Below are 230,686 nucleotides of genomic sequence, written 5' to 3'. Positions count from 1 at the left end.
GGAGTCCGCGCGACGTCAAGGCCTGTGCGTGCCCTCGGTGCCTTCCGTCGTATAAGGTGAATCCTTGTACGGGAATACGGGAACCGTGCACGTCTCTAGTAGTCATCGGCGCAGCTGCTGCCACCAACCACGCGAACGTTATCGATTATAAGGTGAGGGACTCACAAGTCAGGCCCTCCTCGATCCGGAACGCTTCGATGCGTGGCATGGGTTTGAAAGTTCGAAGTGGCGGGTTTGCGGCGGGTTCTCGAATCGATGGCTGTCGAAATCGCCTGATTTTGTCATGTTCACCCGAGAAGGCTTCGTGCGTCCACGTCGGGTTGACGGGGCACAATGGTGCTATGACTGAAAATGCTAACGACAACGCCACAATCGAGCTGCCGCGCGACGTACGCGTGCGCTTCTGCCCCTCGCCTACCGGCACCCCGCACGTCGGCATGGTGCGCACGGCCCTGTTCAACTGGGCCGAGGCGCGACACACCCATGGCACGTTCGTGTTTCGCATCGAGGATACGGACAACGAGCGTGACTCCGAGGAAAGCTACAATCAGATTCTCGACGCCCTGAAATGGCTGAATATCAACTGGGATGAGGGTGTGGAGGTCGGTGGCCCCGACGGGCCGTACCGCCAGTCCGAGCGTGGTGACATCTATCGTGACGTGGCGGCGAAGCTGCTTGACGCCGGTTATGCCTACGAATCCTTCTCGACTTCCGAGGAAATCGAGGCACGCAATGTCGCCGCCGGCCGGCCCGCCGCGTTCGGCTACGACGGTTACGACCGCGACCTGACCGAAGAACAGAAGGACGTTTTCCGCGCGGAGGGTCGCAAACCTGCGTTGCGTCTGCGTATGCCCGATGAGGACATCGCTTTCGACGATTTGATCCGTGGCCGCATCGAGTTCAAAGCCGGCTCGGTGCCGGATTATGTCATCGTGCGCCCCAACGGCGACCCGCTCTACACGCTCACCAACCCCGTGGATGACGCGATGATGCGCATCAACGTTGTGCTGCGCGGTGAGGACCTGCTCAGCTCCACGCCCCGTCAGGTGGTTCTTTACCGCTACCTGATTGAATTGGGCATCGCCAAGCAGATGCCGCTGTTCGGACATATGCCGTACGTGATGGGCAAAGGCAAGAAGAAGCTTTCCAAGCGAGACCCTGAGTCGAACCTGTTCCTGCACCGCGACAACGGTTTCATTCCCGAGGGTCTGCTCAACTATCTCGCCCTGCTTGGCTGGTCGATTGCGCCGGACCGCGACGTGTTCAGCATGGACGAAATGGTCGAGAAATTCGACATTCGCGACGTGAAGGCCAACCCGGCCCATTTCGACATCGACAAGGCCGTTGCCATCAACGCCGAGCACATTCGCATGCTCGAGCCCCAGGACTTCCTCAATCGTTCAGTGCCGTACCTGCACCGTGATGGCTTGGTTTCGGCGGATTCCTGGGATACGCTCACCGACCATGAGCGCGAGGTGCTCACCGCCGCCGCGCCGTTGGTTCAGCCGCGCGTGCGCCTGCTCGGTGAGGTTTCGGGCATGGTCGGCAGTTTGCTTAGCGACGACGAATACCTTGAACCGGAGGATGACGCGCGTAAGACGCTGAAGGAATCGGCCGGCGAGGTGCTCGACAAGGCCGTGGCGGCACTCGAGGGTGTTGCCGATGCGGATTGGAAGACCCAGACGCTTCACGATACGCTCGACAAGGCGCTGGTGGACGAGGGTGGTTACAAGCCGCGCGTGGCCTACGGTCCGGTGCGTGTGGCCATGTCTGGCCGCCGCGTTTCGCCGCCGCTGTTCGAGTCTATGGAAATCGTGGGCAAACCGTTGACCGTCGCCCGTCTGAAGGGTTTGCGCGAGCATCTGTAAGGGTTTTGGCGCGTCTGCTTGTCGGGCTTTTGGAGCGTTGGGCCGTTGTGCCGTATGCTTGTCGGATTGCCGGGCGGTCTGCTTGCGCCGGACTGTCTACTGGTCGATTCGTCCTGCCTACTCTACGAGTCCGTTCCTTCACCGTTCCCTGTGTGTCGGTGATGGAACGGACTCTTGCATTTCGTGGGATTCCGTTTTGTCGCAGTGGGTCTGTGCCTCTGCAACGGAACCGACTTTGCGTGGGCCGAGAGGCCGTCGTGCGCAGTAAGTGGATGCGACTGCGAGTGAACGGAACCTTGCGGTCGGTTAGGTTGCGCTCGTTCGCTTGCATCCACTTACTGCAAATAAACGTACGGTTTTGGTGAGTTCAACACGCCGGGTTGCGTTTGGGGAGATCCTCATCTAGAATATTAGTTCGTTGCCTTGGATAGGGCAATGAATAGGTACGCCTCCATCGTCTAGCGGTCTAGGACTACGCCCTCTCACGGCGCCAACACCGGTTCAAATCCGGTTGGAGGTACGAAGTGCTATACCGGGTAACCGGTTACAGCACCGAGTCAATTGGGGTATGGTGTAATTGGCAACACGGCTGATTCTGGTTCAGTTGTTCTTGGTTCGAGTCCAGGTACCCCAGCAAAGGAAGAGACCTCGCAATCATATGGTTGCGGGGTCTCTTGGTTTTGATTACCCACCGTATAGTGGAGTACTGTGTAGGTGATACTTGGGTGGTGGAAATGATGACTGAACATTTTGCGGCTGTGAAGGATTCCGCGAAGGATCCTCTGTCTCGCCCTCGCATCCAGCCGGCGCATTCCGGTGATGGACGCCCCATCTCGGTTTCCGCGCGCCTGGGTCGTTTGCAATTCCATGATTCAGGTAAGTTCCGGGTTCTGGTGATGGCCGATATTCAGGATGCGCCGGACGTCAACAAAGACACGCTCCGTTTGATCGAGGCCTCGTTGGACGCGACGCGTCCGGATCTGGTCATTTTTACGGGCAATCAGATCGCCGGCTACGACAAGGCATATGCCGCCACGTTCCGCAAACGTACGTGGACAGCGCAGAAATGGCCCGTCGGTGCGGCTGCCGTCAACCGTCTTGAGTCAAACAAGGCGCACACGGTCGAACTGGTACGCACTGCGATTGGGCGTTTCGTCGGTCCGTTGGTGAAACGTGGCATTCCGTGGGCCGTCACGTATGGCAATCACGATTTCCAATGCGGGTTGACGAATGCCGAACTCGATGCCATCTACCGTGAGTTCCCGGGCTGTCTGAATGCCGAACCCGCCGCGGTTCGTTCCGATGCCCCGCGCATGCAGCCGGGTAGCGGATTGCCCGATCAGCCGATTTACCCTTGTGAGCCCGGCACGTTTGCGCTTCCCGTCTCCGATGCGGATCACACGCGCACCGTTCTTGGCTTGGTGCTGCTCAATTCGGGGGATTATGGCCGGCTCGGCGGCTACGGAGTGCCCAGCCAGACGGCACTTGACTTTCTGGCGCAGGCTCCGACGCTGGTGGGAGCCAAATCGATGGTGTTCCAGCATATTCCGGTGCCGCAGTTCTACCGTCTGTTGAAGGAGGTGCCTGCCACTGCCGCGCACGCCGTGGAAGGATACCGCACGTTCGCCGGACACAATTACGTGATTGATGCGACCAGGACGCTGCCCGGAAGTTTTTTGGGTGAGGGCGTCAGTTGCCCGGATTTGGACAGCGGGGAGTTCGCGATTCTGCAGGCATCAGGCGATTATTTCGCATTGCTGGCCGCACATGACCACCGGAACCGTTTTGTCGGTGATGTCGATGGGGTGACGCTCATGGCTACTCCCACCTGTGGTTTCGCCTCATATGGTCCGGTGCCGGAGCAGCGTGCCTCGCGCTTGGTCGAGTTCGACATTCGTCACCCGTACGAGCCGCGCACGCAGCTTTTGGAGTTCGGTGAATTGGTGGGTAAGCCCAGTTCCGGCAAGGCATATACGTTCGCGCTCAACGACGCCCCGGACGCGGCGAACGAAGGCACGAATCTTCTGCGGCGTCCTAATCTCATCGCTCAGATCTTGCGTAGGATGCACCTGAAGAAGTGAGCCGAGTTTAGGCAAGAGGTTGTCGGACGACGTCGGCGCCAGGTTCGGCTTGCCAATGCAATGGGTCGATACTGTCCTCAAGTCCTTCGACTGTCTTGCCACCGTGTGCCGCGATGCGTCGTGTGGGCGAACCGTTGCGTGCCGTCAGTTCGCATGACGCATCAGCAGACAGGCCTCAGCGCGCGTAGAGGTTGCGTGGGTGCATGTCTGCGGGCAGACCGTTCATCAACGTGGAGACGGAACCGGATTCGAACACGGAGCGGATGCCGGCGGCCAGCAGCGGGGCCACGGAAAGTACGGTCATGTTGGGCAGACGCTTTTCGGCGGGCACCGGCACCGTATCCATCAGCACGATTTCGCGTGCGCCGCAATCCTTGAGCCGTTCGACGGCCGGGTCGGAAAGAATGCCGTGGGTGGCGGCAAGCGTAACGGACTTCGCGCCCGCATCGCGCAGGGTGCGCACGGCCTCGCAGATGGTGCCGGCGGTGTCGATCATGTCGTCGACCACCAGGCAGTCGTGTCCGGCGACCTCGCCGATGATGCCGTGGGCCACCGCGTGGTTGGGGCGCGTGACGTCGCGCGTCTTGTGGATGAAGGCCAGCGGCAGCCCGCCGAGTTTCGCGGCCCACTGCTCGGAGACCTTGATACGCCCCGCATCCGGTGAGACGACGGTCGCGTTTTCAAGCGGCATGGAGCCGCGCACGTAGTCAAGCAGCACGGGGGTCGCGGTCAAGTGGTCCACCGGTCCGTCGAAGAAGCCCTGTTCCTGCGAGGCGTGCAGGTCAACGGTCATGATGCGGTCAGCGCCGGCGGAGCGGAAAAGGTCGAACATGAGCCGTGCGGTGATCGGTTCGCGCCCCAGGCCCTTCTTGTCCTGACGGGAATAGCCGAGGAACGGCGCCACGACGGTGATGGAGCGGGCCGAGGCGCGCTTGAGCGCGTCAACCATCAGCAGTTGTTCCATGATCCATTTGTTGATGGGCTGGGTGTGCGCCTGCAGAACGAAGACGTCCGCACCTCGCACCGGCTGGGTGTAGCGCACGTACATCTCACCGTTGGCGAAGTCGTAGGCGGTGGTTTCAAGCGGTTCGATGCCTAGACATTCTGCAGTGGCCTCGGCCTGTTCCGGGTATGCTCGACCCGTCACCAGAACCATGCGTTTTTTGGGAGTGCCTTCGAGAATCGCCGTCATGTCTCGCCTTTCGTGTGCGCCGGCCGTCATCGCAAGCCCGATACCACCATAAACCGAATGTCGGCCTTAGCGTTATAGGGGCAAACCACCTTCTAATATACAAGCCGTGGTGGGCAGACTCGCGAAGAACGGGGTGATTGTGTGAAGAGTCGCGATTTGTGCGCTTTCACCCTTTTGGCCTGCGGCATGCGGGTTGCGAACGTCGTTGGCGCTGCCAATGCGACCGCTGTGCGCATGCCACCGGCGCATCGGCAATGGACCGACTTCCTTTCCCGTTGGAATCCACCCACGCGCGGAACACCGACCAGTGCTGAAGGTCTATCCTTGGGGGAGGATGTTCCCTGAACGTTTCCATAAGGAGTGGATGTATGAAGATGCAGGATATCAAGAAAATCGGCAACCTCGGCGCCGGAACGATGGGTCATGCCACCGCGCTGCAATTCGCGATGAACGGCTACGAGGTGGTCGTGGTGGATAATGCGCAGGCCGCGCTCGATCGCGGGCGCAGGCTTGTCGAGCATGATTTGGATACATTCATCAATGCAGGGATCGTCCGACGAGAGGACAGAGACGCCGTGCTTGGGCGCATCGTCATGTCAACCGAGTACGAGGCGCTCGCGGGCGTCGATTTCATCATCGAATCGATACTCGAGGATCTGCAGGTCAAGCACGACGTGTGGAGGACCGTCGAGGGTATTGTCTCGGATGAGGCCATCCTCGCCACCAATACCTCCGGGCTCAGCCCCTCGGCCATCGCGTCAGGTCTGCGGCGCCCCGGTCGCTTCGTGGTCGCCCATTTCTGGAACCCCGCCCAGTTGATGCCGCTGGTGGAGGTGGTGCCGGGCGAGCACACCGATCAGGAGACCGTGGATGTCACCGTCGAGCTGATGAACCATGTCGGCAAGCACGCCGTCCCGCTCAAGACCGAATCGCTCGGGTTCGTCGGCAACCGAATCCAGATGGCGGTCATCCGTGAGTGCCTGAACATCGTCGACCGCGGCATCGCCACTCCGGAGGCCGTTGACGACATCGTCAAATACAGCCTGGGCCGTCGCTGGGCGGTGCTTGGCCCTATCGCCAGCGCCGATCTGGGCGGTCTCGACGTGTTCGATGCGCTGACCAAGTACCTGTATGAGGACCTATCCGGCGAAACCGGGGAGGATCCGGTACTCAAGGCCAAGGTGGAGGCTGGAGATCTGGGAGCCAAGACCGGCAAGGGCTTCTATGGCTGGCAGGGCGAGCAGGCTGCGAAGACCGTGCAATCCCGGGACGACCAGCTGCTCGAAGCCCTGACTCACGATGCGGAGTAAAACCCGCACGGATGCGTACGCGAGTCTTAAGGTCGCATGTTATCTCAGTATCTTAGTTGGAGCAGCCCTCTGTCTTAACTGCCCAGTAAAATAGAAAAGCTACGTATGGCGCGGTTTTGCGTTTGCACGTGGCATGCATACACACTCCTGTCGCGGAAAGCCCGCGGCCGACTGTAGTCCAGAGGAGGTGGGTGATGTCTGCACACAAATATGAACTGATGTTCATCGCCGATCCGGAGTTTGACGAACGAGCCCTGAAGAAGCTGACCGATGAATACATGGAAACCGTCACCAAGGCGGGCGGTACCGTTGAGGATCCTGATTTCTGGGGTCGCCGTAAGCTCGCTTACGAGATCGACGGAAAGACCGAAGGCAACTATGTCGTGGTCAACTACAGCTGCGAGCCGGCCGTGAGCGATGAGCTCGACCGTGTTCTCAACCTGAACGATTCCGTCGTCCGCACGAAGATTCTTCGCAAGGATGCCAAGTAATTCGGCCTTAGCCGGTTTACCGTTTGAAAATGATTATTCGTTTCTGTGTCGTTAGAAGGCACGTCAGGTTTTGAAGGAGGTACGTTATGGCAGGTGAGACAGTTATCACGATCGTCGGTAATCTGACTGCGGATCCTGAGCTGCGAACCATTGGTAGCGGGGCTTCCGTGGCAAGCTTCACGATTGCGTCCACACCCCGTACGTTCAACCGCAATTCGAACCAGTTCGAGGACGGCAATGCGCTGTTCATGCGTTGCACGGCTTGGAGGGATATGGCCAATCATTGCGCCTCAAGTCTTTCCAAAGGCATGCGTGTGATTGCGCAGGGGCGCTTGCAACAGCGCTCATACACCGCCAACGACGGCACCAACCGCACGGTCGTGGAGATGCAGGTCGACGAGATCGGCCCATCGCTGCGCTACGCGACCGCACAAGTGGAACGTCAGTCCTCCAGCAATGGATTCCAGGGCGGTTCGCGCGGCGGCAACGGCGGATACAACAACGGAGGCAATGGGGGGTATCAGGGCGGAGCCGGTTATTCCGGCGGTGCTGGTTACCAAGGTGGCGCCTCGGTTGGCGCCGCTGCTCAACAACAGGCCCCTGCAGCCGACCCGTGGAGCTCACAGGCATCGGGTTCGGCAGATCAGGGCTTTTCCTCGTTCGGCGCGAGTTCCGATTTCGGGGGAGACTCCGACGAGCCCGAGTTCTGAAGTCCGGCAGTAAACGAATAACGAAGAATACATACGTAAATAAAAGGAGACATGATTATGTCACGCAAAAGGCCGAAACCACCGGTCAAACCGTTCAAAAAGAAGCCGAACCCGCTGAAGGCGGCGAAGGTTACCGAGATCGATTACAAGGACGTCGCGTTGCTGCGCAAGTTCGTTTCCGATCGCGGCAAGATTCGCTCGCGTCGCATCACCGGCGTAACCATTCAGGAGCAGCGCGAGATTTCCCGCGCAGTCAAGAACGCCCGTGAAATGGCGCTCCTGCCGTACGCTACCACCGGTCGCTGAGTCAAGGAGAAACGAACATGGCTGAAACCAAGGTTATTCTCACCAAGACCGTCGCCGAGCTCGGACATTCCGGTGACGTCGTCACCGTCAAGGCCGGCTACGCCCGCAATTACCTGATTCCGCAGGGTCTTGCTTTCAAGTGGAGCAAGGGTGCCGCCGATCAGATCGAGTCGATGAAGCGCGCTCGCCTGGCCAAGTCCGTCGCCACGCGCGAGGACGCTGTGGCCGCCAAGGCCGCAATCGACGGCTCCGTCGTCGAAATCGCCGCGAAGGTATCCGAGTCCGGCAAGCTCTTCGGCGGTATCTCCGCCGTTGACATCGCCTCCGCACTTGAGCCCAAGGCCGCGGTCGACCCCAAGTCGATCAAGGTCGAGACCATCAAGTCCACCGGCGAATTCCCGGCCACCGTGGCTCTGCATCCTGAAATCTCCGCATCCTTCACCGTGAAGGTCATCTCGGAGTGATTTCAGTACCCTCGGTACTGTAGATACCGTAGCTTAAGCAAGGAAAAGTCCCGCTCGCGCGAAGTGATGTGCGAGCGGGACTTTTTCGTACCGGACTCTTGCTTGCTACTGCTTAGGTTCCGTTTCATTACTGGATGGAGCCCTGTCCGTTGGGAACAGGCGTAGGTGACTCGTGTGTTGCCAAATGGTTCAAAGACTTGACCCCCACCGCGTTCAGCGATGAGGGTCAAGTCACTTAAATTCGAGGAGATGCAAATGCATCACTGGGCGGTGTAACCGCCGTCTGCCACAAACTCGGAACCAGTGGAGAACTTGGACTCGTCGCTTGCGAGGAATACGGCCAGGTTTGCGATGTCATCGGCTTCACCAAGGTGACCCATTGGGGTCTTCGACTCCTCAAGCTTGACCAGATCCGGGTGCGTATCGACCATCGGTGTGTGGATGTATCCGGGGTGGATGGTGTTGACACGGATGTTCATCTTGTGTTCTGCGCAGTACAGCGCCGCGGACTTGGTCATCAGGCGGACGCCGCCCTTGGTGAAGTTATAGGCAAGATTGATGGATTCGCCCACAAGTCCTTCGATGGAGGACATATTGATGATGGAGCCGCCGCCAAAGTTCTTCATGTTTTGCACGCCGTACTTCGTGCCGAGCATCACGCCGGTGCCGTTGATGGCGATGGTCTTGTTCCAGATGTCGAGCGGCACCGTCTCGATGTTGGTGCCGATGGCGATGCCTGCGTTGTTGACGACGACGTTCACTTTGCCGAACTTCGCAATGGTGGCCTCGTAAGCCTTGATCCACTCGTCCTCGTTGGACACGTCAAGGTGGATATATAGGGCATTTTCACCGATTTCCTGTGCGGCCTTCTCTCCATTTTCGTCGTTGATGTCGCCAAGCACGACCTTTGCGCCCTCAGTGACGAACTTCTTGGCGATGGCCAAGCCGATGCCAGAGGAAGCACCTGTAATAAGGGCGACTTTGCCGTCGAGACGATTTGCCATGATGTATCTCCTTTGTACCTGTCATAGTCAAGTGTAAACACTATTTTAGGTGACGGTCATCGTTGCTGTTCGCCGTCGCACCTGAGTCCTTATTATAAGGTGTCCGCCGCGAGGACGCGCGGTGCGGCATGTATTGAGCATTGTGCGGTAATCCCTAAACCAGCGTAGGCGATTTAAGCTAGCGAAAAGTAGGAGGCAGAATATATAATACGAAACATGTCCAGAGGGGTCGGGGCATTGCATTGCTCGTATTATCCCGTACATTACAGATGATATCGAGGCATGATTATGCGAGCCAAAAAAGATTGTTCGACCTCCATTCCGGGGCGCGTCAGCGTCAGAACCAACCTGTCCATAGCGGCGGCAGCGGTGCTCTCGTTCACCGGAATTCTTACTGAGACCTCGCTCAACGTCACGTTTCCCACCATGGTCGAGGAGTTCGGCAAGCCGCTTTCCACCATTCAACTGCTCACCAGCGGATATCTGCTGATGGTGACTTTGGTGATGAGCACCTCCGCTTTTCTGCTCAAGCACTTCGACACACGACCGTTGTTCCGGTGTGCGATTGTCGCAAGCCTGGTGGGCACGGTTATGTGCGCGTTGCCCGTGGAGAGTTATTGGCTGCTGCTTGCTGGCAGGCTTTTGCAGGCTGCGGCCACGGGCATCTCCACCCCGCTTATGCTCCACGTCATTCTTTCGCTGGTGCCGGTGAGCGAACGCGGTATGTACGTGGGGATGGCCAACATGGTCACCTCCTTCGCTCCAGCGCTGGGGCCGACTTATGGCGGGCTAGTCAACAACTATTTCTCGTGGCGGTTCATCTTCGTGATGGTCGTGCCGTTGTTGCTGGTCGCGTGGGTGCTGGGAGAGACCAACCTGCGGTTGAGCGCAATTGGGTTCAATCAATCGTTCGACGCCTTGGGACTGGTCCTGCTGAGTCTCGCGTTGGTCAGCCTTGCGCAGATTTTCGACCAAGCCAGCGCCGCCGGCGGGTTCTCGCCGCGCGTGGCTGTGGCGATGGCGGCAACCGTGACGTCATTCGGGCTGTTCATCTGGCGAAGTCTCGCCGCCCGTTCGCCCTTGCTCGATCTTCGCATGCTCAAATCACCGATCGTCGCGTTGCGTGGCGCGAACTACTTCATCCTTCAGTTCATTAATATCGGCAGTTCGTTCCTGCTGCCCGTTTTCGCGGAAACGTTCCTCGGCATCAACTCGCTGGCTGCAGGGCTTATGCTGCTGCCTGGTTCGTTGCTCGGTGCGGCCATCGCCCCCGTGGTTGGCAGGGTGTACGACCGTCGCGGCCCCACCTTGGTGCTCACGGTCTCCAGCATCTCGCTGCTGATCGGCGCATCGGCCCTGTGCCTGACGGCGCATGACGCATCGCTGCTGTTGCTGACTCTGTTGTATATGTTCCTGCGGTTCGGTTTTAATTTCGGTTACGGCAACACCATGTCTGACGCCAGCAAGTTCGTGCCGGCCAGCCGCCGAACCGACTTCAACTCACTGTTTAATGTATTGCAGCAGTACGCCGGATCGTTGGGCACCACCGTGCTTTCCGCGTCGCTGTCGTTGAGTGCGGCCCGGCTGCCGCAAGACCACAAACTCGCCGCCGTCGAAGGGGCGACCGGCGCCTTCGGTCTGCTCATCGTACTTGCATTGGTGGCATTAGTGATTACCGTGGTGTCGATGAAAGCCCGTCGAACGGCAAACGCACCTGAACTTCAGCCCATCGAGGTGTGAGTTCATGGTTTAGACCGGTCTGGAGCTAGAGTTTCGCTGATTTCGGAGAAAGTGCCGGGCGCTCGCAATGTGGCGGGCGCTTTTTTTGTACGGGCCGATCGCCCGCTTTGGCTGGTTTTGCGGGCCGTCGTGTGTACATTATGTGACGCGAATTATGCTTAGCGCGGGTTTCCTGCTCTAACAGAGAAACCGTGTTGTGCCTTCGTTTGAGCGTTCATATATTGGGCATTTCTATGTATGTCCGTTGGCTAAGGACGTGTCCGTGTGCCTTGTGCCGGGGTTTCCCTTCCGGTTTTCCGTAATATGCCAAAATTGAGGAGGCATCGAAATGGTGATTGAATATAAAAGATCGTTGATCGACTATCTTTTGAATCGTCGCGATTTTGTCTCCGGTGCCGAATTGTCGGACATGCTAGGAGTCTCCACTAAAACCGTCGCCCGTTTGGTCAAACAGATCAACGCGCAGCAGGATGATTGCACCATTATTGAGTCGCAGCGTGGCCGTGGCTATCGTCTTGACTATCAGAACTATTTCAATCAGATGGATCGGGGTGACGAACGCCCCAGTGACGCCAGCCAACTGACTTCGGTCGAGCGCCGCGACGAGGTGATGAAACGCCTGCTGATGACCTCTCCTCAGCAGTATCGCATGGATGAGCTGTGGGGCCGTTTTTGCATCAGTGATTCCGCGATCTCCTCAGACCTGACCGCATTACGGCGCATGCTGGCCGAATTCCATCTCACCCTTGAACGTGTGGGCGACTGTGTGTGGATTGAAGGCGGTGAAACTGATATCCGTAACGCAATTACGGATCTGTTGGTGACCGATGACGTGGCGTCCATCGGCCGGTTTATGCAGACGGATCAACGCATTCAGCGCCGTGATGCGGCCTTCATCCAGCATGAGATGAGTCTGGTTGAGGATCTGATGCATTCGGAGATACCGTACCCGTACAGCATCAATCTGTTCACGCATTTGTATATTCTTATCGAGCGCTATCGTGAGGTGGGGTCCCTGATTGACGACGGCTTCCGGCCGCAGGAGTCGGACGAGTCGACGCGGCATCCTGAAATCGCGCGTGTATGCGAAAAGGTGATCGACGATCTGAATCTTTACCTTGATGCGAAGCTGCCGGAAAGCGAGACGTATTACCTTCATCAGTATCTTGCTTCTTCAAGGATCGATGGAGGCGGCGTCACTCCGGATGAAATCCCGCAGCAGGTGCGTTCTGTGACGCAGTACCTCATCGACGAGGTCAGGCGCGATCCGTATTATCAGGGCATCGATGCCCGCGAGCTGTTCTCCGGGCTCGCCAAACACATGAAGCCGTTGCTCAATCGGCTTGAGAACGGCATCAAGGTTCGCAACAATCTGCTTGAACAGATCAAGCTTGAGTATCCACGTCTTTTTGATGTGGTCAGGCAGGCCGTAACCGGATTGTCCGAGCATTTCGGCCTCGCTCCCATCGACGACGAGGAGACCGGGTTCATCACTGTTTATTTCGCGCAGGCCGTCGAGATGAGGCCCAGGCCGTTCAACGTGCTGTTGGTGTGCACCACGGGCCTTGGCACTGCGCAGCTGCTCCGGGCGAAGATCCAGCGGCGGTTCTCCGAGCTTCATATCGTGGCGACCGTGGCCTCGCGCGATTTGAAACCTGAACTCAAAGCGCATCCTGAAACGGATCTGGTGGTTTCCACAGTCGGTCTGACTGAGCATTTCAAGGTGCCCACTCTCATCGTGAGTGCCATGCTCACGATTGAGGATCAGGAACGGCTGGAACGCAAAGTGGATCAGATACGCAAGGGAGATGCATTGCAATGAGATGCTTTGTGGAATGGGAGCCCGGCTCTGGCATTGACATCGTGGACAAGGCCGGACTGCTCATGTGGGTCGCGTCTTATGCCGATCGTAGGGGTGTGACCGCTGATGGTAGGCGCCTGGCAAGGGTGCTTGAGGACCGCGAGAATGCCGGGGATACGCGGCTGGCCATCGGTCTGGCCAATCCTCACGCGCAGGACCGGGTCGTGAACTCGGCGACGTTGCTCTTTGTCAAGTTATTGCGTCCTTTGGCCGATTGGAGGCCCGGCGATTGCATCGACCGGTTCCTCTTCACTTTGTTGCCCGAACGTGTGGCCTTCAATGAGGCGGCCCGCATCAAGGCATTCTACCGCTTGATCGCCAATGAAACCGCGATGAATGTTTTGCGGGTTGGCGATCAGGAAGAAATACAGTCCATACTACCGACCGAAAGGGAATGATGGAGGATTCAGAAGCAGTCAAGGCGGCGCTTGATCGTGGCACGATTGTCACCGATCTTAACGCGAAAACGAAGGACGAGGTGTTCGAGGCTCTCGCCGGACGTCTGAAGGAGCAGGGGTATATCGAGTCGGTCGATTCGTTCCTTGATGCGTTGCATGACCGTGAGAAGGAAGGAGCCACCGGCATCGGCGGTCACGTCGCCATTCCTCACGGCCGTAGCGACACCGTCAGGAAGAACGGCATCGCCATCGCTGTTTTGCATGATGAAATCGCTTGGGAATCACTCGATGATACCGGGGCCAAGGTCGTGGTGCTCTTCGCCGTCGGCGCCACCGATGAAGGTTCGCAGGAGCATCTCAAGCTCCTGTCGCTTCTCGCAAGGCGTTTGGCGAAGGCCGATGTGGTTTCGGACCTGCTTGAGGCCAGCGACGTTGACGATGTGATTGCGGCGCTTACCAAATAAACCCTCAATAAACCAATCCGGAGTACAACACACAACAATTTTGACGCGGGCACCAATCCGTCCGCGTCATAACAAAGGAGAAAATATGAAGATAGTGGGAGTAACCGCATGCACGATCGGCATCGCGCACACCTACCTCGCCCAGCAGAAGCTGGAAGACGCCGCCAAAGCGGCCGGCGATGACATCAAGATCGAGACCCAGGGCACGATCGGCGTGGAAAATGCGCTGACGCAGCAGGAGATCGACGACGCTGATATCGCCATTCTCGCAGTAGACGTCAAGATTCAGGGCGAAGAGCGCTTCGCCAACCATAAGGTGGTCAAGGTCTCAACCGAGACGGCCATCAAGTCTCCCAACAAGCTCATCGCGAAAATGCATGAGATCGCTGGAAAGTGATCCAAGTCAACCACTCGATTAGAGACGAGCAAGTCAATCATGAAGGATTTTTGGAAAAAAGCCAATTTTAAGGGGCATCTGCTCACCGCGATCTCGTACATGATCCCGATCGTGTGCGGCGCCGGCTTCATCATCGCCATCGGCATGGCCTTCGGCGGCAAGAGCCAGGATGCGCTGGTCATGGGGAAGTTCGACTTCTTCCAGGCCATGGCGACCCTCGGCGGCAAGGCTTTGGGCCTGCTGCCAGTAATCATCTCGACCGGCATTGCGTTCTCGATCGCCGGTAAGCCCGGCATCGCACCCGGCTTCGTCACGGGTTTGGCGGCCGTGTCCATCAGCGCCGGCTTCATCGGCGGCATCATCGGCGGTTACATCGCCGGCTGGCTGGCGTTCGCCGTCCTGAAGTATGTGAAGGTGCCCAGCTGGGCGAAGGGCCTGATGCCGACACTGATCGTGCCGTTCATCGCTTCGCTGCTGAGCGGCCTGCTGATGGTCTACGTAATCGGCACTCCGGTCGCGTGGTTCACCGACTGGCTCACCCGCGTGCTTACTGGCCTTAACGGGGCTTCCAACCTGCTGCTGGGCGCGGTCATCGGCGTGCTGTCCATCGTGGACTTCGGCGGTCCGATCAACAAGACCGTCTTCGCCTTTGCGCTGACCTTGCAGGCACAGGGCATCAACGGCCCGGTCACCGCTTTGCAGCTGACCAACACCGCCACCCCGATCGGTTTCGGCCTAGCGTACCTCATCGCCAAGCTGCTGCGCAAGAACATCTACACGCAGGATGAAGTCGAGACCTTGAAGTCCGCCGTGCCGATGGGCGTGGTGAACATCGTTGAGGGCTCCATTCCGATTGTGATGAACGACATCGTGCGTGGCATCGTCGCCGCCGGCCTCGGTGGCATGTGCGAGGGCGCGGTGCTGATGACCATGACCAACGGCCAGGGCGCCACGGTGCCCTTCGGCGGCGTCCTGATGCTGCCGACCATGGGTCACAACTGGTGGGTCGGTCTGCTGGCCATCGCCGTGAACGTGCTGGTCACAGGCATCGTCTACGCGCTGATCAAGAAGAACCTCACCGCTGAAGAGGTCGCCGGTGTTTCCACCGCCTCCGCCAGCCAGGAAGAGGAAGAACTCGATCTGGATGACATCCAGATCAGTGAGTGAAAGAAGGATTGAACCGATAATGGTTGATACGTTGGATACCACACGCACGATCGCCATGGCGCCGTCGTTGATGACGATGGACCTTGACCAGTTCAAGGAGCAGATCACGTTCCTGAACGACAAGGTCAACATGTATCACATCGACGTCATGGACGGGCACTTCGTGCCGAACATCTCGCTGTCCCCGTGGTTCATCGGTGAGGTCCGCAAGATCTCGAACCTGCCGATGGACGCGCACCTGATGGTCACGGACGCGGAATTCTGGGTCGATCAGCTCATCGACATCAAATGCGAGCGGATCAACATGCCTTCCGAAGTGATCAACGGCAAGGCGTTCAGTCTGATCGGCAAGATTCATGCCGCAGGTCTCAAGGCCGGTGTCGTGCTCAATCCGGAGACTCCGATTTCCACGATCATGCCGTATATCGATCAGCTCGATAACGTCATGATCATGACCATCGACCCCGGTTTCGCGGGCCAGCCGTTCCTCGAGTCCACGCTCGACAAGATCGTGGAGCTGCGTCGCCTGCGCGACGAGCATGGCTACGGTTACGAAATCGAGATGGACGGCTCCACCAACCTCAAGCATTGGAAGATGATTTCCGACGCCGCCCCCGACACCTATGTGATCGGGCGTTCCGGCCTGTTCGGGCTCACCGACAATATCGAGGACTCCTGGAACCAGATGGTCGGCGAGTACGAGCAGTCCACTGGCTACCGGTTCAACACCGGTCGCTGAGCCGCTCTTCGAAAGTCCCGGTCGGTTCGACCGGCATCATGCCTCCGGGCGGCTTACTCGGCCATCCGAAGACAAACTTCTAACTGCTATACCCCGTGCCTCCTGCGAGACGTTCTGACCTGCTTGGTGGTCATTCCGTCTCCGTAGGTCGCGCCGTGGCGTGAAGTCCGGGTCCAACTCACGTATTATGTGGGTTGGACCCGGTTTCTGTATGCCCTGCAAGTCCTGACGGCTCCGAGGCACTGTGTGGCTCTTTCGCATAAAACCTGACTATTTTCTTTGCGACGTTGCCCTTTGTGGTGTCGGAGACATTCACGCCTCCCGCTTTCCGGGTCTTTCGTCGTGGTCTTCCCCTGGGAAGTGTTCGTCGCCCTGGGACTGCCGAGCGTCGTGGCCGGTATGCTCGCCGCGTTCCTCTCGGCGAAGCTGAGCCTGAACAGGCCTGCCATCGTCACCATTCAGGCGGTCATCGGCGAATAGGGGGCTAAAGGTTTGTATATTATCTGGCCAAAATATAAAAGAGGTGTGAAACCAACTGACGGTTTCACACCTCGTGAGTGATTACTCCGGTTTACTTATTACGCCTCGATGAGCGTTCAAACCAGATGAAACTGGCTGCCAACATGCACGCGAGTGTTATAACAGCGATGGGAACGATGTTCGAACCCGTCATTCCTAACTTGGGTGTTTCGGGCGCGACAGGTTGGGGTGGCGTGTGGTGTTCGGTCTGGCCGGCGGGCGGGGTGATGGGTGGCACGTCTCCGGGGGGCGTGGCCTGGCTGGTGGCGTGGTTCTTGAACGTGACGTTCCATGCGGCCTTGTCTCCGTCGTGGATTCTGACCTTGTAGGTTATGGTCACGTTCTTGTCCTGGTCGAGCGAGCCCTTCCAGGAGAGCCTGCCGTCGGCAACGGCGGGGGCGTCGCCCGTGCTGCTGGCCGGTTGGCCGACGAGGTCGGCGTGCTTGAGCACGTCGGTCAGGTCGTCGTCGATCACGACGTCGGGCAGGTCGGTCTGGCCGGTGTTCCTGCCCTCGAGCGTGTAGGTGATCGTCTGGCCGGGCATGACCCGCGAGCCGGTAACCGGGTCGGAGGTCTTCGAGAACTCATAGCCGGGCGTTTTCACGTCAAGATCGACTTTGGCCGTGGCCTGTGGGTAGAGTGACAGCTGATCAATCGCGAAATCATTTCCCCAGCCGCCAGCCTTGTAGTTGCGTGCGCTGATGGTCAGGTGGTCGCTGTCGCCTGTATTGACCACCGAGGAAATCGGCGTCCACTTGGTTGCGCTATTGAGCGCACTCGGTTGCTTGGGTGATTCCTGCGATGTGCCAATGAACTTTCCGTTGACGACGAATCCGAGCTGGACTGGTGCCACGGTTTTGTTTGAATAAGGGTAATCGCTGAGATTCGCCACGTACCCGTTCATCGTATAGTTCGTATGCTGTTTTAGGCCGTAGACAGTGGTGGTGATGATGTCGTGAGGAATCGGCAAATCCAATGAGCCGTTGACTACCAATATTTTTCCGGATGCTGAAGATTCGGCGTCGCTGACTGTGCGTGTATTGGCGGAGTCCTCGTTATCCGGGCTGCTTCCCTTCCAGTTTTGGGTGATTTCAGCACTCGTTGGATTGTTCATGGGATGGCTGATGCTTCGTAAATCCGCCCAGTAATTGTTATAGGGGTGACGTGTGGTTCCATCGCTCATCCGCAAGTCTGGACCATTCATGTCTCCTGTCGGCCAAATGGAATAATCTCCATCTAATGGGCCATATTGTGTTGGAATGTGGTCGGTGTAGGCGGTTTGCGGATCATGGTATTTATACGGAGTCGATCCAGCCGGCAGCTGTGGATGAGACTGACCGATATAGTCGAATGTTCCCTTATCGAAATCCGTGATCAGGTTCGGGGAATTGGAATTGCGCGAAATCTGTATTGTATTTATCGGACCGCTGAAGTCGGCGGGTGGAACAATCCGGATTTGATGTGAAGATTTTCTTATTGAATAGATGATCGGATCCGGTGAGACCGGCGTTTGTTTGTCGTTCCCGATATATACCGACCAATTCTGAGGTATGCCGGACAATAAGTATTCATTGAAATCAGCATTGCTGGTGTTTGAATCGTCGATTGTTAATGTGACGCCATTGGGTGATCCTTTGACAACGGTGTCCGGAGAGGCGGTGACAACAAGACCGTCGTCGCCTTTATTCGTTAGCGCAGTCGCGGGGGGGGGGTTATTAGGGCTGCCCCACATAGCGCAAGCACTACGGTGAGCATAATCGATCTCAGAAGGATCCCGAAATGACTCGGGAGCCCTTCTCGGATCGCAGGTGGATGTATGGACATGTCGAAATTCCTTTCGTTGAATTCAAACCGCACGCATTATGGTACATTATGTATGGCGATTTTGAAAATCATATTGCGTTTATCGTGTGTGAGATATATCACTTTACGTTTTGATCGTTGGTGGATGATCCTGCCTAGTTCATGCGCTAAAAGGGTTTGCTCTTGTTCCTGAATCGGAAAGTTCCGACGCATTTTATGGAGCCGATCAATAAGCGTGTTCATGGCAATGCCCGCCCGTGATTGGCGGACCCGGGAGAACCGTATCGTCCGAGGGTGGGCGGGCACAGGCATGCCGCGCCTTGATGACGCAATCAGGCATTTGCGACAACCCGTGTCGCATTCCTGAAGCGTCCATTATGAATGCAAGGCGTGCATGAAACGCAAGGCGTTTGCCAGTATGACGTCCATGACCCATACTTGATGTAACACTGATAAGGCAGTGAAGTCCGACTCCTCATGGCGCGCTTGCACATTGAATGCATGGCAAACCGATGGCAATGAAGCAGATAACGAAGTAAAAAGGAAAAACAATGAACGACGATACGACACATACCGACACCATCAACGCCTCCGACGCCATGATCAAGGTCTTGGAGGCTTGGGGTGTCAAACACATCTTCGGGCTGCCGGGCGGCTCGTTCGACTCGACCATGAATGCTCTGCACAACCGCCGCGACACCATGAAATACATTCAGGTGCGCCATGAGGAGACCGGCGCACTCGCGGCTTCCGGTGAGGCCAAATTGACCGGGAAGATAGGCATTTGCTTCGGCTCGGCCGGTCCGGGGGCGGTGCATCTGCTCAATGGTTTGTACGACGCCAAGCATGACCATGCGCCGGTGCTTGCGCTGGTGGCCCAGGTGCCCAGCATGATGATGAACACCGACTTCTTCCAGGAGATTGCCGAAGAGCCGATCTTCGCGGACGTCGCGGTCTATAATCGCACCGTCATGACCGCGCAGCAGCTGCCGATGGTGGTCGATCAGGCGATTCGGCAGGCCTACGAACACAAGGGCGTTGCGGTTGTTACGATTCCCAAGGATTTCGGTTGGGCGCAGATTCCCGATACGTTCCACCCGACCGTGGACGATTTCGTCGCGACCAGTCGATATCCGTCGCCGGACCGCGACCTTGCCGCCAAGGCGGTCGACATGCTGACCGCCGCCGAGCGCCCTTTGATTTACTTCGGCACCGGCGCGAAGGACGCGGCCGCCGAACTCAAGGCGCTTTCGGACCGTCTCAAGGTGCCGATGATGTCTTCGGCGTTGGGCAAGGGCGTGCTTGCCGACGACGAGGAGGCCTATATGCTCTCGGCCGGCCGGGTCGCGTCCAAGCCCGGCGTCGACGCGGCAAGGAGCGCGGACACGGTGCTGTTCATCGGCACGAATATGCCGTTTACGGGCTTCTTCATCCGTCCGGACGCCAAGTTCATTCAGGTCAACACCAGCCAGACCGACATCGGCAAGCGCCATCACGTCGACTTGGGAATCGTGGCTGATGCGAAGGCCACGCTCCAGATGATGCTTGACATCGCGCGGCCTATGACGTCCCGGCCGTTCTACGATGTGATGGTGGAGGACAAACGTAACTGGAACGAGTGGCTTGAGGCCAGGAAGGACCTTGATCGTTCGCCGCTGGACGTGGACTCGGTTTTCGCGCAGATTAACCGGATCGCCAAGGATGACGCAGTGTTTTCGGTCGATGTGGGCAATGTGACCATCGATTCCTTCCGTTTGCTCAACATGAAGCCGACGCAAAAGATCGTGACCTCGGCCTGGTACGCCACGATGGGCAACGCGCTGCCGACCTCGATCGCCGCGCAGGAGACGTGGCCGGGGCGGCAGGTCTTCTCCATCAGCGGCGACGGCGGGTTCACTATGGTGATGCACGATGTCCTCACCCAAGTCAAGTACCACGAGCCGGTCATCAATATCGTGCTCAACAACGGGGCGCTGGGCTTCATCGAGGCCGAGCAGGACGACAACCACCAGCCCCATTCAGGTGTGGACCTGATCGGTGCGAACTTCGGAGACGCGGCGCGTGCGTTGGGGGCGGTCGGCTACGAGGTCTCCACGCTTGACGAGCTCAAACGGGCGTTCGACGACGTGGCCGCCGGGCGCAACGGCGACAGGCCGGTCGTAATCGACGTCAGGATCGCCGACGACCGCCCGCTGCCGGTCGAGCAGCTGGTGTTGGAACCCGACGAAGAGCACACACGAGCCGATGTGGACGCCTTCGTGGCCAAATACGAAGCCGAGGGCCTGGTGCCGATCCGTCAGATCCTGGCCGGGCATGGCTTGGTCGATTCCAACGTGGAATGCGCGCGTTCGATGACCGCGGGGCGGTGATCAAGGCCGAGGAATCAGTCCAAGGTGACTGATGCGAGATGATCGAACGAACTGATCGAGCGGGATAATCGACGCGAAAGCGCCGGGCGCCGCCACCCGTGGATATCGGATGGCGGCGTTTTATGCGGTCGTGGATTGTGAAGGCGGCGGTGGTATTGGGCGGCCGGTTTCGTCCGAGATTGTGGGTACTCGGTTGGTTTCAGCTGGATGCAGTTGGTCGGTGGACTGAAACACCATTTGCTGCGCTCTCGATTTTGTCCGTCGACGTTCAGTGGTGAAATCCGGTGTGGCGCCGGGTTCCCCGCCCCGTGCAGACCGCGGACATGGATGCACCCTGCCGTTGCGCCTGCAAGCCCGCATGCGACACTCCGATGCGCACCGGTATGTTGCAACCGTTGAAACCCGCTGTCTGACTGGATTTCGCCATGCAAAAACAGAATTCGAATCACGGAAGGAAAGTTGTACGTATCGCGTTATTGGTGTACCGTGAGACGCAATGCGAAAAGCATTGACAACGTTGACCGTATTTTGTACTGAGGCAGGACCGTGAAATTTCGAATGAGTGAGTCAGGTTCCCGTCTTCCCGTTTATCGGGGGGGGGGTATGAGCTTCTAACTTTTTGCGGTACGTTGGCGGTCGTTGTTGCGATGACCGTCCTGTCCGTTCCTGTTTTTGCTCACGCAAGGATGCGTGACGGAAATGGTGAATACGCTGTTTCAGCAGTGTCTTCGAAGCAGATAAAGTTGTCGCGTCTATCTGCTCGCTCCATCGTCGATAAGGACTTTCCGAAGCTGGGCGAGACGGCGCGATTCGGTGAATCGTCCAATGATCGACAGGGTTACGGTGCTGCCGCATATGACAATAAATTGGCCTATGTCGTCAATCAAGGTATTCCGGGTAAGGTCGGGGACGGAGCGGTTGCGCTGGAAACCTTCAACGGCTCCTACGAGGATAAAGAGACCGATACTGCGAAGTGGACCGGCAACAACGACTATGAAAGCGGCAGACCGTCCGGAACGGTTCTGCTGACGCCTCCCTCTGGATCCAATGCTTCAGGGTTCGGTTATGGCGTGGCCATGAACGAACGGTATGTCGTGGTTTCAGCGAAGTGGTCGCAACAGGTTTTTGTTTATGATTCATCCGGTGCTTATCTGACAACCATCGAAAAGCCGGCTGATGGGGAACGATATGCAGTGGACAATTTTGCGGAGTCCATTGCACTGAACGGGGACAACCTGCTTGTCGGGGCTCCCAATTCGACAGTCGATGACCGTGAAGACGCCGGAATGGCCTTTGCAATCAATGTGTCGGCTTCTTCTGATCCGGCGGTTCCGCTCTTGGCCCCACGGTCGGATCCGTCGATTCGGGAAGGCGCCTTGGTCGGACAAACCGTTGCGCTCGCATCAGGCCATTGGGCACTCGGCGCCCCCGGATATGTCACCGCCGCCGGGGATCGGGGCTATATCACCGGTCTGGTGCAGATGTTTGATGGCGGTTCCTTTACCCGCGACCTTACCGTTGATATGGCAAAAGGCTCGTATCCTCCTGCTGACGATACAAGTGTCGCCGGTTTGGGGCGCTCGCTTGTTTTCAGTTCGGACGGAAAGAAACTCTATGCCGGAAACCCCTCCTGCGATTCCGATTCCGTTTGGAAGCGACAGGTGGGTCGTGTCCTGACCTTTGATGTTAAGACAGGGGCTGAAGAGAGTGAAATTGCCGTAGATGGCGGTACCTATGTCGGCGGTGCGCTCGCTGTAGATGTATCGAATGTAGGCAATGACACACTCTATGTATCCTATCAGTCCGATGATGGGGTAGCCGGTTGTGTTGCCGGCTATGCGGTGACTTCGAAAGGCATACAATACCGGCAGTCCATAAGTCCATTCGAATATACGGATTCACGTTTGGGCGCCCAAGGGCTACTTGGAGGTGCGATAGTCGCCTTTTCCCATACTTCTGAGACGACAGTGGATGGCGTTCTGAAAAAGGCCAGGCATCAACGGGTGCTGGTCACAGGGCTCGACTACATCTATCTTTTTGAGGATCAGTTGCCGCTCGAGCTCAGGAAGGTTGCCGATCCGGTCACCGGGAAACGTGTCTTTCCTGGCCAGACGATTTCATACAGTCTTGAAATAAACAATCTGAATCCTCGGACGAGCCCGGTCTTCACTTCGGTTGTTGACGACCTCTCTGAGGTCTTGGGCTATGCGGATAAATCGCAGATCACCGATCTGAGTTCCACTGGTAGCGGTTTTCCGACATTTGATGCCACAAGCAGGAAATTGAATTGGTCCGGCAGCGTCCCGGGCAGAGGTTCGGTCTCTTTGGGTTACAAGATGACCGTCAAAAAGAGTCAGGACGCCTCCTACTACAATTCGATTGTCAGGAATCACTTTGCTTCTGACTGCTCTGACGACAGGCCTGTGACCGAACATAAACTCGGCAAGATCGACGTTCAGAAGAGCATTGCGGACAAGAAAGATCATGTGTTGCCCTCGGACGCCGTATTGGGGCGTGATCAGGACTACACCTATCGGTTGACCATAGCGAATGCCACGGATACGGATTCACCGGTGGCGACCGTGACGGATGATATGTCCGCAGTCATCGATGACGCCGATTTCAATGCCGACCATGTCGTTGTCGATCCGGCAGTGGCTGGACCCGTTCAGTATGACACGGGTTCCCATAGACTGACGTGGTCCGGGGCGCTGAAATCCGGGGCCAAGGTCAGTATCTTGGTTCCTATTCACACCCATAAGAGCGATAACGCCAGTGGTGACAAAGCCATGAGAAATGGTCTAATCAATGATCGTGGTCCCGATGCGGGCGACGTTGTCAATTCGATCGGTGACGTCGGCCTTGATAAGGTGCCCGAAAATGCGCAAGGGGGCAGAATCGCCCAGGTCGCAAGAGGCAAGAGTGTTCGTTACAAGATCACTTACACCAACAAAACGGGCGTAACCCTCTACAATGCCAGCATCGTTGATGACTTGTCCGATGTGTTGACGAATGGCGAGGGGCCGACCGATCTTAAGGCCGTCTCGTCAGTGGCTGGCCACGTCGTGGCGCAGCCTGAGTCCTCTGGCGGGTATTTGCGATGGAGTGACACGTCGGGCATCAAACCGGCTGAAGTCGTCACCATCACCTATGTGATGAACGTCAAGAACGATGCGGCCAGGAATTCGAATCTGGTCAATTCGGTGACCTCCGCGCAGAGTCCGGATAGACCCGAGGCTTCCGTGAAGGTCTTCATCCCCGTGTTCGATCTGCCGATGTCGGGTGGTCGGTTGATTTTGATGGCATTGCTTCTGATACCCGGCATCGCGCTCATTATCGTGGCGGTTCTGATAAAGCGTTATCGCCAGACTGCATGACTTCCCTTGACTGTTTGAGGGGGCACTGCCGTTCATTCCCATGGATGGCTTCTGAGAAGTAAACGGATTTATAACGGGCCCGTGCTTGTAAATCCGTCTTTAATAAGGAGATAAGGGCAAAATGAGGAATACAACAGGAAAGAAGCTCCTCGCCTCGCTTGTTGCGGCTGTCGCCGCAATGGGCATGGCTGTCGGAGGGGCACGGACGGCCAATGCCGCCAATGGGACCGGTCGTTCGGATGTTTCGATCAGTGTTACCGGTGAGGCCACGAAGGGCCGTACATACAAGGCGCTCAAGCTTGCCGACTACGACAATGTTGATACCAGCCAGACCCCCACATCGTTGTCTGTCGACACCGTTGACAACAAAGATATCGAGGAGGCGGCATCGAAGGCATTGACGGACATCGGCAGGACCACGGCTGACGATCCGATGGCGTATGTCGCGGAGCATATGCTTGATTCGCAAACCGGGGAAGCCTATGCCGGAACCTTGCGTGATTTCGTCATGAAGCTTGCGCAGAACGAAAAGATCACCGGTGCCATCGGCGGCAGCTCGATTTCAGCTACCTCGGACGGCAACGTCGCCAAATTCACCGGGCTGGAGGATGGCATCTATTTGATCATGGATGTCGATGACCCTGCCGAAGGCACCCTGAACACGCTTCCGATTCTGGTCAGCACCAAGGTCGGCGGTTTGACGGATGCCCAGCAGCCCAAGGGTGCGACCGATACGGTTGCGGTCAAGGCGAACTACCCTGGCAAGCCGGCGAAGAGCACCAGCAAGCCCAGTTACAATGTCGGTGATCTGGTGGATTTCAAGATTGAGACGACCGTCCCTACTTATACGAACTACAAGGAAAGCACATATGTGCTGAAGGTTTCGGATGCCCTTTCCAAAGGTCTGAGCTACAGCGCCAGTCGCATGGATCCCGTCGTCAAGATTGATGGCACGCCGTTGACTTCCGGTACTGATTACTCGATCGACGCATCACCAACGGTGGACCCTAATCCAGGTCCGTTCTCGTTCACCTTCGATTTGAGTGCCTATATGAAGAATAAGATTCATGCCGGTGATTTCAGCCTCGCAGGCAAGAAGATCGTCATTACGTACAATGCGATCCTCAATGATGAGGCAATCAGTGTGCTGTATCCAGATGGCGCTGACGTTCCTGCCGGTACGGTGCACAATGACGCAAAGGTCACTTTCACGAATGATCCGAATGCTTCGTCAGACGGTAGGACATCCACGACTCCTGAAGGCAAAACGGACGTGTACACCTACAAGCTGCAGGTCAACAAAGTCGACAAGGTTACGGACAGGCCCTTGGAAGGCGCCCGGTTCACACTCGCCGCCAACGGCAAGACTCTGACCTTCGTTAAGCAGGCGGACGGCAGTTACCGTACCCCCCTGCCGGGCGAGACCGGAGGAAACGCCTACGTTGAGTCTCCCGGTGATGGTGCGATCAAGATTAACGGCCTGAGTGAGGGAACGTATACGATCACTGAGACTCAGGCCCCGACCAAGGATGTGGATCACAATGCCACTAGCAAGTATAAGCTGATTGCCGGTACCGATTTCGATGCCTCCATCACTGCGACCTACAAGGACGATAAGAGCCTGGATACGCTTGCGTATACCTTGTCCCGTAAGGATACGCCTGGTTTGGCGTCGTTGCAGGATGGATCAAAGGGCATATTCAAGGTGCAGAACATTCAATCGCTGACCCAGCTGCCGTTGACGGGTTCCTACGGCATCACCTTCCTGATTGCTGTCGGCCTGCTCATGGTCTTCGGCGGTGGCCTGCTTTACCTACATGCCCGCAAGAAGGATGAGGTCGTTGTCGACGGCAACAAGACCACTTTCTGATTGATCGTTAATGGGATTGCGGAAGAGCGTTCTTCAATGACAAGTGATTCTTCACAAATTCTGGTTTTCAAGGGCAGACACGAAGAACGCCCTTCAGCATCCGCTGTCGAACACGAAAGGGCGTGGAGCGACGTCTGGCTGAAATTCCTGTCGATCTTCATCCTCATGTTGGGGCTCGTCATCATCGCGTATCCCTTTGTCCGCCAGTATGTTTCCGGCCTTGAACAGAATCGTCTGGCACAGGCCTCTTCGCGCGCTGTTTCCAACTGGCCCTATCCTCAGGCTGAAGTGGCGTTGAAGAACGCAAGGGCATACAATGCCGCCCTCGTCCAATCGGGTCAGCCGGTGATGGGGGAGGCCGTGGACCCCTTCAGGGGCAAGCAGTCGTCCGCCCAGACGGAATCGGAAAAGGATACGCAATACCAGAGTCTGCTCAATCAGGGGGATGGGATTATGGGTTCTGTGTTCATCCCGAAGATTTCCGTCGATCTTCCCGTCTATCACGGAACCTCGCAGGAATCTCTGGCTTCGGGAGCGGGGCATCTATACGGCACCTCACTTCCTGTGGGGGGCAAATCCACCCATACCGTCATCACAGGCCACCGGGGTCTGGTCAACGCCCTGATGTTCACCAGGCTCGATGAACTGAAGACAGGCGATCCGTTTTATATCAAGTCCATGAATCGCACCATTGCTTACCGGGTTGACCGGATTAAGGTCATTGAACCCGACGATACGGGCAGTCTGAGGATTGAGCCCGGTGTGGATCGAGCCACTCTGATGACATGCACCCCTTATGGGGTCAACACGCATAGACTGCTCGTCTCGGGGGTACGGGCCGAGATGCCGGTTCCTGTGCCATATCCGAAGGATGCAAAAAAGGATTCCAGGTTCGTCGTCTTTGTGACGCTCGCCTTTATGGTGGTGTTTTCACTGGTGACGTTTTTCCTTCTGGACAATAAAAAGGCGATCATCGCACATCACATGCGGCCTGTCAGCAAGTGACGATGACTGCATTACAAACGTATACATCAAACTCAACGTGATTCATATGGAGGTGGCTAGATGCACGGGATTTATATCAAGCTCAGATTCGCGGTACCGGCAGCGGTCGTCCTGGCGGTTGTTGCGCTGGTGACCGGGCTTGTCTTGTCCGGAACCGTTTGGGCGAACGGTGCCGACGGGGCGGGCGACAATGATTTCAACATCAGGGTCGAGGCCGCCACCGGTCCTGATCCCGCTTCGAAACCTTCCGGATCGGGCACGGTCAATGATCCGGTGAAGGTCCGGCTGGTGGATCCGCTCTCGACGGAATCGCAACAATGGAACGTCATAGTGACGTCCACGAAGAATCAGGTGGGTAGAATCTCCATCAAATTCGTGGACACCAATCCGAACATGAAGATCAAGGGCAGGGATCTGCCCACCTCCGGCAACGTCGGCGGCACCTTGCCCAACAACCGGTATTATCCTGATCTTTTCACCCAAATGAGGTTTTCCGTCTTCAATGGTTCGACGAGGCTGTGGACCGGCGAGTTGGGGACGGACGGGAACATCGACTTGTCCGACGAAAGGGCCAATAACCCCGCGAAACCTGGATATCTTCAAGTGAAGTTACCGGTTTCGATGAGAAAAGGGGAGACCAGAACCTTAGTCATCAAGGAATACATCGATACGACGATTGCAAAGGACGACATGAATGTATACAACGGGACCACAACCGGCCTGATGCTGCTGGTGAAAGGGGAGACACGATGAACGGGCACTGGAGAAACGGTTCCATAAGGATTGTCGCAGCCGCAATCGTCACGGCACTCCTTTTTTCCTTCTGTGGTGTGGCGGATGCGGCGTACGTGAATGAACGTAGGGTCGTAATCTCCTCCCCTGAGGAGACGTTCACCGATGGTGCCGGCGTCAGGGGGACGTATGCCCTGGATACCCAGGTTGCGGTGGACAAAGGTGGTAACATCTGGGTTTGGGGCTACTACAACGTTTGCACTATCGGCAATGCAGGGCAGTCCGGTTCCAGTTCCTCGAATCCCGTCAACGGGGCTTCCTACACCCTCGATCAGCCAGGTGGGAGCATTACTCGTGATTGCGGAAACCATACGTTGAACAACAGGCCTGCAGTGATAAAGGGCGTGAACGGATTCACCAGTGTCGCGGGTTCCGCATACGCCCTGATGGCCGTGGACAAACAAGGCAACCTTTATGGTTGGGGCGACAACACACAGGGTGCCCGGTTTGCTGTTCCCAGCAGTGCGTCTTTGAAGGCCTCCGGAGGAGGTGCGACGCTGGTTTCCGGTGGCGTATTTGGCCTGTACAAGGACGGTACCGCCCTGCCTGAAGCCTTGCCCGATAAGGTCAATCAGATGAACCCGAACGAATCGGATGATACCTGGAAGCCCATTGACGGGCCGGACGCGCCGCTTCCTACGGGTAATGACCGTGTGCCATACGCACAGGGACTCAATAAAAGCAAGGTCGTCAGCGTTGCCTCCAACGAATATGCGTTTGCCTATCTTAAGGAGGACGGCACTGTCTGGACGGTGGGCCAGAACGGTTTCGGCCAGCGCGGTGTGGGCAAGCAGGGCAACGGCTTTGGCAGTTGGGGCCTGCTGAATGGCCGCTCGACCGGTTACCCGTTCGATGCCAGTGGTGGGGTGTCCACCCGTCCTACGCAGGTTCGTTTCCCGGACGGTGTGAAGATCAAGTATATTTCGAATTCGTACGAGGGGTACCATGCCGTTGATACCGACAATAACGTCTGGTATTGGGGACGCAATTACGACGGCAATTCAGGCTTGACTGACGATGAGCTTAAGGCGGTGTCGGGAAGAGACAGCGGCAGTTCCTGTTATCTGTTGAGTGCCTCCACTATGGACGCCTATTGCTATTCGCCGGTCAAGGTTCCGTCTCTGACCAATGTGGTCAGGACGAATGGGTTGAGGAAATTCGCCGAGGGCTACCAATTCGGTTGTCTGCTCGACGATCATGGAAAATTGTGGGTGTGGGGTGCTTCGACCAATAAGGTCGGCATGCCCGATTCGGATGCGAACTCCAATGCAGTATGGTCGGCCACTCCATCGGTTTTCTCCGCGACCACGAATACGGGTCGACGTTTCACGGCCGACCATATCGTGGATATCAATGCCGGTTTCCATGCCGGACAGATGGTGACTGACGACGGCTATGTCTATGGCTGGGGGGAGGCATATCTCGGTGGCGCACAATTTGCCGATTTGTCCCCGGACGCCAGCAGCTCTCCCTGGAACAGCTCCCATAGGGTCGGCGTGGTCTGGGATCCGACCCGGGATCCCCAGCACAGGAAGGCGACCAAGGTGGGTGGCAACAAGGATGCGGCGAACCTCAACCTGGAGGATGGGTCGATCTATTCGTGGGGCGAAAACGGTGGAGGCGCCGCGTTGGGCGGACGAGGTTACGGCCAGACGGTTTGTGCCGAGGGTCTGCCCGTATGCGTGTCGCCGAAAATCGGTATGACCGGTGGGCGCGTCCAAGGAGGGTTGTATGTCTGGCCGGCCACTTTCGTGCCGGACATCCAGAACGTCGGTCGGTACGAGACCCTTGTCAAGAACTCATATCCGTTCCAGGACACCGGGGTGCACAAGGGTCAGATCGTCGAATACACGTTGAAGTTGGCGAATGACCGTACCGGATACCAGAATCCTGCTGTGCGCGTGGAGGATACATGGGGAAGCGGCGCCAGTCTCGTCCCCGACTCGTTCAGGGCGAAATACACCATTTCCAACGGCCACGTCATCGATGCCGACACCGATCCCCGTTGGGACGTCACTTCGAAATTCACCCTTACCGACACTGGCTTCAACAGCAACGATCCTTCGATGGTGCTGTCGCCGCAATCGACGTTGATCATCACGTACAAGGTGAAGGTCACGGGCGATTCGGGAACGGTCGGCGGAAAGGCCCTGCTTACGCGAGTCTCCGATGGTGCCGAAATAGATTCTGACCAGACGTATAACCCGGTAGTGAAGTAGTATTTGAGGCTCGTGGACGGCATTTAAGCTGCCTGCGAGCCGCTTGGGTTTGGTGTTTTTATATAGCGCGTCCTTGGGAAAACAGGTGGATACGAAAAAGGCACCGTCAAATGACGGTACCTTGCTCGTGCCCCCGCGGGGATTCGAACCCCGGACACGCTGATTAAGAGTCAGCTGCTCTAACCAACTGAGCTACAGGGGCGTTGGCGTAACTTCAAGAGCCAAGTAAAAACTATACTGCTTTTTGTCTGATTGCGCAATTCGGTGTGTCGTCCTTTTGGTCATGTTTGGCGCATACTATTGAGAGGGTCAATGCAAAGGTCGAAATGAGGTTTGTGTGGCAGATGGCAAAAAGGGCTCAGAAGCTCGTCCATCGCGAAAAAAGGGCTTAAACGGCGTAAATGGTGGGGGCGGCAAACCGCAGGATTCTTCGTGTGATGACCCGGGCTTGTCGGAGCTTTCAGGCACATTCATCAAATCGATGCTGTCCGATACGACTCAGGCTACGTCTGCGGGCGACGGCAACAAGGAGAAACAGCATCACCACAGCGACGTGACTTTATCTGTCCGTGCTGTGCGCAGGCTCGTTGTGGGGCTGCTGGTCGCGGTTCTTGTCGTTGCGCTTGTATCGGGAATCTGGTTCGGCTTGCACAGCGGGAATTCCGTGTCCTCTGATTCCACTTCCGGCAAGACGGCTCAGACGGGCCAGCCCGGCCATTCCGGCCATTCTGGCCAAACCGGCAAGGCGAACAACAAAGACGTGACAAAGACTGCCCAAAAGCGTTCGTCTGCCGGGCAGCTCCAGGCTCAAGCCCGTGCGAAGGCCCTTACGCCAACGAAACTGCCGTCTTTGACCGATAAGGGTCGTGCCGATATTCTTTCCAAGGCCCAAGCCACTGCGGCAGCAAGCGGAAAACAGACCCGGCAGTATTCGTATTGTGTTTCGTCGCGTGGGACGGTCAAGGAAACGGATCTGAGCGTATTTGAAAATACGGTTTTCCGCACACTTAACGACCCGAGGGGCTGGCCGCGGGCCGGCGCGACGTTTGTGTACGGCGAGGATTCCGACAAGTGCGATTTCGTGATGTATCTGGCCCAGGCCTCGACCGTTCCCTCATTCTCCGCTGGCTGCTCGGAGAAGTACAGCTGCCGTGCCGGCAATAACGTGATTGTCAACGAGGACCGGTGGGACGAGGCTACCCAGCAGTTGCTTGATGCGGGCATCAATATCGATGCCTATCGTCAGATGGTCATCAACCACGAGGTCGGCCATCGTTTGGGTCACCTGGATAATGAGCCTTCGTGCACGGTTTCCGGAAGCCCGGCGCCGCTGATGCAGGAACAGTCCATGGATTTGCGAGGTTGCAAGCCTAATTCGTGGCCCCTCGATGAGGAACTATGGATCGACTGATGGCCGATTTTGAAGACGACGGAAGATTCGCGGCTTCTGGCGGCTCGACCCGGCATGATGAGAGAACCGGTACTGGTTGGGGTTTCGATTCCGGCGACTTTGGTCGGTTTGACGATCTGGAGCCTTCCCGTCAACGCCCCGGTGTCGGTGCGGCCGGTCGATCTGATCGCCGAGCCGATGTCGCCGCTCGCGAAGGTCGTGTCGGCTCCGTTGCAAGGGTCGGACGATTCGCGCCAACCCCTTCCGGTCGTATGCATATCGGCAACGTCTACGCGATGCTGGGGGCGTGGCTTTCGGCGCATGCCGGTGAAGCTGGTGGCTCGGGTGGAGCGGATGGTCCGGACGGCGTCGCTGATGGGGACGGTGCGCCAGACGCAAAGCGCGACTTCGACGTTCCGCTGCGTTCGTCCGTTCCTGGAAGCCCCGCGACCACGGGTGTTTCCCGGGATTTAGGCGGTCGCATGTTGCTGCGGATCGAGGATGTGGATCGGCCCCGGGCCGTGCCGGATGCCGATCGTTGGATTATGGATGATTTGGTGTGGCTTGGACTCGACTGGTTCGGTGAGCCGGTCTATCAATCGCAGCGCACGGAACTGTACGATGACGCGTTGCGTTCTTTGGAGAAGGTGACGGTCGGTGACGTTCTCGAGGCTTTCACAGGTCAGGAACGTTCGACTGGTGACGATACCGGTCGATTCCGAGACGATGGCTACGACATCCCGCTGGTCTACCCCTGTTTCTGCTCTCGGGCGGATGTGAGAGCGGCATCCGCCCCGCAGGAGGGTGATCGATTCCTCGTCTACCCCGGCACCTGCCGGACCTTGCTGGTCTCCAACCCCGCTGAAGTGCGGGCACGTGTGTCCGCTGGACGCCGTCACTCGTTGCGCGTGGCTGTGCCTCAAGCCTGTGCCGGCTCCGCTCATGCTCCCGACGATTCACGGTGTGCGCACGGGTTTGACCTTTCGTTTGATGATGTCGTGTTCGGCCCGCAACATTTCGATTTGGGCCGTGAGGTGGGAGACACCGTGATTCGTCGGTCGGATGGACTTTTCTCATACCAATTGGCTGTGGTCGTCGATGACTTGATGATGGGCGTCAACGACATTGTGCGCGGGCGCGACCTGTTGCGCTCGACTGCATTGCAGATCTGGTTGCGTAATGCACTGCTCGTCGCAGGTTTCGTCCCCGGTGACGCGGGCTCGTCGCAAGGAGTCGGGCTCGGCAATCGTGCGTCGTCGGGAAGCCGAAAGGTTCCCAACGTTGACGGCAATGACTTCGGAACCGATTGCGCGGTGATGGGCCCGGAGAGTCCGCGAACGGGCCCAAGGCGACAATATCGGGACTGCATTGCTGGCGAATCGACTCGCAACGCAGCGCCATTAAGCCAATCGCGGTTGGCTGCCGCGGCGAACCCGCGATATGCCCATCTTCCGCTGATCGACGACAGCTCCGGCATCCGCTTGGCGAAGCGTAAGCGCTCGCTTGATCTGGGCCGGTTGCGGGCTGATGGTGTGCAACCGGAGGAGGTCATAGGCTATTGTGCGTGGCTGCTGGGTTTGCGTGCGGAGCCGAAGCAGCGTGAACCGGTTCCGATGACCGCAAACGAGGCGTTGCAATGCTTCACGTGGGCCGCCGTTCGCACTGACGTTTCCGACCGACGACTGCCTGAACCGCGATGATGACAAGGCCTGATTTAGGATAGAGAACAGCGGCGAAAGCGGGGTAACATGACGGCATATATGGATCATAAGGACTTGGCCAACCAACTGATCGACGAGGCTCGCGCCCGGCAGATCACCGATGGCGTGCACCGAGTGCTCGACACGATAGCTCAAGCCGAGTCCGCGGCCGGCCGGCCCGCTGGATCGGTTCGGTTGCTTGCGGCGACCAAGACCCGGGACGTCGGGGAGATTATGGCGGCCATTGACGCCGGAGTGCGGATGATTGGCGAGAACCGTCCTCAGGAGATTACCGCAAAAGGCAAAGGGCTTGTTGAGCAGTGCGCCAAGCGTGGTTTCATGCTGGGGACTGCTGACAAAGAGGGGGAAACGGGTAATTTCGCCGGTGATGCGTCGGGGTCGGCGGTCGGGGTCGAAAACGGTCCCCGTATGCCGAATGACGGGTCGTCGTCTGTTGTCGGGGCGGCTCGGCATGGTTCGTTGTCGTCGGCTTCAGTCGAAGCGGGCACCATGAACGATGCCCGGAAGCAAGGTGACTCTGCGCCCATCGGCACCGGGACTCTGAACTCCGTCGATTCTCGCGTCGTTTCGACCGCCGGAATTTCGGGCCTGCCTAAAACGACCCGAACTCGTATTCCGTTCCATCTCATAGGCCAGTTGCAGGCCAACAAAATCGGCAAGGTGCTGCCGTACGTTGACGTCATCGAATCCGTCGATTCGCAGGAGTCCGCTGAGCGTATTTCCCGCCGTGCGGTTGCACGGGATATCATCGTGGGCGTGTTGCTTGAAGTCAACGAGTCCGGCGAAGCGTCCAAGTCGGGCTGTGCGCCGCAGGCTGCGGTCGACTTGGCGCAACGTGTTGCCTGCATGCCCGGCCTGCGGTTGGATGGTTTCATGACCGTTGGCGCCCACGTTGACGACGAGCGGACGATTCGCAAAGGTTTTGCGCATCTGCGCGGGGTTCGGGATGAGGTGCTCGCCTCCGGCTCCGAGGGCACTTCCCGGTGCCGCGAACTTTCGATGGGGATGACCCACGACATGGCCTTCGCCGTCGAGGAGGGTTCCACCATCGTGCGCGTGGGCACTGCCATCTTCGGCGAGCGCGCCTTCATCTGACGCGTCGGGTGCGCGAAACCATCTCGGCACGTGCCGGGTGGAGACTGACCGGCGCGGCTATAGTCGTTTTGCGTATTATATTGGGTTTGAGTCGACGGAAGGGTGATGGGATGCAGAATATGAAGCGGGATGCTCTGGAACCTGTCCGTATGCGGATTGTCGTTACTGGTCGGGTTCAAGGTGTCGGGTACCGTTATTTTGCGATGACCGAAGCCCGGCGCCGTGGTATTTCGGGCTGGGTGCGCAATTGCTTTGACGGGTCGGTTGAAATCGAGGCACAGGGGTCGAGCGGGGCCGTCTCGGATTTCGTGGCCGCCCTCAAGGCCGGTCCGCCCTATGCGGTGGTGACGGAAGTCGCTGTTGTGGAAATACCTGTGATCCTGAGCGAATCCGCCTCATTCCAAGTCCAAAGCGACAAGCGGTAAGGCGCTTGGTCGGTAAGTGCTGGATGCCGTGTCCACTTACGTCGATGTTGGGAATTTCTGCTGCTCCTATGCTCTGCTGGATTGGGCCCTGACGATGAACCATCGGTTGCCGCGGGCCTCGGTCGTGAAGTACCTGCTAATGAGTTTGACCGCCAAAACCCCTGTGAGTATGCCTCAATAATTGATGAGGACGTCATCTATATCGCAGATGCCCAGGCTGAAAAGGTACTGGCAACACTTCATGGCGGTCAGCGAGAGCAAGACAATAAGGCTTGGCATGAAGCCATGGCTCAGAAATCGATGGAGGGAAAGCCGATCGCGGTCCAGGGCTCATCTTCGAGATGAACATGGCTTATGGCAAGCAGATACGACCAGGCGATATGGTTATATACCCATATACTGGTTAGCGCGAAGAAAAGACCGATAACGGCTGCTGTCCCTATTCTGTTTTTATTGCCGTTCTTCTTGATTTTGTGATTTGGCATATATTGGGTCTTTCGTAGGTAACGAAGGCGTGGCGCTCGGGGGAACCGATTTTGCGCCACGCCCCAGAACCGCCGGGTTGATTACCGGGGGGGGGGTATTATTGGATATAGATAGCCGTCAAACGAATACTTCCCGCCTTCCGTGTCGAACGTTAGGTAGAAAGCGGTCCCCGGATCCATGCCGCTCAGATTCACTGTGGCAGACCTTCCTGCTCCAACCCTTGTCTGTGCGAAGGTGGTCCAGAATGTTTTCGCTTTTATGTTTATTGTCGAGTTTCCTGAATTGTTGACCACGATTTTATAGGCACTTTTCCCGCTGAATCTCCAATTTGTGTACAAGGTTTGGTCATAGGACAATCCTGAAAAGTCGTATCGGCCTGATTTATTAATTTCCCACATTTTGCCCGGGCGACGGCATCAATCGTCTTGGGCTCGGCGGCTTGCGCGGTTGTGGGGGGGGGGAGCTTAGTGCGAATGCACAAGCGCATGCTGCCACTGCGGCTGTTTTTTGTTATTGCTTTCATGACATTCTCCTTTGAATGGATGTACATCAATGTGATGCACATCTGGATTGTATGTCGTTTTGAATAAATATGCAATATCGGTTCGAGCGCAGTCATATTCGGCTATTTTCCCGGGTGACCGAATGGCGTACTCTTGGAGACATGAGAATCGCACGCTTTTCCTATAACGATGTTCCGCAATACGCTTTTGTTCAGAAAGACGAAGGCGACGGCAAGGACTACTTGGTGGCCCTTGACGGATACCCTTTCGGTTCGCGGCCGGTTTCGCCGTCCGGCGAACGATATCCGATCGACGGTGAGGGCATCCGTCTTCTGGCGCCGGTGCTTCCTTCCAAGGTGTTCGGTCTGGCCAAGAACTACGAGGCCCATGCGCAATACATGCATGCCAAGGGTCAGTCCGACGTGACGCACGCGCCTGCTAAAATGATGATTTTCACCAAGCCTTCGACCTCGGTGATTGGTCCGGACGATCCCATCGTCATGCCGTCGTTCTCCAACGATATGAACTTCGAGCCCGAGGTCGCCGTCGTGATCGGCCGTATCGCCAAGAACGTACCGGTGGAGCGCGCGATGGACTATGTGCTCGGATTCACCTGCGTCAACGACGTGACGTTGCGCGATCTGCAGGGCGACGATCCGATGTGGACGCGCGCCAAGGGCTTCGACACTTCCTGCCCGCTCGGCCCGTGGATCGAGACCGATTTGAACTGGAGGGACGCGAAGATCTCCTTCTCCAAGAATGGCGAGGATGTGCCGGAGGCCAGTGGCACCACGGCGGGGCTCATCCATTCGATTCCCGAGCAGATTGCGGAGATATCAACGTTCTCGACCCTCTTGCCGGGCGATGTAATCATGACCGGCACCCCCAACGCCTCCGGCTCGCTCGAGCCGCGCGACGAGGCCGTGGTCACCATTGAGGGCATCGGCTCGCTGCGCAACGTGGTGGTTCAGGGGTGAGGCTCGCGCCGACCGATGGTTTCCAAAAGATGCCGTATGTGCTTCCATGGTTTGTTTTGGAAACTGTTCGCTGATGCGGGACATCCACGTATCTTCCAAAACTTGAGTCTCATTCACTCAAGTTTTGGGAATAGATTTCCTTCGTGTGCTGTTGAACATTGCAGACATTGACGATGCCATGGCGAACGCCGTGGCGGGAGTATACGGAGGAAATATGGAACAACAGTTTACGACGATGGCTCAGGAGGCCATCGGCGACGCCATTCAGAGCGCTTCGGCCGCAGGCAATCCTCAGGTAGACACCCTGCATGTACTCGACGCCTTGCTGCGTCAGGACAATGGCGTGGTGCCGGGACTTATCGAGGCGGCCGGCGGTGATCGGCAGGCCATCGGGGCCGCGGTGCGCAACGCGCTGGTGGCGTTGCCGAGCGCGAGCGGATCGTCCACGTCGCAACCGCAGGCGAGCCGACAGCTCAGCATGGCGCTCGAACAGGCTGAGAAAGAGATGCGGCAGATGGGGGACGAGTATGTCTCCACCGAGCATCTGCTGATCGGCATCGCAGCGGCCGCCCCCAGCGAGGCCGCGACGATCCTGAAGAACAATGGCATCGGTGTAGAGGCTTTGCGCAAGGCCGTGCCGGGTGTACGTGGCGGCGCGAAGGTGACGAGCCCGGATGCCGAAGGAAGCTACAAGGCGCTGGAGAAGTACTCCACTGACCTGACCGCGCAGGCCAAGGAAGGTAAGCTCGACCCGGTCATCGGCCGCGACCAGGAGATTCGCCGCGTCATTCAGATCCTTTCGCGGCGAACCAAGAACAACCCGGTGCTGATCGGCGAGCCCGGAGTGGGCAAGACGGCCGTGGTCGAAGGACTGGCCCAGCGGATCGTCGCGGGCGACGTGCCCACCACCTTGCAGAACAAAAGGCTCATCAGCCTCGATCTGGGGTCGATGGTGGCCGGCTCGAAGTACCGCGGCGAGTTCGAGGAACGCCTCAAGGCGGTCCTGAACGAGATTAAGAGCGCAAACGGACAGATCATCACGTTCATCGACGAGATCCACACAATCGTCGGCGCAGGCGCGGCCGAAGGCTCCATGGACGCGGGCAATATGCTCAAACCCATGCTTGCGCGCGGCGAACTTCGTCTGATCGGCGCGACCACGCTGGACGAGTACCGTGAGAACATCGAAAAGGACCCGGCATTGGAACGCCGTTTCCAGCAGGTCTTCGTCGGCGAGCCGAGCGTCGAGGACACCGTCGCGATTCTGCGCGGACTCAAGCAACGTTACGAGGCGCACCACAAGGTGACGATCGGCGACGATGCGCTGGTGGCGGCGGCGACACTGTCGAACCGCTACATCTCCGGGCGCCAGCTGCCGGACAAGGCCATCGATTTGGTGGATGAGGCCGCGGCCCACCTGCGCATGGAACTCGACTCGCAACCCGAGGAGATTGACGAACTGCAGCGCCGTGAGACCCGCCTTGAGATGGAGGAGATGCAGCTCAGGAAAGCCGAGGATCCTGCGAGCAAGGAACGCCTCAGGAAGCTGCAAAGCGACATGGCGGACACACGCGAGAAGCTGTCTGGTCTCAAGGCGCGTTGGGATGCGGAGAAGGCAGGGCACAACAAGGTCGGTGACCTGCGTGCCAAGCTTGACGACCTGCGCGTGCAGGCCGACAAGTTCACCCGTGAGGGCAACCTTGAAGAGGCCAGCAAGATCCTCTACGGGGAGATTCCGGCGATCCAGAAGCAGCTTGCCGTGGCCGAGCAGGCCGCGGACGAGGGCAAGTCCCAAGGCTCCGAAGCCGAGCCGATGGTACCCGATCATGTTGATGCCGATTCGGTGGCCGGCATCGTCTCCGAATGGACCGGCATTCCGGTCGGCCGCCTGATGCAGGGCGAGAACGAGAAGCTGCTGCACATGGAGGACTTCCTCGGCAAACGCGTCATCGGTCAGAAAGAGGCCATCCAGGCCGTCTCCGATGCCGTCCGGCGCTCGCGTGCCGGCATCTCGGATCCGAACCGTCCCACCGGCTCGTTCCTGTTCCTCGGGCCCACGGGCGTGGGCAAGACCGAGCTCGCCAAGGCGCTGGCGGACTTCCTGTTCGACGACGAGAAGGCCATGGTGCGCATCGACATGAGCGAGTACATGGACAAGGGTTCCGTCACTCGCCTGATCGGGGCCGCCCCGGGTTACGTCGGTTACGAAGAGGGTGGTCAGCTCACCGAGGCCGTGCGTCGTCGCCCCTACTCCGTCGTACTGTTCGATGAGGTGGAGAAGGCGAACCCCGAGGTGTTCGACATCCTCCTGCAGGTGTTGGACGATGGCAGGCTTACCGATGGCCAAGGCCGCACGGTGGACTTCAAGAACACGATTCTGATCATGACATCGAACCTTGGCTCGCAGTTCCTCGTGCAACCGGATTTGGACGAGGAGGCCAAGCACGAGGCGGTGATGGATGCGGTGCATACGCACTTCAAGCCTGAGTTCGTAAACCGTCTGGACGAGCTGGTCATCTTCCATCCGCTCACGCGCGAAGAGCTGGGCGGGATCGTCGACATCCAGGTCGCACAGGTCGCTTCGAGGCTCACCGACCGCCGCATCAAGTTGGAGGTGACCAGGTCCGCCAAGGAATGGCTGGCCAACGCGGGCTACGACCCGGCTTATGGCGCTCGTCCGTTGCGTAGGCTCGTGCAGACCGAGGTGGGTGACCAGATGGCCAAGATGCTGCTTTCGGGCAAGGTTCACGACGGGGATACGGTATTGGTCGACCAGACCGGCGGGGAGCATCTCGAACTCAACGTGATGCCTGAGGATCCCTTGCAGGAGGATGAGCAGTGATAGCGTAATCCATTGACGTGCGGCAATCGCTCTGCGCCCATTTTCCGGGTGCGGGGCGATTGTTCGGCGCCTGTGATCGTAATCCGTAACCGGTGGGATCTGGGTATTCGGTTCCGACGAGCGACGGATTTGTGGAGTGCAGGCGACACGTGTTGTTGCGGGCGAGTCGACCGACAAAACCGCCGGTCCGTTCTTCAGTGAATCCGCTTGCATGATTCCCTCTGCCTTGCGATGCACATAGCGTGTCGAAAGATGCGTACAAGATTTTTCGACCACGCCCAATGACATCTGATACGACAATGGCGTGCTCGGCGAGTCGCGCAGAGTTCGTCCACCCCTCCGGTTTTAATCGAACGCATGTTCGAAAATCCTGTAGTGATCATTGTGTTGATCCTTATCGCGGCCGGACTGGGGCTGCTCGCCGGTTATGCCTTCGGTCAGAACCGCGCCCGTCAACACGCCGATGTCGATGGGCACGGCGGTGTCGATGCCGCGCAGGCCGAGAATGAAGCGTTGCGCAATCAGCTTTCCGGGCTGAATGCTCAAGCGGCAGAGTATCGTGCCCAATGTCAGGGGCTTGACCAGCAGCTCGTGTTTGTGAAGTCACAGCTCGCTCAGGCTCAGCAGGCGGAACAGGATCGTGTGGCACGGCAGCGTGAGCAGGAGCGGCAGGAAGCTGAACGTAAGCAGGCTGAACAGGCACGCGCACTCTCTGAGCAAAGCAAGGTGATGGCCGCTCTGGCCCCCGTTCAAAAGAACCTTGATGCGTTGCAGCAGAAGGTTTCTCAGATAGAAGAGGGTCGTAAGCACGAGATGGGTGCTCTGGGCGAGCAGTTGAAGGGGCTGAACGACCAGCAGGCGCGACTCGACAGGGAGACCAGCTCGCTTTCGGCCGCGTTGCGTAATAATAAAGTGCGTGGCGCTTGGGGCGAGGCCCAGCTGAAGAATATCGTTGAATCCGCGGGTCTGTTGGAGCATGTGGATTTCGATACGCAGGTGGTTGTGACCGACCGCGAGGGCAATATTCAGCGACCGGATATGGTGGTGCATCTGCCTGGGAACAAGTCGATTCCGATCGACGCGAAGGTGCCGTACTCGGATTATCAACGAGCTTGCGAAATTCCCGATACCGCTTCGCCTGAGGAACTTGCACGTCGTGATGAACTGTTGCAGGCGCACGCCAAAGCTCTACGCGACCATGTGAAGACATTAGGAGACAAAGCCTATTGGGAGGCGTTCGATACGGCTCCTGACTTTGTGATTGGGTTTATTCCTAACGATGCGCTTCTGGAATCCGCTCTGCAGGTTGATCCCACGCTGATGGATGACGCTTTCGCCCGCAAAGTGGCGCTCACATCGCCGGTTACGTTATGGGCCGTGTTGAAATCCGTGGCGTTCGCCTGGCAACAACAGAGTCTGACCGATGACGCCAAACTGCTGTTCGATTTGTCTCGTGAACTCTACGAACGCTTCGCCGTTCTAGGAGATAAAGCCAACAAGCTCGGCGGCGCCTTGACCCGCACGATTTCGGCCTACAATCAGTTTGCTTCATCGCTGGAGTCACGAGTGTTGGTGACTGCTCGTAAAATGCAGAAGATTGATGGCAATAAGGTTATTCAACCGGTCGAGATTATCGATTCCAATGAAAAAACCAACATCCGCGAGCTAACCGCTCCGGAGTTGCAGGTCGAGGAGGAGAATTAGGCATGGACGCTGAAAGCAGGCAGGAACTCAAGACGCTGGTAAGCGACTTGGTGAGCGGTAAGCCGTTCAACGAGTTGTATGGAGTCACGTTCGATCACCGTGGCTCAGCGTTGGTGGGTGATGCGTTGCTTGATGCGTTAACCGAGCATGGCTATTCGCTCGAGGCTTTCGATGCGGTTGGAGCATTGACTGCCGCCTCAGTGCCGCTAGTCAGTGCCGTGATGGAGGCCGCGGCGCGACGTGGAACCGAACTTGATGGTTTCGTCATGGACTTTGTGTACCCGTCGATTAAGGGTCCATCCATTCAACGGAAACGGGTGGTGTTGATAGATGCGTGGCTTTCGGAGAAGTCGTATGTGCAGACCTCTTCCTTGGTCACGTTACGCAACGGCAATGAGCTCAGTCTTGATTTCAGTGTTGTGGAACATGAGGGAGCCGAGGTTGTGGCTATCACCTCCCTGGTAGGCGGCTTGGGTAAAAGCTTCGATCCTAGTTCGACAACGGGTACAGCTGTCGATGCTTCTGCTGATTCAACTGCCGGCCTTGCTGTTGGCGCCGCGGATGACGGCATGAAACTCGGATCTTCGCCAGTCGCCGCTAAGGATACACGCCGCATTTCAGTCATCAATCCGGTAGATGACAGTCGGGCGGAGGTGCCCTTTGTCTCCGTGTTCGATGAAGACGAGTTCGACACGGTCGTGAGTGGTGAGGCAGATGGCCGGAGTTTGAAGACGGATGCAGGGAGCGCCGACTGATGCGCGAGCCGAACCCCATTACCGCTGCGGCACAGGCCTCGGGCGAACCTGAGTTTCGTCAGATAGGTGTCGGCCCGTGGGTCCAGACCCATCCCGGCCAGCCGCGCCCAGATGACCGGCAATCGCCATATTTCGACGAACGTTTCGACCCGGAGCTGCTCGATAACGGCGACCGTCGCAATGTGCTCGATAAATACCGGTACTGGTCGGTGCCGGCCATCAAAGCCGATCTCGATCAGCAGGGGCGCCACGGCTTCGAGGTGGCAGTCGAGAATTGGACACACGACTTCAACATCGGTTCGATGGTCCGTACGGCCAATGCCTTCGCGGCCAAGAGCGTCCATATCGTTGGTCCGCACAAGTGGAATCGTAAGGGTGCGTTGATGACCGAGCTTTATCAGCACATCGACCATCATCCTTCAATCGAGCAATTGGTCACTTCTTGGCGGGAAGGCATCGCGGCTGAGCTGGTCGAGGCTGAACAGCAGCTTGCGGCAAATAAGGCCGATATGCCAGCGTCAGAGCAGGGTGAATCCGCGCTTCGGATACGCGAGCTCACGTCCGATATTGCCGATTTGAAAGCTGCACGTATCATTGCGCTGGACATCATTCCGGGCGCGGTGCCTATCGAGACCTATCGTTTCCCCAAGCGCTGCCTGATGCTGTTTGGTGCGGAAGGCCCCGGTTTGTCGCAAAAGGCTCTCGAGTTGGCTGATGATGTGGTGTATATTTCCCAGTTCGGCTCGGTGCGATCGATTAACGCTGGCGCCGCCGCCGCCGTGGCGATGCACTGTTGGATTAGCCAGCGTGGTGTATAACTCGAGTTACCGGCTGTCGATATGTAATAGTTGTGGTGGCCGTATTTAAGTTTACGTTCTATGCATACCACGATTGACGTTCATACGTCATGAGAGAGCCACCCAGCGGCAATGGGAATCTTGAACGGATTTAAGTGGCTTAAGACTGAGTAAGCGGCTAGAATGGCTACTGCCATGGGCACGGGTGCTAGCACAGAAGACGCAATCGTCAGACGCCACCGTCATGAGAGTTTGGCCGGTAAACGGTAGCGCCGATGTCACGGCCTTGTTTACCGCAGCTTCCAAGTTGCACCGGTGGGCGTATCGGTGATTTCAACACCCATGTTAGCTAGGCTGTCCCGAATCTTGTCGGCGACTTCGAAATTGCGTGCTTTGCGAGCCGCTTCACGGGCGTTGAGCTGGTGACGGATGATCGTGTCGAGAAGTTCGTGCTCGGAGGCTGCATTCGAACCGGATCCGCCGACGCTGCCGGTTGTGGAGCCGCTGAATCCACCGTCTCCGGCACCCGCCACCCAAGGTTCCGCCAGCGGGTCGAGGCCTAGAGTGTCGAGCATGGCGCGCACCGTAAGCAGCACGCGGCGCAGTTCCAACCGGGAGCCCAGATCGTCAACAAAACTTGAGGGAAGGTCGGTGTGCTTCAGAGCGAATCGCGCCTTGGCGTCTGCCCAAATGATGTCCTGTGACAGGTCGGGGTAGCGTTCGGCGATTGTTTCGATGGTGGAGCGGAACTCGTTCGCCAGTGCCGCGACGGCAGCGGGGTCAACCTGCGCAATAGGCGATTGATGTTGGGCGATTGCCTGAATCATGGAGTTGCCGTGACGAATGCTCGTAAAGATCGCGGCAATAGCTCCGGAAATGTTGAAATCGTCGTTCATTGCCGCCACGAAATCGCCGGGAAGCTGGTCTGCCGAAAGCGACGTGACTTCAGAGCGACTTGGCTGTCCACCGCTTGCGGAGTTCCTGCCAGATCCTTTGGTTTCGGGGGCAGCGGTATTTGCACCATCGGCCGTGTTCATGCCAGCGTTCAAGGTTTCACCGGCACGTTCAATGAAACCTGTGATGCGTTCGTATGCAGCCCGGGCCTCCGCCAGGCTCTGGTCGCTCCATTCAAGCATCGACCGATACTGCACCGCGCCTAGGGCATAACGCACGACCCAGGCCGGATTGTGCGCGAGCACGCTCGGCACTGAAAGCCCGTTGCCAAGGGATTTCGACATTTTTTCGCCTTTGGCCGTCACCCATGCCGAATGCATCCACACCCGCGCGGACTGGTAGCCGGCAGCGCGCGTCTGGGCCATCTCGTTCTCATGGTGGGGGAAACGCAAGTCCAGCCCACCGCCGTGAATGTCGAACATGCCGTCGAGGTAGCGGTGACTCATGGCCGAGCATTCGATGTGCCAGCCGGGTCGGCCCGTCCCGTATGGGGTCTGCCAGCGCGCGGTCGCCGGATCGGAGGGTTTCGAAGCCTTCCACAGCGCGAAATCGCGTGGATCGTGCTTGGCTGGGTCGTAGTCGGCCGGATCCACGGGATTGTATTTGTCGTCGCCGGTCGCGTCGACGCTCGGTCCCATGCGATCGGTGATCTGGCTGGCGGCATCGGAGGCGGCATCCGTTGTGCTCTGCTTCTGATGGGTCAGCTCACCATAATGTGGCCAACTTGCCACATCGAAGAACACATTGCCGGTGGGATTGCCTTTTTCGTCGCGGATGACGTAGGCGTGGCCGTTGTCGATAATGCGCCCGATCAGTTCCACCATCTCGTCGATATGACCGGTGGCGCGCGGCTCATACGTCGGTGCCTCAACGCCGAGCGTGTCATAGGCCTTGGCGAACTCCCGCTCGTAATGATAGGCCCGTGCCCACCATTGCTGCCCGGCCGCCGTGGCCTTGTCGAGAATTTTGTCGTCGATGTCCGTGACGTTGCGGATGAAAGTGACCTTATAGCCCAAACGTTCGAACCAACGGCGCACGATGTCGAAGGCGACGGCTGCGCGAATATGCCCGATGTGGGGGGAGGACTGGACCGTCGCCCCACAAACGTAGATGCCTACCTGACCCGGTTTGATGGGTTCGAATGGCGCGACCGAATGCGTCGCCGTGTTGTAAATGCACAGTCGGCTTGCCGCATCGGCGAGTTGTCCGCCAGCACGCTCTGCCTCGCCTTGCGTTGTCTGCGAGGCGGCCACAGAGCTGGAAGTATTGAAATTCTGCGGTTTTTCGGCATTTTCCATAGTTCAAGACTATGTGCTTTGGACGACAAACGTGGTTGCCCGAAAGTCGGGCTACTATGATGCAGTGATGCAATCACGTTTGCGCCATGATGCGGCCGCTGGTTTTAGAAATCCGTGGTGTTCGACGGTGGTTGCGGAGCCTTCCGAAATTGGCTCGAGATCGCGCCAATGGGGAAACCGTGGTCGAAAAACTTGACGGCCGGCGGTCTGCAGAGGTTCGGTCGAGTAACAACGACAGGAATGCTTCAGCAAAGCGCGGATATCAGTATTTTTGTATTTCAGTATTTCGGTGTTCCTGGTTTTCGCTGGTGTTGCCGGGATGTTCAGTGTTTTTCGTGTTATGCGATGAATGCCTTCGGTCTAAAAAGTTCCGTTATGAACGGGCGTTTGGCCTTGGTTCCGAAAGTATTCGGCGAGAAAACTCCCGCATCCGGTTTGCCTGCACGGTATTCACTCTTGGAATAATGAACCACGGCCATATGAGGCGTTTGCATGCAAAACGGCAGCCTTCTGTAATCGTTCGTCGTGCGAGGTGGAACGCTCGTGTCACATGGAACGCTCGTGTCGCAATGGAGCCATGACTGTGTCAAAAGTGCTGATTGTCCAACATGTGCCGTGGGAGCGGCCGGGTCGTGTGCTCAACAATCTTGACGATGTGGACGTGCCGACTCAGATAGTGAGCGTCTGCCGACAGGAGCGACCCCAGTTGCCGTCTGACGACGAACTTGCCGGTCTGGTGGTCATGGGTGGGCCGATGGGCGCACGGGATTTCAAAAAGTACCCGGGTCTGAAAGCCGAGGCCAAGCTGGTCAAACGCATGGTGAAGGCGGATAAACCGGTGCTCGGCATTTGCCTGGGTCATCAGATCATCGCCACGGCGCTGGGCGCCAAGCTCACCCCCGGAACCGCCTCCGAGATTGGCTTTGCTCCGGTCGATCGCGTTTCAAAGCACGATTATTTCTCAATGTGGAGTCCCAAAATCGAAGTGCTTCACTGGCACAATGACGTGGTGTCGCTACCGGAGGGCGCCCAACTGTTGGCATCATCGAAGCACACCCAAAATCAGGCGTTCTGTTATGGCTCGGCATTGGGATTGCAGTTTCATCTGGAAGTGACTCCCACCGTTCTGGAGGGGTGGCTCGCCGAACCTGCGATGGTTGCGGGCATGAAGAAAAGCGGCATAGCCCGTATCCGTGCCGACTTCGAGCAATATGATGCACAACTGAAACCATTGGCCGATCAGGTCTTTTCCGCTTTCGCCGCTCGGTGCGTTGCCGCGTCTCGCGCGATGCGGGAGGCTTGACGGCCTGCGTCGGGCTCGGCACGGCTGGACATGGCATTTTCGCTATGGCCATATCCGCGGTCAACGATGCCCACGGCGGGCGGTAAAGTCGAAACTATTATGCCGATTTATGATTTGGGACTTGACCACGTTTCGCTCGACTTTGCGACGAAAACTATCTTCACCGATGTGACGCAAGGCGTGTTCGAAGGCGACCGCATCGGCATCGTCGGCAAGAACGGCGATGGCAAATCCACTCTGCTGCGCCTGCTTTCGGGTGCGCAGACCCCCGATTCCGGGCGGGTCACGAAGCGTAACGGTCTTACGTTCGGCGTGCTCGACCAGCGTGGTCCACTTGACGACAGCGCTACGGTGCGCCAGGCCGCGCTTGAGGGGCGTGAAGACTACGAATGGGCTTCCGATAGCAAATCACGTGAGGTCGTCGAGGCGCTGTTGGGTGGGCTGAGTCTTGAAGCGCGTGTCGGCTCGCTTTCCGGCGGTCAGCGCCGCCGCGTGGACTTGACCCGTTTATTGCTCAAGAATTGGGACATTCTCGCACTTGACGAGCCCACGAATCATTTGGACATCGTGACAATTCAGTGGCTTGCCGAACATCTGAAGAACCGTTGGGCCAAAGGGCAGGGCGCGCTGCTGCTGGTGACGCACGACCGTTGGTTCCTTGATGAGGTGTGCGACTCCATGTGGGAGGTGCATGACGGAGTGATCGACCCGTTTGAGGGCGGTTACAGCGCTTACATGTTGCAGCGCGTGGAACGCGACCGGCAGGCGGACGTGCGTGAGGAACGTCGGCGCAACCTGGCTCGCAAGGAGTTGGCGTGGTTGACCCGTGGTGCACGGGCTCGTGCCACCAAGCAGAAGTTCCACGTGAAACAGGCCAACGAGTTGATCGCCGACGTGCCGCCGATGCGCAACACCCTGCAGCTCAAGCAGATGGCCACTTCCCGTCTGGGCAAACAAGTGGTCGATTTGACGGATGTAACCCAGATTTTCGGGCATCCGCAAGGATTTGAGAGCGATGCAACCGAGTTGAACGATGCGGTCGATAACCCTGGAATATCCGGTTCGGCTTCCCGCGTGGATGTCGTGCCGGCGCTCTACGAGGAGCCGAAGGTCATGGGCTCCGTCGAACTCGCCGTCGATGACACGTCGCGAGACGATGAAGGTGTCCAGACGGCGGCGGCGCAGAAGGTGCACCTTGCCGGGCGCAAGATTCTGGACGATGTGACTTGGCTGATCGGCCCGGGCGACCGTTTCGGCATCGTCGGGGCGAACGGGGCCGGCAAATCGACGCTGCTCAAAATCATTGACGGCACGATCACTCCCACCAAAGGGCGTGTGAAAATCGGCAAAACCGTCAAATTCGCGGTGCTTTCCCAGCGTTTGGACGAATTGGAGGAATTAGGCAAATACAAGATCAAGGAAGTGCTTTCTCGCTACAAACCCACCTACGAGGTGGACGGCAAGGAGGTCTCGACCGGCCAGTTGATGGAGCGGCTCGGCTTTTCCGCAGCGCAGCTGATGACACCGATCGCCGACCTTTCCGGTGGTCAGAAGCGGCGAATGCAACTATTGCTGATCTTGCTTGACGAACCGAACGTGCTCATCCTTGACGAGCCGGGTAACGACCTTGACACCGATATGCTTGCGGTGATGGAGGATCTGCTGGATTCTTGGCCGGGCACGTTGATCGTCGTCTCACACGACCGTTACCTGCTCGAGCGCGTCACCGATGAACAGTTCGCGCTGATCGGTGGCAAAGTACGGCATCTGCCCGGAGGCGTCGACGACTATCTCAATATGGTCCAGCGCATTGAACGAGGCGAGGCGATCGATGGTCTCAATGCATCCGCGGATGGAGCCAACGCCTCCGTCAATGGTTCTGCGACTGCTGTGGCCGGTTCGGGGTCGGATTCTGACGGTGCCGCTTCATCTGGAGCCTCGGATTCCAAACTTACGGGCAAGGCGTTCCACGATGCGACCCGACGTATCTCGGCCATCGAGCGTAAACTCGCCAAACTCGACGATGCCAAGGTCGATCTCGAGGCTCAGATGGCCGCCCACGACCCCTCGGATTACGTGGGCCTGAATGAACTCAACGACCGATTCACCGCCAACGGCGATGAGCGCGACGCCTTGGAGGCCGAGTGGCTGGAGTTGTCCGAGCAGATCGAGTAGGTTGATCTGGTCCGGCTGGATTGAACAGATCGAGCAGATTGACTCAAGAGCGGCCTTGCCCCTGTACGGATGCGGGTCTGCATAGGGTCGAATAAGGAGAGGTGCTATACAGGTTGCTTGCAACGTTTTGTGCCGTTTCGTCCTGCGTGGCTTGATCGACTTATGACGGCCACGGAAGGACGAATGGTTCGCATCGATTCACATTGCTTAGGGGATATGGCTCTGAACCGTGTGGTTCTGAATCATATGGCTTGACGCAGGATCGCCAATCAAGGTTCACGTCAAGTGCATTGATGGCATCGTCGCCGTCCACGATTAGTGGCGGTTTGATCCTCAATCTGACTGTGATGTGTGGGTATGTCGCGACTCGGCAGGCTTTGCCTCCTTGAGATAATGCCAACCGATTTCCGCGGCTGCGAGCTGGGCCTTGCGTTTGCTGGTGCCCGTCGCTGTGCCGATAACCTGTTCCTCGTTCGGTTTCGTGTTTTTGCCGGATTTTTCGATGACCACGTTTGCGGTGAAGACCTGCGCATACTCCGGGCCTCCAACGGACATGCGATAATACGGTTCCTTGAACCCCTTCTCATGGGCGAGCACGGTCAAGGAGGTCTTCCAGTCGAGCGCCGGCCCTTCAGTGGCTACCTCCCGCAGTTCATCGTCCACAAGCCGGTGCACCACGTGCCGGGCCTCGTCGATACCGTGCTCAACGAACGTCGCTCCGATCAACGATTCCACGATGTCGCACAGAATCGAACTCTTCTCGGCACCGCCGGAGTCCGCCTCACCACGTCCAAGCAAGATATACGGCCCCACTTTGAGCTTCTCCCGTGCAATGGCGGAAAGCGACTCTTCGGAGACCGCCTTCGCGCGCATCTTCGCCAGCTGTCCTTCGTTCATATCGGGATGGTCACGGTAGAGTGTTTCGGTCGATACCAGTTCCAGCACCGCATCGCCTAGAAACTCCAGACGTTCGTAGTTCGGCGCGTTGTTGTGCTCATGTGAGAACGAGCGGTGTGTGAGCGCCTGGATGAGCAGATCCGGCGAAAGCGTGGTGCCGAGACGTTCCAGCAGCTCGGCCTGCGGGGTGGGCGTGGCCTCGCCGTCAGTCTGCCGCGCGTCGTCCCTCGACTCAATCCGATTGGTGTCCGTCTTGCTCATCATGCTCCTTTTGTCATATTGCGTGCTTGCCGTCATTTGAACCTGCCGGTGCGACTGTGAAATTCGTTTCGTGGCCGCACCGATTCCCGATAGCATAAAACTATGTAATCAAGGATGCTGGAATTCCGCCATTTTGTATATCTGTCGCTGTGTGCCTGTTACTGTACGTGTGTCGCTGACGCATATCTGTCGAAATTGGTTACGGAATAAGAAATAAGTCTGTTTTCATCGAAAAGGACCCCGCCACCCGTCGATGGCAGGGTCCTTCACGGACTTGCGTCTTACTTGCTCAGCGTGTTGCTGACAGCCTCGCGATAGGTGCGGCCACGGTAGGAACCGCAGTTCGGGCAGGCCATGTGCGGCAATGCGGGCGCACCGCAATTCGGGCAGCTGATCGTCCTGACCGCGCTGGCCTTCCAGTTGGAGCGGCGCGAATGCGTGTTGGCGCGCGAAGTCTTGTACTTGGGCAATGCCATGATATTCCTCTATTTCGTTCGAACGGCTTTAAGCTTAAGCGGACTCAAGTCTAGCCTAAGTCCCGTACAAGCGGAAGCGCCGATCAGTTTTGTTTGCGTTCCAGTTGTTCTTTGAGTTCGGCCAACGCGGCGAAACGGTCGTCGATCACTTCGTGATGATGATCCGGATCATCGTTGAGATTCGCGCCGCACTGAGGACACAAACCCTTGCAGTCCGGGCGGCACAACACCTGTAGCGGCAGTCCCTCCGCCATGGTGTCACGCAGCAGCGCCTCGATGTCGATGAAAGCTCCGCCCTCAACGAAAGGATAGATGTCTTCCGACTCATCCTCGTCTGCGAAGATTTCCGTCTCCTCGTCCTTCATGCGGTCGGCCGAGTTCCCTCGTACCTTATGCTTGCCGGTCTTACCGTCGTCAATTTCGTCGCCCCGCGTCGCGGCGATGGTGAAATCGTATGGGAAAAAGGCCGTGAATGGCATGTCCCAGGTGCGGTTGACCGGGCCAAGGCATCGAGTGCACTCGGCGTGCACTGGAGCCTTCATGGTTCCCGTGAACACCAGTCCGTCGGTGATTGAGTCGATTGAGCCGTTTACAGGCACCTCGTCACCCTGGTTCACTCCCACCACTTCGTCGCCGATGCCGCTCGGAGCCGGAAATGTGCGGTTCACGCTGTCGCTCTGGCCGGGGCGTGTCGATACCTGCCCCACGGCAATCGCCCACCGGGAATCTTCGGGTCTGGCCATGCTGTCCTTCTTTCAAATGCTCGGATCTGTATGTACGGTAGACCCCGGGCGGAACAGACTGTTCGCCCTGGTCTTTTCAGTGCTTGTCTTTTTTGCTCGGTGACGTGCCGTCCGTCTGGCCGGTCTGCCGTCCCTCGACCTGGGCAAGCTGCTGCGCGGCGGCTTTCTGACGTTCGTCGATCACGTCGATGCCGTTCTTCACATCGCGGCCGTAGGCGGTCAATTGTTCGCTGAGCGTCTTCATCACCTGCGCACAGTAGGTGTTGGCACCCTGCGTGAGTTTGAGGGCGTTGGCTTGCGCTTCGTCCGTGATCTTACGGGCTTTCTGTCGAGCCAGGTCGGTGACCCGCTCCTGGCTTGCCAGGAACTGCGCCTGCTCTTGCGCCTCTGCGATGATCTGCACCTGCTGGCTTTTCGCGTTGGCGACGATGGAGTCGGCCTCGGCCTGTGCGTTGTCGAGCCGCCGCTCGGCCTCCCGCATCAGTGATGAGGCGCGTTCGAGCTGGACCGGCAGCATCGTCTTCAAATCATCAAGCTGTTCCAAGAGCTGCTGGCGATCAAGTCGCACGGTTCCGGGGCTCAGAAAGCCGGACTTGGCTTGATTGACGGATTCGGTCAGTTGATCGATCAGGTCGTAGACCGTGGTGAACTCGTCGCGGCTGGCGTTTGATGCACGTTCGAATTCGTCATGGTTGCCGGCCCTCTGAGCATTGTCGTCTTCATCGGAATCGCCATACCTGTCGTGGGTGTGTTCTTCAAGGTCCGGCAGATCGGTTGGTTTGAACAGCGGTACCGGCTTCGCTTTGGCTTCGGCGTCGGAACCCGCGTTGCCATGGGCTTCGGAGGCGTCGCTTGTATTGTATTGCGGGATCGGATCGCCCATAGAGTCCGACCCATCGGCGCGACGGCTCTCAAAGTTGTTGTCGCCGCTGTAGGCGTCATCGCCTGGTTGCCGTGAACTGATTGCCGTCTGATTGGTTTCGTCGGCCGTTCCGGCATCGACCCGTGCGGCTATTGCATCCACCGGTACGACGCTCGAAAAGGTGTCGTCGTTGTCGTCGGCCTGAGTGGGCCGCTTGTCGGGTGCCGCCGTCGCGTCGAAGTTCGCGTTTTCTTCCATATTATTGGCTCTTTTCCTTCTTGAGTGCTTCGTCGAGCATGCCGACCACGCAGTCGGGCACCATGCCGGTGACGTCGCCGCCGTGGCGTGCCACATCCTTGACGATGGTGCTGGAGATGTGCTCGAGCAGCGGATCGGCCGGTAGGAACATCGTTTCGACGCCTGAGAGTTTGCGGTTCACGAGAGCCATGCCGAGCTCGGCCTCATAGTCGCCGTTCTGGCGTAATCCCTTCACGATCACCGTGGCGCCGACTCTGGTGCAGTAGTCCGTGATCAGCCCGCCGGTCGAGGCGACCTTGACGTTCGGATAGCCGTCCTTCGCCAGAGCGCGACGAATCACGTCCACGCGTGTTCGCTCCGAAAACATCGGTGTTTTGGTGGCGTTTACGGCCACCACCACGTGCACCTCGCTGAAGATGCGCGCACTGCGCTCGATCACGTCCAAATGCCCGGCCGTGATGGGGTCGTACGAACCGGGGCACACTGCTATAGTCATGCTTCAAGACTACCGCCTGACGCTGATTTTTCCACACAGGCATCTCGGCGGCCGTTCGCGTCCCGCATCCCCTCGGTCCGCCGCCCTCTACACGGGTTTTGACGAATACGAAAGCATGGAATTCGGTGGGTTTTGTGCTCCCGTTCCATATCGCGTGTTCGTGCGTGGGCGGTGTAACGGATAAACAGGAAGGAGGTCCTGTCATCATGGGATCTCACAACAACAATAAAAAGCCCGGAGGCCTTGGGCTCCGCTGGCTCGCGGGCGCGATGTTGCTCGCATCGTGCCCAAGGTGGATCCGGTCCCGTGTGCGACGATTCTGACGGGTTGCAGCCACCGACAATTCGCTTGATGCAGGCGTGCCGGTGGCGGCGAGGTCCGGCAATGTCCGGAAGAAGAGACGGCTCCGGTCGGAGCCAGGGTCATCCGCTCGTTGCCGACAACGTCGCTGGCGTTTTCGTTGGCGGCTTCATCGGGCCACGTGTGCTCGTCGGGCCTGGTGCCGGTGCCGGTTTGCGGGCCGAACGTGGCCTTGCATCGTCACTCGTGCAAAACTTATGGTGTCGGCTTGCGGCTGCAAGGAAGGTAGCATACCGCACCGAATAAGGCGTTGCACGTAATCATTCGGCGAGGATCTGCGCTCTACACTCCTTGACGTTTCCGTTCGCGGCGTATTCGTAACCTGCGGCGGCTATGATGGTGCGCAGTGACGTGTGCTGGACGTGAGCGATAAGGAGCGGTGATGGCTGCCATGATGAATCTTGAGGACGTTGACGAATTCGGCATTGTGCGCGACATGGCGGGGTTCGAGAATCCAGCCTCGGCTCCTGACTCAGGTTCGGAGGGTGGCACGGCCGTGCTCGAGCGGCCGGAGGTCGACGAAAAGCCGGACCTGAGCGACAATGACGGCGATGCCGACCGCTTTGCTCATTACGTCTCCCGCGACCGCATGGAGCTTTCGCAGCGTACCGGCAGGCCCGTGGTGGCCTTGTGTGGCAAGGTCTGGGTGCCCAAGCATGACCCGTCGAAGTACCCGGTGTGCCCGGAGTGCAAGCGCATCTACAGCGAGATGATGCACTGACCCATGCGCACTCTGGTTCGTGCCCCCGCTTTTGTGCTAACGGCCGGGTGTCTAGTGGCGGTCGCAGCGCCGTTGCTGTTTGGTTGGCTGGTTCAGAATGCCGGATGCTTTGGAGTAGTGGGATGATCTTCTCGCTGGGTGTCATCCAGTCGAGGGTCTTGCGGGACCGGTCATTGAGTTCGCGGGCCACGGCGTCGAGGTGTTCCTCGGGGTAGACCGATAGGTCGGTGCCTTTGGGGAAGTGCCGGCGCGACAGTTCGTTGGCGTTCTTGTTGGTTCCGTGCCGCCGGGGGGGGGGCGATTGCGGCTCGCAGGAGTACGCGTCCGTGTCCGGCGCGGTCCTGATGCCGGCGTGTCGGGTCATCTGCGCGCCTTGGTCCCAGGTCGTCGATCGGCTCGGGGGTGGGGCGGGTCGTCCGTCTTCCTGATGGTCGCGTCCTGCACCTGTCCTGCGGCATGCCTTTACGGCAGGTGGAGAGGTTCGGTGAAACGAGGAGTCGCGCTTCGACTCACTTGCTAGTCCATACCAACAGCTGGGGTGGAGAGGCACGGTGTAGCGGGTCGCGCGTTCGATCAGAGTGCCTATCGCCGACCTGTTGGAAGTTCCGGATGGGTTCTAGTGGTCGATGCAACGCTGCGTGGCGATTCGACGGATGGGTGGATTTTCCCGCGGCTCTTTTTCGGCAGGGTTCACCGTTTGTGCCGAAAAAGGCCAATTAGCGCTTCCAAATGACCCTTTTTCAGCACAGCGACACCTTCCTGCCGAAAAACAGCCATTTAGACGGGCTAATTGGCCCCTTTTCGGCAGAAACGGTAAGTAATGCTGAAAAAGGGCCATAGAGACTGTGCCGCCAGAGGTGGTCGAAAGGAATTGCGGCAATCGCTAAGTTCATCAAGAAGATTGCTGGAACTCGTCGCCCGCCGTTCTGGACGTATTCGGCCTACAGCACGTCGAGAAGCGTTGGGATTGCAGGATCACCCTTCATCAGAGACTGCGCGGTGATTGGCAGCTCGGCCAGTGCCTTGGCATGGTAGTCGTGTGCGGCGGTGATGGCCTCGGGCCCTCGGTATGCCTGGTTGATTTCGCCGTGATCGACATAGTCGACCAGAAGATCGCGCCAATCCGGATCCGGCCTGTATTCCGCCAACTTGGCCTCGGAACTGGAAACGATCCGCTCGTCCGTCGCCACCCCCAACTCGTACGAACGGAAGGCGAGTTTGCGGCCGGGGGTGCTGGCCTTGTCCTTCGATTTCTTGGCCACGGGCTCCATCATTCCGGCTGCGTTTTCGCGTTCGGTGAGCTTGTAGACCATGGCGCAGGTCGGTGCGCCGGAGCCGGTGACGAGCATGGTGCCCACCCCGTAGGAATCCACGGGCGCGGAGTGCAGCGAGGCGATCGCGTACTCGTCCAGGTCGTTGGTGACGGTGATTTTCGTGTTTTTCGCGCCCAGTGCGTCGAGCTGGTTGCGTACGCGCTGTGCCAGTTGCGCCAGGTCGCCGGAGTCGATGCGAACTCCACCCAGTTGCGGCCCGGCCACTTCGACGGCGGTCTTCACGGCGGTTTCGATGTCATAGGTATCGACCAGTAGCGTGGTGTCAGGGCCGAGTGCATTGATTTGAGCTTGGAAAGCGTCGCGTTCGGAGTCGTGCAGGAGGGTGAAGCAGTGCGCGGCCGTGCCGATGGCCTTTAGCCCATAGCGTTGTGCAGCCAGTAGGGTTCGCGGTGCCTTGGAATCCTCCGACCACGGCCGCCCTGGCCGCCGAAACGGCCGACCACTCGTTGGTGCGTCGCCCGCCCATGTCCATGCAGGGCCTGTCGCCTGCGGCCGTGGCCATGCGCGAGGCCGCTGCGGCGACTGCTGAGTCATAGTTGAGGATCGACAGCAGCAACGTTTCCAGTAGCGTGCATTCGCCGAAGGTGCCTTCGACCTGCAGGACCGGCGAGTTCGGGAAGTACATTTCGCCCTCACGGTAGCCTTTGATTGATCCGCTGAAGTGAAAGTCCTCGAGCCATTTTATGGTATCTGGCCCCACGATCTTGCGGTCGGAGAGGAATTTCAGGTCTTTCTCTCGAAGCCGGAACCGCTCAAGTTCGTCGAGGATGCGGCCTGTGCCGGCCACCACCCCGTAGCGTCGGCCTGCCGGCAGGTGCCGGGTGTAGACCTCGAAGACGCACTTCCGGTTGGCGGTGCCGTCCTTCAGCGCCGCGTCCAGCATCGTGTATTCGTACATGTCGGTCATCAGTGCCGGCGAATAATTAGTCATCGTGATCCTTTTCGGTGTGGTTCGCCGCCATTTTAGAACGTTCGGTTGATTTGCGGGTCTGGGGTTTGAAAGGGGCGGCGAAACATGGTCTGAGTCCGGTGGTTGTGCGCGTCGAATGGATGGGCTGCGTGTTACGCCAAGCATGTGAGCGTGGGCCGGTGTCGAATCCCGGGCATATGACGATAACTTGTCATACAAGACTTTCGGTCCTGTATTGAACAAGAACTTACGGAAAGCGGCGATGCGGGGAGGAAGATGTCTGTGATATTTATTTGTGCCGGACGGGATGACGTGGTCGTTTTCGACACGGCCCACAGGTTATATAGGCTATGTTTGTTGTTGGTACGTCGGAATGTCGGCGTTGGGAGGTCGCTATGCGGCGGCGTGCCGTGTTGACATGGCTGGACCATTGATGGCTTGGCCGGTTCGGTTCGGGGCTTTTTCGCTTCGCGTTCCTTCTCCCTTCGACTTGCTGCGCGCATGTAGTTATGGTGATGACCGACATGAAGATGTCACAAGTTTCATCTAAAATTCGCGGCACGAGATATCGCGCCGTGTTGGGGCGCGAAGGGATGAAAATTGGAGGGAATGATGAGGTCCATGCGTAAGGCGGCGGTGGGTCTGTTGGTCGCGGCGGCTGTGGTCATGTGCCCGGTCATCGCGTCGGCCGACGATCAGGTGAACGGTGGCGGGCCTTCGGCGCAATCGGACGTGTGTGTCGAAGGACAGGGGCGTAAAACTGGTTCGTGGGGCGATGCCAGTTACGATATCGAATCCGACGGTTCCGGTGGCTGCGTCGTCAGAGTCCACGGCGGCACCGTGATGGGCCAGCCCTCGGATGCCCCATGGTTCACTTCTTATGAAAAGAAGAATCCTTTGGCCGACCATGTCACACGGATTGTGTTCCAGGACGGCATCAAGGCTCCCTCCAGTATGCAACAGCTCTTCGGTGGCTTGGAGTCCTTGAGGGGGATTGACGGGCTTGACAAAATCGACACCTCGAACGTCAATAATATGAGCGACTTGTTTGCAGATGACCCGCACTTGACCGATTTCAGCGGTCTTTTGCATTGGGACGTGTCGAACGTCGCGTACATGGATAGCATGTTTGGTTGGGATTCTGCTTTGGCTGATTTGAAGCCGCTTGCGGGGTGGGATGTGTCGAACGTCAWGAGCATGGGCTCCATGTTTGTTTGGGATTCTGCTTTGGCTGATTTGGGTCCTCTTAGGGGTTGGGATGTGTCGAACGTCATGAGCATGTACGGCATGTTTGGTTGGGATTCTGCTTTGGCTGATTTGGGTCCTCTTAGGGGTTGGGACGTGTCGAACGTCAGGGACATGAGCACTATGTTTAGGTATGATGAGAAGTTGACTGATGTCAATTTGTCTGGTTGGGACGTCTCGAACCTCGTGTACATGAACGAGATGTTCGGACAGATTGATAACCTGACTAATGTCAATTTGTCTGGTTGGAAGGGCAGTTTCCAGTGTGCGGAGGCGATGTTCTTGAGTTCTGGGAGAAGCTCTTTGACGGTTGATTTGTCGGGTTGGGATACGTCCGGTTTAATCAGCTCCACGATGTTCCCGGCAAATTTGTCGGTGTTGCGTGTGGGTCCGCTTACGAGGCTTTACGAGGGATCTTTTGTTTCTGAGCCTTCGGATGGTGGCGTGGCGGAGTCGGCCGGTTATACGGGTCGTTGGACCAGTGGTGACGGTTCGTGGGTGAGCAGTGTGGACAAGGGCAGCGACAAGGCTCAGTTGGCGGCGAAGACGCAGGAGGCCGGGTTCCGGGGCGGCACGTTCGTGTGGCAGCAGTATGCGGATGTGTCGTTCGACAAGAACGCGCCGCAGGGCGTGTCGGTGTCGGGCGACCCGTTGTCCGTGCACATGGTTGGCCCGGACGCGGCCGCGTTGAGGTTTACGGTGCCCAACTATGCTGCCAAGGATTACAAGCTCGTTGGTTGGAACACGAGGCGGACGGCACCGGGGACTCGTATCCTGCCGGGACCTCCGTCACTGGTCTGAAGCGCGGTGTGACGACCCTGTACGCGCAGTGGGCGAAGCCGTCGTCGCCGGTGGAGCCGTTGCCGGTTGAGTATCGTGTGCGGTATGTGGCGAACGAGCCGGCCGGCCTGTCGGCGACAGGCAGTGTGGCCGATGACGTGTTCCGGGTGGATCCGCCGTATAAGGGTTCGGATCTGGTGAACCGCGCGCGCAAGGTGTCGGGCAACTCCTATGTGCTTGACGGCTACCGGTTCACGGGTTGGAACACGAAGGCGGACGGCAAGGGCGTGTCGTACCGGCCGGGCGTGGAGGCATCGTTGATGCCGGGGGTGACGACCCTGTACGCGCAGTGGGCGAGGGAATCTTCGGATTCCAATAACCCGCCTTCCGGTGGTTCCGATCATAACGGTAATTTCGGCACTGACACTGGCAAGGCCGATAGCAACGGCAATGGTGTCAATATTGGCAACGGTGTCAACATCGGCAACGGTGCGGCTCCTGCATCAGTGGGTTCGTTGGCCTCTCCGCTGGGGCTGGCCTCGGCGCCGGGGATCGTTTCTGCTCCGGCGACCGGTGGGGCGCCCGCTCCGGTCCCTTCGTTGCGTGACGGTTTGGCCCAGTCGCCGCGTCCGGAGCGTCCGACGTGCATGCCGGATGATGTGGCGCGGCGTTTGGAGGCGCGTAACTCGGGCTCATCCCGGCCGGTGGCTTGGGATGGGAGCCAGTTCGCTTCGGCTGGTTCGGTGTCGCTGGCCGCGCAGTTGGATGACGAGAGTTATGTGGGGCTGCCGCGTTGCACGGTGGCGGGCAGTTCGGTGTCGTCAGGCGTGCGCGGGTTCGGTTATGGCGGTCTGGCGTGCCTGTTGGTCTTGATGCTGTTCCTGATGGTGATGCTGGCGTTGGCGTACCGGCGGCGCCGGCTGGTGTTGACGCCTCGTCACCGTGATACGGACTACGACAGGTTCATGCTGTGATATTGGTCGGGTCCGGCCATGCTTGCTGCCCGCCGGACCAGCGGTCCGGGTTCGGTGTTGAGGACATTTGAGGGGTCAGTTCTAGTGACCGTTACCAGACGACCATTGCCATCTGTTGACCGGCCTGGGATGCCGGCCGCCCCGATCCAGTGGGGGGCGCTCTTCACTGTGGGTCAGGCTGGTTCTTCAATTTCAGTTCGGTTTCACTTGCCTCGTGTCCACAAGACCATTAAGAGGTCGGATTGCTGAGCCATTTTGTCCTGAAATCGATTTCCCGAGGTTTCCGTAGACTGGGCGCAATGAAATATGCTGTGGGAATCTATCGCTTGTTGATCGCCTTTCTGTGTCTGGCCTGGACGAGCGTGGCTTGGGGCGAGCCCGATTACTGGGTGTTCTTCACGTACCAGACGAATTTCGTGCTGGGGCTTGTGATGGCGTGGGCCGGAATCGCACGTCTGATCGATGGCAAACAGCCGCCGGCATGGCTCAAGGGCGTGCTCACGCTCTACATACTGATCACCGGCATCGTAGGCGCGTTCATACTGCCCCCCGGTGACCCGGCCAAGGCCAAATACGTGTTCGGCGTCGTGACCGCTCCGGTACTGCATAAGGTGGTCCCGGTTCTGGCTTTGTTGGATTTCGTGTTGTTCGACGCGCATCGTCGCTTCAAATGGCATTACGTTTTCTCGTGGCTAATCTACTTCCCGATCTACATCGCCTTCGTGCTCATCCGTGCCGGATTGTGGCCGAACGCCGGCCCCGCGGATGATGGCAGCTCCTATCCGTATGGGTTCATCGACGTGTCCAAGATCGGCTGGCGGCAATTCGGCGTCAACATCGTCACCTATCTTGCGGCTTTCGCGGTCCTGGCATTCGTGGTTTTCCTGGTCGATCGGGCCCTGCCCAAAAAGCCGTTGCTGAAATAGCGCGCTCTTCCGGCAATCGGGAAAGCGCCGTCGGTGCGGGGTCGTTGAGGCGAAACCGGTCGCCGTCGAAACGCTCCGGCGCTTTTGTGTATGGTCCGGGGTATCCGGGCCGATAGTGCTTGGGGTCGTGTACATTGGCGGTATGGCTGAAATCAAGGATTTACTGAACGCCGATACTGTGATACGTCCCGATGGACGCGCGGTCGATGAACTGCGGCCGGTGAAAATCACCCGTCACTTCACCGACGCGCCCGAAGGCTCCGTACTCATCGAATGCGGAAACACGCGCGTGATGTGCACCGCCACCTTCGCACCCGGCGTGCCGCGCTGGCGCAAGGACTCCGGGCTTGGCTGGGTCACCGCCGAATACGCGATGCTGCCCCGCGCCACCTCCGAACGCACCCCACGCGAGTCCGTCAAGGGCAAGGTCGGCGGGCGTACGCAGGAGATTTCGCGGCTTGTGGGGCGTTGCCTGCGCGGGGTCGTGGATATGAAGGCGCTGGGCGAGAACCAGGTGCAACTCGACTGCGATGTATTGCAAGCGGACGGCGGCACACGTACGGCTTCGGTCACCGGCGCGTATGTCGCGATGGTCGATGCTCTCAACTGGGCGGAGCGCCACAAGCATATCCGTTCGGCCGCCCGCGTCATCAAGAACCAGATTTCCGCGGTCTCGGTTGGCGTGATCGACGGCACGCCGCGCCTCGATCTGCCGTACGTCGAGGACAGCCAGGCCATGACGGACATGAACGTGGCCATGACCGGGTCCGGCGAATTCATTGAGATTCAAGGTACCGCCGAGCATCGCCCGTTCACCCGTGAGGAGTTGAACGCGCTGCTCGACCTGGCGACCAAGGGCAACCGCGAGCTTCAGGCCGCGCAGAAGGCCGCGCTTGCCGAGGACTGAAACGCGATGAAGACAATGCGTCACATGGGTCTGTTCCGGTCGTGGTCCCCATCCGGGGGGGGGCGGTGATCGTCTCCAAGGTGCAGGTTTCGTCCGTCGGGTTTTGAAGTGTGGCACACTCATAGGCACTCTGATGATGGGTGCGCGTCGGGTTCGAGCAGGGGAGTAAACATGAAGATCGTCGTCGCGACGCATAACGAGGGCAAACTACCGGAGATCCGCAGGATACTCGAGGACGAACTGGCCGACGCGGCCGCTGATGTCGAGTTGGTTTCGGCCGGTTCGCTCAATTTGCCGGACCCGGTGGAGACCGGCGTCACCTTCGAGGAAAACGCGTTGCTGAAGGCCCGCGATGTCGCACGACGCACCGGTCTGCCGGCGCTTGCGGACGACAGCGGACTTATTGTGGACGTTCTCGGCGCGGCTCCTGGCATCCTTTCGGCCCGCTGGTCCGGGGTGCATGGCGACGACAAAGCGAATATGGATCTGCTGCTCGCCCAGCTGGCCGACATCCCCGATGACAAGCGTGGTGCTCGTTTTTGCTGTGCGGCCGCTCTGGTCGTCCCTGAGCGGCTGGATGCGTGCGGTGCGGATGGTGCTGGCAGCGTCACCGATAATGTGACCGGCAACGCCGCCGACGTCTCCGACGGCGGCTGTTTCGCGGATAAAGGCTTCGTGCCCACCGCCGTTGGTGCCGATGACACGAGTGTTCCCAGCGGCGTTGCCGGCCATGATGACGAAGTTCTGCGCATGCGTGAAACCGTCAGACTTGGCGAAATGCACGGCATGCTGACGCGTGAACCACGTGGTGAGCATGGATTCGGCTACGATCCCATCTTCGTACCCGATGACCAGACCGCCGAGAATGGCCCTGTCGCGGTCCGGGAGGGTGCTCAGCCCCGCACCAGTGCCGAGATGAGCGCGTCGGAGAAAAACGCCATTTCGCACCGGCACAAGGCCTTTGTCGCCCTGGCCCCGACCGTCAGAGCCCTTCTGCGCTGATTTTTCGACTTCTTAATGGTGCCGGTCCCACTATGCAGGCGCCTCGAGGCGGGTTCGTGTTGAAGCGGATTTGTCGGGGCGGGTGGAATTCCGTCATTGCGACATCGTGGGCACGACGGTTCCGTCCATAAAAAGTCTGCAAGTAAATTCGACAGAAGCACTCGCTATTAGGCGCGATACCTTCTTTAGATATGAATGATCAGGTGCGCAGCGACCATCAGCGCCGTGCCGATCACAGCCGTCATGCACAGCGTGAATCCGGCAAGTTTCGCATTGCCTAGCACCTTGTCGGTGAACATGGTCGAGAAGATGGCCGTGGGCGCCAGGCAGCATATCACCGCAGTCTCGCGCACCATCGGGTCGAACGGCAGCAGGAACCACGCCGCCAGTGCGAAGAGCAGGGCGCACGGCAGTCGCCACGCGAGCACCTCGCCCACAGCCTTGCAATCGGCCCGGCTGGCAGGCAGTTCAGTGAGCATGCCCACCATGACCATGGAGCAGAAGGCGTTCGCGCCCGAGAACGGCTGTGCCATCTGCCCTATCCATTCGGGGAAACGGAAGTCGCACAGCATCAAAGCCACCATCACCATATACGTGTCGAACGCTGGTGACGCGAGGAATCCTTTGGCGATGGTGCGTGCCAAGGCCCTGTGCTGGAGCCTCCGAGCGTCGCGGTCCTTGGGTTTGACGCGGGGAAGCGCCGAAATCGTGCCGTTCCCGGCGCCCGCACCCTGCTCGGCCAGCGTCTTGCCGGGTTCGATATGCAGCAGCATCTGCGTGAGTACGTTCGTGCCTGCGGCCACCATGATGTCGTTGCCGATGTCGAACATCGCGGCCGGAATCAGCGCCGCAGGTCCGAGGAACGCCTGCACCATCGGGAACGAGAAGCAGCCGATGTTGAATCCGCCCCCGTTGAGCATGAGGAAGGCGCGTTCCGCAATCGGCCGGTGCCGCGATGTCAGGTACATCGCCAAGGGCGGCAGCAGCGAGGCGACGAACGAGAAGACCGAGATGAGCAGAAGATTGGGTTGGTGAGGATTCGTGGCGAAAGAGTAGATGATGGCTCCCGGCAGCACGAGATCGAATTCGAGGGACTGCACCACGCGGTAGTCTTTCGGGCCGAGGATCCCGAATCGCTTGAGCAGGTATCCGGCGAGTATAATGAGCAGCAACGTCGTCGGTTGGATGATTGCGCTCATGCATCTCGCCTTTCAGTATGGTTCCTTTGAAGCGGCGCCCGTATCGGGTCGTACATTACCTAATCATAGTGCCCGCGTGGTGCAAACGGTTAAAGGTCTGCCGTGGTTCCGGGCAAGTGTCCTGTCGTTCGTCTCCTGCGGTTCCGTTTGTTGGCTGGTGTGGTGTGGTTCTGTGGCGGAACGGATTCTGGTGGCTGTGTATATCCCTTCTTCACTGGAGCAGTTCGGTTTGGTTATGAAACGGATGTGGCTGCCCATTGGTCGTTTGAGATAGGTTAGGGTTGGTCAGAGTCAGTCAGGGCTCGTCCGTGGCGGTTACGCCGACAGTGGCCAGGGGGTTAGGGGACGGTTTCGTTCGTGATAGAGTGTAGCGCTGGTAAGGAGAAATGATTTGGGGCACAGATTTGAAATCAGGCGTTGTGGCGTAGACGACGCGGCCATGCTTTCGCGGCTGAGCGTCCAGACCTATGTGGACACGTTCGATGGAACGAGCTCGGATGAGGATATGGAACGGTTCCTGTCGCGCTCCTACGATGAAAATATATTGCGTTCTGAACTAGCCAATCCGGACTCGGAGTTCTACGTCATTGAATGCAATACCGTTGATGTCGGCGCCTTTCGCAACGACGGCAACGAGCACGATGATGCCGGGAATGACGGGCATAACGGCAAGGACTCATGTGCCCGGAACGTGATCGATGCGGCCTACATGAAACTCAACTTCGGTGCCGCCCAACTTGAGGACATGGGGCCGGACGCGATGGAGATCCAGCGCCTGTATGTTCGTGCACAATACAAGGGAATTGGGTTGGGCACACGGCTGATGACGTTCGCGCTCGACCGGGCCCGGCACCGTGGCCTGAACCGTGTATGGCTTGGGGTTTGGGAGCACAATGAGCCTGCGAAGCGTTTCTACTCCGACAAGGGTTTCGTGCGCATCGGCCAGCATGACTTCTGGCAGGGAGACGACAGGCAGACGGATTTTCTTCTGGCCCGCGAAGTATAGCGACGGTGCGGATCGGCGGGCCGCCGCCGGGCGGTCCCATCCGGAATTGCTCGATGACGGCGCATGGGCGCTTACGGACCGAACCGGTTTGGCGCTTTTGAAGCCGTTGCGGCGGAGCGTCGACGGCAGCCTTGCGGCCGATGTTCTCCTAGGCCCGATTTCGGGGTCACGATGTGCCGGAAGGCCTCAACGACGTGTCCGTGATCGTTGCCGGAAGATTCATCCGGTCGCCATGCCATCCGTGATGGTGTGCGGGACGGCATCGGTGGCCGATCGTGTCGTCCTGCCGCAGCGACTTGCCGGCGCTCCGCGGTTCAGTTGCCTTTGCGCAGCTCGAAGACGATTCGTTGCGCAACCATCTCGTTGGTGACGATGTCGGTGAAGAGGTTGCCTCGCAGGGCACCTAGCAATGCCCGCGTCTTGAAGGTGCTTTTGACCAGCGCGAACCGCACCGGGGTCTGCAGTATGGTGTTCAGGTCCAGCCCGAAGGTGGTGTCGTGGTGCTGGTTGAGGAAGTTGCCGTAAATGTCGTATGGTCTGCCGTACGCCATGCCTGCCACCTGCTCTAAGTTGACCTGGGGAAAGATTCTGTCGATGTTCTTCCACCATGTCGGAATCGATTTGATCGAATCAAGGGTGCCCAGACCGCTGAATATGAGCTCCATGCGCGCTGCCATCTTGAGGGTGGCGGCTGTGGCGACTTCGCGCAGCATGCCCTCGCGCGTGGCGTCGTCCACGATGTAGAGCGGGCCCGCCAGCGTCATGTATTCGCAGGAAAAGCGTTCGGCCATGCGCTCGACCATCCGCATTGAGCCCGCCTCCGAGTGGTATTTCATGTTTTCGCCGATGAATTGGGTGAATACCACGTTTTCCAGCACACTGCTGTGCATGTCGCTGATGGCGTTATAGATCACCGATCCCCAGGTGGTGCCCACGACATGGCTGGTGCGGATGTAGGCCTCGATTTTGTGCGCCGCAAGTCTGTTTATGTTGTCGAGGTTCTGTTGCGGGTTGGAGCTGTTTTTCAGAATGTAGAGGTTTTTGATGCCGAAGAAATCACCGAGTTGTTGTTCGAGTTGTTGGTTGCGCGCTTCGGGCGATTGGATGATGAAGGTGATGATGCCCTCTTCGCGGGCCTGTTCGAGGTATTTGTTGACCAGGTAGCGGCTGAGGTGGTACTTGCTGGAGAGCTGGGCCAGGTTCAGGTCCTTTTGGTAGAAATCCTGAGAAAGGCTGGCGAGCATTTCTTGCGATACCATGTTGCCTCGTTCTCTGACGGTAGAAGGTCACGTACGGTTTTTAAAAATTAAAAACCATTTTAATAGTACTCACTAGATTCAAAAAAATTTTTTAATATTTTAAAAATAACTGTTTTTATTTTGTTATATTTCAACACACTGTTAGCCTGAAGCTGTTCAAGAAGTCTCAACGTCGAGAGCTGTTGGGAGACGCCAAACGATGCGCAAAAGGCGACCGATTCGAGTGAAGGGATACACATTGATGGATGAGGATCATATATTGAAGCTGCATGCCGAACACACGGGTGTTCTGGACATACACGGCGATTTGCCCGTCACCAGCAGGGCGCAACTCGCCGAGGCATACACCCCAGGGGTCGCCGGGCTGGCCAAGCTGCTGCAGAAGGATCCGGAGGCCAGGAAGCAATACACGGTCAGCGGCAAGCTGATCGCCGTCGTCACCGATGGCTCGGCGGTGCTGGGTCTGGGCAACATCGGCTCCGCGGGCGGTCTGCCGATCGTCGAGGGGAAGTCGTTGCTGTACAAGCAGCTCGCGGGCGTGGACGCCATACCGATGACGTTGGAACAGGTGCCTGTCGACCAGTTCGTGGAAACCGTTGTCAACATGGCCGAATCGTTCGCTGGCATCCATTTGGAGGACATCGCCGCTCCCAAGGTCTTCGAGATTGAGGAGCAGTTGCGGGCCAGAATCGATATTCCTGTGTATCACGACGATCAGACGGGCACTGCCATCGTCGTGCTCGCGGCCCTGATCAACGCGGCGAAGGTGGTGCACAAGCCATTGCAGACCCTGCGTGTGGTGATCAACGGCATGGGTGCCGCCGGTGTCGCCACCGCGAAGCTGCTGCTGGCCGCGGGCATCCGTCATCAGACGCTGGTGGATATTCACGGCACGGTGACGCCCGACGACGAGCGCTACAACCGTTATCAGCGCAATCTTGCCAAGCAGGTCGAAATGGCGTCTGGACAGACGCTGGACGAAGTGATCGAGGGCGCCGACGTGTTCATCGGAGTGTCGGTCGACCATGTGCTCGACGGCGTGCAGGTGTGGCGTATGGCCAAAAACCCGATTGTGTTCGCGCTGGCGAACCCGGTTCCTGAGATCGACCCGGATGAGGCCAATGACGCGGGCGCGGCCGTGGTCGCCACCGGTTCGTCGCAATGGGCGAACCAGGTCAACAACATCCTCGTCTTCCCCGGCCTGTTCAAAGGGCTGCTGAAGTACGGGGTGAAGGATGTCAGCATGCCGTTGCAGCTGCGGGTGGCGCAGCGGTTGGCGGCGCTAATCGAACGGCCCACCGCGGACAGGGTGGTGCCGGGAGTGTTCGACGAAGGTGTCGTGTCGGCCGTGGTCGAGGCGGTATCGGAATTCAAAGGAGAATGATATGGGGGATTCAACCTCGAAAACCAGGACGGTGGCGGAGGGCGACGTTGCCTCCGGAGCCGTCGTCAAGACCGGCTGGGCCAAGGTGTGGGATCGCATCGTGCATTTCAAGATAGGGTTCATGCCGATCGGACTCTGGCTTGTGCTTGCCGTGGGCTATGTGCTGCTCGCCGCAAGCAACGTGATGCCGAAGAACGACATGCTCATCTCTTTGGGCGTCATGGTCGTCTTCTCGTATCTGCTTGAGGAGATCGGCAACAACATTCCGATTCTCAAATCGCTGGGTGGCAAGGTGCTGGTGGTTACCTTCCTGCCTTCCTTCCTGGTGTTCAAGCATTGGATTCCGGCCGCCACCGTCGGCACGGTCTCCGATTTCATGAAGCACAACAACTTCCTGATGTTCTTCATCACCTTGCTGGTCGTCGGCTCGATCGCCTCCATGAACCGCAAGACGCTGCTCAAGGCCACCAGCCGCATCATTGTAGTCCTTCTGCTGTGCGACGTGATCGGTTCGCTGGTCGGCACCGGCGTGGGCATGGCGTTGGGTCTTTCGGCTTACAAGACCTACTTCTTCATAGTGGCCCCGATCATGGCCGGCGGTGTGGGCGAGGGCGCGATGCCGATGGCTATGGGTTATGCCGCGATTATGAGCGGTGCGACCTCCGGTGACATCTTCGGTCAGATTTTGCCCGCGGTCATGCTCGGCAGCCTTGTGGCGGTCGTCTGCGCGGGCGCGATGCGCAAGCTGGGCGAGAAGAAGCCCGAACTGACCGGTAACGGCAAGCTTATCGACGACGACGGCGACAAGCTCGAAAGCCTCAAAGCTAGGGGAGGCGAGGTGAGCATAGAGAAGATGCTTATGGCCATCGTCATGGCGATCGCCTTCTACTTCCTCGCCGTATGGCTCAACTATGTGCTCAAGACCTACGTGCACTTCAACCTCCCGTCGCCGATTATCGTGCTGATCGTCCTCATGGCAGCCAAAATGTTGGGCTATATCCCGAAGGACATCGCTGAGGGCGGCGCCGCGCTCAACACCTTCGTGGTCAAAGGAATCACGCCTCCGCTGCTGTTTGGCGTGGGTGTGGCTCAGACCGACTGGAACAAGCTCATTGAGGTCTTCAAATCCCCTGCTTCCATGTTCGTCATTCTCATCACGGTTCTTTCCATCGTGGCCACGGCGTTCATCTCCGCGAAGATTCTTGGCCTATACCCGGTGGACACGGCCATTGCCGTTTCCTGTTGCTCTGGCCAGGGCGGCACCGGCGCGTTGGCTATTCTTGCCGCAGGCGACAGGATGGAGCTCATGCCCTTTGCTCAAGTGGCTGTCCGTCTGGGCGGTGCGATGACGGTGACGGTCGCTATCTTCATCATGGGGCTTGTGGCCTGATTGTGGAAAGGTGAGCGATGACGGTTCAGATGCGTGACATGTATCTGTCGGATCACTTGACGATGTGCCGGTGGCAGGAATTCCTGGAATCGGAAGGAATTCACGAATTCCAGGCCGGCGAAGTCCGACCCATCGAAGAGACCGTGGGTCTGTTCGATGAGGATGGGCGGCTGATCGCCACGGGATCGTTGGCGGGGTGTGTGCTCAAGTACATCGCTGTTCGGCGTGAAGACCTCGATCACAGCGCGCTTTTCAACCGCATCGTCGGCGAGTTGATCGCCAGGCTTGCCGATCGGGGTGCTACCCATTACTTCGTCTTCACCAAGCCCATGTACGTCACCGCATTTGAACACATTGGCTTCACCAAGCTCGCGCAGGTCGAGCAGGGGGTGCTTCTGGAAGGGGGCCTGCCCGGCATCGACGCCTATCTCAAGGACGTGCGGGCGTTGGGCAACTGGCCGCAATCGGCGGCCATAGTGATGAATGCCAATCCGTTCACCCTGGGTCATCGGCACTTGGTGGAAGTGGCGGCGAGTCGGAACCGGCACGTTTACGTATTTGTGGTTCATGCGGACCGGTCCTTGTTCACCACCGATGAACGTTTGGAACTGGTGCGTCAAGGCGTGGCCGATATACGGAACGTAACGGTGGTCGACGGGGGAGATTATCTGGTTGGTTTTGCAACATTCCCGGCCTATTTCATCGCATCGCCGGAAGACGTGGTGGATTACCAGACCAAGCTCGACGCGACCCTGTTTCGCGACTGGTTTGTTCCGGCTCTTGGCATCACCCGCCGATATGTCGGGCAGGAGCCGTATTCGCCGACTACGGAGGCCTACAACAAGGCCCTGAAAGAGGTTCTGGAGCCCCGCACGCAGGTGACCGTCATCGAACGCGAGCAGGCCGGAGGCGAACCCATATCTGCTTCGCGCGTCCGGCAACTCGTGGCGCAAGGGGATTTGGATGGAATTGATGCCCTTGTGCCCGCAACTACAAGATTGTTCATACAACATCATCTGCTGCAGCTACAGATGAGAATTTAGAAAGGAACAGCAGTTCATGGATATCACACGTACCGCGACCGCGGGAACCTTGGAGTCTTCGGACATCCAGGTCACGCTCGCACCGGGAGGCGACGGGATCGACATTGATCTGACCTCCGACGTCATCAAGCAATTCGGCGAGCAGATCAAGGCCACGATCACCAGTGTCCTCAAGGACTACGGCATCACTTCGGCCAAGGTCAAAGCGGTGGACAAGGGTGCGCTCGACATTGTCATCAAGGCCCGCACCGTGGCGGCCGTGCAGCGGGCGCTCGACATCGTGGAGCAACCGAAGTGGGAGGTGCTCTGAAATGGCGGAGAATGGCGAAAAACTACGTCGGACAATGATGTTCGTCCCTGGCAACAACCCGGCCATGATCAAGGACGCAGGCATCTATGGGGCCGACTCGATCATGTTCGACCTGGAGGACGGCGTCTCTCTGGACCAAAAGGACGCCGCGCGTTATCTGGTCTACGAGGCGCTGACCAACATCGACTACGGCAAGGCCGAATTGGTCGTTCGCATCAATGGCGACGATACGCCGTTCTATGAGAACGACATCAAAGCCATGGTCAAGGCCGGTGTCGAGGTCATCCGTCTGCCCAAGGTCGAATCCGCGGAGATGATGTATCGCCTCGAGCAGAAGGTGGAGGCCGCCGAACGCCAGTTTGGACGCCCTGTCGGCTCCACAAAGCTCATGGCGGCACTCGAATCCGCCGAAGGTGTGCTCCATGCCGAGGAGATCGCGAAATCCTCCGACCGCATGATCGGCATCGCCCTTTCCGCCGAGGACTACACCACCGACATGAAGACTCACCGCTATCCGGACGGGCAGGAGCTGCTCTTCGCGCGCAACATGGTGGTCCACGCCGCTCGCGCCGCGAAAATAGCAGCGTTCGACACGGTCTTCTCCAACATGAACGACCCTGAAGGGTTCTATCGCGAGACCCGACTGATTCATCAGCTCGGCTTCGACGGTAAGTCACTCATCAATCCTCGCCAGATCGAAATGGTCAACGAGGTCTTCACGCCCACGCACGATGAGATCAGTAATGCCCAGAATGTCATGGCTGCCATCAAGAAAGCCAAGGCGCAGGGGTCCGGCGTCATCTCCATGAACGGCAAAATGGTTGATCGTCCGGTCGCCTTGCGTGCCGAGCGGGTCATGAAACTGGCGAAGGCCGCCCACATCATCGATGAGGAGGGTAATTACCTTGGAAAGTAAAGTAGGACGTCAGCTGCCTGACGACATCATGAACGAACTGGGCTTCAAGCCTTACGAAACCACTGACTTCGGTGACCCGGTGATCCAGCGCAAGGCCCCCAAGGTCCATGCCTCGACCGGCGAGGGCAAAGTGGTGGACAGCCTCGAAGAAGTCATCAGGAAGACCGTGCGTGACGGCATGACCATCTCGTTCCACCACCATTTCCGCGGTGGCGACTACGTGTTCAACAAGGTCATGCGCGTCATCATCGACGCGGGCTACCGCGACCTGACCCTCGCACCCTCCTCCCTCACCGGCGTCATGAACGACACCGTGGTCGAGGCCATCAAGAAGGGCGTGGTCACCAACATCACATCCTCCGGCATGCGCGGCTCGCTGGGCGACGCGGTGTCCCACGGGCTGCTCAAGAACCCCGTGATCTTCCGCTCGCACGGCGGCCGTGCCCGCGCCATCGAAAACGGTGACATCAACATCGACGTGGCCTTCCTGGGCGTGCCGAACTCCGACGAGATGGGCAACGCCAACGGCATGGAAGGCAAGTCCGCGTTCGGCTCCCTGGGTTACGCTCTTGTCGATGCGGCCTACGCCGACACCGTCGTGCTGGTCACCGACGACATTCGGCCGTACCCCAACACCCCGGCCTCGATCAAGCAGTCCCAGGTCGACTACGTGGTCAAGGTCGATGAGGTCGGTGACCCCGACAAGATCGGTTCCGGAGCCACAAGGTTCACCAAAGACCCGAAGGAGCTGAAGATCGCCAAGAGCGTCAACGGCGTGATCGTCAACTCGCCCTACTTCAAGGACGGGTTCTCCTTCCAGACCGGTTCCGGCGGCGCGGCGCTCGCGGTGACCCGCTTCCTGCGTCAGTCGATGATCGACAACGGCATCAAGGCGTCCTTCGCTTTGGGCGGCATCACCAAGCCCACCGTCGACCTGCTTGAAGAAGGGCTGATCGGCAAGGTCATGGACGTTCAGGACTTCGACAAGGGAGCCGCGACCTCGATGCGCCAGAACCCGGGCCAGCAGGAGATCGACGCATCCTGGTACGCCGACCCGGCCAACAAGGGCGCCATGGTCGACAAGCTCGACGTGGCCATCCTTTCCGCCCTTGAAATCGACACCGACTTCAACGTCAACGTCATGGCGGGGTCAGACGGCGTGATTCGTGGCGCGATCGGCGGTCATCAGGATGCCGCCACGGCCAAGCTCACCATCATTTCGGCTCCGCTGGTGCGTGGACGCATCGCCACCGTGGTGCCCAAGGTCACCACGGTTGTTACACCTGGCGACTCGGTTGACGTGCTGGTCACCGAGGTGGGCATCGCCATCAACCCCAAGCGTCAGGACCTGATGCAGGCTCTGGGCAACATTCCGGGGCTGCCGGTCTACACGATCCAGCAGCTGCAGGAGCGCGCCGAAAAGATGCTCGGCACCCCCGAACCGCTCAAGTTCACCGACCGGACCGTGGCGTTGATCGAATACCGCGACGGCACGATCATCGACCAGATCCGTCAGGTCGCGGAGTGACTGAGTGACCGGAAAACAACGTAAAACCTGCCCATGCACCGTTTGCCGCGCCTGACTTTCCATCGGGTTCGGACGACGGTGCACGAGCGGTCCGGCGAAGGTGTCGGTCGTATATGAAGTCGGGTGCTGCGACACTTGTAGAGTGCGCCGGGCTTGGAATGCAGTGGTCGCGCCGAAGCTGGACGGTATGGGGCGAATCGGGTCATGACGGTTCGTCCCTGCGTCGGTTTTGCGTAGGTAGTCGCCAGGTTGGTTAAGGCCAAGGCCTCCGGGTGCATAATGGCAGACTCGGGCATCCACTTATAGTAATACCTTATATGTATGGAATGGTCAAGGGCTGGACGCGGGAGAGGCTGCGTTTGGCACGCTTGTGAGTCAGGAGGAGCGCATGATACTCGATTCCGGCCAGCCGCAGTCCCTTGAAGCCATTCTGGAGGGCCGCCAGTGGCGCGAAGACGCGCAACGGAGTCTGATGGACGAATTCCCCGAAAGCACCGTGGTCGCGATCAAACTCAACACGCCCGGTGCCATCAAAACCAATGCCGCGCTGCGGGCCATCTTCCGCGCGGGGCTTGCAGAGTTTGCCGACCGGGCGCAGGACGAGGGGTTCTGCGACGAACGTTGGCATGTCTATATCAGCCGTGCCACGGGCCCGGAGGCGTTCGTGGTCTACAAGGACGACTGGCGCTGGGTCAAGGCCGTTGCGGTCCGGTTCGAGGATGCGTCCGCAATGGGCAGGCTTTTCGATATCGATGTGATGCGGCACGGGCAGGTCGGCCAGCTTTCGCGAACGGATTTGGGCATGCCGCAGCGGCGATGCCTGGTGTGCAGTCGTCCGGCCAAGGAGTGCGCTCGCAGCCAAACCCATTCGGCGCAGGAGCTGAAAGAGGCGGTCGAGCGGCGTTATCTGGACTACTGCGGTACTGCTGCCCGGCGTTTGCGTTGCGCGGCCAAGCTTTCGGGCGACCGTGCAGGTCGGGCGTCGGTAGATGGCGCCAATCCCGCACCGACCGAGGAATTCGGGCATGTCTAAGACAACGTGCATCGCATCGGTTGCGGATGAACGTTGAAGTCTCGTGAAGAACGGAAATAATAAGGGGTGAGAATGCAATATGACTCACGGTTTATCGCGCAGGCCGCTGTGCGTGCGTTGCTCTACGAGGTCTCGGTGCATCCCAAGCCCGGTCTGGTCGACCCGGTAGGCTCCGGCCCCCACCCCGACATGACGGTGTTCACCTTCATCGACAGCGCCGTGGCCCTGCGCGACTATTTCGATGCGGCGGCGCGATGTGGCGCGGATTTCGCGGGCGCCGATCTCACGGCGCTGTTCGAGCGGCTGCGTGCGCTGGGCCGTGGCGCCGAACGTGAGATGTTCGAGGCCACGGACGGGGTCAACACGCATAAAGGTGCCGTGTTTTCGCTTGGTGTTGCGGTCGGTGCCACCAGTCACTACTGCAAATCGCACGATTACGGCACGACCGGTGTTCAGGAGGTCATCAAGCGAATGCTTGCCGGGTTTACCGCGCGCGACCTGCGCCTGCTCGAGGGAAAACCCGATTTCGAACTGACTGCGGGCGAGCGGCAGTACCTTAAAACCGGCGCCACCGGTGTGCGCGGCGAAGCAGAAGCCGGATTCCCTTCGGTTATCGACGTGGCGCTTCCGCTGTTGCGCGGGAGTCGCGGCAACGGCGATCTCAACACGCGGCTGCTGGACGTGCTTATGCTGTTGGCCGGCCGTACCGAGGACTCCAATCTCGTCAAGCGTGCGGGCGACCCGGCCGTGCTCGACTGGATGCACGACCGATCGGAGCGCTACTTCTCGTTAGGCGGCGCCGGAACCGAGGCTGGCATGCGGCTGTTGGGCGAGCTCAACGAGGAATGCCTCGAACGCAACCTGAGCCTTGGCGGCAGCGCCGACCTGTTGATTCTCACCATCTTCTTTGGGTTCATGGAAGGCATTATGTAGCCTGCCCCCATCGTTTTCTGTGTCGCGCCTGTTGCCCCTCTGTCGTCTGTGTCGCCTCTGGTCCCACTTCCAGGCCGTCCTACAGCTCTACTTCATGGACGGTTCACAGCCTATTCCCAAGTCGTTCTACGGCCCTGCTGTCCCGTCCCTACGACGAAAACCGCGCTTTTTTCGTTTTTTCGTGGCTTTTGTCGTAGCGACCGAGCCGTTTTCGTCGGGTCCGGTCGCCTTGTGCGGCGCGTCTGCTAGATTAGAGGGGTGGTACGCGAGCATGGCGGAATTGGTAGACGCGCAGGATTTAGGTTCCTGTGACTTCGGTCGTGAGGGTTCGAGTCCCTTTGCTCGCACTTGGCGTGGGTTTTCACATGGTCAGGTTTAAGTGGCCTAAGGAGTTATTTGATCGACTTCCTATTTTAACTTTTTACGTTTGTCTTTATTCTTCGTGATTTTATGCTTGACTGTGTATTCGAGCCTTTTCTTGGTTGGTGAAATCATGGTCGAGTTGTTTTGTTGGTTCACAAAAATTGCTGTAACCGGCATGTGCATGCCCGCGATGGCGCCCATTGATGGCTGATGACGTCAGTGTGGCCCTGTTGCCATTGGTCTACTTCGTTTTGACTTTTGACTGCGTGCGGGTTCCTGCTTGCCGGTGGCCAAACACGAAGCGGGCAGCCAGCCCACGACGCAGGACAGCGAGCCGGAGGAACCATCCAAGACGAAGACCAAGGTCAGCGCCAAGGCTTCCGCCACGACAGTGAACACAATGACCGACGATCAGGTTGCGGACGACATCGCGACCAACATCCTCGACGATTGACCTATTCTTTCCAATGGAGGTGGGTGGGGGTATACCCCTGCCCCCATGCCCCTAGGCCCCCTCGGGTGCAGTGCCGTTCTCTCCCCACCCATGGGGGTATCTGGAAAACGTCGCACCACTGACAAAAAGCGTCGCATTTCACGCGACACTTTTTACGACGTGATATAGTTTTTCTTGAAGTCGGGGTCCTCTGCAGACTTGAAATAACAGCCTATTTGCGGAGGAGCGCCCCGATCTTCTGCTTATCTGCCGGTCTGCGGTGCCCTCCGACATGTATGCAACCGGCCTCAACTACGACGAAGCGACTAAGTCCAGCTTAGGCACTTCGCCGCCATCAGGGGGTCCTTCGGCAGACGTATAATACTGATTACGGGGAGTGTCTATGCGCGCTTGAAATAACAGCTCGAAAGCGTGGGATTGGCTCCCTGCCTTTCTGAATTTCTTGACGATCTGAAATATAACAAAAATATAACAATTGACTGCAAATCTGGGTCGTTTTCGTGAATGTACAAGGTCTTAAAAACGTTGATTTTCTGCGGTACGGTGGGTACGCATTTCGGGGTAGCATGACGTTGAATGCCGAAAATGCCGGGGAAGGATGGGGTTCACCATGGATCACATGCTCGCGCTTATCCTTGTCGTCGCGGCGGTTGTGGTCGTCGCGGCCGTTGCCGGTATAACGTTCCGGCAACGGCATGGAGGCGATGAGGGTATGCGACGCGACGGTTTTGTGAATAACCTCCGTCGGTTGATCCGTCATGAAAGGCCGTCGGTTGCCCGGCGAGCCGATTCGGAACGTTGGCGCCCTTGTCCTGAACGGTATGCGGAGCCAAGAGCCGATACTTCCAACTCGTATACCAATCCTGTGCTGAGCAATGTGGCTGACCCGGACGTTCTATATCGCGATGGCATGTATTATCTGTACCCGACCACCACGAACGAGGAAGCAGGCGGCATCAAGGTCTATGAATCACGCGATCTCGTGCATTGGCGGGATCGGGGTCTGGCGATGGAGGCGGGCAAGGACAACTGGGGAAGCAGCGGTTTCTGGGCACCCGACATCACCGAGCGCGATGGTAGGTTTTATCTGACATACACGGCGAATGAGCATCTGTGCGTGTCGGTGAGTGACTGCCCGCTCGGTCCGTTCAAACAGTTGCGGTTCGGCCCGATGCACCCTGACGTCAAAGAGATTGACGCGCATGTGTTCAAAGATAAGGACGGGCGGTATTATCTCTATTTCGTCCGGTTCGACAAGGGCAACGTGATTTACGGTGCCAGACTCAACGACGACATGCAAAGCATCGATGAGAGTACGCTGACCAAGCTGTTGGTTCCCTCACAGCCGTGGGAAAAGGATATGGCGGCCATCAATGAAGCGCCATACGTGCTCGAGCACGATGGGACGTATTATCTGACGTATTCGGGTTCGCATTTTGAAAGCCCGATGTACGGTGTGGGGTATGCGGTAAGCGACCGACCGCTTGGGCCGTTTGTGAAATACCGGTTCAATCCGATCATGCGCTCGACCGCGTTGGTTCATGGCCCAGGTCATCACACGTTCGCGCCGTCGCCGGATGGCAGGGAATTTTTTATCCTCTACCATGTGCATCATGATCTCCATGCGGCCAATCCTCGGCAAATGGCCATCGACCGGGTGCGTTTCGCTGAAGGCGCGGATGGCGATCCGACGTTGGAGGTGTGCGGTCCGACCGTCACGCCCCAGCCTCTTCCGTCGGGGGCCGTGAGAGTGCGGCCAAATATCTAGCGACGTTTCTGATCGGTTTCCTGACGTCGTGTCGAAGTTTTGTCGGATTCGGTCGTTCAGAATGTAGCCGTGCCGGCCTTGCTTCCTGAATCCTGCCGGGCCGTAAACCTTGTTCTGTTCAAGCCCGCCGTGCCAGGCTCTTTCGTGTCCGCCGGATTGTCGGTCTCATTCTCGTGTTGACTTACAGTACTTGAAGTCAATACAGTAAGAGATAAAAGCAATGAAGGGCGCCTGTGCGCTTTCGCGAACCGAAAGGACGACAATGACCAAGGTTCTTGCAATCACCGACAATCCTGAAGAACACAGCCTGACCAACGCCTTGGGGGCCGCGTTCCTTAAGGGCGCGAAGGCGGAGGGCGCCGAAACGGATATGATCGATCTGCATGGAATCGGTTTCAATCCCGTGTTTGGTGCCGAGGACCGCAGCCACTACCTCGGCAAAGCCCCCATGCCGGCTGATTTGGTGCCGATCCAGCGCAAACTCGATTGGGCGGACGTGGTCGCTTTGGTTTTCCCCGTGTACTGGTTCGGAATGCCCGCGATGATGAAGGGGTTCCTCGACCGCGTGCTGTGCCGGGGTTATGCGTTCGCCGGGGGAGCCGCGATGCAAGGCAAGCGCTTCCATATCATGGCCACTGCCGGGGGCGCCAAAGAGTGGTATGACGGCAATGGTTTGATCGATAAGCTTGAGCACCTTATCTGCAAGGACGTCCTCACTGACTACCTTGGGGTGGCTTCGGCCGGGTTCACCATGTTCTATGATGTGGACTCCGGCAGGGAGGACGAGGCTTCCAAAGCTATTGCGTTGGAATATATCGAGCGCGCCACGAACGAGGGTCGGGTCCTCGCCCGTGCATAGCTGCATAAAGGCGCACCTCCCGCGGGTCGCGGGCCTTCGACCATACGCTGACTTTCGTGCGCGTGCAACGCGGGCTGAAGATTGATGGAGCCGCTTGACGGAATCGAACTGTCGACCTTCTCATTACGGGTGAGGCACTCCGTAGTGTCCCAAGTTTTGCGTGAATAGGTTATGGGATTGGGATAGGGAGGTATGGTGCTTTTCCCTATGTGGAATTTTCAGCCGCCGAGAAAGAAAGATTCCATTGGAAAGCAGGTGAGCGTCATGTTCGATAAGGAAATACTGTAGTTCGACCATGCAGACTTAGAGATCGGTCTGGACCGGCCGGTGGTCGAGTGGGTCGAGGAGCTGTTGAACGCTATGCTGGACGCGGAGGCTGACTGGCTGGGAAGGCCAAACGCCATCAAGTTGCCAATCGTATTCTAAGCGTGGCTTCGGCGCGTTCGTCTAACTGTGTCGAAATCCAATCGTGCCAAAAGCTGTCGAGCAAAGAGAAGTGGGTCTTATGGGGCTGCCCCGTCCATTGCCGTGTGGCGATGGACGGGGCAGCCGTGTGTTTCGGATTGCCGTCGGGGCACGGGGTAGGGAGTGAAGTGTCTACGCCCCGTGTCTGGTCAACGGTCAGCGCGTGTGGCGGTGTGTGTGTCGCTTGGCCATGGCGAGCAGACTCAGTGCGAGGATCAGCAGGACGGTCAGCAAAGCCAGGGCTCCGGTGGCCGCGGTGCCGGTCAGCGCGAGGCCGTTCGGGGCTCCGGCGGCCGTGGCCGGGTCATCCTGCCGGCTCGAATCCCGGTTCTGGCCGGTTGGCTGGCCTGGGTTCCGGTTCTGGCCGGTTGGCTGGCCTGGGTTCCGGTTCTGGCCGGGTTGTGCGGGGGTGCGCCATTTGGCGGTGATTTTGGCGTTCGGGTCGTAGGCTTTGGCGGTCCAGGAGACGGTGTCGCCGCGGAGGGTGACGTGTTCGGGGTCGCTGGTGGACAGTTCCCATCCGTCGAACACCTTGCCGGCGGGCGCGGGCCTTGAGCCTAAAGCGACGGTCTGGCTGCCGGCGGTTTTGGTGGTATCGATGACGGTGGTTTCGGTATGGTCGGCCTGTCCGTTGTTGTAGTCGACGGTCAGGGTCAGCGAGGGGATGATGTAGTGGCCTTGGGGGGTGCGCGGCGAGGTGAGCGTGAGCGAGGTGCGTGCGCGCAGATCGGCAACAGGGATGTGTGGTCCGGTGGCGGGCAGTTCCAGCCACACGTCGTATGCGATACCTGGCCTCACCCATATATTATCGATAAACGCGTCGGTGTCGGTGTCGGTCTTGGCCAAGTAGGTGTCGGGTCCGAGCCGCAGTTCGCGTAGGGCCGCGTCAGAGGCCAGCATGCTCGATATCCCCCCTTCTTTGGAGACAATGGCCTTGCGTGTGTCGAAGCCGCTGATGTTCAACGACGTCAGCTTGGTGCAGTTGTTGAACATCTCGCTCATGTTGGTGACGTTGCTGGTGTCGAAGTTACTCAGGTCCAGTGAGGTCAGCTCGGTGCTGTAGCCGAACATGAAGAACATGTTCGTGACCTTGCTGGTGTTGAACTTGCTCACGTTTAGTGAGGTCAGTTTGCTGCAGCCGCTGAACATCTCGCTCATGTTGGTGACGTTGCTGGTGACGAAGTTGCTCACGTTTAGTGAGGTCAGCTTTTCGCACATGTCGAACATCTCGCTCATGTTGGTGACGTTGCTGGTGTTGAAGTTGCTGATGTTCAACGACGTCAGCGCGTAGCAGCTGCTGAACATCTCGCTCATGTTGGTGACGTTGCTGGTGACGAAGTTGCTGATGTTCAACGACGTCAGCGCGATGCAGCCTCCGAACATCCCGCTCATGTTGGTGACGTTGCTGGTGACGAAGTTGCTGATGTCCAACGACGTCAGCTTCCAGCAGTCCTGGAACATCTCGCTCATGTCGGTGGCTTGGCTGGTTTCCAAGCCGGTCAGTCCCTTGTCAGTGAAATTGGTAAGAACTTCGTCCTGTAGGAACAGTCGATTTGCACCTGCCCCTGCGAGGTGGAGGGTCCCGTTCACCTGCACTTCGCTCAGTTTTTTCATCTTGCCGAAGAATCCAGCGGACTTGCTCTTGAGAGGGGCGTCGCGGTAAAGGGTGACGTTGCCCTCGATGAGTATCTTGGTGATTGCGTCCGCGTACTGCTCCCATGGCACGGAATCGTTGGCGGCCTTGTAGTCGGGGCTGGTGCCGTGGTGGAGGGTGAGGGTGCAGTCGCTGCTGATTTCCCATTCCACGGGGTTCGGGTCGCGGTCGGGCACCTTGTTGACGGCGGCGTCGTTAGCGGGTGTGCCCCAGGTCTGGCGCGCAACGGGCGTGCAGGTGGCGCCGTCGTCCTGCGGTCCGACCGTGTTGCCTTTCTGCGTGGCGTCTGTCTGCTGGGCCTTTGTTGCGAGTGCGGCGACAGTGTGTGGTGACGTGCCGTGTCGCCCGGTACCAGAGGTGCGGGGCGTGTGTGTCCGGTCGGTTGTACCGGTGATTTGTCCGGCCTGCGGCGCGCCGGTCGGGCCGGGAGCCGGCTGTTGCTGGTGGATCGGTGCCGCTGCCATAGTCAGGCACAGCGCCGTTGTAATGAGTGAGTTAAAGAAGCCCATGCTCGTCCTGTTCATTGATTTTGGTTTTGCCTAGAGGCACATGTCTCCGAGACGCCGATTGGCCATCATTAAACCCGCCGGTTCGAAGGTTTGCTAACAAGGCATCTCCGTGGGCGCTGTTGCACGTGCGTCGGCGTTGACCGACTATAGGATGCCCGCACTCTAGGTCGACTAGAGGTCAGGCTTGCCGCCCGCGCATTCGACCGGTGGCCCTTTAGGCTTTTGTGCTACCGGTGTTTCAGCGCGTTATCGTGACAAGCCGTTATAGGCTCCTGGAGGAAAATGATAAAGCTGATATGGGGGAATACGCCGCAGGCGAAATCTGCAAACGCGTGAATTTTTGCAACACGTAAAAGGTCGGTGAATTTTATATTGTTGCAACCCAAACGCAGGATATGAAAACGGAAATCATAATGAACCGGAGCGTGCGATCCGACGACGTAAACGAAATTTGGCGGAGCCGCTTGACAGAATCGAACTGTCGACCTTCTCATTACGAGTGAGACGCTCTACCAACTGAGCTAAAGCGGCGTGGCTCGAGCAGCATGCGCTACCCGTGCACAAGAAAACAAGTATACAGAACGGTATGTATTTTGTCCAAACTGTGCTGTGTCCTGATCGGCGGCTGTGTTGATGCTGCGTAGGGAGTGCGCCGTGCCTGCTCGGACTGCGGGTCCGCAACGACGACGATACTGATCGTGAAGGCTTGTGGGGGGGGCACGCTGGGTACGGCCGGAGTCACGAGTATTATACAAGGTTTTGGTGATTCCAGCCTTGCAAGACGTGGTTCGCGGAGCTCTATCGGGTTCTATGGAATCAACACGTGAAAGAGGTGGCGGCATGCTGCGCGACAGGCAAGAGGAGGCCACGCCCGAAATTCGGGTGAATCGGCTTCGTGCGCCGGCCCTCCTTCACCTGCTCCGCTTGGTCTGACCTCCTGCCGATGCCTTCGACGAATCGATTGCACGCCTTGTCGATGTCGAAATTGGCTGTCGGTGCGAAATCGTTCATCTCGCCGATACCCGAGAGTGGTGTGTCGCCGGACGTGTTGTGGTGATTCGCTGTACCTACCGGTTCCCCCGGAACGGATGCTCCCGGCTCGATTTCCTATGCTCCGCAACTCAGCGGCTCATGTGCGGTCAGATTGTTTCAGTCGTGCCATGGCCGAGTCAAATTCGGCGGCCGTGTTCGGTTCAAGCATCGTCTTCTCCCGCATCGATGGATTCATGCCATTTATCGACATCGTCGTCGGTGCGCAGCCTGTGGTCGGTCGATACGGGTCCCGCGGTAAGGCTTTCCAGGTGGTCTTCGAAGTGTTCGGTCGAGTCAGCGTTGGGTTCGTTCCCTGTGCGCCCCTGAACGGTGCCGGCTTTCACGTAGGTGTCTGCGTTGGGGGCATTGCAGGACAATGATATTTCCGCCCATGTGCCCCTTTTTATGGCGGGTGCTCTCATTCCTCCGTCGGCAGGTGCGTTTCACTGTTGTGATCGCGTCATTACGGGTCGGAGGATGTGGTTGTGGGTATCAGCGGAATTCTGCGGTTCCGGTAAATATATCCGGTGACGCGGGGTGAATCGGTCGCAAATCAACACTTTTGTGCGGTTGTGTCGCCTTTTGTGAGTATCTTGGGAGGTGCTAGCGACCGTCGGGCGCGGTGCTGTGGATGGAACGGAAGAATCCGGCGAAACCCGACGTGAAAAGCATGATGAAAGGACCTTATAACATGGCCATCAATCCTCCTGTCGACGCGACGAAAACCCCCGAGTGGGCGGCGCTGCAAAAGCATTTCGACGAGCTGCAAGCCGAGGGCGTCGACCTCAAGAAGTGGTTTGCGGAAGACCCCAAGCGTGTGGAATCGCTGAGCTTCGATGCAGGCGACCTTCACTTCGACCTTTCCAAGAACCTTGTCAAGCCCGAAACGCTCAAGCTGTTCGCCGACCTCGCCAAGGCCGTGGGTCTTGAGGATCGGCGCAAGGCCATGTACGAGGGCGTCCACATCAACAACACCGAGGACCGGGCCGTGCTGCACACCGCGCTCCGTCGTCCGAAGTCGGATGAGGGCAAGTACATCGTCGACGGCCAGGACGTGGTCAAGGACGTGCACGAAGTGCTCGACAGGATCTACGCCTTCGCGGACAAGGTGCGCTCCGGCGAGTGGCGCGGCGTGACCGGCAAGAAGATCAAAACCGTGGTCAACATCGGCATCGGCGGCTCCGACCTGGGTCCGGTCATGGCCTACGAGGCGCTCAAGCCTTACGCGGACGCCGGCATCTCCGCGCGTTACGTCTCCAACATCGACCCCAACGACATCAGCGAGAAGACCCGTGACCTCGACCCCGAGACCACCCTGTTCGTCGTCGTCTCCAAGACGTTCACCACCCTCGAAACCCTCACCAACGCACGCGAGGCACGCACCTGGCTCCTGGACACCCTCAAAGCCAACGGCGCCATCGACGGCTCGGAGGCCAAGCGCGCCGAGGCCATCGCCAAGCACTTCATCGCAGTTTCCACCAACCTCAAGGGTGTCGAGGAGTTCGGAATCGACCCCGAGAACGCCTTCGGCTTCTGGAACTGGGTTGGCGGCCGTTATTCCGTGGATTCCGCAGTCGGCACCTCCATTGCCATCGTCTGCGGTCCGAAGCGCTTCGAGGAGTTCCTCGCCGGGTTCCACGAGATCGACGAATACTTCGCCAACACACCGCTCGAGCAGAACGTCGTGGCCATGATGGGCATGATGAACGTGTGGTATCGCAACTTCTTCAAGGCCGCGACGCACGCCGTGCTTCCCTATGACCAGTACCTGCATCGTTTCCCGGCCTACCTGCAGCAGCTGACAATGGAATCCAACGGCAAGTCCGTACGCTGGGACGGCACTCCCGTCACCACCGACACCGGCGAAGTCTTCTGGGGCGAGCCCGGCACCAACGGCCAGCACGCCTTCTACCAGCTGATCCACCAGGGCACCCAGTTGATTCCCGCCGACTTCATCGCTTTCGCCAACACCCCGAACCCCGCCAAGGATGGCGATCAGGACGTGCACGAGCTCTTCCTGGGCAACTACCTGGCACAGACCAAGGCGCTCGCCTTCGGCAAGACCGCCGACGAGGTGCGCGCCGAGGGCACGCCGGAGGCCATCGTGCCGGCTCGCGTCTTCAGCGGCAACCGCCCGACCACCTCGATCTTCGGCGATGCGCTGACCCCGTTCTCGCTGGGCGAGCTGATTGCGCTCTACGAGCACATCACCTTCACCGAGGGCACCGTGTGGGGCATCGACTCCTTCGACCAGTGGGGCGTCGAACTCGGCAAGCAACTCGCCCGCCAGATCACCCCGGCGATCTCGCAGGACGATGAGGCGCTCGCGCAGCAGGACGCTTCCACGCAGAGCCTGATTCGCTTCTACCGCGCCCATCGCAAGTAGCCCTAAGTAGTCGGTAGCGGGGGCGGCGGCTGTGTGCGTCCTTGCGGGTCGGGAGAATGCGCGTATGTTGAGATGCGCGTAAAAACCATCGCCGGCTTACTCTGATATGTCGCATATCGCGAGTCAAGGCACCTGTTCCGTCCGTGTGGCGGGCAGGTGCCTTTGTATTTGGGTGGCTGTTTTCGGCCAGGATGCTTGGCGTGTGTTGCGTCTGGTACCTTTGGCTCTCTCCGTTGGTTTCTGACGGCCGGCACCGCGATTCCTGTCTTGCGTCGGCATACGAGTTATGCGAAAATGTTTGCATGTCGAGTATCGAGGTCGAAAAAGGTTGAGGGGAAGAGAGGGGCTGCAATGGGCACTGGGGCAATTGTAGCGATCGTTGTTGCGGCTGTCGTCGTGGTTGTTGCGCTATGGGGCGTATCCATGTATAACAATCTGGTAGCGCTGCGTAACCGTGTCGAGAACGGCTGGTCGCAGATCGACGTGCAGCTCAAGCGGCGCACCGACCTGGTGCCGAACCTCGTCGAGACGGTCAAGGGGTACGCCTCGCACGAGTCCGCGGTGTTCGAGAAGGTGACCGAGGCCCGTGCAGCCGCGCTTCAGACCGCATGCAGCCAGACGGCCACGGCGGCCGACCGCGCCGAGGCCGAGTCGAATCTGTCGCGCGCCCTGATGAACCTCACCGCCACGGCTGAGGCGTACCCTGACTTGAAAGCCAACCAGAACTTCCTTGACTTGCAGGCGCAATTGAGCGACATCGAGGAGAAGATCGCCTACGCGCGTCAGTTCTACAACGACGTGGTCCAGAAGCTCAACACGAAGATCGAGATGTTCCCCTCGAATATCGTGGCCGGTATGTTCCATTTCTCGAAGGCCGAGTATTTCCGCGCCGACGAGTTGGATAAGGTGGTGCCGCAGATCAGGTTCTAAGGGTACGCGATGAGTGTGTACGGATGACTGTTCACTATATGATTTGCAATCGATTTGACTTACGTGAACCGGCACACTGAGGCATTTGGCGTGGTTTGTGGAAAAGCGAGAAGGGCCGAAAGCCATGAGTATTGGCAGGAGTCCTAACCCTAAGCGAGTCAGGAATGCACTTGTCTGTGGTATTGCGGCAGGCGTGACGGTTGCGGTCCTAGCGGTTTTCTTGTTCTTTGTAGCCGGTCGTGCGGATCATCATGCCGCGTTATCCTATAATTCCCTCAATTATGAGGTAACGGTTCGTCCAAACGGTGACTTGCGTGTCGTGGAGCATGTCGACATCAAACTCGATAAGAAGAATGGCCACCAGCTTTGGCATCAGATGACCCAGCGCCTGACGATCAGCGACAGGCAGCTGAGCGCGATCACTGACGTTTCGGTTAAGGACGCGACAAGCGGTAAAGCTTATGCCGGGGGCCATGTGGTCGATCGGAATGAGGTTGGCGACGATTCGAGCTGGGACAAGCATTTCGCCGAACAATGGTATGCGACCGTGATTGGGGCGAGCGTTGACCACTCAGGTACGGTCTATCGTCCGGCCTCGATGACCGACGAGCAGTATGTGCAGGGCCTCAAAGACGACCCGACCCTCGCCTCAAACGCGGCTGACGGTGACGAGGTCGAGCTCGCATGGAACATCCCTGCCACCGAAAAGGCGCAAAGTCTTAAGTTCGACATCGGTATGACGCTCAAGGACGTGGTCAGCGTCTACGACGATGTGGCATATTTCAAGTGGGAACCGGTCGGTGATGGCAACACCGTGCCGATTGGTGCCTTCAAGGCCACAGTCACCTTGCCAAAAGGCGTTGCAAAGGATGGAGGCAAGACCCGTCATTGGCTGCACTATAAGGGCATCGGGCGGATTGGCGCGGTCAAGAATGGGATGTTCACCTTTACGGCCGACGATGTGGCGGTGAAGCAACACGTGGACTTGGTTACCATATTCGACGCCAGGGTGATGGATGCCACGGTCGCGCACCGGAAACACGGCAACTATGGCGATACGGTCATTGCGAACGAGCAGTGTGAACGGAATGAGGCTCAGCGCCGAAGCACCGACCATACGCGTCTGTTCGTGTGGCTCACCGTGGCTCTCATGTTGGTGATGTTGGTGACGGGGTTGGCTGCTGTGATTTACACCAATCGTCGTTCTTCATATCGTGGTCGTCTTGAGTATTTCCGCGACGTGCCTCAAATCAGCCCAGCCGGTGCGGCCATGCTCAACGGTGTGGCGCAAGGTAACGCGTCATTGAAGGGATCCGCCGTGAGCGAGGGCGGTGTTGCCGCTACTGTGCTTTCATTGGCGGATAAAGGTTTCATTGCCCTTTACCCCGGTTCTGCGCGCTGGTATCAGGGTTTGGATATGGCCAAGGCCAGTGGGGCGCAGATCGACACATGTATTCAGGCCAATCGTAACGACCGTGACCGAGCGACCAGCACTGTTGTGATTCTTCCCAAGACGGACGGGTATCTCGACAATCCGGCGGGCGAATTGTATCCTTCCGAGTTTGCGATGCTGCGGTTCCTCGCAGCGGCCTCCGACTTTATGGGTTCCAGGGCCTTCGATCTGGACTCGCTGAGTGGTCGGACTGGTGGTGGGGAATGGGACGAGGGCCCGAACTTGTATGATGAGTACAATTTGCAAGCGCGATTGGAATATGATGCGCGCGGTTTTACGGTCTCGCGCAACGGGCTATACGCCTCCATCCTTGTCTTGTTGAGTATGATGGGCGGCGTTTGCCTGCTGTTGCTGTTGGATGCCGGCCGGCATGTCCCTGTGCTCGCGTCATTGATGATTGGAATCGTCGTGCTGTTGCTGGTGCCTGTGGCGATGCTGCTGCAACGGCAGACGTTCACCGCATCCGGTGATCAAATGGCTGACGAATTGCAGGGGTTGGCCAACTATCTTGAAGACTTCAGTGATTTCACCGATCGCGATGCTTTCGATGTCGAGTTGTGGGGCCACTACCTCGTTTATGCCACGGCGTTGGGTATCAGCGAGAAGGTGGTGCGGAGGTTGGCCGCGGCGTCGCCGCAGGGTTTGGATGGGACCCGGATTCCCGACGGTTCCGCCATTTCCTCCATTTATTGGACGTATTATGCGCCAATGTATGTCTATGGCGATGCCACTTACGCAGGCTTCGGACTAGGGCCCGGCGGTGTGAACTTCTCCGATATCGGTGCGCAGTTGAGTAGTGAAATCATCAATATCGGCACTCCTGCGTATGAGTCATCGGATGCCGGCGGGATTGGTTCCGGAATTTCATTCGGTGGCTCAGGCGGCGGTGCGGGCGGCGGTTCGTTCGGTGGCTGGTAAGATTCGCAGGTGCGCATGGTGGTGGCTCGTTCGTTGGGTGCTGCGAACTTCAAAACCAACAGGACGGGCGGATGCCATAAGGAAACCATCGGTTTCATGGCATCCGCCCGTCCTTCGCGACCGCTTTGCCTATGGGGAGTGACGAATTATCTGTTCGCGTCATCGAGCGTGAGCAGATCGTCGTCGGCGTTGTAGTCGAACAGCTCGCCGTACCTTCCCCAACTCACGGCGATGTCGAACTGTCGGCGTGCCTCCTCGTCGTTGTGGCGACGGCGCAGCAGGTCGAGGATCAGGTCCCCGTGCAGCGCGTCGTTCGGTTGGCGGCGCAGCGCCTGGTCGATGGTGCGCACCAACGGCGCATGGTCCATCGCCAGATCGGCGAAGATCTCCTTGGCTTTGAGGATGTCCGCCCCATGCCATGCCATGCCGTTCTCGGTCAGGGTGCAGTGGCCGTTGTCCACGCGGAACACGTCGAGCATCGTGCCGGCGTCGATCAGCGGGAAGAGGTCGTCCACCTCGAAGTTCAGGTCGCTGGCGAGGTCGGCCAGGTCCACGCCGTCCGGGTATCCGGCCACCACGTCGATCAGGCCGGCCAACCCTCCGGGGGTCGCGTCCGGCAGGTCGCCAGCGGTACCGCTGCTGTCGTCATGGGCGTCGCTGGCGCCGTCCTCCCTGTTCGACCTCTTGTCCACCAGTTCGCGTTTAAGATCGGCCAAGGTGCCGTCGGTCGGTTCTCCGATGTTTGCTTCTGCGCCGCTCTTTTCAACGGTCGAGGAAGCGATGTCCGGCGATGTTCCGTTGGAGTCTCGGGTGGTGCCGGCGCCCGTCTGCCCGGCCTGTTCCTTCTCGTCAGGGGTTCCGTTGGGGTTCTGACCGGTCAGAACCGTGTAGAGTTTATCGACCATCGCGCCGAACTCGGCGCTGTGCTTGTCGCGCGGGCGGGGCAGGTCGACCGGCACCTGTGCGATCAGATGTCCCGGGTGCGAGCCGAGCACCACGACGCGGTCGGCCATCTGCACCGCCTCCTCGATGTTGTGCGTCACCATGAGAATCGAGGAGATGTTCTGCTGCTCGTTGCCCCAGAGCTTCAGGACCTCCTGACGCAGATTCTCGGCGGTCAGCACGTCAAGGGCGCTGAAGGGTTCGTCCATGAACAACGCGTCCGGCTGCAACACTAACGCGCGGGCGATGCCGACGCGTTGGCGCATCCCTCCCGAAAGCTCCTTCGGGTAGGCGGATTCGAACCCGTCTAGACCGATGGAATCGATGGCAGCCAGCGCCATTTCGCTGCGTTGCCTGCGCGGTACGCCCCGGGCCTGCAGGCCGAGTTCGACGTTATCCTGCACGGTCAGCCACGGCATGAGCGCGAAGGTCTGGAAGACAAGCGCCACGCCGGGGTTCGGTCCGTTCAACGGCTTGCCGCGGTAGGCCACTCGTCCGGAGCTGGGTTGGACCAGACCGGCGAGAATCCGCAGGAAAGTGGATTTTCCGGCGCCTGATCGCCCTAGGATCGCGACGATCTCGCCCTTGTGCAGGGTGAAGGATATGTCGTCGAGCACGGTCAGTTCATTGCCTTTGTCGCCGGTGAACGTCTGGGAGATGTGCTCAGCCTCGATGATGGCGTTCGTCGTGTCGTCGTTCAGGTCGCGGGTCAGCGCCTGGCTGTGTCCGCCACCGGTGGCGGACTTGGTGATGAAGTTGGTGAAGGTCATGCGCTTCGCCTTTCTAATCAATTTGTATTGCGTTTGCCGTAAAGCGGTGTCGTGATGCAGATCCGTAGGTTTCGAGCGAAACGGTGGAGTCTGTTGCCAGGTTGTCGAGAATGCTCATTGATCGGCCTCCGCCGTCTAGTTCAGGGCGAACCGGGTGTCGGCGAGGTTTTCGAGCGGAGTCCAGAAAAGACGGTTGGCGCCGACCACGAAGACCGCCATCACCACCACGCCGATCAGCACTTTCATGCCGTTGTTCTCTGCAGTGGCCTGCGTGATGTACGCGCCTATGCCGTCTGCCGTAAGGGTGTGCCTGCCATAGCTGACGACTTCCGAGACGATGGACGCGTTCCATGCGCCGCCGGCCGCGGTGATGCCGCCGGTCACCCAGGAGCCGAAGACGGAGGGGAGGATGAGTTTCTTCCAGCGCATCCAAGTGCTCAGCCCCATGTTGTGGGTCATTTCCAGCAGGTCGTTGGGGATCGCGCTCGCCCCGGCGATCACGTTGAACAGGATGTACCATTGCGTGCCCAGGGCCATGAGCAGGATCGAACCCCAGTTGATATCGATGTTCCATGCCACGAACCACATGGTGATGAAGGGGAAGATGAAGTTCGCCGGGAAGCTCGACAACACCTGCACCAGGGGCTCCGCGAACCGCGAAATTCGTGGGTTCATCCCGACGATGGCGCCGATCGGCACCCAGATCACCGAGCAGACGATCGTCAGTAGCAGGACGCGCAGGAAGGTGATGAACCCCAGTCCGAAGGCGTGGCCCAGTTCGTCGAACCCCGTCTTCTGCGCGATGGACGAGAGCAGTTGGTATGCGCCGAACACCACGATCGCACCCACGGCCACGTCGAAGACCAGGTCTCCGGTGCGGCGCCGTTTGGCGGGTGCGGTCCAACGCGCCCCGGTCCGTCCGAACACGCGCATCACGCGATCGAGCCCGTCCTTGATCGGCGTGAGCAGGGTCGCAATCCATTTGTCGATATGCGACTGGCGGATGACGGTGAGCACCGCGCTCTTTTTGGGCGTTTCAGAGGCGTTGTTGGTGATGCGGAATTTTTCGGCCCAAGCCGTAAGCGGCTTCCAGACAAGTACGTCGATGACGACTACGATCAGCACCATGGTCACGATGGCGCAAGCCACTTTGCCGGGTTTCTCTTCGGCTGATGCGGTGGCCACGAAGCTGCCGATGCCGGGCAGCGCATAGTCCCTGTTGCCCACGGAGATGACTTCGGAGGCCGTCAGGAAGAACCAGCCGCCGCCCACGCTCATCATCATGTTCCAGATCAGCGGGATCATGGAATTGGGCACGTCGAGCGTCCAGAAGCGCTGCCAGCGTGTCAGGCGTAGGTTGCGTACTGCTTCGTCCAGCTCCTGCGGCTCGCTTAGCAGGGATCTGTGGAACGAGAACGTCATGTTCCAGGCCTGTGAAGTGAAGATGGCGAAAATCGAGGCCGCTTCGACGCCCAGCTCCGAACCGGGGAAGAGGGCCAGCCAGATGGCCACCGTCGCCGAAAGGAAGCCGAGAATCGGCACGGATTGAAGGATGTCGAGCAATGGGATGAGCACTTTGCCCAAGCGTTTCGAACGCGCCGCCGCCAGCCCGTAGACGAAGGTGAAAACCAGCGAAAAGATCAACGCGATCGCCATGCGGAACACGGAGCGCAACGCGTAGTAGGGCAGGTTTCGCAGGTCGGTGGACACTGTGGAAGGCATGCCATCCGGCCCGATGGGTGCGCCGACGGATGGCAGAAGCCAGCCGACCAGTCCGAAGACGGCGAGGATGCCGGCCACCACAAGGCAGTCCGAAAATGACCCGACGTGCGGTGCTGACATCATCGGAGTTGCCTGCGTTGGTGCCGGCGGGTGAAGAGCGGCTAATCGTGAATTCGTTCATAGGATTCCTTCTTTCAAGCGCCACCGCCCTGTGGTGCGCGACGCATGCTCGGATGTGTGGAATCTCGGTGAGATATGTGAGGGATGCCGATTGCAGGAAATACGCTAAAGGCGAAATGCGCACGTGAAGGCAACTGTCCGTCCGAAGATTCAGACAGGACAGATGCCTTATGCCGCATCATCGCTCAGCCGCGTATCAGACCGTCTCGCCGAAGTGGGAAAGGATGTTTAAGCATAAATGATGTAGATCGTTAGAACTACTCGGCAGATCGTCTGTCATGATCCCCACCTCCTTCACGTCGAACGATAGGTATGTATTATGACCAACCTAGGCACGTTTGAGACAAAAGTCAAGCCGAATGCACGTAGTGCGAAAGCCGGTTGTCGGGGGTTCGGGCTCCGTGGGGAAGACCCACGATTCGGTCGGTGAACTGAAGCGTAGTCCGCACTGCCATGCGGTGGTTTACGGTTGAGGTGCACTAATGCTTTGAGAGCATGGCGGTCCGTCGATTTGCCGGTGACCAATGCACTGTGACCGGTGACGAGTTCCGTGGTTGGAATCGTTCGCGCTGATCGATTGCTCGGCCAACCTTCCGACGGGCTCTTGCCGGGCTGTCTGAACGCGAGGATAGAATTGCCTACTGTTGTTATGCCAAGGGGGTGCGCTGCCGCATAGGTGCGCCTCCGTTGTGGTTCAGTCGTGCGATTTAGATGTCGTAGCGGCGAATCGGCTTGCGTTCGGCGGGTGGTCCGCCGAATGGTGGATTGGGTGCGTTGCGCCGTGTGCCGGCCTTGGGTCGGTGGCGAGGCAGGGCACCCCTGACATGTGCGCCGGTATGCGGCGGCGACAGGTGAAACAATGGTTAACGCTATTGAGGCCTTTGAGGCCAAGCAGCTCAAGCCCGCCGAGAGCATTCCGGATTTCCGTCCGGGAGACACCGTCGAGGTCAACGTCAAGATTCAGGAAGGCAACAACTTCCGTCTTCAGGCGTTCACCGGCGTGGTGATCGCTCGTCAGGGCTCCGGCCTGCGTGAGACGTTCGTCGTGCGTAAGATCAGCTTCGGCAACGGTGTGGAACGCCGTTTCCCGCTGCATTCCCCGATGATCGACTCGATCAAGGTGACTCGTCGTGGTCGCGTTCGTCGTGCGAAGCTCTACTACCTGCGCACTCGTCGCGGCAAGTCCGCACGTATCGTCGAGCGTCAGGACAACAGCGCCAAGGCGTGAGGTTCTGAGCCTTTTGCGGCGGTCGGAGGTTTGCTCCGCCGCCGTTTTTGTATGTTCTGACGTTGGCTTGGTCGGCTTGCGGTTTTGCCTCGTCGTGTTGTGGGGGGGAAGTTGCCCGAATCGACAGGATCTGCAAAAAAGAAGGTGAAGAGCCTATCGCAGTCCGTAATGCGTTCCTGCTGTACGGCTATGCTGGTCTGAGCGATGTAATGTAGAGGTTTTTGATGGGAGTGATATGATGCCGAACAGCCCGGATCAGGGACGCGATGAGGATCGGCATATCGTCGAGGTGGCGAATCACGGTTTGGAACCCGACCTCGATGCAGGGTCCTCCGCTGTCGGGAAGTCCAAGAAACGTCACGCAAGAACGGACGGGTTCACTTCCAAAGACGTTCTGGACCTGCTGGTGTTCATCATCAACCTGGTGCTGGTTTTCACGTTACTGCGTGTGTTCGTTGTCGGAGCCTACCGGATTCCGTCGGGTTCGATGGAGGATACCATCGAGATCGGTGACCGTGTGATTACCAACCGTTTGGCTCCCAAGGTCATGCCGCTCAGGCGCGGCGATGTGGTCGTGTTCAAGGATCCCGCCAATTGGCTCAAATCGACTGACAGCTTCGGCTCGAACGACCTGATTAAACGGTTGATCGGCCTGCCGGGCGATACGGTGGCCTGCAAGGGCAAGGGCAGTCCGGTCACCATCAACGGCGTGGCGATTGACGAGAGCTCATATATACGCAAGGGCACCCAGCCGAGTGATTTCGCCTTCAGCGTCAAAGTGACCGAAGGCAATGTCTTCGTGTTGGGCGACAACCGTGCAAACTCCTCTGACTCCCGCTACCATCCAGATGATGGGAACAACGGCCTGGTCCCGATTTCGCGGGTGCGGGGCGTCGCCTTCCTTACGATCGCGCCGATTAAACATTTTGGCATATTGCATTCGCATCACGATGTGTTCACTGCAATACCCGGGGCGGAACATTCGTGAGTGGTGTGGATGCGCGGAGGATGTGGTACCTCAGGTGAATCGGAAGTTTTCGGCGTCCCAGCGGGATTCCGCGGATCTGGCCGGTCAGAGGAATCGGCTGGATTCCTCCAATCCAATGAGTCCGGCCGGCTTGGCGGGTGCCGCCAACCCTGTCAGGCGGGCGGGTCTGACGGATTCGGCACGTCAAACGAATCCGTCCGACCGCGACCATCGGATGGACGGCGTGAGCGAGCGGAAGCATGCCCGTCGAGTGGCTCATTCCTGGCCGACCCTCGAGCTGGAGGCGCGGATTGCCGCCGATGGCTTCGATCTCGTGGTCGGCTTCGACGAGGTCGGACGTGGCGCGCTCGCCGGGCCGGTCATGGTGGGGGCGGCAGCCCTATGGGCCAAGGATATTCCCGATTTGCAGGTGCCTCAAGGGCTTACTGATTCCAAATTGCTGACCGAGTCCAAGCGCGAGGTCATGTTCGAACCGTTGCGTTCGTGGTGTTGTGCGAGTGCCGTCGGCCAGGCCAGTAACGTGGAAATCGACGATTGGGGCATCTCCTACGCTCTGGGCATTGCGGCGTTGCGGGCCCTCAACGAGCTCGAGCGTGAACTGGGGGTCGGCGTTTCGGCCGTGGACGGCGGCTCGACAGATGATGGACGAATCAGAGTCCCGCATCAGGCTTCAACGGATCCGACCGGTGCCGTTTGCGTCGGTGCGATACTTGACGGGCCCAACGACTATATCACCAAGGCGCTCAATACATTCGAAGCGCCGCAAGTGCCGGTGCCCGCCAATATCACCACGAAAGTCAAGGCGGACCAGAGCTGTGCGCTGGTCTCCGCCGCCTCGGTGATCGCAAAGGTGACGCGTGACCGGTTCATCGTCGGTCTGGCTCAAGGCAACGCGCAGTATGCCCCGTATGGTTGGGTTCGCAATAAAGGCTATGGGTCCGCCGCGCATCGGGCCGCCATTGCGAAGTATGGCCCGACCGCATTGCATCGGCTTTCGTGGCATCTGACGTAAGCCGGTTGTGAGGCCGGTCGGGTGCGATATAGCCGATTGCGACCTGTCGGGTTGCGACCTGTTGCGGCGTGGACTGACGGCGCCTGTTGGAACGGTGGCATTGCGGCGGCGTCCAGAATCCTTCGGTTTCGGTGATGCGCTAGAATTGTGAGCGTTCACTGTCTGACGCATTCGGCTGAGTAGTGGCATGGAGTTGTCGGTTGCCGTCAGGGTGAGCCTGTCGACGGCTTTCAAGTGGCGACAGGAAGGTAGAACGGAAGGCAATGATGGACGACGAGAGTCGATTGGACAAACGCGCCTCGATGTTTGAAGTGGCACAGATGGCCGGGGTCAGTCATCAGACGGTTTCACGTGTCATCAATCATTCTCCGAACGTCTCTGCGTCCACGCGGGCACGAGTGCAGCACGCCATAGACGTACTGCATTATCGACCCAGCAATTCGGCTCGCACATTGGCTTCCCGTCGGTCGCACACCATTGGCCTGATTGCAGGCGGTCAGCATTTTTACGGGCCGGTTTCGGCGATTTCGTCCATCGAGGAAATGGCTCGGCGCCACAATCTTTTTCTTGCGGTGTCCATGGTGCACGAGGCGTTGTGCACGCAAAGCGAGTTCGAGGAGCTCTGCCGCTCGTTCGATGAGCAGAACGTTGATGCCTTCATCTTCATCACGCCGACCGATGTGATGTTCTCTGCGGCCTGCCGGGTGCGGTTCCGTCAGCCGCGAGTCATGATCACTTCGACCCACGGATCCCTGTCAATGGGGCAGGCTGGGCGGATGATGCAGTCCGACGAGCGGCGTCGCACGGCACTGGTTGGTCTCGACCAATGGAACGCGATGGCCGAGGTTGCTCGACTCGTCGCACGATTCGGCCATCATTCGGCGCTCTACTTCACCGGTCCGCTTCAATGGCGAGACGCGGCCACAAGACTGTTGGGATGGCGTAAGGCCGCCGCGGCGCACACCATAGAGTCACGGGAGATTGAGTGCAACTCGTGGGAGTCCTCGGAGGCATATTCCCGGATGAATCACGACCTTGAACGTATCGGCGCCACGGGGGAGAGCAAACCGACGGTCGTCGTCACCGCCAACGACGCCCAGGCGGTGGGCGTGGCTCGCGCGTTGCATGAACATGGGTTGCGCATTCCCCAAGACATCAGCTTGGTCGGTTTTGACGATATGACCGGCATGGATGACCTGTGGCCGCCGCTTTCCACGGTGCGACCCGATTTCGAGGAACTTGGCACGGCGGCGATGCGCGAGACGTTGCGTCTTCTGGGTGGCGACGTGCAGACGGTCTACAGCTCCAACGCTCACGGTGTGGGTCTGATTCCGGCGAGAGTGATCCAACGGCGCTCGCTGGGTCCCGTGCCGCATCTATGATTTCGGGACGGGCTGTGCCTGTGGCAGATTGTGAAGGTTCGCGGATTTAGTCTTCCGTCGCGTCGTTTCGCACGCCGTGCGGCTTCGGGTCTTCTGGTTGTCGCAATGTCGGTTATGTCAGCGAATAGCGTAAAACCGACTTGCCGCCACTGCTGCGTTCCCCTTGATCGGCTCTACTGAAAAACCTTGGGAAGTGATGATTGTTGAATGAGTAATATGTTGATTTATCAACGTTTTATTCTTGTTTCAACGCATTGAGCCGACCGTGTAACAGCGCCGGCCCCGGCTTATGTATTTGCCGGCGATGGCCAGTGCGATCGGATTGGTTGCCGTTCGGGTGGCGGGTACCATAGACAGACATAGGTATTCGATCGTCCTGCATGTCTGGAGCGTATATGTCCATTCCACTGATTCTTGCCTCGCAGTCACCTTCGCGTCGCAATGTGCTTGAAGCGGCCGGCATCAGTCCGGTAATCCGTGTCTCGCGCGTGGATGAGCCGGCCGTAGTGGCTCATGCGGCCGAAGTTCGTGGGGTGGCGCAAAGTGATTTGACGTGCGAGGAGCGCGTTTCTCTGCTTGCCAAAGCCAAGGCAAAGGCGGTCTACCGAGCGTATCGGGCCGTGGCCGATACCGCCGCGGCCGCCAGCGGTGAGCAAGTGACGGCTTATCCGATGAAGGCCGTTGGGGCCGATGCTCAAGACGGGAAAGGACTTTCGCGGCGCGACACCTTTTCCGACAAGTCCGGCAGCGGTTCTCAAGCTTGGGGCGCCAACGCGTTCGGGGGACGGAATTCGACGGCAACGCGTGATTTTTCGTCGTATACGGTACCTGTTAACGTCGAGCCGATTGAGCGCGCCCAGCGCTCTGATCCCGGTTTCGCCGGGTCGGATATCGGTCCGTTCATCATCGGTTGCGATTCGATGTTTTTGTTTGACGGCGTGGCGTTCGGAAAGCCTCACACCCCACAGGTTGCGCGCGAACGGCTGCGTGCGATGCGTGGCAAGTCCGGCGAGCTGTGGACCGGGCACAGTCTGGTCGATTTCGCCAGTGGCAGGGCTTTGAGCGGCGCCAGCTTCGCGAAGGTGACGTTCTCGGATTACTCCGACGACGATATTGAGGCATACGTGGCTTCGGGCGAGCCGCTTGAGGTTGCCGGCTGCTTCACGTTGGAGGGGCTGGGCGGTGCGTTCATCGAAGGCGTCGATGGTGATCCGAGCGGGGTCCTTGGGTTGAGCCTGCCATTGCTGCGGCGCATGGTCGTTGAGATGGGTGCGCGGTGGTCGGATTTGTGGAATGTCGGCCTGGGAGCTGCGGCCGTGGGTAGGATGGCTCCCGGTTCGGCCACTGCCTCCGGTCAAGCTGATTCCGGTAATTCCGGCGCTCGCACCGGTAACGTTGAACCTGACGGTTCCGATGCCAGTGACGGTTCTGACGGTTCGGACATTTCCGACATCTATGGTGATTCCGATTCAGCCGATTCAGGTCGTCCCGGAGACCCTGCTGATGTTTCCGGCGCCGCCGAGCCCGGCTTGTCGGCGCAGTACGACCCGACCTCGGTTGTGCCGCCCAAGAACAATATTCGACAGCCGGGAGACGGCTGGGTCGATTGTGTGTGCGGGCGTCGCCATTGGGGTCTTAACGGAGCGGCCGGCGTTCTGCTGGCGCGCCGGAATGCGGAGAGTGGTGAGATCACCCATATTGTAATGCAACACCGTGCGGCATGGAGCGCGGAGGGCGGCACTTGGGGAGTGCCCGGAGGGGCCCTTGCGACCGGCGAGAACCCGATTGAGGGCGCATTGCGCGAGAGTTGCGAAGAGGCGGGCATCGACCCGGACGATATCGAAGTGGTCGGCACCTATCGCGAGGATCACGGCCCATGGGCCTACACCACTGTTCTCGCCTTTGAAAAGCCCGGCCATCGCGTCGAGCCGAGTGTGGGCGATGACGAGAGCATTGAGATTGAGTGGGTGCCGGTCGGTCAGGTGTCGAATTTGAAACTCCTGACGGCTTTCCGCTCGGATTGGCCACGTTTCGCCAAACGTCTCAAGCAGCTGTCTGCCTCGGCCGACTGATTGGGTTGTTCGGTTTGTTCTGGTTGTTCGGTTTGACCGGGTTGTCTGGATTGACCGCATCGATTAGATAGACCGGATCGACCCATTAATGTGACCGACACAATCGGTCGCCGGCCTTTCGGGCATGGGTAACGCTGTCGCCTCGTACCGTGCCGACGGAAACGATGGGCTATATTCCCGTCGCCCTGTTCAACTGAGGAACGTGGCGATGATGGCGATGACGATGGGGCTGGTGACGGTCGAAAGCAGCACGCCGTCGCGGGCGAAGGTGGTGCCGACGTTATAGCGGGCGGCGTAGTTGTAGACGTTCTGCCCGGCGGGGAGTGCGGCGAGTACGACGCACGCGTACAGCACCTTGCCCCGGAAGCCCATGATAAAGTACGAGATCAGGAATGCGATCAGGGGCATCACCACGTTCTTGAGAATGGTTACGACGATATTGGCCGACCGGTTCGTTTTGTTCTGCAACGGTTTCGTGCCGTGCAGCGACATGCCGAACGCCATGAGGATCATGGGCACCGCCGCCTGGCCAATCATGTAGATCGGGTCGTAGATGAACTTCGGGATCGGGTAATGGCCCGTCATGGATGTGAAGGCCGAGACCGCGATGCCGCCGAGCGACCCGATCAGCAGCGGTTGGTGCAGCGGTTGGGCCAGGATTCGCTTGACGGAAGTCTTGCCGGTGGTCGTCACGTCGAGCGCGGTCAGGGCGATGGGCGTGAAAACGGCCTGCTGCATCACGAGAATGGGCGCCACCAGCGCGGGATTGCCCAGAATGTAAGTGGCGATCGGCAGACCGATGTTGTTGGAGTTGAGATACAGCGAGTTGAGCGCGCCGATGGTGGCGTGGGCTCCGTCCATATGGAAGAGGAGTCGGTTGATGATCAGGAAGAGCAGGCCTACCGCCAAGGCCGAGAAGAACGCGACGACGATGGAGGAGTGGAAGATCTTCGTGATCGGCTCTTTGGACAGGATAGCGAACATGAGGAACGGGTTGGTCACGAAGAAGGCGTACTGGTTGAGCACCATCTGCGCGGTAGACCCGGCCACCCGCAGCCTCGCCGCCACATAGCCCACGCCTATGATGATGCCGATCACCACGAAACCCTGCATTGCACTCAGTAAGCCCATCTGACACCTCTCCCATATTCTCGCGATATGGACGCAATCTGTCTGTATTCCAGCCGGAGCGCAGATTCGACGACCCGTTTCTCGGGACGTCTTTATTGTTCAAGTGTGCCTCGCTGTCTGGAATTTCGTTGAAACCGTTCATGTTCATGGTCGTAGCCGCGATTGTCGGGACGGTTCCGACTTGCGCAGGCCCGCCGTCAAATTGCGGATCCGGATAATCGCATGGCACCGTTTCCGACATGGCGGCGGTGCGAGCCCGGTCGTATGGAACCGCGTCACTGGTGACAGGTTCGCCACGGGGCCCCGCGCATTGATGAAGGACCGTTTGCCGTCGTCATGCCGGCGGGATGTCCGTGGTGTGGCGTGATCGAGATCGTCGAAGATGCGGCATGCGGACGAATGCGGCATGGCGGGCGCGGCCGGGGTACGATGGCGGCATGACTCTTGTGATTGAACCTGGTGCCGAACGCCCGCAGGTGCTGGCCGACCTTTTCGGTGCGTTGATGCGCGTGCATTCCGTCAGCGACGAGGAGAGGGCGATCGCCGATGATGTCGAGGCGTTCCTCAACGCGCAGCCGCATCTGGATGTGCGGCGGATGGGCGACACCGTGGTCGCGTCCACCTCGCTCGGTAGGCCGCAACGCGTGGTGCTCGCCGGTCATCTCGACACGGTGCCGGCGCTTGGCAATTTCCCTCCCCGCTGGCTTGAGCCCGACGATCCGCAGGTTCGTGACGACGTGCGGACCGCGCACCCCGGCGAGCGCGTGATGTTCGGCCGCGGCGCCGTGGACATGAAGGGCAGTGACGCGGTGATGCTCTATCTGGCCGCCACCCTGACCGACCCGAAATACGACCTGACCTTCGTCTTCTACGACCATGAGGAGGTGGCCGCCGAGAAGAACGGCCTGTTCCGTGTCGCCACCGCGCACCCCGACTGGATTCAAGGTGATTTCGCCATCATCGGCGAGCCGACCGACTGCGGCATCGAAGGCGGTTGCAACGGCACCATGCGCTTCGACGTGGTGACCCACGGCATAGCCGCGCATTCGGCCCGCGCGTGGATGGGCGACAACGCGATACATAAGGCGGCCGATGTTCTCAACCGTCTGGCCTCCTACGAGCCGCAGGACGTGGAGGTGGACGGCCTTGTCTATCGCGAGGGCGTCAATGCAACCCTCATCTCCGGTGGCAGCGGCACCAACATCATTCCTGACCAGTGCCGTGTGCACGTCAACTACCGTTTCGCTCCGGACAAGAGCATCGAAGCGGCCAAGACGCTCATGATGGGGTCGGACACGGGCGCCGAGCTCGGCAACGGTGAACACACGGCCACCGGAGGCATGTTCGAGGGCTTCGGTATTGAAATGAAGGACGAATCGCCTTCTGCCCGTCCCGGCATGGACTCGCCGCTGGCGGTGTCACTGGCCAGTCTGGTGCGCGAACGTACGGGGCGGGTGCCGCTGGCGAAGCTGGGTTGGACCGACGTGGCGCGGTTCTCGTCAATTGGCGTTCCCGCGGTGAACCTTGGCGCCGGTTCGCCGCTTCTGGCGCACAAGGCCGACGAACAGTTGCCCGAAGGCGAGTTGGAGCTTCTGGCCGACATTCTCATACGCTGGCTTTCATGACGGCGCCTTCTGCCCGGTTCCTTCGTTCCGGGTTTCGTTTCTTAGGCGCGCTTTCACATCGATATTCGCGAGCCGTTTCGAACAGGGCGGGGAATCTTCAATGCGTCAGGTCTTGTCTTGGTCGTCTGCGGACCGAAGGCGCCTGCCGGATGAAACCATGGTTTGAGGTGCCGAATCCGTGGAGAGGCAGATCGACGGCGTCTTTCGGCCGATTTGACGCTATGTTCACCCATTTGGGGTATACTCGGAGCGGTGGTTCTGCAAATCACCGAACCTTCGATGGCGTCGATCCCCTCGCGTGTTTATCCGCGGGCGTCGGTGTCCGCCTTCGAAGCCAAGGACTTTTTTCGATGTCGTCCACGGACGTAGCAGTCGCGTGGCCGCGGTGAGAGCGCGGTGTGAGGCCGGTGGACGGCCAGAGTGAGCGGTGTGATGCAGCACGCCGTCAAGGAGCATTGTGCCCAGTATGGATCATGACGCAGTCAGTAGTGATGAAATCGCTGACAATAAACAGAACAATGATGCGGAGCACGGCGATGCGGTCGAACAAACACCTCGGCGCAGGCGCGGCGGAAGGCGTGTCGTACGCGGCGCCGGTGCCGCCGGTGCCGCTGTGGCCCTCACCGTCGAGCAGCTCGAGGAGAACGAAGAACGGAGTGTCGGCGCAGCCAGTGTCGGCAAGGCCGGTGCTGAGGGACGCGCCGAACGTGGCTCGACTGCCCGTGGTGTCCGCCAGGCGCGCACTGCTCGTCAGAACGTTAGGGAAAGCGACGGTTCTGAATCCGTCGAATCTGCTGAATCCTCTGATTTTCCCGAGGATTCCAAGACCACAGGCAGCGAAGGACGTGGGACTTCCCGCCCGCGCCGTTCAACCACCGCACGCAGAGCGCGTTCCGGTGCCGCGGCGGACGATGAAGCCGACGCCGATTCGCGGTCGTCTCGGCGGTCAGCACGCAAGCCGCGGTCGTCACGTCGTGCCGATGCCACCGATGATGAGTCTGGCGCGTCGAACACGACCCGTCGCACTAGGGCGAACCGTGCTGAGAACGTGGACGCTTCGGTCGAGACTCGTCGTGGGCGCGCGGCTCGTGACGAGGACGACCAAAGCGTGGCTTCGTCGGCCTCGCGCCGTAGGCGTCCATCCCGCGACGACCAAGGCATTCCTGAGGAACCGGATGTCCACGGCTCCGGACGTGATGATGAGCGGTCGATACGCCCGATGACTTCGTTGCTTTTCCGCGAGCCGGTGTTGCCTGAACTCGATGAGGTGCGCGAAGCCGGCCGTGGCCGTTCGCGCCGCGCGTACGACGATTCCGACGAGTTCGGCGATCTGACCGATTTCATGGATGAACAGCCCCGTGGCCGTCGTGGCAGGTCCCGCCGTCTGAACGCCGAAGAACGTGGGGCGGCCGATGAGGTGGAACGCATCGAGGAGGACCTTGAGTCCGACGATATTACGTATCTGCCGATTGACGATGACCGTGATGGCGAGGATGACGGTGGCGCCGACAATCGTGAGCGTGGAGGACGCCGTCGCAAGAGCGTCGTCGAAGACGGGGACGACGAGGCCCCGCGCCCGCGTTCACGCCGTCGCCGTCGCAAGAACGTCGACCGCGACGGTGCCGATGAAGGTGGCGAACGCGACGACGAACAGGGTTCCGACATCATACGTGTGAGCGGTTCGCGTTCCCGCGTCGACCGTGACGACGCTGAGGACGAGGAGGAGACACGGGGCACGCGTCGTCGCCGTCGTGAGCGAGGGAAGCGTCGCGAATCCGAGCGTGACCGCACTGACGAGCGAGACGAGCGCAACGATGCCGAGGCTGAGACGACCACACGCCGTCGCCGCCGTACGGCCAAGGGCGATTCCGGTGATTCCCGCCAATCCGCACGCCGTTCACGCAAACAGCAGTACATCGATGAGATCACCGATATCGAGGGCTCCACCCGTCTTGAGGCCAAGAAGCAACGCCGTCGTGACAACCGCCGTGAGCGCAGCCACCGCAGCCAGATCATGGAGCAGGACTTCCTTGCCCGTCGCGAGAACGTCGACCGTCTTATGGTGGTGCGTGAACGTGGACAGCATATTCAAGTCTCGGTGATCGAAGACGACGTGCTCGTGGAGCACTATGTCTCGGATATCGAGGAGGTCGCCACAGTCGGCAACATCTATCTTGGCCGTGTGCAGAATGTGTTGCCGAGCATGGAGGCCGCATTCGTGGACATCGGCCAGGCCCGCAACGGCGTGTTGTATGCGGGTGAGGTCAACTGGGACGCGGCCCGACTCGAGGGTCAGCCACGTCTGATTGAGTCCGCCTTCAAATCCGGGGATCCGGTGCTGGTGCAGGTCACCAAGGACCCCATCGGCCACAAGGGCGCTCGCTTGACCTCCCAGGTCACGCTCGCCGGCCGTTTCCTGGTGCTTGTGCCTTCCGGAGGCATGACCGGCGTCAGCCGCAAGCTGCCCGAGCGGGAGCGCACGCGCCTTAAGTCCATCGTCGCCAGGATCGCCCCCAAGGAGATGGGCGTGATCATTCGCACCGCCGCCGAGGGCGCAAGCGAGGAGGCCCTGCAAAGGGATTTGGAGTCGCTTGAGCGTCAGTGGGAGAGGATCGAGGAGAAGCGCAAGCTGTATCACAATGGCAAGCGCGCGAAACTCCTTCAGGGCGAGCCCGACGTCGCCATCCGTGTGGTGCGCGACATCTTCAACGACGACTTCTCCAAAATGGTCGTCGAAGGTGACAATGTGTACTCGCACATTGAGGAATACCTCGACACCATGGCCCCCGATCTCCGGGACAAGCTCGTCAAATGGGATCCGGCCGAACACGAAGGCAAGGATGTGTTCGACAAGTGGCAGATCGATTCCCAGCTGCGCAAGGGCATGGAGCGTCAGGTCTACCTGCCTTCCGGCGGCTCCATCGTCATCGACCGCACCGAAGCCATGACCACTGTCGACGTGAACACGGGAAGGTTCATCGGCAGGGGCAAGTCACTTGAGGAGACGGTGACGCGTTGCAATCTTGAGGCTGCCGAGGAGATTGCCCGTCAGTTGCGCCTGCGTGACATCGGTGGCATGATTATGATCGATTTCGTCGATATGGTGCTGCCGGCAAATCGCGACCTCGTGCTGCGCAGGCTTGTGGAGTGCCTGGCTCGTGACCGTACAAAGCATCAGGTGGCCGAGGTTACTTCGCTTGGTCTGGTTCAGATGACGCGCAAACGCATCGGCCAGGGGCTGGTGGAAGCGTTCAGTGAGGAGTGTCCGACCTGTAAGGGTCGAGGGTTCATCCTGCATGACGAACCGACCGTCTCATCGGATTACGCGGATCCGTACGCCGTCAAAGGCGGAGACCCCTTCGTGCACACCAACAAGCATGGTCACGGCACGACGCCGGAAGTGCAGGCCCCAACGGGGTCAAGTGCGGCGGTCAAGGCTAAACTTGCGCAGATCGCGGCCGCTGCTGCGGCGGCCAGCGACGAGGGTGAGGCAGAGGTCATGCAAGACGGTGAGCCGGAGTCTGTTTCAGGTTCGGATGCCAAAGCGGAAGCCGATCAAGGAAACTGAGATATGTAGCACAACATGAAATATGGTGATCGACGGAGTATAGGCATCCTGGAATCGCGGATTTCCAAGGTTTCGAGTCTTGCTTACTCCGTCGTTGCATGGACCGGCCCGCACATACCGATGAAACTCGGTTGCGTCAAGTATGGGGGTTGGTGTAGATTTGGATTTCGGTGTCTGGCCGAAAGGTTGCGGGGAACCGTGGCACGCCGGGCAAGGTAGCTTGTAAAAACAGCAAGGAACGATTATGTACGCGATTGTGAAGGCCGGTGGCCATCAGGAAAAGGTTGAGGTCGGTGACGTCATGTTCGTCAACCGTCTCGATGCCAAGGAAGGGCAGACCGTGAAGTTCCCGGTTGCGCTCGTGGTCGACGGCGCGAAGGTGACCATCGGTGCCAAGGATCTGGCGAAGGTCTCGGTCAAGGCCGAGGTCGTTGATGCTCAGGCCAAGGGTCCTAAGATCAACATTCAGAAGTTCAAGAACAAGACCGGCGTGGCACGTCGCAAGGGTCATCGCCAGCCGCTCACCAAGCTCAAGGTCACGGCGATCGCCTGACATCGGGCTCGCTGAGCACCAGCGATAGAAACGTTGTAAGGACTGAAAGGACACTAAGATGGCACATAAGAAGGGTGCATCCGCTTCGCGTAACGGTCGCGATTCATCGCCTCAATATCTCGGCGTTAAGAAGTTCGGCGGCGAGTCCGTCGTTGCCGGCAACATCATCGTGCGCCAGCGCGGCACCAAGTTCCACGCCGGCCAGAACGTCGGCACCGGCAAGGATCACACGCTCTTTGCGCTTGCTGACGGCAACGTGAAGTTCGGCGTGCGCCGCGACCGCAAGGTCGTGGACGTGGTTTCCGCCGAGTAGTTTTCAAAGCGTCGTCAGGACGCTGTAGGCAAGCGTTGTAGCAAATCGGATGTTTTAGTCCGAGAACGTATCAAAGGTCGTACCCGCCATTGCGGGCGCGGCCTTTTGCCGTCATAGTGGCTTTTGTAATGTTATCGTGCATTGATATCAATAGTAGTAGCGGCGGACGGGTATAAGCACCCACCGGTAAGGTAAGGGATATGGCAGATTTTGTAGATAGGGTGACCGTCCACGTCAAGGGCGGCGACGGCGGCAATGGTTCGGCTGGTGTCAAGCGCGAGAAGTACAAGCCGCTCGCGGGCCCGAACGGCGGTGACGGCGGTGACGGCGGCTCCGTCATCTTTGTGGCGAGCGCGAATGCGAACAATCTTCTTGACTATCGCTTCGTGCCGCACCGTCGCGCCGAAAACGGCACGATGGGTCTGGGAGACACCAAAGACGGCTCAAAAGGTGCGGATGTGGTGCTGCCGGTGCCGCCGGGAACCATGATTTTCGAAGCCAAAGGTGCCGTTGGCGAGACGAAGCACGCCGGCAGGCTCCTTGCTGACCTTCGCGTCGAGGGCGATCGATACGTCGCGGCCGCGGGCGGCATGGGAGGGCTCGGCAACGCAGCGTTGGCGAACAAGACGCGCCGTGCCCCCGGTTTTGCGCTGCTAGGCGATCCCGGAGAAGAGCGTGACGTTATTCTCGAACTCAAGTCCATCGCGGACGTCGCGCTGGTCGGCTTCCCTTCGGCGGGCAAGTCGAGTCTGATTGCGGCGATGAGTGCGGCCAAGCCGAAAATCGCGGACTACCCATTCACGACGCTCGTACCCAACCTGGGCGTCGTGCAGATGGCCGAATACCGTTACACGATTGCCGACGTGCCGGGCCTGATTCCCGGAGCCTCCGAAGGCAAGGGGCTGGGGCTTGAGTTCTTGCGCCATATCGAGCGCACTGAGATCATCGCGCACGTCATAGATTGCGCGACCTTCGAGCAGGGTCGCGATCCGATGTCGGATTACGAGGCATTGGAACGGGAGCTGGCGCTATATGCGAGCAAACTTTCACTGCCAATTGGCGCGATTCCCATCCCGGAGCGTCCTCGTATCGTCATCCTCAACAAGGCGGACGTGCCGGAGGCCAAGGAACTTGCGGAATTCGTACGTCCCGAGTTCGAGAAGATGGGACTGAAGACCTTCGTCGTCTCCACCGCTTCACATGAAGGCTTGAAGGAACTTGGCTTTGAGCTGGGACGAATGGTCACCGAACTGCGTGCCAAGCTCGCCGAGGAAGAACGTGAACGCCAGGCTGCGCGAGTGGTCATCAAGCCTTTGGAGGACAAGGTGCGCAGACGTCGTCGTTCCGACGATGAAAACGGCAGCTCGCTTGACTTTACCGTCACCAAGGGCACCAGCAAGCGTGGGGATGTGTGGTTCACCGTTCGGGGTGCCAAGCCGGAGCGTTGGGTGCGGCAGACGAACTTCGATAATGACGAGGCCGTGGGATACCTGGCCGACCGTTTGGCCAAACTTGGCGTGGAGGACGAGCTGCGCGGCAAGGGGGCCCGTCCCGGCGACGAGGTGCGCATCGGAACCGGCAAGAACGAGGTCGCGTTCGATTGGGATCCGACCATCGTCGCCGGCGCTGAAATGCTTGACGGCGCACAGCTGGGCGCACGCGGCACCGATCTGCGTCTCGACGAGCATGACGACACGCGCGCCCACCGTCGCACCAATGCCGAGCGTCGCCGTCAGTACCATGAGATGATGGACGCGAAGACGGCCGTACGTGAGGCGATGCGCAAGGAGCGCAGTGTTGGACATTGGGCTGATCCAAGCGTGGATGACGACCGGCACGACGAGCAGGCGATTCTTGGCGGGCACGCCGACGATGACGACGCGGCCGACGAAGCGTGACGGGCTTGGTGAACGGCGGTGGAAAGGTAATATATGGCGGAATCATCGAATGTGGCGACAACCGTGAAACCGACCAACCACTGGTGTGAATCGGAGGTGCGGCAGGCGGTCAACCGTGCCCAGACCGTGGTGGTGAAGGTCGGATCGAGTTCACTGACCAGGCCTTCGGGGCATCTTGATTCCGCCAAAGTCGATGCAATCGTGAGTTCTTTGGCTCGGATCGTCGGCGGGGACAGGCGCGTCGTGTTGGTTTCGTCCGGCGCTATCGCCGCAGGGTTCGGACCGCTCGGCCTCGATGAGCGCCCTGAGGACGTCGTGACTCAGCAGGCTGCGGCCTCTGTCGGCCAGGGTCTGTTGATGCAACGTTATGAGACCGCCTTCACGGTGGAAGGTGTCCGTGTCGGCCAGATTCTGCTCACGGTGGACGATACTCGTCGTGCGTCACGATACCGCAACGTCCGTCGTACATTGGGGCGGTTGCTTGATTTGGGTGTAGTGCCGGTGGTCAATGAGAATGACGCGCTGGCCACCAACGAGTTGCGGTTTGGCGATAACGACCGGCTTTCGGCGCTCGTGGCGAATATCGTGCGCGCGGACGCCCTGGTGCTGCTCACCGACGTGGACGGTCTCTACGACGTTCCTCCCACGTATCCAAACGCGAAACGTATCGCATTCGTTTCGGATGTATCCAATGAGGATGCTCTGCAAGTCACCGTGGGTGACAGTGGTTCGAAGGTGGGCACCGGCGGCATGGTCACCAAGCTGGAAGCGGCGCGTGTGGCCGCGTCTTCCGGCATCCCCGTGGTGCTTACCGATGCCGCGCATCTGGGTGATGCACTCGAAGGAAAGGCTACGGGCACCGCATTCGCTCCGGTGTCCCATCGCGACACGTCGCGCCGCCTGTGGATCGGCTTCGCGGCGGCTCCGCGCGGCAGGCTCACGGCTGATGCAGGTGCGGCCAAAGCGGTGTTGGGCGGGCGGGCGAGTCTACTGGCGGCCGGGGTCATCGCCGTCGATGGCGATTTTTCCGCAGGCGATCCGGTGTGGATCGATGACGAGTCCGGCAATCACATCGCCAAGGGGCTCGCGGCTTACGATTCGGAGGAAATGCCGGCCATGCTTGGCCGCAGCACTACGGCGCTCAAGCGCCTGCTTGATCCGGAGTACGCACATCCCCTGGTTCACCGCGATAACCTCGTTTTGCTTTGATTGTTGGCCGGGTTCGCTGTCTACGCACCGGAATCCGTGTCATACCAACGGTATGTTCCATATGTGGTCATGGAACGTTGCAATATTAAGCCTTGGGTTCGCGATCAAGGCATTTGACGCAATTGTCGACAACATAACGACTCGGTACTTGAAAAATCAGTACTTGAAAAACGTAAGGAATTTTTCGGAAGTAAGGCGTACTGTTGGCAATATGGGAATGGCATCATGGCAGACATTGAGCGAACGCGTGAACCGAGTGGCGCCGAGCGCCACTTTGGCCGTTGACTCCAAAGCCAAGGCAATGAAGGCGGCCGGCGTTGACGTGATAGGCTTCGGCGCGGGCGAGCCGAATTTCCCGACCCCGGATTACATCGTCGAGGCCGCTGTCAAGGCCTGCCGCGACCCGAAGAACCACCGCTACACCCCCACCCCCGGTCTGCCTGCGCTGCGCCAGGCCATCGCCGACAAGACCCTTCGCGATTCAGGATATGCTGTCACCCCGGACCGGGTGGTGGTCACCAACGGCGGCAAGCAGGCTGTCTATGAGGCTCTGCAGACGCTGATCGATCCCGGCGATGAGGTCATCATCCCCGCACCCTATTGGACCACCTACCCGGAGGCGGTGAGGCTTGCCGGCGGCAAGCCGGTTTTCGTCTTTGCCGGATCGGAACAGGGGTTTGAACCGACCGTTGAAGCGATTGAGGCGGTGCGAACCCCCCGCACCAAGGCGATCGTTGTCAATTCCCCATCCAACCCGACCGGGGCTGTGTGGAGCAGAGAAACCATTCGTGCGATTGGTCGGTGGGCCGTTGAACACCATGTATGGGTGCTCAGTGACGAGATTTACGAACATCTGTCCTACGACGGCATGCGCACGGTCTATATTGGCGCCGAGGTGCCCGAGGTGCGCGATCAGCTCATCGTGCTCAACGGTGTGGCCAAAACCTATGCGATGACGGGCTGGCGCGTGGGTTGGATCGTGGCGCCGACGCCCGTGGCCGAGGCCGTCACCAAGCTGCAGGGTCACCTCAGTTCCAATGTGGCGGATGTCAGTCAGCAGGCCGCACTCGCGGCTGTCGAAGGGTCGCTGGACGCGGTCGATATGATGCGCGCCGCGTTCGATGGGCGTCGTCGCGCCATCGTCGCGGCGTTGAACGAGGTGACCGGCGTGACCTGCTCCGCTCCGCACGGCGCGTTCTACGCCTTCCCTGAGGTGACGGCGCTGCTGGGCAGGCCCTTGGGACCCGACGGTTCGGTCGTCCGGACCTCTTCCGAACTGGCTTCACTGTTGCTTGACCAGGCTCATGTGGCCGCTGTGCCGGGTGAGGCGTTCGGCGCACCCGGTTACTTGCGTTTCTCGTATGCTTTGGCCGACGACGACCTCGCTGAGGGCGTGCGTCGATTCAAACAATGGGTCGGCTGATCGCTGCAATCAGCCGTTCCGCTGTTTCTCCAGAGGCTTGACTTCTGACGGCGGTTTTTCGTCGCTCTCTGTTTGAAGCCAGTTGAGATTCCTTTGTTTTCTACCGCTCCCGGCTGAGCTGGCATCAAAGCCGATGATCACATGATTTGCCTTTCGACACTTGGGAGTGGACGGTTCGTGTTTTATGCGCTAGGATGGTGCATCGGCGGTTTTGTCGTCAGGTCTCGTGCTCCGAGTATCGTAGACAGAGTTCACCTAGGGAAGTGGCGCAATTGGTAGCGCAACGGTCTCCAAAACCGTAGGTTGTGGGTTCGAGTCCCGCCTTCCCTGCCAAGTAATGACAAACCAGACGAAGGACAGATATGGCGAAGGCAAACGAGTCTGAAAAGAGCGTCAAGCCGAACGTGTTCATGCGTATCGGTTTGTTCATCAAGCAGATTATTGACGAGATGCGCAAGGTCGTGGCGCCTACCGGCAAGGAGTGGGCTGGCTGGTCCGTTGCGGTGTTCATCTTCGTGGTGCTGCTCATGGTGGTCGTCACGGCGATGGATTTTGGCCTCGGCCAACTTGCATTGAGGATTTTCGGCTGATACGTAGCTACGAACGAATATAAGGTGTGAACGGCATGGAAGATGAAGTGAATCTTGAAGGTCTCGACGGCTTGCCGGATTTGCCGAATGATGGTGAATCGGCGCAGGCTGACGTTGTCGCGTCCAATGATGCAACTCTTGCGGCTTCAGATGATGACGATTTGAATATCGCCGTACCTGAAGCCGGTGAGGGCGGTCTGGCTTCTGCCATCGCCGATAATTCGGCCGAGAACGGTTCTTCCGCGTCCGACGCGGCGACTTCCGAAGGTGACGATCCCAGCAATGCCGAAGCCTCCGATTCCGCTGATTCGACACCAGGAGAGGCTGATTCCGATGACGTTGGCGCCAAGGCGGTGCGTGAGTTTTCAAAGAGCCTGCGTGGTTTGGAGGGTAAGTGGTATGTGCTTCACACCTACTCCGGCTATGAAAAGCGCGTGAAGACAAACGTCGAGTCTCGTGTGCAGAACTTTGGCCTCGAAGATAAGATCTTCCAGATTGAGGTTCCGCTCGAAGAGGTTGAGAAGCACACAGACAAAGGCAAGAAGGTTCTTACCCGTGTGCGAGTGCCCGGATATGTGCTCATCCGCATGTGGCCGGACGAGAACGCACGTCGCATCGTCCGCGAGACGGAAGGCGTAACCGGTTTCGTCGGCCCGAACCGGGAGCCCGCGCCGCTTACCCGCAAGGAAGTCGTCGATATGATGGCTCCTATGATCGCTTCACAGGCGCTGAAAGAGGCCGGTGACAAGCCTGCGGCCGCCAAAAAGCGTACCGTTGAGGTTTCCTACAAGGTCGGCGATCAGGTTACCGTTAGCGAAGGCCCATTCGCCACTATGGCGGGCGCCATCTCCGACGTGGAGCCGACTACGCAAAAGCTCACCGTTCTGGTTTCGATTTTCGGTCGAGATACGCCGGTCGAGCTGGGCTTCAACCAGGTCGAGAAGGTCGTCTGACCTGTCGCATCTGTTTTTTAGGCGCCGCGGTTTCTGATTCTGGAAGCTGCGGCGTTTGTGTTGGTGCCCTGTTACGGCACTTTTTCAAAATACATAAGGGTTGGCGATGGCCGCAGTTCTTTCAATTGATGCCAAGTGCCTTTAGACTATCGGATTTTCGAATTTCGTCTTATTGATTCAATTCAACAGACAAGGATGGCTGACATTCTTGGTCGTGCCTTGGATATCAATTGGATGAGTTGAAGGAGAGCTCCGGCGCACCTTGTCCCGCACGGTTGGAATAATGGTAAGGCTTGTGTCTGGAGGGGAGACCCGCTTACACAGCGTAAGCAATATCGGTTGCGGGAGGAGACCACGCGGCTTCGGCTGCGGGGCGACCGTAAGAACCGCACGGAGAAAAAGGAGCCAATAATATGGCTAAAAGCAAGAAGGTCGCCTCGGTGGTCAAGGTGACGTGCGAGGCTGGCAAGGCCAACCCCGCCCCGCCGCTGGGTCCTGCGCTCGGCTCTCATGGCGTCAACATCATGGAGTTCTGCAAGGCCTACAACGACGCCACCAAGGACAAGATGGGGCAGATTATTCCTGCCATCATCACCGTCTATGAAGATCGTAGCTTCGACTTCATTCTTAAGACCCCGCCCGCCTCGTCGCTGCTGCTTAAGGCTGCCGGCATTCAGAAGGGCACCGACAACCCGTTGACCCACAAGGTCGGCTCGGTCACTTCGGCCCAGGTTCGTGAAATCGCTGAGACCAAGATGGCCGATCTTTCCGCGCGTGACATTGAGGCTGGCATGAAGATCATCGCCGGCACCGCGCGTTCTATGGGCATCACGGTCGAAGGCTGAGGGGAGCGAAGCAATGACGAAGCATTCCAAGAAGTATCGCGAAGCGTCCGAGAAGGTCGATCGCAGCAACCTGTACACTGTTTCCGAGGCCGTGGCCCTGCTCAAAAGCATGCCTGAGCGTGGTTTCGACGAGACCATCGAAGCCGTGTATCGCCTGGGTGTTGATCCCCGTAAGGCCGATCAGCTTGTGCGTGGCACCGTGAACCTGCCCAATGGCACCGGTAAGACCGCCAGGGTCCTCGTCTTCGCGCGCGGCCCCAAGGCAACCGAAGCCACAGAAGCCGGTGCCGACCTGGTCGGTGACGACGACATGGTGGCCAAGGTGCAAGGTGGTTTCCTTGACTTCGATGCCGTGGTGGCAACACCGGACATGATGGGCAAGGTCGGTCGTTTGGGTCGTGTGCTCGGCCCCCGTGGCCTCATGCCGAACCCCAAGACCGGCACCGTGACCATGGATGTGGCCAAGGCCGTGGCCGACATCAAGGGCGGCAAGATCGAGTTCCGCGTCGACAAGGACGGCAACCTGTCCTTCCTCGTCGGCAAGCGGTCCTTCGACGACAAGGCACTGGTCGAGAACTTCCAGGCCGTCGCTGACGAGATCAAGCGTCTGCGTCCTTCCACGGTGAAGGGTCGCTACATGCTCAAGGCCACTCTCACCTCGACAATGGGTCCCGGCGTTCCGCTGGATATCTCGCTGCTTTCCTGAGTGGTTGAATTGAGTGAAGTCATGTGAATGACTGTTCATAGACAGGCGCCGCATCTCTGGCATTTCGGGTGGTTTCATCCGATGATTGCTGAAGATGCGGCGCCTTGTTGTACGGGAGTGTGAGAACGACGACGTTCATCGCTATATGATGTGAATGCATGGCGTGTCTACATGGAACGACCGTATGGCAAGGTTGCCGTCTAAACGGTCGTTTGCCTCCTTCCCTCCGCATCCCGGATGCGACCCAAGGCGATGGCCGTGCGCAATACATACGCATCCCTTGGGTCTCCGGCATCCCAGCCGGTGGCTTCAGTGGCTCGTTTGATTCGATACCGCACGGTGTTGGGATGCACGTTGAGTTCCCGGCCGGTCTGATCAAGCGAGCCGCCGCACGTCAGGAACGTTTCGACGGTTTCGAGCGTGGGGTCGCTGCCGGTGCCGAGGCTCTGATAGACGTTGTGATAGAGCTCGTCGATGGCATCTTCGTCGCCGATCAGTGCCCGTTCAGGCAGCAGGTCGTCCGCTCGTATGGGGCGGCTCCGTACGTGTACGGCCGGCATGGCGCAAAACGTCGTGAGCGTGGCATGAATGGTGCATGCCGCCCCGATCACATTGCGTCGCAACGGTCCCAGACACACCGGTTGGCCGCTCTCGAAAGCCGGCATTACGGCGGTGCAGGTCACCTCTGGCGTAGCAGCGCTTTCGGCGGTTATCAGCGCGACCGTCAACCCGCTTTTATCGCGGCCCACCAGGCAGTGCCTGCCTCCCAGATCCTGCACGCTGCGACGGATGGTTCTCGCGGCGATGTCGGCGTCGACTTTGGGCACGCCCGCGATCGCGAAGCAATTGAACGTGTCGGGCCATCCGATGACGTGCAACAGCGAAACGACTCGCTTGTCGGTCAGTCCGTCGGACAGACTTTCAAAGGTGATGTCCTCGATCGTCTTGAGATTCACAGGATGATCGGCATCGTCGGCTTTGAAGACGTCGGTTGTGGATGTGGCGGTCTTGGACGCGCCTGGTCTGTGGACACCGCCTTCCACAAGGCCGAGAAAGTCGGGGTCGTCGCGTCTGCTCATGCTTCCACCTTAGCCGTAATGGCGGATGCCATGCTCTGCGATGGGCCATTGTCCACCCTCGCGGGGCTTTCGAGCCAGAACGTGAGGCAGACGAATCCGAAAACGAAAATCAGAGGCAGCATATGACGTTCAAAATTGTTGGCGGGCGAAGTAATCATCACACCCATCAGAAGCAACAGAGGCATATGGGTCGCCAGGGTGCGCCAGCGCCGTAGCACCACTTCTGCCGCGCCCAGGAGCAGTGTGGCAATGACATAGGTGTTGCCGTGAATCAGCCAACCCACCACCTTCATGTGACTGAGCTGCTTGGTCCGGTCGGTTACCGAATTACGCCAGGCGGGCAGCCAGTCGCGTATCGCAACCGTCAGTGCCTTGATCTGATCGCTATTGACGTAATATGTCATGTCGGTATAAGGGGGATCCTGAATGTCGAAATAACCGTAGCTTTTCGCCAGCAGTGCATCGAGCGCGATGCGCGGATTTGCTTTGATGATCTCAAACCAGGCTTTGTTGAAGTGTTTCATATCGGCGCCGGTGACGGTGCGCCACTTGTAGCTGACGCGCTTGGACTGGATGCCCGAGGATTTCACGGGGTCTGCGTCCTGCTGGAAGTACGCCTCCGCCATCTGATCGAGGTTGAAAATCGGGGCGAGTTCCCGCCGTGCGCTTTCAGGAATCGAATCGGGGTCAAGTTTCGCGATACGTGCGATTTGTTGAAGTTGTGCGCCGTGACTTTCGATGGGGTCGCCCCCGATGATCACGCCGCTGCGAATTGCCAATGCCAGCCCTCCGTGAATCAAGATGGCCGGCACGATCAGGCCGATCAGGTAGGTCATGAAACGGTGCCGGTCGGTTATGAAGGCAAGCAGCGCCATAAGAACAATAATGTACCAGGCGTATTTCGCTGAAATGAGCATCACGCACGTCGATATGATCAGCGCCGCAAAACTCTTACGGGGCAAGGATTCACGTCTTGTCTCCTTGAGTTCGTAGCCGACGCCGAACCACCATGCGAATGCGAATGCGAACAGCGGCGATTTTGTCAGACTGATCGTTGCGAACAATACGGGTGGGCATGTCAGAAGAAAAGCCATAATCAGGAATCGCGGCCACGGGCCGATGGCCTTGCGGGCGAGTTGTGACCGCTCCTGCGTGATTCGGCCTGTATGGCTGTTTTGTTCGGTTTGCCCGGTCCGGCTGTTCATCCAAGGCCGATTGAAGAAGCGGTTGGCGGTAGCCGAAATGCAGAATACCGCGAAAAGGAACTGACTTGCGCTCAGCACCGCGATCCCCAGGTCATTGGCTCCCGTCAGATACCGTGATGCCGCTCCTGTGGCCCCGTATAGTAATGTCAGCACAAAGTTGTGCTGATCGGTCAGGTAGGTGGGGTGCGCTGGCCACAGATAGTGCGCGGTGGGGTAGATGTCCATCGGAACGAACGCGAAAAACCCGATGTACGGCTGTTCGAGCCCCGTCGCCTGATTCCACGCCCAGCTGAATTCGCGAAACTGACTGCGCATGTCCGCTCCGAACGCGGATACGAGGGTGACCGGCACCCATAGCCAGCCGATCAAAAGCACCAGCGCCAGTCTGCGCCAGCTGGACGTGCAGGCCAGCACGGCACGTTGGCTGATTCGGGAGGTTTTGGCATATCCGTGGCGCAGTTTGCGTGCCATCCGTGCACGGCGAGAGGCGTTTGTGTCTTGTTCCGTGGTTGTCGGCCGTTGCCCGAACCGACTGCGCCGCCTGTCTCGCCAGCGCCGCAAGGGTTGCGGTATAAGCCGTTGCCCGCTTCCAAGCCGTGCAAGCGCAATGATGATGGCCAAATAAGATATGAACGCCACGATGAACAGCGCGGCATTGATCGGTCCGAAGGCCGCGATGGTGGCGGCGTCGGGGTTGATCTGATTCGTGGTCGTGTTGAGGAACTGCCGATACAGCGGCCCCAGTGAGGTGCACAGTGCAAGCCATAGGCACGCCGCCGTCACGAGCGCCCAACGCAGTGTGCTCCCAATGCTGCTCATCCAGTAGCGTGCGCTGTTTCCGGCCTTGCGACTGGTTGTTTCTGCACCGGCGTCGTCTCTGGGGCGCTCCTCGACCCCGTTGGTGTTTCGGGGCTGATTCATCATGGTCGCTGCCGAGGGTTCGCGAGGAGACTCGCCGTCGCTGTCCGCCACGGTTCGGCCGATATGCGGTGAGGTCTCGTCGTCTGCCTCGTCTCCGCGTGCGGACGCTTCGCCTGTACTTGGCGATGGGTCGTGGTTGATCGTGGGAGTCATGGTTTCGATTCTATCGTTGCCAGTCAACCGGTCGCGGACTGCTTCCGTCAAGCAAATCCGCGCATGGTCATGTTGAGCTGCTTGGCGTGAGGGATACGACGTTGCCGAGTCCGTAAGGCCCTGAATCGCACGGGTTCCCGTTTGAGTCGGCTGGGGGGGGGGCTGGGGTTGTATGAGGTTCCATGAAGTTGTGTGGAGTTGCATCGGGTTGACTGAGCAAGGCCGTGGTTTCCGGTTCGGTTGGCGAAGGTCTGCTGAGTCTGCTCAAGTTGCTGCGCGTGTCCGTCCAGAGTGCAGTGCGTTTTGTGCGGAGCGTTCGGCGAATGCTAAAGTCTGCAACATGGATATGATCAAGGACAAGGACGTGCAAACGGCCGGTCTGCGCCAATCACTGACCGAGGTGGTCGCGCAGTATCGCGCCTTTGCCGCAAAGGTCGGGGCGGTAACACCTGCTCTGCCTAGGACCGGTCAGGCGGCCGACGAGGTCATCGCGCTCGCGGGGATCGATTCCACGAACGTTCTGGCACGGCGTCTGTTGACGACCGGCGAGCTGCGGGTCGTGGATGAATCCGGATCGGCGCGAATGGTCGCGATATGTGCCGACGCGCAGACGAAGGGTCATGGTCGTCTCGGTCGCAAGTGGGCCGACAAGGCCGGTGGGGCGTCGTTCCTTGTCACCTTTGTCACTGCCTTGCCCGAGCGTCTCGTGACGAACACGCAATACAATGGCTGGTTCACGATCACCGCTGGTCTCGCCGCGCTGGATGCCTTGAATGGCGCGCTGAGCGAGTGCGCCGCCAAGCCGCTCGCCGGTGACGGCGACTCGGATGTAAGCGGCCTTCTTACGCTCAAGTGGCCCAACGACATCTTCTATGACGGTCACAAGCTCGGTGGCATCCTCGCCGAATTGGTCGAGCTGCCCGAAGGCGCAAACGCAATGGCTTTGCAAAATCGTCAACTATCGCAGCCGGTTTCGATTGAGCCTGCTGTCGGCGTGATGTTCGGCATAGGCATCAACCTCGGCCTGCCAGTCGAGATGCTGCCTACCCCCATCTCCACATCGTTGCAGCTGCTCTACGCCCCGCTGCCCGATGCGGCACGCGTGCGCGACATGGTCGCCTCGCGCTTGGTCGCCTCGCTGCGCAAGCGCTTGGTCGCCTTTGCCGCCGCCCCGAAGGCCGAACTGCCTCGTCTGCTCGACGAAACCCGTGCGAACTGCTGGACGCTGGGCCGCAGGGTCGAAGCGAAGTTCACTGATGGCTCGACCTTGACCGGAAAGGCTGTCGAGCTCAACTCTGACGCTTCTCTAACGGTCGAGGATGAGCTGACCGGCGCTCGCCACGTCGTGAAAACCGCCGACGTCGGAGTTCTGGCCTAAGAATCCTTGTTGCGGGCAGATTGGCGACAGTCGTTCGAGCTGCTCGGGAACCTGTTCCCGCTGTAATTTCAGCCGCGGCCTTATCCGCGGAAGTGGCGTGAATTTGTCCGGTTCCGAGGTAATGGATGGTTCAGCGACGCCGCGCTCGGCGGCGCAGTCCGAAATCGGTGGCGAAAGCGCACGCCAACGTCACGGCCCCTGCGAAGGAGAGCTTGAATGCGCTCTGACGGGGGTCGCCTCCGGTGCGGACTGCGGCTATGTGTGCGCATCGTCACAATTTGCCAAAAGCATTGCCGCTATGATTCGAGCGTCGTATTTGGTATGGTGTTGAGTAGTTGCGACGGAGGTGAGAATCGTTCTGTTCTGCGGCAAAGTGTTGCTGATGCGAATCGTGCCCATTGCTTTGTCGGCGGTCGTCGGAGGCCGCTGTTTGTGGGAGCATACAAAAGTACCCATCGTTTTTTGTGGACGACACGCGACACGTAACGCAGGTTTGGCGAGTTAACTTGAGTACTATGGTCAGAAACGTCAATAAACTGCTGGTGGCGAATCGCGGCGAGATTGCCTTACGCGTGATTCGCACGGCTTGCGAGATGGGGATTCCCACCGTCGCGGTCTATGCCGAACAAGACCGCAACGCCCGATATGTACAGATGGCCGATGAAGCCTATCTGCTTGGCGGGGATTCCTATCGCTCCTACATGGACGAGGATCTCATCATTGATGTGTTGCGCCGCTCCGGGGCGGACGCGGTGCATCCCGGCTACGGCTACCTTTCCGAGGTGCCCAGCTTCGCGCAGAAGGTGATTGATGCGGGCGCTACGTGGATTGGCCCAAGTCCTACGGCCCTGACCGATCTGGGCGACAAGATCACAGCCCGCCGCGTGGCCAAGCGCGCCCACGTGCCTCCGGTGCCGGGACTTTCCGATCCGGTCAGCGATATGCGTGAGCTGCTCACCTTCGCGCAGACCAACGGCTACCCGGTGATGATGAAGCGCACCGACGGCGGTGGCGGCAAGGGCATCACGCTTGTTCATAACGACGACGAGCTGCGCAGCTTCTACATGAACCACGATGCGCTTGAGGGCGGCGACCTCGACGAGTATTTCGTCGAACGTTTCATTGACAAGGCCCGTCATGTCGAGACGCAGTCAGGCCGCGACAGCCACGGCAACTTCACGGTCTACTCCACCCGCGACTGCTCGGTGCAGCGCCGCAACCAGAAGCTCATCGAGGAGGCTCCGGCCCCCTATCTGACCGACGACGAGATCGAGCGGCTTGAGCGCTATTCCCGCAGCCTGTTCACTGCCGTGGATTACGTGGGACTGGGCACCTGCGAGTTCATGGTCACCGAGCAGCACAAGGTCTACTTCCTCGAGGTCAATCCGCGCTTGCAGGTCGAGCACACCGTTTCCGAACAGGTTTCCGGCCTTGACCTGGTTCGCGAGCAGATCACCATCGCCGATGGAGGCGATCTGACCCCGGTCACGCGGACGCACGGTCACTCCTTCGAATTGCGCATCACATGCGAGGATCCGGACAGGAACCTGATTCCCTCCTCCGGAACGGTCGAGCGTCTTGAGTGGCCTTCCGGGCCCGGCGTCCGCGTCGACTCCGGCGTTGAGGTGGGCGATGTGGTCTCCCCGAAGTTCGACTCGATGATGGGCAAGCTTGTGGTCACCGCGGCCGACCGCCCGCAGGCGATCGCCCGTGCGCGCCGTGCGTTGAAGGAGTTCAACCTTCAGGGTGTGCCCACACCCAAGTCCCTGTTCGAGCAGATTTTCAACGATCCCGTCTTCACGGCCGAGGGCGAGTCGTTCGGCGTGTACACCAAGTGGCTTGAGCGCAAGTATCTCAACCACAAACCCGCCAATGCGGAGGGCGGTCAGCCCGCTTCCGTGGCCGGGCAGAGTGCGGATGTCCCCAAGACCAGACTGGAGACGGATTCGTTCGTCATCGAAGTGGACGACAAACGGGTGAAGCTCACCGTGCCGCGCGACATCGTGGACAGTCTGACCGGTTCGGCGCGTGCCCGCGGATCACGGCGGCCCACCCAGCCATTGCGTGGCTCTTCCGCGGGGGCCGGCCCGCAGAAGGCACGTGACGACCAAGGCAAGTCCGGTGTCATCGTCTCGCCCATGCAGGCCATCGTCACGCGCGTCAATGTGGCACAAGGCCAGGAGGTGGCCAAGGGCGACCTGATGGTGGTGCTCGAGTCCATGAAGATGGAGAATTATGTCTACGCGCCTGCCGGTGGAACGGTGGCGGAGATTTTCGTGGGGCCCTCCGACTCCGTGGATGCCGGTACCGAACTGATAAGGCTTGATATGAACGGTGCCGCCGATCGCGCGAAATCGAACGCCGCAGATGGTGCCGGTAACACGGACGGTATGGATGCTGTGAGCGGCGTGGACGGGACGAATGACACGGACGCAGTCCAAAACGCAGGTGCTCCGAGTTCCCTAAACGATTCGAATAACAGGGATGGCCAGACCTTTGAGGCCAGCGTAAGTGACGACACCACAAACGGCAGTGCGTCCGCCGAACGTCATGCCGATTCCGAAACCGTGGCACAGACCGAACCGGAAGGAGACCGCTCTTGACTGACATCATGACCGACCCGGCCGTCACCACGGCGATGTCCGGCAACGAGCCGATGGACCGCCAGCCCATACGTGCCGCCGTGGTCCGCGCCGCCGAGCTTGCGCGCGCCGCCGAATCCCATGCGCACGACCGCCAGCACGCCAAAGGCAAGTTCACCGCGCGCGAGCGCCTCGACCTGCTGTTCGATTCCGGCTCCTTCCAGGAGATCGGCCGTTTTTCCGGCGGCGACATCGACCGGGGTGTGGCAGGCAGCGCCGTCATCACCGGTTTCGGTGAGGTGTGGGGTCGCAAAGTTGCCGTCTACGCGCAGGATTTCTCCGTCAAGGGCGGCACGTTGGGCCGTGCCGAGGGTGAGAAGATCTGCCATCTGATGGACATGGCACTCGATCTCAAGGTGCCGATCGTGGCGTTGATAGACTCGGGTGGCGCTCGTATTCAGGAAGGCGTCGAAGCTCTGACGCAATACGGTCATATCTTCCGCAGGACGTGCGAGGCTTCGGGTTTCGTGCCCCAGCTTTCATTGATTCTCGGCCCTTGCGCCGGTGGGGCGGTCTATTGCCCGGCGCTTACCGATTTCATCATCATGACTCGGCAGAATTCCAACATGTTCGTCACCGGCCCCGACGTGGTCAAGGCCGCGACCGGCGAGACGATCAGCATGGAGGATCTCGGCGGCGGCAAGGTGCACAACGCCACCTCCGGCGTGGCGCACTATCTCGGCGAGGACGAGGCCGACGCCATCGACTATGCGCGCACGGTGCTGGCCTACCTGCCCGGCAGTTGCGAGGACGAGCCGCCGGTCTACGCCTACGCCGCCACCCGCGCGGACCGTGAGACGGCGCGCAGTCTCAAAGACGTGGTGCCGGCCAACGATCGTCAGCCTTATGACATGGTTGAGGTGATCCGCCGCATCGTCGATTACGGCGAGTTCGTGCAGATCCAACAGCTGTACGCGGCCTGCGCCACGGTCGGTTTCGCGTGCATCGAGGGTCGGCCGGTCGGTGTGGTGGCCAATCAGCCGAACGTGCAGGGCGGTATTCTCGATGTCGAATCGAGTGAGAAGATCGCCAGGTTCGTCCGGCTTTGCGACGCGTTCAACCTGCCCGTCATCACGCTGGTGGACACCCCCGGCTATAAGCCCGGCAGCGATCAGGAGCACGCGGGCATCATTCGTCGCGGGGCGAAGGTGATCTACGCCTATGCCAACGCGCAGGTGCCGATGATTTCGGTCGTGCTGCGCAAAGCCTTCGGCGGCGCATACATCGTCATGGGGTCCAAAGCCATAGGCGCGGACGTCAACTACGCTTGGCCGTCCAGTCAGATCGCGGTTCTGGGCGCGGCCGGCGCGGTCAACATCATCCACCGCAAGGACCTGCACAAGGCCAAGGAACGTGGTCAGGACGTTGAGGCCGTGCGCCAGGAATACATCAGGCAGTACGAGAACGAGACGTTGAACGCGAACCTGTCGCTCGAAACCGGTCAGATTGACGCCATGATCGACCCGGAGCAGACCCGTGAGGCAATCGCTGAATCCCTGCGGCTGTTGCGGGGCAAGAGGCGGGTGCGTCGCACAGGCAAGCATCACGGCAACCAGCCGATGTAAACGACGAGCCGCGAAGACCGGGACGTAAACGATAAAACCCCAAGAACCAACCAGTTTTGATTGTGAATGAACCAACAGTAAGGAAAGCCATGAGCGACAACACATTTTTCCTGAACCGCCTCGAGCATGAACCGCATGCGCTCGTCTTCGGCGGGCAGTCCACACCGTGGACCACCGCGCTGAACGACGAATGCCACCGATCCCACCCTCGCCCAGAAGCTCAAGGACCGCGCCGAGGCGTCCGAACGCCTGCTGGCCCCAGTGATGCCCACGCTTCTGGCCACGACCGGCGGCGTGGTCGATCTTTTCGGTTTCAAGGCGGCCAAGGCATCCCTGGGAGTGGCCGCCGAGGCCGCGTTCAGCGTTCCGGGCATCGCTCTTTCGCAGCTGGGCGCGTTGATGGACGCCGAATCCTTGGGCTACGACGTAACCAAGGCTCGCCCGGTTGCGGTGCTGGGGCATTCCCAAGGCATCATTGCCGAGCATATCGTCGAGGCCATCGGGGCCCGTGGTTCGATCGAGGCGGCCACCTCCGACATCGACGAGATTCTCGCCATCGCGCGTTTGATCGGCGTGGCCGGAACCCGCCAGTCCCGTTTGACCCCCATCTCCGCGGCCAGCGGCGAGGCGACTCCGATGCTGTCGGTGCGTGGCGCGACCAAGCGTCAGGTCGAGGTGCTCATCGGTCGCGTGTCCAAGCCCCGTGGTCCCATCGCCATCGCGGTGACCAATGCCCCTGACCACTACGTGCTTTCCGGTCATCCGGAGGATCTCGCCGGATTTGCCGTCGAGGCGGGCAAGGAGCAGGCGCACCAGGCGAAGCTGCGCGAGGAGAAGGTGCGTGGCGGTCAGCCGTTCGCGCCGGTGCTTGAATATTTGGATGTCACAGTGCCCTTCCATTCGCCTTTGATGGCGGGTGCCGTCGACATGACCGTCGAATGGGCCTCGGCCTGTGGTCTCGATGCCGTTCGCACCCGCACCCTTGCGCAGGAGGTGCTGGTCAATCACGTCGATTGGTCCGAGCGTGTCAACGGCTTGGTGACCTCGAACGACCCGACCAAGCTGTGGATCGTGGACATGGGGCCAGGCACCGGCACGGGCAAACTGGTCGGCGCCCTTGTGCAGGGCACCGGCGTCGGGGTGGTCGAGGCCGCTTCGGGCGAGGCCCGTGCCGCGCTGTCGACACAGGAGCAGGACCCGGAGCGCACGCAGGACTGGCGTCGTTTCGCGCCCCGCGTCATCGACACCCCTGCCGGTGAGCGCATCCGCACCAAGTTCAGCGATTTGACCGGCAAGCCGCCGGTTCTGCTGGCGGGCATGACCCCCACCACGGTGGACACCGAAATCGTGGCCGCGGCCGCGAACGCCGGCTACTGGACCGAGCTGGCGGGTGGCGGCCAGGGCACCGCCGGCATCTTCGACGGGCATGTGGCCGAGCTTGAACAGCAGCTCGAAGAGGGCCGCACCATCGAGTTCAACGCCATGTTCATGGACCGCTACCTGTGGAACCTGCAGTTCGGCCCGGCGGGCATCGTGCCGAAGAAGCGCGCCTCGGGAACCCCGATCGACGGCGTCGTGATTTCGGCGGGCATCCCCGAATTGGACGAGGCCAAGCAGTTGGTGGCGACCCTCAACGAGCAGGGTTTCCCTTACGTGGCGTTCAAGCCGGGCACCGTCGACCAGATTCGTCAGGTCGTACGCATCGCCAAGGCCGTCGCCCCGGTCAACGTGATTATGGAGGTCGAGGGCGGAGCCGCCGGCGGCCACCACTCTTGGGAGTCCCTTGATGTCTTGCTGATGACCACCTACGCCGAGGTGCGCGCCTGCGACAACCTCGTGCTGGTGGCGGGCGGCGGCATCGGCACCCCGGACCGCGCCGCCGATTACATCTCCGGCCAGTGGTCCCGCGCCTACGGCAAGCCCGACATGCCCGTCGACGGCGTGCTGATCGGCACCGCCGCGATGACGGCCAAGGAGGCGCACACCAATCCGGATGTCAAGCGCATGTTGGTTGAGACCCCCGGCATTTCGCCCAAGCCCGATGACTCCGACCCCTTCGCGCCGTTGGGCGAGAACTGGGTGCCCGCCGGCACCCCGGTCGAAGGCGGCGTCTCCAGCGGTCTGAGTCACCTGCACGCCGATATCTATGAGCTTGAGAACTCCTCGGCCCGTTGCGGCCGTCTTCTGGTCCGCGTAATGAAGCACCCGGAGGAATTGGAAAGCCGTCGGGACGAAATCATCGAAGCGCTCAACAAGACTTCCCGTCCTTACTTCGGAGACCTCGACAAGATGACCTACATCCAGTGGGCGGAGCGTTTCGTCGAACTGGCCTACCCGTGGATCGAGCCGACCCAGGCCGACCGTTTCCTGCACCTGTTGCAGCGCATCGAGGCACGTACCTGCGACCAGGAAAGCGGCCAGTTCGAGTCCCTGTTCGCTTCGCGCGACGACGTGGAGAACGATCCGCGCGGCGCCATCGAGCGTTTGAAGGCCGCGTACCCGCGTGCCGGCGAGCTGAAGGTGAGCCCGGCCGATGTGGCATGGTTCCCGACCCTCATTCACGAGTACCACAAGCCGATGCCCTTCGTGCCCGTCATCGACAACGACCTGTTGCGCTGGTGGGGTCAGGATCAGCTCTGGCAGTCCGAGGACGAGCGCTATTCCGCGGATTCCGTGCGTACCATTCCCGGTCCGATTTCGGTTGCCGGCATCACCACCATCGACGAGCCGATCAGCTCGATTCTCGGTCGCTTCGAGGCGGCCGCACTTGAGCGTACGAAGCAGGTCGACGCCGCGGCGGGCATCGCTCCCGTTCAGGCGTTCGCCCAGCTTGAAGCGGCGGGCAGTGCCGAGGAGTTCATTCGCAAGGCCCCCAACATCTCGTGGGTCGGTCACCTGATGGCCAACCCCGCTTTCGGCACCGCGATGGACGACAAATATTACGAGATTCGTCCGGTGGGTGTTTCGGCGGACGAGCAGATGTTCGACCTTGACATCCACCTCGACACCTTCTGGGACGATGACCTGGACGGCGGGCTGAGCAAGCACGCCGTGCGCGACATCGTCATTCCGCTCAACGTCAAGCCTTCGGCCACCGGCTTCTTCCCGGTGGTGGACCGCAGCCGCCTGCCGCAGCACGTCTACGCGATGCTGGCGGACACGGCCGGCATCGGCAACACCGCCATCACCGGCGACGTGCTCACCGCCATGCCCGAAATCGAGCAGACGGCGGACGTCAAGGCGTTCCCGTTCGGTGTCGCCCACTCCGATTACACCCTCTCCGACAACCTCGGCTACGACCACGAGGCCGCCACGGCCGGCAACATGCCCCAAGGCCTCAAGCCCTCCATAATCGCGCCCGACGCGTTGGTCGGCCCGGCATGGCCGGCCATCTACGCGGCTCTCGGCAGCGTGTACGTCAACGGCTTCCCGATCATCGAAGGCCTGCTCAACGCGGTGCATCTCGACCATCTGGTCGAGCTTGAGGTGACGGAGGACGAGCTGCTGGCCCACACCGGCGAGCGCATCGCGCTGGCCAGCTGGGCCGACGATTACGCCGAATCCGCCTCCGGCCGCGTCGTGACCATCCATGTCACCCACACCGCGCAGGACGGCACTCTGCTGGCCCGCGAGGTCGAGCGGTTCGCCATCCGAGGACGCTCCTACTCCGATGAACTGCCGGAGAACGCCCCCGATTACGGCGACTATCTGAAGAATCGCAAGGCCGCCACTGGAACCGGCACACCCTTCGGCGACGAAGGTGACCTCGACCTCCTGGTCTCCACCCCGCGCCGCATGTTGCGTCGGGTGAAGCTCACGGCCCCCAAGGAGATGACCGCCTTCGCACGCACCTCCGGCGACTTCAACCCCATCCACACCTCGCACCGCGGCGCAGCCGTCTCCGGACTGTCCGCCCCGCTCGTGCACGGCATGTGGCTTTCCGCAGCCTCGCAACATGTGGTGCAGGCCACCGACGACAAAGGTATGCATTATGAGATCGCCGGCTGGACGTACAACATGTACGGCATGGTGCAGCTCGGCGACGAGGTGGAAATCTCCGTGGAACGCGTGGGCAAGCTGCGTCACGGCGGCATGGCCCTTGAGGTCATCTGCCGCATCGACGGCAACATCGTCTCCCGCGGCACGGCGATCGTCCGCGCCCCGCGCACGGCCTATGTGTTCCCCGGCCAAGGCATCCAGCAGCAGGGCATGGTGCTCGACGAGCGCGCCAAATCCGCCGCGGCCCGTGAGACCTGGGAGCGCGCCGACAAGGTGACCCGCGAAAAGCTCGGCTTCTCGATCCTCGCCATCGTGCGCGACAACCCGAAGACCCTGACGGCCAACGGCGTGACCTACCATCACCCGGACGGTCTGCTCAATCTCACGCAGTTCACGCAGGTGGCGCTCGCCACCGTCGCCTATGCGCAGACCTCACGCCTGCGCGAGGCCGGCAGCGACACATGGCCCGCCTACTTCGCCGGCCATTCGCTCGGTGAATACAACGCCCTTTCGGCCTTCGCCGGCATCATTCCGTTCGAGACGGTCTTGGAACTCGTGTTCCACCGTGGCAGCGCTATGAACAGCCTGATCGAGCGCGACGAGCAGGGTCGTTCGAACTACCGTATGGGCGCCTTGCGTCCCAACCAGTTCGGTGTGGGCGACGACGGGGTTGACGACTACGTCAGGTCCGTTTCGGAAGCCAGCGGCGAGTTCCTGCAGATCGTCAACTACAACACCGCCGGTACGCAGTACGTCGTGGCCGGTACGATCGCGGGCCTGAAGTATCTTCAGGCCGACGCCGAGCGCCGTGTCAAGGAGTACGGCGGCCGCCACGCGTTCATGTTGTTACCCGGCATCGATGTGCCGTTCCACTCCATGCTGCTGCGCAAGGGCGTGCCGGACTTCCGTGACAAGCTCGACAGTCTGCTGCCTGCGCATATCGACTACTCCCGCCTGGTCGGACGTTACATCCCGAACCTCGTGGCCGCTCCTTTCGAGATGACGCGCGAATTCGCCCGGAAGATCGTGGATGTGGTGCCTTCCACCCGCATTCAGGAGGCGCTTGACAATCCGGAGACGTGGAACGCCTATGCCTCCGATGATCAGAAGCTCGGCCGTCTGCTGTTCACCGAGCTGCTGGCCTGGCAGTTCGCTTCGCCGGTGCGTTGGATCGAGACGCAGAATCTGATGTTCTCCGACCGTTCGCAGGGCGGACTTGGCGTGGAGCAGTTGGTCGAAGTGGGCTTGGGCAACCAGCCGACGTTGGCTAATATGGCCGCGAAGACCTTGAAGCTGCCGGACTTCTCCAACAGCCATATCGCGCTGTACAACCTCGGCCGTGACGAAAGCCGTGTCTATATGACCGACACGGATTCCCTCGCGCCGGAAGCAGGTGAAGAGCCCGCTGAGGTCGGCGCCTCGGCTGCGAGCCAGCAGATGGCGCAGGCTCCGGCCGCGGCACAATCGGTTCCCTCGTCGACCACGGCTGCTCCCGCCGCCGTTTCAGCCCCAGCCCCGACCCCGGCTCCTGCCGCGCCCGCCGCCTCCGGCGAGCGCCCGGCCGATCTGCCGTTCAGGGCCTCCGATGGCATCGCCACGTTGCTGGCCTACGCGGCGAAGGTGCGCCCCGACCAGATCGGTGCCACCGACACGACGGATACGTTGACCAACGGCGTCTCCTCGCGTCGTAACCAGCTGTTGATGGACATCAGCGCCGAGCTTGGTGTGGCCTCCGTGGACGGCGCCGCAGAAGCGGTGATTCCGGATCTTGAGCGCCTTGGTCAACAAGGTGGCTCCAAACTACAAGCCGTTCGGCCCGGTGCTTTCCGACATCATCCGCGATCGCATCCGCAGTCTGTTCGGTGCTTCGGGTGTCAAGATGGCGCAGATTCAGAAGCGCGTCACCGACACATGGCAGCTCGGAGAGGGCTGGGCCTCGTACGTGCTTTCCGCACTGGTGCTGGAGACCCGTGAGGGCGCCTCCTCACGCGGCGGTGACCTGGCGAGCCTTGGCATCGAACCCGCTTCCAACGTTTCGGCCGCCAACGCCATGATTGACGCCGCTGTGCAGAAGGTGGCCGCGGACCACGGCGTGTCGGTCTCACTGCCGAGTGCCGGGGGCTCAGCAGGTGGTGCCGTGGTCGATTCCGCGGCGCTTGACGCCTTTGCGGCCAAAGTCACCGGTGCAGACGGCGTCCTGGCTTCCACTGCGCGCTTCGTGCTCGATGAGCTCGGCCTCAACCCGCCTGCCCAAAGCGTTGACGGTGAAGACGATGCGGCGGCCGTGGTTCAGGCCGTGGAAGCCGAGCTGGGCAGCGACTGGGTCGAGCAGGTGGCGCCACGTTTTGACGAACGAAAGGCATTGCTGCTCGATGACCGTTGGGCGACCGCCCGTGAAGATCTCGCGCGGCTTTATTACAACAAGGACGAGTCAGTGAAGGCACTCAGCTTCCTTGGGGCAGGTGAGGATGTGGCCCGTGAGGCCAAGTGGTTCGAGTCAAAGGCCCAGGCCGACGGCGACGCCATGCTGGTGGCGACCTTCAACCGTATAGCGGTCGAGGCGCAGACGCCGGTCTCCAGCGATGCCGTGGCCTCCCGCTTCGCCGGGGACGTGGCCGTCGTCACCGGTGCCGCCCCCAACTCCATCGCAGGCCAGGTCGTCGCAGGTCTTCTGGCTGGCGGCGCCACCGTTGTAGCCACGTCGTATAGCTTCACGCAGAAAGTTCGCGCCTGGGCGGAGCAGACCTATCGACGCAACGCGGTGGGCGATGCCAAGCTATGGCTTGTGCCCGCGAACCTGTCGAGCTATCGCGACGTGGACGCGCTGGTCAACTGGGTCGGCAGCGTTGCGAAGAAGACGAACGGCGCCAAGACCACTATCCTGAAGCCCGCATACGAGCCAAGTCTGTTCTTCCCGTTCGCCGCTCCTCCGGTGCACGGCACCATGGCCGATTCCGGTCAGCTCTTCGAATCGCAGTCGCGCCTGATGCTGTGGGGCGTGGAACGCGCCATCACCGGTTTCGCGGCCATAGGCTCCGACACGGATGTGCAGCACAAGCTCCATGTCATTCTGCCCGGCTCTCCGAACCGTGGAGTCTTCGGTGGAGACGGTGCGTACGGTGAGGTCAAGTCCGCGTTTGACGCCATCGTCACCCGCGCCCGCGCCGAAAAGGATTGGTCCGGTCGTGTCACCTTCGCCCATCCGCTGATCGGTTGGGTGCGAGGCACCGGTCTGATGGGTGGCAACGACCCGCTGGTCGAGGTCGTGGAGCGTCATGGCATCAAGACCTATTCGACGCAGCAGATCGCCGCCAGGCTTCTCGACCTTGCCACCCGCCAGTCGCGCGTCGAGGCCGCCAAGGCCCCGATCACCGCCGATCTTACGGGAGGCTTGGGTTCCGAGCCGATCGACATCAGCGCGCTTCGAGCCGAGGCAGAACGCGACGCAGCCACCTCCGACGTCTCCGTCCAAGCGACCGACCATGAGCCGAAGGCGACATCCAAACCTTCGCTCATCAAGGCGCTGCCGAGCCTCGACCCGCCCACACAGGCGCCGGTCGACCTCAATGAGTGGCAAGGGGTCACCGCCAAGCCGGAGGATCAGGTCGTCATCGTCTCCATCGGTGAACTTGGTCCTTGGGGCTCCGGTCGCACCCGTGCCGAGGCCGAACTGGGCATTCACCACGACGGCCATGTCGATCTTTCCGCCGGAGCGGTGCTTGAGCTGGCTTGGAACATGGGGCTGCTGACTTGGCAGGACAGCCCGCAGTCCGGTTGGTATGACACGGATGGCAACCTCGTGCCCGAAGAGGACATCGCCGAGCGCTACCATGACGAGGTCGTGGCCCGCTCCGGTCTGCGCCCGTTCGAGGACGGTATGGGCAGCGGCGACTATCAGGGCGGCACGTCGAGCGAAGAGGTGGAGATCTACCTCGACCATGACGTCAAGTTCACCGTTCCCACCTGCGAGGCGGCCGAGCAGTACGTCATCATGGACGCGGAGCACACCTCAATCAGCAAGGACGACGAGTCCGGCGAATGGACGGTGACCCGCCACGCCGGTTCGATGGTGCGCGTGCCCAAACGCGTGGCCATGACCCGCACCGTCGGCGGCCAGTTCCCCAAGGGCTTCGACCCGGTCAAGTGGGGCATTCCCGCCTCGATGGTCGGCGCCGTGGATGAAATCGCCCTGTGGAACATCGTCACCACGGTGGACGCCTACCTTTCCGCAGGCTTCACGCCCACGGAAGTGCTGCAGACGGTTCATCCCTCAATGGTCGCCTCCACGCAGGGCACGGGCTTCGGCGGCATGTCCTCCATGCGCAAGCTCTACCTCGACCGTTTCCTCGGCCACGAGATCCCGACCGACATCCTGCAGGAGGCGTTACCGAACGTGGTCGCCGCGCATGTGATGCAGTCCTACATCGGCGGCTACGGCGACATGGTGCAGCCCGTCTCGGCGTGCGCCACCGCAGCGGTCTCCCTTGAGGAGGCCGTGGATAAGATCAGGCTGGGCAAGGCCGACTTCGTGGTGTCCGGCGCGATCGACGACATCGGCGTGGACTCGGTGATCGGCTTCGGCAACATGAGCGCGACCGCCGACGCGAACGTGATGTACGCCAAGGGCATCGACGACCGCTTCTTCTCGCGTTCCAACGACCGTCGTCGCGACGGCTTCGTGGAGTCCGAGGGCGGCGGCACGATCCTGGTCACGCGCGGCGACATCGCCTTGAAGATGGGTCTGCCGGTGGCGGCCGTGGTCGGTTACGTCCACAGCTTCGCCGACGGCGCGCACACCTCCATCCCGGCTCCGGGTCTGGGCGCCTTGGCCGCAGCCCGTGGCGGCAAGGACTCCCAGCTGGTGCGCGAGCTGGCCAAGCTTGGCGTCGTCCCCGACGACATCGCGGTGGTCTCCAAACATGACACCTCCACCAACGCCAACGATTCCAACGAGTCCGAACTGCACAACACCGTGGCTCATGCCATCGGCCGCTCCGAGGGCAACCCGCTGTTCGTCATCTCGCAGAAGAGCCTGACCGGCCACGCGATGGGCGGTGCCGCGATCTTCCAGATCGACGGACTGACCCAGCTGTTCCGTTCCGGTGTCGTTCCGGCGAACGTCGCCCTCGACTGCGTCGATCCGAAGATGCGTCCCGACGACCATATGGTCTGGTTGCGTGAGCCGCTCAAGCTTGGTCGTGTCAAGGCCGGGCTGGCCACTTCACTCGGTTTCGGGCATGTGGCTGGGTTTGTCGCCTTGGTCGCCCCCGGTGCCTTCGAAGCCTCCGTCGCGGCCGAATATGGCAGCCAGGCGCTCGAGGATTGGCGTACCCGTGCCAACGACCGTCTCGCGTTGGGTGAGCGTCGCCGCCTGATGGGCATGATGGGCCTGGCTCCGCTCTATGAGGAGGTCGACAACCGTCGCTTCCGCAAGGACGGCAAGCAGTATGACTCTCATGAAGTCGAGAAGGCCATGCTCCTTGACCCGCAGGCGCGGTTGGGTGCCGACGGCTACTTCGACTAGAAGGCCGAAGAGGTGAGTGCTTGGGAGGGTGAGTCGTTCATGCGAGGCTCATCCTCCCTTTCTTTCCCTGCGAAATGTTCGTTGTTTTCCATTCGGGTTCGTCTTGCGAACATGGGTGCGTCGTGGTGACGGTTGGGGGATCTGTGCCTGGTTCGCCTGTTTTTGCAGGTCGGGCGCGAACGTGTTTCCTGTGCGGGGATGGGTAAGCGGGGCGTCGCCGGTGTCGGCGCATCGGTTGCAGGGTACCCTTGTTGTAGATGTGCCGGAATGTCGGCCATGAAGGGAGGGTGTGATGCCGGTTTTGGAATCGCGGCTGGTCGGCCTGGGGCATGACGTGGTGGATGTGGCGGCGTTTGAACGGCAGTTGACCGAGCCCGGTTCGCGTGTGCTGGGGCTGTTCTCCGAACGTGAAAGGCGGCAGGCCGCGGCGCGGGCCCGTGTCAAGCATGATGGCGAGGCCGTTCATCTGGCGGCGAAATGGGCCGGCAAGGAGGCCGTCCTTAAGGCGTGGTGCGAGGCGTTGGACGATCGGCCGTACCCGTATACCGTCGATGATTTCCCGTGGGCGCAGGTCGAGATTCTTGACGATTCACGTTCCAGACCGCGTGTGGTGCTCGGCGAAGAATGCGCTTCGGCGGTTCGGGGGTCGTTGCGTCCGTCCGGCCGGCATGAGGTGGCGGACGTCTGCGGCACCGGGCCGTGTGATGTCTCGGATGCCCCTGATCGCGATGAGGTGTCGGAGCCTCTACCGTGTTGGCATATCTCGTTGAGCCATGACGGACCAGTGGCCTCGGCGGTGGTGGTTTTGACCGTGGGCTCGGCAGTGCGGCCCTGAATGCCTTTCGCCGCGATGTCATGCAGGTGTGTCCGGTGGCTTCGCGTTGGTTCTCCGGTACGGGGGGCATAGGGCTGTCGATTTGTTTGCCTGCATGACCATGATGGGCCTCACCGTGGTGCCGCGTCTCGCCGTGCCAACCTGGTCACGGCATTTGTATGAAAATGTCATGCGCTGATTCTATGATTAATCCCAAGAAGCATCTTCCCGTTTTCAAAAGCGGGAGGATGAAGATTGGGGGAATGATGAGATCCATGCGTAATGTGGCGGTGGGTTTGCTGGTTGCTGCGGCTGTGGCCGTGTGCCCGGTGATCGCGTCGGCCGATGATCAAGTCAATGGTGTGCCGGGGGGGGGGAATGAACTTCAGGCTCCTGCCACGCCGGCCTCGAATCGGGCATCTACGGGTTCAACCCAAGGAGCGGTGTCGCAAGATGTCACGAAACCTAAACCTGCCGATGGCGCCGTCAAGGGAGCGACCGCCAATGGTGCCGTAAGCGCCCCTTCGGATGAGTCCTCTTTGGCTTCGGGGCAACCGAAGCAGGCGCCGCAAGCCCAGGACGAGAAGCCGGTTACCAGGTCGGAGAGCAAGACCCCCTCGGCGCAGTCCGGCGATTGTAACCGGGCCGGATACCGTGGACGTTGGGGAACGGTTGCCTACGATATCGAGAACGACCCCTCGGGCGGCTGCGTGGTCAATGTCGAGGCAGGCGGACAGATGGGCAACACCGAAGGCGCTCCGTGGACCAGCAACGGTCCTGTCGGGGACATCGTGAACTCGATCACGGCCATCGTCTTTGAAGGGGCGGTCAAGGCGCCTGATGACAGCGGTGACCAGGATCACCATGGAATGGCGTATTTGTTCAATAACTTGTTCGCTTTGGATCGTATCGAAGGTCTTGACAACATCGACACCACAGGCGTGACTACCATGAAAGACCTGTTCGCGGGTGACAACAAACTCAAAAGCGTGGACGTCACCGGTTGGAGCACCTCCGACGTGAAAGACATGAGCGGGATGTTCTCAGGTGACAGGGCCCTTGCGGGAATCAAAGGCATTTCCGGCTGGGACACCGCCAAAGTCACCAATATGGGGGAGATGTTCAACGGGGTTCCCACAGATGTGCTCGATCTTTCCGCATGGAAAGTCGGAAATGTCACCAGCATGGACTCCATGTTCTCCTGGTCCGGCGTGCAGTCGATCGGCGACGTCTCCGACTGGGATGTGTCACGGGTCGAGGACATGTACGGCATGTTCTTCCATTCTCCCTTCAAAGACGCCGGGCCATTGAAGGACTGGCATCCCGATGCCGTGACTTCCACATCCAACATGTTCAGCGGGGACGCCGGGCTTGGCTCGGTCGATCTCAGCGGTTGGGCCGGGCACACCCCTTCGCTGGAAAATATGAACGGGATGCTTTTCATGGCCGGCTCCCTGACCCATGTGACCATGGATGGCTGGAAGCTTCCCGTCGTCAAAGATATGGGTTCCTTGTTTGCCTGGGATTCGTCGCTTCAGTCGGTCAGGGGCTTGGAAGGCTGGAAGGTGCCGAACGTCGAATCCGTTTCCGGAATGTTCTCAAGTGACACGAGCTTCAAAGGCGATCATGTGGGTCCCGAGGATTCGGCAAGGACGCTCGACTTGTCCGGTTGGGGGTGCGGAAAGTAAACGACGCTTCGTACATGTTCGTCGGGTGCCCGTTGGACAAGATAATCCTGAAAGGTTGGACCACCTCCGGTCTGACCAGTATGGACCAGATGTTCGCCCGTTCCGGCAGCCGTTTGTTGGAGGTCGATCTGTCCGGGTGGAACACGCGTTCCCTTTCAAGCGGTCAGGCTGCGTTCCCGGCGACATTGTCGGTGCTGCACCTTGGAAAGGATACCAGGCTTGATCCGTCGTATTTCGCCGACGAGCCGTCGAAGGGCGGTGCCGTCGAATCCGCCGGGTTCACTGGTCACTGGATCAGAAGCGACGGCAAATGGGAAACCGAGACGGATGATGAGCTCGGCACCGACAATGAGCAGCTGGCGGATCTGACCAACCTGCGCAGGTTCAAAGGTGGAACGTTCGGCTGGCAGCAGTTCGTGGAGGTGTCGTTCGAGAAGAACGCCCCGACGGGCGTCGAGGTATCCGGTGATCCGGTCAAGGTTCGCGAGGTCGGTTTCGACGCGTCCGCGCTGAAGGTTGTGGTGCCCGCCCCGATGTTCAATGCCAAAAACTACAGGTGCTCTGGCTGGAACACCCTGGCCAACGGGCTTGGAGCCGGATATGTTCAGGGCAGCACGATCACCGGCCTGACCCGTGGTACGAAGATGCCACTGTATGCGCAGTGGCGGTCTTCAAGCGTGCCACACACCCCTGTCGAACCGTTACCGATACGCTACAAGGTGCGCTATGTGGCGAACGCGCCGACCGGTTTGGTCGCCACGGGTTCGGTGCCCGACGACCAGTTCGAGGTGAGTCCGCCATTCAAGGGCGTGAACCTTCTGCATTATTCACATAAGGTGACGGCCAGCCTGTATCAGGTCGAAGGTTATCGTTTCGTGGGTTGGGACCTGCGTGCCGATGGCGGCGGGGCGTCGTACCAGCCGGGCGAGGAGGTGCTGTTGATGCCGGGGGTCACGATCCTGTACGCACGGTGGGCGCGGTCGACGACGCCAATCAGTCCGTTGCCGGTCCAGTATCGTGTGCGGTATGTGGCGAACGAGCCGGCCGGCCTGTCGGCGACAGGCAGTGTGGCCGATGACGTGTTCCAGGTGGATCCGCCGTTCAAGGGCGTGGATCTCCTGCGTCGTGAGCGTGCGACGGTGGAGAACCGGTATCAGGTGGTTGGCTATCGTTTCGCGGGCTGGAACTCCCGGGCGGATGGCACGGGTGCCTCGTATATTCCTGGCGCGCGGTTGTCGTTGATGCCCGGTGTGACGACCTTGTACGCGCAGTGGGCGAAGCCGTCGTCGCCGGTGGAGCCGTTGCCGGTTGAGTATCGTGTGCGGTATGTGGCGAACGAGCCGGCCGGCCTGTCGGCGACAGGCAGTGTGGCCGATGACGTGTTCCGGGTGGATCCGCCGTATAAGGGTTCGGATCTGGTGAACCGCGCGCGCAAGGTGTCGGGCAACTCCTATGTGCTTGACGGCTACCGGTTCACGGGTTGGAACACGAAGGCGGACGGCAAGGGCGTGTCGTACCGGCCGGGCGTGGAGGCATCGTTGATGCCGGGGGTGACGACCCTGTACGCGCAGTGGGCGAAGGTCGTCGCGCCTTCGGCACCGTCGATTCCGGCGAAACCGTCGCCTTCTGTTCCTTCTGCGGCATCGTCTGCCTCCCCGTTGCCCAGGATGGCCGGTGACAACGGCGGTCTTGCTAAGACCGGCGCGTCCATTGCGACGATGCTGTTTATGTCGATACTGCTGCTGGTGTCGGCGTCGCTATTGTTGTTGGGGCGCAGAAACCGTTCGTCTAACGGTCGCTCCAACCTCGTCAAAAGGTGAGGTAGCCGGGTTTTCGCGGGTGTATGCGTGTGTCCGGAGCTTGACGGACATCGCCGTCGGGCTCCGGATTTTCATGTCGCAGGTCTTGGTCGTGCTCCATGTTGACAGGTAGCCTGTAGGTAATTTCGAGTGGGCAACATGGGTGCGGACTCGTCAGGCCGCCCAGTATGCCGCCGTCCGGCCGGGGTGCACCTGCCTTCCGGCATCATGCCAGAAGGCTGTTCCGACCGACTCCGAATCCAGGATAGTCGATTCGCCTGAGTGCATTAATGAATCACCAAGGTCTGTGCGGTTTGGTTCACGACGAGGCGAGGTGGGCTTTTGTTTCGATGCGTCACGAGTGAAGTGAACCGATATCATACGGACGGACCTCACGATGATGCGTCCCTGGCACAGCCACAAACAAACGGGGAACATGCCGTCACAAAGCATAAGACCTTGCCGGAATTGAGTACTTCCGACAAGGTCTTACAATCGGTTCCAACCCGGGCAAGTCATTCCCGGTCGCCCGGCGAATTGCCGGTGCCGTTGTTGCTTGCGTTGTTGTTACTGTTACTGTTGTTGCTTCCGTTGCCGCTGTTTCCGCTTCCGTTGCCACCACTGTTGACGGTTGGCGCCGCCTGCGTACTGACTATGATCGTGCTGCCTTTGGGCGCCTGTGAGCCCGCCGAGGGCGATATGCCGGTGACGATGGCGTTATCGTCACTCGGGTTGCCGGAGGCCACCGAAACATGGAACCCGGCCGCTTCCAGCTCGGCCTTCGCCACACCATACCTGGTCCCAGTGGACACATATGGCACGATCAGCTGTTGCTTGCCCTGCGAGACATATATGGTAATGGTGGATTTTTGCGGCACCAAGGATCCGGCGGCGGGATCCGTGCGTGTCACCTGATCCTTCTCCACGGAGTCGGAGGTTTCTGATTCGACCACCACATTGAAGTGTGCGTCGGAAAGGGCTCTGACGGCCTGGTCCTTCGGCTGCCCGGTGAAATCCGGTACCTTCGTCATGCCGGAAGAGACATAGAGCGTGAGAAGGGAGCCCTTCTCGGTCGTCGAACCTGCGGGAGGGTCGGTTCGTGTCACCTGGTTCTTCGCCACGTCCCCGCTGTCTTCGGTCTTCGTCGAGGCGGAGACCTTGAACCCGGCCTTCGTGAGGATCGAACGCGCCTCCTCCTGCGACCTGCCTTTGACGTCAGGCACATGCGAGGACTGCGGGCCGGCGGAGAACCAGACCTTCACGGTCGATCCCTTCGGCGCCTTCCTGCCGCCCTTGGGCGACTGCGCCGTGAAGGTGCCTTTCGGCTCGGTGGAGTCGGTGTCCTCCTCCACCTTCATTTTGAGCCCGGTGCTGGTCAGTTTCTCCCGCGCCAGATCCTCGGTGGTCGTAGAAGTGAAGGTAGGTACCGTCACCATCTCCGCCTTGGGCCTGTGCGTCAGCGCATACCCGAGGCTCAGTGCGGCCAGCAGCACCACAATGGCGCCGACCACAGAGGCGATGATGATGTTGCGTTTCTTCTTGCGTTTCTTCCCATCGGCCTCACGCTGCTCTGTGCGGTTAGGCGCTGTCGCCACGGCCGCCGGTGAGATTGGCCCGCTGAACGTGCCCGTCAGTGGATCGAAGGCCTGGGTGGCCGTGGTCTCGACGGGGTTGAGAGCCTCGGTGGCGGCCGTCTCCTCGGCCTGTCTGCGCTGTTTCATGTTCGACAAATCCGTGAGCGGATTGAATGCCGCCGCCACGGGCACGCCCCCGTTCATGAAGGTGAGAATGTCGTTACGGAACTCCGCTGCCGTGGAATACCGATTCTGGCGGTCCTTGGCCATAGCCTTCGCGCAGATCTGGTTCCACATCTTCGGCAGCCCCGGCACGACGGTGCTTGGAGGAGTGGCGACCTCCGAAACATGCTGGTAGGCAATCGCGACGGCCGAATCCCCGTTGAACGGCGCGCGCCCGGTGAGCATCTCATACAGGACGCAACCTGCCGAGTACAGGTCGCTGCGCATGTCCACATTCTCGCCCCGCGCCTGTTCGGGGGAAAGGTATTGGGCCGTGCCCACCACGCCCTGCGACTGCGTCATCGTGGCGGCTGAGTCGTCAAGGGCCCGCGCGATGCCGAAGTCCATGACCTTGACGATGCCCTGATCGCTGATCATGATGTTGCCAGGCTTGATGTCACGGTGGATGATGCCCATACGATGCGAATAGTCCAGCGCGTTCAAAACGCCCAACATCACCTGTTCGCTGTCGCGCTGGCTCAACGCGCCATTGGCCTTGAGGATGTCGCGTAGCGTCTGGCCTTTGACGTACTCCATCACGATGTACGGCACGCATTCGGTCGTTCCGTCCTCGTCGGTGAACGTCTCCTCGCCGGAATCGTAGATGTTGACGATGTTCACGTTGTTCATCTGCGCCACCGCGTGGGCCTCACGACGGAAGCGCTTGAGGAAGATCTCGTCGTTGGCCAGGTCGGAACGCATGACCTTGACGGCCACGATACGTCCCAGCCGAGTGTCCTGCGCGACGTATACCTGCGCCATCCCGCCGCGGCCGATGAGTTGGTTGAGCTGGTACCGGCCGTTTGCCAGTGATAAGGGCATATTCGTGCTCATTGCTGCTCCTTCTTAAATTTTCCTGACGCCTCTTGCGCGGGCTCCGTGTGCAGTACGCCGGATGCAGGCTGCTCGGGCGTGTACGACGCCGAAACCCCTGGTCCGACCCGAGGAATCGGGATATCATTGATCGCGCGCAACGTCTCGGTCATGGTCCGCATGGCTTTTTGTGCAGTGGGGCTGAACCCGCTGGATTGAGGTGATTGATCGGAATCGATGGCATCTATGTCGGCTGTATCCGTCGTGTTGGGTGCGGCCGAATCGTGCGGCTCCTCTGGCGTCCGGCCCGTCACGGGTGCGGCACCGATGGCACGACCATCGGAATGGGTCCGGGGCTGAGCAGAGTCCTGGCTACCGTACCCCACTTGTGACGGCACGCCTCCATCAGGAAGCGGGGAAGAGGGGTGTCCGCCCGCCACGGTCCCCTCGCCGGTATACGGCGCGCTGACCACACGGCGTGCGATGCGCCCGTCGCGTGAAATGACCGTTTGCCCATTGCGGGCGGACTCCTGGTCGAACAGCCGTCGCTCAATGCGCGAAAGGGTGCGGGAGACCACCAGCGCATCCTTCGGACGGTCGCGTGGATCCTTGGAAAGCATGGACATGACGAACTGTGCCAGTTGCACGTCGACGTACGTGGGCAGTGGCGGCGGTGCGTCGTTGACGTGAGCCGCTGCGATATCCACCGGCGTGGCGCCGGTGAAGGGGCGCTGCCCGGCCAGTCCTTCGTAGGCGACGACGCCCAGTGAATAGATGTCGGATTGAGGCGTGGCGGTATTGCCCTGCGCCTGCTCGGGGGAGATGTACTGCGCCGTGCCCACGACCATGCCGTCCTGGGTGATCTGCGCCTGATTGGTGGAATATGACACACCAAAGTCCGTTATTTTCACTTCGCCGTCTTGGGAGACCATGATGTTGGCCGGTTTGACGTCCCGGTGAATGATGCCGTGCGAATGGGCCACATACAGGCCGCGCGCCACCTGCACCAGAATCGGAAGCAACTCGAGCGGGTCCATGGTCTTGCGCTCGCGGTAGAGGTCGGCCAGCGACTCGCTGTCCACGTATTCCATGATGAGGAAGCCGATGTCGTCATGCTCATAGTACTCGAAAAGCGCCGCGATGTTCGGGTGTGCGAGATCGGCGGAATTATGGGCCTCCATCCGCAAGCGACGCCGCCTGGCTTCCAGTTCCTTCTCGTCGTTCAGGTCGCTGCGTAAGGCCTTGATGGCCACCACGCGCCCCAGCTGGATGTCGAAGCCCTTCCAGACCTCGCCCATCCCGCCTTGCGCCAGTCTTTCATCGAGGCGGTAACGGCTGTGAACCAGCTGTCCTTCTACGAGTCTCATTTGCCCAGCGCCTCCTCAAACATGGCCTTCATGATCGGCCCGGCCGCCATGCTGCCAAGCAAATTAGTATTGTGGACTACCACCGCGACCGCGATTTTCGGATCGTCCGCCGGAGCGAAACCGATCACCCAACCGTCTATGCTTGCATTGGACACCCCGATTTGCGCGGTGCCGGTTTTTGCGGCCACTTCCACGCCGGGGATGGCGAGGTCCGGATTGTCTTTGACGATCACGGCTCTCATCATCTGGTTCATTGTCGACGCCGTGTTGCCGCTCATCGTCCGGTTCATGACCGTGGGCGTGGTTTTGGAGATCACCGAAAGATCGCTGGAGCGCACACGGTCGACCAGGGTGGGTCTCATGAGCACGCCCCCGTTGGCCACGGCCGAGGCGATCAGGGCGTCTTGCAGGGGTGTGGTCTGAACGTCACCCTGCCCGATTGACGCCAGAGCGAGTTTGTCAGGGCTGGGATTCTCCGGGAACTTCGACGATATGGCCTGCATGATGTTGCCCGTCGAATTGCTGCCGTCCACGTGAATGGGCTGGCCGAATCCGAACTTTTCCGCCTGCGTCTTGACGGTCTCTGCACCCAAGGAGACCCCGAGCTGCGCGAATGCGGTGTTCGAGGAGTATGCGAGCGCATCCTCCAAGGATATTCTGCCGTCTTTGCCGTTGGCCTGCCAGACGGCGTTGGGCAACTGGGTGTTGGTGTTTGGCAGCGTGTAGCTTGCGCCAGCGGGAATCTGGGTGTCGGGATGGTAGTTGCCGGATTCCAGCGCGGCCGTGGCCACCACCGTTTTGAATGTGGACCCGGGTGGGTAGAGCTGTGAAATCGCGTGGTTGACCATCGGGCTTTCGGTGCCTTGCGAAAGCTGGTTGTAGTTCTCGTTGACCGTCTTCGCGTCGTGGCTCGCCAGTGCCGATGGGTCGTAGCTTGGTGTGGAGACCATGGCCAGAATGCGCCCGGTCTTGGGTTCGATGGCCACTGCGGCCCCGTCGAGGCCACCGAGTGCCTGGTAGGCGGTCGCTTGCAGCTTGGTGTCGATCGAGGTCTCGATTGAGGCGCCTTTGTTCTCGTTGCCGGTGAACAGGGCTTTGGCCTTTTCGAAGAACAGTTCGTCGGATTCGCCGGTCAGCAGCCGGTTGCGGGAGGATTCGATGCCTCGGTCGGTGCCTTGGCTGATTGAGAAGAATCCGGTCACGGGCGCGTATAATGCGCCGTTTGAGTAGGAGCGTTGGTACTCGAAGGAGTCGTTGACCGGGTCGGATTTGGCCATCACCGTGCCGTCGGAGGCGAGGATCGAGCCGCGGGGCGCGCCGTACAGATGGTACAGACCCCTGAGGTTGAGCGAGTTGCGGTTCAGTTCGGTCGCCTGGACTGCCGTGATGATGCTGCTCGATAGGCCCAGGATCGTGAACAGTACGATGACGGCCGTGAACAGCTGACGGAGGTATTTGTTCATAGCTGGCCTCCGTTCAGGGCCTGGGCAAGCTTGGCCAGGCCGTCGGTGTCGTCGGAATCTTCTACATGATCGGGATCGGCGGCAATGGCGGCGTTGAAATCGCTGGTCGGCGCGGGGCGTTCGATTGGCTGTGTGGCTCCTTGGGGATTGCCGGGATCGCTGTGATCGCCGGAATTGGGGRARYCGTCGGGATTGGGGAAACCGTCGGGATTGGGGRAACCGTCGGGATTGGGGGAACCGGCAACGATTGCCGGGGAGGTGGCGTGACCCTGGCGTTCACCGCCGCCCCCGCCGCGTTTCCTGTTGGCTGTACGGCCGTTGAGTGCGATCAAAGCCTCATATTGCATGGTTGCGGACAGTTTGTCGTCTTCGTGCGGTTTGTTGGCCCAGTTCGAAATGACGATGAGCAGCGCCGCAAGGATATAGTTCGCGACGAGGGACGAGCCGCCTGCGGCCATGTACGGCAGGGTGAGCCCGGTCATCGGAATGACCAGCGTGATGCCGCCGACGACGGTGAAGACCTGGAAAGCCATCGTGAAGGCTAGTCCCGAAGCTAGCAGTTTGCCGAAACCGTCCTTGATCTTCATGGCCGTGATCAGGCCGGAAGTGACGATGATGAAATACAGCACGAGGATCGCCATGAGCCCGGTCAATCCGAGTTCCTCGCCGAGCGAGGCGTAGATGAAGTCGGAATTGCCCAGTGGCGTGAGCGAAGGATGCCCCTGGCCGATGCCCGTTCCCAGAAGGCCGCCCGCGGCCATGCCGAACAGGCCTGTGACCAGCTGGTACGAACTGCCGTACTTCCGGCCGTAGACCTGCGGGTCGAACGGGTGTAGCCAGCCATCGACGCGGTAGCCCACATGGGGGAATATGTTCATGGCGAGCACGGCGGCCGCGATGAACGCGATGCCTCCGATGACGAGCCAACTGCCGCGCCCGGTGGACACGTACAGCATCGAGACGAACATGGCGAAGAACATCAGCGAGGTGCCGAGGTCATGCTGCAGGACGAGCACGCCGATTGAAGCGGCCCACACGATGGCGATGGGACCGAGGTCGCGGATTCGTGGCATTTGCAGGCCGAACAGCTTTCTGCCGCCCACTGCGAGCTGATCCCGGTGGTCGAACAGGTACGCGGCGAAGAAGAAGGAGAGGAACAGCTTCGCGAATTCGCTGGGCTGCATGGTGCGCGAGCCGATGCCAATCCACACGCGGGCCCCGCCGGTCTCCTTGCCCAGTCCCGGTATCATGGGCGAGAGCAGCAGCACAAGGCCCACCACCATGCTCACATACGAGAAGCGGCGTAATACGCGATAGTCCCGCAAGCATACGATCAGCACGCAGACGAGGACTAGCGCCACGCACACCCACACCAGTTGCGTGACGGCCACATGCGTGTGCTTGGTATGGTCGATGCGTGCGATCATCATCGTGCCGATGGCGGTGAGCAGCAGAACGCACGGCAGAATTGACTGGCTCGCATATGGCTGGAACCTCAGCAACAGGGTCCAGAGCGCCAGGAACAGGATCGTTGCCGTCACCAGAAGCAGCCTCAATCCGCCTGACACGGCGGCACGGTCCCGTGCGTAAAGCTGGAAGAAGGCGATGGCGCTCAGCGCGATTGAAAACAGGAGAAGCGAGATCTGACGGAGGCGCGTGGCGATCATTGAACCGCCGCCTTCGGGGAGGCCGGCCGAGTCTCGGAGCGGCTGGCGCCGGAAGGGGCGTTCGGCCAAGGCAAAGGTGTGGCGGCGTGCGTTCCGTTCTTGCCATTCCTGTCCTGGTCTTGTTGCAAACGCTTGACTTCCTTTTTGATCATTGCGGCATGGCTACGGGCCTCAGGCAGTGAATCGAAGCTGATGCCCTCCTCAAGCGCGTCGTTCCATGATTGCGGTAGGTCATCAAGCTCGATGCCGGTCGATTCGACTTCATGCGAAAGATTCAGGCCGAATACGTTGGTGCTCACACCCTGATATATCGCCACGACATCGTCGCTTTGACCCAGATAATACTTCGACTGGCTCCACCGGTACGCCACGGTTCCGCCGATCAGCAAGGCGATAAGGGCAACCACGGCCGCCGCGATGATCGCGACACGCATGCGGAACCTGCGCCTGCGCCACGCTTGGTTCTCCCGTTGGCGTTCCTTTCGGATGGCCCTGGCCACTTCGGGGTCGTTGGGATCGGCGGAAATCCGTCCGTCCCGTTTCTTGACCACCGGAATCTCGCCGGTATCCATGCTGGCCTTGACGTCTTCCTCGTCCCGCACGGCGGACGGTTCCGCGATCAAAGTCCGTGCCTCACCGGTTGACTTGCCATCGCCATGGCCGGAATCATCAATCCCGGCGCCCTGCCGGCCGCCGACCCCGTTCGGGTTCCGGGCCGGACGGGCCGAGTCGCTTCCGACGGATGCGCCGATCCGGCCATCCGTGCCGGCCCCGTTAGACGTGCCGAACAGGTCGCCCGATTCTGCCAGGTCTCCCGATCCTGTCCCTGAACCGGCGTCGCCACGGTGCGCCAAGGCGGCCGCCCGCTGGGCGGGTGAGCCTTTGCCCAAGCGTAACGCCGGCGCCAACGCCACGGTTTCCTTGACGATGTCGGCGATCGCCTCAAGACTCGAACTGGCCGCGCCCCCAACCAGGGGCGTCTGGTGAGGCACATCGAACGAATCCGCGTCCAAGGCGAGAGTGGCGTCGCCGATCACCGCCGTCACGTTATCGGTGCTCCCTGCCTTCAAGGCCATCGCCACGAGCTGTTGGGCGCATTCCTCCTCGTCGCGGACCGCCACCATCGTCTCCTCTATGGTGGAGTCCTCAAGAACCCCGCACAAACCGTCGGAACACAACAGCCAACGGTCGGACGGACGCGCCTCGAACACGCCGATGTCGGGACGGGGATCGATGTCGAAATCACCCAGCACGCGCATCACCACGTTGCGTTGCGGATGGTTGCGCGCCTCGGCCGCCGTAATATGGCCGGTGTCGATCAGGTGCTGCACGTAGCTGTGGTCCTGCGTCATGCGGCGCAACTTGCCATCGCGCAAAAGGTAGGCGCGGGAGTCGCCGATATGCGTGATGACCCAATGGCCCTCCGCCAGGCTGACTGCTGTGACGGTGGTGCCCATGCCGGCCAGTCTGCGCTCGCGTTTCGCCTTGCCCACGATGGCGTCGTGCGCGGCCATGACGCTTGTCGTCATCATCGGCGCGATTGACGCCACATCATCGTCGCTCAGTTCTATATGCGCCAACGACCGGACGGCTATGGTCGAGGCCGTGTCCCCGCCCGCGTGACCGCCCATGCCGTCGCACACGGCGATCAGATGCGATCCGGCGAATGAGGAGTCCTGGTTATTGCTGCGCACCGTTCCGACATCGGAGACGGTGGTCGAGTAAAGGTAAAGAGGCTGGGATTGCGATGGTGGTTGTGCTGTGTCGCCGACGGACCGGGGGATAAGAATGGTGTCCTGTTTGTCGTTCTGTTCGTTCGTGGCGCCTGTCATGCGTGGATCACCTCAGTTCGAACGTCGTGGCGCCGATGCGCACGGCAATGCCGACCGGCAGGGTGACCGGTTTTGTGATACGAGTGTGATTGACGATGGTTCCGTTGGTGCTGCCTAGGTCCTCGATGGCCCAGGAGCCGGAAGATGGGTCACGGTAAACGCGTGCGTGATGGGAGGAGACGAATTCGTCGTCCAGCACCAGCGTGTTGGACGACGAGCGTCCCAAAGTGATCGTTCCGCCGCTGAGCGGCACCGACGAACCCGCCAAAGGCCCGTCGATGATGGTCAGCAATGTGGGGGAGCCCGAATCCCCGACGTTGCCGCGGGCCACGGAGGCCACATTGGCGGCCGCCCGTGCCGGCTGGGTCTCGACCGTCTTCTTTGCGCGTCGGGCCGACTTGCGGTGAGCCCGCGACTTGCGTGGGCTGAGCGTCTCCACGTCGCGCCTGAGCGAACGGACGGCAAGCCAGACGAATACCCAAAGCAGGGCGAGGAACCCGTACTTGAGAATCGCGAAGGTGAGTTCGGTGATCATGCGAATATCGGCCTTTCGCTAACCGCTATTCCTGATCCTGCGATGAGGCCCAGTACAGGATGCGGGTGCGACCGATGGTGATTGTGTTGCCGTCGAGCAGCGTGGCGGCGGGGACCTGATGACCCTCGACGTACGTGCCGTTCGTGGAGCCGAGGTCGCGGGCGATCACGCCGTTGCCGGTGATGTCGATCTCGAGATGATTGCGGGAGATGCCGGGGTCGTCGATGACGATGTCGCAGCCGGAGCCGCGACCTATCACCGTCTTCTCCTTGGTCAGCAGATACTGGTTGTCATTGATCTCAAGCATCGGGCTGTCTTCCGCCTGGTCGTCGGTGGTGACGGGCACCGCGTTGCCCTGAACGGATTCGGAGGTGAGTTTGAAGTTGCTCTTGCTCAGGTCGAGGTCCTCCTCGAAAATCACGACCACCGGACCGACGAAGGCATAATGCTGGGTCTTGGCGTAGTGGGTCAGATTGTCCGCGAGCTCATTGGCCAGCGTCTCGCTGCCCCACTGTTCGATGTGGTCGAAGTCCGGCGTGCTCAGCTTGAAGCGGTATTCGTTCGGAGCGACCGTGCGGTCGCGCCCGACCGGCATGGCCTCGGCGTCAATCTCCCGTTCGAGCGCGCTGGACAGGTCGACCGGCTGCAGGTCTTTCGAGCCGAACTTTGAGAAGACACCGTTCACGGCTCCTTCGACGCTTTTCTCAAATCGATCGAGAACGCTCATAGTTGCCCCTTTCTAATTACTAGAATACTCTACGCGTCGGAGCCAACGTTACGGACGGCCGCCGTACAATCCCCGCAATTTCTTCATTCAGGCGCTTTTCGGCCGCTTTTCGGCTCGTCGTTTTCGGAGATCGGCAGTACGGTTCAGCGTCGATATTCGCCGGAATCGTGTGTCTGGAACGTCGTGCGTCTGGCCGCACCGTGGCGAAGGGGGTTTGGCCTGACGTACGTTTGCGCATTGCGGTCGTCGGCTTCGTCCGGTCGGCTGATGATGCGTCATGCGTCACGCGGCGTGCGGCCAGGTCGTGGCACCGCGATGATCGCGAGCAGGGCGGCAGTGACGACTCTGAGCACGGTCACGCGGTTCTCCCGAAGGATAAAAGAGCGGAAAGCGGCGCAAAATCTGTTATTCGTCATGAAACGGGCAGACGCCATTTCATTTGCGGCTGTTTTTCGGCAGAGACTTAAGCTTCTGCCGAAAAGGGGTCAGTTAGAGCGCTTAAATGAACCTTTTTCGGCAGGCACTTTCGGTTGTGCCGAAAAGGGGTCAGTTAGCACGGCCAGATGAACCTTTTTCGGCAGGGACGGTTGTGTTTGCTGAAAAAGGTTCATCTGGCCGTGCGTTAGCGAGCCTCTTGCGCCACAAGTGTTTCCTGCATCTGGTTCGAGTAGGCCAGTCGGCAGTGGCGTGCGGGTTGGCCGTGCGCTCGCACCCAGCCTATCGGCTAAGGCGGCATGCGGTTTTCGGTCCCGCGCCGATGCGTTCGAGTGTGTCGCTTTGAATGAGATTTTGCAGTGCGCTGGACGCTGAAGCATATGACATCCCGGTGAGCGTCTGAACCTGCGCGTGGGTGACTTGCCATGCTTCCGTGCAAAGTCGGGAATGGATTCGCCGCGTGTAGATTCGGGCAGTTGCATGATTCCGGGCCGGACTGGGGGGGGAGGCTGTGCTCCTGCGCGGCTTCAGCGAATGACTGGCTCGGCACGGCTTCACTCGGGTCGTTGGCGTGCTGCAATGCGGGAATCGCAGCGATGCTTTGCATCGTATCACCTATCGTATCAATCGAATCGTGCCGGCGCCCTGAGTTGCATCCTTCCTTGGTTTTTACGGAATTCAACGTGACACCCATGTTCACTATACTGGGGCTATGAACGATACGAAAGATGCGATTGCTGAATTCCCGAGGCTTCGGGCGCGAACCCTCCGATTCTCCTGCGGGGCTCCGCGCTCGGCCCAGGCGATTGGCGACGGCCGGCGGGCGCTGTTTCTGCGCTCCGACGGGCCCGAAGACCGCGTCACGGCGCTGTGGATGAGCGTGCTTGACGCCAACGGTGACGCAGACGCTGACGCTGACCCACATCGCGAGGTGCTGCTGGCCGACCCGCGCGAGCTGCTGGCCGATGCCGACAACGAGGATGTGCCGGCCGAGGAGCTGGCACGGCGTGAGCGTGCGCGTGAAGGCGGGGAGGGCATCGTCTCGTACTCGGTCGACGCGGCCGGGCGGCGGGTCGCCTTCACCATCAATGGTCAGCTTTTCGTTTCCGAGATCGACGAGGACGGGGACGGTGCGCGGACCCGCCAGATTGTGGTGGGCGAGGCTGATGCCGGTGGGGTCGACGGTGACGCCGTCGTCGCTGGCCCGGCGGGTCGTGACGATGCGAGCGTTGACCGCGATACCGCAGATGATGGGAGTGAAAACCCGTGGCTGCCGGTGCTCAACCCACGTATTTCCCCGGATGGCGCGCACGTGGCGTATACCACCGGCTCGCGGTTGGTCATGGTGGACATCGCCCCGTGGGGCGACGACCAAGCGCTGGGCCGGACCGGGGGTGGCACGGCCGACGCTTCTGGGCGTCCGCGCCCGCACACATGCGCGGCCGAGATGTGGGACGGTCTGGATGCTGCCGGCGGTGGCGGCGTTTGCAATGCTTCCGGCGACCGGTTCAGCACGGTTTGGGCCGTTGGGGAAGACCCGGAAGGCACCCGCAAAATTGGCCTGGCCGAGTTCGTGGCGGGGGAGGAGATGGACCGCTACGACGGCTTCTGGTGGGCTCCGGACTCGCGCGGGCTCGTCTTCGAGATGTATGACGCTTCGCCCGAGCCGATGTGGTATATCAGCGACCCGGCCAACCCCAGCAAACCGGCGGAGGGGCGGCGGTACGCGCGTGCGCTGACGAGGAACGCCGACGTGCGTCTGATGCTGGCGCATCTGGAATTCAACGATGCCTCAAAAACGGATGGCCCGGACGGCGACGCCGTCGATCCCGGCGAAACGATCCGAGCGCGATACGCCGGCTGCGATGTGCAGAACATTTCATGGGACCGCAAAGCCTACGAATATGTGGCTGCGGTGCGCTGGCAGGCAGGTCACGGCCCGTTGGTGCTGGTGCAGAACCGCTTGCAGACGCGCGACCAGGTTCTCGAAGTCGACCCGACCGGGCGCACCCGCGTGCTGGAGGAGCATGCCAACGACCAGTGGATCGACATCGTGCTCGGCGCCCCGGCCTTCACTCCCGGCACGGGTCGCCTGGTCTGCGCCCTCAACGACATGGACACCGACACCAACCGCCTGACCGTGGACGGCCGGCCCTTCACGCCGGTCGGATGGCAGGTGCGCGAGGTGCTGGACGTGAGCGACCAGAACGTGCTGGCCGTGGTGCAGCGCACGCCGGTCGAGGCCGCAGACGGGTCCCCGATGCCTGTAGATCGTGCTAATGAAGCCGGCACTCATGAATCCGGTCAGATCGGCTCTAACCGTGCGGCATTGGAAATCCCGTCCGAGCGTGGCTCCATGCCCGCTGTGCCGGCTGCGTGGCATGGCGACGAGGGATTGCACGACGCCCGTAGCTTCGACGTGGTCACCATCGGTTTCGACGGCACGGTGACACCGGTCACGGCCGTCGCCGGCACGTGGAGCGCAAGCCGCGCGGGCGCCGGCATCGTGGTCTCCGGACGAGGGATGACCGACGCCCGCGGGAAGGTCGTGCACGCGCTTGCGGCAGGCATCGCAGACGCTCATAATAATGTATCGCAATATGGTGATGAAGGCGGCGACGGCAATGGTAACGCTACCGATACTGCCGATACCGTCGATACCGCCGACGCCATCAAAGCTCCGACCAATGTCAACGAGGCCGACGTACTTACAAACGACTCCGGTTACACCGCCGCCAGCGCCACTCTCCTCAATCACGCGGCTGAACCAGGCTTCACACCGAACACCGTGTTCGTGCGCCTCGGCGGACACCGCCAGTTCACCGCGATTACTCGCCCCAGCGCATCCAGCCGGTTCGCGGGCGCGGCCAAGCTGCCGGTGCTGCTCAAGCCCTACGGCGGACCCGGCTTCCAACAAGCCACGATGAACCAAGCCGGCTACTGGGAATCGCAGTGGTGGGCCGATCAGGGCTTCCTCGTCGTCACGGCGGACGGGCGCGGCACCACCGGCCGAGGTCCGAAATGGGACCGCGAGATATTCGAGGACATGAAAACGATCGCCCTTGCCGACCAGGTAGAAGTCGTCAAAGCCCTGCCGCAGGCCGCGCCCGAAGCCGACCTCGACCATGTGGCCATGATCGGCTGGTCCTACGGCGGCTTCCTCTCGGCGCTCGCCGTGCTCGACGCGCCGGACGTGATTCACGCCGCGTGCGCCGGGGCCCCGCCCACCGACTGGACGCTCTACGATACGCATTACACCGAGCGCTACCTTGGCCTCGACCCCGAGGTCTACCGTCGCAGCTCGATCATCGAGGACGCGCCCAGGCTTCGCTGCCCCCTCATGCTCATCCACGGCTTCGCGGACGACAACGTCACCATCGCGCACTCGCTACGCCTTTCGCAGGCCCTCATGGCCGCCGGTCGGCCACACACCTACCTGCCGCTGACGGGCATCACGCACATGACCAACGACGAGACGGTGGCCCAAAACCTCTTGACCCTCCAGCGTGACTTTCTCTACGATGCCTTCGACATGAAGGCTTGAACGGCGACCGCCCGGTGCTTCCCCCCCCCCGATCCGGATGGGTCGGGGAGGTCCAGATGCGGCCCTACCGATAGGCTGTGGGTATGCAGGTTTCGCTGATCGACGAAGGTGATTACGGCAGGCAGATGCGCGATGTGGTGCTGCCTGCGCTCGCGGGTTGCCGCCACGAGGGTTGGATGCCGCCGACTCAGGTGGTCGCGGTGCGAGGCGGCGACATCGATGCGCCCGGTGAGGATGCCGGGGACGATACGGTTGATGAGGCGGGCGCCGGCACGGTTCACGACACAGTTGACGACGCAGGCTTCCAGGCCACCGACGGCGCTGATGGGGGTCACGTAAGCACGGCGCCGAACGCGTTGCACTACGTCTGCTATGACGCTTCCGAATTCGACCAGCTCAGCATCCCCGGTGCAAGCGGCACGTTTCGAGGCTCCATCGTCATCGCGCACGGTTTCACGGAGTTCGCCGCCAAATACGCTGAAATGGCATGGTATTTCCTGCTTGCCGGCTATTCGGTGTGCATCCTTGAACAGAGGGGGCATGGCTTTTCGCCGCACGAGGTGTCCGATCCGAATCTCGTCTGGATCGATGACTGGCGACGATACGCCGAGGACCTAGCGAAGTTCGCCCGCACCGTGGGGCGGTCGTATTCGAACGGGAAACCGATGCATCTTTACGCCCACTCGATGGGTGGCGGCGTCGGCGCCGCCGTGCTGGAGAAATACCCGTCCCTGTTCGACCGCGCCGTGCTTTCCTCGCCCATGATCGAGCCGGTCACAGGCATGCCGGCCGCCCTGGCCGCGCCGACCTCCGCTCTTGCCACCGCCATCGGCCTTGGCAAGCGTCGCGCCCCGGGGCAAAAGGACTTTCCGCGCACGTTCGACATGTCCCGTAGCCAAGGCGCCTCAGAGCCCCGCGTCCGGTCATATTTCGAAATGCGCTCTGCGGACGCCCATTACCAGACCAACGCCGCGACCTTCGGCTGGGTCGCCCAGGCGTTCGCGATGAGTCGTTCGATTCTGGACCGTGAATCCTGCGCCCGCGTGCAGACGCCGATTCTGCTGTTCCAGGCAGGCCGTGATACATGGGTTCGCAACGAGGTGCAGAACCGTTTCGTGCAATCCGTGCGGGCGGAAAGCGGCGATGTGGTCCTCGAACGCATCGAGCCTTCGGTCCATGAGATATTCAGCATGCCGAATGACGTTCTCGGCCACTACCTCGAGCGGATTTTCGACTTTCTCGCGGAGTCCATCGATGAGATGATCGTTCAGGCCCAGTAGAGGGGGCATTCTTGACGATGGTCCCATCCCCGCATCCGGCCCCAGACGTGCGTTTTCTGGCTGCTGTTTCCTTGGTCTCTGGCCACTTTTCATAGGCAAACCTCGATTATGTTATGCTCTTAGACGAATCATGAAATCGCCCGGCCTGGAGCACGCGGTATCGGCGTTCCGAGACGGGCGGCCTTCGTTCGATGTGACGAGTTCGCGCTTGTTCCGTGACGATGGGGATGGGTGAAAGCAAACAGTGGAACGTTTTGGGAATGTTGTACGGGTAGGGCCGACCCATAGAAGAGAACAAGAAACTGTAATCCGTGTATACTAATTAGACGGTACTCGTGCCATTGCCGGGTGTGTTTATGATACAATACGTTAGCGTGACACATATGGGAGTGGCCTAGGATTGGCGTTACGCTCGGTCGTGAGCCACGCCGCGTAATGAAAAGGAGAGTTGAATTATATGCAAATAGGGACTTCAATACGTAAGGGCGTGGGTCTCGCGGTTTCCGCGGCCGCGTTGCTTGCGTTGCTTCCGTTGGGTGCCTCCGGGGCCATGGCAGATGATGTCGCCAATGACGGTTATGTGGACATGGGCACCGACGCGAAGGCCTCGATCACCCTTAATGCCAAGGGCGACAGCTACCTCAACGGGCACAGCTTCAAGCTTCTGCGTATCGGTACTTACGAAAAGGCCGAGAAAAACAAAGACAATAAGATCACTGGTATTCAGGTTGGTACTCCGGACAACGTGAAGAACGAGACGAAGACCGCGTATATCAATGCCACCGGCGACACAAGTCTTCCGGCCGGTTATGAGGATAATCCGGTTGGTGCGGTCGCGACCAAGATGCTCGGCTTCCATACCGAAGACGGCGAAGGTCTCACCCCCAACCAGGACGAGACCGCCAGCACCGGTACGTATGAAGGCAAGCTCCGTAACTTCGCTCAGGAACTCGCCGGTGACACCAAAGGTACTTTGAACGGCAAGTTCGAAGGTGCGACGGGGACGATGGCTACGGATTCGAGCACAGGCGCGGCCTCGGTTAAGTTTGACGGTCTGGCTCAAGGCCTGTACATCGTCAAGGACGTCACCAACCCCGCTAGCCTTAAGGGCTCTCAGATCGCCATCCCGATGGTGGTTGGCACCGCTGTCGGTGCGGCGAACCTCGACTCGTTCGCGGATGCGAGCGGCATGAAGCTCGGTGTGGTCAACATGAAGGACGATGTCGTCTCGATCAACAAGACAATGGCTGAGAAGTCCTTGAGCACGGGCCAGTGGGGGCACTTCACTGTCACCACCAAGGTTCCGTTGACGACCGGTTTCACCAAGGACAATTACAAGTTCACGGTCACCGATAGCCCAAGCTATGGCTTCACTCTTCCCGCCAGCTCCGACGCTGCCCATTACTACAAGGTCAGGGTTGACGGCAAGGAGATTGCATCTGATCTGCTCGGGGGGATTCTCACTGCCAATCAAAGCTCTTCGTTGGACAAGACGAGCAGCATCGTCTTCGACTTTGGCAACGCCTTCCTTGACCATAAGGACGTATTCCCTTATGGCGCCAATATCGAGATTACCTATGCTCTGCAGAACTCCGGCAAACAGCGCGGTATTCAGAACTCGGTTTCTTTGGATTACAGCACCCAGCCCGGATGCACGAAAGAGAACAACAACGGGCAGGAATGCCCCTCTAGCACGGTCACGCCTCCTAACGGACCGGTGAAGCCCAAGACCTACAGCTTCAAGCTCGGCAATGTGTTGCGCACCAACGGCACTAAGCTTGTGGGCTCGACGTTCACCATCACCCTCGTGAAGGATGCTTCGGGCGCCGATGTGACGTCGTCGACACCGATAAAGTTCGTCAGCTTGGGCGACAATGTCTACAAGCAGGCTGATGACGCTTCGACTGGTTCCGCCCCGACGCTGACCATCAACGACAGCGCCGCCAAGAAGGGCATCCTGGAGTTGCAGGACATCGATGCAGGCACCTATGAGATTCAGCAGACCGGTGCGCCTCAAAACCCGCACCTTCGTGCGGTCATGCTGCCTAAGTTCGATGTGACGTTGACTCCTAACGCTGACGACAGCGCCAAGGCCGACATCGCGGTGCAGCAGGATGCTTGGCATTTGGCCGCGAAGGCGTCCGACGTTGAGGCCGTCAACTACAACGTGGTCGTCAACAACGTCCCGTCGGTCATGCAGCTGCCGCTCACCGGTGGCGCAGGCATCATCCTCGCCATCATCGTGGCTTTGGTTCTGGCCGCGTTGCTCGGTATCACTGTGGTCATGAAGCGTCGCCATGAGGCCGCCGCTTCCCGCACCCGTGTCTGAGTAGTAGGGTAGCGAATTCAACGTCCCCGTTCGGAGCCGTGATGGTTCGGTTCTGAACGGGGAGTTGTATGTCAGCGAAAATACATAATTGGTATAAGCGGCTGGCCATGGTGTCATGGTGACCGTGCTTTTGAAAGCGGCGAGGGAGCGCGCGTATGAGAGTAAGCGTGACCGAGTTCAAAGGCGAACCTTTTGAAAGTTTTTTTGATGTAAAGCAACAGGCGAAGAAGCGCGACTGGTATGGTTACGCGATACATTGGATGCATGATATGATTGCGATCGCCTTGGTGGTCGCCCTGTTGTTTGTTCCCGTGATGCAGGCGTATAACGCACGGCACGAGAATGAGGCGGTCGATACCGTCGAAAGCATCGTCAACGGCTGGAACGATTCCGAGATCGCCGGGCAGATTCAGGCCGCGAAACAATATAATGTGGCTATTGCCCAGTCGGGCCAGCCCAGTCTTGGCGAGTTCGATGACCCCTTTTCGTCCAGTTCGGCGACCAACCCGACCCAACAGGATCTGGATGACCAGGCAGTTGATCCTGAGTTGCGCAACAGCATCTATCTCAAGCTACTGGATGTGCATGACGGCATCATGGGCAGCATCGAGATTCCGAAAATATCGGTAAAGCTTCCGATATACCACGGAACTTCCAACGAGGTGTTGGACAAAGGAGTGGGTCATCTTCGTGGGACCAGCCTACCCGTAGGCGGTAAATCCACCAATGCGGTGCTCTCGGGGCACCGGGGTCTTCCCTCCGCGCTGTTGTTCACGCGGTTGGACCAGATGCACAAGGGAGACCTGTTTTTCATCAACGTGATGCGTCAGAAGATGGCTTATAGGGTCGTGGGAGTACATGTGATTGATCCGACCGACACGCATCTCTACACGGTTCAGAACGGCAGGGACTTGGTCACGCTGATGACCTGCACCCCATACGGCATCAATACCAGCCGACTGATCATAACCGGTGAGCGGACCGCCGTTCCGCCTGAGGGGGTCAGAAAGCAGGGTGATGGTTCCTTGTGGTCGCTTCTTGCGATGGTGGCCGTCTTGCTGGTCGGCTTCGTGGTGTTGAAGGTCAGGCGTGCGGTGCACCGAATCCAGCCTTGGCCGCTTCATGCGAACGGGAAATTCAGAGGACGTTGGTCGAGGAAGGCAAGGCATAAGGCTTGAATCGATACGTGATTTGACTCGCAGCATAACCAAAATGTATTATAATAAGAGAGCTTAGCGGGTAGAGGGAATATGGACATGAGGAAAGAAGACAGAAAGAGAAGGAAGGCGAGTGGTTCGCATCCTTTGCTTATGGCTGGTGCCGCTGTTGTGTCGATTACGCTCGTCATGTCCTTGGCGGCATGGGCGGACGCATCTTCGACGAGCAACGGGGACACACCCACGGTGACTCAAAGTCTCAGCGCGAGTGATTCGTCGTCCGTGCCTGGGGGCACCGGCGACAAGGGCGCCGGGATCAACGGCTCATCCTCCGATGGTTCGGTCGTTGACCACGCCTATGGTACTGTCGGCACCCCGGCCAGCGGTGTTGATGGAGTTCATGCGCCTGCAGGGGGAAATCATTCGTCCGCGTCTTCGAACGGGGGCGCAGGCCAAGGCGCTCAGACGGGCGCGAAAAACAAGGATGATTCCCATTCGTCTGATACAGGCAAGAATTCAGGTGACGACGGCAAAATCGGCGTGCAAAGCGATGACGATGACGTGGATCCGACCAAGGACGACATTGGCAATCCACGCAAGCCGAAACTGGAAGCCGTTCTTGCGGATAATAATCGTTTCGATTACCGGGATGGCGCTCTGCGTATGGATGTGGTGATTCGCGTCAAGCACGGTGATGTCGACCCCGATTGCGTGCCTTCCGGCTATGTCGCAGATTTAGATTATGGGAAGTCCCACCCCTACCTCCAGACCGCCCCGAGGCAAAAGGCAGCGCATTGCTTACAGCTTTATTATGGGTGGAACGACGCTACCACTGTCCGTCCTTTGTACTACGTGAACACGTTGGGGAAAAGTGGCACCGATAACGGGGTGAGCGAGAAGTGGGTGAAGCCTGATTCCAACTTCCCTGATTTCTATACGATACGTGGGGTTTCCAACGATGGGGCTTTTGACTATCTGACCGTTTCGATTCGGGGTGGACGCGTTCTTGCTAGCCTCCTCAAGCCCAAAGAGGATTTCAAACTTGGAGGCAACGAAATCAAGCGACATCTTTACGCCGTGGTTGATCATTACGACAACTATACGGTAAGCCCCGATTATGTGGAGAATGATGACTCCGGAGTGCCAGTGATGGCGCGTGAGGACTTGTATGACCTGTTGGGTGAGGACAGACACGGTAATGAAGGTTATATCACCGATATCACGCAAAACAGTCCGGTTTATTCATATGACAGTGACGGCCCTAGCGGTCCTGTAAATGGTGTAGGACTCCGGCAAGATCTCGGTCTTTGGCGTGGCAGCCAGCCCAATTGGGGATTGGACGTGGCCAATGGCTTCGATACTGTTGACGGTAAGCCGCCAGTCGGGGAGAACAACGCCGTGGACAAGGGGCTTGCTCCTGCAAAGGCGTTTTATGCTTATTGGCTCAACGGTGCCAGAAGCTGTGGCGAAACAAACGCTTTCTATTATGAGTGGTTCGGTTTAAAAAACGGCTCATGGGTGCCGGTGACCAGCATCACCTCGCATGCATTGACGTCGTTCAACCAAGGGAAGGTGACTATACAAGTTCCTAAGCCGAACGTAGCATACAATGCTTCTGCAGGCGATCAGCACTATCTTATGGGTGATGGCCCGAACCAGAAACACAATGGTTCCATCAATTTCGATGCGGCCAAGAAGGATCAGAGCTTGGATGGGTATTTCAAGCTTGTCACCTGGCCCATCACGACCAATGGCGGCACGACCAAGGACTGCGTCGCGACCGGTGAGTCGAACGCCACTTGGCCACGCGACATCTACAACCCTCTGACCAATAACGAGCAGGGCGTCACTGCCGAGATGGCGCAGAAGCACCCGGATCAAGCGCAGTCCCTCATGAACATGGGCACCACGGTCGCCACTGTCTTCGACGGCTACGACTATCAGAAGTTGGCCGATGTCACCCCGGCCCGTCCGCCGGAGCCTAGGTTGGCCGCTGCGAACGACATTGAGGCGCACACGCCGAAGCTCGTCAAAATGTTGGGTTACAACAAGAGACACAAGTACGCTGCCGAAGAGGTCCGCGCAGATTTTGTGCTTCGTGTAGCTCATGGGGATGTCCATCCGGATTGCGTCCATTTGGCGTCTACCTGGAGTGGTAATCCGGCTGGCACATGTGGCCTTTATCTGGGGGGCAAATTTGACCCAACCTCCTCGTCAGTATTTCAACTCGGGTACATCAATACGTGGCGAGATTCAGATGCATCGCTCGACACAGATGCTGCCCATGCCAAAGCAGCGGGCAATTGGGCGAGACAGCAAGATAATAACTATACGGTATATGATGTGCAGCATAGCGGCATATATGATTTTCTTACGATATCTGTAGAATATGATAACTATGCCCCATATAGTGAGGCAGTGCAATCGATAGCGGGTAACCCTTACCCGATGCCTCTGTATGCGAAGGTTGGTTCTCAGCAGAATTGGACCAACATTGCTGTGCAAAAGGATGGCAAGCCCTACCAGGCTTTCAATTATGTTACTGGCGGTAATGGTTGCACTACAAATAGCGCTCCTACATCTGCGGATTGTCAAGGGCCGTACTCCTTGCCGGGTTGGGATCAGTCCCCGCTTCTCTGGTCTAACGGACAGTCCAATTGGGGACTGATAACTGATAAAGGTCTTGTATCCCCGATAACGGGTGCGAGTGTAGCTGGTAAAGGCATAGCTCCGAAGAATTCATTCTTCACTTCCTGGTTCAATCAATCGTATAACGCCCGTGGCTATGACAAGGTCTGCAACAAGGTGAATGAGCTTTACTTCCAGTGGATCGGTCTATCGAAAAATGGAGATTGGGTTCCTGTTACGTCTTTAACGAAAACCGCACAGAAAGTGCAGCAAACGCCTAGTGCTATGCAGTGGACGCCCGGCACCGTCTTAATGAACACCGGAGGCCAGTTGATCGGTTCAGGCGCCGCACAGAACGGCGACGGTTCCATTAATTTTGGTCGGGCAATCCATGACCAGCCTGAATTGTCTGGTTACTTCATGTTGGTCACTTGGCCTATATCGAAGACAAAGAATGATGACATGTCCTCCTGTTCGACGGGTTCTGTCGGGGACGTTTACAATCCGTTGACCAGCCAGAACGCACCTGAAGGCATCACCAAGGACATGTCTGCCGAGAAAGTTGACAAGCTTCTTGATTTGGGTTGGACAATCGACACCGCTTATAACCAGTTCAAATTCGACCCCCACATGTTGAACTCCTCAGGGGTATCCATTGATGGCGTTGAAGTGCCGCACACAGTAAAGCCGAATGGCGAGTTGTCGACTGGTTCTAAGGTTACGGTGAAAGGGACGATGGTGCAGGAGGATTCCCCGAAATCGGACCTAACCCTGTACGCGGTTCGCAAGCAGGACGGTTCGGCTTCGGACCCCAATAAGGTGATCGCCGACGACGGTAATAAGGTTGGCACGGTTTCGATCAATGGAACCGGTAAACAGGATTGGAGTATCGACATTTCTCCCAACAAATTCCTGAATAAGGATGATGTGCGGGAAGGTGACGTCTACCGTTTCATCGCGGTTGATACTCAAGACGGTATGGACACGAGTCCCGTCGTCAAAGATTCGACCATAGACATGACTCCGCCCGTGATAACCAACATGAAGATGGGTGCCAACCGGATATCGGGAGAGCTTGATCCAGCCGACAGTCATAAGGACATGAGCGCCTCAACAGTCACCGTCGTGTGGACGCGTAAGGACAACGACAAAATCGTTTCGAAGACGGCCACCGTGAACAAGGACGGTTCCTGGTCGATCGACTCCCCCCTCTTGCCTAAAGGCGCAACGGTCCGAGTGGACGTCGTCGACGAATCTCACAACGAAGGCAAGACGGTCAAGGGCAGTGTGTCTTCGAACGCTTCCACGTCCATCCCGCTGACGGGTTCCCGCCTGATGTGGATTGTGCTGGCTGTCGCGGTGATGGTGTTGGCCGATGCCGCATATCGATATGCTAGGCGGCGGCGAACAGAGACGGTGAATGTTGCCCGGTGCGGCACCGGCGCCTCACATGTTCGGCCTAATGGTCCACGTCATGTGCGCCGACGGAGTCGATCGATTCATGATGTGTTCAATGAAAGGAGGCGGTGACGATGCAGATGTTCGGACGAAAGACGGCGATGAGGCTTGTGGCCGGTCTTATGATTGCAGGCGTTTTGTTGCCGGCCTCGGTTAGTGTGGCGATTGCGGATCCCGCAGGGATTGACAGCCAAAGCCAACCACAGAGCGCTGTGCAGAACGATGGCCAGGCTTCTAAGGCCACAGGGTCGGAGCCAACGGGTGGCAAAGCCGCCCCGGCAGACGAGTCGAAACACCAAACCGACTCTTCCGATAGGCAGTCCGCGGACGTGGCCAAGTCGGGGGCGTGCTCCTTGGGTGTCAGCAAAATCGCCCAATGCTTCCCGGATCCGGTCTTCCGTCATTATCTTCAAGTCAAATATCCGGCGGTCAACTCCGACAATGCGGTTGTGACCAAGGAGTGGGCCGATTCGGTGACGCACCTGGATGGCGATGACTTCGGAGTCAGCGGTGGAGGTTTCGTCAAGGACATAACAGGCATTGAAGTTTTCGAAAACCTTGAGTCGTTCACGTCCGGCAACCGTACCGGATTCCCTCAGGTCACCGACTATTCTCCAATGTCCCATCTTCGCAAGCTCGCGAGCGTCACGTTCGATGGTGTCGGTCAGTCCGCGAATAACGGTGACATCAATCGTGCAGGGCTCACGTCATGGAAATCGGAGAACATGCCTGAGCTGCGTCAGGTTGACATGACGGAATCGCTCTTCTGGGATCCCTCGCAGCTTGCCGGACTCACCGGGCTGACATATCTTAACTTGGATCACACCGCAATCGGTGAGGATGCCAGCGGTGTCCAGAACTTCCCCAACACGGACGCCGATAAGATTCCTCGTATCGAGGACCCATTCAAGGACTTTCCGCAGATGTTCCCCAATCTGCAGACCCTGATACTCGACGACTGCGAAGGCTTGAGCGAGGCGAGTTTCGAACCACTGGCCGGTCTGCATAAGCTCATCACGCTCAGCATGAGCGCCGACTCGAATGCGATTCACGGGACCATCCCCGTCGCGATCTCGCGCATGACGAGCCTGTCGGAACTGAACATGGAAGAAAACGACATCAGCGATGTGTCGCCGTTGAGTTCTTTGGTGAATCTGAAAACGCTTGATCTGAGCTGGAACAAGATCACTGATCTCTCCTCGCTCACGACCTTGACCCGGCTCAAGGAGTTGAAAGCGGACAACCAGCATATCAGATTCACGAAGGATCTGGTCGCCAACCCGAATGTGATCGTCCGTGATAGCGAGTTGAAGAACCTGAACAAAGCGTCCGTCCGCTTCACCGGAGATGCGTATTACCACTACTTGGACGCGCACGAGGGTTTGCCGGCGCCGCGTCTTGATCGTCAGAACGTCAAGGTGACGGATGGGCAGATTGAACTGATTGACCCGCATATCGGCAAGGGTCAGTTCGCGGAACCGCGTCACCCTCAGTTCTCCCCGGATGTTCCGGAACCACAGATCATCGACGGGGAATTGCGTGGCGGCCTTCTTTGCCTCCACTTTGAGGGTGATAATCCAGGCCTGCCTGGCTTGGAGAAATTCTCCTTTGATGGTGAATTGGCTCCCTCGGTCCGTTCTCCGCGTGTGACCATGGATCTGCGCGGCGGCACTTTGAACGGCCAACAGTCCCCCGATCCGATCGATATCGTGTCCGGGCATGTTTTGGGAGAAAAGGCGCCCGGCAGACCTGATTGGTTGCAGGCCAACGGCAAGGCCAATGAGTTCCTTGGCTGGAAGGCGTGCGTGGTGGACGCCAACGGTGGTTGCTCGTTCGAGACCGCAACCGACTTTGACCCGGCCAAACCAATCGTTGACGACACCGTGCTCTTCGCTCATTGGAAGAGCGATGACGCCCGCACAGTCTTCTTCCACCAACAGAACGGCCAGTCTAACGACGTCACCACCAAGGATGTTTATTTGGGGCAGACGGTGGAAGAACCCGCAAAGCCGACGTACGGTGGGCATGAGTTCCTCGGATGGTTCACCGATCCCTCTTCTGGTGAACGGTACGATTTCAAGCAAAAGATAACCGGTGATCTCACGTTGTACGCCCATTGGAAGGATGTGGTTGTACCGGTGACATCATATATTGTTCGTTTCGATGCCGAGAATGGTACGGATCTTCTCCTGGTGTCCGTCAAGGCCGGAACCCCTGTCGCGCGCCCCGCCGATCCAGCCCTCCAAGGTTACAGCTTCAACGGATGGTACACGTCCCGTGAATCCGGTGGCCTGCTTTATGGTTTCAACCAGCCAGTGAACTCGGACATGGTGCTGTACGCTCGGTGGAGCCGCAATTCTGCCTCGACGAACAACGCAAACATGGCCAGGAATGCCGCTGCGGTGCTGGCGCCCTTCGCTGCCCCGGCGGCATTGATCGCAACTGCGCCGGGTGCGAACGCCCGAAATGCCACGGCACCACGCCGCGACACGGTCGTGCAGCCTAGAAGAGCACCACGTTTGCCCAAGAGGAGTCCACTTTGCGAAACGAGTGAATCAAAGTTCGTTCAGCCGACTTCTGATCTGTATGTCGAGCGTTTCGGCAGAGTGCAGCGTGCGGACAATCTGGATCTGAAATGCCAAACGGATGCGGTTGTTTCCAAGCCTGTACGCCCAAGCGGGATTTTGGGTTGCATGTTCGGGTTGTTGCTCTTCCTGTTGATGATGCTCGCCTTCCTGTATTCGCGGAGGAAGCTGCCCGACTACGGCCAGCATAAGTCGCCGGAGATATACAAGTAAGGGCGCGTGGCAAAAGCCCTTCCTGACCACGAGTCATGATTCCTCCCCTTTGATGACGCTAATACCATCGATGGGGATGAATTTGTTCACACTGTCATGGATACGGTCCTCAAGTCATGGTGGACGCATGTGTCAGGCGCCGATGATTTCATGCCGGACGCAGCATGCGTCATCATCTAGTTTTCCGACGACGTCGCGGCTTCAGGACGGTGATGCCCGGGGGGGGGGCAAGCCAGTGCGATTCAGCGTCCGTCAATCTGACCGATGGCTACAGGTTGTGCAGGGGAATCGACAGGATGGGGGGAGCGGCTCTCACCCCGACAGACGAACGTGGAGAATAAAATTGGACATGCAACGGGCGGAATGACGAATTGTCCGGGAGCGACACCGGGCGGTCCGCATGTTCGCGCAACAGGCTTTCGGCAAGGCCGTTGAGGGCTTGGTTCGTGTACGAGGAAACGAAGAGGAGGACTCAAACATGCTGCAAATCAACATGGCTGACGTCGTCAATGTCATCAAGTCGCTGGTGCCCTATCTGGTGGTCATCGGCGTCTTGCTGGTTTTGGCGATCATCGTCAGCATCGCGGTCAACAAGAAGACAGTGAAGGCCGACGGCACACGCAAACTGGTGCGTAGTGAGGTTTGGCTGGTGGCGATGGTCGCCATTGTGGCCGCCATCTCGATGATGCTCACCGGCCCCATGCAGACCCTGCTCAATAACGCCAGCTCAGAGAAATACGAGCTGCAGCAGGGCACGGTGGACAAGGCCAACAAGCTGGCCGAAGACGTCGAAAACGAAGCCATCACCCTGCTGAAGAACGACGACTCCACGTTGCCGCTCAAGGACAAGAAGGTCAACGTCTTCGGCTGGGGTTCCACGAACCCCGTCTACGGCGGCACGGGCTCAGGCTCGATGTCGAAGCAGTACCCGACCGTCTCCATGCTGCAGGGCATGAAGAACGCCGGGCTCAAGCCGAACGATAAGCTTTCCAAACTGTACACCGATTACCGCAAGGAACGTCCGGAAGTGGGCATGTTCGCCCAGGACTGGACCCTGCCCGAAGTGCCGGCTGACAAGTATTCCCCGAGCCTGATCGACGAGGCGAAGTCCTATTCCGATCAGGCCGTCGTGGTCATCAGCCGCGTCGGCGGCGAAGGTGCGGACCTGCCCACCGACATGAAGGCCAAGGGCATCACCTATAAGGACAACTCCAAGGATTACGAGGACTTCAAACCCGGACAGTCCATCCTCGAGCTCAGCCAGACCGAAAAGAACATGCTCGACCTGGTCGCCAAAAACTTCAAGAACGTCACGGTCGTCTACAACGGCGCGAACACGTTCCAATTCGACTTCCTCGACCAGTACCCGCAGATCAAGTCGCTGTTGTGGTGCCCGCCCGCCGGACAGACCGGCTTCACCTCGCTGGGACGCGTGCTCGCCGGTAAGGTCAACCCCTCCGGCCGCACCTCCGACACGTTCCTGAAGAACCTCAAGAAGTCCGTGAACTACAACAACTTCGGTAACTTCAAGTACAACAACGTTGACGAATTCACGCAGGTCGTCCCCAATTTCACCGGCGGCAAGGACACCGTCAAGCCCACGTTCGTCAACTACACCGAGGGCATCTACGTCGGTTACCGCTTCTACGAGACCGCCGCAAAGGAAGGCCTGATCAACTACGACGAGATGGTCCGCTACCCGTTCGGCTACGGGCTGAGCTACACCAAGTTCAGCGAGAAGATGGGCGCGATCACCCATTCCGGCGGCAAGGTGAGCTTCGACGTCACCGTCAGGAACACTGGCGACAAGGCAGGCAAGGACGTCGTCGAGGCCTATTACAACCCGCCATATACCGAAGGAGGCATCGAGAAGGCGAGCACCAATCTGGTCGCCTATGCCAAGACCGGCAACCTGGAGCCGGGCGCCTCGCAGACCGTGAAGATCTCCTTCAAGGACTCCGACATGGCCTCCTATGACCAGAAGGTCGACAAGGCGTATGTGCTTGAGGGTGGCCGGTATGACGTTTCGTTGCAGTCCGATTCCCACACCGTGATCGACACGAAGCCGGTCGTCATCGATGCCACCCGAATCTACAATTCCAAGGGCGACACCCATAACGGCGACAAGGTCCCTGCGACCAACCACTTCGACAACGCCGAAGGCGACAACGTAACCTACCTTTCGCGCGCCGGCCACTTCGCGAACTTCGAGAAGGCCACCGCGGCCCCGACGGATTTCGCGATGAGCGATAAGGTCAAGTCCGAGTTCACCAACAACGGCAACTACAAGCCGACCGATTACGACAAGTCGAGCGACAGGATGCCGACGACGGGCGCGAAGAACCACGTACGTCTGGCGTCGTTGCGCGGCAAGTCCTATGACGACCCGCAGTGGGACAAGCTGCTCGATCAGCTGACGTTCAAGGACATGGACGACCTGATCGCGAACGCCGGCTACGGCACCTCCGCGATCGACTCCATAGGCAAGGTGCGCATGACCGATGCGGACGGCCCGGCCTCTCTCAACAACAACTTCACCAAGATCGGTTCGATCGGCTTCCCGGCCTCAACCGCCTTCGCCTGCACTTTCAACAAGGACCTCGCCAGGCAGTTCGGTGAGATGATCGGCCAGATGGGCCACGACATGCACGTCGCGGGCTGGTACGCACCGGCTATGAACGTGCATCGCAACGTGTTCGGCGGGCGCAACTTCGAGTACTTCTCGGAGGATCCGCTGTTGGCCGGCACCACTGCCGCGAGCCAGATCGAAGGTGCCCGCTCCAAGGGCGTCTATTCCTTCATCAAGCATTTCGCGATGAACGAGCAGGAGACCAACCGCACCAACATGCTGTGCACGTGGGTGAACGAGCAGGCGATGCGCGAGGTGTTCCTCAAGCCCTTCGAGATGAGCGCGAAGACCGGCGGCGCGCAGGCCGCGATGAGCTCCTTCAACTACATCGGGCCCACCTATGCCGGTGCGAACCCGGCGTTGCTCAACTCGCTGCTGCGCGACGAGTGGGGCTTCCACGGCATGGTGCTCACCGACTATTTCGCCGGTTATGGCTTCCAGAACGGCGACCAGATCATCCGTGGGGGCGGCGACACGATGCTGGCCACCACCAAGGTCACCAACCACATCACCGACAAGTCGGCCACATCGGTCATCGCCATGCGGCGTGCCTCGAAGAACGTGCTTTACACCGTCGTGAACGGCTGGGAGTATGAGCATGGCGAGCCCAAGGCCAAGACCCCGGTGTGGAGAATCGCGATGTACGCGCTCTGGGCGATCGTCGCAGTGCTGTTCGTGCTTCTTGAATTCATCGCCATCAAGCGGTTCCGCAGGCGCCGCGAGGCTGCCCAGATGTCGGCCGCGTTCGCTGCGGCAAATGCCGCCGATCCGCTCGTCGGTTCCGCGTCGGCTGACGGTTCGGAACAGTCCAATACCGCGGATGGTTCCGACAAGCAGTGAGATGGTAATGTTCCAATGGCCGCCTGGCCCTGCATTCGCCAGTGCCGGACAGCCGTTGGATTTCTTGGAGGGCTGGCCGTTTTGCTGATGGTCGGTTCCGCCGGCTCCTTCCGAATACGCGGTGCGTCGTGCAGGGCTTCGGCTCCTGCGGCCGCCGCGGTCGGAAGGATTGTGAATGAGAGGCTATATAGCTTGAGAGGCTGAGGTTGCGGATATGCGCGGTGCCGTGCGGATATGGCGCGTAACCCTTGGTTACGAGGCGTTACCGCCGCATGGTGTCACTCACGTCTGCCAACCTGTTTCTCGCCCGGATCGGCGAGATTACGATTCAATGGCAGGATGTTGAAAGAAGGAGATGTCGTGAACTTGACGGAGCTATCGGTCACGGAGAAGGCGGCGCTGCTTTCGGGCGCCTCCGAATGGGACTCGCGCGGCAACGAACGCGCCGGGATTCCGAGCTTTGTGATGAGCGACGGGCCGCATGGGGTCCGCAGGCAGCTCGGCAGCGGCGATCACCTTGGACTCGGGGCCTCCAAACCCGCCACCTGTTTCCCTACGGCCGGCACGGTCGCTGATTCCTGGGATCCGGCGCTTGCCGAACAGATGGGCCGCGCGCTGGGGCGCGAGGCGCACGACCTCGACGTCAACGTGCTGCTCGGACCGGGCATGAACATCAAACGCAACCCCTTGTGCGGGCGCAATTTCGAATACTATTCGGAGGATCCGATGGTCGCCGGGCGCATGGCCTCGGGCCTGATTCGCGGCATCCAGTCGAATGGTGTGGCCGCCTGCCCCAAACATTTCGCGGTCAACAGCCAGGAACTGCGTCGGCAGGCATCGAATTCCGTCATCGACGAGCGCACGCTGCGCGAACTGTATCTGACGGCGTTCGAGATCGCGGTGCGTGAGGCGCGGCCATGGGCCATCATGTCGTCGTACAACGAGATCAATGGCGTGTACGCCCACGAAAACAAGCATCTGCTCGCCCACATCCTGCGCGACGAATGGGGCTTCGACGGCATGGTCGTATCGGACTGGGGCGGCTCGGACTCGGCGGTGGCTGCGGTCAAGGCCGGCGGCACGTTGGAGATGCCTTCGCCGGGGTTCACCTCGGTGCGTGAATTGGTCGCGGCCGTTGGCCGCGGCGAACTTACCGAAGCCGATCTCGACAAGCGGGTCGCGGAGATTGCGAAAATCGCGGATCGTACGCATTTCAATGGTGTCGGGCGCGACGATCTGCTCACGGACGATGTCATCGCAAAGCACCATGACATCGCCCGGCGTGTGGCTGAAGGATCGATCGTCCTGCTGAAGAACACCGCTGTGCGCACGACCGACGCAGCTACGCCGGGCGCGGACTCCACCGAAGGCCAAAAGGAGGGGAACGTCGCCGCCCCGATCCTGCCGTTAAGGCCTGGCATGCGGGTCGCTGTCGTCGGCGACCTGGCCAAGACTCCGCGCTACCAAGGTTCCGGTTCGTCCAAGATCAACGCGACCCGTGAAGAGAACATCCTCCAGGAGCTGAACAACGCGGCCGACATCACGGTTTCCGGGTATCAGCAGGGCTACGAACGTCACGGCGGCGAGAACCGCGCGCTGATCGAGGACGCGGTCGCTCTCGCCAGTTCGAACGCCACCGATGTGGTGCTTGCCGTCATCGGTCTCGACGAACGTAGCGAATCCGAAGGTCTTGACCGTTCCACGATGTCGTTGCCGAAGGCGCAGCTTGACCTGGTCAAGGCTCTCGTGTCCACGGGCAAGCCGGTGGTCGTGGTGCTGGTGGCCGGTTCGCCCGTCGAATTGCCGTTCTTCGACGATGTTGCCGCGATGCTGTACGTCGGGCTTTCCGGTCAGGCCGGCGCGTCGGCCGCGGTCCGCGTGCTCACCGGAGCAGTCAATCCTTCCGGCCATCTGACCGAGACGTGGCCCATAAAGTACGAAGACGTGCCCAGCGCCGCCTACTATCCGGTCCCACAGCGCGACGCCGCCTACCGGGAAGGCCCCTTCGTGGGCTACAGGTACTATGAGACGGCCAAGGTGCCGGTGCGCTTCCCGTTCGGTTATGGTTTGAGCTACAGCTCGTTCACTTACTCCGATTTGGCTTGCGATGACTCGGGCGTGAGCTTCGCCGTCACTAACGACTCGGACGTGCCCGGTGCCACCGTCGCGCAGATGTATGTACGTGGCGTCGCGGGGGGTGCGATGCGTCCGGCTCTTGAACTCAAAGGCTTCATGAAGGTCGGTCTCGGTGCCCACGAAAGCAAGGTCGTGCATATGGGCTTCGATCGGTACACGTTCCGCAACTACGACGTCAAGGCCGACCAGTGGCAGGTCGAGACCGGTGAACGTGAGGTTCTGGTCGGTGATTGTGTTGAGCGTCTGCCGCTTTCCGCGCACTGCGTCGTCACGGAGGACACCGCCAAGGCCATCGCCGCCGCTTCCGATGCGACGACCGACGGCAAGACCGCCGGCGCTCTTGCGGCCTCCGTTCCCGTCTTCGCCCCGGTTGCCGCCGACCCGCGCCTCGGCCATTACCTGATCGGCGACGTGAAGCATGTGACCGACGATGAATTCGCGGTGCTGCTGGGCGCCAACGCCAATGGCCGCAGCAAATCCGACAGCGGCGTGTTCGGGCCCAACGACCCGATCTCCTCATGGATCGGCTCGCGTGGGTTCCTGGCGCGCACCATCGCCAAGGTCCTGACCAGTCGCGAGGCAAAAACCCGTGAGAAGACCGGCCAGCCCGATCTCAACGCCCTTTTCGTGCTCAACATGCCGCCGCGCGCGATGTGCAAGATGACGCAGGGCATGATCGACTCGGCGATGGTCGATGCGGTCGTCAAGGTGGCCAACGGACACGCCTTCCGTGGCATCGGTTCGTTCATCGCGGGATTCTTCCGCAACCAGTCCGCCAACAAACGCATCGCAAAGGAGCTCAAGAGCCATGACTGATCTCGACAACCACACATACGGCGCCAACGACCAAGGCAAGTACGACGGCGCGAACGTCGCGGGTGACCGCCATGCCGCTTCCGATGGCACGTCGGTCCCCGCGAGCGACGCCACGTCGGCCGTCGCCGGCGCAACCGGTTTCATGGCCGCCTGCCGTCGCCTGATTGCGAAGTACCCGAACCTGTGGGAGTTCATCAAATTCAACGTGCTGTCGAACATCTCGACGATCACCCGCTTCGTATGCGTGTGGATTCTTACGGCCGTGTTCGTGCATGCGCTGAACCTGACACAACCGTTCAGCTTCCTGATTTTCAACTATGAAAAGCCATCGACCAACGGGCTGGGTGGTTTCCTCACCTTCCTCATCGCGGAGATTCTGGCGCAGGCCGTGAATTTCGTCGTGCAGATGAAATGGGTCTTCAAATCCGATGCGAGCTTCCGTTCGACCGCCTGGAAGTACGCGATCCTCGCCGTCATCATTGTGGTGTGCGGGCTGCTCCTGCCTGGCTACGTCACGACCTTGTGCAAGAACTTGGGTTGGAACGACGCCATTTCCTCGACCATCGCCTCCGTGGTCAACACCCTGCTGGCCGTCATCATCAGCTACCCCCTGCTCAAATGGTGGATCACGCCCGACAAATCCAAGAAGGCCGGCGAGTAGCGCTCGAACCCGGTCGGACTGCCGTGCGGCATCCCCATCGGGATGGATGAGTTGCTGCGGGTTGGTGCGCTGGTTTCGCTTGCCTGTGGTGAGCGAAACCCGATCCGCGCGGACGGTCACCGGACTTTCCCGTTCGTGGTTGCGCCCTTATCTCGGCAGCAGCACAGTCAGGGTGAACCAGTGATCTTCCGTCTTGATGGTGACGTTGCCACCATATTGGGCCGCAATGTGCCGGATTGACTTGACGCCGAAACCGTGCGTGTGCGAATCAGCCTTCGTCGAGCGCAGATTGCCCTCCCCGTCTTTTGAAAGAGCGGATTCATAGTAGTTTTCGACCCGAATCACGGTGAAATTGCCATGTGCGTACAGCGCCAGCTTGATTAGACGCCGTTCCGGGTCGGTCACCGGCGCCGTCGCCTCAATGGCGTTGTCAAGCGCGTTGCCGAAAAGCGTGGCGATGTCCATGGAACTGAGCGGGTCGAGCAGTTCGCCGTCGGCGACGGCCGTGAATGTAATGCTCCTGCGGGCCGCGGCCTGCGACTTACTGGTGATGATGACGTCAAGAACGGGGTTGCCGGTATGCTGCTGGGCGCTGTACTGCCTGACGCTCGCCTCAAGGCCATCGAACCCCGCCGACACTCGTTCGGGGTCTACCTCCGCCCGCAGGGCCGTGATCTGATGCTTCAGGTCGTGGGCGATTCGGCCCAGCGACTCGATATTCTCCTTGGATTGCAGATATTCCTGGTGCTCGCTCTGCAACCGAGCTTCGATGGAGTTCAGCTCCGCGCTCGCCTGCAGGGCACGCGTCTGCTCCTGCTGGGCATACAGAATCGCGTAGCCGCACAGGTCCACCAGCGTCCGAATGTAAAAGACCTCACGGCCGAACTGGCCGGAGAAAGGAGTATTGGTGGTAATGAAACTCAGATTGCTCATTGCGAACGTGACGATGGTGATGGCCACGGCACCGATCGTGGCGGCGCGCCCCGGCGAAGCCGACGAGACCCGACTGAAATTATGACGCTCGATGGCCCAGGCGCCCCCGAAACAGAGGGCGTACGAGACGACAAGCACGATCGCCGGCAGCGCCCACGAGACGAACCCACCGATCATGCCCGGCTCCACCCATGGGCCGTCAGCCGTTCCCGCTCTTGGGGTAGTGACGATCTGCCAGTGCAGTGACGCGACCAGCTCGGCCAGCACGAACGCGCGTGCGGTGATGTAAAGTCCCTCGCGGGCGGTGGTGCCGCTTGCGAGGAATACGGTCAAATACATGGCCGCAAAGGCGAGTAGCATGCCGAACACCCAGAAGTCGAGGCTTGCCGCGCCATCAAAACATTGTATTGCTATTATGCAGGGCAGGCTTATGGCTGCGACCAACCCGGTGCGCCATTGCGGCACCCGCCGATAGACCACCAAAAGATAGACCACGCAGGCTAGCCACTCGCAGATGGCGGTATAAAGACGTGGAATATCAGGCAACGCGTCAGCAATGGCTCCGTTCATCGCACCCCGCTTCCCAAACCGCGTTCATGGCTCGCCCGGCGACGAAGCCTGCGGTTCTCCTCGATTTCGTCCGCGTTGCGTGACGTTCCGCCCGTGCACACCGGATCCGCCGCCTTCATTGTCGCCCACCGTTGATGCAGTTCGCCAAAGCCGTCATGAACCCTTTTTTACGAGGTCTGCTGATTTTGAGGCGCTCGCCGTTGTCCATCACGCAGTCCTGACCCTCCACGCCGGCCACGTGGTAGAGGTTGACCAGATAGCAGGAGTTCGAACGGAAGAAATCGTGCCCGCCGAGCTGTTCCTCGAGCTCCTTCAGGGTTGAGGTGATCGAGATTTTGCCGTTGACCGTGTGTACAATGATTGTATGACGTATTGATTCGATATAAAGGATGGACTTGAGTTCGACGCGTGTGCGTTGGGTGCCGATCTCAAAGAGCATCGATTCGTCGGTGCGCTGTTGCACCATTTGCACCGAACGCGTCAGTTCATGGCTGAAATCGAAGTAGGGTACCGGTTTCAACAGGTAGGAGAGCGCCTGCACCTCGTAGCCGTTGATCGCATATTGCGACGCGTTGGTGATGAAGACGATGACCACGCCCTCGTCCAGTTTGCGGATTCGTCGGGCCGCCTCCATGCCGTCCATGTGCTTCATTTCGATGTCGAGCAGAAGAATGTCGTAGATCGGCCGGTAGTTCTCTACGATCTTCTCGCCGTCGTCGAAGGTGGAGACCGTGAACTTCACGTCGTTCTCGTGCTGGTAGCGGTCGAGGTAGTCGAGGATATGCCGGCATGCGGCTGGTTCGTCCTCGACCACCGCCAACCGTATGGTATGCATGTCCCCGCCTTTCAGCCGTTCGTGTGGTGCGGAGCGCATCACTCGACAAGCCGCATGCCCCCGTTTTCGTCCGTGCCCAGGTCCGTTCGCGACGTGCGGGGCGTGTGGTGTATGTCCTTTACAATGATAAGTCACCGGCCTGATAGGCGAGCCGCGACTGTGGGCTGTATCTCACACGGCTTCGTGCGTGTCGTTCCATGTCCGCCTGAGCCGCCGTAAATGTTGATAATCTGCGGCTCAGGGAATGCTTGTCGATCCATAAGCACTGTGTTTTATGGTTTTTATAACGGCTTATTCGTTATTCGTAGGGCATAGTGCCTGTTTTCCCCGCTTTTTCCGTCTAACATGGCACGTGAGGATGTTATTGGCGGCCTTTGGTCGGTTTGGTAGGGTCGTCACGTAAGTCTTAAACAGTCGTGGATCGTTGGCGCATGCCGTTCGGCGGGCGCTTCGGTTCGGTGGGCGGTAAGCGTTGCATCCGTCCGTTGCCGACATCGGGAACCTTGGGTCTGTCTGGCTGGAACGAGCGTTGAACGGAAAGGAGAGGGCATGGATTTCGGTTTCATGATGCACTATGCCCCGTATTTTGTCAACGCCGCCTACATGACCGTATTCATATCGTTTTTCGGTCTGGTGCTCAGCCTGGTCCTAGGACTCATCTGCGTGGCCGTTCAGATGGCGAATGTGCCCGTGGCCCGGCAGATCGTGCGCGCCTATGTCGAACTTTCGCGTAACACGCCGCTTCTCGTCCAGCTCTACTTCCTTTATTTCGGGTTGCCGAAGCTCGGCGTCTCCTGGTCGGCTGAGACCTGCGCGATCGTGGGGCTCGCGTTTCTCGGCGGGTCGTACATGACCGAGGCGTTGCGCGGCGGCTTCGAGGCGGTGCCGCGCGTTCAGCTCGAATCCGCGCGGGTGCTGGGCTTCAGCCCCGTGCAGACGTTCCTGCATGTCACCGTGCCGCAGGCCCTCTCCACGGCCATTCCGGCGGTGGTGGCCAACGTTATCTTCCTGGTCAAGGAGTCGTCGGTGGTTTCGGCCATCGCGCTTGCGGACGTGATGTATGTGACCAAGGACCTGATGGGGCAGACGTACGACACCTACGAGTCATTGACGTTGCTCGTCATCACATATCTGGTGATTCTGCTGCCGATCTCGATCGTCGGTACGGTGCTTGAGAGGAGGTTCGACTATGCGCGGCGCTGAGATACTGTTGCAGCCGGGCGTCTTCCCGCGTCTGTTGCAAGGCCTTTGGGTCACCGTGTGGATCGCCGGCGCCTCCGTGTTGCTCGCGCTGCCCCTCGGTCTGCTTGTCGGTTGGCTGATGACCCTTAAGAATCCGGCTGTTCGTGTGATCATGCGTGTGTATCTTGATTTCATTCGGATCATGCCGCAGCTGGCGCTCCTGTTTATCGCCTTTTACGGCTTTGCGCAGGCCTTCGACTGGAACCTCGACGCGACAGGTGCGTGCGTGCTTGTCTTCGTGCTCTGGGGTGCGGCGGAACTGGGCGACCTGGTGCGCGGCGCGTTGGAGTCCATTCCTCGGACGCAATATGAATCCGCAAAGGTGCTCGGCTTGAACTCATGGCAGACCTTTACCCGTGTGATTCTGCCGCAGGCGTTGCGCCGCCTGTTGCCGGCGAGCGTCAACCTCGTCACGCGCATCGTCAAGACCACTTCGCTGGCCACGCTGCTGGGAGTGGTCGAGGTCATCAAGGTCGGTCAGCAGATCATCGACGCGAACCGTTTCCAATATCCCGATGCCACGTTGTGGATTTACGCCGTTATCTTCCTTATGTACTTTATCGTGTGCTGGCCGCTTTCGATAGTGGCCAGAAGGCTTGAAAAGAGGTGGGCACATGACTGACATCAATGCGACCACGACCGGTTCGGCGTCGCTTGGCGTCGCTGGCGCGGCGGAGCATCCAGCCGTGACCGCACAAGGCGCGGCGCTGAGCGTGCGACATTTGGTAAAACAGTACGACAACGCCTCTGCTCCGGTGCTGAACGATATTTCGTTCGATGTTCCGGCCGGTCAGGTTTTCGTTATTCTCGGCCCCTCGGGATCGGGCAAATCGACGCTGTTGCGCACCATTGCGGGCCTTGAGCCAATTCAGGGCGGTGAGATTACGATGGGCGGTGAGCTGTTGCGACAGGCGCAAAGCGCCGGCAAGCTGCGCTCCGCCAGCGCGTCTGATTCCACCAAGGTCGGCATGGTGTTCCAAAGCTACGATCTGTTTCCCAACAAGACCGTGCTCGGCAACATCATGCTCGCTCCCGTGCTTGTGCAGAAACGCGATAAGGCCTCCGTGCAGGCCGAGGCATTGCGGCTGCTTGAGCGGGTGGGGCTGGCGGACCGTAAGGACGCCTGGCCGCACGAGCTCTCCGGCGGCCAGCGCCAGCGCGTTGCGATTTGCCGCGCGCTGATCGAGCACCCTCAGGTCATGCTGTTCGATGAGGTGACCGCCGCGCTCGACCCGGAGATGGTGCGCGAGGTGCTGGACGTCATTCTCGAATTGGCCAATAGCGGACAGACCATGCTCATCGTCACGCATGAAATGGCTTTCGCCCGCGCCGTGGCCGATCATGTGGTCTTGCTTGCGAACGGGAGCATCGTGGAGGAGTCGGATCATCCGCAGGAATTCTTCGACCACCCGCATACTGAACGTGCGCAGCAATTCTTGGCCACATTTACGTATGATAGGGGTCAACGACAATCGTGATTTTAGTTTGGTGGACGTTTCGACGGGGTGGCCGTCGAAAAACCGGCATTGGCATCGAGCCCATTCCTCCATTCTCGGTCTTGGTGGTGTGTGGTGGTGCAGAAGCGCCTACGGAATGAGAATCAAAACACAGTAAAGAGTCCTTGAAACGGAAAGGGAGGTTGAGATGATGAACCGTATCAGGTTAAACGTATGGGTTTCGGGCCGAATGCGCCGCGTAGCACAGGTCAGGCGATGTCAACACATGACCTCCCCTCTTCATTGATCGGTGATCACGACGGCCGTTCATCCATCGAACGGCGTGCGATGCAATGGAATTTGTGCGATTCAAGGCGCGTGAACCGGCTAGGCGGTTGGCGCAACTGCGGTATGGCGGTGTCGGCTCCCGTCCATGCCTTTTTAACAACCGTTTTGCATATTGATCGATAACGAACACGTAGCAATAATCAGAAGGAACAATAATTATGACGTTAAACGCGACAACGAATGTATTGAAGTCAGTGGCAAAAGCCGCGACGGCCGGGGCGGCCGCGTTGGCGATGTTGGCCGGGTTGGCGGCGTGCGGCCCGTCCGGTGCCACGCCCAGCGACGACAGCAGGAACGGCTCTTCCGCATCTTCATCGGGCAAAGGGCACACCGCCCGTACTCTGGATGAGATCAAGAAGTCCGGCAAGCTCAAGGTGGCCGTCTTCTCGGACAAGGCGCCCTTCGGCTATGTCGACAAGGACGGCAGGAACCAAGGCTATGACATCGTTTTCGCCGAGCGTCTCGCGAAGGATCTCGGCGTCAAGGCGGAGTATACGCCCGTTGACGCGGCGGCCCGTGTGGACGTGTTGACCAGCAACAAGGTGGACATCACCCTCGCGAATTTCACCGTGACCGACGAGCGCAGACAGAAGGTCGATTTCGCCAAGCCGTACATGAAGGTGGCTCTCGGCGTCGTCTCGCCCGAGTCCAGGCCGATCAAGAGTATGGACGAGCTCAAGGGCAAGACCCTGATCGTCGCCAAGGGCACCACGGCCGAACCGTATTTCGCGAAGTATCCGGATATCAAGTTGCAGAAGTACGACCAGTATGCTGACGCTTACAACGCGCTTTTGGACGGACGCGGCGACGCCTTCAGCACCGACAACACCGAGGTCCTCGCGTGGGCGAAGGCCAATAAGGGCTTCACGGTGGGCATCACGAGGCTGGGCGAGGAACAGCCGATCGCCGCGGCCGTGCAGAAAGGCAACAAGCCCCTGCTTGACTATATCAATGGGGAGATCGACAGGCTTGGCAAGGAGCGGTTCTTCCACAAGGACTATGACGAGACCCTGAAGCCGGTCTACGGCGATAGTTCCAACCCCGACGACATCGTTGTGGAGGGTGGAAAGATCTGAGTGGCTTCCTAGGTTTTCGGGTTAGGGTCTGATCGGACTGTGGTGTTGGGTCCCGATCAGGCCCTTATTCGTCGAAGTGGGCCCGTCTTGGGCCTCGCCGGTTCAGTCGCATGGTCCAGTGGGCATCTCGGCGGGCCGCCAGGGGGTCGGTGTCCTCGACAAATTCGGGCGTGGCGGGTTCGTGGGCGTGTATAGTGAATTACTAGTTGTCGATAGAGAGTCCTTCGATGACCACAATTGAATAGCAACGCTGCAAACCTGCGTGCCGAAGTTGGCGCAAGGATGCAGGTGAAACCCCCTTCACTCGGATCGTTCGGCACGTACCTGCCGATGAAAGGATAATTATTATGGCAAAAGTCGTATTCGACCATGTCACTCGCATTTACCCGGGCAATACGGAGCCGTCGGTCTCTGATCTGAACCTGGATATCCAGGATGGTGAGTTTCTGGTGCTCGTCGGCCCCTCCGGCTGCGGCAAGTCGACCACGTTGCGTATGCTCGCCGGTCTTGAGGAAGTCAACAAAGGCAAGATTTTCATCGGCGATAAAGACGTCACCACGATGCAGCCGAAAGACCGTGATATTGCAATGGTCTTCCAGAACTACGCCCTCTACCCGCACATGACGGTCGCCGACAACATGGGCTTCGCCCTCAAGATCGCGGGCACCCCGAAGGCGGAGATCCGCAAGCGCGTCGAAGAGGCCGCGAAGATTCTCGATCTGACCGAGTTCCTCGACCGTAAGCCCAAGGCTCTGTCCGGTGGCCAGCGTCAGCGTGTGGCCATGGGCCGCGCAATCGTCCGTAAGCCGAAGGTCTTCCTGATGGATGAGCCGTTGTCCAACTTGGACGCGAAGCTCCGCGTGCAGACCCGTACGCAGATCGCGGCTTTGCAGCGTCAGCTCGGCGTCACCACCCTGTACGTGACCCACGATCAGACCGAGGCTCTGACGATGGGCGACCGCATCGCCGTCATCAAGCTCGGCATACTGCAACAGGTCGGCGCCCCGACCGAGCTCTACGACAAGCCCGCCAACGTCTTCGTGGCAGGCTTCATTGGTTCGCCGTCGATGAACATCAATACGCACCCGGTGGTTAACGGCAGGGCGAAGATCGGCAGCGACACCATCGATCTCGACCCGGTCGCCGTCGACAAGCTCACCGAGGAAGACAAGGGCTGCATCGTCGTCGGCTTCCGCCCCGAAGACGCCAGCCTGGCGGCTCCCGACGACGCGAACGCCTTCTCGCTGAAGGTGCAGAACGTCGAGGATCTGGGCTCCGACGGGTACATCTACGGTGACATCATCACCGACGGCTCCGTGGCCGAGGCCGCCGCCACGATGTCCGACCAGAACAAGCTGACCACGATTCGTGTGAACCCGCGCCAGCTGCCCAAGATCGGTGACACCGTCAAGATCAAGATCGATCCTTCCAAGATGCACCTGTTCTCCCCGGCCACTGAGATGCGCCTGAACTGATGCATTGATCCAGTCCATTCGGTCCGCCGTAAGACGGATCATGCCAAGGGCCGGCCCCCAACCTCGGTGCTGGGTGGCCGGCCCTTCGCCGTTCCATACGAGACCGATTCCACAGAGATCGGGGACGCTGGCCGAAATCTTCTGGACGGACACGGCACGGCTTCGGCGGCTGCGTCGACGCGGTCTCCGAACCGTCTGTGCTATCCTTGCGGGGCACTACATTAGTGGTTATGGATTTAACAGGAAACATCGATCTCGACCCGCGCGCGGTCAACGCCACCTCGGTGATGCCGATGGACGGCGAGAAATACGCGCCGGAGCCCGGAGCGCTCAAAATCACCGCCGCGAGCTCGAACCCGAAGATGTTCACCCTGCCGTGGGAGAAGCCTTTGGCGAAGTGGCCCAAGGACCTTCTGGCGAACCTTCCGCGGGGCATCTCTCGCCACGTCGTGCGATTCGTGCACGTGGGTGACGAGATTTATGCGATGAAGGAGATCACCGGGCAAGTGGCCGCGCACGAATACGGTCTGTTGCGCCAGCTGGGCAAGCTCGACTTGCCCACCGTCGAGCCGATTGCCGTGGTGACCGGTCGGCACACCAACGACGGCGAACCGCTCGAATCGATGTTGGTCACCAAACAGCTCAGGTTCTCCCTGCCCTATCGCGCTCTCTTCTCCGGAAACCTGCGTGCGGACACCGCGGATCGTCTGATCGACGCACTGGCCGTGTTGATGGTGCGTCTGCACCTCTCCGGCTTTTACTGGGGCGACGTTTCGCTTTCCAACGTCCTGTTCCTGCGCGACGCGGACGAATTCTCCGCCTTCCTCGTCGACGCCGAGACGGGCGCCCTGCGCACCACGCTTTCCAAAGGCCAGCGCGAGTACGACATGGACTTGGCCCGCACGAACATCATCGGTGAACTGATGGATCTGAGCTCCGGCAAGCTTCTGCCGGACGAGGTGGACGAAATCGCCGTGGGCGACCGGCTCCTTGAACGCTACGATTCGCTGTGGGGCGCGTTGACGGACGAGGAGCGCTTCGACCCCGACGAGATGTGGAAGATCGAGAAGCGCGTCAACAAGCTCAACGACCTCGGTTTCGACGTTGACGAACTTGAGGTCAAGAGAACGCCGGACGGCAAGCGCGTGCTGGTGCGACCCCGCGTCGTCGACGCGGGTTACGCCTCCCGCAAGCTGCTTCGTTTGACGGGGCTGGACGTCAAGGAGAATCAGGCGCGTCAGCTCCTGAACGACATCGACGCCTACCGTGCCTCGACCTGGCGTGACGGTGAGGAGCTTGAAATCGTCGCGACCGATTGGATGCGCGAGGTGTTCGAGCCTACGGTGCGCATGATTCCGGCGAAATACCGCATGGTCATCGAACCCGCGCAGTTCTTCCATGAGGTGCTCGAAAACCGTTGGCGTATGGCCGAAAAGGCCGGTCACGACGTGCCTACCACCATCGCCGCAACGGATTACATCAGGCGCGTTTTGCCGCATTACGGACTGGATTCCAAGACGCTTGACGAAATCAACGGTGAGGCCGATTCCGGCGTGGTTGACGAGGCGTCGACATACGACGACGATCCCGGCCAGACGGCGAACGAAGCGACCGGGGCCGACGGCAGCGGTGCTGATGCGGATGATTCCGATACCGTCGCCAACGACAATGACGGGGTTGACGACATCGATAACCCCGATGGCCACGATGGCTTCGACAGTGCCACGCCCGAAGATGACGAGTACGACCCCAGAGAGTTCGACCAGGATGCGGCCGTTTGGGCGCAATGATTCAACATGAGGACAGGGTTGCGTCCCGGAAGGGTCATGCCTCTTTCGAGCCAGCCGTGTCGGCTCGGTGAACACGTGAGCCGACACGGCACCTCAATCCGGATTTTCCCATAGACATCTGGCGGTAAACCAGCCAGTGCAATGTCCGGGCCCGGCCACGCACGACGAATCCGCCGCGCCCGGTCGAGGCCGCACCAACCAACCTCGTATGGAACGTCACCTGGCCTGTTGGCGCGCGCGGGCCACGGCGTAGAGGCTGATGCCCGCCGCCACCGAGGCGTTGAGCGATTCCACCGCGTTGCTGATTGGGATGCTGGCGATGGCATCGCAGGATTCGCGCACCAGTCGGCTCAGGCCCTTGCCTTCCGAACCGAGCACCACCACCAGCGGGTCGGTTTCAAAGCCGGTCTCGCCCACGAGCGCCGTGCCGCCGCCATCGAGTCCGACCGCGTAGTACCCGCGCTCTTTCAGGGCTTCGATGGCCTTGGTCAGGTTCACCACTCGAGCCACCGGCAGATGCGCCGCGGCCCCCGCCGAAACCTTCCACGCGGCCGCCGTGACGGAAGCGGAGCGTCGGTCGGGCAGAATGACGCCGTTGGCGCCGAAAGCCGCCGCGGACCGGATCACGGCGCCGAGATTCTGCGGATCGGTCACCTCATCGAGAGCGATGAACAGCGGTCGGGCGGATATGCGAGCGGCCTCGGAATCCGCTTGTTCCATGGCCTTCGCCTTCTTTTCGGCGCGGTCGGCAAGCTCATGCAACGAGGAATACTGGTAGGGTTGCACCTTGAGGATAATGCCCTGATGGTTGCGCGAGTGCGCGATGCGGTCCATTTCGAGCCGGTCGGCCTCGAGCAGATTCAGGCCCTGCTGGGTCGCCAGCCGCACGATGTCGCGGGTGCGGTCGTCACGTTCGATATGGCTGGTCACGTACAGCTGCGACGCCGGCACGCCCACACGCAGCGCCTCAAGCGTCGCGTTGCGGCCGATTACCAAATCGTCGGCCTCGGAGGAGAACTTCGCGGCGCGACGTTTCGCCGCCAGTCGGGGATCGGCCGCACGGCGCGCTTCGTTGGCCTTCTTCGCCTTATATGCTTTGTGATACACCCTGTCTTCGGCGCGGGGCGTGGGCCCGTGGCCTTTCAGCGCGTTCCTGTGTTTTCCGCCCGATCCTTTGATCGGTCCTTTTTTACTAGTCATAGTAGGTATTGTCCCAGTACCCCGCGTCAGGCGTCCGTCACCCCGTGGTCCAAGCGGGAGACGTCACTCGTCGATCCTGGCACGGTAGAAATGCTCGTAGGAGCGTGAGGGGGTCGGTCCGCGCTGCCCCTGATAGTGCGAACCGGTGCCGTCCGACCCGTACGGGTGTTCGGCGGGGGAGCTGAGCTGGAAGAAGCACATCTGCCCGATCTTCATGCCTGGCCACAGTTTCACCGGCAGCGTGCTCACGTTCGAAAGCTCAAGCGTGATGTGTCCTTCGAAGCCGGGGTCGATGAAACCGGCCGTCGAATGGGTCAGGATGCCCAGTCGCCCCAGCGAGCTTTTGCCTTCGAGGCGCGCCGCGATGGTGGGGTCAAGCTTCACGTACTCCCAAGTGGATGCCAGTGCGAACTCGCCCGGATGCAGAATCCAAGGTTCGCCGGTCGGCACTTCGAACTGCTCGGTCAGCGCCCCCTGGTTTTCGGCCGGATCCACGTAGGTGTAGGCGTGGTTGTTGAACAGTCTGAAATATCGGTCAAGTCGTACGTCGATTGAGGCGGGTTGCACCATTCCGGGCGTCCATGGGGTCAGTGAAATGTGACCTTCTGATTGGGCCGCGAGGATGTCTCGATCGGATAGCAGCATGGTTCCTCCGTTGCAGTATTTACCGTCTTCTGCTCTTAGTGTAGACGTTCATGCCGGATTTCGGGACGTATGGCGCGCTTTCACGAGGCGTTGCACACAAAAACGGAAACTTTCAGGGAATTCCCAGATTGTTCCAGTCTTTCGCCAAGCATCAGGGAGTTATATTGAACTTGTCAACCACGGTTGGCCGGAGTCTTGGAAACAACCTCCGATAATTGAACCCTTTCTTCTTCTCTCTTTCTTGCCCCGGCCTTTATAGGTCGGGGTTTCTTTTTGCGTCCAGCCGATCGGTTCAAAACGCCGCGGCGGTAACGACATGAACGGATCAGGCCCAGCCAGTGTTTTCGTCGCTGGCGGCCACCAGGAGATCATGAGGCGGACTCTGTTGCGATTGCCGTCTATCATGGAGGTTATGAGTGAGACTGAAGACAGGCGTGACCACGACACAGGTTCGCATGGCGCCGAAGATGGTCTGGTCGGACGTGAATCGAGCGAGATCGCCGGACGCTACGGCGAACCCGCGGAGGTCTGCCACGTCCAGTATTCCCGTGGTGGCGGCAGGGCCGCGCTGAACCGGCCGATGTTCCTGTGCCTGCACGGCTGGGGCTCCAACGAGGCGGATTTGGCCGACATGATGCGTTACGTGGCGCCGTATAACGATTTCGTGTCGCTACGGGCTCCGCTCGTCCTGAAAGCCGAAGGGCCGGGCGAATTCGGCTCCGGGATCGGCGCGTACAGCTGGTTCCATGCCGCCGTGCCCACGGGGGAGGACTTGGATCGCGACATCTTCGCGGCCGCAGGTGCGGTCGATATGTGGATTCGCCGGCATATCGAGGCCGAACGACCCATCGTGCCCATAGGCTTTTCGCAGGGGGCGGCCCTCGCGATCCACCTGTTGCGCGTCCATCCGGAACGGTATCGGGCCGTCGTCGCGCTTTCGGGCTTCGTCGCACCGGGCGTCGTTCCGGGAACCGCTCCCGCCGACCCGCATCTGGCCGAGCTCAATGTTCCTGTCTTCTTCGGATACGGCAATCAGGACAGTGTCCTGCCGAAATACGAGCTGCACGGGGCGGTCGCCTGGCTTGAGGAGAACACGTGGCTGACGGTGAAGAACTACCATTCCCTCGACCACGCGGTCAGTCTTGAGGAATTCAACGACCTGAGCCAGTGGCTCCTGCTCAACGACATCTCGTCCGGCGTCGTCTGAGAACCGGGATTCGGCCTGCAAGCATCGGTTCCCGCGCGCCCGCTTGCGTCTACATCCCCGATTCCGCGTCGACCTGCATCACGTACACGTTGCGTCGCAGATGCTTGGCCTGGCTACGCGTGATCTCGCCGTTGCCGAGCATGTCCTGAATCACACCCAACTCGATGGAGTAGCTTTCCTGCTTGGCTTCGTCAATCTGCGGAGCCATTTTCACCCTGTTGACGATGTCGCTCCGGCTCGAAAGCCGTGCGCGCGACCGCTGGTAGTCCCGCAGCAGCATCGTGCAGTATTCAGTGGGGTATTCGTCGCTCCGCATGGCGCGGTAGAGCTGTTCGATCACATGGTCGATGGCGCCGATCTGCACGGAACGCAGGTATTCGTAGATCTCGTTCTCGGATAGAATCGGCGTGGAACGGCGGACGCGATGCAGCGTCTTACGGGCGATGGCCGAGACCTGACGATGCATGGCGTGGTACCTTCCCCGAATCTGTGAGATCACATCAAGCCGATTCTTCGCATTCGCCGTATGGCGAACGATGTTCATGATCTGGTCGAGCATGCGCTCGCAGGCTTCGATGTTGAGGTTCCTGATGTGCTCGTCCATATTCGGGTCGGCCCGTACGGCCGCGAGGGTGTCGCGCACATAGCGCTTTTCCCAATTCAGCGCTTCGATTTGCAACGCCTCGAACGTCTCCGCGTCGAAGGTGCCTTGCCGTTGTTTGATCCTTGAGATGCGCATGTTGTATGAGTCGATGATGGGTAACAGCACAGCTCGGTTCTCGTCGTTCATATCCTCCGACAGTTCCGCGACGGTTCGGCCCAAAACCTCGACGTTCACCTTTTCGAACTGCGACGACTCCTCCCTGTCGTTCTTCGGCGCAAGCCACGGCAGCAGGAAGTTCGCCAGCAGCAGGGTCACCACGATCACGCCGGCGGCTATGAAGATCAGGTCGTTGCGTTTCGGGAAGGCGGCGCCGGACGAGACCGCGTAGGGAATGGTGAACATCAACGCCAGGCTGATCGTGCCTTTGGCGCCGCCAAACGTCATGATCGCCGTATCGCGTAGGGAGCGCGGCCTCCTGCGGCCCGCCTCGCCGCCCTTGGCCCGTTTGCCTGATGGGGCGGTGATAAGCCAGATCCAAAGGAACCGTATCGCGATGGTGGCTGCGGAAACCAGCAGAATCGTTCCCGCGAGCATGCCGCGGCTTACCTCGCGATTGTCCCAACTCGTGAGCATCGCGCCGGGCAGTTGCATGCCGAGCAGAATGAACACGGTCCCGTTGAGCGCGAAGGAGAGCACGGACCATACGCTCGACGAGACGATGTTGGTGCGTGCCGTGTTGGGACTCAGTCCAGTGTGGTCGAAATGCACGGTCAGGCCGAACGCGACCACGGCGAGAATGCCTGAGACATGGGCGATGTCGTCCGCGCCAAGGAAGACGAGGAACGGCAGGAACAGCTCCACGAGAATGCGGGTGGTCATCGTCTCCCAACCCATGCGCCGCGCGAACCGGAAGATCCAGTTGGTCGGAATGCCGGCCAGCACGCCGACCCCCACGCCGCCGATGAACGAGATAAGGAACTCGCGGCTCGCGTCCGCTATGGAGAAGGTGCCGGTCGTCGCGGCCAGGATCGCGAACTGGAAGCTCACGACGCCCGAAGCGTCGTTGAACAGCGACTCGCCTTCGAGAATGCCCTTCTGCTCCTTGGTGAATGCGGTACTTTGGCCCATCGAGGAGACGGCCACCGCGTCCGTGGGCCCCAGCGCCGCGCCGAGCGCGCACGCGGCGGCCAGCGGAAGAGCCGGCCATGCCGCATGCATCACGACTCCGACGAGCACCATGCTTCCCAGAACAAGGCCGATGGCCATGGGCAGGGAATAGCGCAGGGTCGAATACAAGGCTCGTTTGTCGATCTCGTGCGCCTCCAGGTAGAGCAGCGGCGCGATGAACAGCACCATGAACAGTTCCGGGTCCAGCTTTACGGTTGGGAAGACGGGCAGCAGCGCGAGCGCCAGGCCCAATGCGATCTGTACCAGCGGCATGGATATTCGAGGCATGAGACGGCTGAGGAACGAGGAGAGCACGACGGCCCCCAAAATGCCGATGATCATCTCGAATATTGCCACAGGCCAGACCCCCCTTTTCGGCGCGTTCATGGAACTGATGGTGTGTGGTGTTCCTGAATGCTGATTGCGTGCATGAATTTTGCGTCATTCGGTATCCCCCCACTATATCCGAGCGTGCGCATGGTACGCTCAGAGGGAATTAGGGCCGGTGATACGTGCGGTCTCCGTTCTGGAGGTGCCTTTGGGCGGAGCCGTTCTGGGTGTTGATGCCGGCTACGCGAATCGCGGGCCTTTGGACCGGTGGATTTGCGTGTTGTCGTGGCGAAGCGACCGTGCAATGCAAGGGTGTCTTTCGAAGGCGGGGGTTTTGGCGGTGGGCGGTGGGTACCATGGGGTTTATGGGTGGAGCTCAATGGTCGTTCGCGATGGATGAGGCGCTCGCTTTGGCGCGTGAGGCCGGTGCCGCCGGCGAAGTCCCCGTTGGCGCGGTGGTGCTGGATGCGGCTGGCAAGGTTGTCGGGCGCGGCCGCAATCGGCGCGAGGCGCTTGGCGACCCTTTGGCCCATGCGGAGATTGAGGCGATGCGCGAGGCCGCTTCGGGTCGTCCGGGTGTGGGTGGCAGGTGCTGCGCTGATGCGGTGCGGCAGGGTGATGACTTGACGGGGCGCTGCCCGGACGGCATCTCAGCGGTTGCGGCACGGCGTGGCGCTTGGAATCTTGAGGATTGCACGCTGCTGGTCACGCTGGAACCCTGCCCGATGTGTGCGGGCGCCGCGCTTGAGGCGCACGTGGGGCGCATCGTCTTCGGCGCTTGGGACGCCAAGCTTGGCGCGTGCGGATCAGTGTGGGACATTCCGCGCGATCCGCACGTCGGCGCCCGTCCGGAGGTGGCCGGCGGTGTGCGGGAGTCCGATTGCGCCAGGCTGCTCGCCGATTTCTTCGCCGTCCGGCGCTAGTGGTGTCGCTCGTCTGGTCCCTGCTGCGTGCAATCTATGACGCGAATCAGCTGATTGCCGCTTCCGTGCAATCCGGCCGTCGCACTCCAATCATGGGTTCGTGGTCATGAGGATCGTTGCCGCATGCTCATGGAGCCATTGCCTCAGATAAGGGATTGTGAAATCGACGTGCCCGTGGCTTGATGCGTAGATGACGCCGCTGTCGATAAGCCGTTGCCGGTATCTGCCGGCGTACGGGGGGGGGCTTTGCGCCTCTGCTTTTTAATCTTTTCTAAGTTTTTCTATCTTTTTCTATTTTTGTATAAGTTTACGTGTAATGATTCTCGGCCGCAAAGGCGATCTGCCGCTTGGGCCGCGGACCGCGCCTGACGCGTTCCGCCGCCGTTTCCCGCGTAGTTGCTGAAGGCGCACGGCAGGATACGGGGGCATTCGCATCGGTGTCGAACGGCCGTCGCGAATGCGCCCACTGAGACAATGCCTGCGATTCCCGCATGTTTCCCGCCCTGACCTATCCACAGGACCCTCGTGCGCGATTCGCCTGGAAGCCATGCCGTTGCTCCGTCGAGGTAAGCCGCGTCCTTTATTTGCGCAAAGGGAGGACACGCAAGAGGTAAGACAAAAAAATCGTATGCCGATAGTGTGGGCGGCACGGGCCGTCGTTCGTTGGTAGGATGGCGGCGAATGGCTGATACTGGTGCCGGTGGGGCTAAGAGGAAAAGGTGGCGATGTCTTCTATCGAAATGTATGAGGGGCATTCCGGGCGTGGGGTCGCGCTCAAGGCCGGGTACGGCGAGGACGCCTCCGCGGATGTCGCATTTGCCCTGCTGTTCGTGGCCGACGAACTTCCGCGATTGGTGTATTGGGGCAGGCCATTGACCCACCCCCAAAGCGTTCTGTCGTTGTATGATGCTTTGTGCCCGCAAAGGGTCTCGGGTGCATTGGACCAGACGGCGTGGCCCACGGTCCTGCCCACCCAGGCCGAGGCGTGGACCGGAGCGAAGCGATTCGTCGTGCGTCGCGGCGGGGTCGAGCTATTCTGCAAGTTCGGTGTCACCGGCGTGGATGTTTGGCGCGACGCCCCCAGAATCATCGTCGAGGCCGCCGACCGTGGGCAGGACGTGGGGCTGACCTGGATCTGCGAGTTGACGAAGGGTGGACTGATCCGCCAACGGGCCATTGTGCGGAACCTGGCGCAAAGCGGCATGTCTCAGGGCCCGACGGATTTCGAGTTGCCAGATGGTCGCCAGGTCGGCAGGACCAGTGTCGATGCCTCTTATTTGGAGGTCGACAAGGTCGAGCTCGGTTTCGCTCTGCCCGCCTGCGCGACGGAATTGTTGACGACCACAGGCCATCATCTTCGCGAGCGCTCGCCGCAACGCCAGCCGTTCAACGTCGGCAGGGTCGAACGGGCCTCGATGAGCGGTCGGCCCGATTTCGACGCTTCCCTGCTGCTGACGGCGGGTGTTCCCGGATTCGGTTTCGAACATGGCGAGGCGTACTCGGTGCATGTCGGATGGAGCGGGAACAGTCTGCTTTCGGCCGAGCGTCTGCCGTACACCCAGGGCGTCATAGGCGGCGGCGAGGTGCTGATGGGCGGCGAGGTGACGCTTGCTCCCGGAGCCTCGGACGGTTCGGCAGCCGCCGGGGAGGTTGCCGACGAAGATGATGGGTGCTGTGCGGCACAGTACGCCACCCCATGGGTCTATGGTGCCTACGGCGATGGTCTCAACGAGATCTCCCACCGCTTCCACGCCTATCTGCGTGGGTTGCACCCTGCCTTTGCCCGTAAGCCGCGTCCGGTGATCCTCAACACTTGGGAGGCGGTGTATTTTGACCAGAATTACGGCACTCTCGCCGCTTTGGCCGATACGGCCGCGCGGATAGGTGTGGAACGTTTCGTCGTGGACGACGGTTGGTTCGGTTCGCGTCGCGACGATACGTCCGGTCTTGGAGACTGGCAGATAGCCCAAGAGATCTGGCCGGACGGGCCCAAGGGCCTGAGAGCCTTGGCCGACCACGTGCACGGCAAGGGCATGGAGTTCGGACTGTGGTTCGAGCCTGAAATGGTGAATCCTGATTCCCGGACGGCCCATGAGCACCCGGATTGGCTCCTCGCCCCCGCGCCGGGCCGTCTGCCCATGCAGGGGCGAAGCCAACAGACCGTCGATTTGACCAACCCCGAGGCGTACGAGTACGTATTCGGCGCGTTGGACGGCCTGGTCGGCGGGCTTGGCATCGACTATATCAAGTGGGACCACAACAGATTCGTTCTTGAGGCCATTTCGCCGCGTACCGGCCGGCCCGCGGTTCACGCCCAGACTTTGGCTGTCTATCGCATGTTCAGAAATCTGAAACGCAACCATCCGGGTCTTGAGATAGAAAGCTGCGCGTCGGGTGGCGGGCGTGTCGATTTGGGCATCCTGCGTTATGCCGACCGCATCTGGGGTTCGGACTGCGTCGACCCGGTAGAGCGCGCGGACATCCAGCGGTACACCTCGCTTTTGGTTCCTCCTGAGATGATCGGCGAGCATGTGGGCGCCAGCCCTGCGCATTCGACCGGTCGCGCCACCAGTCTACAGATGCGTATGGCGATGGCGTTCTTCGGACATTTCGGTGTCGAGTGGAACCTCTTGGAGCGGCCGCAAGGGGAGATGGAGAAACTCGGCGTGTGGATCGATGCCTACAAGCGTTATCGCGGTCAATTCACCCGGGGCTATGTGGTTCACGGCGATGAGGGCGACCGTGCAGTGCGTCTCGACGGAGTCGTAGGCGCGGATGGAACCGTAGCGGTATATCGTTTCACGCAGCTGTCCACCTCGCAGACGTACCCTGCCGCCCCGGTGCGGTTGCCTGGGCTGGATCCGGACGCCGTTTACCGTGTGCATCCGTTGAGCGTTGATTCCGATCTGCAGGACGGACGGCGGTCGAACGGGCAGAGCGAACTCAACTGGTGGAATGAGTCCGGTGTCATGGTGTCGGGTCGCGCTCTGACTTCATACGGTCTGCGGCCGCCCGCGCTCAATCCGGCGCAAGCGGTTCTGTTCGTCGCTGAGCGGGCATGAATGTGTGGCGACGTCGAAGGAGTGGCCTGCCTTCTTGGGTTCCGTTCCGTCTTGGGCCAGTCGCCGGCTCGTGTCTGCGGTAAGTCACGGGTTCGTCGGCGGTCGTGACGGCTCCCGTGCCGGGCCGCGTGGCCTCAGTCGATATATCGTTCGATGACGCGACCGGCTGCCGCCCTCGCCCATTTCTGCCAGGAAAAATCGAGGATTCGAAAATCGACCGGTGAGGCCTGGCTTGGCCGGTACCAGCTGATGCCGTTGCGCACCGACTCCGTGTTGAGCTTCGCGATGCATGATGTCTCACCGTTGATGAGCACCGTCGTGGGCATGGTGAAGTTCGCGGTGATGGCGATTAGCGTGCCCAGCCGGAAGCATACGCGGTTGACCAGCGTGCGCGCCTGGGGTTTGTCGGTCTTCGCATCCGCGATCAGGTCTTCGACGGTCATGGGACTTCCGGACAGCTCCGTGTATTCCTGGGCGAGGGAGTCGCTGGTCAGGCATTGTGAACAGCCGATATGCCCGGCATAGCATCGTGGTCCTTCCGGGTCTATGAGTATATGCCCGGCCAGACCGTAGCTTTTGTCTGGATAATCAACGGGTTTGCCGTTCTCGCACAATGCATAGCCTATGCCCGCTCCGATAGTCAGCATCGCGAACCGAGGCAATCCGACTCCGTCGCCGAACCAGCTCTCGTAGAGCATCAGTGAATCCATGTCGTTGAATGCGGCCGTTGGAATTCCGCACCGTTGCTCGACCATCCCCGCCAGATCAATCTCGCCGTCCCAATGCAGATATGGCGCATGCGTAACACAGCGATCGTCTTTCATGTGTCCGCCAAGGCTCACGCTTATCGCGGAGGGTGTGCGTGGTTCGGCCCGCTTGTCCGATTGGTTCTCAAAAGTTCGTGCCAAGTCGGCGATTAGTTCGGCAATGTCTTGAGGCTCTGTGGATGTCAGCCGCAGCGTTGTCGCGGAACTTATCGGTTCACAGCTTACGTTCGTCAGGATCGCCGTCAGTTCCGAACCGTGGAGGTTGATTCCCATAAAGCAGGTTCCATCGGATTTCAGTCGCAGCAGCGTCTGGGGGCGTCCGCGACCCGCATTATTTTTTTGTGCAGTGAAAGTAAATGCCGATTTATCCGGTTTCATGTCCGGATGGTTCACTTCTTCAATGACGTTCTGGTAAATCAGGTCGCTGGTAATGCGAGAAAGTGCACCTTGTGAAAGCCCCAACAACTGTGCCAGGGTGGTGCGTGCGATCGGGCCGTGCTTCGCAATCGTTTCTGCCACGAGATGGGTGTGGTAGGACCCGTGGAACCATCGTGGGAGGGGAAGCGCGGCATCGGGGGCGCTGCCGTTTCGCCCAGCGGTGACTCGGCTGTTCTTGACACTAAAGCCTTTGTCGGATCTTCCCGTGTCGGTGCTCTTACCCATGTTCTATTTCACGCCCTTTGTTCGTTTCCAAGATTGCGGCATTCATTGTTCACCACTTCTTAGTCTAAAATACTCTGAATTATTTGCTCATGCGCCGTCCGAAGTCTGACTGGGAATGAAATGTGCTCGATGATAGACTTTTGTCATGAAGTCGCCTGAAGCATGGACGTTTCGGGCAAAAGGCGAAGGAGTCGAGACTATGGATATGGATAAGCGCCGAAGTCCCGGAAGGTTCGCGCGGCATGTATTGCAATGTGTGGCGACTCTTGTCGTAGCCGCCACCGGTCTGTCGGTAGGTGGATGCGGCGTCTCCGGCGCGCAGGTTACTTTGGATTTTTTCCAGTTCAAATCCGAGGCGGCCGACCAGTTTAAAAAGATGACGCGGGAATTCGAACGCGAGAATCCGAACATTCACGTCAACATCAATAATTCGGCAAACGCGCAGACCGATCTGCGCACGCGTTTCGTCAAAGACCGCGCGCCGGACGTCATCACGTTCAACGGCGACATCAGTTTCGGCATGTTCGCCGCGTCCGGCATCTTCCATGACTTCACCGACGAACCGGTTGTCGACCAGCTCAACCCGGGCATGGTCAAGATTGCCAGGAACCTGGTGCAAACCACCGATTCGGCCAAAAAGCGTCTGTACGGCTTGCCTTACGCGGGTAATGCTTCAGGATACATCTACAACAAGGAGATCTGGCGCAAGGCGGGCGTCGATCCGGAGAATCCGCCCAAGACGTGGACGGAATTCACCGCGATGCTCGATAGGTTCAAGGCGGCCGGCATCAATCCGGTGCAGGCGACATTGGCCGACGCTTGGACCACGCAGGCACCTCTGGCGTCTTTCGCCGGCACGTTGGTGCCGGAGAGCAAGTACGACGAGCTGAAAAAGGGGAGGACCGATTTCAAGACGCTGTGGACGCAGGCGGCCCAAAGGGAGATTGACCTCTATAAGTACGGGGAGGGCGATAAGGGCGTCACCTATCAGCAGGGCACGCAGAACTTCGCTAAAGGTACCTCGGCGATCATCCCGCTGGGCACCTACGCGATTCCGCAGATCACCATGGTTAATCCAAAGGCCGACCTCGGCTTTGCGCAATTGCCCGCTACCGATGATGCCAAAGGTCAGATCCTCACGGCCGGCGACGACGTGATGCTCACCATGAGTGCGAATACCAAGCACCCGAAGGAGGCGATGAGGTTTATCGACTTCCTGATGCAGAAGAAGCAGCTCAACCTTTACGCCGACGCGCAGTCCGCCATCACCCCGCTCAAGGACACGTACTTCGGCAACAAGGCGTTGACCACGGTTCGCCCGTTCTTCAAATCCAACCGTGTGGCAGACTTCTGCGATCACTATATCCCCTCCTCGATCAACATCGGAGGCTATTTGCAGGGCATGGTCAACAGCGGCGACGTCAACGCGTTCACCGGCAATATGCAGGCCGAATGGGACAAAGTCCGAGCCAGGACGTTCGAGTAGGAACAGGAGGCAATCATGACTTCATCATCAACCAGCGCCGTGGCTTCTTCTCGTCCGGCTAAGAAGCCGCGCAAGTCGGCGTTTTCGGGCCGTAAGGTGGACCGCGCCTTTTACTGGATGGCCGTTCCCGCCGCCCTCATCTTCGCGGTATTCCTATATGTGCCGTTCATTCGCGGCGTCGCCTATTCCTTTACGAATTCCCAGGGTTTCGGTGACTATAAGTGGATTGGACTGAAGAACTACGGGGCCTTGTTCAAAGACAACCGCGTCGGGCACGCTTATGTTTTCACGTTCCTGCTCGCGGTCATCATCACTTTGCTTATCAACGTCATCGCCATGTTCCTGGCGGTGGCGCTCAACAGCCGCATTGCCTTCAAGAACGGCTTCCGCGCGATCTACTTCATTCCGTACACTCTGGGCGTGCTGGTCATTGGCTATGTGTTTAAATACATCTTCATGGCGCCGTTGCCCGCCATTGGTAAAGCGCTCGGCATCGGCTGGCTCTCCCAGTCGCTGCTGACCAGCGAGAGCTACTCGTGGGTGCCCATCGTCTTCCTGTCGGTGTGGCAGGGTGTGGCCTATTCGGTGCTGATTTATTTGGCCGGATTGCAGACCATCGACGATGAAATCTATGAAGCGGCATCCCTCGACGGAGTCAACGCGTGGCAGAACTTCTGGAAGATCACCTTCCCGTTGATCGGCCCGTTCTTCACGATTAATCTTGTGCTTTCGTTCAAGAACGCGTTCAATACCTTCGATCAGGTGGTCGCGTTGACCGACGGAGGTCCAGATTCCAAGACGGAAACGGTCACCTACCTGATTTGGAAAGGTGGCCTGACGGGCGGCGAATACGCTTACCAGACCGCGAACGCCGTGCTGTTCTTCATCGTGCTCGCAATCATAGCGTTCATCCAGCTCCGTATTTCCAATGCCCAGGAAAAGGTCTGAGGGGGAGATTCCAATGTCTGCAACAACAATTTCAAAGACGGGCGTCTCGGCCGCCAAACCCGCTGAGACCAAGGTGTATCGTCGTGACCACAACATCAACTGGTGGCTCACCGCCGTTGTTGCCGTGCTGTCCCTGACGGTGCTTATCCCTCTTTATTTCACTGTTGTCACCGCGCTCAAGACCCCGGCCGACGCCGGCACCTTCGCGCTGCCAACCACGTGGAACTGGCACAATTTCGCGGATGCGTGGGCCAAGGTCAACTATCCGAAGGCCGCGCTCAACTCAGCGATCATCACCGTGGCATCCGTCGCGCTGACGCTGCTGACGAACACGTTCGTGGCTTACGCCATCGCGCGGAACATGGACAAGCGCTTCTTCCGTTTCCTGTATTATTTCTTCATCGCGGCGATGTTCGTGCCGTTCCCGGTCATCATGCTGCCATTGGCCAAGCAGATGGGCGCGTTGCACCTTGACAACCAGCTTGGCCTGATCATTTTGTACATGACGCTGGGATTGGGCACGAACCTGTTCATCGCCACCGGTTTCATCCGTTCGATCCCGATATCGCTGGAGGAGGCCGCGCGCATTGATGGCGCTTCCACGTGGACGATTTTCTGGAAGATCATTTTTCCGCTGATGGGGCCGATTAACGCCACCATCGCGATTCTGACGGCGCTGTGGGCGTGGAACGACTTCCTCATGCCGCTGATCGTGCTCACGGACCAGTCGAACCAGACGATCCCGCTGGCGCAGTACGTCTTCAGCTCGCAGTTCGCCACCAACTACCCGATGGCGTTCGCCAGCTACCTGATGGCCATGGCCCCGATCCTCGTCGTCTACGTCTTCGCTCAAAAGTGGGTAGTAGGCAGCGTAATGAGGGGAGCCGTAAAGTAAAAAAGCCACCGGCTTTTTAGGGGAGCCCTGTGGGCTCCCCGGCTTTGTGGCTGAGGTCCGACGCAACCCTCTTCAACTCAAACCGTTCCATAAGACGCGAGGATAAACTCCGATTGCCATGCAATAAAGCTCCCAGCTGCTGAGTCCCTAAGCCCCCCCCCCGATGCAATAGCCGATGGATGCAAACACGCCACTCAACCGCCAGTGTGGCTTGCCTCACGTGGCCATACGTTATAATGTGCTGTATATGCAGGACCTGCCATATATCAGGCGCCGTTCGCGTCGTGGCGTCATCGCCTGTCAGGTCCGTGTCGAATTGGGGTGGGTATGTCACGTTTGATCATCGTCTCCAACAGGCTTCCGATGTCCTTGCAACGGCAGGAGGATGGCGGAATCGCGGCCGTTCAGAGCATCGGAGGGTTGGCCACGGCCATCGGCCCATATTTCAAATCGCATCGTGACTGCTTCTGGGTGGGCTGGAGCGGTGTCGACCCGGCCAAATACGAGCAACGCGACATCGACCGCATGACCGAGGAATACCGTTCCCGCCGCTGTGAACCGGTGTATCTGACCGAGGATGAGATTAACGGCTACTACGCCGGGTATTCCAACGACACGATTTGGCCGCTGTTCCATGATTTCGCACATGAGGCAAAATTCGAGCCCGCCACCTGGAAGGTCTATCAGGCCGTCAACGAACGGTTCGCCGAGGCCGTCTCCACGCTTGTGCACCCCGGCGACACCGTGTGGGTCCAGGACTACCACCTCATGCTCCTGCCGGCGCTCCTACGCTCCCGCTTCCCGGATCTGCGCATCGGCTGGTTCCTGCATATCCCATTCCCCAGTCCTGAGATTTTCCGTCAGCTTCCCAATGGCGCCGATCTGCTGCGTGGACTGCTGGGGGCGGACCTCGTGGGATTCCATACCATCGATTTCTGCATCAACTTCATGTCCGTCGTACGTCTTTTGCTTGATCTGGACATCAAACCGGACGGACGCATAGCCCTCACTGATGAGCCTTCGGACCCTGCGACAGGTTCCGACCGGCCTTCGAGCCGCCACAAGCGGTATGTCACGGTGGAAGCGTTCCCCATCGGCATTGATTACAACCTCTATCGCCGCACCGCACGATCCAGCCTCGCACAGGCCATGCAGCACGGCATAGAGGCGGCCAGCGGCAAACGCACCCGTCGTATCAAAACCTCGCTCACCGCCGAATCGCAGGCCGCCACGGAGGCCCAGGTGGCCGACAGCAACTGGTGGAGCCACCATGCGCATCAGGAGTTGCCGGAACTCGCTTTGGCCCGCAATCTCGGCCCGGACGCCGACAAGGTGCCCCGCAAGGTCGTCGTCTCCGTCGATCGCCTTGACTACACGAAGGGCCTGCCGGAGCGCCTGCGCGCCTTCGAGCTCATGCTCGAGCGCTACCCGAAGTGGGTGGGGCATGTCACCTATTACCTGCTGGCCACCCCGACGCGTGAGAACGTCGAAACCTACCGAAACCTCAAACAGACGGTGGACCGCCTGGTCGGCAAGGTCAACGGCAAGTACTCATTGCTGTCGTGGACGCCTATCCACTACATCACGCGCTCGCTGCCGATCAAGCCGGTCTGCGGCATCTATGCGGCCGGTGACGTGGCTCTGGTCACCCCGCTCCGTGACGGTATGAATCTCGTGGCCAAGGAGTATTTGGCATGCCACGACGACCGTGACGGCGCACTGGTGCTGTCGGACATGTGCGGCGCTGCACGCGAGCTGACCGACTCGTTCGTCGTCAACCCTTACGATATCGACGCGGTGTGCGAGGCGCTGAATAAGGCGCTGGAAATTTCTCCGGACGAGGCTCGCCGCCGCAATCGCACCATGCAGACGCGTCTGAAATACCGCACTGCGGATTTGTGGTGCGTCGAGTTCCTGAGCACATTGCGTCAGGTCAGTGATCCCGGCACGGCCGACCGTCGTCTTGAAAGCCTGCAACGTGACGTGCTGGTCAACCGCTGGGGCAAGGCGCGTCGTCGGCTGGTGCTGTGCGATTACGACGGTACGCTGACACCGTTGGTGCGCACGCCTGACCGTGCCAAGCCCAAGCGTCCGCTGCTCGATTTGCTGCGCCGTATCGGCTCGACCGCGAACACTGATTTTTACGTCGTCTCCGGCCGCGACCGTGCGACGATGGAGGAATGGTTCGGCTTGCTGCCCGTCGGTCTGATTGCGGAGCATGGCGTTTGGCGCAGTGATCCGCCGCAACATGGCGATGATGCCGGTGACGAGGCCGACGCGGCGGTTTCGGGGACCATCGTGGATCCTTCGGGCCGGGTGTGGCGTCGTGCCGCGAATCTGCCAGACCCAAAGGTGTGGCGGCCGATCATCGAGGAACTTATGGACCAGGCCGTTGAACGTGTGCCCAAGTCTTTCGTGGAGCACAAATCCAGCACGCTCGCCTGGCATTACCGTCTGTGTGACCAGAGGCTAGCCAACAAGGAGCGAGAGGAACTCCTGCACAGGCTGCACGAGGTTTGCGGCAAATACGGCCTGATGACCATGGAGAATTCCAAGGTCGTGGAGGTCTGCCACGTCTCGATCAGTAAGGGTCTTGCCGTCGTGCCTTTGGCGCAAGGCGGCTCTTACGACTTCATCCTCGCCGCCGGTGATGACACGACCGATGAAACCATGTTCTCCGCCATCCCGCCTTCAAGCTTCGATCTCGACGGTCTGGGCACGCAGGCGTCCAAGCGGCATCGTAGTGGCGACGTTTCCTCCCGGGCCGCCGAGATGTCTGAAGCGCGGGATGTCGAGGATCAGTCCGATGAGGGAGCGGTTTCCACGTGGACCCTCAAGATCGGTCAAGGTGCCACCAAGGCACGCAGCCGCTTGGCTGATTCCGCCGAAATGATCCGGCTTCTGGGGTACTTGGATAGCGAATCCCAGGCCGTGGCGATTCACGACAGCGACGAGCATTAGGGTTTATCCGGTTGTGCTGTCGCGTCCGGCATCGTCCCCTCGTCGGTCCTTTCGCGGATGACCGGGCATGAGATCCTCATGAAGCCGGAGAACCTGCAGGCCACCATCGGCATGGGGATTCTCGAGGACGTGCCCAACGTCACCGATGTGGTCGTTCCGTTCGGTGGTGACGCACTTGGCGCAGGTGTGGACCTGATCATCCAGACGTTCAATCCCGATGCATGCATCATCGGCGCAATCCCGGAGAGTTCACCCGCGTTCAGGAATTCGTTCGCGGCCGCATCATGAGCTTCGAGGTCGAACTTCCGGACACACCCGGATCGGTCGGTCAAGGTGGCTCTGGTGCTGGTTCAGGCCCGCGCCAATGTCATCGAGCTTGACAAAGGCCAGTTCAAGGCCACTTCGCATTTCATGAATTCCGTTTCGCTTGGTGTCACCGTTGAGACCAATGGTCACGACCATATTGAGAAGGTCCTGAATGCCTTGCGCGACAACGGTTTCGACTCCAAACACAGCTACTAGGCATCCGATTCCGCGCCGTTGTGTCAGCACTATGATCGGAGTGCTGACAGGTTGCCGATATTCATGGCGTGATCAAGCACGCGGTGCCCAGCGATCGCCGTACATATTGGGCTTTATTCGTCGTCCAAATGAGAGAACACGATGTTCTTCACCGCACGAGTGAATGGCGTCGTGCCTGAATTGGTCAGCTGATACATCATCAGGAAGGTGGTGCCGGTGGCCGGGTCGTCGCAGAAGAACGTGCCCAGCCAGCCATCCCAGCCGAACTCACCGACGTTGCAGATTGTTTCGCTTCGCCCGGGTCGTTGCGCAGTGCGCATCAACGTGTTGTATCCGTAGCCGTTCTGCCAGTTTTCGTATTCGGCCTGCGTCTGTGGGGTGAGTCCTGAAGTCGTCATGAAGCGGATGGTGGCCGGTTGTATGAGTTTGGTGCCGTCCGGGGCGGTCCCGCCGTTCAGCAGCATTTGGCCAAACTTGGCGTAATCGTCGACCGTGGACTTTAGCCCCGCACCCCCGGCCTGATAAGAGGGGTCGATGGTTGGCCGGTATTGCACCCCAAGGTGATCGGTTTCGATTTCATGTAAGGGCAGGCCGGCGTTATCCGGGTCCACGGGGTTTGATGGGTTGTCATATACTGCGGCAAGCCGATCGATTTTGTCCTTCGGCACGAAAAACGCCGTGTCGCGCATTCCAAGCGGCTCGAAAATTTCTTGTCGGAGGAAGTCGCCGAACCGTTTGCCGCTGACGACTTCCACCACTGCGCCGAGTACGTCCGCCGAGGTGCCGTACATCCAATGACTTCCAGGCTGAAACAGCAGCGGGGCGCTTCCAAGCCGGTTCGCGATTTGGATGGTGGTCAGGGCCTTCGGTGTTTTCAGCCGCGCATCGATTTCATCAAAAAGGCCTGCCGTCCAACGGGCCGCAGCACTGTCGTTGCCGGGGTAGACGAGGCCGGAGGTCATGGTCAGCAGATCTCGGATAAGTACAGGCCGGGTCGCTTCAGTGGTTTCAATCGCAGGTACATCGCTTCGTCGTGAGTCCCCGGAACCGGACCCGGTGGTTATTGTGACGGCCGGGCGTTCGGAATCAGGGTAGTCAAGGCTGACGCGCTGGCCCTTGAATCCAGGTAGGAAGTCGCTTACCGGTTCGGCCAGATCGATGAGCCCGCGTTCCACGAGCATCATCACGGCTGTCCCCGTGATTGGTTTGGTCTGTGAATACAAGCGGAATATCGTGTCGCGGGTCATTGCCTGGTTTCGTTCAATCGATCGCATGCCTGACTGAACGTAATGTCTGTCTTGGCCATGCTGCGTCACCAAAAGGTTTACGCCTGCCACGGTGCCATTGTCGACTGCCTTGTCGAGGGTCAGTTGGAGGAGTTGTTGGGTGTCCTTGTTCATTCTTCGGTGCCTTCTTCGGTTGGTGGTCTTGTGGTATCCGGATTTGCGGTTCGTCGTACTGTGTCCAGGCGCATCAAATGATTTTCAGGTTAACGAGGCGGTGGGCAGTGAGTGATTCTCTGGGGTGAAAGGATTGGAGGTACTGCCGTCGCCCGCTTCACCGCGGCTTACCCGCTCAATTTGGTCGAACGCTTTGAGATAGACCAGCGATTTCGCGTATGCGAGCCAAGAGAATCCCAGTAGGACGAATAATATGCGTAGCCATTTGGTGAACACGAAAAGCGTTATTGCCGCCACGTCAATCGCCAGCAGTATGAGCGTTTTACCGAAAACGGCCCAGGGCATCTTGAGCGCGTTCGACCAGGTGTTTCTAAACGTGTTCGTGAACCGCGCTTGAATCGGAAAATAGTATTCGAACGTTACCGCCACCAGGATTCCTGCCGCAATGAGTATCGGAAGAACGACCCATGCGGCCTTCGTCCCTAAGTGATTCCAAAAGGCGAGGGCGAAGACGATAAGCGCGGCCAGCGCGATGAATATGGCAAAGGCTCCGAGGGCACGCGGGAATTCGTGGATGAAGCGGCGGATGTATTCGCGTCCCAGATTGACGTCTTCGTTATCGTTATAGGCGAAGACCGTGCTGTATAGTGCGGCCCGCGCCGGTCCGATGGTCACCACGGGAAGGCAGGAGATCACGAATAACAGGTTGAGGATGAAGTACCTTACGCACAAGGTCAGAAACTGCCAGAATGGACTGTCGATATTGAAGCGCATTTTCCGTTTGACCTCGGAACTGTCTATGTTCGGAGACGGGCAATCGCGCTCGGTAGGGCGGATGATGCGGATTCCCGTCGTTAAGGACTTGCGGCTATCATGCGATGAGTCACGTCCTGAGTGAACGCGCCATCCCATGAAAGTCGTAGCCACCACGATAATTAAACGATTTGACATGGTCGTTTCAGAGGTCGGTGAACTTCATGAAACCTGTGTGCCGGTGTAAGGGATGATGGGTCATGTCGTTCGAAATCCTCTGTTTTCTCAAGAGAACAAAAAGGCTCAGATTCCTTGTTATTTCAAGGGAAAAGCGCGGATTGACAAATAAGTAAAATGAGTTTATTATATATTTATAACATTCTAAACAAGAGAAATACTGCAGTGCTTTACCGCGAGCCTGTCGTTGGCAACAGGACACGCACGTCGCTGTGTGTGCAGGTATCCGAAGGAGGAATGGTGGAATCCCAAAGTGATGCATCTACGGTATCGCTGACCAAGAGTGGCCCTGATAGGGCGACGGGCCTTAAGCGTAAGAACGGTGTTGCGCGCAATCACGTTAAAAAAGATCGGGGAGGAGGCCAGTCCGTAAGGAGACAGGGCTTCAAGCTATGGATGCTGATTGTCCCGTTCATTATCCTATCTCTGATTTTCAGCTACCTTCCTCTGTTCGGTTGGGTTTACGCGTTTTTCGATTATCAGCCGCCTATTCCCTTGTCCGAAAGCAAGTTCGTCGGTTTGCAGTGGTTCAAGATGCTGGTGCAGAATCCAGCCCAGCTGCACACCATCGCGCAGGTGCTGATTAACACCTTCGCCATGAGCGGCTTGGGCATTCTAACGTCCATCTTCCCCCTGTTCTTCGCCATCGGTCTGAATGAAATTCGTACGAGGTGGTTCAAGAACCTGGTCCAGACGCTGACCACCCTGCCTAATTTCATCAGCTGGGTGTTGGTCTATTCCGTGGCCTTCGCCATGTTCTCCTCAACCGGCATGATCAACCAGCTGCTTGAGAACCTGCGTCTTATCGCCGAGCCGGTCAAGTTCCTTGACTCCGACTCGTGGACGTGGATCAAGATGCTTCTGTGGAGTCTTTGGAAGGGACTGGGCTGGGGCTCGATCATGTATTTGGCGAGTATCTCGGGCATCGACCAGGAGCTTTACGAAGCGGCACAGGTCGACGGCGCGAATCGCTGGCAGCAGATTCTCCATGTCACCGTTCCGCAGCTCATGCCTACGTACATGGTGCTGCTGATGCTCTCCGTATCCAACTTCCTGAACAATGGCATGGATCAGTATTTCGTGTTCCAAAACGCTTTCAATCTCAAGCACATTCAGGTGCTTGACCTCTACGTCTACAACATCGGCATGGGCAACAACTCGCTGTCGTTGGCTACGGCCATTTCGATGCTCAAATCGTTGGTGAGCGTGGTGCTGCTGATATCGGTTAATGCGATATCCAAGCGCACGCGTGGCGAATCGATTATCTGAGCGACCGAAAAGGAGAGGAAAAACAATGTCGAAAAAAGCAGTAAAAAGTGTTTCCCCGGCTCAACGGCGCACTACGGGTGAAAAGGCGTTCGCGGTATTCAACGGCGCTTTCTTCATCCTGTTCGCTTTCCTGTGCACGTACCCGTTCTGGTATTTGATGATCAATTCGGTCTCCGACAACGCAGCGTCCGCAGCGGGCAAGGTCAACTGGTGGATTCAGGGTTTCCATCTTGAAAATTACAAGCAGGTCTTCGGTCTTGAGGGAATGGGGCAGGCCTCTCTGGTTTCCTTGGGGCGTACGGTAATCGGCACGGTGCTTACGGTTATGGCCAGTGCCTTCCTCGGATTCATGTTTACTCAGAAGAAGATGTGGCATCGGCAGTTCTGGTACCGCTTCTTCGTGATCACCATGTACTTCAACGCGGGCATCATCCCGGCGTTCATCACCATGAAGAACCTTGGACTGACCAACACGTTCTGGGTTTATATCTTGCCGGCTATCGTGCAGCCGTTCAACATCATCCTGGTCAAGACGTTCATCGAATCCATCCCCTCGAGCCTTGAGGAGGCGGCCGAGATGGACGGCGCCGGCACCATGACGATCTTCTTCAAGATCATCATGCCCATGTGCTCGCCGATCTTGGCGACCGTGGCCATTTTCTCCGCCGTCGGACAGTGGAACTCCTTCCAGGACACGTTGATATACATAACCGACAACAAGCTCTATTCGTTGCAGTATCTGCTCTACACATACATCAACCAGGCTAATTCCCTGGCGGCGTCGGTCAAGGCGAACGCCGGCACCGCCATGAATGTGGCGGCGATGGCCACCCAGCAGACTCCTACGTCCATCCGCATGACGGTTTCCGTCATCGTCGTGTTGCCGATTATGTTCGTTTATCCGTTCTTCCAGCGTTACTTCGTCAAGGGCATGATGCTCGGCGCCGTGAAGGGGTGAACAAGCCGGAGTGAATCGCCCAGAAACAGAATGGTACAATCCGTTGCGCCAGTTGGCGGATTGGTAAAAGAAAGGAAGTGGAGCAGATGTCTCTAAAGAAGAAGGTTGTAGCCGGCATTGCGGTGACGCTGTCGGTGATGATGGGTCTCGCCGGTTGTGGCGGCGGCAATTCCGCGACCCCGAAGGATGACGACTCGTTGATGAAGGTCGATGTCTATGATGACCTCGCGAACTATCAAGGGGTTCAAAAGGGGTGGTTCGCCAAGCTCGTCAAGGATAAGTTCAATCTGAAACTCAACTACATCTCCCCGAACGTGAGTGGTGGCGGCAGCACCACCTTCGACACTCGTTCCGCGGCGGGCAATCTTGGTGACATCATCATCACCGGAGCGGGCAACGGTCGACTCAACAAGTTGATCCGCTCCAAGCTTGTGGATGATATGACGCCGTACCTCAACGGCATGGATTCCATCAAGAAGTATAAGAACGCGACCGACAACCTCAATAAGGTCGCCGGGCAGTCGAGCGGCGTATGGGGCGTGCCGATGAGCGTGTCCACCAAGGCGCCCGACCAGCCGTCGGAAGGCAACGAGCCGGTGTTTGGCCCGTACATCCGCTGGGATCTTTATAAGAAGCTCGGGTATCCGGAAATCAAGAACATGGACGACTTCCTCGATGTGCTCAAGCAGGAACAGGATCTGGCTCGCAAGGAAACGGGTGACAACAGCATTTATGCCATCTCCTTGTTCAAGGACTGGGACGGCAACATGATGAACAACATCAAGCAGCCGATCTGCTACTACGGCTATGACGAGATGGGCTTCGTACTCGCTGCGGTCGACGGCCACGATTACCAGTCCGTCACCCAAAAGGACGGCATGTACGACAAGACCTTGGCTTGGTTCAACAAGGCCAACCAAGAAGGGCTGGTCGACCCGGAATCGTCCACGCAGAACTTCGATACGTTGACCACCAAGTACAAGAACGGCAAGGTGCTCTTCTCCTTCTGGAGCTATTTGGGGCCTGCGCAGTACAACACCACTGACCACAAGAAGCAAGGGGTCGGCTTCATGGTCGCCCCGTTGCAGAACATGAAGATCGTCTCGTACGGCGCCACACCCAACGGCACCGGTTCGTTCATCGGACTCGGTTCAAAGGCCAGGAACAAGCAGCGGCTGGTCAAGTTCATCAACTGGCTGTACTCGAATGAAGGCGCCTATGCCATGGCCGGCAATGTGAAGGGCATGAATTACGACATCAAGGACGGCAAGCCGGTTCTGACTGATTTCGGTAAGAAGCTGCAGAACGATCAGAGCGCAACGGTGCCCAAGGAGTTTGGCGGCGGTTCATGGTCTGACGGTCAGCCTCAACTGAACTTCAAGTCCGTCAACGCCACCGACATCGACCCGACGACCGGTGAGGACTACTCCTCCACCGATTGGAAGTCCGTCATCGAGGAATTCAACAACTCGCCTTTGGAACAGGATTGGTCGGGGCATATGGGAGGCGCCAAGACCACGATGGAATATCTCGAGAAGAACAACATGCTCGCGGTCGCCCCAGGTGCCGGTTATATCCAGCCCGATGAGGATTCGCAGATCTCGACTCTGCGTGGATCGATTAAGACGGAGATCGTCAATGATTCGTGGAAGGCGGTGTTCGCCAAGAGCGACGACGAATTCCAGAAGATCGTCGACGGCATGCGCACCCAGACCGATGGGCTTGGCATGAAACAGGTTTTGGACTTCGATATGAAGAACGCGAAGGACCAGGACAAGGCCCGCAAGGCCATCCTCAAGGAATATGCCAACCGCGAGAAGAACGAGGGTTCTTCGAAGTAGCGTCGGATTGACCAGCGGCCCTGCCGTCAGGGGGCCGCTGGTTGCACCGCTTCACATGGCTGGGTTGTGAGGCGGCTGCAATGCTTGCTCATCTGTCAGCGGTGAGCGTTGCAGCCTTGAACATCCGATCCGAGGTCGGAAGGGATGTCCGGGGTGCGGTGATCAATTCGGTGACGGTGCCGAACCGATGAAAGCGAGGAGACTTACGATGATATCGAGAAGAAAGACCGTCATGTCGGTGGCGGCGGCCGTTTCCATGGCGATGATGTTCGCCGGCTGTGGCGCCGGCGGCAATTCCGCCGACCAGAAGGATGACGGTTCGATGATGACGGTCACCGTCTACGACGATCTGGCGAATTATCAGGGCGTGCAGAAGGGGTGGTTCGCCAAGCTCGTCAAAGACAAGTTCAACATGAAGCTCAACTACATCTCTCCCAACGTGGCGGGCGGTGGCAGCACCCTATTCGACACCCGTTCGGCCGCCGGCAATTTGGGGGACATCATCATTACGGGTTATGGTTCCGGTCGCGGTTCGAAGCTTGTGCGCGCCAAGCTCATTGACGATATGACCCCGTACCTGTCCGGGATGAGCAATATCAAGAAGCACAAGGATGCCACGGACGCCTTGAACAGGCAAATCGGCCAGAAGTCGGGTGTGTGGGCCATACCCGGTTCCGTTTCGACGCGTAAACCCACCGTTGCAGGAGAAGGCCTCGAACCCACGTTCGGCCCGTATGTGCGCTGGGATCTTTACAAGGCCATCGGTTATCCGGAGATCAATACCCTCGAAGACTTGCTCCCCGTCATGAAGGGCATGCAGGACAAGGCCCGTGCCGAGTCGGGCGACAACAGCATCTACGCCATGAGCCTGTTCAAGGACTGGGACGGCAACATGATGAACAATGTCAAGCAGCCTGCCTGCTATTACGGTTATGACGAGATGGGCTTCGTGCTTGCTAAGGCCGATGGCTCCGATTTTGAATCGATCACCCAGAAGGATGGCATTTACGACCGCGTGCTCAAGTTCTTCAATGAAGCACAACGCCAGGGGTTGGTTGATCCGGAATCCACTACGCAAAACTACGACACCATGAACACCAAGTACAAGAACGGCAAGGTGCTCTTCTCCTTCTGGCCATGGCTCGGACAGGCCGCCTACAACACCAATGAGAACAGGGCCGCCGGTAAGGGATTCATGATCGCTCCGCTCAAGGACCAGAAGATCTTCTCCTATGGCGCGACTCCCAATGGCGGCACGACGATGATCGCACTGGGCTCCAAGGCCAGGAACAAGCAGCGTCTCGTGAAATTCATTGATTGGCTATATTCTTCCGAGGGTGTCTATGACTCCGGTGCACAGACCGGCGGCGCCGCCGGTCCGAAGGACCTGAACTGGACCGTCAAGGACGGCAAGCCGGTGCTCACGGACTTCGGTTCGAAGGTGCTCAACGGCGGCAAGGCCAATGTACCGACCAAGTGGGGTAGCGGCTCCTATACCGATGGGATCTCCCAGCTGAACTTTCCGACCGAGTTGGTCAGCGACATCGACCCCGGCACCGGTTACTCCTTCAACGCCACGCTGTGGCCCAGCGAGATCGAAAAGGCGAATGACAGCCCGCTCAACAAGGATTGGTCCGAGCATATGGGAGGCGCCAAGACCACGATGGAATATCTCGAGAAGAACAAGATGATCGACATCGCCCCAGGCGCCACCTACGTGCAGCCCGATGAGGATTCGCGGATCTCGACGCTACGCGGCTCCGTGAAGACGGAGATCGTCAATGATTCGTGGAAGGCGGTGTTCGCCAAGAGCGACGACGAATTCCAGAAGATCGTCGACGGCATGCGCACCCAGACCGATGGGCTTGGCATGAAACAGGTTTTGGACTTCGATATGAAGAACGCGAAGGACCAGGACAAGGCCCGCAAGGCCATCGTCAGGGAGTACAGCAAGAGCGGGGCTGACGCCGCCTCCAAATAGTGGCCGGTCGTAGACTGACTGACCAATGCTGGTCAGGTGATGTGTCTGGCCGAAGCGGAGAGGTTGCGCTTCGGCCAGACGACACTTGCGGCGGCGGTCGCTGGCCGGTGGCTATGCCGGAATGAGAGTGGTCGGGAAGGAACGCAGTGATTAGCAAGGAGCTTATAGACGAGGTCGTCGCCTCCGGGCCGTATTGCGATAGCTGGGAATCGCTGTGCCGTGCGCCGCAGCCGGACTGGTTCCATGATGCAAAATTCGGTATCTTCACTCATTGGGGGCTTTACACCGTGCCGGAATACCGCAATGAGTGGTATTCGCGCAACATGTATATCAAGGGTTATCCCGAATTCGACCACCATGTCGAAACGTACGGCCCGCAAAAGGATTTCGGCTATAAAGATTTCATCCCCATGTTCACGGCCGAACGGTTCGACCCCGATGAATGGCTCGACCTGTTCAAGCGGGCCGGCGCCCGGTATTATTTTCCCGTGGCTGAGCACCATGACGGCTTCCAGATGTATCGCAGTAAACTTTCGCATTGGAATTCCTTTGAAAAAGGTCCCCACCGCGACGTCATCGGTGAGCTGCGTGAGGCGACCCTCCGCCATGGACTGCATTTTGCCGTCTCCGATCACCGAGCCGAGCACTGGTGGTTCATGGGTCATGGCCGTGATTTCGACTCCGACGTGTGTGAGCCGATGCGACGTGGCGATTTTTATTGGCCGGCCATGCCCGAACGGGATGACGGTGACCTGTTCAGCGTGCCCGCGCCGACCGCCGAGTATCTTGACGACTGGTTGTTGCGCGTCTGTGAGCTTATCGACGGTTATCGCCCCGAATTACTGTATTTTGATTGGTGGATTCACCACTCCGCTTTTAAGCCATATGTCCGCAAAATGGCGGCTTTCTACTACAATCGAGGCGTTGAATGGGGTTTGCCCGTTTCCATCTGCTATAAGGATGGCGGTATGGCTTGGGGCGCTGGAATCTATGATATGGAACGCGGCGGGCAGGCGCAGGCCGCACCATTTGTATGGCAGACCGATACCTCCATCGCCCGTGACTCATGGTGCTATACGAAGACGCTGGATTACAAGGATCTGGCCGAGCTGTTGGTCACGCTCATCGACGCGGCCAGCAAGAACGGAAATCTGCTGCTCAACGTCGGTCCTAAGGCGGACGGTTCCATCTCCCGGCACGATCGCGATTTGCTCGAAGGTGTCGGCGCTTGGCTTGATGCCAACGGCGAGGGGATTTATGCTACTCGTCCATGGCTGCTTGCCGGGGAAGGCCCCACCATTGCGCAGAACGGGTCGTTCTCCGATGCAGAACCGAAGAGATGGACGGCTGGCGACTTCCGGTTCACTTCGAAGAACGGCGACGTCTATGCTTTTTGCCTTAATCCGGCGAATCCGGTCGACCCGGCGAAACTGCCCTCCAAGGGCGGGGATTCGGATGGTGTGCCTTCAGGCGCCGTGCGCATTGCAAGTCTCGCGTCGTATCACGACCATGAAGTCCCACCGTTTCATGGAGTCATAGCCGGTGTCGAACAGCTGGGGGCCGGCCCGGTCCGGTACGAATGCACGAATGACGGCTTGGTGATCTTCCCGGTGGAGCAAAGGAACCCACGACTGTCCGGTCGGCATGATCTGCCGATCGGGTTCAAGATCATCGAACGATGAAATCGGGGAGGCTGCGGGCGAAGCGTGGGGTGTGCGTCAGGAACGACCGATGTGAAAAATGACGCTTCGTGCCAGCGGCATGACAAGATGAGAGGAAAGCATAATGACTGTAATCACTCAGGCCAACAAAGACAGGGCCAAGGCGTTGCTGACCCAGCTCACGCTCGACGAAAAGCTGGGCATGATTCATGGCGCTGGCCTTTTCCGCACGGAGGGGGTGCCGAGGCTTGGCATACCGCCGCTCAAAATGAGCGACGGGCCCATGGGAGTGCGTCGTGAATTCGCGGACGATTCCTGGGAGTCGATCTATGGTTCTCGAGACCATGTCACCTACCTGCCTTGCGGCAGCGCCATAGCCTCGACATGGAACCCGGAGCTCGCTCGAAAGACGGGCCAGGTCCTAGGTTCCGAAGCCAGGGGGCGCGGCAAGGACGTAAGCCTCGGCCCGTCCGTCAATATCAAGCGCAGCCCGCTGTGCGGCCGCAACTTCGAATACATGAGCGAGGACCCTTGCCTTACCGCTGGGCAGGCCGTTCCTTTCGTGCAGGGTGTACAGGAATCCGACGTCGCCGCATGTGTCAAACATTTCGCCGCGAACAGTCAGGAGACCGACCGTTTGCAGGTCAATGAGACGATCAGTGAGCGAGCGATGCGCGAGATTTATCTTCCGGCTTTTGAGGCCTGCGTGAAACAGGGTGGGGCGCTCAGCTTGATGGGCGCATACAACCTTGTCAACGATGAGCGCTGCTGCGAATCCAAAACACTGCTCAACAAGATCCTGCGTGAAGAATGGGGGTTCCAGGGAGTTGTCATCTCCGACTGGGGCGGAGTGTTCCGTACAAGGCAAAGCGCTGAGTCGGGGCTTGACGTTGAGATGTCGGTAACTTCGGATTTCGATGATTATAAATTCGCGAAATCGTTGAAGCAGGCCGTGGAAAACGGCGAAATCAGCCAGACAGATGTGGATGAGAAGGTATTTCACGTACTGTGCCTGATGGATGCGCTGCACATGCTTAACGATCAGGCTCATGATGATGCAGTCCGGCAGTCCACGGGGAGCACGGCTTCCCCGTCCCGTAAATCCGGCAGCTACGCGACGGCCGAGCACCGCGCCTCCACGCTTGAAGTGGCGCGAGAGGCGGTGGTCCTGCTGAAAAACGATGACGACTTGCTCCCCCTCGCCCCCAAGACGATGCAACGTCTTCTGGTGGTGGGAGCCAATGCCGATCGAGTGCATTCCAACGGCGGCGGCAGCGCGGAAATCAAGACGCTCTACGAAGTAACGCCACTGCTGGGGCTGTGCGGACAACTTGGCGGCAATGTTGAGGTGCGATATGTGCCTGGTTATCAGGCCGCAAAGCCTTCCGAACAGCGTGCCACCTGGCAGAAAGACAGCTTGACGGACGGAACGCGGGCCGATGACGCCGCTGATGGGGCTTCCGGCGCAACCGAGCTTGAACGGCGCGCCGCTCTGCGGGATGAAGCCGTCAGACTGGCCGGCGAGTATGACCACGTGCTCTTTGTAGGCGGTCTCGATCATGACTACGACCTTGAAGGTCTGGATCGAGACGACATGCGTCTTCCTTACGGGCAGGATGAACTTATTGAAGGCCTGCTCGAAGCCAACGCCAACACCGTCATCGCATTGGTGGGCGGTTCGCCAGTTGAAATGCCTTGGGCGGACAAAGCCAAAGCGATTGTGTGGAGCTGGTACAACGGTACCGAAGCAGGCACGGCGCTCGCCGAAGTGCTGCTCGGATCGGTTAACCCCAGTGGACATCTGCCGGAGAGTTTCCCCATTCATTTGCAAGATTCACCGGCACACAAGCTCGGCACCTACGGCTTGGCCGGGCATGTCGATTACGGCGAGGATATTTATGTCGGCTACCGTTACTTCGAGTCTCGGGATGTGCCCGTACTGTTCCCGTTCGGGCATGGGTTGAGCTATACGACGTTTGCGTATTCTGATCCCGATGTCCGTGTGGTCGATGACGAGATACATGTGCACTGCATGGCGACCAACACCGGTGAGCGGGCCGGCAAGACGGTTGTACAGGTCTACTTCGGGTTGACGGGCACTGGCGAGGACCGGCCGGTCAAGGAGCTGAAGGGATACTCCAAGATTTCCCTGCAACCCGGCGAGACAAAGCCGGTCGATATCTCATTGCCTGAGGCACGGGCCTTGAGTTACTGGTCGAATCAAGTTCAAGCTTATGCTCAGGCTTCTGGCGCGGAGGTGTTCATCGGACAAAACGCTCATGACGCAACCCTGCGACTGAATCTGCAGCTGTGAGCGGCGCCTTATGCGAGATGGGAATTGGTTTGCTGCGGTCAAGCCCGCGGCTTGGCCAGCTTGCAATCACCGCAGGCAGTAAATGTAAATACACGACAATGAAAGTACCGACAAGAAAGAAGTGATATGAAATTCCTCAATGGTGGCTGGTTGGTCAAGGACGGCTACAGCGTTAAATATGCGGCGAACGTATATGAGGCGAAGATCGAGCCTAAAAAGCTCACTCTTTATTGCCCGTTCGGTAGTCCTATCTACAACGCCGGCATGACTCTTGATGGTGGCATTCTCACCATTGAGGTGACTAGCCCCCGTCCGAACATCATCACCACGCGTCTGATGAACTTCAAAACGGACCGTAGCCGCTGTCCCGGCTTCCGGCTCAACGAGAGTGACCCCGACGTCCGGATCGAACAGACCGACGAGGCTTGGACCTTTACTTCGGGGCGCACCACGCTCAGAGTGGCCAAGGGCGATACCATCGACTTCCAGTACCTGTTCGACGGCAAGGAGATCGCCCGGTCCGGTTGGCGCGCGAAGGCGTTGATCACCGACCCCGAGGGCAGCCTGCATGTTTCCGAACAGCTGGATCTGGGTGTGGGTGAGAAAATCTACGGCCTGGGGGAGCGGTTCACCAACTTCGTCAAGAACGGCCAGAGCGTGGAGATCTGGAACCGCGACGGTGGTACCGGCACTGAGCAGGCCTATAAGAACGTGCCTTTCTACATGAGCAACCGCAACTATGGCCTGTTTGTGCAGTCTCCGGGCGATGTCGAGTTCGAGATCGGCTCGGAGAAGGTGTCGCGCGTGCAGTTCTCCCTGGAGGATCAGGAGATGACGTATTCGGTCATCGGCGGCGAAAGCATGAAGGACATTCTCAACTCCTATACGGATCTGACCGGCAAGGCGCCGCTTGTGCCTGAGTGGAGTTACGGATTGTGGCTGTCGACCTCGTTCACCACCGATTACGATGCGGACACCGTAATGAAGTTCGTCGACGGGATGGCCGAGCGTGATATCCCGCTTTCGGTCTTCCATTTCGATTGCCGGTGGATGAAGGAGTTGGAATGGTGCAACTTCGAGTGGGACGGGGACAAGTTCCCCGACCCGGAGGGGCTGCTTGCCAAACTGCATGAACGCGGCATCAAGGTGTGCGTGTGGATCAACCCGTATATCGGCCAGAAGTCGCCGTTGTTCGATGAGGGTGTGAAAGGCGGCTACTTCATCAAGCGCGCGGACGGGCAGGTCTGGCAGTGGGATCGCTGGCAGGCGGGCATGGCGATCGTCGATTTCACCAATCCCGAGGCCGTTGAATGGTATCAGGGCAAGCTGCGTCATTTGATGGACCAGGGCGTGGATTGCTTCAAGACGGACTTCGGCGAGCGCATCCCCACCGAGGGCGTCGTGTACCATGACGGGTCGGATCCGATGCTGATGCACAACTACTACACGCAGCTTTACAACAAGGCGGTCTATGACGTAATTGCTGAGGTCAGGGGTGCTGATCAGGCCATCCTGTTCGCGCGTTCCGCGACCGTGGGCGGTCAGCGGTTCCCGGTGCATTGGGGCGGCGACAACTCGTCGAACTACCCGTCGATGGCGGAGTCGCTGCGCGCGGGCCTGTCGTTCGGCATGTCCGGTTTCGGCTATTGGAGCCATGACATCGCCGGTTTCGAGGACAAGCCGACCCCCGACCTGTACAAGCGGTGGACGCAGTTCGGTCTGCTGTCCTCGCATTCGCGTTATCACGGTTCCGGCGAGTACAAGGTGCCTTGGCTGTACGGTGAGGAGGCGGTCGAGGTGGCGCGTGAGTTCACCAAACTCAAGCGGCGTCTGGTGCCGTATCTGGTGCGTATGTCGCATGAGACCCATGAGACGGGTGTGCCGATGATGCGTGCGATGGTGCTGGAGTTCCAGGACGATCCGACCTGCGAGGACATCGACACCCAGTACATGCTGGGTGATGACGTCCTGGTGGCCCCGATCTTCAACGAGGAGGGCACGGCGCGTTTCTACGTGCCTGACGCGGGTGGTGCGCATGCCGGCGAGGCGTGGAAGGACCTGCTCAGCGGGCAGGAGTATGAGCCCGGCCGCTGGTACACCCAGACCTACGACTACCACACCCTGCCGGTGCTCGCCCGCCCGGGATCCGATCCGTTGGGCGAATGATCGGTTGAGCGATGGCATGGCCGCGACGGTGAAACGGGAAGTCCGATCTGATCGGTTCGTTCGCCTGCCCGCTCGCGGCCTTACCGTCCGGCAGAACTCCAGGAGGCAATGATGACGATGTTTAATGTGCGGTCCGCGCAAAGGGCCCTAGACGGTTTTCATCCGGATCCGTCGATTTGCCGAGGCCCTAGTGGCGCGCTATATATGGTCAACAGCACATTCGAATATTTTCCGGGCTTGCCCGTATCCGTTAGCGATGACGGTCTGCATTGGCGCACGATTGGGGACGTCGTGACTCGCCCCAGCCAGTTCCTTTACGAAACGATGGACAACAATCTGGGCATGTACGCTCCGACGATCCGCTATCACGAGGGCCTCTTCTACGTAATCGTCGCGAACGTCAACGTCGGAACGGCCATATATACCGCCTCCGACCCAGCAGGCCCGTGGTCGGATCCGCTGGAAGTGGAGGGGTGGCCCGGCATCGATCCGAGCTTGCTGTTCGATGACGACGGCAGCGCATACATCTGTGGCAACGAGGGGCAGTTGCCGGACGGAGGCTACGAGCCGGCGGGTATCTATGTGGCTCAACTTGATGTGACCAGTGGCAGGCTCATGTCTGGGCGGACGAGAATCTGCCGGGGGATCACCGGCGCGCACCCTGAGGGTCCGCATCTGTACAAGCGTTCCGGCCTCTACTATCTGATGTGGGCCGAGGGCGGCACCGAGGCGGGGCATATGGAGAACATCGCGCGTTCGTCGTGCGTTACCGGCCCCTACGAGAATTATCCCGGCAACCCGCTGGTCACCAACCGCAGCACTCCGTTGCCGTTGCAGGCCGTCGGCCATGCGGATTGCGCTGATTTTGAAGCGGACCGCACGGTGATGGCCTTCCTTGCCACCCGGGGTAATGATGAATATCCCTCGAAGACGTGGCTTGGCCGTGAATCCTACGTGACTGATTTCACTTGGAAAGATGGGTGGCCCGATCTCTGCGACCAGTCTTATGACTGCCCGGACCTGCTTGACGGTCGGTTCGATATGCGCGCCATGCAGTGGATTACCCCATCCGTGGATAGGCAAGGAAGATACGCCTTGTTTGCGGATGATGGTGAGGTGTTGCGCGGTTTGGTGACTTTCGAGTCTACCGCGGTTAAAGGTGGCGATGCGCTTTTGGCGGACAACCGGCCGGTACGAAGCATACGGGTGCAGGGCCTTGCGCAGGATTTCACACTGGCCGCGGGCCCTCCTCTTATCGGCGTTCGCCAGCCGGCCATGGTCTGCGATTTCGGTTTCATCATCGATGAGGTGCGGCAGTTGCGATCCGGCTCGTGCGGGTTGGCTGTGTACGTCAACGCCAGGCACTATTTCACGCTCGGACTGGTCAAAGACGGTGGCGCCGATTCGGGCTATCGCATTGAAGCCTCGACGTTCAACGATGGTTTGCTCTCCTGCCTGGGCGGCATTGCGTTAACCGGGCATGAAGGGCCCGTTGAGCTGCGGGTGCACGCTGACCAGTATTGCTATCGTTTTGAGGTGGCGGAGGGTGGTCACGTTGAAGGGCTGGGTAGCGCTCCGGTTTCGGTGTTGGCGTTTGCCAATGCCGGTGGATTCACGGGGGTTCTGCTCGGCGCGTTCGTCCATGGCGAGGGCACGGTGACGTTCAGGTTGCCGCAGGGGTCGGCATGAAAGCCGTGCGCTGGCATGTAGAGATGATTCGGCAATCGTGGTGGTTTCGCGGCAGTGATATGTAGTGACGCGAGACGGAGTGACAAAGGAGTGGCGATGGTAAGCGCAATTGATTTTGTGAAGGATCTCGGCCTGGGCTGGAACGCTGGCAATACGTTGGACGCGTTCCCCTGCGAGGGCGAGCGGGATAGATCCTTGGCTGCCCGGAAGGGGTGGAGCCCGGACGACCAGCAACGGCTCTGGCACAATGAACCTCTCACACTTGATATTTTTCGTAACGTGAGCAAGGCCGGTTTCGCAACGGTTCGCATACCGGTCACATGGCGTGATTGGGTCGATGCGGATGGCGAAGTGGATCCCGCGTTTCTGGGCACGGTACGTCACGCGGTGGATGATGCGTTGGAAGCCGGTCTCAACGTCATCGTCAACGTCCATCACGACGGCAGTGTGGGCGATGAGCTATGGATTCGTAAGGCTTCTAAGGATTATGAAGGGGTGAGCAGACGCTACGAGGGTTTGTGGCGCGCCATCGCCACATGCTTCAAAGACTACGATGAACGGCTTGTGCTTGAAGGGGCCAATGAGGTCGGTTTTCCGGATATGCCAATGGATGGGGCCTATGAGGTTCTGAATCGGCTGAACCAGTTGTTCGTGGACACGGTGCGCGCTACCGGATCGGCCAACGCCGATCGTTTCCTGCTTATCCCCGGCTACGACGCCGACACGGCCAAGTCCTGCGACCCCCGTTACCAGTTGCCTCAGGATTCGGTGGCCGACAGGCTCATCCAATCGATTCATTATTATTCGCCGTCCGAATTCGCCATAGCCGAGCACGATTGCAGTTGGTGCGACAATCCGAAGCTGACGTGGGGCACCGATGCAGAGGTTGCGGCCATGCGAGCCGATTTCGACGCCTTGCAACGACGGTTCGTTGACGCCGGCGTGCCGGTGATCATCGGCGAGTACGCGGTGCTGACCGGCGAGGTCGATCATAAGGACCACGCCAGCAACGTCCGTTGGCTCGAAGCGGTCACGCGCAACGCCTGCGAGCGCGGGATGTGTCCGATCATCTGGGACACGTCGTCCAAGGAGATGTGTTTCGTCGACCGCGCCACCGGCGAGTTCTTCGACCCCGTCGTGGCCTCGATGTTCGCGGCCGTGCGCAGGGATTTCTGTTTTGCGGGTCAAGACGCTGGTCAGTGAACGGCCGTCCTGTGTGAGAGGCGGCTTTCCACATGTTTCACGTCAAGGCCGCATGTCGCCATGGAGCGCTCTGATTAATGGCGGTGCTGTATCCATAGTTCAATGAAGAAAAGGACGGGAAAATGAGTAACCGGACTAGTCAACAGACGAGGTCATATGCCTTCGTGCGTAACCACTTTGCGAGAGTGGGTGCCGTGGTGTTCTTGACAGTGCTGATTTTCGGCCTTGCGGCTCTGCTGCTGCCCGCCCGCGCCGAAGCGGCCGATGCCATCAAGATTGATGCTCTACGGCAGTCCGATGGTGGTTACGCGTTGCAGGTAACCAATGCCGGTACCCGAACCATCACCTCCATCGATGCCACGACCACAATTCCTAAGACCCTTACGGCAAGGGGGAAGACGAACGTAGTGTCATGGCATGCCGGCGCGGTGGCTCCTGGGCTGAGCGTCATGGCCTTGGCGTTGGATGGCGCTGGTAACCCGGCAGATTTGCTGGCACTCGAACTCGCTGTGTCTTCGGATAGCGTGGATCTGACCTCGACGACGCATCTGGCCGCCACCGGCTCCACCGTATCGGTTTTGACCGTTGCCGCGTTGGCGCTGTGCTTGGCTGCCGTCGTGTTGGGTGTATGCAGGCGTAAGGCATGGATGCGCCGTGCGGCGGGTGCCTTCGGCGCTTTGTCCGTGCTCTTGGGCGGGGTATTCGTATCCGGGTCGGCATCCGCGGCAACGGTGGCCAACTTGGACGCATCCACGTCAGCGGCAGGTGCCACCGAGGCCGTAAACGGCGTGGCGACACCGGTCGTGCTTAACGGGGCTACGTATCAGCTGATGTCGGATCTGAAAGTCGTCTATGCCTCAACGGACGCCAAGCGGCCTCCTGCCTCGAATCCCAGCCCGAGTCCCGCCCCCGAGCAGACGCTGACATCGATGGATTACGCGAAGGCGATGGGCCGGGGGTGGAATCTCGGCAATACCTTTGAGGCATACGATACCGGTTCCAGCCGGCCCAACGCCGGAGGCGAATCGGCTTGGGGTAACCCGATCGTCACCAAGGCACTGATATCACAGGAATCAAAGCCAAAGGCTACAAGACGATTCGCATGCCCCTCACCCTTGAACACCGCTACGCCGAGAACCCCGACGCCGGCCCTGGCGAGTACCGCTATGTCATCAATGCCGATTGGCTGGCTCGTTACAAGCAGGTGGTCGACTGGGCCGTGGAAGAAGGCCTGTACGTTGATGTTGACCTGCACGGTGACTCCTACATGTGGATTAATCATTGGGACGGCACCGTTTCTCCAAGCAGCGTCGAATACCGCAAGTTCACTGATACCTGGAAGCAGCTCGCGGTGACGTTTGCGAACGAACCTCAACGGGTGTGCTTCGAGACGGATAACGAACCGCAGTTCGCCAGCGGCGATGCCGATGGCATCACCAAGCTCATCGCCCTCAACACAGTGGCGCATGAGGTTATTCGTGCCGTTCCTGGCAATGAGAAGCGCATGATAATCTTCCCGACCTTACACACCAATGACGCGGATCAGTTCACAGCCCCGGCCCGCGACCAGATTCTCGGCCTCCACGACCCATACATACTGGCCACCGTCCACTACTACAGCGAATGGGTCTACAGCGCCAATCTGGGGCGTACCGGTTTCGATGAGAAGCTCTTCGACGGGCAGAACGCCACACCCCGCACCGTGGCCGATAAATTTGCCGAGCACGTCAAAACCAACTTCACCGACCACGGCATCGGAACAGTGGTCGGCGAATTCGGCCTGCTCGGCTACGACGCGGCCGACACCTACCTGCAACCGGGCGAGGAGCTCAAATACTACGAGTACATGAACCATCTGGCTCAAGAAGGCGACTTCGCGCTTATCCTGTGGGACAACGGTTCCGCCATAGACAGGCGCTCGCCGACCTATACGTGGAAGAACGCGGATATGGGCACGATGCTCGAAGCAAGCATGCGTGGCCGCTCTTCGTACTCCACCGGACTTGACGCCATCTACATGGGCGCCGAGCCCACCGGATCGGTGGACATTCCGCTGACGCTCAACAACAATACGTTCGCCGGCATTGCGGGGCTTGCGGCAGGTGTTGATTACACTTACGACCAGCCGGCCGCTACAGTGAGATTGAGCCAGGCGTATCTCCGTTCCGTCTATGACGCGCACAACGGTTATGGCCAAGCCGCAACCCTCACGCTGAACTTCAATGCGGGCGCCCCGTGGCATGAATATCTGGTCAAATCGGCAGTACCTGCGCTTGGCGTCTCGGCCACTGGTGCCACCGGAACGCGAACCGATGGCATCACGGTGCCTATTAATTTCAAAGGCAATGTGGTCAAATCCGCGGCTGCCGTCAACGACGCCGGTGATCCAGTCGGCCCGAATTCGGGTTGGTGGAAATTCCTGCAGTCCGGTACTTCGTTCAAGGTGGATCCTGAGGCCGGTACGTTGAAGCTAACGAAGCAGTTCTTCGACGATTCCTCCGTGTCCGACGGAAACGTGAACCTCAACCTCACGTTCTTTGACGGCAGCGGGCTGACTGTGCCGTTGGCGGTCAACGGGCAGAGCGTGACTGTTCGTCCATAAAAGGCTTGGCGGCCTACTCTGGTTTCGTTTCGCCGAGTAGGCGCCATCCCCGTCTCCGGATCGCTTCAGGATCTGATCGATCCGGTGGCAGGGTGCGGTGGTTCGAATGAATGGCCGGTTCGGTGACCGCGCAAATTGAAATAAGTAAATCCATGTATGCAATGCAAGGAGTGACACGGCATGAAGCCTTTATTCGATACTTTTCTGTTCGGAGGGGACTGGAATCCCGAGCAGTGGCCGGAAGAAACCTGGGAACATGACATCGAGATGCTCGAGGACGCCCACATCAACGAAGTGACCATCAATGTGTTTTCTTGGGCGCTGCTGCAGCCCAACGAGGACGATTATGATTTCACGATGCTCGACCGAATCGTGAAACTGTTGGTTAGTCGCCATTTCAACATCGTAATGGCCACATCCACGGCCGCCCTGCCCGCTTGGCTGGTGCGCACGCATCCGAAGGTGATTCGCGCGGATGCCGATGGCCGTAGGCGCGCTTTCGGCGGGCGTCACAACGCCTGTCCGTGCTCGTCGGTTTATCAACGGCTTTCGAAGAAGCTCGCTTTACGTCTTGCTCGGAGGTACCAAGGCACTCCCGGCTTGGTGGCTTGGCATGTGTGCAACGAATATGGCGGCATGTGCTACTGCGAGAACTGCGCGAAGGATTTCCGGCGGTGGCTCAAGGCCCAATATGGCACCATTGATGCGCTCAACCAGGCATGGTGCGCGAACTATTGGGGGCATACGCTGACCCAGTGGGACGATGTCGTTCCGCCGACGACCAACGGCGATGGCATTGGCACCGAAAAAAGCGTCATTCCCGGTCTGCTGATGGACTACCGTCGTTTCCAAAACGACTCGCTGCTGGCCTGTTATACGCGTGAGCGTGATGCGATTCGGCGTTATGACAAAACCACCCCCATCACCACGAACCTTATGGGCACCTTCAAGGATCTTGATTACTTCAAGTGGGGTCGTCAGCTGGACGTGATCAGCTGGGACAACTACCCGGGTATGGATATGCCTTCCAGCTTCACCGCCATGTGCCACGACCTGATGCGTGGCGTGGGTGGAGGTAAGCCGTTCATGCTCATGGAGCAGACCCCGAACCAGCAGAACTGGTTCCCCTACTGCAAGGTCAAGCGCCCGGGCGAGGTACGCATGCTCAGTTGGCAGGCGGTCGCTCACGGGGCCGATACCGTCCAGTTCTTCCAAATGAAGCAGTCCATCGGTGGAGTGGAGCGTTCCCATGGCGCGATTATCGCCCATGATGGTACTGAAAACACCAGGGTCTTCAGGGAGACTGAGCGTCTTGGCGCCGAACTCGAGCGCTGCGCCGAGCCAATGATGGGTAGCGCAACCAAAGCCCGTGTGGCCATTATGTTCGATTGGGAAAGCTACTGGTCTCTGGAAGGCTGGGTCGGCCCCACCACGGGGTTCAGTTATCCCAACGAAGTGCATCGCTTCTATCGTGCCCTGTACAAGCACAACATCCCCGTCGATTTCATCGAGAGCACCGCCGATGCCGAAACTCTTGCGCGATATCCGTTGATCGTGGCTCCGGCGCTGATCATGGTCAAACCGCATGTGGCCTGTCGGCTTGAGGACTACGTGCGTGCCGGCGGACAGTTCGTCACCGGCTACATGGCAGGCATGGACGATGAGCACGATTTGGTGGTGCCGGGCGGTTATCCGGGGGAGTTGCGCAAGCTGATGGGCGTGCGGGTTGAGGAAATTGACGCCCTCGCGCCAGATGCGAAGATACCGGTTGATTGTGCCGCGCTACCTGCTGCGTATGCATCCTCAGGTTTATCCCCGCTTTCGGGGAAAGGTGAAATCGTGGCCAGTATTATGCATCCGGAGGGAGAGAATGTCACCGTTCTGGCTAACTATGGCGGTAACGAATTCTATGCCGGTTCCCCCGCGGTCACCGTCCATGAGTTCGGTTCGGGTAGCGCCTATTACGTTGGTACCCCTTTGGACGAGCGCGGTATGGATTCGCTGTTCGACCTAGTCGTGGAGTCCGTGAGCGGTCTGGATTCTGTCATAGCTCCCGAGGGCATCGAGATAGATCGCCGGACCGCTGACGATGGGCGGACGTTCACTTTTGTCATCAACACCTCAGGTCAGCCGGTTTCGGGAGTCGATTTGCGATTCTTGGCTGGAAGCAGAGAAATCCTAGGGAATGCCGAAGTTCCCACCGAAGCCGATTTGAAACCATACGAAGTGCTGATTTGCCAGTGACTGTACGCCGCGTCCACTTGTTGCAAGGCGTGGGCATTACTTATTCGTCGGCGATTCGCTTGCTGGTTTCTGGCCTGGGTACGGGGCTAGGCGGACCTGGGGCAAACTGATGCGACATCGGTAGAATTGTGATGATAAGAAAGATGGGTTCCCATACGGCTATTGGGAGCCCACCTCTATTGACGTTCCTGGCTTTGCTTACTCTTACTTCGCGAAGTTGCGAGTGATCCAGTCCATGAGCAGATCAGGCCAGGTCTGGATGCACGGTTCCACATTCGCCAGATCGCCGCCCCACGCGGTCTCCAGCGTGCCAAGTGAAAGACCATGCCCACCTTGCGGGTACAGGTGCATCTCCACGGACACCCCGGCATTGACGCAGGCATTGGCCAGCAGCATTGAGTTCTGCACGGGCACTAGGCCGTCGGTGGCGGTGTGCCAGAGGAAGGTCGGCGGGGTCTTGGCGCTGACGTGTTGCTCGCAGGAGACTTCCTCCAGCATCGCCGGGTCATCCTTTTTGTCCCCGAGCAAGTGTTCGATGCTGCTACGGTGGGCGAATTCTCCCGAGGTCAGGACTGCGTAGCTCAATGCCAGGCCATTCGGCCGCACGGCATCGGGGTCGTAGCCGTGGGCGCGTTCCGTTTCGTCACCTGCGTCAGTGGCGAGGTTTGCGGCAAGATGTCCACCGGCGGAGAAACCGAGGATAATGACAGCGTTGGGGTCAACATGCCATTCCGCTGCGTGTTCGCGAATGATGGCCATTGCTTGCGCGGCTTCAAGCAAAGCCGTGGGATAGACCGACGGCGAGCAGGAGTATCGCAAAACGAATGCATGGAAACCGGCTCCGAGCATCTTCAGCGCAATCGGTTCGGCTTCCCGGTCGCTGGTCATTTCATATCCGCCGCCGGGAATGACCAGTACGGCTGGTCGGACGCGATTTTCGTCAATCTCCTTGCTGTTGTCGATGATGTAGCCGTCGAATTCGGCGCGGCTTCCGTCTGTGCCTTCAATGGTCTGCCTAATATATTTCATGATGCTCCTTTGCGCACGCGCAATGATGCGCGGCTACTACGATTGTCTCATTGGTTATCGATGGAGTCGATTTGTGGGCGTTAGAACGTTGCTTGAACGCCCACCTGTGTGGTGCCGGCCGTCGGCGGGATAATCAGATTGCCGACGGTCTGAGCGGTTCCACCGTCGACGGTCAGTCCGCGTGAACCGGTGCGCCGCAGCGTGATGTTATAGGTTGTTCCGCGATACTTGCGTGTTACCTTTAACTCGTCGAACTCGCCTGGAAGGTGCGGCTCCACAATCAGCCCGTCTAGGGTGGGACGAATGCCCAGCAGATACTGCGAGACGTTCACAAAGGTCCAGGCCGCGGTTCCCGTGAGCCACGAGTTCTTGCCCTCCCCGAGGCTATAGGATTCCGGACCGGCCACCATTTGGCAGTAGACGTAAGGCTCCACCTTCCGGATGTCCGACTTGTCTTCCAAGTAAGCCGGGCAGTTGCGTCGGTAGACCGCGAAGGCTTCCTCGTTGTTGCCTACCTTGCAGTTGGCGATGGAGACCCAAGGGTTGTTGTGACAGAAAATACCGCCGTTCTCCTTGTATCCACGCGGGTAGGAGGAGATTTCCCCCAGTTCGATTCGGTAGGTGGAATAAGCCGGCGCCAAGATGGCCGTACCCCAGTCGCAGGTCAGGCGTTCCTTGGTGGACTTGAGAGCTTGCTGCGCCTTCCCGCTTTCGACGCCGATGCCGGCCATTACGCACATGCCCTGTGGCTCGATGTAAATCTGGCCTTCGGTGTCGGTGTGGGAGCCGACCGGGTGGGAATACGCGTCGTAGGCGCGCAGGAACCACTCACCGTCCCATCCGGCGTCTTCCACGGTCTGGCTCATTTTTGCGGTGGTTTGGCGGATGCCGGATGCTTCACGGCTCACGTCAGCTTCGCTTATACCGCACTTTGCGCCATAGTGTTCAATGATGTCGGCGTACTGATTGCCATAGAGCACGAACATGCCGGCAATGAACACTGACTCGGCGACTCCGGTGTCGTTGTTTTCCACCGTCTGGAAGCTTTCGCCGGGCTCGCTGGAGAAGCAGTTGAGGTCAAGGCAGTCGTTCCAGTCGGCTCGTCCGATCAACGGCAGGCCGTGAGGTCCGAGATGTGTAAGCGTAAAGTTGATGGATCGTCGTAGGTGTTCCAACAGTGATGTTTCGGTGCCTTCGACATTATTGAACGGCACAGGTTCACGTAGAATCGAGTCGTCGCCCGTCTCTGCAAGATAGGCGTAAGCACCGGCGATGAGCCACAGGGGATCGTCGTTGAATCCTCCACCGATGTCTGCATTGCCGCGCTTGGTGAGTGGCTGGTACTGATGCCATGCCGACCCGTCGTCCTTCTGCGTGGAGGCGATGTCGATGATGCGTTCGCGTGCGCGCCTGGGAATCAGGTGCACGAAGCCGAGCAGGTCCTGATTGGAATCGCGGAATCCCATGCCCCGTCCGGTGCCCGATTCGAAGTATGAAGCGGAACGTGACATGTTGAAGGTGACCATGCATTGATACTGATGCCAGATGTTGACCATGCGATCGAGTCGGGCGTCACCGCTTTCCACGTGGAAGGTTGAAAGCAGGTCGGTCCAGTAGCGCTTGAGCTCGTCAAAGGCAGCGTTGACCTTTTCCGTGGTGTCAAAGCGCGTGTAGAGTTCATGCGCCGGCTGCTTGTTGATAAGCCTCACTTTGGCTGGGTCGTTCGGGTCCTCCCATTTGTTGTCGTGTGACACTTCAATATAGCCGAGAAGGTAAATCAGAGTGCGGCTTTCGCCTGGTTCAAGTATCAGTCGTGAGCGGTGCGCTGCGATTGGATGCCAGCCGTGAGCTATGGAGTCGTTCAGGTGACCTTGTGCAATGGTTTGTGGACTGTCCCAGCCGTTGAACAGTCCGAGAAACTCGTCCCGGTCTGTATCGAATCCGGTGGTTGGCCCGTTTACCGAGTAGAAGGCGTAGTGGTCGCGCCGTTCTTTGAACTCCGTTTTGTGGTACAGCAGTGTGCGGTCACCGCCATGTTCCACCTCCACTTCGCCTGTGGACAGGTTGCGTTGGAAGTTCGTGGCGTCGTCGGTCGCATCCCACAGGCACCATTCCACTGCCGCTGTTGCGTCCAGCACCGTGCGTTCGTCGGTGTCGTTCGTTACTTGCAGCATGTTGACTTCCGCGTTGGCGCCAATCGGCACGAAAACGGTGAGTGTGCTGTCTATGCCGCATTTTGATGACTCGAATATCGTGTAGCCAATTCCTTGGCGGCACCGATATGAATCGAGCGTGGTCTTGGCCGGCAGGAAGGTGGGGGACCATGTTTGCGTAGGTCTTGCATCTGCGCCGTCGCCGCTCATCAGGCTCAAATAAAAGCTGCGCGCCCCGTTGTCGCTGGGCACGCTGTTGTATCGATATCTGCTGATGCGACGGAGCTTGGCGTCTTTGTAGAACGAGTAGCCGCCTGCGGTGTTGGAAATAAGGGAAAAGAAATTCTCGTTGCCCAGGTAGTTGATCCAAGGTAGTGGAGTGGCTGGTGTGTTGATGACATATTCACGAGCTTCGTCGTCGAAGTGACCGAATTGCATGACGTCCTTTCTGGATGCTTGGGCATCATCTATTTGTTTTATCGTTTAACTAATAAGATAATCTTATTTGTAGACTTATCAATAACAAGTGGGAGTAATGGGCTTGAACGTATGTTCTTGTGCTAGGCTTGGCGCTATGGCCGTGATGGACGATTTGGGCGCTAAAGGCCCCTTGAAAGCGGATCATATGGGTAAAGGGCTGCGTGTTCCGCCGGACGTCCATGCTTTGTCAAGGGTCTCGACGTTTTCATCGAATCCCCGGGCGCGAAAGGTGTTCGATTCGACCAATTTCGAGCATCGTAAAAGGATGGATGCAAAACAGCGCCGGACGCAGATCGTCCAGGCGGCGGCCAAGGTCGTTGCTTCCAAAGGTTTCTGGGGCATGTCGTTGCAGGATGTCGCTGATGAGATCGGCATCACCGAGGCGGCATTGTATCACTATATCGACAACAAGAATGATTTGCTGGGTATGATTCTGCGGGATTACTATGACTCGCAAGAGGCGGATTCCTACATTTATGAAAACGCGCGGGTTCGCGACGTCGACGGCTGTGAGCTGTTTTATTTCCCGCGCTTTTGCCTTAATAACGTTCTGTTCAACGTTCGGCGTCCGGAGATGGTCAAGCTGTTCTCGACGCTTAATGGAGAGGCGTTGAGTCCGGAACATCCGGCTCATGACTACTTTATCAACAGACAGCAGAAATTTTGGCGGCAGATTTCATCAATGAACTGGCTGCTACCTGATGTGTATCGCTGTGATCTGAACCGTTTCCGTCACTTGTGGACGCTTGCGATGAGTGCTATGGATGGGCTGCAGCTTCGATGGTTGGGCGATGCCTCTGCTGATCTTATCGAGGAATGGTCGGCTTTCTCGGAGGAGCTGTTTCCCGAACCTTTGTGGAGCGGCTATGGTGACCCCAGTGAGTATGACGCGCAGGGTGGGGAATCTTTACGCGCGCACGGTCTCCATTCCGGCAGTGCGATCGTGCCTTTGTCGCAATTGGACTACCCCGGCTGTAGTTGCCGATGTTGGTCGCCGATTGTTGATAAGCGGTCTTCTAAGCCGCGCATTGTGCGGGTGTAAAGTTTTCGCCGATTCGGTTGTGTGCTCTGGTGACATGCGGAAGCCGTGCCGTTCATAGGCCGTACGCCTTTGGCTCTCTTGGACGCAGGGTTTCGGTGGGGCTCACCCTTCTGCAATCGATTGCTCGACCAGCTTCGGCAGTGCGGTTGCAATGTCCTCGTGAATCAGTCGTGTGGCGATATTGTCATACTGCGTGCGTCCCATGTTCATAATCGTTATCGGGACGCCCGCCTGCGCGGCCGCCGGTGTGAGACTGGCTGCTGGGAAAACCTCCAGCGTCGATCCGATAACCCAGAACTCGTCGGCCTGACGTACCTTTTTCAGCGATTTCTCCATCGCGCCTTCTGGCAGCATCTCGCCAAAGTAGACTACGTCGGTCTTAATCAACCCGTCGCATGGCATGTTTCCCTGATAGGGCAGCGGCCGTCGACAGTGCGGATCTGGCTCCTGATCCAGTTTTGCCATGATGTCGGCCGTGTTATATGCCGCATGGCATTTCATGCAATGCGATGTGCCAATTGTTCCGTGCAGATTCACGATCACGTCCGGGGAGTTTCCGGCCTTTTCATGCAGAGCATCGAAGTTTTGCGTCGCCAGCAGCGTCAGAAGTCCCGCTTGTTCAAGCTTTACCAGTGCTTGGTGCGCCTTGCCCGGCTTTGCGCTCCACACCGGTGATGCTTTCTGCCAGGCCCATGAGTACTCGCGTTGGTCTTTGTCCGATACGAACGCCTCGATGTCGTATACGCTCATTTGCTCTGGATGCCTGGTCCACACGCCGTCCGGTCCGCGGAAGTCGGGGATACCAGCCGAGGTTGAAATTCCCGCCCCTGTAAGCACTGCGATTTTCTTGGTCACTTTTCCGCCTCTCTTGGTTATCTGCCTAGCTTTAATGATAATCGGAATATGAGCGATGACCGGAATCAAGGATTGTTCTTTTCGCAGGCAAATCCTTACTGCAGGAAGTTTTGGTCGGATTATGGCGGTTGGAGCGACGAATTTATTGATTCCCGTCCAACGCGCGCTTTTGGATGCAGAACTTGGTGAGTTCAGCAGGTTATGCGCGGACATACCCTTACATATGTGGGTATTGAGTTGCGTAATTGTGGGAAGGCACTAAAATGAATGACAGAAGGCCGGAAAGGTCTTTGCGACACGCCGAAGGAACCTTGTCATTGCAACGGTTCCTCACCTTTTTGTGGTCTCCGACTTGCGCGATATATGGTTTCGGAGTATATTTGCACCTTGCTACTTAACGCGGTTGCTTCTCTCCCAGAGACAAGCGCTTCGTTGGTGTGGTGGTGGTTTGAGAACTCAAGAGTGTGTTTGTACTACTTTTTAAGCTTTTTTGATTGCCAGTTCGGCGATCGCCTGGTTTTGTGCCGGGTGGCCGGGAGGTCTTGAAGGTCGTCGAGGTTTTTTGTGTGGTCGTTTGGTCCTTATCCAAACGGCACCGTCGATTCCGTCCTTTTGGATGGTTTCTTTTTTGAGAGTCGTTGAACGGCTTTTCCATTTTTTTTGTGGAGGGTTCGATTCTGGCTCAGGATGAACGCTGGCGGCGTGCTTAACACATGCAAGTCGAACGGGATCCATGGTGCTTGCACCGTGGTGAGAGTGGCGAACGGGAGAGTAATGCGTGACCAACCTGCCCCATGTTCCGGAATAGCTCCTGGAAACGGGTGGTAATGCCGGGTGTTCCACATGACCGCATGGGATTGTGGGAAAGGGTTACCGACATGGGATGGGGTCGCGTCCTATCAGCTTGTTGGCGGGGCAACGGCCCACCAAGGCTTTGACGGGTAGCCGGCCTGAGAGGGTGACCGGCCTCATTGGGACTGAGATACGGCCCAGACTCCTACGGGAGGCAGCAGTGGGGAATATTGCACAATGGGCGAAAGCCTGATGCAGCGACGCCGCGTGCGGGATGAAGGCCTTCGGGTTGTAAACCGCTTTTGTTAGGGAGCAAGCGAGAGTGAGTGTACCTTTCGAATAAGCACCGGCTAACTACGTGCCAGCAGCCGCGGTAATACGTAGGGTGCAAGCGTTATCCGGATTTATTGGGCGTAAAGAGCTCGTAGGCGGTTCGTCGCGTCTGGTGTGAAAGCCCGCAGCTTAACTGCGGGTCTGCGCCGGATACGGGCGGGCTTGAGTGCGGTAGGGGAGACTGGAATTCCCGGTGTAACGGTGGAATGTGTAGATATCGGGAAGAACACCAATGGCGAAGGCAGGTCTCTGGGCCGTTACTGACGCTGAGGAGCGAAAGCGTGGGGAGCGAACAGGATTAGATACCCTGGTAGTCCACGCCGTAAACGGTGGATGCTGGATGTGGGGCCCATTCCACGGGTTCCGCGTCGGAGCTAACGCGTTAAGCATCCCGCCTGGGGAGTACGGCCGCAAGGCTAAAACTCAAAGAAATTGACGGGGGCCCGCACAAGCGGCGGAGCATGCGGATTAATTCGATGCAACGCGAAGAACCTTACCTGGGCTTGACATGTTCCGGATCGCGGCAGAGATGTCGTTTCCCTTCGGGGCCGGTTCACAGGTGGTGCATGGTCGTCGTCAGCTCGTGTCGTGAGATGTTGGGTTAAGTCCCGCAACGAGCGCAACCCTCGCCTTGTGTTGCCAGCGGGTTATGCCGGGAACTCACAAGGGACCGCCGGGGTCAACTCGGAGGAAGGTGGGGATGACGTCAGATCATCATGCCCCTTACGTCCAGGGCTTCACGCATGCTACAATGGCCGGTACAACGGGATGCGACATGGTGACATGGAGCGGATCCCTTAAAACCGGTCTCAGTTCGGATTGGAGTCTGCAACCCGACTCCATGAAGGCGGAGTCGCTAGTAATCGCGGATCAGCAACGCCGCGGTGAATGCGTTCCCGGGCCTTGTACACACCGCCCGTCAAGTCATGAAAGTGGGCAGCACCCGAAGCCGGTGGCCGAACCCCTTGTGGGACGGAGCCGTCTAAGGTGAGGCTCGCGATTGGGACTAAGTCGTAACAAGGTAGCCGTACCGGAAGGTGCGGCTGGATCACCTCCTTTCTACGGAGAATTCAGGGCGCTGTTCGGCGTCCGGTGTCGGGCCGGCCGGGGATGTTCCCTGGTGTGGTCCTGCTGGTGTGGAAGAGATCATGAGGGCTTTTGGTGGTATGGGCATGCTTTTGGGTTCCCGGACCGCCACCCCGTCGTTTTCGGCGGTGCGGTTCGTGCCCCTGGTGGCCGGTTCCCGTGTTCGGGGGTCGTCCGTCTTGGTGCGTGGTGGTTTGAGAACTGGATAGTGGACGCGAGCAGGACCGTTTTTTGCGGTCTTGTTTATGAGAATGCAATTTTAATGGACCGGTCTCCGATTCTTTTGTTTCGGGGGTTCGGTCGATCGTTTTGTGATCATTCAATGTGATGATTTGTTGTCATGGGTTTTTCGTGTGGGTTCTTGCCGCAGGGTGCACTTGGTGTGTGTTGCCGGCAAGGGCGTATGGTGGATGCCTTGGCAGACAGTACCGATGAAGGACGTGTGGGGCCGCGATAGGCCTCGGGGAGCCGCCGACAGGGCTTTGATCCGAGGATTTCCGAATGGGGGGACCCGCCGGTGTTGATGCGCCGGCACCGCCTTGTGCGGGGGGTACGCAGGGAAGTGAAACATCTCAGTACCTGCAGGAAGAGATATTCCGTGAGTAGTGGCGAGCGAAAGCGGAGAAGGCCAAACCGGCCGCGTGTGATAGCCTCCAGGCGTTGCGCGGTCGGTGTTGTGGGATTTGGTGTCCGGCTCCTGGAGGGGTCGGCGGAAGTGATAAAGCGTCGTGCTAGGCGAACGGGATTGAATTCCCGGCCGTAGAGGGTGATGGCCCCGTAGCCGGTCGTGCGACGCCTTCCGATCCTTGTTCCCAAGTAGCACCGGACTCGAGGAATCCGGTGTGAATCCGCCCAGACCGTTGGGTAAGCCTAAATATAACTGTCTGACCGATAGCGTACTAGTACCGTGAGGGAAAGGTGAAAAGCACCCCGGGAGGGGAGTGAAACAGTTCCTGAAACCGTGCGCCTACAAACCGTCGGAGCCTCCTTGAGGGGTGACGGCGTGCCTATCGAAAAATGAGTCTGCGAGTCAGTGGCATGTGGCGAGGCTAACCCGTCGTGGGGGAGCCGTAGCGAAGGCGAGTCTCAAATAGGCGTTTGAGTCGCATGTCCTGGACCCGAAGCGGGATGATCTAGCCCTGAGCAGGTTGAAGCGCGGGTAAGACCGCGTGGAGGACCGAACCCACCTAGGTTGAAAACTGGGGGGATGACTTGGGGCTAGGGGTGAAAGGCCAATCAAATTCCGTGATAGCTGGTTCTCTCCGAAATGCATTTAGGTGCAGCGTCGCGTCATTGCCCCCGGGGGGTAGAGCTACTGGATGCTTGCGGGTCCGTATCGGATACCAACAGCAACCAAACTCCGAATACCCGTGGGGTTTATCGCGGCAGTGAGTCGGCGGGGGATAAGCTTCGTCGTCAAAAGGGAAACAGCCCAGATCGTCGTCTAAGGTCCCTAAGCGTGTGCTAAGTGGGAAAGGATGTGGAGTCGCATAGACAGCCAGGAGGTTGGCTCAGAAGCAGCCACCCTTGAAAGAGTGCGTAACAGCTCACTGGTCTAGTGGTTCCGCGCCGACAATGTAGCGGGGCTCAAGCACGCCACCGAAGACGCGGCAGTGTCTTTGACACTGGGTAGGAGAGCGTTCCGTCAGGGGCGAAGCGGCGGCGTAAGCCGGCCGTGGACTTGGCGGAAGTGAGAATGCAGACATGAGTAGCGAGAGACGGGTGAGGATCCCGTCCGCTGGATGACTGAGGTTTCCAGGGCCACGTTCATCGTCCCTGGGTTAGTCGGGTCCTAAGGCGAGGCCGACAGGCGTAGTCGAATGGATGAACGGGTTGATATTCCCGTACCGGCGCATGACCGACAGGCCCGAAAGTCGGGTACTAACCTTCGTCCCGTTTGAGGGTTCCCTTCGGGGTTCCCGATGGCGGGGGGCTGGGACAGACCTTCCGGTAGGGCAGCGCAGGAGTGACGCAGAGGAGTAGCCGGCCGCGGCGGTGGTAGTCCGTGGTCAAGCGTGCAGCCCGCATCCCAGGCAAATCCGGGGTGCGTGAGGGCGAGGCGCGATGGTGGGGCCCGTTGGGGTCGATATCCGGTGATCCCCTCTGCCGAGAAAAGCTTCGGCGCGAGGGCATGCGGCGCCCGTACCGCAAACCGACACAGGTGGTCAGGTAGAGAATACCAAAGCGATCGAGCGAATCCTGGTCAAGGAACTCGGCAAATTACTCCCGTGCCTTCGGTATAAGGGAGACCCCTTGGGGTGAACCAGCTTGCCTGGGGAGCCTTGGGGGGTGGCACAGACCAGGGGGTAGCGACTGTTTACCAAAAACACAGGTGCATGCGAAGGCGTAAGCCGCTGTATATGCACTGACGCCTGCCCGGTGCCGGAAGGTTAAGAGGATCCGTCATCCCTCCTCGTGAGGGGGCAGCGGTGAATTCAAGCCCCGGTAAACGGCGGTGGTAACTATAACCATCCTAAGGTAGCGAAATTCCTTGTCGGGTAAGTTCCGACCTGCACGAATGGCGTAACGACTTCCCCACTGTCTCGACCAGGAGCTCGGCGAAATTGCAGTACGAGTAAAGATGCTCGTTAAGCGCAGAAGGACGAAAAGACCCCGGGACCTTTACTATACCTTGGTATTGTCATTAGGTTCGGACTGTGTAGCATAGGCGGGAGGCTTTGAAGCGCGGACGCTAGTTCGTGTGGAGCCGGAAGGTGAAATACCGCTCTGTCCGTATTTGATGTCTAACCTCGACAAGTCATCCTTGTCAGGGACAGTGCCTGGCGGGTAGTTTAACTGGGGCGGTTGCCTCCCAAAGAGTAACGGAGGCGCCCAAGGGTCCGCTCAGCCCGGTTGGCAATCGGGTGTTGAGTGCAATCGCACAAGCGGGCTTGACTGTGAGACTGACGGGTCGAGCAGGGACGAAAGTCGGAGATAGTGATCCGGTGCCGGCGTACGGACGCGGCATCGCTCAACGGATAAAAGGTACCCCGGGGATAACAGGCTGATCATCCCCAAGAGTCCATATCGACGGGATGGTTTGGCACCTCGATGTCGGCTCGTCGCATCCTGGGGCTGTAGCAGGTCCCAAGGGTTCGGCCGTTCGCCGATTAAAGCGGCACGCGAGCTGGGTTCAGAACGTCGTGAGACAGTTTGGTCTCTATCCTCTGCGCTCGTTGGAATCTTGAGGAGGCCTGCCCATAGTACGAGAGGACCTGGGTGGACAAACCTCTGGTATGCCGGTTGTCGCGCCAGCGGCACGGCCGGTTAGCTACGTTTGGAAGGGATAACCGCTGAAAGCATCTAAGCGGGAAGCCTGCTCCAAGATTAGGATTCCGTGGGGTTTTCGGACCCCTGTAGGCCCCAGGCTAGAACACCTGGTTGATAGGCCGGACGTGGAAGCCCCGTGAGGGGTGGAGCTGACCGGTACTAATGGCCGACGGGCAATACACGTTTCCCGCGCTGGTCGCGGGGACGGCATCTTCCTACTGCGGAAAGGCCATGGCGATGATGAACGTTGCCTGGTCATGAATCGATCGTTGTTGCATGAAGCGTCCACCGTCCGGTTCCCGGACCATCACATCCCACGATCCCTGGCGGGTCGTGCATAATAGAAGATTTGCGGCGGTCATTGCCCGGGGGAGACGCCCGGTCCCATTCCGAACCCGGAAGCTAAGGCCCGGCACGGCGATGGTACTGCACTCGACAGGGTGTGGGAGAGTAGCTCGCCGCCGCATCACACTTGAACGGGGACCCCCGTGGTCGAGCCTGACGGCTCCCACGGGGGTTCTTCGCATGCCCGGACGGATCCCCCGCGCCCCCCCGGCCGGTCGGTCGACGCGGCCGGGCCGGCGGGCCGACGACGGGAACCGGGACACGGACACGACGACCACCGGACAAAACCATCCACCCCAAACCAAGCAAGTATGATTAAGGCCATGACAGTACAACTACGCGATATCGATGCGTCGAACTTTTATCAGGTTCTTGCCATGCACAGGCCTGAGGCTGAAGAGTATGTGGCTCCTAACAGCGTTTCACTCGCTGAAGCCTGGCTGTACCGCAATGAACACACGGTGGTGCCGTTGGCGATTTATGAAGGGGACAGCCTAGTGGGTTTCGTTATGACCCATGACGATTTGGCAAACAACATTCGCGATATATGGAGAATCCTGATACCGGAGGAACACGTTAATCACGGATACGGATTACAGACGCTTCGATTTTTAGCTCAGCAAGCCCAATTGGAAGGGTTCGCGTGTTTGCGATTGAGTTATGTCCCTGGAAATGCATTGGCGGAGCATGTCTATCGCAAGTTGGGATTTGTTCCTACCGGTGAGATTGACGATGGCGAGATTGTGATGGAACGCGCTCTATGTAATTCATGTTTAGAGCGTATGGGATAGATTCACGGGTTTTGGCCACAGTATGTGAATTCCCCTTGTGTGGAATATCGTTTAACTTCCGAACCGTGCAGTGTAAGACCACCCTGAACGGGATAGAATATGATACACTCGCAATTAAGCGTACTTTAGTAGCGTACGTTAATATAATAGACTTAAGTATAGGCGGTGAAGATGGATACTTATACACCAACGGCAGCAAGGAAGAATCTGTATCAGATTCTTAAGGATGTTAATGTTCATCGTAGGCCGGTCGTGATTTCTCCAGCCAGGGGCAACAAAGACGAGGAAGCCGTGGTCGTTAATCGTGCTGATTGGAATTCGATCGTGGAAACCCTCTATCTGGAGAGCACGGGCACACTCTCCGCTGTGGAAAAGCGTCGTGCCGACAACAGCGGAACTACGGATATTGATGATATCGATTGGGATACGTTGTGACCTACCGCGTCGTAATCAAGAATTCGGCCAAGTCGGATCTTAAAAAAATCAAGCGTTCGTATCTTCGGCAATCGTTCATGCAGGTAGTTGCAGATTTGAAGTCTGACCCATACCAGCCAACTCAGTCATTCGAAAAGCTGCAGCCGCTAAGCAGGGGATTGTATTCTCGGCGGATTAATAGCCAGCATCGTGTTGTCTATGGTATTGATGAGGATACTCAGACAGTAACGATATATGCAGCATGGAGTCATTACGAGTAGCGTTTGCTTGTCGGAAGTATCGTGTTTTCTTGTTTTTACAATTCCATGTAGCATGGGTGCACATTACGATTCTGAGGAAGGCCTGTATCGGACGGTTTGTGCCCTGTAATAACATAGCGCATCGAGCCGGTTGTGCATCTTGATTCTATAAAATGTGCACCGGGTGTTTTTGAATGCAGCGTCCCCGTATGCCATAAAGTTCATGCCTTTCATCATTCGATAGATTGAAAATCTATTGAAATGGAATTTGGTTCGTCGTGCCGCATGTCCTCGTCTCGGATACAGGCTTATTGCGTCGCCTCCACTGTCAATATGCAAACCACTGTTCTTGCTGGCAGTAGAGATGACAAAACTTCCTCAAAGCGTTAAATCGATGTAACGTTCGAAAGAAGTCTCGTGAGGGGCGGAACCGTTCCTGTTGCGGCAGTGCAATCCGCATATTAACGTGCAGCGATTAGGTGGTGGATAACGATGGTAAGAGTGAATGCGCATTGAAAGGATCTTCAAACATAATGCTCATTATCGGAATCTGTTGGTTGCAAGGCAATTAATGCCATTGGTCTGATTCTCGCATCAAGGCTTTAAAGTTTTCTCGATTATCATTTACTCAACTCCAAATAAGTGGCCAAGGCATACGGCCTTATGACCGTGTATGTCTTGAACATCCCGAGTTAAAGTCTCGACATGCACAAATCTCGAGAAAAATGTATTGATAAAGTCCTATTGCCCATAAGCTGAGAATTTAAAAGGCGCGTATAACTAAATTTCGACACGCCGACAAAATGTATATATTCCAACGAAACTCATGATATTTTTGCCTGGTCGATTTGCGCAAATGAGCAACCTAGTGTAGGTTAGTAACTCGCTGCCCAGCAGCGACAACAAATCTTCGAGATTGCTTGAAGTTGTTGGTGTGGTGGTGGTTTGAGAACTCAAGAGTGTGTTTGTACTACTTTTTAAGCTTTTTTGATTGCCAGTTCGGCGATCGCCTGGTTTTGTGCCGGGTGGCCGGGAGGTCTTGAAGGTCGTCGAGGTTTTTTGTGTGGTCGTTTGGTCCTTATCCAAACGGCACCGTCGATTCCGTCCTTTTGGATGGTTTCTTTTTTGAG

General features: G+C 59.2%; 146 protein-coding genes, 6 tRNA genes, 3 rRNA genes and 8 pseudogenes. 123 read left to right on the top strand and 40 right to left on the bottom strand.

Annotation, left to right across the window (positions count from 1 at the left end; genetic code table 11):
- The first annotated feature begins 341 nt into the window (after positions 1-341).
- From gltX to BBOH_RS06715, 4 genes are all read left to right on the top strand, one after another.
- Positions 342-1,868: a glutamate--tRNA ligase gene (gene gltX, locus BBOH_RS06730; RefSeq protein WP_033521585.1), complete on the top strand. Its 1,527-nt coding sequence runs from the start codon at positions 342-344 to the stop codon at positions 1,866-1,868.
- Between the two features lie 447 nt (positions 1,869-2,315).
- A tRNA-Glu gene (locus tag BBOH_RS06725) sits at positions 2,316-2,388 on the top strand.
- A 42-nt stretch (positions 2,389-2,430) separates the two neighbouring features.
- Positions 2,431-2,502, top strand: a tRNA-Gln gene (locus BBOH_RS06720).
- A 103-nt stretch (positions 2,503-2,605) separates the two neighbouring features.
- Positions 2,606-3,949, top strand: a complete 1,344-nt coding sequence (locus BBOH_RS06715) for a metallophosphoesterase (protein ID WP_033521586.1) — start codon at positions 2,606-2,608, stop codon at positions 3,947-3,949.
- 175 nt (positions 3,950-4,124) lie between these two features.
- On the opposite strand, the gene BBOH_RS06710 is transcribed toward BBOH_RS06715, so the two are convergent.
- The gene (locus BBOH_RS06710) at positions 4,125-5,141 is read right to left on the bottom strand and encodes a ribose-phosphate diphosphokinase (protein WP_033521587.1); all 1,017 of its coding nucleotides are present in this window, start codon (positions 5,139-5,141) and stop codon (positions 4,125-4,127) included.
- A 368-nt stretch (positions 5,142-5,509) separates the two neighbouring features.
- Here BBOH_RS06710 and BBOH_RS06705 point away from each other — a divergent pair, with 368 nt between their 5' ends.
- The 5 genes from BBOH_RS06705 (at position 5,510) to rplI (ending at position 8,422) form a co-directional block, all read left to right on the top strand.
- Complete coding sequence (locus BBOH_RS06705; RefSeq protein ID WP_033521589.1) at positions 5,510-6,451, top strand: 3-hydroxyacyl-CoA dehydrogenase family protein; 942 nt, start codon at positions 5,510-5,512, stop codon at positions 6,449-6,451.
- A gap of 194 nt (positions 6,452-6,645) precedes the next feature.
- Positions 6,646-6,942 carry a 30S ribosomal protein S6 gene (gene rpsF, locus BBOH_RS06700; RefSeq protein WP_033521590.1) on the top strand — a complete coding sequence of 99 codons (297 nt, stop codon included), beginning with the start codon at positions 6,646-6,648 and terminating at the stop codon, positions 6,940-6,942.
- Positions 6,943-7,028: 86 nt separating this feature from the next.
- A complete protein-coding gene (locus BBOH_RS06695) occupies positions 7,029-7,652 on the top strand; it encodes a single-stranded DNA-binding protein (RefSeq protein WP_033521591.1) in 624 nt (207 codons plus the stop codon).
- 57 nt (positions 7,653-7,709) lie between these two features.
- Positions 7,710-7,958, top strand: coding sequence for a 30S ribosomal protein S18 (gene rpsR / locus BBOH_RS06690; RefSeq protein ID WP_033521592.1), 249 nt, complete (start codon positions 7,710-7,712; stop codon positions 7,956-7,958).
- A gap of 17 nt (positions 7,959-7,975) precedes the next feature.
- Positions 7,976-8,422 (top strand): 50S ribosomal protein L9, encoded by a 447-nt coding sequence (rplI, locus tag BBOH_RS06685; protein ID WP_033521593.1) that lies wholly within the window; start codon positions 7,976-7,978, stop codon positions 8,420-8,422.
- A gap of 260 nt (positions 8,423-8,682) precedes the next feature.
- Here rplI and BBOH_RS06680 read toward each other — a convergent pair whose 3' ends face one another.
- Positions 8,683-9,426 carry a glucose 1-dehydrogenase gene (locus BBOH_RS06680; protein WP_033521594.1) on the bottom strand — a complete coding sequence of 248 codons (744 nt, stop codon included), beginning with the start codon at positions 9,424-9,426 and terminating at the stop codon, positions 8,683-8,685.
- A 288-nt stretch (positions 9,427-9,714) separates the two neighbouring features.
- Here BBOH_RS06680 and BBOH_RS06675 point away from each other — a divergent pair, with 288 nt between their 5' ends.
- From BBOH_RS06675 to BBOH_RS08895, 8 genes are all read left to right on the top strand, one after another.
- Positions 9,715-11,166, top strand: a complete 1,452-nt coding sequence (locus tag BBOH_RS06675; protein ID WP_044098255.1) for an MFS transporter — start codon at positions 9,715-9,717, stop codon at positions 11,164-11,166.
- Positions 11,167-11,494: 328 nt separating this feature from the next.
- Entirely contained in the window at positions 11,495-12,988 is a 1,494-nt protein-coding gene (locus BBOH_RS06670; RefSeq protein WP_033521595.1) for a BglG family transcription antiterminator, read from the top strand.
- Positions 12,985-13,425: a PTS sugar transporter subunit IIA gene (locus BBOH_RS06665; RefSeq protein WP_081930396.1), complete on the top strand. Its 441-nt coding sequence runs from the start codon at positions 12,985-12,987 to the stop codon at positions 13,423-13,425. Before BBOH_RS06670 ends, BBOH_RS06665 begins: the two co-directional genes overlap by 4 nt.
- Complete coding sequence (locus BBOH_RS06660) at positions 13,425-13,889, top strand: PTS sugar transporter subunit IIA (protein ID WP_033521597.1); 465 nt, start codon at positions 13,425-13,427, stop codon at positions 13,887-13,889. Before BBOH_RS06665 ends, BBOH_RS06660 begins: the two co-directional genes overlap by 1 nt.
- Before the next feature lie 85 nt (positions 13,890-13,974).
- Positions 13,975-14,286 carry a PTS fructose transporter subunit IIB gene (locus BBOH_RS06655; protein ID WP_033521599.1) on the top strand — a complete coding sequence of 104 codons (312 nt, stop codon included), beginning with the start codon at positions 13,975-13,977 and terminating at the stop codon, positions 14,284-14,286.
- A gap of 39 nt (positions 14,287-14,325) precedes the next feature.
- Entirely contained in the window at positions 14,326-15,453 is a 1,128-nt protein-coding gene (locus tag BBOH_RS06650) for a PTS fructose transporter subunit IIC (RefSeq protein WP_033521600.1), read from the top strand.
- Positions 15,454-15,472: 19 nt separating this feature from the next.
- The gene (gene alsE / locus BBOH_RS06645) at positions 15,473-16,192 is read left to right on the top strand and encodes a D-allulose 6-phosphate 3-epimerase (protein WP_044098254.1); all 720 of its coding nucleotides are present in this window, start codon (positions 15,473-15,475) and stop codon (positions 16,190-16,192) included.
- A 342-nt stretch (positions 16,193-16,534) separates the two neighbouring features.
- A complete protein-coding gene (locus BBOH_RS08895; protein ID WP_156097532.1) occupies positions 16,535-16,672 on the top strand; it encodes a hypothetical protein in 138 nt (45 codons plus the stop codon).
- Positions 16,673-16,763: 91 nt separating this feature from the next.
- On the opposite strand, the gene BBOH_RS06640 is transcribed toward BBOH_RS08895, so the two are convergent.
- Positions 16,764-18,443, bottom strand: a complete 1,680-nt coding sequence (locus BBOH_RS06640) for a DUF7927 domain-containing protein (RefSeq protein WP_044098253.1) — start codon at positions 18,441-18,443, stop codon at positions 16,764-16,766.
- Between the two features lie 622 nt (positions 18,444-19,065).
- On the opposite strand from BBOH_RS06640, the gene spxB reads away from it, so the two are divergent.
- The 6 genes from spxB to BBOH_RS06610 all read left to right on the top strand — a co-directional run bounded on the left by spxB (position 19,066) and on the right by BBOH_RS06610 (position 30,146).
- Complete coding sequence (gene spxB / locus BBOH_RS06635) at positions 19,066-20,883, top strand: pyruvate oxidase (RefSeq protein ID WP_044098252.1); 1,818 nt, start codon at positions 19,066-19,068, stop codon at positions 20,881-20,883.
- Between the two features lie 743 nt (positions 20,884-21,626).
- On the top strand, positions 21,627-24,260 hold the full coding sequence (locus tag BBOH_RS06630) for a DUF7927 domain-containing protein (protein ID WP_143242371.1): 2,634 nt from the start codon (positions 21,627-21,629) through the stop codon (positions 24,258-24,260).
- Positions 24,261-24,381: 121 nt separating this feature from the next.
- The gene (locus tag BBOH_RS06625; protein WP_033521603.1) at positions 24,382-26,130 is read left to right on the top strand and encodes an isopeptide-forming domain-containing fimbrial protein; all 1,749 of its coding nucleotides are present in this window, start codon (positions 24,382-24,384) and stop codon (positions 26,128-26,130) included.
- Between the two features lie 36 nt (positions 26,131-26,166).
- A complete protein-coding gene (locus BBOH_RS06620; RefSeq protein ID WP_052118195.1) occupies positions 26,167-27,135 on the top strand; it encodes a class C sortase in 969 nt (322 codons plus the stop codon).
- A 60-nt stretch (positions 27,136-27,195) separates the two neighbouring features.
- The gene (locus tag BBOH_RS06615) at positions 27,196-27,888 is read left to right on the top strand and encodes a hypothetical protein (protein WP_033521604.1); all 693 of its coding nucleotides are present in this window, start codon (positions 27,196-27,198) and stop codon (positions 27,886-27,888) included.
- Positions 27,885-30,146 carry an RCC1 domain-containing protein gene (locus BBOH_RS06610; RefSeq protein WP_033521605.1) on the top strand — a complete coding sequence of 754 codons (2,262 nt, stop codon included), beginning with the start codon at positions 27,885-27,887 and terminating at the stop codon, positions 30,144-30,146. Before BBOH_RS06615 ends, BBOH_RS06610 begins: the two co-directional genes overlap by 4 nt.
- A gap of 128 nt (positions 30,147-30,274) precedes the next feature.
- Here the strand turns inward: BBOH_RS06610 and BBOH_RS06605 are convergent.
- Positions 30,275-30,348, bottom strand: a tRNA-Lys gene (locus tag BBOH_RS06605).
- A gap of 135 nt (positions 30,349-30,483) precedes the next feature.
- On the opposite strand from BBOH_RS06605, the gene BBOH_RS06600 reads away from it, so the two are divergent.
- The 4 genes from BBOH_RS06600 to BBOH_RS06585 all read left to right on the top strand — a co-directional run bounded on the left by BBOH_RS06600 (position 30,484) and on the right by BBOH_RS06585 (position 34,777).
- Positions 30,484-31,557 (top strand): DUF3152 domain-containing protein, encoded by a 1,074-nt coding sequence (locus tag BBOH_RS06600; protein WP_052118196.1) that lies wholly within the window; start codon positions 30,484-30,486, stop codon positions 31,555-31,557.
- Between the two features lie 461 nt (positions 31,558-32,018).
- Positions 32,019-33,236, top strand: a complete 1,218-nt coding sequence (locus BBOH_RS09455; protein WP_420305195.1) for a glutamate--tRNA ligase family protein — start codon at positions 32,019-32,021, stop codon at positions 33,234-33,236.
- Positions 33,237-33,284: 48 nt separating this feature from the next.
- The gene (locus BBOH_RS09290) at positions 33,285-34,352 is read left to right on the top strand and encodes a YggS family pyridoxal phosphate-dependent enzyme (protein ID WP_033521606.1); all 1,068 of its coding nucleotides are present in this window, start codon (positions 33,285-33,287) and stop codon (positions 34,350-34,352) included.
- Between the two features lie 110 nt (positions 34,353-34,462).
- The gene (locus BBOH_RS06585) at positions 34,463-34,777 is read left to right on the top strand and encodes an acylphosphatase (RefSeq protein WP_044098251.1); all 315 of its coding nucleotides are present in this window, start codon (positions 34,463-34,465) and stop codon (positions 34,775-34,777) included.
- Between the two features lie 290 nt (positions 34,778-35,067).
- Here BBOH_RS06585 and BBOH_RS08985 read toward each other — a convergent pair whose 3' ends face one another.
- A complete protein-coding gene (locus BBOH_RS08985; RefSeq protein ID WP_033521607.1) occupies positions 35,068-35,262 on the bottom strand; it encodes a hypothetical protein in 195 nt (64 codons plus the stop codon).
- 665 nt (positions 35,263-35,927) lie between these two features.
- Here BBOH_RS08985 and BBOH_RS06575 point away from each other — a divergent pair.
- The 6 genes and pseudogenes from BBOH_RS06575 (at position 35,928) to BBOH_RS09600 (ending at position 42,862) form a co-directional block, all read left to right on the top strand.
- Entirely contained in the window at positions 35,928-36,743 is an 816-nt protein-coding gene (locus BBOH_RS06575; protein ID WP_033521672.1) for a fumarylacetoacetate hydrolase family protein, read from the top strand.
- A gap of 214 nt (positions 36,744-36,957) precedes the next feature.
- On the top strand, positions 36,958-39,585 hold the full coding sequence (clpB, locus tag BBOH_RS06570; RefSeq protein ID WP_033521674.1) for an ATP-dependent chaperone ClpB: 2,628 nt from the start codon (positions 36,958-36,960) through the stop codon (positions 39,583-39,585).
- 357 nt (positions 39,586-39,942) lie between these two features.
- Positions 39,943-41,289 (top strand): DNA recombination protein RmuC, encoded by a 1,347-nt coding sequence (locus BBOH_RS06565; protein WP_033521609.1) that lies wholly within the window; start codon positions 39,943-39,945, stop codon positions 41,287-41,289.
- 2 nt (positions 41,290-41,291) lie between these two features.
- A pseudogene (locus BBOH_RS06560) lies at positions 41,292-41,768 on the top strand (type I phosphoribosyltransferase); the annotation flags it as partial.
- Positions 41,769-42,043: 275 nt separating this feature from the next.
- Positions 42,044-42,536 (top strand): annotated as a pseudogene (locus tag BBOH_RS09605) (RNA methyltransferase); the annotation flags it as partial.
- A gap of 17 nt (positions 42,537-42,553) precedes the next feature.
- Positions 42,554-42,862: a TrmH family RNA methyltransferase gene (locus tag BBOH_RS09600; RefSeq protein ID WP_474840599.1), complete on the top strand. Its 309-nt coding sequence runs from the start codon at positions 42,554-42,556 to the stop codon at positions 42,860-42,862.
- A 269-nt stretch (positions 42,863-43,131) separates the two neighbouring features.
- On the opposite strand, the gene cysS is transcribed toward BBOH_RS09600, so the two are convergent.
- Positions 43,132-45,093 carry a cysteine--tRNA ligase gene (gene cysS / locus BBOH_RS06550; protein WP_033521612.1) on the bottom strand — a complete coding sequence of 654 codons (1,962 nt, stop codon included), beginning with the start codon at positions 45,091-45,093 and terminating at the stop codon, positions 43,132-43,134.
- A 577-nt stretch (positions 45,094-45,670) separates the two neighbouring features.
- Between cysS and BBOH_RS06545 the strand changes: the two genes are divergently transcribed.
- Together BBOH_RS06545 and BBOH_RS06540 are read left to right on the top strand one after the other, a co-directional pair.
- Complete coding sequence (locus BBOH_RS06545; protein ID WP_033521614.1) at positions 45,671-46,396, top strand: type 1 glutamine amidotransferase; 726 nt, start codon at positions 45,671-45,673, stop codon at positions 46,394-46,396.
- A 99-nt stretch (positions 46,397-46,495) separates the two neighbouring features.
- Complete coding sequence (locus tag BBOH_RS06540; protein WP_033521616.1) at positions 46,496-48,571, top strand: ABC-F family ATP-binding cassette domain-containing protein; 2,076 nt, start codon at positions 46,496-46,498, stop codon at positions 48,569-48,571.
- A gap of 333 nt (positions 48,572-48,904) precedes the next feature.
- Here BBOH_RS06540 and rnc read toward each other — a convergent pair whose 3' ends face one another.
- The 5 genes from rnc to coaD form a co-directional block, all read right to left on the bottom strand.
- Positions 48,905-49,729 carry a ribonuclease III gene (rnc, locus tag BBOH_RS06535; protein WP_143242372.1) on the bottom strand — a complete coding sequence of 275 codons (825 nt, stop codon included), beginning with the start codon at positions 49,727-49,729 and terminating at the stop codon, positions 48,905-48,907.
- A gap of 281 nt (positions 49,730-50,010) precedes the next feature.
- Positions 50,011-50,205, bottom strand: coding sequence for a 50S ribosomal protein L32 (rpmF, locus tag BBOH_RS06530; RefSeq protein ID WP_033521618.1), 195 nt, complete (start codon positions 50,203-50,205; stop codon positions 50,011-50,013).
- 83 nt (positions 50,206-50,288) lie between these two features.
- Positions 50,289-50,948: a YceD family protein gene (locus tag BBOH_RS06525; protein ID WP_033521620.1), complete on the bottom strand. Its 660-nt coding sequence runs from the start codon at positions 50,946-50,948 to the stop codon at positions 50,289-50,291.
- A 76-nt stretch (positions 50,949-51,024) separates the two neighbouring features.
- The gene (locus tag BBOH_RS06520; protein ID WP_044098250.1) at positions 51,025-52,068 is read right to left on the bottom strand and encodes an ATP synthase subunit B family protein; all 1,044 of its coding nucleotides are present in this window, start codon (positions 52,066-52,068) and stop codon (positions 51,025-51,027) included.
- Between the two features lies 1 nt (position 52,069).
- The gene (gene coaD / locus BBOH_RS06515) at positions 52,070-52,564 is read right to left on the bottom strand and encodes a pantetheine-phosphate adenylyltransferase (RefSeq protein WP_033521621.1); all 495 of its coding nucleotides are present in this window, start codon (positions 52,562-52,564) and stop codon (positions 52,070-52,072) included.
- A 796-nt stretch (positions 52,565-53,360) separates the two neighbouring features.
- Between coaD and BBOH_RS06505 the strand changes: the two genes are divergently transcribed.
- Positions 53,361-53,645, top strand: a complete 285-nt coding sequence (locus BBOH_RS06505; protein ID WP_081930408.1) for a DUF3039 domain-containing protein — start codon at positions 53,361-53,363, stop codon at positions 53,643-53,645.
- Between the two features lie 106 nt (positions 53,646-53,751).
- Here BBOH_RS06505 and BBOH_RS09595 read toward each other — a convergent pair.
- Together BBOH_RS09595 and BBOH_RS06500 are read right to left on the bottom strand one after the other, a co-directional pair.
- Positions 53,752-54,036, bottom strand: a pseudogene (locus BBOH_RS09595) (transposase); the annotation flags it as partial.
- A gap of 550 nt (positions 54,037-54,586) precedes the next feature.
- Positions 54,587-55,910 (bottom strand): annotated as a pseudogene (locus BBOH_RS06500) (nicotinate phosphoribosyltransferase).
- Between the two features lie 588 nt (positions 55,911-56,498).
- Between BBOH_RS06500 and BBOH_RS06495 the strand changes: the two are divergent.
- The 5 genes from BBOH_RS06495 (at position 56,499) to BBOH_RS06475 (ending at position 61,723) form a co-directional block, all read left to right on the top strand.
- Entirely contained in the window at positions 56,499-57,935 is a 1,437-nt protein-coding gene (locus BBOH_RS06495; RefSeq protein WP_081930394.1) for a BspA family leucine-rich repeat surface protein, read from the top strand.
- A complete protein-coding gene (locus tag BBOH_RS06490) occupies positions 57,872-58,888 on the top strand; it encodes an InlB B-repeat-containing protein (RefSeq protein ID WP_044098248.1) in 1,017 nt (338 codons plus the stop codon). Before BBOH_RS06495 ends, BBOH_RS06490 begins: the two co-directional genes overlap by 64 nt.
- 299 nt (positions 58,889-59,187) lie before the next feature.
- On the top strand, positions 59,188-59,814 hold the full coding sequence (locus BBOH_RS06485; protein WP_033522343.1) for a Pr6Pr family membrane protein: 627 nt from the start codon (positions 59,188-59,190) through the stop codon (positions 59,812-59,814).
- A 142-nt stretch (positions 59,815-59,956) separates the two neighbouring features.
- A complete protein-coding gene (rph, locus tag BBOH_RS06480) occupies positions 59,957-60,721 on the top strand; it encodes a ribonuclease PH (RefSeq protein ID WP_033522397.1) in 765 nt (254 codons plus the stop codon).
- A gap of 171 nt (positions 60,722-60,892) precedes the next feature.
- A complete protein-coding gene (locus BBOH_RS06475; protein ID WP_033522345.1) occupies positions 60,893-61,723 on the top strand; it encodes a non-canonical purine NTP pyrophosphatase in 831 nt (276 codons plus the stop codon).
- A 185-nt stretch (positions 61,724-61,908) separates the two neighbouring features.
- On the opposite strand, the gene BBOH_RS06470 is transcribed toward BBOH_RS06475, so the two are convergent.
- The gene (locus tag BBOH_RS06470; RefSeq protein ID WP_033522347.1) at positions 61,909-62,922 is read right to left on the bottom strand and encodes an AEC family transporter; all 1,014 of its coding nucleotides are present in this window, start codon (positions 62,920-62,922) and stop codon (positions 61,909-61,911) included.
- A 391-nt stretch (positions 62,923-63,313) separates the two neighbouring features.
- Here BBOH_RS06470 and BBOH_RS06465 point away from each other — a divergent pair, with 391 nt between their 5' ends.
- A complete protein-coding gene (locus BBOH_RS06465; protein ID WP_033522349.1) occupies positions 63,314-63,928 on the top strand; it encodes a GNAT family N-acetyltransferase in 615 nt (204 codons plus the stop codon).
- A gap of 314 nt (positions 63,929-64,242) precedes the next feature.
- Here the strand turns inward: BBOH_RS06465 and BBOH_RS06460 are convergent, their stop codons facing one another.
- The gene (locus BBOH_RS06460; RefSeq protein ID WP_033522351.1) at positions 64,243-65,187 is read right to left on the bottom strand and encodes a sugar-binding transcriptional regulator; all 945 of its coding nucleotides are present in this window, start codon (positions 65,185-65,187) and stop codon (positions 64,243-64,245) included.
- A gap of 223 nt (positions 65,188-65,410) precedes the next feature.
- Here BBOH_RS06460 and BBOH_RS06455 point away from each other — a divergent pair, with 223 nt between their 5' ends.
- From BBOH_RS06455 to BBOH_RS06405, 12 genes are all read left to right on the top strand, one after another.
- On the top strand, positions 65,411-66,571 hold the full coding sequence (locus BBOH_RS06455; RefSeq protein WP_202805406.1) for an NAD(P)-dependent malic enzyme: 1,161 nt from the start codon (positions 65,411-65,413) through the stop codon (positions 66,569-66,571).
- Between the two features lies 1 nt (position 66,572).
- Positions 66,573-67,961 (top strand): 2-hydroxycarboxylate transporter family protein, encoded by a 1,389-nt coding sequence (locus BBOH_RS06450; RefSeq protein ID WP_081930392.1) that lies wholly within the window; start codon positions 66,573-66,575, stop codon positions 67,959-67,961.
- 17 nt (positions 67,962-67,978) lie between these two features.
- Positions 67,979-69,004 (top strand): [citrate (pro-3S)-lyase] ligase, encoded by a 1,026-nt coding sequence (citC, locus tag BBOH_RS06445; RefSeq protein WP_033522353.1) that lies wholly within the window; start codon positions 67,979-67,981, stop codon positions 69,002-69,004.
- 16 nt (positions 69,005-69,020) lie between these two features.
- Entirely contained in the window at positions 69,021-69,314 is a 294-nt protein-coding gene (citD, locus tag BBOH_RS06440) for a citrate lyase acyl carrier protein (RefSeq protein ID WP_033522355.1), read from the top strand.
- Position 69,315: 1 nt separating this feature from the next.
- On the top strand, positions 69,316-70,230 hold the full coding sequence (gene citE, locus BBOH_RS06435; RefSeq protein WP_033522357.1) for a citrate (pro-3S)-lyase subunit beta: 915 nt from the start codon (positions 69,316-69,318) through the stop codon (positions 70,228-70,230).
- Complete coding sequence (gene citF / locus BBOH_RS06430; RefSeq protein ID WP_033522359.1) at positions 70,220-71,758, top strand: citrate lyase subunit alpha; 1,539 nt, start codon at positions 70,220-70,222, stop codon at positions 71,756-71,758. The genes citE and citF overlap by 11 nt, the downstream gene beginning before the upstream one ends.
- Before the next feature lie 388 nt (positions 71,759-72,146).
- The gene (gene citX / locus BBOH_RS06425) at positions 72,147-72,791 is read left to right on the top strand and encodes a citrate lyase holo-[acyl-carrier protein] synthase (RefSeq protein ID WP_052118234.1); all 645 of its coding nucleotides are present in this window, start codon (positions 72,147-72,149) and stop codon (positions 72,789-72,791) included.
- Positions 72,792-72,863: 72 nt separating this feature from the next.
- The gene (gene citG, locus BBOH_RS06420) at positions 72,864-73,724 is read left to right on the top strand and encodes a triphosphoribosyl-dephospho-CoA synthase CitG (protein WP_033522360.1); all 861 of its coding nucleotides are present in this window, start codon (positions 72,864-72,866) and stop codon (positions 73,722-73,724) included.
- Positions 73,725-73,989: 265 nt separating this feature from the next.
- A tRNA-Leu gene (locus BBOH_RS06415) sits at positions 73,990-74,071 on the top strand.
- A gap of 302 nt (positions 74,072-74,373) precedes the next feature.
- Positions 74,374-74,541, top strand: coding sequence for a hypothetical protein (locus BBOH_RS08880; RefSeq protein WP_156097530.1), 168 nt, complete (start codon positions 74,374-74,376; stop codon positions 74,539-74,541).
- A gap of 610 nt (positions 74,542-75,151) precedes the next feature.
- Positions 75,152-76,309 carry a glycoside hydrolase family 43 protein gene (locus BBOH_RS06410; RefSeq protein ID WP_052118235.1) on the top strand — a complete coding sequence of 386 codons (1,158 nt, stop codon included), beginning with the start codon at positions 75,152-75,154 and terminating at the stop codon, positions 76,307-76,309.
- Positions 76,310-76,571: 262 nt separating this feature from the next.
- Positions 76,572-77,168, top strand: coding sequence for an NAD(P)H-dependent oxidoreductase (locus tag BBOH_RS06405; RefSeq protein ID WP_033522361.1), 597 nt, complete (start codon positions 76,572-76,574; stop codon positions 77,166-77,168).
- Positions 77,169-77,789: 621 nt separating this feature from the next.
- Here the strand turns inward: BBOH_RS06405 and BBOH_RS09105 are convergent.
- Complete coding sequence (locus BBOH_RS09105) at positions 77,790-79,796, bottom strand: BspA family leucine-rich repeat surface protein (RefSeq protein ID WP_052118236.1); 2,007 nt, start codon at positions 79,794-79,796, stop codon at positions 77,790-77,792.
- Positions 79,797-80,254: 458 nt separating this feature from the next.
- Positions 80,255-80,327: transfer RNA gene (locus BBOH_RS06395), tRNA-Thr, on the bottom strand.
- A gap of 629 nt (positions 80,328-80,956) precedes the next feature.
- On the opposite strand from BBOH_RS06395, the gene BBOH_RS06385 reads away from it, so the two are divergent.
- From BBOH_RS06385 to BBOH_RS06370, 4 genes are all read left to right on the top strand, one after another.
- Positions 80,957-81,208, top strand: coding sequence for a hypothetical protein (locus tag BBOH_RS06385; RefSeq protein WP_143242374.1), 252 nt, complete (start codon positions 80,957-80,959; stop codon positions 81,206-81,208).
- Positions 81,209-81,519: 311 nt separating this feature from the next.
- Positions 81,520-83,214, top strand: a complete 1,695-nt coding sequence (pgi, locus tag BBOH_RS06380; protein ID WP_033522409.1) for a glucose-6-phosphate isomerase — start codon at positions 81,520-81,522, stop codon at positions 83,212-83,214.
- Between the two features lie 351 nt (positions 83,215-83,565).
- Positions 83,566-84,144 carry a LemA family protein gene (locus BBOH_RS06375; RefSeq protein ID WP_033522364.1) on the top strand — a complete coding sequence of 193 codons (579 nt, stop codon included), beginning with the start codon at positions 83,566-83,568 and terminating at the stop codon, positions 84,142-84,144.
- Positions 84,145-84,268: 124 nt separating this feature from the next.
- Positions 84,269-86,515 (top strand): DUF2207 domain-containing protein, encoded by a 2,247-nt coding sequence (locus tag BBOH_RS06370; RefSeq protein WP_081930387.1) that lies wholly within the window; start codon positions 84,269-84,271, stop codon positions 86,513-86,515.
- A gap of 146 nt (positions 86,516-86,661) precedes the next feature.
- On the opposite strand, the gene BBOH_RS06365 is transcribed toward BBOH_RS06370, so the two are convergent.
- The gene (locus BBOH_RS06365) at positions 86,662-88,227 is read right to left on the bottom strand and encodes an ABC transporter ATP-binding protein (protein ID WP_081930386.1); all 1,566 of its coding nucleotides are present in this window, start codon (positions 88,225-88,227) and stop codon (positions 86,662-86,664) included.
- Positions 88,228-88,362: 135 nt separating this feature from the next.
- Positions 88,363-90,072 carry an ABC transporter permease gene (locus BBOH_RS06360; protein WP_044098246.1) on the bottom strand — a complete coding sequence of 570 codons (1,710 nt, stop codon included), beginning with the start codon at positions 90,070-90,072 and terminating at the stop codon, positions 88,363-88,365.
- Positions 90,073-90,988: 916 nt separating this feature from the next.
- On the opposite strand from BBOH_RS06360, the gene rplS reads away from it, so the two are divergent.
- The 5 genes from rplS to BBOH_RS06335 all read left to right on the top strand — a co-directional run bounded on the left by rplS (position 90,989) and on the right by BBOH_RS06335 (position 96,811).
- On the top strand, positions 90,989-91,357 hold the full coding sequence (rplS, locus tag BBOH_RS06355; protein ID WP_033522369.1) for a 50S ribosomal protein L19: 369 nt from the start codon (positions 90,989-90,991) through the stop codon (positions 91,355-91,357).
- A 235-nt stretch (positions 91,358-91,592) separates the two neighbouring features.
- Positions 91,593-92,345 (top strand): signal peptidase I, encoded by a 753-nt coding sequence (gene lepB / locus BBOH_RS06350; RefSeq protein WP_143242375.1) that lies wholly within the window; start codon positions 91,593-91,595, stop codon positions 92,343-92,345.
- A 214-nt stretch (positions 92,346-92,559) separates the two neighbouring features.
- Positions 92,560-93,357, top strand: coding sequence for a ribonuclease HII (locus tag BBOH_RS06345; protein ID WP_044098268.1), 798 nt, complete (start codon positions 92,560-92,562; stop codon positions 93,355-93,357).
- A gap of 302 nt (positions 93,358-93,659) precedes the next feature.
- Positions 93,660-94,739 (top strand): LacI family DNA-binding transcriptional regulator, encoded by a 1,080-nt coding sequence (locus tag BBOH_RS06340; protein ID WP_081930407.1) that lies wholly within the window; start codon positions 93,660-93,662, stop codon positions 94,737-94,739.
- Positions 94,740-95,134: 395 nt separating this feature from the next.
- Complete coding sequence (locus tag BBOH_RS06335; protein WP_033522371.1) at positions 95,135-96,811, top strand: Maf family protein; 1,677 nt, start codon at positions 95,135-95,137, stop codon at positions 96,809-96,811.
- Between the two features lie 189 nt (positions 96,812-97,000).
- Here the strand turns inward: BBOH_RS06335 and BBOH_RS06330 are convergent, their stop codons facing one another.
- Positions 97,001-97,942: an AEC family transporter gene (locus tag BBOH_RS06330; protein WP_033522373.1), complete on the bottom strand. Its 942-nt coding sequence runs from the start codon at positions 97,940-97,942 to the stop codon at positions 97,001-97,003.
- 437 nt (positions 97,943-98,379) lie between these two features.
- On the opposite strand from BBOH_RS06330, the gene dapE reads away from it, so the two are divergent.
- From dapE to rplA, 12 genes are all read left to right on the top strand, one after another.
- Positions 98,380-99,567, top strand: a complete 1,188-nt coding sequence (dapE, locus tag BBOH_RS06325) for a succinyl-diaminopimelate desuccinylase (protein WP_033522418.1) — start codon at positions 98,380-98,382, stop codon at positions 99,565-99,567.
- 466 nt (positions 99,568-100,033) lie between these two features.
- Positions 100,034-103,135, top strand: a complete 3,102-nt coding sequence (locus BBOH_RS06320; RefSeq protein ID WP_044098245.1) for an Rne/Rng family ribonuclease — start codon at positions 100,034-100,036, stop codon at positions 103,133-103,135.
- A 244-nt stretch (positions 103,136-103,379) separates the two neighbouring features.
- Positions 103,380-103,688 (top strand): 50S ribosomal protein L21, encoded by a 309-nt coding sequence (gene rplU, locus BBOH_RS06315; protein ID WP_033522375.1) that lies wholly within the window; start codon positions 103,380-103,382, stop codon positions 103,686-103,688.
- A gap of 58 nt (positions 103,689-103,746) precedes the next feature.
- The gene (rpmA, locus tag BBOH_RS06310; protein ID WP_033522377.1) at positions 103,747-104,001 is read left to right on the top strand and encodes a 50S ribosomal protein L27; all 255 of its coding nucleotides are present in this window, start codon (positions 103,747-103,749) and stop codon (positions 103,999-104,001) included.
- A 200-nt stretch (positions 104,002-104,201) separates the two neighbouring features.
- Entirely contained in the window at positions 104,202-105,899 is a 1,698-nt protein-coding gene (gene obgE, locus BBOH_RS06305) for a GTPase ObgE (protein WP_033522379.1), read from the top strand.
- Between the two features lie 33 nt (positions 105,900-105,932).
- Complete coding sequence (gene proB, locus BBOH_RS06300) at positions 105,933-107,108, top strand: glutamate 5-kinase (RefSeq protein ID WP_044098244.1); 1,176 nt, start codon at positions 105,933-105,935, stop codon at positions 107,106-107,108.
- Between the two features lie 217 nt (positions 107,109-107,325).
- Positions 107,326-108,531, top strand: coding sequence for a pyridoxal phosphate-dependent aminotransferase (locus tag BBOH_RS06295; RefSeq protein ID WP_033522423.1), 1,206 nt, complete (start codon positions 107,326-107,328; stop codon positions 108,529-108,531).
- Between the two features lie 257 nt (positions 108,532-108,788).
- A tRNA-Trp gene (locus BBOH_RS06290) sits at positions 108,789-108,864 on the top strand.
- Positions 108,865-108,893: 29 nt separating this feature from the next.
- On the top strand, positions 108,894-109,121 hold the full coding sequence (gene secE / locus BBOH_RS06285) for a preprotein translocase subunit SecE (protein ID WP_033522381.1): 228 nt from the start codon (positions 108,894-108,896) through the stop codon (positions 109,119-109,121).
- A gap of 35 nt (positions 109,122-109,156) precedes the next feature.
- Positions 109,157-110,074: a transcription termination/antitermination protein NusG gene (gene nusG / locus BBOH_RS06280; protein WP_033522425.1), complete on the top strand. Its 918-nt coding sequence runs from the start codon at positions 109,157-109,159 to the stop codon at positions 110,072-110,074.
- A 413-nt stretch (positions 110,075-110,487) separates the two neighbouring features.
- Complete coding sequence (gene rplK / locus BBOH_RS06275; RefSeq protein ID WP_033522383.1) at positions 110,488-110,919, top strand: 50S ribosomal protein L11; 432 nt, start codon at positions 110,488-110,490, stop codon at positions 110,917-110,919.
- Positions 110,920-110,932: 13 nt separating this feature from the next.
- Entirely contained in the window at positions 110,933-111,625 is a 693-nt protein-coding gene (gene rplA, locus BBOH_RS06270; protein ID WP_033522385.1) for a 50S ribosomal protein L1, read from the top strand.
- Positions 111,626-111,825: 200 nt separating this feature from the next.
- Here rplA and BBOH_RS06265 read toward each other — a convergent pair whose 3' ends face one another.
- Entirely contained in the window at positions 111,826-112,704 is an 879-nt protein-coding gene (locus BBOH_RS06265; RefSeq protein WP_081930385.1) for a helix-turn-helix domain-containing protein, read from the bottom strand.
- The gene (locus BBOH_RS06260) at positions 112,701-114,728 is read right to left on the bottom strand and encodes a DUF6020 family protein (protein WP_044098266.1); all 2,028 of its coding nucleotides are present in this window, start codon (positions 114,726-114,728) and stop codon (positions 112,701-112,703) included. Before BBOH_RS06260 ends, BBOH_RS06265 begins: the two co-directional genes overlap by 4 nt.
- 595 nt (positions 114,729-115,323) lie before the next feature.
- Between BBOH_RS06260 and BBOH_RS06255 the strand changes: the two genes are divergently transcribed.
- From BBOH_RS06255 to BBOH_RS06225, 7 genes and pseudogenes are all read left to right on the top strand, one after another.
- Positions 115,324-116,361, top strand: coding sequence for a biotin--[acetyl-CoA-carboxylase] ligase (locus BBOH_RS06255; protein ID WP_237743170.1), 1,038 nt, complete (start codon positions 115,324-115,326; stop codon positions 116,359-116,361).
- Between the two features lie 515 nt (positions 116,362-116,876).
- A pseudogene (locus BBOH_RS06250) lies at positions 116,877-118,691 on the top strand (acetyl/propionyl/methylcrotonyl-CoA carboxylase subunit alpha); the annotation flags it as partial.
- 269 nt (positions 118,692-118,960) lie between these two features.
- Entirely contained in the window at positions 118,961-120,568 is a 1,608-nt protein-coding gene (locus BBOH_RS06245) for an acyl-CoA carboxylase subunit beta (RefSeq protein WP_033522387.1), read from the top strand.
- Between the two features lie 89 nt (positions 120,569-120,657).
- Positions 120,658-130,091: pseudogene (locus BBOH_RS06240) on the top strand (fatty acid synthase subunit beta domain-containing protein).
- 292 nt (positions 130,092-130,383) lie between these two features.
- Entirely contained in the window at positions 130,384-130,926 is a 543-nt protein-coding gene (locus tag BBOH_RS06235) for a holo-ACP synthase (RefSeq protein ID WP_033522391.1), read from the top strand.
- 242 nt (positions 130,927-131,168) lie between these two features.
- A complete protein-coding gene (locus BBOH_RS06230; RefSeq protein WP_162177112.1) occupies positions 131,169-132,593 on the top strand; it encodes a BspA family leucine-rich repeat surface protein in 1,425 nt (474 codons plus the stop codon).
- Between the two features lie 32 nt (positions 132,594-132,625).
- The gene (locus tag BBOH_RS06225) at positions 132,626-134,413 is read left to right on the top strand and encodes an InlB B-repeat-containing protein (RefSeq protein ID WP_237743169.1); all 1,788 of its coding nucleotides are present in this window, start codon (positions 132,626-132,628) and stop codon (positions 134,411-134,413) included.
- Between the two features lie 494 nt (positions 134,414-134,907).
- On the opposite strand, the gene pknB is transcribed toward BBOH_RS06225, so the two are convergent.
- From pknB to BBOH_RS06190, 7 genes and pseudogenes are all read right to left on the bottom strand, one after another.
- The gene (pknB, locus tag BBOH_RS06220; protein WP_033521986.1) at positions 134,908-137,022 is read right to left on the bottom strand and encodes a Stk1 family PASTA domain-containing Ser/Thr kinase; all 2,115 of its coding nucleotides are present in this window, start codon (positions 137,020-137,022) and stop codon (positions 134,908-134,910) included.
- A gap of 434 nt (positions 137,023-137,456) precedes the next feature.
- Positions 137,457-138,368 (bottom strand): annotated as a pseudogene (locus BBOH_RS06215) (serine/threonine-protein kinase); the annotation flags it as partial.
- Positions 138,365-139,831, bottom strand: a complete 1,467-nt coding sequence (locus tag BBOH_RS06210; RefSeq protein ID WP_033521988.1) for a peptidoglycan D,D-transpeptidase FtsI family protein — start codon at positions 139,829-139,831, stop codon at positions 138,365-138,367. The gene BBOH_RS06210 and the pseudogene BBOH_RS06215, both read right to left, overlap by 4 nt.
- Positions 139,828-141,498, bottom strand: coding sequence for an FtsW/RodA/SpoVE family cell cycle protein (locus BBOH_RS06205; protein ID WP_081930381.1), 1,671 nt, complete (start codon positions 141,496-141,498; stop codon positions 139,828-139,830). The genes BBOH_RS06210 and BBOH_RS06205 overlap by 4 nt, the downstream gene beginning before the upstream one ends.
- Positions 141,495-143,330 (bottom strand): PP2C family protein-serine/threonine phosphatase, encoded by a 1,836-nt coding sequence (locus tag BBOH_RS09590; RefSeq protein WP_420305133.1) that lies wholly within the window; start codon positions 143,328-143,330, stop codon positions 141,495-141,497. The genes BBOH_RS06205 and BBOH_RS09590 overlap by 4 nt, the downstream gene beginning before the upstream one ends.
- 7 nt (positions 143,331-143,337) lie before the next feature.
- Positions 143,338-143,865, bottom strand: a complete 528-nt coding sequence (locus tag BBOH_RS06195) for an FHA domain-containing protein FhaB/FipA (protein WP_033521990.1) — start codon at positions 143,863-143,865, stop codon at positions 143,338-143,340.
- 25 nt (positions 143,866-143,890) lie between these two features.
- Positions 143,891-144,592 carry an FhaA domain-containing protein gene (locus BBOH_RS06190; protein ID WP_033521992.1) on the bottom strand — a complete coding sequence of 234 codons (702 nt, stop codon included), beginning with the start codon at positions 144,590-144,592 and terminating at the stop codon, positions 143,891-143,893.
- 1,147 nt (positions 144,593-145,739) lie between these two features.
- Here BBOH_RS06190 and BBOH_RS06180 point away from each other — a divergent pair.
- The 9 genes from BBOH_RS06180 (at position 145,740) to BBOH_RS06140 (ending at position 167,303) form a co-directional block, all read left to right on the top strand.
- On the top strand, positions 145,740-148,571 hold the full coding sequence (locus BBOH_RS06180; protein WP_033521996.1) for a S9 family peptidase: 2,832 nt from the start codon (positions 145,740-145,742) through the stop codon (positions 148,569-148,571).
- 83 nt (positions 148,572-148,654) lie between these two features.
- Positions 148,655-149,851 (top strand): alpha/beta fold hydrolase, encoded by a 1,197-nt coding sequence (locus tag BBOH_RS06175; RefSeq protein WP_033521998.1) that lies wholly within the window; start codon positions 148,655-148,657, stop codon positions 149,849-149,851.
- 457 nt (positions 149,852-150,308) lie between these two features.
- Positions 150,309-152,180: an LPXTG cell wall anchor domain-containing protein gene (locus tag BBOH_RS06170; RefSeq protein ID WP_033522000.1), complete on the top strand. Its 1,872-nt coding sequence runs from the start codon at positions 150,309-150,311 to the stop codon at positions 152,178-152,180.
- Positions 152,181-152,335: 155 nt separating this feature from the next.
- Positions 152,336-153,358, top strand: coding sequence for a class C sortase (locus BBOH_RS06165; RefSeq protein ID WP_044098242.1), 1,023 nt, complete (start codon positions 152,336-152,338; stop codon positions 153,356-153,358).
- Positions 153,359-153,436: 78 nt separating this feature from the next.
- A complete protein-coding gene (locus tag BBOH_RS06160; protein WP_143242468.1) occupies positions 153,437-157,495 on the top strand; it encodes a hypothetical protein in 4,059 nt (1,352 codons plus the stop codon).
- A 2-nt stretch (positions 157,496-157,497) separates the two neighbouring features.
- Entirely contained in the window at positions 157,498-160,221 is a 2,724-nt protein-coding gene (locus tag BBOH_RS06155) for an InlB B-repeat-containing protein (protein WP_033522004.1), read from the top strand.
- A gap of 478 nt (positions 160,222-160,699) precedes the next feature.
- Positions 160,700-163,690 carry a glycoside hydrolase family 3 protein gene (locus BBOH_RS06150; protein WP_044098264.1) on the top strand — a complete coding sequence of 997 codons (2,991 nt, stop codon included), beginning with the start codon at positions 160,700-160,702 and terminating at the stop codon, positions 163,688-163,690.
- Positions 163,691-164,050: 360 nt separating this feature from the next.
- Complete coding sequence (locus BBOH_RS06145) at positions 164,051-166,642, top strand: glycoside hydrolase family 3 C-terminal domain-containing protein (protein WP_033522006.1); 2,592 nt, start codon at positions 164,051-164,053, stop codon at positions 166,640-166,642.
- 142 nt (positions 166,643-166,784) lie between these two features.
- Positions 166,785-167,303, top strand: coding sequence for a GtrA family protein (locus tag BBOH_RS06140; RefSeq protein ID WP_044098263.1), 519 nt, complete (start codon positions 166,785-166,787; stop codon positions 167,301-167,303).
- Between the two features lie 147 nt (positions 167,304-167,450).
- Here BBOH_RS06140 and BBOH_RS06135 read toward each other — a convergent pair whose 3' ends face one another.
- Both BBOH_RS06135 and BBOH_RS06130 read right to left on the bottom strand, forming a co-directional pair.
- Complete coding sequence (locus tag BBOH_RS06135; RefSeq protein ID WP_033522008.1) at positions 167,451-168,806, bottom strand: ATP-binding protein; 1,356 nt, start codon at positions 168,804-168,806, stop codon at positions 167,451-167,453.
- A gap of 115 nt (positions 168,807-168,921) precedes the next feature.
- A complete protein-coding gene (locus BBOH_RS06130) occupies positions 168,922-169,641 on the bottom strand; it encodes a LytR/AlgR family response regulator transcription factor (RefSeq protein WP_033522010.1) in 720 nt (239 codons plus the stop codon).
- 549 nt (positions 169,642-170,190) lie between these two features.
- Between BBOH_RS06130 and BBOH_RS06125 the strand changes: the two genes are divergently transcribed.
- The 6 genes from BBOH_RS06125 (at position 170,191) to BBOH_RS06095 (ending at position 177,008) form a co-directional block, all read left to right on the top strand.
- On the top strand, positions 170,191-170,844 hold the full coding sequence (locus BBOH_RS06125) for an amino acid ABC transporter permease (protein WP_033522012.1): 654 nt from the start codon (positions 170,191-170,193) through the stop codon (positions 170,842-170,844).
- Positions 170,831-171,505, top strand: a complete 675-nt coding sequence (locus BBOH_RS06120; RefSeq protein ID WP_033522014.1) for an amino acid ABC transporter permease — start codon at positions 170,831-170,833, stop codon at positions 171,503-171,505. The genes BBOH_RS06125 and BBOH_RS06120 overlap by 14 nt, the downstream gene beginning before the upstream one ends.
- Positions 171,498-172,361, top strand: a complete 864-nt coding sequence (locus tag BBOH_RS06115) for an amino acid ABC transporter ATP-binding protein (RefSeq protein WP_081930380.1) — start codon at positions 171,498-171,500, stop codon at positions 172,359-172,361. Before BBOH_RS06120 ends, BBOH_RS06115 begins: the two co-directional genes overlap by 8 nt.
- A 464-nt stretch (positions 172,362-172,825) precedes the next feature.
- Positions 172,826-173,743: a cysteine ABC transporter substrate-binding protein gene (locus BBOH_RS06105; protein WP_033522018.1), complete on the top strand. Its 918-nt coding sequence runs from the start codon at positions 172,826-172,828 to the stop codon at positions 173,741-173,743.
- Positions 173,744-174,090: 347 nt separating this feature from the next.
- Positions 174,091-175,218 carry an ABC transporter ATP-binding protein gene (locus tag BBOH_RS06100; RefSeq protein ID WP_033522020.1) on the top strand — a complete coding sequence of 376 codons (1,128 nt, stop codon included), beginning with the start codon at positions 174,091-174,093 and terminating at the stop codon, positions 175,216-175,218.
- Positions 175,219-175,448: 230 nt separating this feature from the next.
- Positions 175,449-177,008 carry a DUF4032 domain-containing protein gene (locus BBOH_RS06095; RefSeq protein WP_033522022.1) on the top strand — a complete coding sequence of 520 codons (1,560 nt, stop codon included), beginning with the start codon at positions 175,449-175,451 and terminating at the stop codon, positions 177,006-177,008.
- Between the two features lie 216 nt (positions 177,009-177,224).
- Here BBOH_RS06095 and rlmB read toward each other — a convergent pair whose 3' ends face one another.
- Both rlmB and dcd read right to left on the bottom strand, forming a co-directional pair.
- The gene (gene rlmB, locus BBOH_RS06090) at positions 177,225-178,208 is read right to left on the bottom strand and encodes a 23S rRNA (guanosine(2251)-2'-O)-methyltransferase RlmB (protein ID WP_033522024.1); all 984 of its coding nucleotides are present in this window, start codon (positions 178,206-178,208) and stop codon (positions 177,225-177,227) included.
- A gap of 63 nt (positions 178,209-178,271) precedes the next feature.
- Positions 178,272-178,853 (bottom strand): dCTP deaminase, encoded by a 582-nt coding sequence (dcd, locus tag BBOH_RS06085; protein ID WP_033522030.1) that lies wholly within the window; start codon positions 178,851-178,853, stop codon positions 178,272-178,274.
- Between the two features lie 403 nt (positions 178,854-179,256).
- Between dcd and BBOH_RS06080 the strand changes: the two genes are divergently transcribed.
- Positions 179,257-180,060, top strand: coding sequence for an alpha/beta hydrolase (locus BBOH_RS06080; protein WP_081930379.1), 804 nt, complete (start codon positions 179,257-179,259; stop codon positions 180,058-180,060).
- 49 nt (positions 180,061-180,109) lie between these two features.
- On the opposite strand, the gene BBOH_RS06075 is transcribed toward BBOH_RS06080, so the two are convergent.
- The gene (locus BBOH_RS06075; RefSeq protein WP_033522073.1) at positions 180,110-182,188 is read right to left on the bottom strand and encodes a cation:proton antiporter; all 2,079 of its coding nucleotides are present in this window, start codon (positions 182,186-182,188) and stop codon (positions 180,110-180,112) included.
- 338 nt (positions 182,189-182,526) lie between these two features.
- On the opposite strand from BBOH_RS06075, the gene BBOH_RS06070 reads away from it, so the two are divergent.
- Together BBOH_RS06070 and BBOH_RS06065 are read left to right on the top strand one after the other, a co-directional pair.
- Positions 182,527-183,084: a nucleoside deaminase gene (locus BBOH_RS06070; RefSeq protein ID WP_033522032.1), complete on the top strand. Its 558-nt coding sequence runs from the start codon at positions 182,527-182,529 to the stop codon at positions 183,082-183,084.
- 725 nt (positions 183,085-183,809) lie between these two features.
- Positions 183,810-186,146 (top strand): alpha-galactosidase, encoded by a 2,337-nt coding sequence (locus BBOH_RS06065; protein ID WP_033522034.1) that lies wholly within the window; start codon positions 183,810-183,812, stop codon positions 186,144-186,146.
- A 134-nt stretch (positions 186,147-186,280) separates the two neighbouring features.
- On the opposite strand, the gene BBOH_RS06060 is transcribed toward BBOH_RS06065, so the two are convergent.
- Positions 186,281-187,576 (bottom strand): ROK family protein, encoded by a 1,296-nt coding sequence (locus tag BBOH_RS06060; RefSeq protein ID WP_081930378.1) that lies wholly within the window; start codon positions 187,574-187,576, stop codon positions 186,281-186,283.
- 199 nt (positions 187,577-187,775) lie between these two features.
- Between BBOH_RS06060 and BBOH_RS06055 the strand changes: the two genes are divergently transcribed.
- From BBOH_RS06055 to BBOH_RS09585, 5 genes and pseudogenes are all read left to right on the top strand, one after another.
- Positions 187,776-189,062: an ABC transporter substrate-binding protein gene (locus BBOH_RS06055; RefSeq protein WP_044098240.1), complete on the top strand. Its 1,287-nt coding sequence runs from the start codon at positions 187,776-187,778 to the stop codon at positions 189,060-189,062.
- A gap of 15 nt (positions 189,063-189,077) precedes the next feature.
- The gene (locus BBOH_RS06050; protein ID WP_033522036.1) at positions 189,078-190,010 is read left to right on the top strand and encodes a carbohydrate ABC transporter permease; all 933 of its coding nucleotides are present in this window, start codon (positions 189,078-189,080) and stop codon (positions 190,008-190,010) included.
- 13 nt (positions 190,011-190,023) lie between these two features.
- The gene (locus BBOH_RS06045) at positions 190,024-190,905 is read left to right on the top strand and encodes a carbohydrate ABC transporter permease (protein ID WP_033522038.1); all 882 of its coding nucleotides are present in this window, start codon (positions 190,024-190,026) and stop codon (positions 190,903-190,905) included.
- Between the two features lie 327 nt (positions 190,906-191,232).
- The gene (otsB, locus tag BBOH_RS09045; RefSeq protein ID WP_035140235.1) at positions 191,233-193,866 is read left to right on the top strand and encodes a trehalose-phosphatase; all 2,634 of its coding nucleotides are present in this window, start codon (positions 191,233-191,235) and stop codon (positions 193,864-193,866) included.
- Positions 193,867-193,962: 96 nt separating this feature from the next.
- A pseudogene (locus BBOH_RS09585) lies at positions 193,963-194,388 on the top strand (hypothetical protein); the annotation flags it as partial.
- A 113-nt stretch (positions 194,389-194,501) separates the two neighbouring features.
- Here BBOH_RS09585 and BBOH_RS06020 read toward each other — a convergent pair.
- Together BBOH_RS06020 and BBOH_RS06015 are read right to left on the bottom strand one after the other, a co-directional pair.
- Positions 194,502-195,788, bottom strand: coding sequence for a serine hydrolase domain-containing protein (locus BBOH_RS06020; RefSeq protein ID WP_033522043.1), 1,287 nt, complete (start codon positions 195,786-195,788; stop codon positions 194,502-194,504).
- Between the two features lie 84 nt (positions 195,789-195,872).
- Positions 195,873-196,562 (bottom strand): YesL family protein, encoded by a 690-nt coding sequence (locus tag BBOH_RS06015; protein WP_033522045.1) that lies wholly within the window; start codon positions 196,560-196,562, stop codon positions 195,873-195,875.
- Between the two features lie 456 nt (positions 196,563-197,018).
- On the opposite strand from BBOH_RS06015, the gene BBOH_RS06010 reads away from it, so the two are divergent.
- The 11 genes from BBOH_RS06010 to BBOH_RS05960 all read left to right on the top strand — a co-directional run bounded on the left by BBOH_RS06010 (position 197,019) and on the right by BBOH_RS05960 (position 216,706).
- A complete protein-coding gene (locus BBOH_RS06010) occupies positions 197,019-198,047 on the top strand; it encodes an ABC transporter permease (RefSeq protein WP_237743168.1) in 1,029 nt (342 codons plus the stop codon).
- A gap of 25 nt (positions 198,048-198,072) precedes the next feature.
- Entirely contained in the window at positions 198,073-199,005 is a 933-nt protein-coding gene (locus BBOH_RS06005; RefSeq protein WP_033522049.1) for a carbohydrate ABC transporter permease, read from the top strand.
- A gap of 86 nt (positions 199,006-199,091) precedes the next feature.
- Positions 199,092-200,846: a type 2 periplasmic-binding domain-containing protein gene (locus BBOH_RS06000; RefSeq protein ID WP_044098238.1), complete on the top strand. Its 1,755-nt coding sequence runs from the start codon at positions 199,092-199,094 to the stop codon at positions 200,844-200,846.
- 208 nt (positions 200,847-201,054) lie between these two features.
- Positions 201,055-202,827: a type 2 periplasmic-binding domain-containing protein gene (locus tag BBOH_RS05995; protein ID WP_179855861.1), complete on the top strand. Its 1,773-nt coding sequence runs from the start codon at positions 201,055-201,057 to the stop codon at positions 202,825-202,827.
- A 146-nt stretch (positions 202,828-202,973) separates the two neighbouring features.
- Positions 202,974-204,509 (top strand): alpha-L-fucosidase, encoded by a 1,536-nt coding sequence (locus BBOH_RS05990; protein WP_033522092.1) that lies wholly within the window; start codon positions 202,974-202,976, stop codon positions 204,507-204,509.
- A 103-nt stretch (positions 204,510-204,612) separates the two neighbouring features.
- Positions 204,613-206,802, top strand: a complete 2,190-nt coding sequence (locus tag BBOH_RS05985) for a glycoside hydrolase family 3 C-terminal domain-containing protein (RefSeq protein WP_033522094.1) — start codon at positions 204,613-204,615, stop codon at positions 206,800-206,802.
- Positions 206,803-206,928: 126 nt separating this feature from the next.
- Complete coding sequence (gene yicI / locus BBOH_RS05980; protein ID WP_033522096.1) at positions 206,929-208,968, top strand: alpha-xylosidase; 2,040 nt, start codon at positions 206,929-206,931, stop codon at positions 208,966-208,968.
- Positions 208,969-209,076: 108 nt separating this feature from the next.
- Positions 209,077-210,657, top strand: coding sequence for a glycoside hydrolase family 43 protein (locus tag BBOH_RS05975; RefSeq protein WP_337588431.1), 1,581 nt, complete (start codon positions 209,077-209,079; stop codon positions 210,655-210,657).
- 96 nt (positions 210,658-210,753) lie between these two features.
- Complete coding sequence (locus BBOH_RS05970) at positions 210,754-211,860, top strand: glycoside hydrolase family 5 protein (protein ID WP_044098237.1); 1,107 nt, start codon at positions 210,754-210,756, stop codon at positions 211,858-211,860.
- Between the two features lie 1,102 nt (positions 211,861-212,962).
- Positions 212,963-214,462 (top strand): cellulase family glycosylhydrolase, encoded by a 1,500-nt coding sequence (locus BBOH_RS08320; RefSeq protein WP_052362752.1) that lies wholly within the window; start codon positions 212,963-212,965, stop codon positions 214,460-214,462.
- 180 nt (positions 214,463-214,642) lie between these two features.
- Positions 214,643-216,706 (top strand): beta-galactosidase, encoded by a 2,064-nt coding sequence (locus BBOH_RS05960; RefSeq protein WP_033522098.1) that lies wholly within the window; start codon positions 214,643-214,645, stop codon positions 216,704-216,706.
- A gap of 204 nt (positions 216,707-216,910) precedes the next feature.
- Here BBOH_RS05960 and BBOH_RS05955 read toward each other — a convergent pair whose 3' ends face one another.
- A complete protein-coding gene (locus BBOH_RS05955) occupies positions 216,911-217,735 on the bottom strand; it encodes an alpha/beta hydrolase (protein WP_033522100.1) in 825 nt (274 codons plus the stop codon).
- Between the two features lie 80 nt (positions 217,736-217,815).
- Positions 217,816-220,326: a glycoside hydrolase family 94 protein gene (locus BBOH_RS05950; protein ID WP_033522102.1), complete on the bottom strand. Its 2,511-nt coding sequence runs from the start codon at positions 220,324-220,326 to the stop codon at positions 217,816-217,818.
- Positions 220,327-220,513: 187 nt separating this feature from the next.
- On the opposite strand from BBOH_RS05950, the gene BBOH_RS05945 reads away from it, so the two are divergent.
- Complete coding sequence (locus tag BBOH_RS05945) at positions 220,514-221,410, top strand: TetR/AcrR family transcriptional regulator (RefSeq protein ID WP_143242464.1); 897 nt, start codon at positions 220,514-220,516, stop codon at positions 221,408-221,410.
- Between the two features lie 102 nt (positions 221,411-221,512).
- Here the strand turns inward: BBOH_RS05945 and BBOH_RS05940 are convergent, their stop codons facing one another.
- Positions 221,513-222,265 (bottom strand): Sir2 family NAD-dependent protein deacetylase, encoded by a 753-nt coding sequence (locus tag BBOH_RS05940; protein ID WP_033522112.1) that lies wholly within the window; start codon positions 222,263-222,265, stop codon positions 221,513-221,515.
- A 659-nt stretch (positions 222,266-222,924) separates the two neighbouring features.
- On the opposite strand from BBOH_RS05940, the gene BBOH_RS05935 reads away from it, so the two are divergent.
- The 6 genes from BBOH_RS05935 to BBOH_RS09580 all read left to right on the top strand — a co-directional run bounded on the left by BBOH_RS05935 (position 222,925) and on the right by BBOH_RS09580 (position 229,577).
- A 16S ribosomal RNA gene (locus tag BBOH_RS05935) occupies positions 222,925-224,449 on the top strand.
- A 410-nt stretch (positions 224,450-224,859) separates the two neighbouring features.
- Positions 224,860-227,929 (top strand): 23S ribosomal RNA (locus BBOH_RS05930).
- A 167-nt stretch (positions 227,930-228,096) separates the two neighbouring features.
- Positions 228,097-228,213 (top strand): 5S ribosomal RNA (rrf, locus tag BBOH_RS05925).
- The 16S, 23S and 5S rRNA genes sit together here, the layout of an rRNA operon.
- A 189-nt stretch (positions 228,214-228,402) precedes the next feature.
- Entirely contained in the window at positions 228,403-228,882 is a 480-nt protein-coding gene (locus BBOH_RS05920) for a GNAT family N-acetyltransferase (protein ID WP_033521523.1), read from the top strand.
- A 171-nt stretch (positions 228,883-229,053) separates the two neighbouring features.
- Positions 229,054-229,317: a type II toxin-antitoxin system Phd/YefM family antitoxin gene (locus BBOH_RS05915; RefSeq protein WP_033521525.1), complete on the top strand. Its 264-nt coding sequence runs from the start codon at positions 229,054-229,056 to the stop codon at positions 229,315-229,317.
- Positions 229,314-229,577, top strand: a complete 264-nt coding sequence (locus tag BBOH_RS09580; protein WP_074428622.1) for a Txe/YoeB family addiction module toxin — start codon at positions 229,314-229,316, stop codon at positions 229,575-229,577. The genes BBOH_RS05915 and BBOH_RS09580 overlap by 4 nt, the downstream gene beginning before the upstream one ends.
- Positions 229,578-230,686 lie beyond the last annotated feature (1,109 nt).

Source organism: Bifidobacterium bohemicum DSM 22767, assembly GCF_000741525.1.
Lineage (GTDB): Bacteria > Actinomycetota > Actinomycetes > Actinomycetales > Bifidobacteriaceae > Bifidobacterium > Bifidobacterium bohemicum.
Note: the sequence above shows the minus strand (reverse complement) of the source record. Positions and strands in the feature narration are given on the sequence as shown.

Bases quoted from the DNA above. Each gene is read 5' to 3' on its own strand.
- gltX (WP_033521585.1), top strand. From the start codon at position 342: ATGACTGAAAATGCTAACGACAACGCCACAATCGAGCTGCCGCGCGAC.
- BBOH_RS06715 (WP_033521586.1), top strand. From the start codon at position 2,606: ATGACTGAACATTTTGCGGCTGTGAAGGATTCCGCGAAGGATCCTCTG.
- BBOH_RS06710 (WP_033521587.1), bottom strand. From the start codon at position 5,141: ATGACGGCGATTCTCGAAGGCACTCCCAAAAAACGCATGGTTCTGGTG.
- BBOH_RS06705 (WP_033521589.1), top strand. From the start codon at position 5,510: ATGAAGATGCAGGATATCAAGAAAATCGGCAACCTCGGCGCCGGAACG.
- rpsF (WP_033521590.1), top strand. From the start codon at position 6,646: ATGTCTGCACACAAATATGAACTGATGTTCATCGCCGATCCGGAGTTT.
- BBOH_RS06695 (WP_033521591.1), top strand. From the start codon at position 7,029: ATGGCAGGTGAGACAGTTATCACGATCGTCGGTAATCTGACTGCGGAT.
- rpsR (WP_033521592.1), top strand. From the start codon at position 7,710: ATGTCACGCAAAAGGCCGAAACCACCGGTCAAACCGTTCAAAAAGAAG.
- rplI (WP_033521593.1), top strand. From the start codon at position 7,976: ATGGCTGAAACCAAGGTTATTCTCACCAAGACCGTCGCCGAGCTCGGA.
- BBOH_RS06680 (WP_033521594.1), bottom strand. From the start codon at position 9,426: ATGGCAAATCGTCTCGACGGCAAAGTCGCCCTTATTACAGGTGCTTCC.
- BBOH_RS06675 (WP_044098255.1), top strand. From the start codon at position 9,715: ATGCGAGCCAAAAAAGATTGTTCGACCTCCATTCCGGGGCGCGTCAGC.
- BBOH_RS06670 (WP_033521595.1), top strand. From the start codon at position 11,495: ATGGTGATTGAATATAAAAGATCGTTGATCGACTATCTTTTGAATCGT.
- BBOH_RS06665 (WP_081930396.1), top strand. From the start codon at position 12,985: ATGAGATGCTTTGTGGAATGGGAGCCCGGCTCTGGCATTGACATCGTG.
- BBOH_RS06660 (WP_033521597.1), top strand. From the start codon at position 13,425: ATGGAGGATTCAGAAGCAGTCAAGGCGGCGCTTGATCGTGGCACGATT.
- BBOH_RS06655 (WP_033521599.1), top strand. From the start codon at position 13,975: ATGAAGATAGTGGGAGTAACCGCATGCACGATCGGCATCGCGCACACC.
- BBOH_RS06650 (WP_033521600.1), top strand. From the start codon at position 14,326: ATGAAGGATTTTTGGAAAAAAGCCAATTTTAAGGGGCATCTGCTCACC.
- alsE (WP_044098254.1), top strand. From the start codon at position 15,473: ATGGTTGATACGTTGGATACCACACGCACGATCGCCATGGCGCCGTCG.
- BBOH_RS06640 (WP_044098253.1), bottom strand. From the start codon at position 18,443: ATGTGGGGCAGCCCTAATAACCCCCCCCCCGCGACTGCGCTAACGAAT.
- spxB (WP_044098252.1), top strand. From the start codon at position 19,066: ATGAACGACGATACGACACATACCGACACCATCAACGCCTCCGACGCC.
- BBOH_RS06625 (WP_033521603.1), top strand. From the start codon at position 24,382: ATGAGGAATACAACAGGAAAGAAGCTCCTCGCCTCGCTTGTTGCGGCT.
- BBOH_RS06620 (WP_052118195.1), top strand. From the start codon at position 26,167: ATGACAAGTGATTCTTCACAAATTCTGGTTTTCAAGGGCAGACACGAA.
- BBOH_RS06615 (WP_033521604.1), top strand. From the start codon at position 27,196: ATGCACGGGATTTATATCAAGCTCAGATTCGCGGTACCGGCAGCGGTC.
- BBOH_RS06610 (WP_033521605.1), top strand. From the start codon at position 27,885: ATGAACGGGCACTGGAGAAACGGTTCCATAAGGATTGTCGCAGCCGCA.
- BBOH_RS09455 (WP_420305195.1), top strand. From the start codon at position 32,019: ATGTTGCTGCGGATCGAGGATGTGGATCGGCCCCGGGCCGTGCCGGAT.
- BBOH_RS09290 (WP_033521606.1), top strand. From the start codon at position 33,285: ATGACGGCATATATGGATCATAAGGACTTGGCCAACCAACTGATCGAC.
- BBOH_RS06585 (WP_044098251.1), top strand. From the start codon at position 34,463: ATGCAGAATATGAAGCGGGATGCTCTGGAACCTGTCCGTATGCGGATT.
- BBOH_RS08985 (WP_033521607.1), bottom strand. From the start codon at position 35,262: ATGCCAAATCACAAAATCAAGAAGAACGGCAATAAAAACAGAATAGGG.
- BBOH_RS06575 (WP_033521672.1), top strand. From the start codon at position 35,928: ATGAGAATCGCACGCTTTTCCTATAACGATGTTCCGCAATACGCTTTT.
- clpB (WP_033521674.1), top strand. From the start codon at position 36,958: ATGGAACAACAGTTTACGACGATGGCTCAGGAGGCCATCGGCGACGCC.
- BBOH_RS06565 (WP_033521609.1), top strand. From the start codon at position 39,943: ATGTTCGAAAATCCTGTAGTGATCATTGTGTTGATCCTTATCGCGGCC.
- BBOH_RS09600 (WP_474840599.1), top strand. From the start codon at position 42,554: ATGCCAGCGTCAGAGCAGGGTGAATCCGCGCTTCGGATACGCGAGCTC.
- cysS (WP_033521612.1), bottom strand. From the start codon at position 45,093: ATGGAAAATGCCGAAAAACCGCAGAATTTCAATACTTCCAGCTCTGTG.
- BBOH_RS06545 (WP_033521614.1), top strand. From the start codon at position 45,671: ATGACTGTGTCAAAAGTGCTGATTGTCCAACATGTGCCGTGGGAGCGG.
- BBOH_RS06540 (WP_033521616.1), top strand. From the start codon at position 46,496: ATGCCGATTTATGATTTGGGACTTGACCACGTTTCGCTCGACTTTGCG.
- rnc (WP_143242372.1), bottom strand. From the start codon at position 49,729: ATGAGCAAGACGGACACCAATCGGATTGAGTCGAGGGACGACGCGCGG.
- rpmF (WP_033521618.1), bottom strand. From the start codon at position 50,205: ATGGCATTGCCCAAGTACAAGACTTCGCGCGCCAACACGCATTCGCGC.
- BBOH_RS06525 (WP_033521620.1), bottom strand. From the start codon at position 50,948: ATGGCCAGACCCGAAGATTCCCGGTGGGCGATTGCCGTGGGGCAGGTA.
- BBOH_RS06520 (WP_044098250.1), bottom strand. From the start codon at position 52,068: ATGGAAGAAAACGCGAACTTCGACGCGACGGCGGCACCCGACAAGCGG.
- coaD (WP_033521621.1), bottom strand. From the start codon at position 52,564: ATGACTATAGCAGTGTGCCCCGGTTCGTACGACCCCATCACGGCCGGG.
- BBOH_RS06505 (WP_081930408.1), top strand. From the start codon at position 53,361: ATGGCGGGGTTCGAGAATCCAGCCTCGGCTCCTGACTCAGGTTCGGAG.
- BBOH_RS06485 (WP_033522343.1), top strand. From the start codon at position 59,188: ATGAAATATGCTGTGGGAATCTATCGCTTGTTGATCGCCTTTCTGTGT.
- rph (WP_033522397.1), top strand. From the start codon at position 59,957: ATGGCTGAAATCAAGGATTTACTGAACGCCGATACTGTGATACGTCCC.
- BBOH_RS06475 (WP_033522345.1), top strand. From the start codon at position 60,893: ATGAAGATCGTCGTCGCGACGCATAACGAGGGCAAACTACCGGAGATC.
- BBOH_RS06470 (WP_033522347.1), bottom strand. From the start codon at position 62,922: ATGAGCGCAATCATCCAACCGACGACGTTGCTGCTCATTATACTCGCC.
- BBOH_RS06460 (WP_033522351.1), bottom strand. From the start codon at position 65,187: ATGGTATCGCAAGAAATGCTCGCCAGCCTTTCTCAGGATTTCTACCAA.
- BBOH_RS06450 (WP_081930392.1), top strand. From the start codon at position 66,573: ATGGGGGATTCAACCTCGAAAACCAGGACGGTGGCGGAGGGCGACGTT.
- citC (WP_033522353.1), top strand. From the start codon at position 67,979: ATGACGGTTCAGATGCGTGACATGTATCTGTCGGATCACTTGACGATG.
- citD (WP_033522355.1), top strand. From the start codon at position 69,021: ATGGATATCACACGTACCGCGACCGCGGGAACCTTGGAGTCTTCGGAC.
- citE (WP_033522357.1), top strand. From the start codon at position 69,316: ATGGCGGAGAATGGCGAAAAACTACGTCGGACAATGATGTTCGTCCCT.
- citX (WP_052118234.1), top strand. From the start codon at position 72,147: ATGATACTCGATTCCGGCCAGCCGCAGTCCCTTGAAGCCATTCTGGAG.
- citG (WP_033522360.1), top strand. From the start codon at position 72,864: ATGCAATATGACTCACGGTTTATCGCGCAGGCCGCTGTGCGTGCGTTG.
- BBOH_RS06410 (WP_052118235.1), top strand. From the start codon at position 75,152: ATGGATCACATGCTCGCGCTTATCCTTGTCGTCGCGGCGGTTGTGGTC.
- BBOH_RS06405 (WP_033522361.1), top strand. From the start codon at position 76,572: ATGACCAAGGTTCTTGCAATCACCGACAATCCTGAAGAACACAGCCTG.
- BBOH_RS09105 (WP_052118236.1), bottom strand. From the start codon at position 79,796: ATGGGCTTCTTTAACTCACTCATTACAACGGCGCTGTGCCTGACTATG.
- BBOH_RS06385 (WP_143242374.1), top strand. From the start codon at position 80,957: ATGGCCGAGTCAAATTCGGCGGCCGTGTTCGGTTCAAGCATCGTCTTC.
- pgi (WP_033522409.1), top strand. From the start codon at position 81,520: ATGGCCATCAATCCTCCTGTCGACGCGACGAAAACCCCCGAGTGGGCG.
- BBOH_RS06375 (WP_033522364.1), top strand. From the start codon at position 83,566: ATGGGCACTGGGGCAATTGTAGCGATCGTTGTTGCGGCTGTCGTCGTG.
- BBOH_RS06370 (WP_081930387.1), top strand. From the start codon at position 84,269: ATGAGTATTGGCAGGAGTCCTAACCCTAAGCGAGTCAGGAATGCACTT.
- BBOH_RS06365 (WP_081930386.1), bottom strand. From the start codon at position 88,227: ATGACCTTCACCAACTTCATCACCAAGTCCGCCACCGGTGGCGGACAC.
- BBOH_RS06360 (WP_044098246.1), bottom strand. From the start codon at position 90,072: ATGATGTCAGCACCGCACGTCGGGTCATTTTCGGACTGCCTTGTGGTG.
- rplS (WP_033522369.1), top strand. From the start codon at position 90,989: ATGGTTAACGCTATTGAGGCCTTTGAGGCCAAGCAGCTCAAGCCCGCC.
- lepB (WP_143242375.1), top strand. From the start codon at position 91,593: ATGATGCCGAACAGCCCGGATCAGGGACGCGATGAGGATCGGCATATC.
- BBOH_RS06345 (WP_044098268.1), top strand. From the start codon at position 92,560: ATGGACGGCGTGAGCGAGCGGAAGCATGCCCGTCGAGTGGCTCATTCC.
- BBOH_RS06340 (WP_081930407.1), top strand. From the start codon at position 93,660: ATGTTTGAAGTGGCACAGATGGCCGGGGTCAGTCATCAGACGGTTTCA.
- BBOH_RS06335 (WP_033522371.1), top strand. From the start codon at position 95,135: ATGTCCATTCCACTGATTCTTGCCTCGCAGTCACCTTCGCGTCGCAAT.
- BBOH_RS06330 (WP_033522373.1), bottom strand. From the start codon at position 97,942: ATGGGCTTACTGAGTGCAATGCAGGGTTTCGTGGTGATCGGCATCATC.
- dapE (WP_033522418.1), top strand. From the start codon at position 98,380: ATGACTCTTGTGATTGAACCTGGTGCCGAACGCCCGCAGGTGCTGGCC.
- BBOH_RS06320 (WP_044098245.1), top strand. From the start codon at position 100,034: ATGGATCATGACGCAGTCAGTAGTGATGAAATCGCTGACAATAAACAG.
- rplU (WP_033522375.1), top strand. From the start codon at position 103,380: ATGTACGCGATTGTGAAGGCCGGTGGCCATCAGGAAAAGGTTGAGGTC.
- rpmA (WP_033522377.1), top strand. From the start codon at position 103,747: ATGGCACATAAGAAGGGTGCATCCGCTTCGCGTAACGGTCGCGATTCA.
- obgE (WP_033522379.1), top strand. From the start codon at position 104,202: ATGGCAGATTTTGTAGATAGGGTGACCGTCCACGTCAAGGGCGGCGAC.
- proB (WP_044098244.1), top strand. From the start codon at position 105,933: ATGGCGGAATCATCGAATGTGGCGACAACCGTGAAACCGACCAACCAC.
- BBOH_RS06295 (WP_033522423.1), top strand. From the start codon at position 107,326: ATGGCATCATGGCAGACATTGAGCGAACGCGTGAACCGAGTGGCGCCG.
- secE (WP_033522381.1), top strand. From the start codon at position 108,894: ATGGCGAAGGCAAACGAGTCTGAAAAGAGCGTCAAGCCGAACGTGTTC.
- nusG (WP_033522425.1), top strand. From the start codon at position 109,157: ATGGAAGATGAAGTGAATCTTGAAGGTCTCGACGGCTTGCCGGATTTG.
- rplK (WP_033522383.1), top strand. From the start codon at position 110,488: ATGGCTAAAAGCAAGAAGGTCGCCTCGGTGGTCAAGGTGACGTGCGAG.
- rplA (WP_033522385.1), top strand. From the start codon at position 110,933: ATGACGAAGCATTCCAAGAAGTATCGCGAAGCGTCCGAGAAGGTCGAT.
- BBOH_RS06265 (WP_081930385.1), bottom strand. From the start codon at position 112,704: ATGAGCAGACGCGACGACCCCGACTTTCTCGGCCTTGTGGAAGGCGGT.
- BBOH_RS06260 (WP_044098266.1), bottom strand. From the start codon at position 114,728: ATGAGCAGCATTGGGAGCACACTGCGTTGGGCGCTCGTGACGGCGGCG.
- BBOH_RS06255 (WP_237743170.1), top strand. From the start codon at position 115,324: ATGGATATGATCAAGGACAAGGACGTGCAAACGGCCGGTCTGCGCCAA.
- BBOH_RS06235 (WP_033522391.1), top strand. From the start codon at position 130,384: ATGCCGGTTTTGGAATCGCGGCTGGTCGGCCTGGGGCATGACGTGGTG.
- BBOH_RS06230 (WP_162177112.1), top strand. From the start codon at position 131,169: ATGATGAGATCCATGCGTAATGTGGCGGTGGGTTTGCTGGTTGCTGCG.
- pknB (WP_033521986.1), bottom strand. From the start codon at position 137,022: ATGAGCACGAATATGCCCTTATCACTGGCAAACGGCCGGTACCAGCTC.
- BBOH_RS06210 (WP_033521988.1), bottom strand. From the start codon at position 139,831: ATGAACAAATACCTCCGTCAGCTGTTCACGGCCGTCATCGTACTGTTC.
- BBOH_RS09590 (WP_420305133.1), bottom strand. From the start codon at position 143,330: ATGACAGGCGCCACGAACGAACAGAACGACAAACAGGACACCATTCTT.
- BBOH_RS06195 (WP_033521990.1), bottom strand. From the start codon at position 143,865: ATGATCACCGAACTCACCTTCGCGATTCTCAAGTACGGGTTCCTCGCC.
- BBOH_RS06190 (WP_033521992.1), bottom strand. From the start codon at position 144,592: ATGAGCGTTCTCGATCGATTTGAGAAAAGCGTCGAAGGAGCCGTGAAC.
- BBOH_RS06180 (WP_033521996.1), top strand. From the start codon at position 145,740: ATGAACGATACGAAAGATGCGATTGCTGAATTCCCGAGGCTTCGGGCG.
- BBOH_RS06175 (WP_033521998.1), top strand. From the start codon at position 148,655: ATGCAGGTTTCGCTGATCGACGAAGGTGATTACGGCAGGCAGATGCGC.
- BBOH_RS06170 (WP_033522000.1), top strand. From the start codon at position 150,309: ATGCAAATAGGGACTTCAATACGTAAGGGCGTGGGTCTCGCGGTTTCC.
- BBOH_RS06165 (WP_044098242.1), top strand. From the start codon at position 152,336: ATGAGAGTAAGCGTGACCGAGTTCAAAGGCGAACCTTTTGAAAGTTTT.
- BBOH_RS06160 (WP_143242468.1), top strand. From the start codon at position 153,437: ATGAGGAAAGAAGACAGAAAGAGAAGGAAGGCGAGTGGTTCGCATCCT.
- BBOH_RS06155 (WP_033522004.1), top strand. From the start codon at position 157,498: ATGCAGATGTTCGGACGAAAGACGGCGATGAGGCTTGTGGCCGGTCTT.
- BBOH_RS06150 (WP_044098264.1), top strand. From the start codon at position 160,700: ATGCTGCAAATCAACATGGCTGACGTCGTCAATGTCATCAAGTCGCTG.
- BBOH_RS06140 (WP_044098263.1), top strand. From the start codon at position 166,785: ATGGCCGCCTGCCGTCGCCTGATTGCGAAGTACCCGAACCTGTGGGAG.
- BBOH_RS06135 (WP_033522008.1), bottom strand. From the start codon at position 168,806: ATGAACGGAGCCATTGCTGACGCGTTGCCTGATATTCCACGTCTTTAT.
- BBOH_RS06130 (WP_033522010.1), bottom strand. From the start codon at position 169,641: ATGCATACCATACGGTTGGCGGTGGTCGAGGACGAACCAGCCGCATGC.
- BBOH_RS06125 (WP_033522012.1), top strand. From the start codon at position 170,191: ATGGATTTCGGTTTCATGATGCACTATGCCCCGTATTTTGTCAACGCC.
- BBOH_RS06120 (WP_033522014.1), top strand. From the start codon at position 170,831: ATGCGCGGCGCTGAGATACTGTTGCAGCCGGGCGTCTTCCCGCGTCTG.
- BBOH_RS06115 (WP_081930380.1), top strand. From the start codon at position 171,498: ATGACTGACATCAATGCGACCACGACCGGTTCGGCGTCGCTTGGCGTC.
- BBOH_RS06105 (WP_033522018.1), top strand. From the start codon at position 172,826: ATGACGTTAAACGCGACAACGAATGTATTGAAGTCAGTGGCAAAAGCC.
- BBOH_RS06100 (WP_033522020.1), top strand. From the start codon at position 174,091: ATGGCAAAAGTCGTATTCGACCATGTCACTCGCATTTACCCGGGCAAT.
- BBOH_RS06095 (WP_033522022.1), top strand. From the start codon at position 175,449: ATGGATTTAACAGGAAACATCGATCTCGACCCGCGCGCGGTCAACGCC.
- rlmB (WP_033522024.1), bottom strand. From the start codon at position 178,208: ATGACTAGTAAAAAAGGACCGATCAAAGGATCGGGCGGAAAACACAGG.
- dcd (WP_033522030.1), bottom strand. From the start codon at position 178,853: ATGCTGCTATCCGATCGAGACATCCTCGCGGCCCAATCAGAAGGTCAC.
- BBOH_RS06080 (WP_081930379.1), top strand. From the start codon at position 179,257: ATGGAGGTTATGAGTGAGACTGAAGACAGGCGTGACCACGACACAGGT.
- BBOH_RS06070 (WP_033522032.1), top strand. From the start codon at position 182,527: ATGGGTGGAGCTCAATGGTCGTTCGCGATGGATGAGGCGCTCGCTTTG.
- BBOH_RS06065 (WP_033522034.1), top strand. From the start codon at position 183,810: ATGTCTTCTATCGAAATGTATGAGGGGCATTCCGGGCGTGGGGTCGCG.
- BBOH_RS06060 (WP_081930378.1), bottom strand. From the start codon at position 187,576: ATGGGTAAGAGCACCGACACGGGAAGATCCGACAAAGGCTTTAGTGTC.
- BBOH_RS06055 (WP_044098240.1), top strand. From the start codon at position 187,776: ATGGATATGGATAAGCGCCGAAGTCCCGGAAGGTTCGCGCGGCATGTA.
- BBOH_RS06050 (WP_033522036.1), top strand. From the start codon at position 189,078: ATGACTTCATCATCAACCAGCGCCGTGGCTTCTTCTCGTCCGGCTAAG.
- BBOH_RS06045 (WP_033522038.1), top strand. From the start codon at position 190,024: ATGTCTGCAACAACAATTTCAAAGACGGGCGTCTCGGCCGCCAAACCC.
- otsB (WP_035140235.1), top strand. From the start codon at position 191,233: ATGTCACGTTTGATCATCGTCTCCAACAGGCTTCCGATGTCCTTGCAA.
- BBOH_RS06020 (WP_033522043.1), bottom strand. From the start codon at position 195,788: ATGAACAAGGACACCCAACAACTCCTCCAACTGACCCTCGACAAGGCA.
- BBOH_RS06015 (WP_033522045.1), bottom strand. From the start codon at position 196,562: ATGCGCTTCAATATCGACAGTCCATTCTGGCAGTTTCTGACCTTGTGC.
- BBOH_RS06005 (WP_033522049.1), top strand. From the start codon at position 198,073: ATGTCGAAAAAAGCAGTAAAAAGTGTTTCCCCGGCTCAACGGCGCACT.
- BBOH_RS06000 (WP_044098238.1), top strand. From the start codon at position 199,092: ATGTCTCTAAAGAAGAAGGTTGTAGCCGGCATTGCGGTGACGCTGTCG.
- BBOH_RS05995 (WP_179855861.1), top strand. From the start codon at position 201,055: ATGATATCGAGAAGAAAGACCGTCATGTCGGTGGCGGCGGCCGTTTCC.
- BBOH_RS05985 (WP_033522094.1), top strand. From the start codon at position 204,613: ATGACTGTAATCACTCAGGCCAACAAAGACAGGGCCAAGGCGTTGCTG.
- yicI (WP_033522096.1), top strand. From the start codon at position 206,929: ATGAAATTCCTCAATGGTGGCTGGTTGGTCAAGGACGGCTACAGCGTT.
- BBOH_RS05975 (WP_337588431.1), top strand. From the start codon at position 209,077: ATGATGACGATGTTTAATGTGCGGTCCGCGCAAAGGGCCCTAGACGGT.
- BBOH_RS05970 (WP_044098237.1), top strand. From the start codon at position 210,754: ATGGTAAGCGCAATTGATTTTGTGAAGGATCTCGGCCTGGGCTGGAAC.
- BBOH_RS08320 (WP_052362752.1), top strand. From the start codon at position 212,963: ATGCCCCTCACCCTTGAACACCGCTACGCCGAGAACCCCGACGCCGGC.
- BBOH_RS05960 (WP_033522098.1), top strand. From the start codon at position 214,643: ATGAAGCCTTTATTCGATACTTTTCTGTTCGGAGGGGACTGGAATCCC.
- BBOH_RS05955 (WP_033522100.1), bottom strand. From the start codon at position 217,735: ATGAAATATATTAGGCAGACCATTGAAGGCACAGACGGAAGCCGCGCC.
- BBOH_RS05950 (WP_033522102.1), bottom strand. From the start codon at position 220,326: ATGCAATTCGGTCACTTCGACGACGAAGCTCGTGAATATGTCATCAAC.
- BBOH_RS05945 (WP_143242464.1), top strand. From the start codon at position 220,514: ATGGGTAAAGGGCTGCGTGTTCCGCCGGACGTCCATGCTTTGTCAAGG.
- BBOH_RS05920 (WP_033521523.1), top strand. From the start codon at position 228,403: ATGATTAAGGCCATGACAGTACAACTACGCGATATCGATGCGTCGAAC.
- BBOH_RS05915 (WP_033521525.1), top strand. From the start codon at position 229,054: ATGGATACTTATACACCAACGGCAGCAAGGAAGAATCTGTATCAGATT.